Genomic DNA, 228,217 nt, shown 5'->3' on the forward strand with positions numbered 1-228,217 from the left:
CGACTGATTTTCTGGCATAATCGCCGTTTTTCGACCATAGGCAAGTGGCTCGCGCCTAGATGCAGTCCGCATTCGTAGCGGCTGCTCGCGGGTTGGCTACCGCCAGATTAAAGGAAAGACCATGAAAGAAGGCATTCACCCGGATTACCGCGAAGTCCTGTTCGTCGACATGTCGATCGACTTCAAGTTTGTCACGCGCTCGACCATCCAGACGCGTGAAACCGCCGAATTCAACGGCAAGACCTACCCGCTCGCCAAGATCGAAGTGTCGTCGGAATCGCATCCGTTCTACACCGGCCAACAAAAGATCATGGACACGGCAGGCCGCGTCGAGAAGTTCAACAAGAAGTTCGGCACGCGCGCTACCGGCAAGGCAGCTGCGAAGTAATACCCGCCTCGTCGCAGGCTTTGGCCCGCAACGAAGCAGCAGCAAAAAAGGGCAGCGCGAGCTGCCCTTTTTTGTCTCTGCCTCCTTGCCTTCTTATCCCGGACACCTGTAAGCACCAGGCCGCACCGTTGCGGCACCGTGTTGCAAAAACCCTCATGACGTTGCGAGCCATTACCGCCCGTGACGCGCATCGCACGGCACGACTACAATGCCGGATGCTCCAGATTGGCCATTTCGGCCGGACAGCCCGTCCGGTCCAGGCTGCACCGCTTATCCAATATCCACACACCGCATGAGACCTGTCGTTCGCCTCACTGCCTCCGCGACCAGTGCGTTGCCGCGCTGGCTACTGCTGACCATCTGTATCGTCTACGCCTTCTTCGGCCTGTTCGGCCGGGATCCGTGGAAGAACGAGGACGCAGCCGGCTTCGGCGTCATGTGGACCATGGCCAACGGCAGCGCGCACGACTGGCTGCTGCCGAATCTGGTCGGCAAGTACATGACGGAAGACGGCCCGCTCGGCTACTGGCTCGGTGCCGGGGCGATTCGCGCGCTCGCGCCGTGGGTCGACGCGAGCAACGCGTCACGCGTGTTTACGGGTCTGCTGTTTTGCGCGGCCTGTGCGTTCGTCTGGTATGCGGCTTATCTGCTCGGCCGGCGCGCCGAGGTCCAGCCGTTCAAATACGCATTCGGCGGCGAGCCGGAGCCGCGCGACTACGGCCGCACCCTCGCCGACGGCGCGCTGCTGATCCTGCTCGCCTGCTTCGGTCTCGCCGAACGCGGCCACGAAACCACGCCTCAATTGGCGCAGTTCTTCGGCATCGCCATGCTCGTCTATGGGCTCGTGCGGATGATCGACAAGCCGATCCAGGGCGCGCTGATCTGGGGCTTCGCGCTCGGCCTCGTCGCCCTGGCCAGCAGCCCGGTGCTGGTCGGCGCGCTGTTGCTCGGCACCCTGGCGATGGCGCTGATCGTGCGCGAAGCGCGTTCGCGCTGGCTGCTGCTGGCCGGTCTACCGGTGGCGCTCGCGCTGTCGGTCGCGTGGCCGATCGCCGCGCTCGCCGCCTTTCCCGTCGACGCCGTCTGGTATCTGAACCAGTGGGTGCACGTCAGCCTGTCTTCATTCGCCGGGCCGCCCGGCTCGGTGGCCGCCTACGCACTCAAGAACCTGCCGCTCTTCACATGGCCGGCCTGGCCGTTGGCGCTCTGGGCATGGTTCAGCTGGTCGGGCCTGCGGCGTGCGCCGCATGTGGCGATTCCGCTGTCGGTGATCGGACCGCTGCTCGTGCTGGTCGTGTTGCAGAGCCATCAGTCGAACCGGCTTTACATGCTGCTGCTGCCACCGCTCGCGGTGCTGGCCGCCTTCGCGCTGCCAACGCTCAAACGCGGCGCGATCAACGCAATCGACTGGTTCGCGCTGCTGAGCTTCACGATCCTCGGCAGCTTCGTCTGGCTGGTGTACATCGCCGGGCTCACCGGTTTTCCGCATCCGCTCGCGCGCAACCTCGCGCGTCTTGCTCCGGGTTTTGCACCGCAGTTCAAGATCCTGTCGTTCGTGTGCGCGGTCGCCGTGACGATCTGCTGGTTCGTCCTGGTGCAATGGCGTCTGGCCCGCCATCCGAAAGTCCTGTGGCGCAGCGTGGTGCTCTCGAGCGCCGGTACGACGCTGATGTGGGTGCTGCTGATGACGCTGTGGCTGCCGGTCGTCAACTACAGCCGGACCTATAAGGACGTCGCCGAGCAGATCGCCAGCCATCTGCCGGAGGACTACACCTGCATCTCTCCGGTGCGGCTCGGTAACGCGCAGATCGCGACGTTCGCCTATTTCGGCGATATGCATTTCTCATTCGACCAGGATTGCGATGTGATCCTGCGGCAGGACACCCAGGACTTCGGCGACCCGAGCGCGATGTCGGACTTCGTGTGGAAGCTGGTGTGGGAAGGCCGTCGCGTGGCTGACCGCGACGAACGCTTCCGCTTGTATGTGCGGATCGATCGTCCGAAGCCGCCGGTCGTGAAACGCCGCAGCTGGCACAAGAAGCCGGATTGACCATGTTCGCCGACGTACGGAAAATCGCCGGGCTTGCATGGCCCGTGCTGATCGGTCAATTGGCGATCATCGCGTTCGGCGTGATCGACACGGCGATGGTCGGCCGCTATTCGGCGGTCGATCTCGCCGCACTCGGCCTCGGCTCGTCGATCTATATTTCCGTCTACATCGGTCTGACCGGCATCCTGACCGCGCTGCAACCCATCACCGCGCAACTCTACGGCGCGCGCCGCTATATCGAGATCGGCGAAGAAGTGCGCCAGGCCTTGTGGCTCGCGCTCGCGCTGACCGTGATCGGCTTCCTGATTCTCTATTTTCCGGGGCCCGTGCTGCAATTGGCGCGCGTGCCCGACGCATTGCACGAGCGCACGGTCGCCTACCTGCAGATTCTGGCGTTCGGCTTGCCGGCCGGCCTCGCCTTTCGCGTCTATAGCTCGATCACCAATGCGGTCGGCAAACCGCGGCTCGTGATGATTCTGCAGATCGGCGCGCTGCTGCTCAAGTTTCCGCTCAATACGTGGTTCATCTTTGGCGGCCTGGGTGTGCCGGCACTCGGCGGGCCGGGCTGTGCACTGGCCAGCACCGCGATCAACTGGGGACTGGCCTTAGTTGGGATGCTGCTGCTGACGCGCGTCTACGTGTTCAAACCGTTCGCGATCTTTGCGCGCTTCTGCTGGCCGGTCTGGCGCCGGCAGGCGGCGCAGCTGCGCCTGGGCATTCCAATGGGTCTGTCGTACCTGATCGAAGTCACCTCGTACACGTTCATGGCGCTCTTCATTGCGCGCTTCGGCACAACAACACTAGCTGGCCACCAGATCGCCGGCAACATCGGCGCGGTGCTCTATATGACACCGCTGTCGATCGGGATCGCTTCGTCGACGCTGGTCGCTCAGGCGCTCGGCGCGCATCGTCCGGAAGCGGCGCGCACGCTGTCGCGTCACGGCATCATGATGGCGATGGCGATCGCCTGTTGTTATGGCGTGATCGTGCTCGTGCTGCGGCCTTATGTGATCGAAGGCTATACGCCGAATGCGCAGGTCGTCGAGGCGGCGATGCCACTGGTGCTGATCGTCGTGTGCTATCACCTGTTCGATGCGTTGCAGATCACCACCGCGTTCGTGCTGCGCGCGTACAAGGTGGCGGTCGTACCGACCGTTATCTATGCGGTCGCGCTGTGGGGTGTGGGGCTGGGCGGCGGCTATGTGCTCGGTTTCAACGTCTTCGGTACCACGCCAGAATGGCTCACCGGCGCGCGCGGGTTCTGGGTCGCGAATACGGCGAGTCTGGCGATTGCCGGCATCGGCCTGCTGTTGTACTGGCGCGGCGTGAGCAAGCGGCATTTGCGTGCCGGAGCGGTGGTTGGGGTGGATTCGGCTGTTTGATGGGGTTGTTTGATCGGGCTGCTTAACGCGGCTGTTTGATGGGCCGTTCGGTTCGATTGGCTTGTTGGCTTGTTGGCTTGTTGGCTTGTCCGAGCGAAGCGCAGAAGCCAGCGTGCAAAACTATCGCCGCACGGTCCGCTTATGCAAGCCAGGCTTCCAGGCCACACCCGCGACACATTGCCGAAGCGACACGCAAAACTTGACCGTTAGTTGCATCTTGATCCCCATAAAAAGCGGCTGCATCCGGCAGCCGCCCTTCTCTCCTGTCTCAGGCCGGTTGCGCCACGTCCGACGCCTGCTCCGCCAACGCTTGATCATGCCGCTCGAAAATCTCCCGTGCCGCGAACAGCGCGTTCAGCGCCGCCGGGAAACCGGCATAGAGAGCCATCTGCATGAACACTTCGACGATCTCCTCACGCGTGCAGCCGACGTTCAACGCCGCCTCGATATGCACCTTCAACTGCGGTTGCGCGCAGCCGAGCGTCGCCAGCGATGCAATCGTCGCGATCTCCCGCGCGCGCAGATCGAGCTGCGGCCGGCTGTAAATATCGCCGAAGCCGAATTCGATCAGCAGGCGTCCGAAGTCCGGCGCGATCGGGGCAAGCGCGGCAATCACCTGCTCGCCGGTCGAGCCGTCGATCTCCTTCAGTTTGTTCCAGCCCCGGGTGTAGCGATCGTTTTGTGCGTGTTCCATGGTGAGTCCTTTTCCGAATGCGAAAGCGATTGGGTTTCGTCGATCTGTCGTGTCGGAGCGCTCGCAGCGGGTTGCAGCCCCGCGGCTTCTTCGTAGTAAGCGATTTTGTCGATGATCGCGCCGAGGTTGCTCTGCAACTCGGCGATCCGCGCCAAAACCGCATCCCGATGCGCCACCAGCATGTCGCGACGCTCGCCCACCGTCGGCTGACCTTCTGCCCGCAGCACTGCGAACGCCTGCATCCCGGCGATCGGCATCCCGGTCGCCTTCAGACGCATCAGGAACTGCAGCCAGTCGAGATCGGCCGGCGAATACAGGCGATGCCCCGCCTGCGTACGCCCCACCGCCCGAATCAGACCGGCCTGTTCGTAGTAGCGCAGCGTATGCGTGGAGACGCCGATCGTTTCGGCGACCTCGCCGATGGTGAGCGCTTTTGACATTTTCGACATGACGGAACTCAGGTTAGGACTTCGAGTGCACTCTAAGTCAAGTGGGCCGCGCTGTCATTTGTCCGCGTGGTCGTTATTTACAGTGATCCGCGTCAATCGATAAACTCAGAACGGCTTAATCGCCAGGCAAAATCTTCAAATATTGTCCGCCCTGATTTACTTGTCATGATTCGATCGGTATAAATCGTCGGCGTTTGCAAATAAGGGCGCGCAATTTGTCCTATGCTTAAGCGCAGCGAATGCTTACAGAATGCGTCGTCCAGAATCGTCCAGAGTCGTCACTTAGCGGCTAACTTTTTTTGCCCACAATGGAGTGCTTGCCATGCTGAAGAAGCTTTTGATGCTTTGCGTTGCGTTGGCTTTGTCGCTGTCGGCCGGATTTGCAGCGGCCGTCGAAGTGAATTCCGCCGATCAGACAGCGCTCGAATCGGTGAAGGGAATCGGTCCGGTGCATGCGAAAGCGATCATCGACGAACGCACCAAGAACGGCCCGTTCAAGGATGCCGATGATCTCGCCACCCGCGTCAAGGGCCTCGGCACCAAATCGGTGAGCAATCTCGAAGCGGCAGGCTTGACCATCAACGGCGCGTCCACACCGCCTACCGGCGCCAAGGCTGCCGCGAAGTCCAGTAGCACCGCGAGCGCCAAGGCGGCGCCGGCAGCGGCTCCTGCTGCGACTACCGCGGCCGCGACGACAACACCGGCTGCGCCAGCTGAGGCATCCGGCACCAAGGCTTCGAAGTCGAAGAAAAAGAGCAAGGCGGCTGATGCGGCAGCGTCCGCGCCGGCCACAGCGGCCGCTGCCAGCGCGCCCGCCGATGCATCCGGCACCAAGGCTTCGAAGAAAAAGGCGAAGAAAAGCAAGGCTGCATCGGCTGCGGCAGCCTCTGGCGGCGCGTAAACTGGGTAGAGCACCGGCAGCCGACGGCGGCGCTGGTCACGTGTAACGTACGCGTGATAGCCACATAAGCGCCGCCCCGCTCCCGTTGCCTTCCTTCCACCGGCGCCGTGCGACCGCGCGGCGTTTTCACCCGCTGACTCGTCAAACACGGGTCGGCATTCAAGAGAGACCGTCATGAGCCTACTCGATACACTCGGTTCCCTGGTTGGCAAATCGCCTGAAGGCGGTGGTGGCCAGCAAGCCCTCGTTTCAGCCGCACTGGAATTCGTCAATAACCAGCCGGGCGGCCTGAACGGCCTGATCAGCAGCTTCAAGGAAAAGGGTCTCGGCGACGTCGTTTCGTCGTGGGTCAGCAACGGCGAAAACCAGGCGATCTCGCCCGACGCCCTGCACAGCGTGCTTGGATCGGACGTCGTCACCAACCTCGCGGCGAAGGCCGGCGTGCAACCGGATCAGGTCACCGGTCTGCTGTCGCAGATTCTGCCGCACGTCGTCAATGCGGCCACGCCTAATGGCGAAGTGCCCGCCGAAGGCCAGGTGAACGCAAGCAGCGTGCTTGGCGCGCTCGGCAGCCTGTCGTCGCTGTTCGGCAAAGGCACCGCATAACGCCGAACGCATCGGCCGCTGCGCTGATTCAGCCGCACAACGGCAAATAAAAAGGGCAACGAATCATGATTCGTTGCCCTTTTTTCATTCGTCCGTCAGGAGCGGCTCAACCGCCGCCGCCCTGTCGGCGCTGCCCTACGCGCAGCAGGCGTGACTGGAACCGCGCTTAATGCACGACGCGGTCGAACACCAGCTTGCCGTCTTCCACTTCGACCGGAATCACATCCTTCGGACCAAACTTGCCGGCGAGGATCAGCTTGGCGACCGGGTTCTCGATTTCCTGCTGGATGGCGCGCTTCAGCGGCCGCGCCCCGAACAGCGGATCGTAGCCAACCTGGCCGACATGCTCCAACGCCGCGTCCGACACCAGCAGTTGCATGTCGAGCTTGGCAAGCCGTTCATGCAGACGTTGCAGTTGAATCCGCGCGATCGACTGGATGTTCGAACGGTCGAGCGCATGGAACACCACCACGTCGTCGATCCGGTTCAGGAACTCGGGCCGGAAGTGCAGCTTCACTTCTTCCCAGACCGCGTCCTTCACCGCTTCCTGCGGCTCGCCGACCATCGCCTGAATCACCTGCGAACCGAGGTTCGAGGTCATCACGATCACCGTGTTCTTGAAGTCCACGGTACGGCCCTGGCCGTCGGTCATGCGGCCGTCGTCGAGCACTTGCAGCAGCACGTTGAACACGTCCGGATGCGCCTTCTCGATTTCGTCGAGCAGGATCACGCTGTACGGCTTGCGACGCACGGCTTCAGTCAGGTAACCGCCTTCTTCGTAGCCGACGTAGCCCGGCGGCGCGCCGATCAAACGCGCGACGCTATGCTTCTCCATGAATTCGCTCATGTCGATACGGATCAGATGATCTTCCGAATCGAACAGGAACGACGCCAGCGCCTTGCACAACTCGGTCTTACCCACGCCAGTCGGCCCGAGGAACAGGAACGAGCCATACGGCCGGTTCGGATCCGCCAGACCCGCACGCGAACGGCGGATCGCATCGGCCACCGCGCTGATCGCTTCGTCCTGACCGACCACGCGGTCGTGCAGTTTCTCTTCGATCTGCAGCAGCTTTTCGCGCTCGCCCTGCATCATGCGCGACACCGGAATGCCGGTGGAACGCGACACGACTTCGGCGATTTCTTCCGCGCCGACCTGAGTGCGCAGCAGACGCGGCCGGGTCGGGTTGTTCTGCTCATTGGCTTCGGCCTTGGTCACTTCCTTCAACTGCGCTTCGAGACCCGGCAGCTTGCCGTACTGCAACTCGGCGACCTTCTCGAGCTTGCCTTCACGCTGCAAGCGCGTGATTTCCGCACGCGTTTTTTCGATGTCTTCCTTCAGTTGCGCGCTGCCCTGCACCGCCGCTTTTTCCGCGGTCCAGATTTCTTCGAGGTCCGAATATTCGCGATCCAGCCGCTCGATTTCTTCTTCGATCAGTTGCAGACGCTTTTGCGACGCTTCGTCCTTTTCCTTCTTGACGGCTTCGCGCTCGATCTTCAACTGGATCAACCGGCGGTCGAGCCGATCCATTTCTTCCGGCTTCGAATCGATTTCCATCTTGATCTTCGACGCGGCTTCGTCGATCAGATCGATGGCCTTGTCCGGCAGGAAACGATCCGTGATGTAGCGATGCGACAGTTCGGCCGCCGCAACGATCGCCGGGTCGGTGATATCGACGCCGTGATGCAGTTCGTACTTCTCCTGCAAACCGCGCAGGATCGCGATGGTGGCTTCCACCGACGGTTCATCGACCAGCACCTTCTGGAAACGGCGCTCGAGCGCGGCATCTTTTTCGATGTACTTGCGATACTCGTCGAGCGTGGTGGCGCCGACGCAGTGCAGTTCGCCGCGCGAGAGCGCCGGCTTGAGCATATTGCCCGCGTCCATCGCACCTTCGGCCTTGCCCGCGCCGACCATCGTATGAATTTCGTCGATGAAAACGATGGTCTGGCCTTCGTCTTTCGCGATGTCGCTCAGTACGGCCTTCAGGCGTTCTTCGAACTCACCGCGATATTTCGCACCGGCCAGCAACGCCGCCATGTCCAACGACAGCACGCGCTTGCCCTTGAGCGTTTCCGGCACTTCGCCGTTGACGATACGCTGCGCGAGACCTTCGACAATCGCCGTCTTACCCACACCCGGCTCGCCGATCAGCACCGGATTGTTCTTGGTGCGGCGTTGCAGAATCTGGATCGAACGGCGGATTTCGTCGTCGCGGCCGATCACGGGGTCGAGCTTGCCCGCCCGCGCGCGCTCGGTCAGATCGACGGTGTATTTCTTCAGCGCTTCGCGCTGGCTTTCGGCGTCCTGGCTATGCACCTGCGAACCGCCACGGACCGCCGCAATCGCGCTTTCCAGCGACTTGCGCGACAGACCGTGCTGGCGCGCGAGACGGCCGGCCTCGCCTTTATCGTCGGCGACCGCGAGCAGGAACATCTCGCTCGCGATGAACGTGTCGTTGAGTTTTTGTGCTTCCTTGTCCGCCTGGTTCAGCAAGCCGGTCAGTTCGCGGCCGATCTGCACGTTGCCGTCGGTGCCCTGCACCTGCGGCAGGCGCGTGATGGCATCGTTCAGCGCGGTTTGCAGCGCCTGGACATGCACGCCGGCACGCGAGAGCAGCGAACGCGCCGACCCATCCTGCTGGGCGACGAGCGCCGACAGGACATGAACCGGTTCAATATATTGATTGTCGTGACCGACGGCCAGACTCTGCGCGTCGGCCAGTGCTTCCTGGAATTTAGTGGTAAGTTTGTCGATTCTCATCAAGAGACCTCCAATTTCAATTACCACCAAATTGAGGCGTTTTACGCAGGTTTCAAGCGCTTTTTTGCAATCAGCAACAACTATTTAACATTTGACGCGCGAAAGCTTGCTGCCCGGTTCAGGAAAGCGGCACGGCGCCGCCGGCAGCTGCAACCGGCACGATCGGAATGACCGCGCTTAAGCCAAGCAGCGCGGCCAGTGGACCGTGCGGCTCTGCAACCTCGCTGATCGTATACCGGTCGAGTTCGGCGAGGAACGCGTTGCGTGCCGCCTCGAGCGCGCCGCGCAGACGGCAGTGCGCGGTAATGACACAGGCCCGGCGCTCACCTTGCTGGTCGGGGAAGCAGCTGACGAGCGCGAAGTCGCTTTCCGTGGCCCGCACGATCTCGCCCACGGTCAACGAACTGGTTTGTTCGGCAAGCCGCAGGCCGCCATTACGCCCGCGCACGGTCTCCACCCAGCCGAGTTCGCCGAGTTGCTGCACTACTTTCATCAGATGGTTCTTGGAAATTCCGTACGCGTCCGAGATGTCCTGGATGGTCGACAAGCCTTCGCCACGGACGGCGAGGTACAGCAGGACGCGTATTGAGTAATCCGTATAGTCGGTCAGTCTCATAAGTGCGGGTGTCACGATGAGCGCAAGCCGCGATCCGGGGAATAACCGCGTTGACGCAAAGGTTGCCTGGGGCCGTCGCCTCGCCTTAAGATGCCGGCGTTATGCATATTTTATAATTCTGCACTGACAGTCGGTGTTTGTCTTTCGGCAGTAATGGTAACGTTTCCCGCATAGGCCATTTATGCGAAAAGCGGGGTGTTTGCAGCCTACTTCCTTTCGTTTGGGCACCGTTCGAGGTCATTCCTGACGGTCTGTGGCGCTGTGTGGCGATTCACAATGAATAACCGCCTTATCTGGAATTTGCATGAATCCGTCTTTCCCTGCCGCACCGTCTGTTGAGCGCGCCGCCGAGCCTACGGAGGCGAATATTCGCGAGCTCGTCTACGGCTTTTACGACCGTGTGAGGGCCGACCCGTTGCTCGGCCCCGTGTTCGACGCGACGCTGGCGGGCCGTTGGGACGACCACCTGCCCAAGATGTGCACGTTCTGGGGCAGTCTTGTGCTGGGCGCAAAGCAATACCGCGGCAATGTGCAGCAGGCGCATCAGCCGCTCGAGGGCATCGAGCCTCAGCATTTCAGCCGCTGGCTGTACCTGTTTCTGGATACGGTGGAGTCGCGCTATGAGCCGGCTGCGGCAGTCCGCTTCATGGAACCGGCGCTGCGGATCGCGCAGAGTTTGCAGTTGAGCCGCTTCGGCTGGGACTACAAGATTCCGGCGGAGCAGCAGGCGTTGCTGGGGCGCGTCGCGCCGAAGCGTCCGCGTGACGACGACGAATCACACGACGCCCCGCGCCCGCGCGGCGAGCCGTTTCCGGCACGGATCATCGGTAAAGCGCGGGACGAATGACACGCCTGCTCCAGCGTGTCTGGCGCGAACTCGCGCGCTAATCCTCGGCCTGGTTGCCCGGTTCGACACCCCAACGGGCCAGCGCCGCGTCGTCGGCGACACGGGCATCGACCCAGCGCTCGCCTTCGTCGGTCTTCTCTTTCTTCCAGAACGGCGCCTGGGTTTTCAGATAGTCCATCACGAACTCACACGATGCGAAGGCGTCGCCCCGATGGGCGGCGGTGGTTGCCACCAGCACGATCTGGTCGAGCGGATAAAGCTTGCCGACCCGATGCACGATCAGCACCTCGATCCCCGGCCAATGCTCACGCGCGCTCACGACGATCGCTTCCAGCGACTTCTCCGTCATGCCCGGATAGTGTTCGAGTTCCATCGTTTCGACTGCGCTGCCGTCGTTCAGATCGCGTACGGTGCCGACAAAACAGGCCACCGCGCCGATCTTCGGATTGCGCGCGCGCAACGCGGCGACCTCGGCGGTGAGGTCGAAATCTTCCGTCTGGACGCGAACGGGCATCTCTGGCTCCTGTGCGGCTTGGCGAGGCTTGGCGGGTCGTGTGGTTGGCGGCGATCCAGCGCGGCTCAACCGCCGGTGACGGGCGGAAAGAACGCGACTTCGCAACCTTCGGTGATGCGCGTACCGGCATCGGTCATCACGTGATTGCAGGCCATGCGCAGCGCGCGGCCTTCGGCGAGGGTGTCGGCCCAGATGCCGCCGCGCACGCGCAGCCAGGCGCGCACGTCGCCGACGGTCGCGATGCTGTCGGGCAAATCGACCGATTCGTCGGCGGTTTCGAGCGCTTCGCGCACGCTTGCAAAATATCGGAGTTGAATCTTCATCGGAAAACCGCCGGCTGTTGCCGGCCTCAGTTCAGCAATTCGGAAAAGGGAATGAAACGCACGGTTTCGCCGACGCTGATCGCATGGTTCGGCGGATTGTCGATCAGGCCATCGCCCCACACGGTCGACGTCAGCACGGCCGAACTCTGATTCGGAAACAGATCGAGGCCGCCGGCAGGATTGATGCGCGCACGCAGAAATTCGTTGCGGCGGTCGGCCTTGTTCTGCGTGAAATCGGCACGCAGCGACAGCGCGCGCGGCGCCACCGTCCGCATGCCGGCCAGAAGCAGGACGAACGGGCGAACGAACAACAAAAAGGTGGCGAAGCTGGAAACCGGATTGCCCGGCAAGCCGATGAAGAAAGTTTCGGCCGACGTCGCCACACCGGCCTGCTGCGCGGCACGGCGGACCGCACCGAACGCGAGCGGCTTGCCGGGTTTCATCGCGATCTGCCACATCGACAGGCGCCCTTCGGCCTCGACTGCCGGCTTGACGTGATCTTCCTCGCCTACCGAGACGCCACCGCAGGTGAGAATCAGATCGTGCGCCTGCGCGGCTTCGCGCAGCGTGGCGCGGGTAGCGTCGAGTTTATCGGGGACGATGCCGTAGTCGGTGACCTCACAGCCTAGCTTTTCCAGTAGCCCACGCAGCGTGAAACGATTGGAGTTGTAGATCGCGCCGGGTTTCAATGGCTCGCCGGGCATGGTCAGTTCATCGCCCGTGAAGAACACGGCGACTTTTACGCGACGATACACCTCGAGTTCAGCGCAGCCGACCGAAGCGGCGAGCCCCAATGCCTGTGGCGTCAGGCGCGTGCCCGCCGGGAGAATGATCGAGCCGCTGCGGATGTCCGCGCCCTGGGCCGTGATCCATTCGCCGGGTGCCGGGCTGTGGAGAATCGTGACTTCGTTGCCGGCGGCCTCGGTTTGCTCCTGCATGACGATTGCGTTCGCGCCTGGCGGCACGGTAGCGCCCGTGAAGATGCGGGCAGCCGTGCCCGGCTTTAACGGCTCGGGTGCGTGGCCGGCTGGAATGCGCTGGGAGACCGGCAAGCGGCGGTTGCCGTTCGCTGCCAGGTCCGCGGTGCGGATCGCGTAGCCGTCCATTGCACTGGTGTTCATTGGGGGGACGTCGAGCGGCGATATGACGTCTGCCGATAGTACGCGGTTGAGCGCGTCTAGCGTGGGGATCGATTCTGTACCAGTGATTGGGCTCGCTGCGCTGAGCAGGGTTGCCAACGCTTCGGCAGTGGAGAGCATGGGAGCGCGGGGCGTTGGGGTGGACATCTTTTGGTCTCGAAGCCGCGGGGTTAAAGGAATATTGTAGCGGTCGATTGTGAGGGGTGGTTGTGGTGATGGGTTATGGTGTGGATTTTTTTGCCTTTGGCGGGGGGTGGTTTTTTGCGCGCCTGCGGGGGTGGGGATTTTGGGGTGTTTGCCTGTTTGGCGGTTTTTTGTCTGTTGGCTTTGTGGTGGTGGCCTTTTTTTGATCTGGATTTTTTGGGGGTTGGTTGGCCTTTTCTTGTTTTGTTATTGGTCTATTAGCGTTCGCCCCTGTGCGGGGCGGCACTTACTTTCTTTGCCGCCGCAAAGAAAGATAAGCAAAGAAAGCGGCTCACACCGCCAGCTTATAAGCGGGTCCCCCGCACAGTCGCGGTAGTGGTGCATCTGGAATCTGTGTTCTCGCACATTCAGCCCTGGTGACAAGGCTGTCATTCTTCCGGCGGCGCTGCGCGCGCCGTAGCGTGCTTCTTGAAATCGGGCTTCGTTGTGACTTTGTCTGTCGTACGAGCGCGACATCGTCGCGCTCGTACGGCGGTGTTACTCGCCCGTGTTTGTGACGATGAAATCCTTTACACGCTGGACGTCTGCTGGCAATACCTCGAAGCGCTGCGGTAGCGACTCCAGGCCCGAGAACGCGGCGGGGCGCTCCGGTTCGCGCTGCAGCGCTTCGCGGATCGTCTCGCCGAACTTGATCGGCTGCGCCGTCTCCAGCACGATCATCGGGATGCCCGGCTGCAAATGCTCACGTGCCACCTTCAGGCCGTCCGCGGTGTGCGTGTCGATCATCGTGTCGTAACGCTCGAACACATCACGGATCGCTTCCACGCGGTCCTCGTGGCTGCTGCGGCCAGACACGAAACCGAATTCCTGTACGCGCGCAAAATCGCCGCTCGCGGCGAGGTCGAAACCGCCCTTCTCCTCGACGTCGCGGAATAGTTGCAGCACGCGCGCAGGGTCGCGGCCCAGCAGGTCGAACACGAAACGCTCGAAGTTCGATGCCTTCGAAATGTCCATGCTCGGGCTGCTCGTGTGGTACGTCTCGGCGGCCTTGCGCACACGGTAAATACCGGTGCGGAAAAACTCGTCCAGCACGTCGTTTTCGTTCGTGGCGACCACCAGCTTCTCGATCGGCAAACCCATCATGCGCGCGATGTGGCCCGCGCATACATTGCCGAAATTGCCCGACGGTACCGTGAACGACACGCGCTCGTCGTTCGACTTCGTCGCGGCAAAGTAGCCCTTGAAGTAGTACACGACCTGCGCGACGACCCGCGCCCAGTTGATCGAGTTGACCGTGCCGATCTTGTACTTCGCCTTGAACGCGTGGTCGTTCGAGACCGCCTTCACGATGTCCTGGGCGTCGTCGAATACACCCTCGACCGCGATGTTGAAAATATTCGGGTCCTGCAGGCTGTACATCTGCGCAGTCTGGAACGCGCTCATCTTCTTGTGTGGCGAGAGCATGAACACGCTGATGCCCTTCTTGCCGCGCATCGCGTATTCCGCTGCGCTGCCGGTGTCGCCGGACGTTGCGCCCAGGATGTTCAGCGTCTCGCCGTGTCTGGCCAGCGCGTACTCGAACAGGTTGCCGATCAGCTGCATCGCCATGTCCTTGAACGCGAGCGTCGGACCGTTCGACAGTTCCAGCAGCGACAGCGGTGCACCGTTCTCGATACCCAGCGTCTTCAACGGCGTGATCTGCGCGGCGCTTTCGTCGTCGCGCACGTGGCAGTAAGTCTCGGCCGTGTAGGTCTTGCGTGTCAGTGCGCGCAGGTCTTCGGCGGGGATGTCGTCGCTGAATTTCGACAGGATTTCGAACGCGAGGTCCGCGTACGGCAGCGTGCGCCAGCGCGTCAGTTCGTCAGCCGTGACGCGTGGATATTCGGCTGGCAGGTACAGGCCGCCATCTTTCGCGAGACCGCCCAGCAGAATGTCGGAAAACGTATGGCGCTCGCCGGCTCCGGCGCCGCGCGTAGAGAGGTAGTTCATAGTTCGGCCTAGTTCAGCGCTTCCATGCGCAGCTTCGTGACTTGCGAGACAACGGTCTTCAGCGCTTCGATCGTTTTGATCGCGGCGTTGACGTGCTTTTCAACCGTTTCGTGCGTAATCAGGATGATGTCGGTTTCGCCCTTGCCGTTCGCGTCGACCTGCTCCGATTCCTTCTGCAGCAGCGCGTCGATCGAGATACCCGTATCCGCCAGAATGCGCGTGATGTCGGCCAGTACGCCCGTCACGTCAGCCACGCGCAGGCGCAGGTAGTAGCCGCTCGTCACTTCGTCGATCGGCAGGATCGGCGTGCTCGACAGGCGGTCCGGCTGGAACGCCAGATGCGGCACGCGATGCTCCGGGTCCGCCGTATGCAGACGCGTCACGTCGACCAGATCGGCCACCACGGCGGATGCCGTCGGCTCCGCGCCCGCGCCCTTGCCGTAGTACAGCGTGGAGCCCACCGCGTCGCCGTGCACGACGACCGCGTTCATCGCGCCTTCCACGTTCGCCAGCAGGCGTTTTTCCGGAATCAGTGTGGGATGCACGCGCAATTCGATGCCCTTGTCCGTACGGCGCGAGATGCCGAGCAGCTTGATGCGGTAGCCGAGTTCTTCAGCATATTTGATGTCGATTGCCGCCAGCTTGCTGATGCCTTCGACGTACGCCTTGTCGAATTGCACCGGCACGCCAAACGCGATCGCGCTCATGATCGTCGCCTTGTGGGCAGCGTCGACGCCTTCGATGTCGAAGGTCGGATCGGCTTCGGCGTAACCCAGTTCCTGCGCGGCCTTCAACGCGGTCGCGAAATCGAGCCCGCGGTCGCGCATCTCCGAGAGGATGTAATTCGTCGTGCCGTTGATAATGCCGGCGATGTACTGGATGCGATTGGCCGTGAGCCCTTCGCGCAATGCCTTGATGATCGGAATGCCGCCGGCCACGGCCGCTTCGAACGACACCATCACGCCGTTGGCGCGCGCCGCTTCGAAAATCTCCGTGCCGTGCACGGCGAGCAGCGCCTTGTTGGCGGTGACCACATGCTTGCGATTCTTGATCGCGCGCAGCACGAGGTCGCGCGCCACGCCCGTGCCGCCGATCATTTCCGCCACGATATCGATCGACGGATCGTCGACCACCGCATTGAAGTCATCGGTCAGCGCCACGGTGCCGGCTTCACTGCCGAGCGCCGCGGTCGCCTTGGCGGGATTGCGCACGGCAATGCGCGCAATCTCGATGCCGCGGCCCGCGCGGCGTTTGATTTCTTCCTGATTGCGGCGCAGTACCGTGAAGGTGCCGCTGCCTACCGTGCCGAAGCCCAGCAGTCCAACTTTGATCGGTTCCATGCAGCGTGTGTTTTCGAGTAAGGGATTAAAAGGAAACTGAGGAAACTGGGGCTGGCAGCTGCGCGCGCCGGGCGCGCCGTCCATCTCAAGCCGTGTGGCGTTTGCGGTAACCGTCGAGGAAACGCGCGATCCGGTTGATCGAATCCGCGAGGTCGTCCACGTTCGGCAGGAACACGACGCGGAAGTGATCCGGCGTCTTCCAGTTGAAACCGGTGCCTTGAACCAGCAGCACGCGCTCTTCCAGCAGGAGGTCGAGGATGAACTGCTGGTCGTCCTGGATCGGATAAATCTTCGGATCGAGGCGCGGGAACATATACAGCGCCGCCTCGGGCTTCACGCAACTCACGCCGGGGATGGCCGTCAGCATGTCATACGCGAGTTCGCGCTGTTTGTACAGGCGCCCGCTCGGCACGATCAGATCGTTGATGCTCTGGTAGCCGCCGAGCGCGGTCTGGATCGCGTACTGGCCGGGCACGTTCGGGCACAGGCGCATCGAGGCCAGAATGCCGAGCCCTTCGAAGTAGTCTTTGCCATTGCGGCGGTTCTCGCCGGTCAGGCCCGAAATGAACATCCAGCCGGCGCGGTAGCCGCACGAGCGGTAGCTCTTCGAGAGACTGTTGAACGTGACGGTGAGCACGTCTTCCGAGAGCGCGGCCATCGACGTGTGCTTCTTGCCGTCATAGACGATCTTGTCGTAGACCTCGTCGGCGAAGATCACGAGGCCGTGCTGGCGGGCGATCTCGATCAGGCCGAGCAGCAGTTCGTCCGAGTACAGCGCGCCGGTGGGGTTGTTCGGATTGATGACAACGAGCGCACGCGTATTCGGCGTGATTTTCGCGCGGATGTCGTCGAGATCCGGCATCCAGCTGTTCGACTCGTCGCAGATGTAGTGCACCGGCGTGCCGCCCGACAGGCTCACGCCGGCGGTCCACAGCGGGTAGTCCGGCGCGGGCAGCAGCACTTCGTCGCCGTCGTTCAGCAGGCCTTGCAGCGCCATCACGATCAGCTCGGAGGCGCCGTTGCCGATGTAGATGTCGTCCAGTTCGACGCCGTGCACGCCCTTTTGCTGCGTGTAATGCATGATCGCCTTGCGCGCGGCGAACACGCCCTTGGAATCCGAGTAGCCCGACGAGCCCGGCAGATTCAGGATCATGTCCTGGATGATTTCATCCGGCGCGTCGAAGCCGAACGGCGCGAGATTGCCGATGTTCAGCTTGATGATGCGGTGGCCCTCTTCTTCGAGCCGCTTGGCATGTTCGAGGACGGGCCCGCGAATGTCGTAGCAGACATTCAACAACTTGTTGGATTTGAGAATCGGTTTCACGGCGGGCACTTCATCCTGTTGTTGGGCTTGGGCGAACAAGCGGGGGCGAAAAAACGCCGGCCCGGATACGTCCGCCGATACGGGGAATTATGACGCGGCACGGTCGCCAGACACAGATCGGGCCGCCAGACACGGGTTGGGCCGACTTTCCTGGCCGGTCAGGCGCGCGTCCGGCGGATTGCGCCGGTGCAGCAGCCAAACGGGCAGAAACAGACAAAGCAGGCCAAAAGCGGGCAAAAAACCGTCGAAAATCAGATCAAAAGCAGACGAAATGCGGGCAAAACCAAGGCAGGTAGCCGGTGGGCCGCGCCCGTGCCCTCAGGGCGGCTTATGACAGCACATGAGGCGGCACTTGAGCGAGGGGCGCCGCAAGGCGGCTAAAAAGTTATAATTTAGCGGATTTTGGCCGACTTCCGCAATGCACCAACCGCAACGGCAAGCCTTTTCGGCCGCTTCTGTGTCACTCGCTGTGCCACTCGCGTGTTCCACTCGCGTCAAATCGCCCTGCTCCCGTTCTGCCCGGTCAGGCCGCCAACACGCATGATGTCTCACGACGACTTCGGAAAACGAATTTGAAATTACATCAGGATTCCAGCGGCGCCCTCAACACCGTCACCGGCTACGGCGCCGACTACGTCGAAATCAATCTGGTGCGCCATTCGGGCAGCATTCTCGTGCTGCCGGAAGCGCCCGTCATCCCTTGGCCCGTCTCCTCTTTCGACGACCTGAGCGCCGAGCACTTCGCCATGCTGGTGGACGCCGAGCCCGAAGTCGTCGTGTTCGGCAGCGGCGAACGGTTGCGCTTTCCGCATCCGCGCCTGACCGCCGCGCTCACCGCCAAACGCATCGGCGTCGAAACGATGGACTTCAAGGCCGCCTGCCGCACCTACAACATTCTGATGGCCGAGGGCCGCAAGGTCGCGGCCGCGTTGCTGATCGAAGCGTAAAGGCGCCGGGCGAGCGCCGCCAGGCCGGCGTTTGCCTGGCGTGCTGGCGCAGGCCGCCACGCACGGCAGCCATGGAATGCGTGGCCGCCGGAGCGGCCCCACCCATGGCCGCGTCGCGGCCGATCACGTACACTGCGCGCCATTGGCGCCATGCTGGCGATCGCCATTTTCAAATAACACCGCCTCGCCGCCTCCGCGGCGTCGCCAACAAGGTTGAAATCCATGAACGATACGCCGACCAGGCTACCGCTCAATCGCACCACGATCCTGCTGCTGGTGCTGGCCCTTGCCCTGATCTGGTTCGTGCCGCTCGGCTGGCGCCACCTGCTGCCGAGCGACGAAGGCCGCTACGCCGAAATGGCGCGCGAGATGTTCGTCACCGGCGACTGGATCACGCCGCGCTACAACGGCTACAAGTACTTCGAGAAGCCGCCGCTGCAAACCTGGGCGAACGCACTCACGTTCGCATGGTTCGGTATCGGCGAATGGCAGGCGCGGCTCTACACCGCGCTGACGGGCTTTGCCGGCGTGCTGCTGATCGGCTTCACCGGCGCGCGCGTGTTCAATGCGGCGACCGGCGTATTCGCCGCGATCGTGCTGGCCACGTCGCCCTACTGGAACCTGATGGGCCACTTCAACACGCTCGACATGGGCCTGTCGTTCTGGATGGAGCTGACGCTCTGCGCGCTGCTGCTGGCGCAGCGCCCCAACCTGCCGACCGCCAACGTGCGGGCATGGATGTGGATATGCTGGGGCGCGATGGCGCTCGCGGTGCTCTCCAAGGGCCTCGTCGGCCTGATCCTGCCGGGTGCGGTGCTGGTGCTGTACACCCTGGCCGCACGCGACTGGGCCGTATGGAAGCGTCTGCACCTGATCGGCGGCCTGGTCGTGTTCTTCGTGATCGTGACGCCATGGTTCGTGCTGGTCCAGCAGCGCAACCCGGAATTCCTGAACTTCTTCTTCATCGTTCAACAGTTCAAGCGCTACCTGACACCTGAACAGAACCGCCCGGGGCCGTTCTACTACTTCGTGCCGGTGCTGCTGGTCGGCTTCCTGCCGTGGTTGTCGGTGACCTTCCAGAGCGTGCGTCACGCGTGGCGCCTGCCGCGCCAGCCGAACGGCTTCGCGCCGGTCACGCTGATGCTGGTGTGGACCGCGTTCATCTTCCTGTTCTTCAGCGCATCGCACTCGAAGCTGCTCTCCTACACGCTGCCGATCGCGCCGCCTATCGCGCTCCTGATCGGCATGTACCTGCCGCTCCTCACGCGTGATCAACTGCGCCGCCATCTGGCCGGCTACGCGCTGTTTCTCGTCGTGGCCGCGTTTGCCGCGCTGTTCATGTCGCGTTTCGGCAACGCACGCAATCCCACCGAGCTGTACGTCGAATACCGCACTTGGGTACTGGCGGCACTCGGCGTCGCTTTCGCGCTGACGCTGGCCGCGCTGTGGCTGAACCGCCGCAGCCGCGCCGGCACCCTTGGCGCCGTCGCGAGCTTTGGCGCGGCGTGGCTGCTGCTCGGCACGATTGCCGGCACGGGGCACGACGTGTTCGGCCGCCTGAGCTCCGGTGCGCCGCTCGCGCCCGCCATCAAGGCCGAGATCGCAAAGTTGCCGGCCGATACGCCGTTCTACTCGGTCGGCGTGCTCGACCACACATTGCCGTTCTACGTCGACCATACGATGATCATGGTCGAACATCCCGACGAACTGGCGTTCGGCGTTTCCGTCGAACCGCAGAAATGGGTGCCGTCGGTCGATGCGTGGATCGAGCGCTGGAAGGCCGACCGCTATGCGCTCGCGTTGATCCCGCCGGCAACGTACGACAGACTGCTCAAAGAAGGACTGCCGATGCAGGTGGTCGCACGCGACCCACGCCGGGTCGTCGTGATGAAGCCCGTGGCGGCGCCCGCATCCGCATCCGGCGCCGCGGCGCAAAGTGCACCCGCGCCAGTAGAAAAACCACAACAATGACCCCATCTCAGGAACTGACCGTTCGATGAATCCGATTTCCCTCTTTTGTATCCTCGCGGGCGTCACGTTGAACGCCGGCGCGCAGTTGCTGCTCAAAGCCGGAACGAATGCCGTTGGACACTTCGAATTCACCCGTGCGAACATCCTGCCCATCGCCTTTCGTCTTGCAACCCAGCCGCCGATCATCGGCGGGCTGGCCTGCTATGTGATCAGCGTGGGCGTCTGGGTGATCGGACTCTCGCGAGTGGACGTATCGATCGCCTATCCGATGCTGTCGCTCGGATACGTCGTCAACGCGTTCGCGGCGTGGTATCTATTCGGCGAAGTGATGTCGGTACAGAAACTGGTTGGAATCGGCGTCATCCTGATCGGCGTCGTCGTCCTGGCGCGCAGCTAGGCTGCCATGCCCCCGGCCACGCTGTGCCGGGCACGATTTATTACCGTTTATTGCCGGCGCGGGTGCAAACGCTACGAAAATTCCGGCCGCAAAAGATTCAGTAAGCCGGATGCTGTTGCCGGCTAAGTAAAACGTAAGGTTGACCGCGGTAAGCTTGGCGGTTCCGCCCTTTTTAGTCGTGGCCTTGGGTTTGCGCGTAATTTGTGCTTTACTTCGCGCCCTTCGGGTTGCGCCCTTTTCAATCGAGCGAAGCATTCATGAGCCAGTCAACAGTCCCGTTTTTGCCGTTTGTCAAACCTGAGATCGATGAAGAAACGATTCAGGGCGTCGTCGACGTGCTGCGCTCCGGCTGGATCACCACCGGCCCGCAGAACCAGAAGTTCGAGGCTGCACTGTCCGAATTCTGCGGCGGCCGCCCCGTGCGCACGTTCAATTCCGGCACCGCGACGCTCGAAATCGGCCTGCGCATCGCCGGCGTGGGCGAAGGCGACGAAGTCATCACCACCCCCGCCTCGTGGGTGTCGACCAGTAACGTGATCTATGAAACCGGCGCGACGCCGGTGTTCGTCGACATCGATCCGGTGACCCGCAACATCGACCTGGATCTGCTGGAAAAGGCCATCACGCCGCGCACCAAGGCGATTATTCCGGTGTACCTGTCGGGCCTGCCGGTGAACATGGACCGGTTGTATGAAATCGCCCGCGCCCACAAACTGCGTGTGATCGAAGACGCCGCGCAGGCGTTCGGTTCGACATGGAAAGGCGAGCGGATCGGCAGGCTCGGCGACATCGTCTCGTTCAGCTTCCACGCGAACAAGAATCTGACCTCGATCGAAGGCGGCGCACTGGTGCTGAACAACGAGGAAGAAGCGATCCTCGCGCAAAAGTATCGCCTGCAAGGCATTACCCGCACCGGCTTCGACGGCATGGACTGCGACGTGCTGGGCGGCAAATACAATCTGACGGACGTCGCCGCGCGTGTCGGCCTCGGTCAGTTGCCGCATCTGGAGCGTTTCCTCGCGCAGCGCAAGAAGCTCGTGCGTGCCTATTTCGCAGGTCTCGAAGGCGGTGCGGCGGTGAAACTGGGCATCGGCCTGCCGTTTGCCGACTTCGAAAACAGCAACTGGCACATGTTCCAGATCACGCTGCCGCTCGAAAAGCTGTCGATCGACCGCGCCGGCTTTATGGGTGAACTGAAAGAGCGCGGCATCGGTTCAGGCGTGCACTACCCTGCAATTCACCTGTTCTCGCTGTACCGTGCGAAGGGCTTCAAGGAAGGGATGTTTCCGCACGCGGAGCGCTTCGGCGCCACCACCGTCACGCTGCCGCTGTTCACGCTGATGAACGAAGGCGACGTGGAGCGGGTCTGCCGCGCGGTCAATGAAATTTGCGAACAATACGGAAAATAAGCGGAAATGAGTTATTCGGAACATCGCGCTGTCGCACCGGAAGTGTCGATCATCATCCCGGTGTACAACGAGGAAGCCGGGCTGGCCGCGCTGTTCGCGCGCCTCTACCCGGCGCTCGACGCGCTCGGCACCGGCTATGAAGTGATCTTCATCAACGACGGCAGCCGCGACAAATCCCCCGCCTTGCTTGCCGACCAGTTCCGCGCGCGGCCCGACACGACCCGAGTGATCCTGCTGAACGGCAACTACGGCCAGCACATGGCGATTCTGGCGGGCTTCGAGCAATCGCGCGGCGAAATCGTCATCACGCTCGACGCCGACCTGCAGAATCCGCCGGAAGAAATCGGCAAGCTGGTCAACAAGATGCGTGAAGGCTACGACTACGTCGGCACGATCCGTCTGCAACGCCAGGACAGCCTGTGGCGCCGCAAGGCCTCGCGCGCGATGAACCGCCTGCGCGAGCGCATTACCCGCATCAAGATGACCGACCAGGGCTGCATGCTGCGCGCGTACAGCCGGCACATCATCGACACGATCAACCGCTGCGGCGAGATCAACACCTTCATTCCGGCGCTGGCGTACACCTTCGCGCAGAATCCGGTCGAGATCGAAGTCGCGCACGAAGAGCGTTTTGCCGGCGAATCGAAGTACTCGCTTTACAGCCTGATCCGCCTGAATTTCGATCTGGTCACCGGCTTCTCCGTCGTGCCGCTGCAATGGCTGTCGTTCATCGGCGTGATCCTGTCGCTCGGTTCCGCGGCGCTATTCGTGCTGCTGCTGATTCGCCGCTTCATCATCGGCGCGGAAGTGCAAGGTGTGTTCACGCTGTTCGCTATCACCTTCTTCCTGCTCGGCGTGATCATTTTCGCGTTGGGCCTGCTGGGTGAATACATCGGCCGGATCTATCAACAGGTGCGCGCGCGGCCGCGTTATCTGGTGCAGACGATTCTCGAGCAGCGCGACGGCACGACCGTGACCGAAGCGCCGCGTCAGGCTGTCGTGCAGGCCGTGCAAGCCGCGCCGCTGACCGATCAGGGCCCGAATCCATGAAGCCGCGCGCCGTCGTATTCGCGTACCACAACGTCGGCGTGCGCTGCCTGCAGGTGCTGCTCGCGCGCGGCGTGGACGTGGCGCTAGTCGTCACGCACGAGGACAACCCGAGCGAAAACATCTGGTTCGGCAGCGTCGCCTCGGTTGCGGCCGAGCACGGCATTCCTGTCGTCACGCCGGCCGATCCGAAAAGCCCGGAACTGCGCGCCGCGGTCAGCGCCGCCCGGCCGGACTTCATCTTCTCGTTCTACTACCGCCATATGTTGCCGGTCGACCTGCTGGCGCTCGCCGCACGGGGCGCTTACAACATGCATGGCTCGCTCCTGCCGAAGTACCGTGGCCGCGTGCCGACCAACTGGGCGGTGATCCACGGCGAAACCGAAACCGGCGCCACGCTGCACGAAATGGCGGCGAAGCCCGATGCGGGCGCGATCATCGCGCAAACGCCGGTGCCGATCCTGCCCGACGACACCGCCGCGCAAGTGTTCGACAAGGTCACGGTGGCCGCCGAGCAAACCCTGTGGCGCGTGCTCCCGGCTTTGCTGGCGGGCGAAGCGCCGCATCTGCCGAACGACCTGTCGCACGGCAGCTACTACGGCGGGCGCAAGCCGGAAGACGGCCGGATCGACTGGACGCAACCCGCGCAGCAGGTCTACAACCTGATCCGCGCGGTCGCGCCGCCCTATCCCGGCGCTTTTACCGATATCGGCGATCGGCGGTTTATCGTCGCCCGTGCGCGTCTGGCCGCGCCCGGCGCGCTTCGCTCGGATTTGCCGACGGGCCTGCACGTAGGCGATAATGCCGTTTTTGCGATATGCGGCGACGGTCGCGCGATCGCCATTCACGAATTGCGGCATCAGCATGATGGCAACGAAACCGTTGTCACCGCTGACGAATTCGCCCAGCTCATCCAAACTCCCCTCCAAACTCCCCGTTACTCATGAAAAAAGTCCTGATTCTGGGTGTGAACGGCTTCATCGGCCATCACCTGTCCAAACGCATTCTCGAAACGACCGATTGGGAAGTCTTCGGGATGGACATGCAGACCGAACGTCTCGGTGACCTCGTCAATCATGAGCGGATGCACTTCTTTGAAGGCGACATCACGATCAACAAGGAGTGGGTCGAGTATCACATCAAGAAGTGCGATGTGATCCTGCCGCTGGTTGCGATCGCCACGCCCGCCACGTATGTGAAGCAGCCGCTGCGCGTGTTCGAGCTGGATTTCGAGGCGAACCTGCCGATCGTGCGTTCGGCCGTCAAGTACGGCAAGCACCTCGTGTTCCCGTCGACCTCCGAGGTCTACGGCATGTGCACTGACGAACAGTTCGACCCTGAAGAATCGCAACTGTCGTACGGCCCGATCAACAAGCCGCGCTGGATCTACGCGTGCTCCAAGCAGTTGATGGACCGCGTGATCTGGGGTTACGGCATGGAAGGCCTGAACTTCACGCTGTTCCGTCCGTTCAACTGGATCGGCCCGGGCCTCGATTCGATCTACACGCCGAAGGAAGGCAGCTCGCGCGTGGTCACGCAGTTCCTTGGCCATATCGTGCGCGGCGAGAACATCAGCCTCGTGGACGGCGGCGCGCAAAAGCGCGCGTTCACGGATATCGACGACGGCATCGGCGCGCTGATGAAGATCATCGAGAACAAGAACGGTGTCGCCACGGGCAAGATCTACAACATCGGCAACCCGACCAACAACTTCTCGGTGCGCGAGCTCGCGCACAAGATGCTGACGCTGGCCGCCGAATTCCCGGAATACGCCGAGCTCGCCAAGAAGGTGCAACTGGTCGAAACGTCGTCGGGCGCGTACTACGGTGCGGGCTACCAGGACGTGCAGAACCGCGTGCCGAAGATCGACAACACGATGCAGGATCTCGGCTGGGCGCCGAAGTCGACCTTCGACGAAGCGCTGCGCAAGATTTTCGAAGCGTATCGTGGCCACGTCGCCGAAGCCCGCGCGCTCGTCGAACAACAATAAGGCCTGATCCTTGGCTCGTATCGTTCTGAAGATCGACGTCGACACGCTGCGCGGCACCCGCGAAGGCGTGCCGAATCTCGCACGCATCTTCGACCGCTTCAAGGCGCGCGCCACTTTCCTCTTCAGCCTCGGGCCCGACCACACCGGTTGGGCGATGCGCCGCGTGTTGCGGCCGGGCTTTCTGAAGAAGGTGTCGCGCACCTCGGTGGTCGAGCATTACGGCATCAGGCAATTGATGTACGGCGTGCTGCTGCCGGGACCGGATATCGGCGTGAAGACGGCCGCGGAAATGCGCGCGATTCACGAAGCCGGTTTCGAATGCGGCATCCACACGTGGGACCACGTGTACTGGCAGGACAACGTGCGCTCGCAAGACCGCGAGTGGACCGAAAAGCAGATGCAGAAGAGCTTCAACCGCTTCGTCGCGATCTTCGGCGCGCCGCCCGTTACGCACGGCGCGGCAGGCTGGCAGATGAACGGGCATGCGTTCGAGCAGATCGACGCATGGGGCATGCACTACGCGTCCGACGGGCGCGGCCACTCGCCGTATCTGCCGGTGGTCGACGGCCGGCAACTGTCGCACGTGCAGATGCCCACCACGCTGCCCACGCTCGACGAAGTGCTGGGTGTAGATGGGGTCGACGAGCACAACGTCGCCGCATGGATGTTGAAGCACACCGAGAACAATCCGCACGATCAGGTGTTCACGCTGCACGCGGAACTCGAAGGACAAAAGCTCGCGCCGATTTTCGAACAGCTGCTGGAAGGCTGGCGCGCGCAAGGTCATACCTTCGCGACCATGGGCGATTACTACGCCACGCTGGACCGCAGCACGCTGCCATCGTACCCTGTTACGTGGGGCGAAATTCCAGGCCGCTCCGGCGAGTTGATTGTCCAGCCCTGACTGGCCAAACTCCAGCCGGTCCTGACGACCCGGTCATCGCGAGAACGTACACCGCGCGGCCGGGCAATCTCCCCCAAAGTCTCGATGCCAGGCCAACGCCGCAGCAGTTGCACGTGCAAGTACTGCGGCGTCGGCCATAACAACCGGAGAACCACGTGCCCATCGCAGTCGACCAACCCATCCCCGACTTTACCGCCCCCGCTACCGGCGGCGAGATCACGCTGTCCAAGCTGCGGGGCAAGAAGGTGGTGCTGTATTTCTATCCGAAGGACAACACGCCGGGATGCACGACCGAAGGTCTGCAATTCCGCGATCTGTATCCGAAGTTCAGGAAAGCCGGCGCGGAAATTCTCGGCGTGTCGCGCGACAGCCTGCGCTCTCATGACAACTTCAAGGCAAAGCTCGAACTGCCGTTTCCGCTGATCTCGGATCCGGAAGAAACTTTGTGCACGCTCTTCGGCGTCATGAAATTGAAGAAAATGTATGGCAAAGAAGTGCGTGGGATCGAACGCTCCACGTTCCTGATCGACGCAGAAGGCGTGTTGCGCCAGGAGTGGCGCGGCGTGAAAGTGCCAGGGCATGTCGATGACATTCTGGAGGCTGTACAAGCGCTGTGAGGCGCGTTATATTGGGTTCCAATGAGTGCCTGTCCACCCCACACTTTTCGTCGCTGCGCCGGACTTGACGGCCGTTTTCCCGGTTCCGTCGAAGTCATGAGGCGCAACGCGATAACCGAAGGCGAGCCGCTTGTCCCGTACGCCGGGGCGGCGGCTTTTTTAATTGCGCGCAGCCGTTCGTTCACTCGGCTACGCGCTTCCGTTAAGGAGCCGATCGAAGACCAGGCGAACCGGCATCTCTAGACCGAATGCGCGCCTCCGGGCGCAAACTGCGTGCGCACTCATTGGCACCGGCAGAATGCGACAGGCGGCGCACGAAATGTGACCCGATTAATTCGAGGGAAACCATGCCTTTGCCTACCCCCCCCAGCAAGCTCGGCAATCTCCTGCCTCCTGACGAATACAAGGCCAAAGCCGCCACGCCGGCGCGCTCCGCCGCGAAGAAACAGGCGGTCGTTGGGGACTCCGCGGAGTCGACCGATTACGGTCGCGCGAACGTCGCCACGCCGATGGCGCACGCCGCCAACGCCGCGACCACGTTGCGGCCCGTGCCGGCTTCGTCGGCTTCCGCTGTTGCGTCTGCATCCGCCGAGCAAACTGCACCGGCGCGCGACGCAGGAGCGCGCAGTCGCAAATCGAAGCAAACCGCCGCGTTGCTGCAACCGGTTCCCGCTGCCCGTCCTCAGGCCGAACCCGCGGTTGTTTCTACGCCCGCCGCCAAATCGCAGCCGGTCGTCGCGCGCGCGCCAAGCGCGAAAGACCCGGCCGCCATCACGCCCGCAGCCGCAGCACCCAGCACACGCGGCACCGGCAAGAAGCGCGGCGCGGCCACCGATCCGCTCGAAATGCAGAAGCTTTTCGTGCTCGACACGAACGTGCTGATGCACGATCCAAGCTGCCTGTTCCGTTTCGAGGAACACGACGTCTATCTGCCCATGATGACGTTGGAAGAACTCGACAACCACAAGAAGGGCATGTCCGAAGTCGCGCGCAACGCGCGGCAGGTGAGCCGCACGCTGGACGCGTTGGTGGCGAACGCCGGTAACATCTCGGACGGCATTTCGCTGGCGCGCCTCGGCAGCCGTGAGGCGTCCGGGCGCCTGTACTTCCAGACCAGGCTCAACGCCATCGAGCCGGTCGAAGGTCTGCCGGAAGGCAAGGCCGACAACCAGATTCTCGGCGTGGTGCGGGCGCTGCAGCGCGACCGGATGGATCGCCAGGTCGTGCTGGTGTCGAAAGACATCAACATGCGCATCAAGGCGCATGCGCTCGGCCTGCCCGCTGAGGATTACTTCAACGATCAGGTGCTCGAAGACAGCGATCTGCTGTATTCCGGCATCCGCGCGCTGCCCCAGGATTTCTGGACCAAGCACGCGAAGGGCATGGAGAGCTGGCAGGACACCAAAACCGGCACCACGTATTACCGCGTGACGGGACCGCTGTGCGCCTCGATGCTGGTCAACGAGTTCGTTTATCTGGAGCCGCAAAACGGCGAGCCGACGTTTCATGCGCTGGTGCGCGAGTTGAACGGCAAGACGGCGCTGCTGCAAACCTTGCGCGACTACGGCCACCACAAGAACAACGTGTGGGGCATCACGGCGCGCAATCGCGAGCAGAACTTCGCGCTGAACCTGCTGATGAATCCGGAGATCGACTTCGTCACGCTGCTGGGTCAGGCCGGTACCGGCAAGACACTGGTCGCGCTCGCGGCCGGCTTGGCGCAGGTGCTCGACGACAAGCGCTACAACGAGATCATCGTGACGCGCGCCACGGTGCCGGTCGGTGAAGACATCGGCTTTCTGCCGGGTACGGAAGAGGAAAAAATGCAGCCGTGGATGGGTGCATTCGACGACAACCTCGAAGTCCTGCAGAAAACCGACGACGCAGCCGGTGAATGGGGCCGCGCCGCGACTCAGGAACTGATCCGCTCGCGCCTGAAGGTCAAGAGCATGAACTTCATGCGCGGCCGTACGTTCGTGGACAAGTATCTGATCATCGACGAGGCGCAAAACCTGACGCCGAAGCAGATGAAGACGCTGGTCACGCGCGCGGGTCCCGGCACGAAGATCATCTGTCTGGGCAATATCGCGCAGATCGATACGCCTTACCTGACCGAAGGCAGTTCGGGTCTGACGTACGTGGTGGATCGCTTCAAGGGCTGGGCGCACAGCGGGCATGTGACGCTGGCGCGCGGCGAGCGTTCGCGCCTTGCCGATTACGCGTCGGAGATCCTTTAAGTTTCAATGCTTTAGCTTCGGCTAGAAGCCGCGTCCGGGTCACTCCGGACGCGGCTTTTTTATTGGACACGCGTTTCCGGTGGACAACACTTAGCGCACGAACTTCAAGTAATTTATCAAGAATTCTTGCTTGAGCCAGGTTCGGCGGGCTACCATCCGGACATCGTCCGCCATTAAACGAGCGTTTACCCGCTCCCTTCGCCTTCATGCGCCGACTGGCCCTTTCGCTGCTGACCGTTGTGCTGCTCGCCGCTTGCGCCGGCGCGCCGCAAAAGACGTCGCGCGGGCCGGGTTCATCGGTCGTGGTCACGAACGGCGCTTATCATGCGCCGCCGCCGGGCTTTCCAAACTTCGTGGATCACAGCATCGGCCGCGAGGAAATCTCAATCCAGGCGATGAGCTTGGTCGGCATTCCATACCGTTGGGGTGGTAATACGCCCGATAGTGGCTTCGATTGCAGCGGATTGGTTCGCTATGTCGTGTCGCGCGCCGCTTCCGTGAATCTGCCACGGACGACCGCGGATATGAGCGGCCGTGGCGAATCCATCGAACCGGATGAGATCGCGCCGGGCGATCTGATTTTCTTCAACACCACCGGACGAGCGCATTCGCACGTCGGCATTTATGTGGGCAAGCTGCGCTTCGTCAACGCACCGTCGACGGGCGGCACCGTGCGGCTCGATTATCTGACCAATCCCTATTGGGCCAAGCGCTTCGACGGTATTCGCCGGGTGGCAGCGCCCGCCGCGACACCGGCACCGTTCGATACACCGAGCTATCAGGCTGCGGCGCCTCAGTCCGAGCGCGTCACGCCGGCGGCGCAGACAGCGCAGACAGCGGCGAACTACGGTGGCGCCGCAGTGGCAGCGCAATCTTCGAGCTACGCGGCGAACTCTGCCGCGACGCGGCCGTCGGGCTATGCGGCCGCCTCTGTTGCGCCGCAGGCGTCAGGCTATACGGGAGTCCCTGTTGCGGCAGAAGCGTCAGGCTATACCGCGAACCCTGTGGCGCCACAGCAAACGGCGCGTCTTGCGGCAACCACTCGTCCACCTCTGACCGCAACCGGCCAACCTACGGTAGCCGCGGCTGCAGCGCCGCAAGCTGATCCGTTCGAACCGCCGCCGCCCGGCATGAACGCCGCGCAGATGCAAGCGCGCGCGGCAGGCGCGGTGTCTCCGGGGTCCGTGCCGGCCACTCAGACGAACACGTATGACGCTGTTGCCGGCTCAGCCAATCAGCCGGCGGCGGCTGCGCGGACTGAACCGCCAACGGTTACGGCTCGCGCCCCTGATCCGATCGATGCCGCTGCCGATGCGTTCGAGCCGCCTCCACCCGCTTCAGTCGCCGCGCGCCAGGCTCAACAAGCTCGCCAAACCGACGGGAATGGAGGCGTGCAGATCATGCGTGCCTCGACGGCGTCGCGTGGCATCCCTGCCCCCACGCAAACCACTGACGATCCAATCGCACGCTTCGCCAACGGCAACTTTTAACGGCGTGGCGTGGACTGCAGCGGGAGCCGGTGGCCCATCATGGCTGCCGTCGTGGACGGTTGCTGGCGGCTCGTGATTCGTCACCCTCGGCCCTCGTGATTCGTTACCTTCGGCCCGCGCCATCCTGGTTAGTCACAAGGCCGCCTCCCCGCCCCGCTCCATCCCCGCTGTGCTGCCGATCTGCTATCGTCATCGATATTCTTCTGACAGCGGGTGGTGACGATGGATCTCGGGCTGAAAGACAAGATTGTGTTGATCACGGGCGGCAGCAAAGGGATCGGGCTTGCCTGCGCCCGGGCGTTTGCCCTGGAGGGAGCGAAAGTGGCGATCGTTTCACGCGACCCCGCCAATCTCGCGCGCGCTTACGAACAGTTGAAGCAGGAGGGTCTGCACGTGCATCGGACTCGCGCCGACCTGCATGAACCGCACAGCGCAGCGGACATCGTCGAGGAAGTCACCACCGCCGTCGGCCCCATCGATGTGCTGATCAACAGCGCCGGCGCAGCCCGTCGCTATGACCCGGAAACGCTGGACGCCGACGCGTTCCGCGCGACCATGGAAGCCAAATATTTCCCCTACATCTACCCGCAGCAGGAAGTACTGCGGCGCATGGCCGAGCGCGTGAAAACCGGCGACGGCGCCGCACCCGGCACAATCGTCAACATCATCGGCATGGGTGGCAAGATCGCTAGCGATATCCATATCGCGGGGGGCGCCGCAAATGCTGCGCTAATGCTGGCCACCGTCGGCCTCGCTCACTACTACGCGCGCTACGGCATCCGCATCAACGCGATCAATCCGGGTTCGACGCTGACGGAACGCATCGAGGAAGCGGTCAAGCTGGAAGCATCGCAGCAAGGCATCGAAAGCGCGGACGCGTTGGCGCGCGGGCAGGCTAAAGTGCCGCTCGGACGCTATGCAAAACCGGAGGAAATCGCTGATGTCGCGCTGTTTCTGGCGAGCCGCCGCGCGAGCTATGTGACGGGCGCAATCGTCCCGATGGATGGAGGCAGCACGCCGCTGATCTGAGCGACGCGCTTTATTTACTGCGTTAGGGCTGTGAGGCGGGGGGCGGGCTCCGGGCTCCGGGCTCCGGGCTCCGAAGCAGAACATTGAACCCTGAAAACACGCGGACGGCAAAAGCCGTCCGCGCAACATTTACAGGAAGCGGTGGCCGAGCCACCAGGCAGCCGCGGAAAGCGCCGCGGAAGCCGGGATCGTCAGAATCCACGCCCAGACGATGTTGCCGGCCACCCCCCAACGCACCGCGCTCAATTTCTGCGTCGCGCCGACACCGACGATCGCGCCGGTAATCGTATGCGTGGTGGACACCGGAATACCGAGCCACGACGCTGTAAACAACGTGATCGCCCCGCCTGCCTCAGCGCAAAAACCACCCACCGGCTTCAGTTTGGTGATCTTCTGGCCCATCGTGCGAACAATCCGCCAGCCGCCGAACAACGTGCCGATACCCATCGACAGATAGCAGCCACCGATCACCCACAACGGCGGCGCATCCGCGATCGACGAAGCGTAGCCTGTCGCGATCAGCAGCATCCAGATAATGCCGATGGTTTTCTGCGCGTCGTTGCCGCCGTGGCCGAGACTATACAAGCCTGCCGAGATTAGCTGCAGACGCCGGAACCGCCGGTCCACCTTGCTCGGGGGCGTGCGGAAATAGATCCACGACACCGCCAGCATGAAGAACGAGCCGAGTACGAAACCGAGCAGCGGCGAGATGAAAATGAACGCCACTGTCTTCATCAGACCGTCGAAATTGAGCGCCCCCCAGCCCGACTTGGCGAGCGCCGCGCCCACCAGTCCGCCGATCAGCGCATGCGACGAGCTCGACGGAATACCGTAATGCCACGTGATGATGTTCCAGCCGATCGCCCCGACCAACGCGCCGAAAATGACGTAGTGGTCGACGATATTCGGATCGATCGTGCCCTTGCCGACCGTCTGCGCCACTTTCAGGTGGAAAATGAAATACGCGATAACGTTGAACGCCGCCGCGAAGGCCACGGCCTGCTGCGGCTTCAGCACGCCGGTCGACACGACCGTGGCGATCGAATTCGCCGCGTCGTGAAAGCCGTTCATGAAGTCGAAAATCAGCGCGACGGCAACCAGGCCGGCGACGACCCAGATAGCGAGTTGTATCGATTGCATTATGCGTTTTCCAGCACGATGCCTTCGATGATGTTCGCCACATCCTCACACTTGTCGGTGATCGTTTCGAGCAGTTCGTAAATGGCCTTCAGCTTGATCAGCGTCTTGACGTTGTCTTCTTCGCGGAAAAGCTTCGACATGGCCGAGCGCAGCACGCGGTCGGCTTCGGACTCCAGACGGTCGATGTCCTCGCACGCCTTCAGGATCTGGCTCGCCTGCTTCATGTCCGACAGCAGGCTGACGGCGAACTGCACGCGCTCTGACGTGGCCGTGCAGATATGCGCCAACTGGCTCGCTTCGGAGGTCACCGCCTGCACGTCGTACAGCGAGATAGCGGTGGCAACGTCCTCCATCAGATCGAGGATGTCGTCCATCGTGGTGATCAGCTTGTGGATCTCGTCGCGGTCGAGCGGCGTGATGAAGGTCTTGTGCAGCAGGTCGATGGCTTCGTGCGTGAGCTTGTCAGCGGCCTTTTCGGCCTTCTGCACGTTTTGTTTGTGGGTCTCGGCGTCCTGAAGATTGTCGATCAGCAGCTCGAGTTCACGGCTTGCCGAGACGATGCACGTTGCGTGCGCATTGAAAATTTCAAAGAACTTGCCCTCGGTGGGCATGAAACGACCGAACATTGGGATCCCGAAAATTGGTCACATAATGGCTGACATAAAACCGCCACATTGTACCGTTCCGGGATCGATGCCGCACTTTTGAAAGCACCGTTACAACAGGCGCTTCACTTACCTCTTTACTCGCTGTAGAAATTCTGCGCGCCGGCAAAATTATCGAATTTCGTGAATTGACCATGGAACGTGAGCCGAACAGGACCGATCGGACCATTCCGCTGTTTACCGATGATAATCTCCGCCGTGCCCTTGTCCGGGCTGTCCGGGTTGTACACCTCATCGCGATAAATGAACAGAATGACGTCCGCGTCCTGCTCGATAGCGCCGGATTCGCGCAAGTCGGACATGATCGGCCGTTTGTTCGGGCGCTGTTCCAGCCCCCGGTTGAGCTGGGACAACGCGATCACGGGTACGTCGAGTTCCTTGGCGAGACTCTTCAGCGAACGCGAGATTTCCGAGATTTCAGTCGCACGGTTTTCACCCGACGACGAACCGCTCATCAGTTGCAAATAGTCGATGATGATCAGCCCGAGCTTGCCGCACTGGCGCGACAGCCGGCGCGCGCGCGAGCGCAATTCCATCGGGTTCAAACCGCCGGTTTCGTCGATGAAAATCTGCGCCTCGCTCATTTTCTGCACCGCGTGCGTGAGCTTCGGCCAATCCTCATCGGTCAGGCGCCCGGTCCGCATACGATGCTGGTCGAGCCGGCCGACCGAACCCAGCATACGCATGGTGAGCTGCGAGCCCGGCATTTCCATGGAGAACACCGCCACCGGCAGGCCGTACTCCACCGCCACGTATTCGCCGACGTTCATCGAAAACGCCGTCTTACCCATCGACGGGCGTCCCGCCACGATGATCAGCTCGCCGCCGTGCATGCCCGAAGTCATGCGATCCAGATCGACGAAGCCAGTCGGTGTGCCCGTCACGTCGCTCGGATTGGCTGTGTGATAGAGCGTATCGATCCGCTCGACCACCTCGGTCAGGAGAGGCCCGATTTCCAGGAAGCCCTGTGTGCCACGCGCGCCGTCTTCCGCGATCGAAAACACCTTCGATTCCGCCTCGTCCAGCAATTGGCGAACTTCCTTGCCCTGCGGATTGAATGCGTCCGCCGAGATTTCGTCAGCCACCGAGACGAGACGGCGCAACACCGCGCGATCGCGCACGATTTCCGCGTAACGGCGAATATTGGCCGCGCTCGGCGTGTTCTGCGCCAGCGCATTCAGGTAAGCGAGGCCGCCGACTTCTTCCGCCTTGCCCGAGGTGCCCAGCGCCTCATAGACGGTAATCACGTCGGCTGGACGCGTCGCCGCGATCAGCTTGCCGATGTGCTCGAAGATGATGCGGTGGTCGTATCGGTAAAAATCGCTCTGCGACAGGAAGTCGGCGATGCGGTCCCATGCCGCGTTGTCGAGCAGCAGGCCGCCCAGCACCGACTGCTCGGCTTCGATCGAATGCGGCGGGACTTTCAGCGACTCGATTTGGGGATCTTTGGACGGTGCGTTCATGGAGAGGAATTATCGGGTAAATGCGCGCGGAGGGAAATCAAAAACCGATACTTCGATGCATCGAGAACGGGCAATAAAAAAGGCAGGGGCCGGTCACCCGGCCCCTGCCTTTTGCCAGCAACAACCTGGCAGATGCTAACTGATGCTTAGACGTGTTCGCCGATCACAGCCACGTTGACATCGACGAGAACGTCGGTGTGCAGCGAGATCTGAACAGCGTGGTCGCCAACCAGCTTCAGCGGGCCTTCCGGCAGGCGCACTTGCGCCTTTTCCACTGCGAAGCCTTGCTTAACCAGTGCGTCAGCGATGTCCGCGTTCGTCACCGAGCCAAACAGACGGCCGTCGACGCCAGCCTTCTGATTGATCTGAACCGTCGAGCCTGCCAGCTTTTCGCCTTGAGCTTGAGCGATAGCCAGCTTTTCAGCGGCGATCTTTTCCAGTTCTGCACGGCGAACTTCGAATTCAGCCAAGGCTTCCTTCGTTGCACGGCGAGCTTGCTTGTTCGGGATCAGGAAGTTACGTGCGTAACCGTCCTTGACCTTCACGATATCGCCCAGGTTGCCCAGATTGACGACTTTTTCAAGAAGAATAATTTGCATTCGGATACTCCTTATCGCGTCGTCGGGTTAGGCCTTGTGCTGGTCGGTGTACGGCACCAGCGCGAGGAAACGTGCGCGCTTGATTGCCGTATCCAGCTGGCGTTGATAGTGCGACTTCGTACCCGTAAGACGCGCCGGCGTGATCTTGCCGTTTTCGCCGATGAAGTCCTTCAGCGTTTCGAGGTCCTTGTAGTCGATGTGATCGACGTTAGCGGCCGTGAAACGGCAGAACTTCTTGCGCTTGAAGAGCGGATTTTGTTGCTGACGACGTTTGTCGAATTTCTTACCAGTCGGGCGGGGCATGTTCAGTCCTTTCCAATGTCCTGCAATTCTGTGATGTGAAATACCAGCGTTCTTGCGTTGCGGTGCTTTTTCGCCAGAAAGCCTGTGAAGAGCGTTTCTACGCCCATCTGACAGCCTTCCAGCTTACCGCTCGCCTCACCTGCGGCTACTGCCTGCATGGTCAGTTCGACTTGCCGGGCAATACCGGCTTCGACGACTTCCGTGCGGTGGTGCAACGTGCAACCTGCAATCGGAACGCCGGCGGGGGTATACCGCACCGGTTCGCGTTCGACGACGCTGGCCGTAAGTTGCAGCCGATTCATGTAGCCTTTGGCGAGAGCGACGCTTTCTTCTGGTAGCTTAAATAATGTGTCTTAAGCCTGCGCTTCGGACGGTTGCGTAGCAGCCGACTTCTTGGCTTCTTCGCGCTGCACTTCCTTCATCATCGGCGACGGGCCCGTTTCGGCCTTCTTCATCTTGACGATCAGGTGACGCAGAACCGCGTCATTGAACTTGAATGCGTGTTCCAGCTCGTCGAGCGTGGTTTGGTCGCATTCGATGTTCATGCAGACGTAGTGAGCCTTCGCGAGTTTCTCGATCATGTAGGCCAGTTGGCGACGGCCCCAGTCTTCGATACGGTGGATCTGGCCACCGTGCGAGGTGATCGTGCTCTTGTAACGCTCGATCATTGCGGGCACTTGCTCGCTTTGATCCGGATGCACGATAAATACGATTTCATAATGACGCATATTCACTCCTTGTGGATTAAAGCCACCCGGGCGTCGGAACCGGTGTGGCAAGTGAGAAGCCAAAGAGTGTAACCCGATTAGGGCCGGGTTGCAAGATATCCCGTTAATCCGGCACGCGAATCGGGTGTGTTTTCAAGGGTTTAGGACGAAGTAAGCGAAACGGACGAACGGCCGCCCCGCACGCCCGCCCGGCAACATCACCGCCGGATCGCACACGGGACGCTCGTTCAGCCCCCTTCGGTCTGCTCGCTGCCGCCCGCCAGACGGGCTTTCAGCGCCTTTTCAAGCCCGCTGAGCGCGTCCGGCGCGGCATCGGTGACGGCCCACCAGGTCATCCCCTGCGCGCTCCAGTGCGCGAGCGAGTAACCCTCGCGGGTCTGCGCTACCGACGGCCCGGCGGCCGCTTCCCGCCCGGCATCGCCGGAACGCGCTTCCGGAAACACGTAGACGTCGATGACGTGCTTCTGATAGCGGTACACCAGCACCGCCACCCGCTGATGCCCGATGTAGTCCAGCCGGCCGCCTTCAAGCGGAAAACCGTTCGCCGCAAGGTCCTCGACCGGCGGCGAGTAGTCGATCCGGCCGTTGAACCACGGCTTGACCGTGTGCCGGTCAGTCGAAATGACATCAATGTCGTGGCCGGACATTTGCGCCCGCACATGGCTTTCGACCAGCTCATCGGAGAACGCGCCGCCTGGTGCCGGACGATGCAGGTTCATTGTCACGCCTACCGCCACCGCACCGAGCGCGACCACGAGCGCAACGAGCCAGCCCTGCCCGATCGCCGAGCCCGAGCCCGAGCCTACTACGCCCCCGCCCGGCCGCCCCATCGCGCCTTGCGGACGCAGCCAGCCATTCAGCCAGTTACCCAGCCAACTCCACTTCGGCCTCGGTTGTGCGGTCGCCCGTGGGGTTTCGGCCGTCGGCTCACGGACAGCGCCATCGCCCTGCGGGAGTGCCGCAAGAATCCGCGCCCGCAAGGCATCCGGCGCTCGGTGATAAGGCTGTGCGCGCAGCGACTTGCTCAACGCATGCAGGTTTTCGCTTTCGCGCCGGCAGGCGTCGCAGCTCTCGATATGCTGCTGGACGCGCTGAGCGTCCGGCGCGGGCAATTCGTGGTCGGCGTTCGCATCGAGGAGCGGCCGCGCTTCGTTACAGTCCATCTGGCGTCTCCTGAGTTAAGCCGGCAGCACTTGCACCGGGGTTGCTGGACGGACGGCCGTTGGAGGCCGCCCGCAGTGGTGTGACCGAAGCCGTGGGTGTCGCGCAGGCACCCGGCGCCGTGGCTCGCGGCGGACTGCCACCGCCCGGATGCCCGGACGCCGGAAGCCCGGATGCCGGATGCCCGGATGCCTGCTTCGCCATCAGCAATGCGGCCAGCTTGCGCCTGCCCCGCGCGAGCCGCGACATCACCGTGCCGATCGGCACATCGGCCACCATCGCGATCTCCCGATAACCCATTTCCTCAAGCTCTCGCAGGATCAGCACCTCGCGGTACTCGACCGGCAACTGCGCCAGCGCCTCGTGCACGAGCTTCGTGTCTTCATCGCGGATCAGGAGCGTCTGCGGATCGGCGCCGCCCACGCTCCAGCCCTCGAAGGTCGCGTCGTCCATGGTGTCGTCGAACTCGACCACCTCGTGCGACGACGCGCGCCGCCGCCATTCCGTGTACCAGGTACGGCGCACGATCGCCAGCAGCCACGGCCGCGCGGAGTCGCCACGGAAGGTGTCGAAGAAGCGGAACGCGCGCATGAACGCTTCCTGCACGACGTCGTCGGCATCGTTGGCGTTGCCGCACAGCCAGCGCGCAAGGTTGTACGCGGCGTCGAGATGCGGGAGCGCCAGTTCCTGAAAACGGCGGTTCCTCGCAGCATCGGCGTCGTGGTGCGCGCGGGCGGCATTTGAATCGGGTTGACCCACCTCGGCCCTCCGGGGCATTGCGGCTAAGCGGTTGACTCGTCATCCAGCATGACCGGTCACAGGCCGAGTTTATTCCCGCCCCCGTATGGAATCTGCAAAAAAGGCGGAAAAGACCCTGCACCGTGGATCACGGCACAAAACGGGCACAAAACGCTGAACAGCGCGATCGCGGCGGCCCAAGCAAAAAAGCAGCCCCGCCCACGCATTAGTAAGTCGGGCGATTCCAGTAATCCTCGCTGGCATACACCTCTTTCAGATAATCGATGAAGTAGCGCACCTTGGCCGGCACATAACGCTGCTGCGGATAGACCGCCAGAATGTCGTAGTCGGGCAGCGCGAATTCATCCAGCACGGTTTCCAGTTCGCCGCGCGCCAGTTGCTGCTGGATTTCCCAAGTGGAGCGCCAGCCGAGGCCGAGTCCTTCGGATACCCAGCGATGCAGCAGCTCGCCGTCGTTGCAGTCGAGCGTGCCGCCCACGCGCACCGTCGCCAGTTTGCCGTTACGGCGGAAGTACCAGCCGCGGTTCTGCCCGCCTTGCAGGTTGAACGCGAGGCAATTGTGCTGCGGCAGATCTTCGAGCGTTTTCGGCTTGCCGTATTGGCGAAAGTATTCCGGCGTGCCGCACACCACGCGCCGGTTCGACGCCAGCTTCACCGCGACGAAATTCGGATCGACCGCGCCGCCGATCCGGATCGACAGGTCGTACCCCTCGCGCACCAGATCCACGACCCGGTCGGTCAGGTTGAACGACACCTGCAATTCGGGCTTGTCGGCGAGAAAGGCCGGCGCAAGCGGCGCAACGTGCTTGCGCCCGAATGCGGCCGGCGCCGACACGATCAGATGGCCGTTCACCGCGCGCCGTCCGGCGCTCAGTTCGTTCTCCGCCTGGTCCCATTCGGTCAGCAGGCCACGGCAGCGCTCGAGAAACGCCGCGCCGTCTTCGCTGACCACGAGGCGCCGGGTCGAGCGGTACATCAGCTTCACGCCGAGGCGCTTTTCCAGCGCGTCGATGCGGCGTCCGAGAATCACCGGCGACACGCCCTCCTCCAGCGCGGCCGCCGCGAGACTGCCCGCATCGGCGACGCGCACGAACGTTTCGATCTGTTTGAAGCGGTCCATTTTTGTCTCTCCCGTCCCCTACCACCAAGGCCATTCCATACTTTTTGTTTCGAAATAAGCGACCTGGACTGATCTTATCAAACCTTTAGGTGAGGCCTACAGTTCGATCAACACCTTTGGTTTGCATATCCGTCAGCGAATTCGTCAGCCAACCTATTCGCCCACCCAAGACATTCAGGAGACATTCATGGCCAAGATGAGAGCCGTCGACGCAGCCGTGCTGGTGCTCGAAAAAGAAGGCATCAACACCGCATTCGGCGTTCCGGGCGCAGCAATCAACCCGTTCTACTCGGCCATGCGCAAGGCAGGCAGCATCAGCCACGTACTGGCGCGTCACGTCGAAGGTGCGTCGCACATGGCCGAAGGCTATACGCGCGCCCAGCCGGGCAACATCGGCGTGTGTATCGGCACGTCGGGCCCCGCCGGCACCGACATGATCACCGGTTTGTACTCCGCTCAGGCCGACTCGATTCCTATTCTGGCTATCACGGGCCAGGCACCGCGCGCGCGTCTGTACAAGGAAGACTTCCAGGCCGTCGATATCGAATCGATCGCCAAGCCGGTCACCAAGTGGGCCGTCACCGTGCGTGAGCCGGCTCTCGTGCCGCGCGTGTTCCAGCAGGCCTTCCATCTGATGCGCTCGGGCCGTCCGGGTCCGGTGCTGGTCGACCTGCCGATCGACGTGCAACTCGCCGAAATCGAATTCGACATCGACACGTACGAGCCGCTGCCGGTCTACAAGCCGAAAGCGACCCGCAAACAGATCGAAGCCGCGTTGACGCTTTTGAACGACGCTGACAAGCCGTTGATCGTCTCGGGTGGCGGCGTGCTGAATGCCGCCGCTGAAGACCTGCTGGTCGAATTCGCCGAAACCGTGGGCGTGCCGGTGATCCCGACGCTGATGTCGTGGGGTGCGATTCCTGACGACCATCCGCTGATGGCCGGCATGGTCGGCTTGCAAACGTCGCACCGTTACGGCAACGCGACGATGCTCGCCTCCGACTTCGTGCTCGGTATCGGCAACCGTTGGGCGAACCGTCACACGGGCAGCGTCGAGGTTTATACCAAGGGCCGTAAGTTCGTGCATGTGGACATCGAGCCGACGCAGATCGGCCGCGTGTTCGGACCGGACCTCGGCATCGTGTCGGACGCGAAAGCCGCGCTCGAACTGTTCGTTGAAGTGGCTAAAGAATGGAAGGCCGCCGGCAAGTTGAAAGACCGCAGCGCATGGGTCGCCGATTGCCAGCAACGCAAGCAGACGATGCATCGCAAGACGCACTTCGACAACGTGCCGATGAAGCCGCAGCGCGTGTACGAAGAGATGAACCAGGTGTTCGGCCGCGATACCTGCTACGTGAGCACGATCGGTTTGTCGCAGATCGCCGGCGCGCAGTTCCTGCACGTCTACAAGGCGCGCAACTGGATCAACTGCGGCCAGGCAGGCCCGCTCGGCTGGACGATTCCGGCAGCGCTCGGTGTGCGTGCAGCCGACCCGCAACGTCCGATCGTCGCACTCTCGGGCGACTACGACTTCCAGTTCATGATCGAAGAACTGGCAGCCGGCGCGCAATTCAAACTGCCGTATGTACACGTGGTGGTGAACAACTCGTACCTCGGTTTGATCCGCCAGGCACAGCGCGCGTTCGATATGGACTTCTGCGTGCAGCTCGGCTTCGAGAACATCAACTCGCCGGAAACGAACGGCTACGGCGTGGACCACGTCGCGGTTGCGGAAGGCCTGGGTTGCAAGGCGATCCGCGTGTTCAAGCCGGAAGAACTCAAGCCGGCCCTGCTGAAAGCGCAATCGATGCTCTCCGAGTTCAACGTGCCGGTGATCGTCGAAGTGATCCTCGAACGGGTGACCAACATTTCGATGGGCACCGAAATCGACGCGATCAACGAGTTCGAAGAACTGGCCGAGAAGCGCGAAGACGCGCCGACGGCAATCAGCATGCTCGACTGAGCTTTCCGACTTTGCAGCAGATGAGCGCGATTCAGCGGCGTAGACGTAGTCATTCAACGCAACTGGATCGCCTCATGAAGTTATTCCACTGACCGACCAGCGAGACACAAGCACCATGCCGAAATTTGCAGCGAATCTCACCATGCTGTTCAACGAAGTCCCGTTCCTCGACCGTTTTTCGGCAGCAGCGGACGCGGGCTTCAACGCCGTCGAATTCCTGTTTCCGTATCCGTATCAGATCGCTGAATTGAGCGAACGTCTGCAGCAGAACCGTTTGAAACTCGTGTTGCACAACCTGCCCGCAGGCAACTGGGAAGCGGGTGAACGCGGCATCGCGTGCCTGCCGGATCGCGTGAGCGAGTTTCAGGAAGGCGTCGGCCGCGCGATCGAATACGCGAAGGCGCTGAAGGTGCCGCAACTGAACTGCCTCGTCGGTATTCCGACGGCGGGCATCGATGCGGACAAGGCGCGTTCGACGATCGTCGACAACCTGCGCTTCGCCGCGGGCGAACTGAAGAAAGCGGGCATCAAGCTGCTAGTCGAGCCGTGCAATTCGTACGACATCCCCGGCTTCGCGCTGAACCGTTCGGGCGAAGGCCTCGACGTGATTCGCGCCGTGGATTCGGACAATCTGTTCCTGCAATACGACATCTATCACATGCAGCGGATGGAAGGCGAACTCGCGGCCACGATCAAGAAGAATCTGCCGCAGATCGCACACATCCAGCTCGCCGACAACCCGGGCCGCAACGAACCGGGCACCGGCGAAATCAACTATCCGTTCCTGTTCGACCTGCTCGACTCGCTCGGCTACGACGGTTATGTCGGCTGCGAATACAAGCCGCGCACAACCACTGCCGCCGGCCTCGGCTGGGTGCAGAGCGTGGCCGGGCAAACCCGCGGCGCAGCCCACGCCGCTGCGTGATCGAAACACTGCGCGAAACACTGCGCGAAACATCACGCGATGCACTGCGCGACTCGTCGATCACCGCATCGATCACCGCATCGATCACATCAGACAGACCACGCCCCGAAGGAAGTCCCTCAGGGCGCCCCGAAACAACACTGGAGATTTAGACACATGGCAAAGATCGGTTTCATCGGCCTCGGCATCATGGGCGCGCACATGGCGCGTAACCTCATCAAGGGCGGTCATTCGCTGTTCGTGAATGGCGCTTATCCGGTGCCGGAAGATCTGGGCAAGACGACCACCGTGGTCGCCAATTCGACCGCTGTCGCCCAAGCCGCCGACGTCGTCATCATCATGGTGCCGGACACGCCTGACGTCGCCAACGTGCTGTTCGCCGACGACGGCGTCGCCGCCGGCCTCACGCAGGGCAAGCTGGTGATCGACATGAGCTCGATCTCGCCGCTCGACACGCAAGCCTTCGCAAAGAAGATCAACGCGCTCGGCGTCGACTACCTGGATGCGCCGGTGTCGGGCGGCGAAGTCGGCGCGCGCGAAGCGTCGCTGACGATCATGGTCGGCGGTCCGGAAAAAGCGTTCGCACTCGCCAAGCCGCTGTTCGAACTGATGGGCAAGAACATCTCGCTGATCGGCGACAACGGCGCGGGTCAAACCTGCAAGGTCGCGAACCAGATCATCGTCGCGCTGAACATCGAAGCGGTAGCAGAAGCCCTGCTGTTCGCGTCGCGCTCGGGCGCCGATCCGGAACGTGTGCGCAAGGCCTTGATGGGCGGCTTCGCATCCTCGCGCATTCTCGAAGTACATGGCGAGCGTATGACCAAGCGTAAGTTCGATCCGGGTTTCCGCATCGAACTGCATCAGAAGGATCTGAACCTCGCACTCGACGGCGCACGCAAGCTCGGCATCGCCCTGCCGCATACGGCGAGCGCGCAGCAACTGTTCAGCGTGTGCGCGGCTAACGGCGGCAAGGCCTGGGATCACTCGGCCATGGTGCGCGCGCTGGAAATCATGGCGAACTACGAAGTCGCGCAAGCGCCGGGTAGCGAAGCCAAGGCGGCTTGATACGTCGAACCGCAATGCAGATTGTCATGATCGTTGCAACATTATCGTCATGGCAATCGAAGGTGGGGCGCTCTTTGCGTCGTGCAGCATGCACGGTGCAAAGAGCAAATCGTGCCGCTCTGGGCTGAGAGCGGCAAGTGGGGTCCGCAGCGGCACCCGGCGGCGCCGGGGAAGCCTTGGTCGGTCAGACGTCGTCGTCGGGTGTCCGGCTGTCGGATTTCAAATTTATGCGTTTTCCGCCAATCTCTCGCGGCGGCTGCATCATGCACGCCGCCTGCCAACGCCTCTCCCTGCAAGTCTCTTTGCGGGTGTGCTCGCAAGTCCGCTTGCATTTGCTTGCAACTCCGCGCCCGCAGCACGACCTTTTTTGACACATCTCCCTGCACTTTTCTCCTACACTCGATGAGTCTGGTTGCTCGCGTTTCAGCGTTCACGCGCGGCTTGCCGATCATCGCAGCGCATGTGCTCCGTTTGGTTCGCCCGATTTGCAACCAGAGTTCAACCCGTGAGCGGAATGTGCTTGCGCCGGTAACCCATCTGCAGAGGATTCAGAATGAGTATCTTTGGTGACATCGTAAACAAGCTCTTCGGCAAAGCGAAGCCCGACCAGCCTGCGCCTGCGGTTGAGCCGACACCGGATCCGGCAGCGGCGCAAGCTGCCGCACCGGACGCTGCACCGGCGCCCGCGCCGCTGGCCGACGTCGACGTCGCTGCCGTCATGGATCAGTTCGTGAGTGAGAGCGGGCAAACGTTGAACTGGCGCACGTCGATCGTCGACACGCTGAAAGCGCTCGGCGTCGACAGCAGCCTCGAGCATCGCAAGCAACTCGCACAGGAACTGAAGTACAGCGGCGACACGAACGATTCGGCGAGCATGAACATCTGGCTGCACAAACAGGTGATGCAAGCGCTGGCGGCGAACGGCGGGAAGCTGCCTCCGGATCTGGCGTCCTAACGGCCAGCCGGCATCGCCGGCTTCCGGCGATAGCGATAAACCTCAAGCTGAAACGACAACGCGGCGCCTCGGTCAATGACCTGGCGCCGCGTTGTCATTCAACTCTGTCATTCAACGCTGTCATTCAAGCTTCATCTGCGGGACACGGTTCTGACTTTGAACCGGGCTACCCGCGTCAAATCAATCAGTACGTATCGAACGTCTTCTGCAATGCAACCGGCCCCGTGCCGCCCGCGGCCAATGCGAGCATCAGCAGAACGCGCGCCTTGTACGGATTCAGCGAACCCGCGCTGATGAAACCGAGCGCATCGTCCGCCGCAGCGCCATTGCGCATCACATGGCCTGAGCCCACGCGCGACGAACGCACCACCGCCACGCCTTGCGAGGCCGCGTCGGCCAATGCCTGTTGCATGGTAGCGTGAATCGAGCCGTTGCCCGTGCCCGCCACCACGATGCCGCGCACGCCGGCTGCCACCAGCGCATCCACCGCGATCCGCGAAACGCCCGCGTAGCTCGCGACAACCTCCACATGCGGCCACTTCGCGCCGATCACGAACTCGGTTGCAAGCGTATGCGGACGCACCACGCCGCGCTGGAATTCGACGCGGCCGTCCTGCACCCAACCGAGTGCACCGATTTCCGGTGATTGGAACGCATCCACGGCGTACGTGCTCGTCTTGACCACGTCGCGCGCGCTGTGAATCCTGTTGTTAAAAGCCACCAGCACGCCCTGCCCGCGCGAACCCGCGTGTGCCGCAACCGTCACGGCATTCAGCAGATTCAACGGACCATCGGCAGACAGCGCCGAGGCCGGGCGCATTGCCGCAGTCAGCACGACCGGCTTGTCCGACTTGATCGTCAGATGCAGCAGATAGGCGGTTTCTTCGAGCGTGTCGGTGCCATGCGTGACCACCACGCCGTCGACATCATCGTCGACGAGCAGCGTGTTAATGCGCTGCGCGAGCGTAGTCCACAGCGACATTTCCATGTCTTTACTGTCGACGCTGGCAATCTGCTCAGGCGCGATCCGCGCGACCGTGGATAAAGCCGGCACCACGGCCAGCAATTGATCGACGCCGACCACACCCGCCTGGTAGCCCGATGTGTTGGTGGCGTCCGCGGCTGCGCCGGCGATCGTGCCGCCGGTTGCCAGCACGGCGATGCGTGGCAGCGGCGGCGTGGCGCCTTCGTCGGAAGGCGTGGCGGAAGAAGAGGTCAAAGTATTCATGGCGGCGATTGTAAGCGATGCGCCGCGCGCCGCCATGCGTGAAAAAACGGATGTTCGTTCGTTTTGGAACTGGATGAGGCCGGCGCTCTATATGCCACGCGTTGACGTGGCGTTTGTATCAGGGTCAGCCACCGCCCGCATGAAGCTCGCACTCGCGCCGCCATAAATTCATCCGGCGCCGTTCGTGCCCTGCGCCGAACCGCGCCGATCCGGCGTCCCTCTTCAAACCGCTTCGCGCAACTGTGCCGCGATTTCCGCTTCGTTCAACTGCGGCGCGAACATTTCGAGCAACCGGTACGCGTACGCACGCAGGAACGCGCCCTTGCGCAATCCGACCCGCGTCGTGCTCGCTTCGAACAGATGCTGCGTATCCAGCGCGACCAGTTCCGTGTCGCGCTTCGGATCGTAGGCCATGGCCGCGACCACGCCGATACCCATGCCGAGTTCGACGTACGTCTTGATCACGTCGGCATCGATGGCGGTCAGCACGACGTCAGGCAACGCGCCCGCTTTGGCGAACGCCTGGTCGATGTGCGAGCGGCCCGTGAAATCCTGGTCGTACGTAACGATCGGGAATTCGGCGATCTCGTCGAGCGTCAGATTCTCGCGGCCCACCAGCGGATGGTCCTTCGGCACCACCACGACGTGATGCCACGAATAGCACGGGAACGTGACGATATCGGGAAAACGATCGAGCGCTTCGGTTGAAATACCGATATCCGCTTCGCCGTTGATGATCATCTGCGCAATCTGTTGCGGGCTGCCCTGGCGCAGCGCCAGATGCACCTTCGGGAATACCTCGGTGAATTGACGGATCACCTTCGGCAGCGCGTAACGCGCCTGCGTGTGAGTCGTCGCCACGACGAGGTGGCCGCTGTCCTGATCGGCGTATTGACGCGCGACGCGGCGCAGATTCTCCGCATCGAGCAACATCCGCTCGATCAGCTGATGCACGGCCTTGCCCGGCTCGGTGAGGCCCGTCAGACGCTTGCCGCGCCGGATGAAAATATCGACGCCAAGCTCGTCTTCCAGATCCTTGATCTGTTTCGACACGCCCGACTGCGACGTGTACAACACGTTCGCCACCTCAGTCAGATTCATGTTCTGACGCACGGCCTCGCGCACGAAGCGCAATTGCTGAAAGTTCATCTGTATGTCTCCGGTTAAGCCAGAGTTGAGTTATTAGAGTTTGATCGAAACACCGAGTATTGTTGTGCTGCTTATGGCACTGTCCGCCGCATCGTTTATTGCGCGGGAAATACACGCAACGCGCGCGGCACGGCCGTCACGCCGTCGCCGATCGCCAGTTGCAGATCGCGCCACGATTCGCGGTCGAGTTCCGCTTCGAGCACATTGCCCTCGCGGCCCGCCAGTTCCACACGCACCGAGCCGCCAAGCGTCACCACGCGACGCACATCGACCACAATGCCTTCGCGGTGGCCGGACGCCTGGCTGTACAACTGCAGATCGTGCGGACGCACATAGGCGAACGCCGGCCCCTTGAAGTCAGCCTTGATCGCAACCGGCAACGCCGCGCCGTCGACCACGAAGCCGCTTGCATCCACGTTGCCATGCAGACGGTTCGCCGCACCGAGAAACTCGTAGACGAACGAGGTTTGCGGATGGTCGTACACGTCCTGCGGACTGCCCACCTGCTCCACATGGCCGCGATTCAACACGACGATACGGTCGGCCACTTCGAGCGCTTCTTCCTGATCGTGCGTGACGAAAATCGTCGAGATATGCAGATCGTCATGCAAGCGACGCAGCCAGCTGCGCAACTCCTTGCGCACTTTCGCATCCAGCGCGCCGAACGGCTCGTCGAGCAACAGCACCTTGGGTTCGACAGCCAAGGCGCGCGCCAGCGCAATCCGTTGCCGTTGACCGCCCGACAGTTCCGACGGATAACGCTGCGCGAGCCAGTCAAGTTGCACGAGCTTCAGCAGTTCATGCACCTTCTCGCGAATCACCGCTTCCGAAGGCCGCTCCTTACGCGGCTTCACACGCAAGCCGAAGGCGACGTTCTCGAACACCGTCATATGACGGAACAGTGCGTAATGCTGGAACACGAAGCCGACTTCACGCTCGCGCGCGCCGACCGTTGCAACGTCCTGGCCTTGCAGCACGACCTGGCCGCCGTCCGCGTATTCGAGGCCGGCAATCACACGCAGCAAGGTGGTCTTGCCACAACCCGACGGCCCGAGCAGCGCAACCAGTTCGCCCGGCGGAAAGTCGAGCGAAACGTTATCGAGCGCGACGAAATCGCCGAAGCGCTTTTGCAGGTTACGAACGGTGATACCCATTACAGCTCTCCTTGCTTGAGCGCGTGTTGATGCGATTGTTGCTGCAGACCATGCGTTGCATTGACGGACGGTGAAGCGGACGGCGGCGTGAGCGGCCCTGCATACGCCGGCACATCGCGCGCGGCCGACAGTTCCGCCGACATATGACGCTCGGCGAGCAGCTTCAGACCGAGCGTCACGAGTGCGAGCAAGGCCAGCACCGACGCCACGGCGAACGCCGCCGAGAAGTTGTATTCGTTATAGAGAATTTCGACGTGCAGCGGCATCGTGTCGGTCTGGCCGCGAATGTGGCCGGACACTACCGACACCGCGCCGAACTCGCCCATCGCCCGCGCGTTACACAGAATCACGCCGTACAGCAGGCCCCATTTGACGTTCGGCAGCGTAACGCGGCGAAAGATCTGCCAGCCCGATGCGCCGAGCACGTGGGCGGCTTCTTCTTCATCGTTGCCTTGCGCCTGCATCAACGGGATCAGTTCACGCGCGACAAACGGGAACGTGACGAAGATCGTCGCCAGCACGATGCCCGGCACGGCGAAGATGATCTGCACGTTGTGATCCTGCAGCCACGGGCCGAACCAACCCTGCGCGCCGAACATCAGCACGTAGATCAAACCGGAGATCACCGGCGACACCGAAAACGGCAGATCGATCAACGTGGTCAGCAACGCCTTGCCGCGGAACTCGAACTTGGCAATACACCATGACGCCGCGAGACCGAACACGAGATTCAGCGGCACCGCAATCGCGGCCGTGATCACGGTGAGCTTGATGGCCGACAACGCATCCGGATCGGCCAGCGATTCCAGATAGAAGCCAACGCCCTTGCTCAAGGCCTGATAGAACACGGCGACGAGCGGCACGACCAGGAACAGCGCGAGAAACAGCAACGCGATGCCGGTCAGAATCCAGCGCACGACGGGCGGCTCGGTGACCGGATCGGGCCGGCGCGCGACATTGAGCGGCGCGCGCGGCGCCACGGCGATGGCGGACGGACCGGCGCCCTTCACGGAGTTCACGGAATCGCGGCTCATTGCGCATCTCCGCCGACACCGATCGCCGCCACACTCGCAACCGCAGGCGCAGGACCCGCGCCGCCGCGGCTCGTCCGGCGCTGCAGATACCACTGCAGCGTATTGATGAACAACAGCATCAGAAACGACACCACCAGCATCACGACCGCAAGCGCCGTGGCGCCGGCGTAATCGTATTGTTCGAGTTTGGTGATGATCAGCAGCGACGTGATTTCCGATTTCATCGGCACGTTACCGGCGATGAAAATCACCGAGCCGTACTCGCCGAGCGCCCGCGCGAACGCCAGCGCGAAACCGGTCAACAAAGCCGGGAACACCGCCGGCAGCACCACGCGGCGAAACGTCAGCCAGCGCGAAGCGCCGAGGCACGCGGCGGCCTCTTCCTGTTCGCGTTCGAACTCTTCGAGCACCGGCTGCACGGTCCGCACGACGAACGGCAAACCGATAAAAGTCAGCGCGATCAGCACACCGGCCGGCGTAAAGGCGATCTTGATGCCGAGCGGTTCGAGAAACTGCCCGATCCAGCCATTGCCCGCATACACGGCCGCGAGCGAAATGCCGGCCACCGACGTAGGCAGCGCGAACGGCAGATCGACCACCGCGTCGACAATGCGCTTGAACGGGAACGTATAGCGCACCAGCACCCACGCGACCAGGAAGCCGAACACCGCGTTGATCAGCGCGCCGCCGAGGGCCGAGAAAAACGTCAGGCGATACGACGCGAGCACGCGTGGCGAGCTCACCGCGCGCACGAACTGGGCCCAGTCGAGCGTCGCGGTTTTGAGAAAGGTCGCCGCCAGCGGAATCAGCACCACGAGGCTCAGATAAGCCACCGTGATGCCGAGTGTGAGGCCAAAACCAGGCAATGCGCTCGGTTTTCGGAAGGTCAACGTCGTCATGCTGAGTACTCTTCAGGGTTGAGGCCGGCGGCTCTTTTTCCGGCCGCCTGGCTGGCCAAAAAGCGCGCCCGGTGGGCGCGCTTTTTGGCGGATGACGCATGCGCGTTTAACGACGCGGCTCCAACTGTGTACGGCTTTACTGCGGCGAGTAGATCGAATCGAACACGCCACCGTCGGCAAAGTGTGTCTTCTGCGCGTTCGCCCAACCGCCAAACGAATCGTCGATCGTGTACAGCTTCAGCTTGGGAAACTTCGCGGTCAGCTCAGCCGGCACCTTGTTCGAACGCGGACGGTAGAAATTCTTCGCGGCGATTTCCTGACCTTCCTCGCTATACAGGAAGTTCAGATACGCTTCGGCCAGCTTGCGCGTGCCGTGCTTGTCGACCACCTTGTCCACCACGGCAACCGGCGGCTCGGCCAGAATACTCACCGACGGCACAACAATTTCAAACTTCTCCGGCCCGAACTCCTTCAGCGAAAGGAACGCTTCGTTTTCCCACGCAATCAGCACGTCGCCGATCCCACGTTGCACGAAGCTGGTGGTCGCGCCACGCGCGCCCGAATCCAGCACGCCGGCATTCTTGTAGAGCTTGCCGACGAATTCCCTGGCCTTCTGGTCGTTGCCGCCCGGCAGATGTTCGGCATAGGCCCATGCAGCCAGGTAGTTCCAGCGCGCGCCGCCCGAGGTCTTCGGATTCGGCGTGACGATCGACACACCCGGCTTGATCAGATCGTCCCAATCCTTGATGTGCTTCGGGTTGCCCTTGCGCACCAGAAACACAATGGTCGACGTGTACGGCGACGCGTTGTCCGGCAAACGCTTCTGCCAGCCCTTGTCGAGCAAGCCCTTGTTAGCCAGCGCGTCGATGTCGTAGGCGAGAGCCAGCGTCACCACGTCCGCCTGCAAACCGTCCAGCACCGAGCGCGCTTGCGCACCCGAGCCGCCGTGCGATTGCTTGAAGGTGATCGTCTCACCCGTTTTGGCCTTCCATTCCTTGCCGAATGCCTGGTTGACGTCCTGGTACAGCTCGCGTGTCGGGTCATACGACACGTTCAGTAGCGTTGCGTCGGCCGCATGCGCCGGCGTCATGGCGCCGACCGCGGCAAGCGTGCCGGCTGCGCCGAATGCGAGCGCCGCGATGAATTTCCTGGTCCTGCCTGCCAGCCCCGTACCTTGATGGTTCATGTCAACTTTCTCCGCGTGGTGGTCCGCTAAAACAGCGTGTGGTGTTCTTTTACGTCGCGGTCACGTGCACATGAGCGCCAACTCGAAGGGCAGTCTATCGAAGAGCTTTCATCATTAAAAATAATGTTTCTTCATTCTTTAATACGCAAAAGTGGTAATGACGGCTGGATAAGGCGTTGAGGCACGAAAACGGGTGTTATAGCGTCCGTTTGCGGCGCAGGAACGCCACCGCGGACCACGAACTTAAAGTAAAGCTTGAATTGCGCGGAATACTGTATAAAAATACAGGCACCTGTTCATACATACAGTGGCCCTATGACCAAACTCACCGCACGACAGCAGCAGGTTTTCGATCTGATCCGCCGGGCCATCGAACGCACCGGCTTTCCGCCCACCCGTGCGGAGATCGCCGCCGAACTGGGTTTCAGCTCGGCCAATTCGGCAGAAGAACATTTGCGGGCGCTGGCCCGCAAGGGCGTGATCGAACTCGCGGCGGGCGCCTCGCGCGGCATTCGCCTGCTGGGCGGCGCAGAAGATTCGCCGTACCAGTTCACGCTGCCGCACGCCAGCATCATGCAACTGTCGTTGCCGCTGATCGGCCGGGTTGCCGCGGGTAGCCCGATCCTCGCGCAGGAACATATCTCGCAGCATTACGCGTGCGACCCGGCGCTGTTCTCGAGCAAGCCGGACTACCTGCTGAAGGTGCGCGGGCTGTCCATGCGCGACGCGGGCATTTTCGACGGCGACCTGCTCGCGGTGCAGAAAAGAAGCGAAGCCAAAGACGGCCAGATCATCATCGCGCGCCTTGGCGACGACGTGACGGTCAAGCGCTTGAAGCGTCGGCCGAACGGTCTCGAGCTGATCGCCGAGAACCCCGATTACGAAAACATCTTCGTTGAAACCGGCAGTGCGGAATTCGCGCTCGAGGGTATCGCCGTTGGGCTGATCCGCCCCGGCGAGTTCTGACCACCCCGCTCGCCCGCCAAACCGAAGCTGCCCCAACGTTGAATCGCCTGGAGAGACTCATGGAACGCCTTGCCCGCCTGCTGCCTTTTCGCCAGTTCGGTCGTTTGCGCCACCTGCGCAAGCTGGTGCCCTGCTCACTGATCGCGGCATCCACGGCCAGCGCTCCATCGCTGTTCGACGAGCCCGACAACGCGTCGAGCTTGCCGTCCTCACTACCGGCGTTTGCTCGCGTGTCGCTGAATTCGGGGCTGAATACGGCTGAACCGGCACGTCGTGCGCCGGTGCGCGTCTATCATGGGCCGTCGCGGCTGATCATGGTCGGCACGGTAGACGCGGTGTGCCGCATGATCGATCGCTGCATCGCCGACGAAGCCAACGTGCACGGCGCGGTGTTCGAGTCTTGAGCGGGATTGCACGGACAATCCGCAGCAGCAGTGCGGCGCACGCGCAAAGGCTTTTGCCTGCCCGGCACCTTTCCTGCGCCTTTTCCTGCGCCTTTTCCTGATACAGCATCGCCTGGGATCGTTTTCGCGTGGCCACGGTCCACGTTAGATCACACCTGATGGAGAGTCCCACTCGATGGCAGATTCGATACGCACGAAACGCAACGTCACCCGGCCGCTGATCGTCACGCTGATTGTGATTGTGGTGATTGCCGCGTTGGGGTTCGGTTACGCGTCGCCCTACATGGCGCTGAACAACCTCAAACGCGCGGCGGATGCGCGTGATGCGCAAACCGTCAATGAATACGTCGACTTTCCCGCATTGCGCGAGAGCCTGAAACAACAGGTCACCGGCTTGCTCACACGCCGGCTCGACGCGCATGCCAACGGCAATCCGTTCGCGGCCATTGGCGCCATGATCGGCGTGGCCTTGATCGGTCCGCTAGTCGATGCCTATGCAACGCCCGACGGCGTCGCGGCCTTGCTGAACGGCATGCCGCCGCGCGGCAACCCGGGCGAAAGGCCGCCAGTGCCGCGCGCCGCGGAAAATCCGCCGGAAGCCACCGCACCTGCATCAGCGCCCCCGGTTGCCGGCAATACGAATAACGGCGCAGCGAACAACGGCAACGATGCCACGCCGCCACAACCGCCACAAACCACGGCGGGCTATCGCGGCCTTAACGAGTTCGTCGTCACCTATCAGCATGGTGCTGGTGATGCGCGTTACTCAGCGATCTTGCGGCGCGAAGGTCTGTTTACATGGAAGCTGGCCGCTGTCGACTTGAACCAGTGATCGGCTGGCACGCGCGGTCGGCTTGAGCGAATAATCACAGTTTGACTGAACGGTCGCCCTGAATGGGCGACCGTTTGGCCCGCGTGACCCAGTCCACGTCATCCACGCCGCGGTGCGTCAAGCCACCGCCGCTTGTTGCGGCTCCTGCTGCTGTTCCTGCGCGGAAGAGCACGCCACCAGAATGCTGCACGAGATCCGGTCGAGCAGCGGTGTATTCCCGGCGCCCATCCACCATCGTGACAGGCCGGTGCGGCAACGGTGGCCGACCACGACAAGATCGACATGCAATTCGTTGGCAAGGTTCGCGATCTCGTCGACGGGATGGCCAAACGCAAAATGCCCTTGCGCGGTCACACCGCGTTCGGTGAGCCAGTCCACCCCTTCCTGCAGGATGTCGCGGGCTGTTTTTTCGAAACTGCCACACGCCACATCGGTCAGCAGGCCGGCGCTTTGTGCAATGCTCGAACGCATGTCGACTACTGACAATAAGTGCGTTTCCGCCTTCAGATCCAAGGCCAGGTCGGCGCCGCAACGTAATGCTTTGCGGCCTTCGCGCGAGCCGTCGTAGCACAGCAGAATTTTTTGGTAGCTCGCCATGATTTTTCTCCCATCCCGCGAGGAACGCGGTCTAAATGAATCATGGTGCGCCGCAATTCAGGTTGCAAGGGATGGAAAACGCTAAGTGCGCCCTAAATAGGTGCGTAATGGATTCGAGGCGGGTTTGGGCCGGATCTGGTCGAGTCTGGGTCGCATGGGAATCCATGCCGCAGCGCAAGAAACGCCGTCCGACGCATCCGGCGGCGATCAACACCTCTCTGCCGATGCCATAGAATGAGCGACCTTACCGGCCATTTGCGTCCTTAGTTGCGTCCTTATTGCGTCCTTATTGCGTCTTCTAGCGGAGCCTCAATCGATCCATGTCTGAACGCGCCATTGAATTCCAGCAGGTTAAAAAAAGCTACGGCGAAAAGACGGTTGTCGACGGACTGTCGTTTCATGTCAACGCCGGGGAATGTTTCGGCCTGCTCGGTCCGAATGGCGCGGGCAAAACCACCACGTTGCGCATGCTGCTCGGCATCGCCGCACCGGACGCCGGCACGATCCGCCTGTGCGGCGAGCCGATTCCGAATCGCGCACGCGTGGCGCGAGCGCGGGTCGGCGTCGTGCCGCAGTTCGACAATCTCGATCCCGATTTCACGGTCCGCGAAAACCTGCTGGTGTTCGGCCGCTACTTCGGTCTGAGCGCCGCGCAATGCCGCGCGATGGTGCCGTCGCTGCTCGAATTCGCTCGTCTCGAGAGCAAGGCCGATGCGCGTGTGAGCGAACTGTCAGGCGGCATGAAGCGGCGCCTCACGCTGGCTCGCGCGCTCGTCAACGATCCTGACGTGCTGATCATGGACGAGCCGACTACCGGCCTCGATCCGCAAGCGCGTCATCTGATCTGGGAGCGTCTGCGCTCGCTGCTCGCACGCGGCAAGACCATTCTGCTGACCACGCACTTCATGGAAGAAGCCGAACGGCTGTGCCATCGCCTCTGCGTGATCGAGGAAGGACGCAAGATTGCCGAAGGCGCGCCGAGCGCATTGATCGCATCCGAGATCGGCTGCGATGTGATCGAAATCTTCGGACCCGATCCCGTTGCCTTGCGCGATGAATTGGCGCCGCTTGTCGAGCGTACCGAGATCAGCGGCGAAACGCTCTTCTGCTATGTGAACGACGCCCAGCCTGTGCATGCGCGACTCAAACAACGCGCCGATCTGCGCTATCTGCATCGCCCGGCGAATCTGGAAGATGTGTTCCTGCGCCTGACCGGCCGTGAGATGCAGGACTGACACGAATCGACCCCGGCCCGGCTCGCAACTTTATACAGCTATAACGACACGGCAAGAGACACGCAATGGACGCACGCACTTACGAAACCCACGGCGATGCACCGTCGAAACAGGAAACGTTCGCCGCTTTCCCCGCCAACGCCGTGAACTGGATCGCGGTGTGGCGCCGCAACTATCTGGTCTGGAAGAAACTCGCGATCGCTTCAATGTTCGGCAATCTTGCCGATCCGATGATCTATCTGTTCGGCCTGGGCTTCGGGCTTGGGCTGATGGTTGGGCACGTCGACGGCGTGTCGTATATCGCGTTTCTCGCCGCGGGCACGGTGGCATCGAGCGTGATGATGTCGGCCAGTTTCGAGTCGATGTATTCGGGTTTTTCGCGCATGCATGTACAGCGCACGTGGGAGGCGATCATGCATACGCCGCTGACGCTCGGCGACATCGTACTCGGCGAGGTGATCTGGGCGGGCAGCAAGTCGATGTTATCGGGCGCGGCGATCATGCTGGTGGCGGGTAGCCTCGGTTACGCGAGTTTTCCGTCGATGCTGCTGGCGTTGCCGGTGATCGTGCTGACGGGGCTCGCATTCGCAAGTGTCGCGATGGTGGTGACGGCGCTTGCTCCGTCGTATGACTTCTTTATGTTTTACCAGACGTTGGTGTTGACGCCGATGTTGCTGTTGTCTGGTGTGTTTTTTCCTGTTTCACAGTTGCCCGCTGCGGCGCGGGTTGTGACTGAATTTTTGCCTTTGGCGCATGCTGTCGATCTGATTCGGCCGGCTATGCTTGGGCGGCCTGTCGATGGGGTGGTTTTGCACGTTGCCGTGCTGGTGGCTTATGCTGTGGGTGGGTTTGTTGTTTCGGCTGTTTTGTTTCGGCGCAGGATGATGAAATAAAGGTTTTGAGTTGGCCTGCGGCCGGCTTTTTTTGCTTGGTGGGGGATGGTTTTTTTTTGCTTCGCCGTGATTGTTTGGGTGCCTGCGGTGTTGGTCTTTCTCTGGTTTTATGGTCTGCGCGACGCTTTCTTGTCTGGTTGCCTACGGTGTTGGGCTTTGGTTTTTGGTTTTTGGTTTTTGGTTTTTGGTTTTTGGTTTTTGGTTTTTGGTTTTTGGTTTTTGGCCTTTCCTTGTTTTGTTATTGGTTTATTAGCGTCGCCCCTGTGCGGGGCAGGCACCTACTTTTCTTTGCCTGCTGCAAAGAAAAGTAGGCAAAAGAAAGCAGCTCACACCGCTAATTCTTAAGCGGGTCCCCCGCACAGTTACGGTAGTGGTGCATCTGGAATCTGTGCCCTCGCACATTCAGCGTGAGTGACAAGGGGCTCATCCGCTCCCACTCCGCACTGCGTGCGTCGCGGACGGGTCTGCCAGGGAAACCTAGGCTTCGTTGAGACGCAGTGGGAACCATCGGCTTCGCCTCGGCGATGACGGAGTTGAACGAAAACCCCAAGCTTCGTTTAGGGCGGTGGGGCCATTGGCTTCGTCCTGGCGCGGACAGGTTCGTACGGGATTGGGGCTTCGGTTGAAGTCCGTGGCGGTCGCCTGCTTCGCCTCGGCAAGGTGCGGAGAAATATATCTGTTTCGAGAACTGCCACTTGCCGCTTCGAACGACCGACAACTCGCGAGAGCGCACGCAGTCGTAAACTCTCACTTCGAATGAAGCGCGGACGCATTAGAGGAACGTTGAGGATACAGCGGTAAACCAGGCGCCAAGTAAAGCGCACACGCAAAAACGAACAGATGGTTCTAAGAGGAACACTTCGGCGCGCGCAGCGCCGCCGGAGGTATGACTGCCTTGTCACCAGGGCTGAATGCGCGGGAGCACAGATTCCAGATGCACCACTACCCCCTCCAAGCCAGGGGACCCGCTTATAAGCTGGCGGTGTGAGCTGCTTTCTTTTGCCTACTTTTCTTTGCAGCAGGCAAAGAAAAGTAGGTGCCTGCCCCGCACAGGGGCGACACTAATAAACCGATAAGAAAACAAGGAAAGGCCAACACCGTAGGCACCCAGACAAGCGCCGCGCAGACCATAAAACCAGAAAAGGGCCAACACCGCAGGCAACCAGACGAACAAGCGCCGCACGGGCAACCAAAATCAAGAACCCCCCAACGCCGCAGGCAAACAGACAAACAAAACCGCGGCGAAGCCCTTCTACTTAATCCTCATCATCCGTCCACGGAATATCCACATCAGAAATAAAAGCCACCGTTGCAAACGGCCCCCCATCCTGACGCCCGATCTTCCCGTCGGCCCGCTGCCATTCAACCCTGAACACCGTGCCCGGATCATCGGCAATCAACCGGACAGTTCGAACCTCGTCCGGATCCGCTTCCTCGACAGGACCGTCGAGCGAAACCTGCAATTCCTGCGGCCACAGCCCATCGGCAGGATCGTAAATCTTGTCGCCGTCCGCAATCAGCGTGAAAGCCTCCACACCGATCGTCGCCGACGCCTCGACGATCATCTTGCCCAACGCCCGCAGCAATGCAGTCGCCCGTGCCGAATTGGCCTGGCGAATTGCAAGATCCCCACGCGTCAGCGCCTGTTCAAGTTTTGGGTTTGTTTTTTGTTGCGCCATTCGATGTCCTGAGTCCTATCGCTCTGTTGTGAACGGCACGCCCATTCAGCGCGCGCCGCCTTCCTTTTTTCGGGCTGAATCCTACCACTGGTGCGGACCGCGGCACCGCGAGCCGCACAGTAGAGACCGTACAGCCAGCCCTGCTCCCACAGTTTAGGTCGCGATTCGCCGTCCGGCAGCAAGATTTGCCTTTCAATGTGTCCCGCCGCGTTTTCGGGCTCGCTTCGGCGCTGCAGCATTCGCGGGCTTCGCGCCGCCGATCTCCACGATCAGATGATCGCGGAACGCCTTCACGGACGGCGGCAACTCCCGTCCGGCCATCGTCTGTACCTGAATGCTGCGCTGGCGCATTTGCGGATGCGTCAGCGGTATCGCGACGAAGCCATCGCCGGCGTAACGGTCCCGCACCGACAGCAGCCCCGTGAACATGATCGCGCCGGACTTCTGTGCGTAGCGATACATCGCGCCACTATTGTTGCAGGTGAGATCCGGCTCGAGCAGCACGCCTTCGAGCGCGCAGGTAATGTCGATCAACTGGCGAATCGTCGTGCCCGGCTCCGGCAGCACCAGCGGATAGCGCTGCAAGTCGGCGAGCGACACTTTCGCGCGCGCCGCCAACGGATGATCGACGCGCAGCAGCGCGAGTATCGGCGCGCGCTCGGTATGCTCGACCTTAACGCCCTTTTCCGGCGCGAGACTGAACGTCAGCGCGAGATCGGCATCGCCATCGCGCACCTGGCGAGTCGCCTCGCCCGGCGACATGACATGCAGCGTGAAATCGATCCCCGGATAGTGGCTGCGGAACGCCGCCATCGCGCTGGGCAGGAAGTCGGCGGCGAACCCCTCCGAACTGGCGACCTTGATCATGCTGCCGTGCAGCGCTTCGAGGCCGCCGATCTCCTTCATCACGTGCTCCGCCTCGAGCAGGCTGCGCTGCGCGTAAGCGAGCAGACGTTCACCCGCTTCGGAAAGCGACATGCCGCGCGGACGCCGCTCGAACAGCGCAACGCCGAGATCGCTTTCGAGCCGTGCGATCTGCCGGCTGATCGCCGAAACGGCCACGTGCAGCCGCGCGGACGCGTCGCTGATCGAGCCGGTGCGCGCCACTTCGACGAAATAGCGCAATGCAATGCCGTGTAGTGAAACTGCCATGAGCCATGCCTTATACGAGCGGATGCCACCGCGTGCAGGGGTATCGAGCTTTGCCTTTTTGGCAAGGCAAGCTTCGAAAGATGATCATTGTGACAAAAATAACGGCCTCCTAGAATCGTTTCGACGCTGATGGCCGCGAATCAGACGTGCCACTTGGGGCGCAGCATCGCCGCCATCCCCCGCATTCCGCATTGGAGACAATCACATGAGCCGCAACGAGGCCATCGAACACGCCACACATCATTTCGAATCAGGCGCCTTTCTTGAGAACCTCAACCGCCGCGTCGGATTTCGCACCGAAAGCCAGGAAAGCAACCGCGCCGCCACGTTGCTGTCGTATCTGACCGACGAAATCGCGCCCGAAGTCGAGGGACTCGGCTTCGGCACGCGTATCGTCGATAACCCGGCGCAAGGGTTCGGGCCGTTCCTGATCGCTCATCGGCATGAAGACGATCGTCTGCCCACCGTCCTGATTTACGGCCATGGCGACGTCGTACGCGGCTACGACAGCCAGTGGCGCGCGCCGCTGACGCCGTGGGCCGTGACGATCGAAGGCGAACGCTGGTATGGCCGCGGCACCGCCGACAACAAAGGCCAGCACACCATCAATCTCGCCGCGCTCGCGAGCGTGCTGGCCACGCGCGGCGGCAAGCTCGGCTTCAATGCAAAACTGCTGATCGAGATGGGCGAGGAAACCGGCTCGCCGGGGCTCGACGCAATCTGCCAAGAGTACAAACAGGAACTGGCCGCGGACGTGCTGATCGCCTCCGATGGTCCGCGCCTCGCCGCGCGCCGCCCTACGGTGTTTCTCGGCTCGCGCGGCTCGGTGAACTTCAAGCTCTCGCTGAACCTGCGCGATGGTGCGCACCACTCGGGCAATTGGGGTGGTCTGCTGCGCAACCCGGCCACCGTGCTGGCGAATGCGCTCGCAAGCCTGGTCGATGCGCGCGGCGTGATCGCTGTCGACGGCTTGCGTCCGCCGCCGATTCCCGAGGCGGTGCGTCGTGCTCTTGCCGATATCACGGTAGGCGGCGGTCCGGGCGACCCGGCCGTCGACGATAACTGGGGCGAGCCCGGCCTCACGCCGCCAGAACGTGTGTTCGGCTGGAACAGCTTCGAAGTGCTGGCCTTCAAGGCAGGCAATCCCGAGAACCCGGTCAATGCCATTCCGTCGTCGGCATTCGCGCATTGCCAGTTGCGCTTCGTGGTCGGCACCGACTGGGAAAACCTCGAGCAGCATCTGCGTACGCATCTGGACGCGCATGGCTTTTCGCTGATCGAGATCGGCGTCGAGCGTGGCGCGCCGGCTACCCGTCTGAATCCCGACGATCCGTGGGTCACGTGGGCCATTGCCTCGCTCGAACAGACCACCGGCAAGAAGACGGCGGTACTGCCGAATCTCGGCGGCACGCTGCCCAACGAAGTATTCGCCGATACCCTCGGCCTGCCGACCATCTGGGTGCCGCATTCGTACCCGGCCTGCTCGCAGCACGCGCCGAACGAGCATCTGCTCGGACCGGTAGTGCGCGAAGGGCTGCAGATCATGGCGGGGCTCTTCTGGGATCTTGGCGAAAATTCTCCGCACGCAAACGCAACCACGACAGAAGCCGCGGCCTGAGCAACCGGCGCCGCACGCCTGCATCACGCCCACGGTTCACCACTATCCGTATCCGTCACGAGACACGCCCACGATGAGCACGTCAACCTTGCAAGCCAGCGCCGCGCGGCCGTCCGCCGCGAAGGTCCATCGCATCATTCTCGCGGCGTCGATCGGCAATGCGCTTGAATGGTTCGACCTCGTCGTCTACGGATTTTTCGCGGTCACGATCGCGAAGCTGTTCTTCCCGGCGCGTACCGAAGCGATTTCGCTGATGCTCACGCTGGGCACCTTCGGCATCTCGTACCTGATCCGGCCGCTCGGCGGACTCGTACTCGGTTCGCTCGCCGATCGTGCGGGGCGCAAGGTGTCGCTGCTGCTGTCGATCGGTATGATGATGATCGGCACCCTGGCCATCGCGGTGATGCCGCCTTACGCGGCGATCGGTTTGTGGGCGCCGGCCGGCATCATGCTGTCGCGGCTCATTCAGGGCTTCTCGGCGGGCGGCGAGTTCGGCGCCTCCACCGCGTTTCTGGTCGAGCATGCACCCGAGCGGCGCGGTTTCATGGGCAGTTGGCAATTCGCCAGCCAGGGCCTCGCGACGCTGCTCGCCTCCGGTTTCGGCGCGCTGCTGACAAGCCAGCTCACGACGGCGCAACTCGAATCCTGGGGTTGGCGTATTCCGTTTCTGTTCGGGCTCGCGATCGGCCCGGTCGGTTTCTATATTCGCCGCTTCGTGGACGAAGGCGCCGAGTTCAACACGGAGCCGAAAACCCGCACGCCGCTGCGCGATCTGTTCGGCACGCAGAAGGTCCGCATGCTGCTCGCGGTGGGTTCGCTGGTCATTTCGACCGCGGCCAACTACATGATTCTGTACATGCCGACCTACGCGATCAAACAACTGCACCTGCCCGCGTCGACCGGCTTCGCGGCCACGCTCGCCACGGGAATCGTGCTGACGGTGCTGACGCCCTTCGCGGGTCATCTGTCCGATAGCCTGGGACGCATCCGCATCATGGCCGTCGCCGCGATGTTAATGCTGCTGACGGTCTATCCGACCTTCGTATATATGAATGCGCATCCGTCGTTCGCCACGATGCTGCTGGCGCTGATCTGGATCGGCGTATTGAAAGCGACGTACTTCGGCGCGCTGCCCGCGCTGATGTCGGAGATTTTCCCGACCCAGACACGCGCGACCGGTCTCGCGGTCAGCTACAACATCGGCGTGACGGTGTTCGGCGGCTTTGCGCCCTTCGTGATCACCTGGCTGATCGACGCGAGCGGCAATAAGCTCGCGCCCGGCTTTTATCTGATGTTCTGCGCGGTGGCGAGTTTACTCGCGCTCTATGCGGTGCGCTCGAAGCTGAAGATTCGCTGAGCAAGATTGAACGAAGTTGAGGTGGGCAAGGCGGATCAACCCGCCTTGCCGCCCGAACAACCCCATCAAGGCGCCGGATTCGGCTGCAGTTCATGCAGCTTGTCGATCTCCGCGAGCACTTCCGGCGAGAGTTTCACCTCGGCGCTGGCGATGTTTTCCTTCAACTGATCGAGCGACGTCGCGCCGATCAGATTGCTCGTCAAAAACGGCCGGCTGTTGACGAAGGCCAGCGCGAATTGCGCGGGCGACAAACCGTGACGCTTCGCCAGTTCCACATAGCGCGTGGTGGCCTGAATCGCTTGCGGCTTGCTGTAGCGTTGAAAACGCTCGAACAGCGTGATCCGGGCGCCATCCGGACGCGCGCCGCCTTCATACTTACCCGACAGCCAGCCGAAGGCCAGCGGCGAATACGCCAGCAAGCCGACGTTGTCGCGATGCGCGTACTCGGACAGCCCCACTTCGTACGTGCGGTTCAACAGGCTGTACGGATTCTGAATACTGACGATGCGCGGCAAGCCGAGCTTTTCCGCCGCCCGCAGAAATTGCGCAACGCCCCACGGCGTTTCGTTCGACACGCCGATATGGCGAATCTTGCCTGCCTTGACGAACTCAGCGAGCACCGAGAGCGTTTCTTCGATCGGCACCGTGTACGCGTCGTCGACCCACGGATACGCCGGGCGGCCGAACGTCATCGTGCTGCGATCCGGCCAGTGCAACTGATACAGATCCACGTAATCCGTTTGCAGGCGCTTCAGGCTGTCGTTCAGCGCCTCGGTCAGATTCTTGCGGTCGAACTGATTGCCCTCGCCGCGAATATGACGCGGATTGTGCGGTTGACGCGCCGGGCCGGCGATCTTGGTGGCCAGCACGATCTTCTCGCGTGCGCTGCGGTGCTGCGCGATCCATGTGCCGATATAGCGCTCGGTCGAGCCTTGCGTCTCGGGACGCGGCGGCACCGGGTACATTTCCGCGGCATCGATCAGATTGACGCCGTGATCGAGCGCGTAATCGATCTGTGCGTGCGCTTCCTGCTCGGTGTTCTGCTCGCCCCACGTCATGGTGCCGAGACCGATCAGGCTAACCTTCACATCCGAGTCGCCGAGTCTGCGGTATTCCATCGAACCTGTCCTGTTGTGTGTAAAGGGAAAGCGCTGACGTTACCATGTCGGCGCAATGCCTGCAGCGCGGCTAAAATGCTGCTTCAGCAGTCGCTCACACCGCCACGCCCGATCAAATTTCCGCTAACCCACCCGCGATGAATCCCGAACACCTCGAACTGCTGGTCACGCGCGTGATGCCCTACGGAAAATACAAAGGCCGGCTGATCGCGGACCTGCCCGGCCACTATCTGAACTGGTTTGCGAGCCAGGGCTTTCCGCCGGGCGAAATCGGCCGTCTGCTGGCCTTGATGCACGAAATCGATCACAACGGTTTGTCGTCGCTGATCGAGCCGTTACGCAAGCGCTGAGAGCGACGCCTTCGGCAGATGCCAGCCATAGGTAACGGCGAGCACGCGCAAGACGAAGCACACCGCGCCGCCCAGCAGTGCCGCAACGCCCGGCGGCAAACGGGCGCGCCGCGCGACCACCACCACGAATGCACCCGCGAACGCCGCGGTCGCATAGATGTCGGCATGCAGCACCAGCGGCACACGCGCCATCAACACATCGCGGATCGCGCCGCCGCCTACGCCGGTGATCGTGCCCATCAGCATCGCGATAAACGGACGAATCCGGAACAGCAGCGCTTTCTCTACGCCGGCAACGGCAAACAGGGCGAGACCGGCGGCGTCGAGTACGGTAATCAGCGCAACAGGAAACTGCTGTACCGTCGAATGGAAAATGAACGTGAGCAGCCCGGTGACGAACGTCAAGGCAGGATAACGCCAATCGCGTATCGCGTTCGGCGGTGAATCGCCGATCAGGAGATCGCGAATCACCCCGCCGCCGAGCGCCGCGACAAACGAGATCACCATCACACCCAGCAGATCGAGGCCGCCGCGCATCGCGCTGAGCGCACCCTCGATCGCGAACACAACCGTGCCGGTCAGATCGGCCGCCAGAACAAGCGTTTCGACGTTCGGCCTGATTTTTCGTATCGACAATGTCGGCATCGACGCATCACCCTTTCTATCTACGAGTAGGCGAAAAGGTATAGCGAAACGCGCCGCGCCGGGTGGAAAATTTTCGCGGACTTTACGCGGACGAAAAGCGGCAACGGCCTCGTGCCGGCTATTTCGCGAGACGGGGCCTGGCGTGCACGCGTTCCCTCGGCAGGTAGCCCAAAGCGGTCAGATGGGCGAGCAGCTGGCCTACCGCCTCCTCGAGCGACACCCGATCGGTTTCGATCATGACATCGGGCCCGATCGGTACGTCGAACGATCCGGAAATACCGGTGAAATTGGGAATCTCACCGCGCCGCGCACGCGCGTAGAGACCTTTGACATCACGCGCTTCGCACACCTTCAGCGGCGCGTTCACGAACACCTCGATGAAACCCTCGCCGACGATCTCGCGCGCCATGCGCCGATGCCGATGCTCAGGCGAGATCACCGCGGCAATCGCGATGAAACCCTGCTCCATGAACAGCGTCGCGACGTGCGCGACGCGCCGCAGATTTTCGGTGCGGTCTTCGGGCGTGAAACCGAGGTTGGCGGTCAGGCCACGCCGCAGCACGTCGCCGTCGAGCACGACCGAGGCATGCCCGGCTTCTTTCAGATGCAGGTGCAACGCGTCGGCCACGGTCGATTTGCCGGCGCCGGACAAACCCGTCATCCATATCACAGCCCCACGGGTTGCGCTCATGACTTCCACTCCGTTCCATTAGCCGCCGCTTCGGCATCTTGCAGAGACACACACTCGTGCGCGCTGAGGCGGTCAGCGGACGTCAATTCCGGTCCCAGACCGTCGAACAAGGGTTGCAGCAATGCCTGCTGCGGCTGCCAGCGCCGCAGTGAAGTCCTGTAGAGCGGACGGCGCACCTGCGCCGCGCTTGCCGTGTTCACCTGCCGCGTGGTCTGGTGAAACGCCAGACAGCGCTCGTCCCAGTCGAGTCCGCAATGCGTGAGCAGGCGCTGGACATTGGCTTCGAAATCTTCAACCAGTTCTTCGTATTTGATTTCGATCATCGTGCCCTCGGGCAATACGCGTTGCCAATGCGCCATCAACGCGTCGTACGCGCGATAGTAGCGGCCCAGTTCACCGAGATCGTAGCTGAACGGGACATCGTGAAAAATTCGCGAAAAAATCGACAGGCAGCTTTGCAACGGCGAGCGGCTGCTATGAACGAAGCGCGCATTCGGCAACGCCAGATGAATCAGCCCGACGTTGATGAAATTGAATGGATATTTGTCGGTGAAATGCGTGTAACCCGTCGCCTCGGTTTGCAGTTCCGGCAGCGCTGTGTACATGCGGCGCAAATAGTCGGCGCCGAGCGTGCGCAATTGCGCCGCACCAACGCCCTGCAATGCTTCGATATCGATGCGTAACGGATCGTCTGATTCGCGGCCGATGCAATTCACCAGCGCCTCGCCGAACTCCGTGCGCTCACCGGCGCCGAAAACCTGCGGATGACTCGCGAGAATCTGCTCGATCAGCGTCGAACCGGAGCGCGGCATGCCGACGATAAAAATCGGTGCGGCCGACGATGCGCCCAGACCGCGTTTGGCCGCCAGCACCTCGGAAGTCAGCAGCTCCGGCAAATGCGCGAACAGGCCGAGCGACGCGGCTTCGTCATAGCGCACTCCGGCGCGGTGCAGTGCGTTGCCCTTCAGGAAGTGATCGAACGAGGCTTCGTTGCGGCCCACATCGGACAGCGCCTGGCCATACGCGAAGTGAATTTCCGCCTGATTCGCGGGCGTGAGCGAAGCGATATCGCCGGCGAAGTGCTCGAGCGCGACGAATACCGGATCGTCAACGGCAAGGCGCTTGGACTGCACGAAGTTACGGTAGTACAGCGGCACCTGCGGAGCGGCCTCGATTGCCCGGCGATAGGCTTCGTGCGACTCGTCGAAACGGCCGAGTGACTGCAGGCAGTTACCCATGTTGTTGTACGAACCGTCGGCTTTCGGATTCAACCGCACTGCTTCGCGATAGGCGTCTACCGCCGGCTCGAGCCGATGCATCTGTTCGAGCGACCAGCCGAGACCATGATGAAAATCGGAATTGCGCGGATCGACCGTGATTGCTTCGTGATAACGGACAACGGCTTCGGGGAAGCGGTTCAGCGCGGCGAGCGTCGCGGCGAGGCGTTCATGAAGGATGGCGTCGGCGGGATCGAGCGAGCGGGCTGCTTCGAAACATTGGAGTGCGGCCTGGAGTTCGCCGCGGGCGGCACAGGCGTCGCCTTCGGCGCACCATTCTGATGCGGTTGCCGGCTGTGGATCGTGCTTCATTGACGGCCAGTTTTTTGCAGGCTTCGCATCGAGCGGCCCGGGCAATGTGGAGTGCGTTCTTCTTCGTCCAGCGTCGGCAAACTTAAGTCTGGATTCAAAGGGAAATTGTCTGAAGGGAAAATATCAGGCACGCCCTACAGTTGCATTTCAAAAATTTAACGAACTATTACAGCATGCTGAATCCGTCATGGTTCGGAAGGCTGCCGTAACGCGCGACCGCTATGGCATTGGGTCGCTGAGCGGGCGCGAGGAAAGCATGGAGGCGTACCCGAGCCGTAATTTGCGGACACAAATGCGTCTGAACTCCTGAGCACGCCGTTTTTCTCATTCTTGTACGAAGGAGAAAATCGTGAGCAGGCTCATTGCATCAGTCGCGATGTTGGCGGCGGCGGTAAGTCTCACCGGGTGCGTGGTCGCGCCGGGATACGACTATGCCTACGCGCAACTCTATTACCCTGGCTACGGTTATGCCTATGGGCCTTATGGTCCCTATGGGCCGGCTTACGGGACAGTCGATATCTGGGGCGGCTGGGGCGGTTGCTGTTACTACCACGGAGGCGGCGGACGCTGGCACGGCGGAGGATGGCACGGAGGCGGCTGGCATGGTGGTGGACATGGCGGCGGCCACGGCGGCGATTCGTGGAGCAGTGGCGGCGGTCATGGGGGACATGGGCGTTGACGTCAATCGAACCCGCATCGAATGACGAGACGACTCCGTATCGAGCGACTTTTTGCACAATGCCGAAACTTTTGCAAAAGCCAAAACAAAAACGGCGTTGTGATTTCTCACAACGCCGTTTCGCAATTTTTTACTGCTCGAATTCTTTGGGGTGGCTGATGGGGCTCGAACCCACGACAACAGGAATCACAATCCTGGACTCTACCAACTGAGCTACAGCCACCACTGACATCTGCTTGACTTGCTAAGCAACTCGTTGCTGAGAAACTTGGCTCGTCGATGAAGAAACGAGATTATACGAACAAGAATCCCGTTTGCCTAGTCCTTTATTCAAAAATTCCGACAGGCACACGCAGATGCTGTCTTGCCTCGTCGAAGATGGTCAGATCGCGCGCCGCCAGACGTTTGCTATCGGACAACACGCGACGCCATCCACGCGCGCCTGCCTCGCCGCGGTACAGACCGAGCGCATGCCGCGTGATCGAACCAAGGTACGTGCCGCGCGCCATTTCAGCCGCACAATAGTCGATCAGCTTCGATTCGACCTGCTCGCGCGTGAGCGGCGTATCCGTCGAGCCATAGAAGCGTGCATCGACATCGGCCAGCACATAAGGGTTGTGATAAGCCTCGCGCCCAAGCATCACGCCATCGATGTGCTGAAGATGCATCTCCACCTCGTCAAGCGTCTTGATGCCGCCGTTGATGATGATCTCCAGATGCGGAAAATCACGCTTCAACTGATACGCAAAGTCGTATTTGAGCGGCGGAATCTCGCGGTTCTCTTTCGGGCTCAAACCCTTGAGAATCGCGTTGCGCGCATGCACGACGAACACGTTGCAGCCGGCGTCCGCGACCGTGCCGACGAAGTCGCGCACAAAGCCATATTCCTCGACCGCGTCGACGCCGATCCGGTGCTTGACCGTCACAGGTACTGACACGGCGTCGCGCATCGCCTTCACGCAGTCCGCGACGAGTTGCGGTTCGTTCATCAGGCAGGCGCCGAACGCACCACGCTGCACGCGCTCGGACGGACAGCCGCAGTTCAGATTGATCTCGTCATAGCCCCATTGCTCACCGAGCTTCGCTGAACGCGCGAGATCGTCCGGCTCACTGCCGCCGAGTTGCAAAGCGACCGGTGCTTCCTCAGGCGTAAACGCCAGATGGCGCGGCACGTCGCCGTGCAGCAACGCGCCGGTGGTGACCATTTCGGTGTAAAGCCACGTATGACGCGATATCACGCGATGCAGTGAGCGGCAGTGGCGATCGGTCCAGTCCATCATGGGCGCGACGGAAACGCGGCGCGGACTGGAAGTTTGAGCTGAAGACATGGGGCGGCCAGACGGCTTGAATCAAACCACAATTTTACCGCAAGTGGCCAAACGCCCCGGAAACGCTCAAGACAGGCCATGAGTTCTCGAAAACACCCCCGATACCCGCCCCAACAAATGGGTCTTTAAACGCCAAAACCGCTTGGCCGACGGGGTCGGACCACCGCTCACGCCCGTCGCATCTACGTCTGGTCGATTATTTCAATGGTGAGAATAGTAATTTCAGATTATCGGCACAAATTTTCGATAGTAGGGGTATACACTGCCTTCCATCGACGTTGCAGACACACCTCACCGGCTCCTGCGACGCCTTCCTGAAATGAAATCGAAACGTTATCGGAGTCACACCATGAAGACCAAGCTTATCGCCGCCCTGCTGGTTGCTGTTTCTGCCTCGATCGCTGCTCCCGCATTCGCTAGCGGCTACGGCCCGGCACCGTTCTACCGTCCGTCGGTTGGCGCACCGGCTTCGCAACAAGGCCAGAACTCGCAAACCGTCGCGGCTGAACGTGCCAACGCCGAAACCAATGCATACGGTGGCGTGCAAAACGTGTCGTCGCAATCGGGTACGCGTGCACCGGCTTCGTCGGGCCCGCAATCGGTTTTCTTCGGCCACTAATCAGTCGCTGTTGAAGGTTGCCGTCCACAAGACGGCAGCCGAACTGGGCGCCGCGCATGCAGCCATGCATGCCGGCGCCCAGTTCCGTTTACATGACGGCTGCTGCGCCCAGCGCATCAAGCCGGATCCCCGCCTTCTTCACGCCCCACTCGCCTCTTCTTTCGGCGGTTCACAAAAACGAATCCGGTTGCCGAATGGATCGATCGTCTCCAGCACTTTGCCCCACGGCACCGCCTCAACGCCCGGTTTCCCATACTTGTAGTCTTTACGCTGAAGCTCGGCATGCAACGCGTCGATGCCCTGCATCGGCACGAAAATCGTCGAGCCTGGCGTCGCATCGCCGTGATGCTCGCTCAAGTGCAAGATCAGGTCGGATCGGCGCACCTGCGCATAGAGCGGGAAATTGGCCTCGAAACGGTGTTCCCAGTCGACCGTGAAGCCGAGAAAGTCCACGTAAAACTCTCTGGCTTTCTCTTCAGAGAAGATACGGATGATCGGAATGGCTCGTGCCAGATGCATGGCGGTCTCCAGCCAGTCGAAGGATTCCGCCAGCTTAATTGAATGCGCTTGTGAATGCGTTTGCGAACGCGCTTGCCAACTCACATGCCCATGGCTACGTGGCGAGGCCGGCGTCGATCATGTCGCGCGCCGCCCGGAAGCCCGCCTCGGCCGCCGCATGCTCGGTGGACCATAGACTGTCGATAGGCACGAGCCGCCAGTCGACCACCACCCCGTCGTTGCGCAACACCCGAAAGTGCGCTTTGACGCCGGTGAGCACCTGCTCGACCGCGACTTCGACGTCGTAGTCCTGATAGCGCTCCTGATAGTCGCCCATGTCGAGACCCTTCGGCTCCATGATCGCCTCCCTGGTGTGCCCGTCTGAATGATCGCGAAGAGAGCGCGGCCACGCCCCTCCACCGGGCCGCCCCAGCGGCTCGGAGAATGCACCGGCCGGCCCTCTCACCTGACGATTAGTCGCAATCGCCAGACAAGTACTGCCGGCCGCTAACGGTGATCTCGACTTCGCCGCTGCCCGCTTCGGCGGCAAGCCCGCTCGACAGCAATTCCGCCGCGACGGATTGCTCAAACTTCGGCACGGGCTGTCCGATGCCGACATCGTTCAGGCGCCGCAAGGCTTCAACCGCTTCGGGACTTAATGACTTCGACATGGCCGTCTCCGTCGTGATGCTCAATTTATCGTAGCAAGTTTCGCGAGCGCACGCAGAGGCGCGTCGAGGCATACGCGTTGCGTACCGTACGGATGCATACCGGCGGCAGCCGGCGAGCGGCATCGCCAGAGAGGGCAAGATGGAGCGAAGCAGAATGGCAGCGCCGCCAACGCGAAATAGCGTCGGCGCGCGCATGACAGCGCGAACGATGAGAACGCGCCTGGCCGGGGCCCAATCGGGCCTGTATCAGGCGTATTCGAGCTTATGCGGACTTACAACCGCGCGATCGACACCTCCGTCGACTTCACCAGCGCGACCACTTCCGAGCCGACCTTCAGGTCGAGTTCGTCGACCGAGCGCGTGGTGATCACCGAGGTGACGATGCCGAACGGCGTCTCCACATCGACTTCGGATACCACGGAGCCGCGGATGATTTCCTTGACCTTGCCTTTGAACTGATTGCGTACGTTGATTGCGGAAATGCTCATGTCGAGTGACTCCAGAAAAGCGGTTGAAAACAGTCAGCCAAGGGATTGTCAGACGGCCCAGCGGACGTCTGTCGGCCGCCTGAGGCGGCCCTCGTCACGTGCGTCGTAAGCGCGGCTGGAGAGCGCGTCGTCGTTCGGCGCCGTCTTCAGTACGCGTTGCAACACATGTTCTTCCAGCGCGGCAAAACCGGCCGATGCACGCGCGCGCGGGCGCGTCAGCGGCACCGGCTGATCGAGCGCGATGCGCCCTTCTTCGATCAGCAGAATCCGGTCGCCCAGCGCGACGGCTTCGTGCACGTCGTGCGTCACCAGCAGCGCGGTAAATTGATGCTCGCGCCACAAGCGCTCGATCAGCGCGTGCATTTCGATGCGGGTCAACGCGTCGAGCGCGCCGAGCGGTTCGTCCAGCAGCAGCAATTGCGGCCGGTGCACCAATGCCCGCGCCAGCGCCACACGCTGCCGCTGACCACCGGAAAGCTGCGCGGGCCAGTCGTTGGCGCGCTCCAGCAAACCGACTTCGGCGAGCACGGCGCGCGCATCTTCGCGGGCGCTGCGGCCGAGGCCGAGCATCACGTTTTGCAGCACGCTCTTCCAGGGGAGGAGCCGTGCGTCCTGGAACATGATCCGCGTGTCGAGCGGCCGGCCGTCTTCGGTACGCTTTTCGAGCACGCCCGACGTGGCCTTTTCCAGACCCGCGACGAGGCGCAGCAAAGTCGATTTCCCGCAGCCGCTGCGGCCGACGATCGCGACGAAACTGCCACGCTCGATCGACAGATCGAAATCGGACAACACCCTGCGTTCGCCGTACTGCTTGCCGACGCCACGCAATTCGACCGAATAATCGGCGGAGCGGCGGGCGTCGTTGCGCGCCGATGCACCCGTTGCCGACGGCACCACATCCGCCTGACGGCGCTCGTGTACTGGATGTACCGGATCCGCACGGTCGAAACCAGCGGCCTCCTCCGCGTCGTGATCGACCGTGCGCGGTTGCGCCAGCTCGGCTTCGAGATCGCTGCCCGCGATGCCGCCGAACGACGCCGACAATGTCGTTGCGCTCATGCTTTCGCTCCTCGTTGATAGGCAGGATGCCAACGCAGCGATACACGCTCGAGACTCTTCGCCAGCACGTCGGCAAGCTTGCCGAGCGCCGCGTACAGCAGGATGCCCACCACCACCACATCGGTTTGCAGGAATTCGCGTGCGTTCATCGTCATGTAGCCGATGCCCGATTGCGCGGAAATGGTTTCGGCGACGATCAGCGTGACCCACATCAGCCCGAACGCGAAACGCACGCCGACCAGAATCGACGGCAACGCGCCAGGCAGGACCACATGCCGGTAGAGCGCGAAACCCTTCACGCCGTAACTGCGCGCCATCTCGATGAGATTGGCGTCCACCGAACGGATGCCGTGGAACGTGTTCACGTAGATCGGGAAAAACACGCCCAGCGCGACGAGAAACACCTTCGCTTCTTCCTCGATACCGAACCACAGGATCACGAGTGGGATCATCGCCAGCGCGGGAATGTTGCGGACCATCTGCACGGTCGAATCGAGTGCGATTTCAGCCGGTTTGAAGAGCCCTGTCGCGAGGCCGAGCACGAGTCCGATGCCGCCGCCGATCGCAAAGCCCGACACCGCGCGCCACGTGCTGACCTTCACGTCCGCCCACATTTCGCCGGACTGGATCAGCGACCACGCGGCCTTCACGACCGCGAGCGGTTCGGGCAGCACGCGCGTCGAGAGAATGCCGCTGCGCGCGGCGAATTCCCACGCCAGCAGAATCGCCAGCGGCGCGAGCCACGGCGCAAGATGTCCACCGATGCGGCGCAACACGGCGAGACTCGCGCCTGAACGCGCATCGGCCTTGACGTCCGCATTCGCACCTGCATCCACCTCGACGCGCGCGTCGGCGTGAGTGCCGGCGTGAGTATCTCGTTCCGCGCTCACAGTAGATCGAGCCATGATGATGTCCTCATTGCTTAACCGTTAGGCGTTCTCGCCAAACCGAGCGAAAGCGCTCAGCTCGAACTCGCCGACTTCGGCAGATAGTTGTTGCCGACGATCTCGCCGAACGGCCCCGACAGCGGACCGCCCGCAACCTTGCTTCGATGCCCCGGCAGCAGCGGGAACACCAATTCGGCGAAGCGATACGACTCTTCGAGATGCGGATAACCGGACAGAATGAACGTGTCGATGCCGAGCGCCGCGTACTCGTTCATCAGCGCCGCGACCTGCTCGGGATTGCCGACCAGCGCCGTCCCCGCGCCGCCGCGCACGAGACCCACGCCCGCCCACAAATGCGGATACACCTCGAGTTCCGCGCGTCCGCCGCGCTTGCCGCCGTGCAACGCGGCCATCCGGCGCTGTCCTTCGGAATCCATCTTCGAGAACGAAGCCTGGGCACGGGAAATGGTGTCGTCGTCGAGTTTGCTGATCAGCTTGTCGGCGGCGGCCCATGCTTCTTCTTCGGTCTCGCGCACGATGACGTGCAGGCGGATGCCGAACTTGATCTTGCGGCCCCGCGCTTCGGCGCGGGCGCGAATGTCGGCGATCTTCTTCGCCACGGCCGCGGGCGGCTCGCCCCACGTCAGATACGTGTCGATGTGATCGCCCGCGATGTCGTGCGCAGCCGCCGACGACCCGCCGAACCACAGCGGCGGATGCGGGTTCTGCACCGGCGGATACAGCGCCTTGCCGCCCTTCGAAGTCAGATGCTTGCCCTCGAAATCGATCGCGTCGTTGGTATGCGCGGCGGTCAGCAGCTTGCGCCAGATATGCAGGAATTCGTCGGTGATTTCGTAGCGCGTGTCGTGATCGACGAACACGCCGTCGCCTTCCAGTTCAGCCGAATCGCCGCCGGTCACGACGTTGATCAGGAGACGCCCGTTCGACAGCCGGTCGAAGGTCGCCGCCATGCGCGCCGCCAGACCCGGTGACGAAATGCCCGGACGGATCGCCACCAGAAACTTCAGGCGTTTGGTCGCGGCAATCAGGCTCGACGCGACGACCCATGCGTCTTCGCACGAACGGCCGGTCGGCAGCAGCACGCCCTCGTAGCCGAGCGTATCGGCGGCGACGGCGATCTGCTGGAAGTAGTCGTAATCGGCTGCGCGTGCGCCTTGGGACGTACCGAGATAGCGGCTGTCGCCGTGAGTCGGAATGAACCAGAACACATTCATTTGCTGCTCCTGCTTGTTCGAAACTGGATTGAATGAAGACGTATGTAACGACGATGCGCCGGGTGAACACATACACGCCGGCCGCACACCACTGGCCGCGCACTGCCGGCCGTACACCGCTGGCCGCACGCCGCTAGTCACACACCGCTGGCCGCGCGCCGCTAGCCGCGCGCATCCATCCGGCACGAGGGCCGAAGATGCAAGCGCAAAAAAGGACGGAAATACTGCGATGAGGCGCGGACTAATTCCGACAGCGCGTCCGCAAACGCGCATGCGCCATGAAGCGGTTGAAGATCGGCATCAGGCAGGACATCGCGACAGCTTCCCTCGACCAGACGTGCGCGTGACGCGCTCGATTAAATGGGCGACGGCGGCAAACGCCGTCTGCATGGAGAAACAGTCTATGGATCGGGGCCCGGCTTTTGAACGATTTTTTTTAGCTTAGGTTTTCCACTTTCGTGATTAGCCCGACGCTAAAGCATACGGATGTTGCACGGGTGTTGCGCCTTATCGACGCTGGAAGCCGGATGCCCCTCTATATAATGGCGCCACGTTTCCAATAATCCGATGCAGGCCGCGTGAACCACGCCGCCTGAGCTCTCGCGGTGCAATGCATGCAAAAACTCATCCTGCCGTTCGTCGCCGGCTTTCTGGCTTCCCTGTTCTTTCATGAATCGACGCTGGCGCTGCTGCACGCAGCCGGCCTGATCGACCCAACCGGTTTTTCGACCGCGCCATTCTTGCCGCTCGGCCTGCCGGAGTTCATTGCAAACGCAATCTGGAGCGCATTCTGGGCGGTGCTGATGGCGTGGCTGCTGCGCGTTGCGCCGGAGCGGCGCGCACCGTGGGTGCCGGCCTTCGTGTTCGGCGGCATTGCGTTGACGGCGGCGAGCGTGTTCGTGGTCGATCCGCTGCGCGGCATCTGGCCGAGCGGCAACATGCTGCCGCGCCTCGCGGTGGGCTTCGCGGCGAACGCGATGTGGGGCTGGGGCGCGCTGGTGTTCATGCGCGCCTTCATGGCGAGCGAGGACGAGGACTGAGCGTCTTTACGCCTGCTCGCGAGGCAATGCCGATCGGACGATCCGGCGATCCGGCGGTCTGGTAAGCCGGTGATCCGGCGGTCCGCCGGATCGGCATCGCTTCTGCTGCTGTTATCGCCGTTGCCCAGGCTCGCTTAACCGCGCAGATCGCGCAACGGGTGTTCGTTTGCCGGCCACGGGCTTTCGAACATCTTCGCCACATCGCCGGCGCTCACGTCTTCGATGCGCGCAAAACGCCAGCGCGGCGCGTTGTCCTTGTCGATAATGCGCGCGCGAATCCCTTCGATCGTATCGCCCTGCGCGAAGCACGTGCGCGTCAGATCGAGATCGCCGCGCAGCACATCCTCCATCGAACCCTCCGCGCGCGTCACCACTTCCAGCGACACGGCCATCGACAACGGCGAACGTTCGCGCAACACGGCAATCGTCTGCTCGGCCCAATCGGCAGCCTCGCCATCATGCTCCTGCTCCAGCGAAGCGAGAATCCGCGCCACGTCGGGCAGCGCGAAATGCCGGTCGATCAACGCACGTATGCTCGCGAGCGGCGAAGCATCGGCTTGCGGCACGACCTGATGGGCGGCGGCCTCGCGCTCGATGCACGCCACGACGTCTGCCCCGCGTTCGAACAATTCGGTGCGCAACGTATCGACTAGCGCGGGCAATGCCGCGTCGTCGATATAGGCATCGGCGAGACCTGCATAGAGTGCATCGGCAGCGCCGATCGTCTCGCCGGTGACCGCCAGATAGCGGCCGAGCGCGCCCGGCGTGCGCGCCAGAAACCAGCTCGCGCCGACGTCGGGAAAGAGCCCGATGCGGGTCTCGGGCATCGCCATTTTCGTCGAGTTCGTCACCACCCGCAGGCCGCCGGTACGATGCGCGCCCTGCGAAATCCCCATCCCGCCGCCCATCACGACGCCGTTCATCAGGGCGATATACGGCTTCGGGTAGGTGAAGATCGCGTGATTGAGCCGGTATTCCTCAGTGAAAAACGTATCGCGCGCGGCGTGCTCGCCACGCTGCGCCGACTCGTACAGAAACCGGATATCGCCCCCCGCGCAGAATGCGCGCGGATGCTGGCTGCGCACCACCACGGCGAGTACGTCGGGATCTTCGCGCCACTGATCGAGCGCCGCGTGCATCGCGCGGATCATACCGGTCGACAGCGCGTTGAGCGCCTTCGGCCTTTCCAGTTCAATGAAACCGATGCGATTGGCTACGTAGGTCGCGACTTCGTCGCTGACGGCGGGCGAGGCGGAAATGGACATGGAGAGCTAAGCGCGATGGCGCGAAAAGAATCGGAACTGAACGTTATCACGCACTCGTGGCTTTGGGCCTGGTGGCGAGTTTGACGACAGGTTGAGTGTCCGCGTCAGCGGGTTGAATGGCCGATGATCCCGATCGCTTCGTGGACTTTTTGCCTGACGAGGCGGATGGCTGGGACGCCTGGGCAGCCGGCTTACCGCCAGCCACCGCCGGCGATTCGCCCGGCTCGACGTGCGCTTCAACCTGTGCTTTCGCGGACTTTTTTTTGCGCGCGGCGGACGTATTCGCGACACCCGCCGGTTGGCCGGCGTCTTGCGTACCCAGCCAGGCATCCAGTGCGACACCCAGCACCGTATCCAGCGGCGCGGTCGGAAACACGGGGCATGTAAGGTTAAGCGCGACAATGCCGTGCAGGTTCGCCCAGAACGCCTCCGCCCACACGGTCAAGTCCGTCGATGCGGCAAGACGCCCCGTGGCTTTCAATTCTTCGAGCGCGGAAATCATGATGTGCAATGCGGCGGCGTCGGGATCGTCGTCCGATTTCGGCGGGGCGAGGCCCGCTTTGGCGGACGCGGCGGATCCCGCAACCGCTGTCTCAGCCGCCGCGACCGCCTCCGCTTCGCCGGCCGCAACCGCCGCCGCGATCGCCCCCGTATCCGTATCCACTTCCGCGACCGCAGCCACCGACGCAGCAGCCACGCCGCCCAGCGCCGCGCCCGTGTAGCTCGGGTCTTCCATGAAGATCAGCCGGTAGGTTTCCGGATGCGCGACACCGAATGCCACATAAGCACGCCCAAGGGCCTTCAGGCGCTCAGCCGGATCGGCGATCTGCGCCAGCGGCACGAACGTCGCCAGCAATTGCGCATACCCTTCGGCGCATAAGGCTTGCACGATCTCATCGCGGCTCGCGAAATGAAGGTACAGCGTGGCGGGCGAATACTCGATGGCGTCGGCAATCTTGCGCATTGACAGCGCGGCAAAGCCTTCGCGTATCACGATACGCCGCGCTGCATCGAGGATGCGCTCGCGCAGCGCCTGTTTCTGACGGTTTTTTCGTTCGACGATTCCCATGAGCCACATTTTCGGGTTGACAAACTGAAAAGTCAAATTAAACTGAACACCGTTTACTGAACATCGTTCATTAAATTCTCACCGATCACACAATCATCATCAGGCGCGATATTGCGCGCCTTCAGGAGTCGTCATGGAAGCCACCGGGAAAGTGGGTTTATTCGGTGCCGCGGGCGCGGCAGGTCAAGTCATCGCGGCTGCGCTGAGCGCGGCGGGCCGGGATTACCGGGTGGTCGGCCGCTCGCGCGCGCCGCTCGAGGCGGCCTTCGGTCACGACCCGCATGCGGAAATCGTCACCTGGAATCCTGACGACCCGGCTTCGATCAGCGCGGCGGCAGCGGATTTGCAGACCGTGATCTATCTGGTGGGCGTGCCTTACGATCAGTTCGCCGCCCATCCACCGCTCATGGAAAAAACCCTCGCCGGTGTAACGGCAGCGGGCGTCGAACGCTTCATTCTGATCGGTACCGTGTATCCGTACGGCCGCGCGCGCGGCAATCCGATTAGCGAAGATCATCCGCGTGAACCCCATACGTTCAAAGGCAAGATGCGTCTCGCGCAGGAAAACCTGGTGCTGGCAGCACACGGGCGCGCAAGCGGGTCAGCCCGCTTGTCGACGCTGGTGCTGCGCCTGCCGGATTTCTACGGGCCCGGCATCGAACGCAGTCTGCTGAACGGTGTCTTCGAGGGCGCGGCGCACGGCAAGCGCGCGCAGGTACTCGGGCCGGTGGACGTGCCGCACGAGTTCATTTATCTGCCGGATATCGGACCGGTGGTCGAGAAACTCACGCGTACACCTGAAGCTTACGGCCGCTGGTGGCACCTCGCCGGCACGGGCACGATCACACAGCGTGAAGTGGTCAGGCAGGCCTACGCGCTGGCGGGCCGCGAGCCGAAGCTGATGGTGGCTGGTAAGACCATGCTGCGCATGCTCGGTCTTTTCAATCCGTTGATGCGGGAACTGGTGGAGATGAATTACCTGATAACGGAGCCGGTTGTACTCGACGACTCCGCATTGACGAAGCTGATCGGACCGATCAGCAAAACGTCGTACGAAAACGGCATCCGGCATGCATTCGAATCCGCGCGCGCAGCGGCATCGGCGAGTGCGGACACGCATCGGGACGCAGCGAAAACAACCTGACTGCGGGTTGCTTTCGCAAGTGGGGATGGGTGAACCACGTGTCCGCGAATCGGCGAATCGGCGAATCGGCGAATCGGCGTATCGGCGTATCGGCAAATGGACCGGATCAGGCCGCGATGTTGCCTGGCGGAAAATGGCCGCTCTTGAGCAGCACGGGCGTGCCATTACTGATCTGCAAATGTTCGCGCGCCACCGCCTCGATGCGCGGACGCCCCGCGTCGAACGCGCGCATCCAGCCTTCGAGATTCTCGGAGTACGCACCGAAGTGATCCTCGAGCGCCTCGACCGAGATCGCGCATGGCACCGGTTCGCCGTCCACGAGCGCGGGAAACACAACCGTCAGATTGGAGTCGCGGTAAGCAGGCGCATCCGCGGGAAACCGAATTTCCATGATGGCCGCCTCATCAGAAGGATCCGGCAGGACAGGGACACCGGCGAGAACCGGCCGCCCCCGGACATGCCCGATATGGTACTCGCGCACCTGGACCGCGGTCCAGCCTCCTTCGCTCTCCTGCCCGATGTCGCGCGACGCCATCAGGCGCCTCCGAGCAGGCGGTCGATATAGTCGCGCGCGGCCTGTTCGACGAAGGCCAGCGCTTGCTCTTCGCTGCCGAAGCGCTGCTCGTCGCCGAGTTCGAGCAAGGTTTCCATCCGGTGCGGATCGTCAGGACCCCGTTCGGCGAGACTCACCGAACCGACATACGTACCGCTTGCAGCGCTGACGGCCGGCGCCGATGCACCCACTGCCGGTACAAGGCGCGCGGCAGCGCTGATGTAATAGCCGCGATAAGGGTCGCTGACTCGCTCAGCCATGTTCTTTCTCCTCGTTTGCAATTTATCGGCGCCACCACGTGGAGGGTTCACACGCATGCGTTCGCGGCAGACAAGTCAGTAAGGCGCGCTTCGAGCCGATAAGTTCTGCAAGCCCAATGGCACTTGTGCCATGTGCTTCGGTCGAACCCGTTCACCGGCACGATCTGTGCTGAAGCAATGACGCCGTTTCAAGTCCAGCGAGCACAATATGGGAAAATATTTTCTGCAGAACCACGAACTGGCTGAGCCCGATGCGGCAACCAAATGGTTTGCTTACGCCGAAAGCCACGGCATCGACATTCCGAAAGCCATCAGCATCTGGGAAGACGCGGCTACCGAAAACGGCGCAGAAAGCCGCCGGCTGGTGAGCGCGGCGGGCATCACAATCGAAACGCCTTAGTCCTGCGGGCACATTGCCGGTTTGCGTGGCGAGTCTCGAACCCTATTTGAAAGGAAACATCACGATGCATTTCATGACGCAACTGCGCCGCTCCAGCCGCTTTCGACCCAGCAGCGCCGCGCTTGCGCTAGTCCGCAGGGCGTCCCTGTCTGCCGCCCTGCCCGTCGCGGTGCTGCTGGGCGCAGGCCTCGCCGGTTGCGCATCGTCGAACACTACCTCGCTGATCAATCTGCCGAACGGACAAACGGGTTTTGCAGTGAACTGCAGCGGCGCCGACGCCGCGTCCAGTTGGGCCTCCTGCTACGTGCAGGCCGGCAAGGCATGCGGCGCGACCGGCTACGACATCGTGTCGAAAGACAATGACGAAGGCGGTGCGGCGGGCGGCAGCGTCACGAACGTGGTTTCGGCCAACGTGAAAAACCGTTCGATGATCGTGCGCTGCAAGTAACGCCCGGTGAACACTCAGTGAACGTTCAGTGCGCCTGCATCTTCGAGAAAACGTTCAATACGGCAACACCGGCAATGATCAGCCCGAGCCCGATAATGGCCGGCACATCAGGCACTTGCCGGTACATCACCACCGCGACCAGCGTAATCAGCACGATGCCGGCGCCGGACCAGACCGCGTAGACGATGCCCACCGGAATGGTTTTCAGCGTGAGCGACAGGCAATAGAACGCGATGCCGTAGCCGATCACCACAACGGCTGCGGGCACCAGCCGCGAAAAACCTTCCGAGGCCCGCATGGCGGAAGTCGCAATGACTTCCGCGACGATCGCAATGGCGAGCAGTGCATAGGGAGGCACCCGCATCGCCTCAGGCCTTTGCAAGCGCGAGCTTGCTGTAGTCGTGACCCAGGTGCGCGCACAGCGCTTCCACCACCATCTCGTGATCCGCACGCTGCGGCAAACCGGATACCGTGATCGAGCCGATCACGCCTGCGCCCGCTACCGTCAACGGAAAAGCGCCGCCATGCGACGCATATTCCGTGACCGGCAAGCCGTGCTTGTCGGCGAGCGTGCTGCCCGCCTGCTGCATCTTCAAACCGATCGCGTACGAGCTGCGCCGAAAATGCGCGACCGTGTTGCCCTTGCGACGCGCCCAGTCGACGTTGTCCGGTGTCGCTCCGCCGAGCAAGCTGAAGAACAGCGGTTGACCGAACGTGCGCACGTCGATGGCGGCGGCGATGCCGCGCGCTTTGGCGACTTCGTGCAGATAGGCACCGACCTGCCATGCGCGGTCGGCGTCGAATTGCGGGAACACCAGCGCCTGTTCCTGAGCGGCAATTACCTGTAGGTCGTGAGCGATATCCATGGAGTTCAGAGCAAGGTGAGAAGTGAAGCGCAGGCCGTTGCACATGCATCCCGGCGCTGCGAAGAGACAAAGAGAACCTGAATTCTAGCGTAGCGTTTTACGAGGGCCTGCCGGTATGCGACGCCGGCGATGCGTGCCGCGACTTTGGAGGCCGCCACGCGTTGTGATTCCGTTGCAAGATCACTCCGCATTGGCACGCATTGAAGCAGTTTCTTAAACGGCTATTGCGTTGCCTGCCGCTTTGTTCTATAATCTTTTCTTCGACGGACGCGGGGTGGAGCAGTCTGGCAGCTCGTCGGGCTCATAACCCGAAGGTCGTAGGTTCAAATCCTACCCCCGCAACCAAGTAATTCATTCGGTTCGAAACGTCGATACAACATCAAGGCTTGCCCAACCGGCAGGCCTTTTTTGTTTTCTGCCTCGCTCTCTTTTTCCGTTGTAGTGCGTGTTCTGCGCTCTGCTCTTTCCCCGCGGTCAGCTACACACCAAACACATACGCAAACGCACACGCACCCATTCCCACGCATCAATCTGGTAGCAATCCTAACTCACGTAGTGTCGAATCGGCTGCCGAAGCGCCAGCGTTAGCCAATCGGCCTAAGTCACAATCGTCCGCGCCGGGCCCGGCGCGCGACACGCGCCACTGCCTTCACACCAACACCGGCGTGCCGCCTTTACCGGACCTCAGAAAACCCCGGCCCAGTGATAAACTCCCATCACCCTTTCTCGTCCCCTTCCTATGAAATTCTGTTCTGTCTGCGGCCACGGCGTCAGCCTGAGCATTCCGCCGGGTGACAACCGCGAGCGCTTCGTATGCGGAAGTTGCGGCACGGTGCATTATCAGAATCCGCGCAACGTGGTCGGCACCGTCCCGGTCTGGGACGACAAGGTGCTGCTGTGCCGTCGCGCGATCGAACCGCGCTACGGCTACTGGACGCTGCCGGCAGGTTTCATGGAAATGGGTGAAACCACCGCCGAAGCGGCTTCGCGCGAAACGCTGGAGGAAGCCGGCGCGCGCGTCGAGGTGCAAAGCCTGTTCTCGCTGCTGAATGTGCCGCACGTGCATCAGGTGCACCTGTTCTACATGGCGCGTCTGCTCGATCTCGACATCGAAGCCGGCGAGGAAAGCCTCGAAGTGAAACTCTTCGAGGAACACGAGATTCCGTGGGACGAGATCGCCTTCCCAACCGTCGGCCAGACCTTGCGTTTCTTTTTCGCCGACCGTGCCGCCGGCAGCTTCGGGCTGCATACGGGCGACATCTTCCGTTCACTGCGCGAAGGTTGAGCAGCGCGCATGGTGCCCTGGCTCGGACCTGACGATCCGTTTCCCTCCGTCGAGCGCGCGCTCGGCGCGGCCAGCGGCGCACCCGGCCTGCTCGCCGCCAGCGGCGACCTGCTGCCGTCGCGACTGATCGACGCCTACCGGCGCGGCATCTTCCCGTGGTACTCGGACGGCCAGCCGGTACTGTGGTGGAGCCCCGATCCGCGCATGATCCTGCGCCCCGCCGAATTCAAACTGTCGCCGTCGCTGCGCAAAACGCTCAAGCGCGTGCTGCGCGAGGACGCGTGGGAAATCCGCGTCGACCATGATTTCGCCGCCGTGATGCGCGCCTGTGCGCAGGCGCCGCGGCGCGGCCAGCGCGGCACGTGGATCACCGCCGACGTGGTCGAAGCATATTCGTCGCTGCATCGGGTGGGCGATGCGCACAGCATCGAAACCTGGTTCGAAGGCAAGCGCGTAGGCGGTTTGTACGGGGTGTCTTTCGGCCGGATGTTCTTCGGCGAATCGATGTTCGCGGAGGTCACCGACGCGTCGAAAATGGCGCTGGCCGCGCTTGTCGGACACTTGCGCCGTCATGAAATAGAAATGATAGACTGCCAGCAGAACACGTCGCATCTGGCGTCGCTGGGCGGCCGCGAGATCGCACGCAAAGCGTTCATCGCGCATGTTCGCACGTCGGTCGACGCGCCGCCGATTCCCTGGCGCTTCGACAAAACCGTCCTGCGCGATGTCGTCGCGCCGGCGGCGTAGGAAGAATCAGGCCGAATCCGGATCCGTCGCCTACCGAGCCGCGGATCACGAGCCGCGGGTTTCAAACCGCAAGGCGCCGGGTTTGCAATACCAGAGACTGCAATACCAGAGACGCTTCGAGAGCTGCCAACGTGACTCATCCCAACGAGCTGCCTCTTTCTCCGCTTTCCGCGCTGCAATTTTATGCAACGGCGCCCTATCCCTGCAGTTATCTGGATGGACGCATCGCGCGTTCGCAAGTCGCCACACCCAGCCATCTGATCAACTCCGACGTCTATACCGACCTCGTCAAAGCCGGCTTCCGCCGTTCGGGCGTGTTCACCTACCGCCCGTATTGCGATGGCTGCCGCGCCTGCGTGCCGGTGCGCGTACCGGTCGATCATTTCGAAGCGAACCGCACGCAGCGCCGGGTCTGGAAAAAGCACGGCGAACTGATCGCCACGGTCGCCCCACTGCACTACGACGAAGAGCACTACGCGCTCTATATGCGCTATCAATCGGCACGGCATGCCGGCGGCGGCATGGACCGCGACAGCCGCGACCAGTACGAACAGTTTCTGCTGCAAAGCCGGATCAATTCGCGACTGGTCGAATTCCGCGAGCCGCAGCCGGATCATCCGGACGCACCCGGCATTCTGCGCATGATCAGCATGATCGACATCCTCGGTGACGGGCTCTCGTCGGTCTATACGTTCTTCGAGCCGGGTGTGAAGCACGCCAGCTTCGGCACCTACAACATCTACTGGCAGATCGAGCAGGCGAAGAGCCTCAAGCTGCCCTACGTGTACCTCGGTTACTGGATTCGCGAGAGTCCGAAGATGGCGTACAAGGCGAATTTCCGGCCGCTCGAAGGCTTGATCGACGGCGCATGGAAGGTGCTCGATCCCGCCAGCATCGATCTGCCACCGTTCGATCAGGCGATTCAGGGCAGGCGCGGGCCGCTGCGGCCGTGACGATTCGAGGCCGGCGCCAGTTCCGCCATACCGGCACGCGAGGCCGCACCCAACAAGCGCTGCCCGCCTCGGCACACGTCTACGGCGCACGCGCCATGTCCGATCTTGCAGACCCACACGGCCCGCGCTTTCACGTCTCTACCCGTTAGTCTCATTAATGTCCTAAAGCCGGTAAAATAGCGGGTTCCCATTTTCCGGCCGCCCGGCTTCGTCCCGTGTTCAGTTCCCTCTACCCGCTCGTACGCGCCCAACTCTTTCGCATGGACGCGGAAGACGCTCACCACCTGACTTTGCGCATGCTCGGCGCCGCGGGCCGCACCGGCCTTGCGAGCGCGCTCGCGCCACGCGTGCCGGATTCGCCACGCACCGTGATGGGGCTGACGTTCAGGAACCCGGTCGGGCTTGCCGCGGGGCTCGACAAGGACGGCGCGTGCATCGACGGTCTGGCGGCGCTCGGCTTCGGTTTCATCGAAGTGGGCACGGTCACGCCGCGGGCGCAGCCGGGCAATCCGCGCCCGCGCATGTTCCGCCTGCCGCAGGCGAACGCCGTGATCAACCGGATGGGCTTCAACAACGCGGGCGTCGACCAGTTCGTCAAGAACGTGCAGGCCGCGCGCTATCGCGGCATTCTTGGGCTGAACATCGGCAAGAATGCCGACACGCCGATCGAGCGCGCCGCCGAAGACTATCTCTACTGCCTCGAACGCGTGTATCCGTTCGCGAGCTACGTGACGGTCAACATCTCGTCGCCGAATACGAAGAATCTGCGCCAGTTGCAAGGCGCGGGCGAACTCGACGCGCTGCTCGCCGCGCTCAAGGACAAGCAGCAGCGTCTCGCCGACCTGCACGGCAAGCTGGTGCCGCTCGCGCTGAAGATCGCGCCGGACCTCGACGACGAACAGATCAAATCGATCGCCGATACGCTATTGCGCCACCGGTTCGAAGGCGTGATCGCCACCAACACCACGCTCTCGCGCACCGCCGTCGCCGGCATGCAATACGGCGACGAGGCCGGTGGCCTGTCGGGCAAGCCGGTGTTCGACGCCTCGAACGAAGTAATCCGCAAGCTGCGCGCCGAAGTCGGCGAAACGGTGCCGATCATCGGCGTGGGCGGGATTTTTTCGGGCGAAGATGCGCGCGCCAAGCTCGCGGCGGGCGCTTCGCTGGTGCAGCTCTATACCGGCTTCATCTATCGCGGACCGGCGCTGGTGGCCGAATGCGCGCAGGCGCTGCGTCGAGGCTAAGCCTCACCCAATCCGCATCAGTAATATAGACATAAACAAACGGTATTTAGGTTTCGATAGTCTGTTTTGTTATGCTTTCGTCTGTTAAAACGCCAGACGAACAAAAAAAGGAACACGATGAAATTTGGCTTGCTGAAAAAGATGCTCGTCGCCGGCCTGATCGGCGCGTCGTTCACCGCTGTCGCCGCCCACGCGGACGACCTGCTCGACCAGGTCAAGCAACGCGGCACGCTGCGCATCGGTCTGGAAGGCACCTTCCCGCCGTTCAATTCGAAAGCGCCCTCGGGCGAGTTGGTCGGCTACGACGTCGACATCGCCAAGGCGGTTGCGGCCAAGCTCGGCGTGAAGCCGGAATTCGTCACGACCGAGTGGAGCGGCATCATCGCCGGTCTGCAGGCAAACAAGTTCGACGTGATCGTGAACCAGGTCGGCATTACGGACGCGCGCAAGCAGGCACTCGACTTCTCGCCGGCCTACACGTACTCGGCCGCGCAACTGATCCAGCGTAAGGACGACACGCGCCAGTTCAAATCGCTCGACGATCTGAAGGGCAAGAAGCTCGGCGTCGGTCTGGGCACGAACTACATGGACATGGCGAAGTCGGTGCCGGGCATCGACGTGAAGACGTATCCGGGCGCGCCTGAATACCTGCGCGATCTGGCCGCCGGCCGTCTGGACGCGGCGCTGAACGACCGTCTGATGCTCGCGTATCTGATGAAGAACTCGCAACTGCCGCTGCGCACCGGCGCGACGGTCGGTACGGGCAATCCGTCGGGCATTCCGTTCAGGAAGGGCAATCCGAAGTTCGCCAAGGCGATCGACGACGCGATGACCCAACTCGAAGCGGACGGCACGTTCTCGAAGATCTCGGACAAATGGTTCGGTATCGACGTCAGCAAGCCGATCAAGTAACGCGCCTCAGATAAAACGAAGGGCGGCATCGTCGGCGATGCCGCCCTTCGTCTTTGCAGCGGAGCTTTCCGCTGCGTCCGGTTTTGCCCAGCTTATGTGTCGAGGTGCGGTTTCAGCCGCGGGCGAAGTCTCGCGGCGGCCTCTGCCTCAACGCCCGCCAAAGTTTATGATGTGCGCTTTGCCGCGCTAACCAGCCCCCGCTCATGTCCACCACTTCCCTGCTCGTCCAATCGCTTCCTGTGCTCGCACAGGGCGCCGTCCTGACGGTCAAGTTCGCGGTCCTGTCGATGATCTTCGGCCTCCTGGCCGGCGCCGTGCTCGCGGTGATGGGCATCAGCCACAACCGCGTGCTGAACTGGATCGCACGCGTGTATGTCAGCCTGTTCCGCGGCACGCCGCTGCTGGTGCAGATCTTCGTGATCTATTACGGCCTGCCGAGTCTCGGCATTTCGCTCGACCCCACGCCCGCTGGCGTGATCGCGTTGTCGGCCAACGTGGCGGCGTATCTGTCGGAGAGCATGCGCGGCGCGATTCTCGGCATTCCCAGCGGCCAGTGGCTGGCCGCCTATAGCCTGGGACTCTCGCGGCGTCAGACGCTGCGCTATGTGATCGCGCCGCAAGCCTTGCGCATTGCCGTGCCGAGTCTGTCGAACAGCCTGATCAGTCTGATCAAGGACACGTCGCTGGTGTCGGTGATTACCGTGACCGAATTGCTGCGCAGCGCGCAGGAGATCATCGCGTCGACCTATCAGCCGCTGCCGCTGTACCTCGCGGCAGCCGCAGTCTACTGGGTGCTGTGTCAGGTGCTCGAGTGGGTGCAGCACTGGTATGAAAAACGCCTCGCGCTGCCGGCGCGCCACTGAGCACACCACTGAGCACACCACTGAGCGGGCCGCCCGGCCTCTCGTTTAACACCCCTCTTCACTCTACTCCGCTGATTCACCCGTCGGCCGCCTACCGGCTGGCGGTCAAAGGAGCCTTATCCAGCGGCGCGCCGAAGCGATCGAAACGCGGTTTGTAGTAGTGATCCGGGTCGAGCGAATACGCGACGTGACGCGTGCGGCCCATCAGTTCCTTGCGCGGAAAGAAGCCGAAATAACGTGAGTCGGCACTGTTGTCGCGATTGTCGCCAAGCATCAGATACTCGCCTGGCGGCACGATCACCGGCCCGAACGAATTGCGCGGACTCGGCGCATCGGGCGCCAGCCGCACCGAATGCGTCACGCCGTCGAAGCGCTCGGTCAGATAGTCGCCAGGAGACGCGGCATCGCCCGGCAGCGGCTTCAGGTGCAGCGGCCGGTAATCCGCGCGCACGCCGTTCACGTACAGCACATTGTCGCGCATGGCGACGCTGTCGCCGGGCAGGCCGATCAGACGCTTGACGATCAGCTCATGCGCCGCCGAGGAATCGATCGTGACGATATCGCCGCGCTGCGGATCGTGCAGGTGCGCGATCGTGATATGGGTGAGTGGCACGCGCAGATCGTAGGCCATCTTGTCGACGAAAATCCGGTCGCCTTCACGGATTGTCGGCAACATCGAACCGCTCGGCACGACGTTCCAGTCGGCCACGGCGCTGCGGAACAGCACCATCAGGAACAGAAAGGCGACGAGGCTCTTGTTGTCGCGCCACAGTTTTCCAAGCATGCGCATCGCAGGCGGCTCCAGTGGAAGGTGATCGAGAATTCCGAGTGTGCGGGCCCTTTTTATTCGAGTCCGCACGCCCGCGCAAATCGTACCATCGCCGCTCGAAGTACCGCGGCAACGGCCTTCACTCTCCCGCGAACTTAAGCCCCAACGCGGCGCGCGCGGCATCGGCCATTTCGATCATCTGCAGCGATTTACTGTGCGGCATCAGCGGGCTCTCGATCTGCCCCGCTCGAATCAGCTCGCAGAAATGCGCGGTCTCGTAGTTCAGGCCGCCGCCTTCGAACGGCTCGTCGAGCTCGACCACGCGACCGTCGGTGTACCGGATCGTCGCGCGCGCCGGATTCCACCAGGGTTCATGAATCGTGACATGGCCATGCGTAGCCATCAGCAATGCGTCGCCCTTGCCGTGCAGATCGAGTCCGCAAAACAGCTGGGCGATGCCACGCTCATGCCGGCTGTTCAGGCTCGCGAACGTATCGACGCCGGTTGCGCCGAGCCGCCCGAGCGTCTGCACTTCACGCGGCGCACCGAGCCAGTCGACCGCGAGAAACATCTCGTAGACGCCGATATCGAGCAGCGCGCCGCCCGCGTGTTCGAACGACAGCGACGGATGATCGTCCGGCACACCCGGCACCGAACAGCCGGCGCGCACGAGACCCACCGCGCCGATCGGCTCGGCCTCCAGATGGGCGCGCAACTTTCTGTAGAGCGGATAGAACGGCGGCTTCATGGCTTCCATGAAAAGCCGTTGCCTGGCGAGCGCGGCCTCGAGCACACGCTCGAGTTGCGGCTTGTTGATGGTGGCGGGTTTTTCGCACAGCACATGCAGACCGGCGTTGAGCGCGGCGATCGCGTAATCGGCGTGACTGTCCTGGACGGTGGCGATATAAAGCGCGTCGATACCGCTCGCGAGCAGCGCGTCGAAACTCGCGCACACCTCGCCGCCGAATTCTTCGGCGAACGCCATGGCCGGTTCGGCGCGGCGAGACCACAGCGCGGTCAGTTGCGCCTTCGGCACATGGGCGAGTCCCTGAGCAAAGCGACGGGCAATACGGCCCGTCCCGACGATCCCCCAGCGGATCATGCCGTCCGCGGGGGCTCCTTGCATTGCGATTGTCATCGTTCCTTCGAGTCCGTGCAGTTCAGAACAGGCGCTATTGTGACGCAAGCCGCGCGCGCATGCGCAGGCATGCTGTCGCGCCGTTCGTTATGCAAGGTCCTCGCAGGAAGGCCCCCGGTTGCCGCCATAGCGGCCGCGCTCAACCGCGCACCGGCGGCTCCGACGTAAAGCTGCCGCTGATCTCTTCCGTCGTGTAGTCGATCATCGCCAGCGAGGCGATTTCCGCTTCCTTCGGATCGTGCCGTTCGATCGCCTCGACCACCCGCTGATGCGTGCTCACCGCCTTGTCCCACGCCCCGTCGTTCCGGTTGACGATCGGGTTGACGGTCGACAGCGCGCCGCGAATGATCGCCGCCATCTGCTTGAAGAACTGATTGCCGCTCGCCACCACGATGCGCGCGTGGAACAGCTCGTCGGCCGCCTGATAGCCGGGCTCGCCGGGCTGGATCACGCGGAACGCCTCGAACGCCTCGCGAATCGCCGCGATGTCGGCCGCACTGCCCCGCGCCGCCGCCTGCGCCGAGGCACGCGGTTCGATCAGGAGGCGAAACTCGATCACGTCGCGCAGAAACAGCGGATCGGGCTTCGCGCGAAAACGCCAGTTCACGACGTCCTCGTCGATCATGCGCCAATCGCTCATCGGCCGGATGCGCGTGCCGATCTTGGGCCGCACGTCCAGCATGTCGCGCGCGAGCAACATCGACAGCGCCTCGCGCATGACGGTGCGGCTGACGTCGAACTCCTTCGACAGCACATCCTGCGGCGGCAGGATGGCGCCGTACTTCTCTTCGACGATGCCGGTCACAAGTCCGTCCATGACCTTGCTGACCAGCGATCGATCCTTGTTTGCCTGTTCCATGACACTCTCCCCGAAGCGGTGTTTCCCCGCGTAGCCTGTTGATCAAGCAGCCCTGGTGTGTCGTTTTATCGATGCGTATTGGTTCTTTTACGATACGTTGCTAGCTTCGAAACGGTTGCGCCAGTTGGGAAACGTCCTGAGAGGGTTATCCCTCTGAAGAATTGTTTCGTCCGTGTAACGCCGCATGTTTTGACGGGCCATAAGCTTGCGTCTCAAGCGTGCCTGTCCAGCCAGATTTGCATCGTGCGAAGACGCACGTAGCGAATCGAATTGTCTGATTTTCACCCGCTGTTTCTTCCGCTGTTTGACCCGCTGAAGCAGCGCGGAGCGGGCGCAGAAAAGACCGGCGAGACGATACGGCGCTGCCGGCGTCGGGCATCGTTAGCCTTCAAATGTAAAGAACGCGGGCGAATTGAAAGAAAACTCGATGCGCTCACCGCTGTCGCAGGCGCCAGGCACGAGCGGCGTTTGGGGGCGGCGTTCCGAGCTGGATTGCAAACGGCGTCTCAAAGCGGTTCGGCCACCGACGCATAGCGCCCGCCAAAAAAGATCAGCGGCGCGTGTTCGTCGAGCGAAAACACCAGCACTTCGCCGACAAAGAGCGTGTGGTCGCCGCACGGATGCCGGTCCACCATGCGCGCCGCGAAACGGGCCGCAGCGTGTTCGAGCAGCACCACGTCCGGCAAACCGTCCACCGGCGCGAAGCGCGGCGCAAGCCGGCTCTGCGGCTCGCCGGCGAAGTGGCGGCTATGGGATTCCTGGGCATCGGACAACACGCTCACGCCGAACCTCGCGCTGGTCATCAGACGCTCGTGCATGCGCGCGCGGTGTCCGACCGACACGACGATCAGCGGCGGCTTGAGCGAGCCGGACATGAAGGCGTTGGCGGTCATGGCGTGCATGCCGTCGCCACTGCCGGTCGAAATCACCACGACGCCGGTAGCGAAACGCCCCAGCGCATGGCGGAAGCGGCGCTCGTCGAAAGCGCCCGCGCCTCGCGCGTCGAGCCCGGCCGCGCCGGCTCCGGCATCGCTGCGGCCGCCGGCCGCGCAAGCCACCGGCGCTTGCCATGCCGCGGCCTCAGCCTCCTGCCGCTCGTCAATGTGACGTACCCGCGCCTGCATGGCCGCTCTCCTGGTCGCGGCCGTATTGATCGTCGAAGCGCACAATGTCGTCTTCGCCGAGATAGCCGCCTGATTGCACCTCGATCACTTCAAGCGGCGTCTTGCCCGGATTTTCGAGCCGGTGCGTGACGCCGAGCGGAATATACGTCGACTGGTTCTCCGAAAGGAGGAAGCACTCCGCGCCGCGCGTGACACGTGCCGTACCGCGCACCACGATCCAATGCTCCGCGCGATGGTGATGCATCTGCAACGACAGGCGCCCGCCCGGTTTGACAACAATGCGCTTCACCTGGAAGCGCTCGCCGCGCTCGAGCGAGTCGTAAAACCCCCACGGCCGGCCGACCTTGCGATGCTCCTGCGCCTCCGTGCCCTGCTCCGCCTTCAGCCGGTTCACGATCGCCTTGACGTCCTGCACGCGATCTTTCGAGGCGACCAGCACCGCGTCGGCGGTCTCGACCACCACCACGCCGCTCACGCCGACACAGGCGACGAGGCGCCCCTCCGAATGCGCGAAGCTATCGGCCGAATCTTCGAACATCACCCGGCCACGCGCGACGTTGCCGCGGGTATCTTTGCCGGACGCCTCCCATACCGAATCCCACGCGCCCACATCCGACCAGCCCGCGACCAGCGGTACGGCGACGCCGACGAGGCGTGCGTCGGTGGCGACGCGCTCCATCACTGCATAGTCGATCGAATCGGAAGGACACGCGGCGAACGCCTCACGTGCAAGATGCAGCGCGCCGTCGCCATCCACGGCGGCATGCTCGAAAGCTTCCGCGCAAGCCGCCGCGATCGCGGGCCGGCAAAGCTCGATCGCCGCAAGCCACACCGAGGCGCGCACCACGAACATGCCGCTGTTCCACCAGTACTCGCCGGAAGCCACATAGCGCTCGGCGAGTTCCGCATCGGGCTTTTCGACGAAGCGTTCGATTGCACGCGCCCCGTGCACGCCGAGCGCCCTACCCGTGCGGATATAGCCATAGCCGGTTTCCGCGCGTTGCGGCGGCACGCCGAGTGTCACGATCGCACCGCGCGCGGCGTGAGAAATCGCCTGCGTGAGCGCCGCGCCAAAAGCTGCATGATCGGCAATCAGATGATCCGCCGGCAACGCGACGATAATCGGATCGTCCCCGGCCGCGGCGCCTGCGCGCGCGGTCAACGCGGCCACGGTCAGCGCCGGCGCGGTGTTGCACGGCACCGGTTCGAGCACCATCCGCACCGGCCGGCCGCACCGTTCGAGACATTCGAGCGTTTGCAGGCGCAGGTCCTCGCAACAGACCACAAGTGGCGCGGCCATGCTCACCGGCGTGTCTGCCGGCATCCCGGCCGCCGTCGCGCTATCCGCCGTCCTGGCGAACGCAAGGTCGAGCCGGCGCAGCGTCGCTTCGAGCAGCGATTCGTCACCCATCAGTCCGATCAGTTGTTTCGGATTGCGCTCGCGTGACAACGGCCATAGCCGTGTGCCGGAACCGCCGGCGAGAATCACCGGCTGGACCGGCAAACACGCGGTCTTTCCGGTAACACCCGCAGTCGACGCGAGCGGATTGCCTGGTTCAACGATGCGATTCATGTCCGCTTCCCGTGAGTGTTCAATCTGGTCTGTTGATATTTTTTGTATGCGGCGTACGTGCTGCGCCGTCTTCGCCCAAACAGCGGCGGTCAGTCGAATGGGCCCGCGGCAACCGGTTTGCGCGCGATGAAGTGAAACCACCACGTGTCGCTGACTTCCACGTCGTCGGCAATGCGGTTGCCTTCGCAACTACCGAACACCGCTTCGCTCAGAAAACCGACCTGCGCGAGTTGCCGGCGCTGCTCACCCAGCGTCGTATAAACGATCACAATGCCGAAGTTGTGCGCCGCCGCGGTTTTCACCGAGTAGCCGCCGTAGTCGTGATTCAGCTTCACGTGGCGCACATAGTTCAACGTGCCGAGTTGAAAACGCCGCAGCGAACGCAGCGTGCGCCAGCCGAGCTTGAGCGGATTGAAAGTGAATTTCGGCAGCAATTGCCAGATGTTCTCGCGGTAGCCCGGGCCGCCGCGGTTGTGCGATGAAAACAGGACATAACCGCCGGGCCGCACCACGCGATACATCTCGTTGAGAATCTTCACGCGATCGCCATAGTCGACGCAGTCGATGCCGTTCCAGCTGAACTCCACCAGCCCGTAATGCCCGGACGGCAGCGTTGACATATCGCGCGCATCCATATGCCGCAAGTCGCGTTCGGGGTAGCTCGATTTCGCGATCTCCAGCAGCTTCGGCGTGTAGTCGACGCCTGTGTAGTCGTTCGAGATCGCGGTCATCAGCGGAATCGTGCGGCCCGTGCCGACACCGATATCCAGCACCGGCTCACCGGCACAACGCGGCGCGAGCCACTCGAACGCAGCCTGTTCGCCAAGGTCCGAAAATGTTTTCTCGATCGTGAATACGCGGGTCGCATCCGACGAATTCCATGCGATACGGTTGATGCGGTCCAACTCGGATTGACTGTTCATTGCATTGCTCCATCAAAGTGGAAGCGCACTGGATCGGCAACCCGATGCGTTCGTTACGCTTCGCCTGATAGACGAAGTGCCCGCGCACGTTTTAGAAGCCACTGCGTGGTGCGCGCATGGCGCCAGTCGAGCCTTGCGCGGCGCAATTCGCCGCCAACGGATGACTCGGGCTGACGGGTTTCGTCGAAGGTGCTGCGGAAAAAGTCCTCGAAGTACGACATCACGTTTTCTTGTGCACGGGCCGACAGAATTGCGTGATCGGTGCGCTCGCAAAAGGCCACGCCAATCCGACCGAAACGCCGAAGCCGTCGGCCACGCACACCGAAGTAGCGTTCGAGTTCTTCGACACCTTCGTCCAGCACACCGTATAGAAGACGCGTATCGACGCCTCGCGCATGCAGCGCGGTGAAGAGGCATTGCTCGTCCCTCGATCCCAGTTGGACCCCGCTGATACGTTCGACACGGTCGGCGAGCGCCGTGCCCAACCTGGCGGCGAAGCGCGCTGCAAGCTCGCGAGCGACCGGCATGCCGCCGGTCTGCCCTCGCACTACGCGAAGCCATTTGCGTGGCTGGCACATCGAACGCAGATAACTGCGCGTCGAACCGAAGACCGCGACGGGGACAGTCGGTTTGCCGTGTTCATCGCAGATGTTCTGCCACGTGAATTTCTGCAAATTGACCAGCACGGCGCCGATCACCGCCGGTTCACGCGACGCGGCATGCAAGCCGACAAAAGCGCCCGCGCAGATGCCGAGCAGCACCGCGCCGCGATGTCCTTGCGCTGTCAGCCAACGCGCCGCACAGGCGGCATCGTCGGCGCCGGCCTGGGCATACAGGGCATCGAGACTCACCGCATCCAGCGACGGCTCGCTGTCGCCCAAACCACCGAGGTCGACACGCAGCGACGTGATCCCCTGTCGCGCGAGACGTCGCGCAAAGCGCACGCCAAGTCGCGCATTGCCGATCCGCGAGACGGCACCGGTATTCAGCATCAGCACCGCGGGCGCGGTGGCGGAGCGCGATTGGGGCGTGCAGTAGATGCCGAACATCCTGCCGCCATCGATCCACACCGGCGTTTCGATCACGCCCGGCTCGACAAGGTGGCCCGAATTGGGGTCGCACACGCGATCCGCCCTGCGCTCAGTCATTTGATCGGCGTGAGACCCTGCGTCGCCAGCCAACGCCATGCGCTCAAGTTCGAGTGTAGGAGAATTATCAGCGGCGCCTGCCAGCCAGTTTTCAATCGACTGAAACGCCGCCTGCGGAATCTCGCTATCGAGCGCCTCCATCATGAACTTGCCGTATTCGTCGAACGACTGCCGCTCCACCTGTACGCCTTGCTCACGATAATGCTCAACCAGCGCGTCGACCCGCGCCGGGTCCAACGAATCGAGCACCAGCACGCGCCCGGCCGGGCGCATGGCGTCGCGCTGCAGATCGACCGCGCGCAAACTCTCCAGCGTGTCGCCATAGAGACGAAAACCGTAGGCTTCGACGAATGCATCGGTATCGGGTTCGGCTTCGCAATCCATCGCGGCCGGCATCAGCAGCCACTTGCGGTAATGCGCACGCAATTCGCGTTGATAATTCTTGCCGGACAAAACCGGCGCCAGCAGCACCAGACCATCCACGCCGCCGAGTTCCTGAGCGGCCAGCGCCGCAAGCGTGCCGCCAAGACGCAGCCCGCACAGCGTCACGCGTTCGACACCGGTGGTTTCGCGCAGCAGCGCCACGGCCTGCTTGATACTGTCGATCCACGCGCGCCAACGGCCAGGCTCGCTCGCCTCGCCCGCTGCATCGCCGGTGCCCGAGTAATCGAACCGCAGCACCGGCATACCGCGCCCGGCAAGCCGCTCGGCCAGCCTGCGCATGCCGCGATAGGTGCACACTGCGTCGTACCCGAACGGGTAACACAGCACCACGCCGCTTCGCCCCTCTGCCGGATGCAGCCATCCGAACCGGCCATCGAACACTACTGGCCTCACGCTAGTCTCCTCAACGGTTCAACTCCGCTTTTGATCACTACAACAAACACCGTCTGATTCATCTGTACGCCCACCCACACTAGGTCGGACTACGATGCTTATGCGGCTTGACGCGTTGTGCGCCGTGACGGCCGATTCGACCCGCGTCGACGTGCCGTTCGGTTGCCGTTCGGTTGCTGGTCAGTTTCCATTCGCCGCGCGCGAAGCGAAGGCCGACCGGGTGGCGAGCAGCACGTGATAGAAAAACCGCGCCCGCAGCCGGTCGCGCATCGGGTAGTGCCGCGACAGCAGCACACGCCATGCGGCCGCCGGCTCACCGGCGCGCGCGTAGGCGGATGCCGCGCGTGGCGCGACGCGCCGCAACGCATCCTCGCGCGCGGCCTGCGCGGCCGCGGGCACGCTGCTCGCGCGCAGTTGCGCAAACGCATGCATGGCCGGCAGCGCATGGGTCGATATCGACAGCGCCGTTTCGCGCGACACCGACACGAACGCATCCACGAAACAGATCGCGATAGCGTCGACACTGAGCCGCAAGCCAAAATCGAAGTCGCACGCTTCACCGACCTCGGCCGCCGCGCGATAGGCGATCCGGCGCGCGGCCAGGGTATCCACCAGATAGCCGTTGTTCGGGAACATCTGGTCGATGCCCGCCAGCGCCGGCACCGGCAGACGGCCGGCGCGTTCCGGCACACGCAGATAATCGCGATTCAGACGTTCGGTGGCTTGCGGACGCGGCGTGCCGTCATCGGCGATCACACGCTGTTTGCCAAACGCCGCGGTCAACTCGGGATGCTTGCGCCAGCATTCGTCGAGACAACTCAGCGCGCTCGGCTCGAGCAGATCGTCGTCGTGCAGCAGGACGAGCCGCGCGCCCTGGGCGCGCGCAAACAGCCGGTTCACGTTGGCCGCCTGTCCCAGCCGGGGCAGATTGCGTTCATAGCGGATCGGGATCGGCCGCAAACTGCGCAAACGGCAACGCTCCGCCACATGCCGCGCGCTGTCGTCGTTCGAGTCGTCGCCGATCACGATTTCAAACTCGTCATACGTCTGCGCAAGGCAACTGTCGAGGGCCTGTTCGAGCAAGGCGGGCCGATTGCAGGTCGGAATGCAGATGGAAATCAGACGCGCGGATAACGCACCGTCACGGCTCCGGCCGGCCTCGTTCGCGATCTCAATCATGGGTGCTCCGAAAACCGTAACGGATTTCATTTAACCCCGCCGGATCACGGCTATCTGTACGGCCACACACACATCGGTCAAGGGCGAAGGTGCAATATCGACACCTGCGACAGACCGGCGTCATCGTTTCAAACGCGCCGCTGGGTGCGGCTGCACACCGACAGCGTCCACGATCGATCACACCATTCAATGACTCCACCCGCCGGATAGCGCACCATGGAAAGAAGTATCGTCAAGAACATCTTCATCAATTTTGCAGGAGCGATCGCTCCGACCTTCATCTCGCTCGTCACCGTGCCCGCCTATATCCACCTGATGGGCGCCGAGCGATATGGGGTTATCAATCTGGTGTGGACGCTCATCGGCTACTTCAGCGTGCTCGATCTCGGCACGAGTCTTGCCACCGAAAATCAGATTTCGAAAGCGCGCGCCGCCAAAGACGACTCCATCGAATGCATTTTCTGGAGCGCCTGGTTCATGAATCTCGGGACCGGCATCGTGGGTGGCCTGCTGGTGTACCTCGGCACATTTATCTACATCACGCACGGCGTGAAGATCGAACCCGCCTTTCAGCGCGAAGTGATGGCGAGCCTGCCGTGGATCGCGGTGGCCGTGCCGATCGCGAACGTCTCGTGGGTCTTCGCCGGCGCCATCAACGGCGTGGAACGCTTCACCAGTTTCAATATCAACCAGACCCTGGGCACGGCGCTGTTCCAGTTGCTGCCGCTGGCGGCGATCTTCTGTTTCTCGCCTTCGCTCGCGGTAGTGATTCCGGCTGCGGTCGTGGCCCGTCTCATAGCGGGCGTGCTACTCGGCGCGGCAGCGTTCCGCGCAATCGGAATTCGCCGTGTACGGATGCCGCAATGGCGCGTGATGGCCGAACTCTTTCGCTATGGCCGCTGGATGCTGATGTTTTCCGGCGCCAACATGATTGCGACGACACTCGATCGGGTGCTCGTCGGCGCACTGATGGGCGCGCGTTTCGTCACTTACTATGCGACCCCGCAGAATCTCATCACGCGTCTGAACCTGCTGCCGATCGCCATGGTGCGCACACTCTTCCCGCGCCTGTCCGCCGTCTCGCGCGCCGATGCGGACGCACTGGCGCATAGCGCCCTCGCTTTTCTGAACGGCGCTTTCACGCCTTGCGTGATCGTCGCGCTGTTCGCGCTCAAGCCATTTCTGACGCTATGGCTGGGGCCGACGTTCGCGGCCGCGGCGCCGGTCGCCGGCGTGCTGGTGCTGGGCGTGTGGCTGAGCGGCCAGTGCGGCATTCTGGGCATTCTGATTCAGGCGCAGACAAGCCCCGCCTACGTGGCCGGCGTGAGCTGGCTCGAACTGCCCTTGTTTGCCGGCGCGCTATGGTGCGGGATTCACTGGTACGGGATCATGGGCGCGGGGGTCGTCGTCGTCATGAAGTCGCTGTTCGACTACGCCGTGCTGCTGGTGTTCGCGCGACTGCATGCCTGGTCCATCGTGCGCAATATGCTGGTCCATCTCGCGTTCCTGATCGTCGCACTGGTGCTCTCCGAAGAGATCACCGCGTTGCCAACCTTGATCGCCGCGGCGCTTGTCATGGCGGCGGCGAATCTGGGGTTATCGCTGCACGGGTCGAGCGAACTCAGGGGCGTCGTCTACAAACTCTGGACGCGCGTCACGCTGTCGGCGAGTTAGGCGGGCGGCTGATGCGGGCCGGGATTCGGGTCCGCGTCGCTACCTGGTTTCGCAGTGTCGTTTTACTGCGGTCCTGTTTTACCGCTTCGTTTCACCGCCTCTTTACGCCACTTCCTTAGACACCCACACACGACCCCTCCAACGCCGGTTCGCCGGAGTTTCCCGGCATCTCCGTGCCTTCGTGCCTTCGTGCCTTCGTGTCTCCGTGTCTCCGTGTCTCCGTGTCTCTTAGCAGATCACAACGTCGTCTTCCGTGCGACAGCGTCCCCCACTGCGATTTCAGGCGCGGCCAGGTTGGCCGTCGTGGCGATCGTGGCAAAGCGGCGCGGCTGGCGGCTGGCGAGCGCACGCTCATAAACCAGTTGGTAATCGTCGCTCACCCGTTGCACGCTGAATCGCTCGCAGTTTTGTCGCGAACGCGCGATCAGCGCGGCATGAGCAACACGATCGGTCAGGAGCAGGCCGAGCGCCTGCGCAAGCTCTACCGGATTCGCGGGCGGCACCAGCAGACCGGCTTCGCCGTCATCGAGCATCTCTGGAATGCCGCCCACCCGAGTTCCGACGATCGCGCGCCCCGCCTCGCGGGCTTCGCACAACACCAGAGCACCCGGCTCTGCGTGCGAGGCCAGTGTGAAAACGTCGGCTTGAGCAAGATAGCCACGCGGATCGGCCACGAAACCCGTAAAGTGCGCATGCTCCGCCACCCCGAGTTGCCGGGCCAGCGTTTCCATCACGGCGCGATCAGGTCCATCGCCGACCAGATACAGCAGCGCGTCCGGCACACGCTTGCGCAGCAGCGCAAAAGCGTGCAGCAGATCGCGGATGCCCTTGCGTTCGTACATGCCCGCCACCGTGACGATGCACGGATGAGCCAACCGCGGTTCATCGGGCACCGGTGTGCTGGCGAGGCGCGGCGTACCGATCGTGCCGTTGCCGACGACGGCGAGACGTGCCTGTGGTATGCCGCGTCGCGCCATCGCCACCGCCACGGCGTTGCTGACCGCCACCACGCGGTCGCCCACGCGCATCAGCGTCGCGCTTTTCTGGAACTCGTTATGCACCGTCGTGACCAGCACGAAACGCCGTTGCAGGACACTGCAGCGTGCGATCAGCGCACCGGTGATCATGTGCGCGTGCACGACGTCGGGATCGTACTTCGCGATCAGCCGGTTAAAACCGGCCACCATCGCGGGGACGCGCGACGGCCGCGGCGATTGCGCGAGCAGCACGTGACGAACGCCCTGCTGCGCGAGCAAACTCTCGTGGCCGCCACCCGCCGACGCCACCGTCACGTCGTGGCCGGCACGTGCCTGCATGCAGGCGAGGTCGACCATCATGTTGACGATGCCGTTGCCGACGTTCTGCGCATGGTTGGCTAGATGAATGATCTTCATGGGGTCTGTGCCGTATCTGTTGAGTGAGAAGCGGCAGCCGCCAGCGGCGCCGTTTGTGGCATGAAGCGATACATCAGCGCTTTGCCGTGTGCGTCTTCCTCGACCAGCACGAGGTATTCGCCTGACGCGAGGCGATGGGCGGTCAGCGGCATCGGGACATCGACCCAGCCGCTCGCCGAACCGACTTCCTTGCCCGGTTCGAGCCGGCCCACATCGCGGCCGGTGGCCCGGTCGTAGACGCGCACGATCGCGCTCCGGGTTTCGACGGCGAAGAGGTAGTCGCCCGCCACGGCGAATCCGCTGATCGACGACCAGTCGGGCGCGCCGCGGTCGGGCAAGCCGATGACATAGCGCAGCACGGGCTTACCGCCCTTCCAGTGGTCGTAACGCGCCAGTTGCGAACCCGCGCCATTCCAGTTGTCCTGAACGAATGGATGCGCCGGTGTCGACCCGGAGACGAACATCGTGTCGTCGGCGGGGAAGTAGTTCAGGCGCGCGATCCGATAGAACGGTGCGGGTGGCGGATACTGCCGCATCGCGGCGTAGCGGTAGACCGGATTGCCGGCCTGGTCGAAACCCTGCAGCGGAAACGAGCGGATTCCCTGCGACTCGGTGCCCTGCCAGATATCGCCGAGGCTATCGACCCACCATGCGCGCATCGGCGGCGCGTCGGTGCTGCCGGTGTTCTGGTCGAACGCGCCGGCGGAAAAGTCGCCCTTGCCGGTTGCGTCGCGCCAGATCCATTCGCCTTGCGCCGGCTGGTTCGGCGGCCACGCGCCGTCGATGTGCGACTGCGCAAAGAGACCCGAAGGAATCGCCGTCTCGCGATCGGCGGCGAAGCGGTAGATGCGCAGAAACGACGAGTACATGTCCGTCGTATAGAGCAGCCGGTGCCCGCGAACATCGCGCACGAGCGGCATGCCGCGCTGGCCGCCGAGGTACAGATGAAAATACGGATCGTAGGGATAGCGGAAACGGTCGGCGGTGTAGCCGGCGTAAGACCACTCCTCGCCGACCGGACGTGCGAGGTCGAGCGTGAAGCGCTTGCTGCCGCTATAGACCGAAGGCGGCTCGCCATCGACGAATTGCGCCCCGTCGACGAACAACAGCCCTTGCAGACTGAAGCGCTGCGTGCCGTCGGGCGCATAACTCTCGATCAGCGCACCGTCGTAGGTGCTCGGACCTGTGCCGATGGGACGCGGTCCCGCGCCGTTCATCGACACATAGATGTTGCCGGCCCGGTCCACGCCTACGCCGGTCAATCCATTGAAGCGCCGCGGCCCCGGCGCGCCGGCGCGGCCCGCGTATATACCGCCCGCTTCTCCGAAGCTTGCTGACAGTTGCATGCCGGCTCCTGGCTGCGCGGGGGTGGATGCCGTTGTACTGGATGCCCTCGTATTGGATGCGGTCGTACTGGATGCGGTCGTACTGGATGCGGTCGTACTGGATGCGGTCGTACTGGATGCGGTTGTACTGGATGCGGTTGTACTGGATGCGGTTGTACTGGATGCGGTTGCGCCGGAATTCGCTGAGTTCGCTGAGTTTGCTGAGTTTGCTGAGTTTGCTGAGTTTGCTGAGTTCGCTGAGTTCGCTGAAGTCGCTGGAATCGCTTGAGTTGCCGGATTCGCCTGATTCGCTGAAGCCACCGTAAAAATCAGGATCTGCTGACGCGCGCCGTTGTCGGCGATCAGCAACCGTCCGCGCGTATCGACCGTCAGATCCGCGGGCACCACGCCTCGCGGCAATACCAGCTCGCCAAGACGTGCACCATCGCGCACCCGATGGACCACGCGCTGCGCACCATCGGTGCGGCTGTTCTCGACGATCCACAGCGAACCGTCGGGCGCGAGCGCGAGGCGCCCCGGTTCGTGGACCGGAAAGCCGCCGACCGGCTGCATCGTTTGAGCGTCGAAGATCTGAACGCGGTTATCGCGCTGATTCGACACGAAGAGCCGTGTCTCGTCCGCGGCGAGCCCGCGGATCGCGTAGTCTTCCTTGCTCGAAAAAGTCGAGACCAGCAGAAACGCCAGCCGGCTGCCGCCCGGCCAGTTCACCTGACCGGCGAACGGTACGCCGTCGCGGATATCGGCGCGGCTGCGGCGTGAAACGCCGGTCCACTGCTCGCCCTCGCGCGGCATACGCCGGTGTTGGGCCATCTCGTTGCCGAGACTGACGACGGTTTGCGCGACGAACACGTACTCGTCGTTCACGGCGATTGCGTCGCCGCCCATCATGCCCCAGCCGTGCGACTCGCCACCGTGGCGAACCAGTTGCCCGTTACGGTACTGACCGATTTCGCCGCCGCCTTCGTCCCAGGGCGCGTTCGTGAAGACATCGCCCTCAGGCGTAACCGCCAGCGCCTGCACGTCGATCTGCATCCAGCGATGATCTGCGTAGCCCCAGGTATTGCCGATCCACGACGTGCGATACGACAGCGACGGATGCGCGGCGACGGCAAGCGCTTCGGCTGCGGGCTTGCCTGCGGAAGCCACGAAGTTCGCGCCCGGCGCGACCCGGGCCGTCTGCGCCGGCCCGAGCGTCGTGCCGCCGCCCGGGTCGCTCGCCGCGATCAGCACGAGCACCGGCAACGCCAGAGCGGCGGCGCATGCGAGGCGTTCGAAGGTTTTGCGTGCAGGGCGTCGCATGATCTCTAGCGCGTCAGAACGCGTCGATCGCTTCGCGATAGATCTGCGCGACCTGCGCGGCGACCACCGGCCGGTCGAAATACCGGCGGGCATACGCGCGGCACGCCGGCGAATCCGGCACCATGCGGCGGCCGAGCAGGACATCGGCAATCCCTTCGCCGATCGCCTTGAAGCCGCCCGAGGACAACACCAGTTCGGCCGATAACGGCGCGACCGCTTCCGGCAGACCACCTACCGGCGTCACCAGCACCGGCGTGCCGGCCGCGAGCGATTCGATCGTCGTGAGCCCGAAGCCTTCGAGCGACACCGTCGGCACCACCGTCAGATCGGCGGCGCGATACCAGAGCGGCACCGTGTCGTCGGGCACGTAGCCCGCGAGCCGCACGTGGCGCTCGAGCCCGCGCGCCACGATGCGCGCCTGCAATTGCGCCTCCAGCGGCCCTTTGCCGGCGATCGTCAGGAGTACGTCGGGCAGCACGGGCTTGACGATGGCGATCGCATCGATCAGGTCCTCGAGTCCCATGCGCGATACCAGGCGCCGCATGCAGAACAGCAACGGCCGGTCCAGCGGCAGACCGAGGCGCTCGCGTGCCTGCCGCTGCGTCACACGCGTGTCGAATTGCGCGACGTCGACGCAGCCGGGCACGATCCGGATGCGCTCGTCACGCACGCCATAGGTCTCGCGCAGGATCTTCCCGAACGCCTGCGACAGTACGATGTGACGCGTGCCGCCCCGGTACACGAAGCGCTCGAGTGCGACACGCATCGCGCGCGACCAGCCACCGCCACCACCCGGGTACGACTCGGCGGCCCACGGTCCGTGAAAATGCACAACCTTCGGCACGCTTCTGAAGACGCCCGCGGTCGGCGCGGCATAGAGCGCGAAATGCGTGGCGACGACGTCGGGCATCTTCGCCGCCCGCAGCGCGCGCGACTGCCTGCGCGAACCCCACAGGCGCGTGCCGAGCGGCGCCTGCGCGCCGGCGAAGGCAAGCACGCTGCCGCCCGAGGCGTCGAACACGGCGGGCGTGCCCGCCACCATCCCGCGAACATTGACGCCCTGTGCCGGCAGCGTATCGATCAATGCCTTGAACATGCGATCGAGGCCGCCTGGCCGTTCGGTGAACCAGTGCATGCCGATCTGCAGCGAATCGATCGGCGCGCTCATAGTTCCACCGACGCGGTGGCACAACCGGCCGGCAACGGTCGCGCCGTGCGCCGCGCATGCACCTGTTCGTAGAGCGACAGATAGCGCTCGGCCATGGCCTGCCAGCTCAAGGTTCGTGCGACTTCGCGCGCCGCCTGCCCCAGGCGGTGGGCGTAGCCGGGGTCGCCCGCGAGGCGTTCGATCGCCGCGGCCAGCGCAACCGCATCGTTGGGATCGTCGAGCACGATGCCGCTTCTCGGTGAAATCACTTCGGCGCCGCCCGCAGTCCGTACGGTAATGACCGGCAATCCCGCGGCCAGTGCTTCGAGCAGCACCAGTCCCATCGGCTCGTAACGCGAGGGAAACACGAACGCGTCGACCGAACGCATCAACGCGGGCATGTCCATCACCATGTCTGTAAAGTGGACCCGTTCCGTCAGCCCGAGCGAAGCCGCCAGCGCCGGATACGGACTGTTGTGCAGAATCCCGGCCACTGCGAGATGCACGTTGGCCGGGGTATGCACGAGCGCGTGCAATACCGTGTCGAGATTTTTACGCGACATGCGCAAATCGCCGGCGAACAGCAGCATGAACGGCGCCGACGGCAGATTGAAACGTGCCCGCTCAGGCGTACCGGGCGTGAATTCATCGACGTCGACGCCGTTATGGATCACCTGCAGCCGTGCCGGCGCGATGCCGAGCGCTCGCACTTCAGCGGCCACCGTATGCGACACCGGCACGACAACTTCCGCATGCCGGAACGCCCATTTTTCGCAGCCGATATTCAGCAGCGTGTAGATAACCTGATAAGTGTCGTAGAAGCTGCGCAACAGGCGAAACGGATAGAACCCGCAGCGATACCAGCCGCCATGAACGAAATGCGCCGCGTTAATATCGGCGCGCGTCCATGCAATGAATCCGTTCACGTGAATCACATCGAACTCCTGACGATGTGCACGGATCCACGCGCCGCAACGCCACGCGAACATCTGATACTGGGCGAGCCGGGTCGGCAGCCTGCTTTCGCTAATCTGCACGAAATGCACACGCGGGTGCTGCACCAGTTCGGGCGCAGCACCCGCGGCAAGCAGTGTCACCGAATGACCGGCGGCGAGCGCCGCCAGTACGATCTCGTAGTTGACGCGCCCTTGCCCATCGTTTTTGCGCACGACATGAGTGACGATCAAAATCCGCATCCGGATGTCCTTCATATAGATATTTTTCAGGGTCGTGCGGGGGCCGCGGTGACCACGCTGTGGCGTTCACGCGCATAGCGCAGCGAAATCACCGGCAAGGTCACGCCGATAAAGAAAAACATCCCCGACACCGCGGTCAGCGTGTTGATGAACACCATCATCGAAAAAATCGCCACGGCCACGCCGACGCCGGAGATCGCCAGCAGGTCGGTCGGATGCTGGCGGCTCGCCCGATAGGCGCGCCACAGCAGCATGACGATGCCCGTGACGTAGAGCAGCGTGCCGGGCCACCCCATCACGTAGGGCACCTCCATCAGGCCGCTGTCGAAATTAAGGTTCGCCTGCGCCGCCGTATCGTCGGACAGCTTGCTGCCGAGGCCGGTCGTGCCGAGCCCCTGGCCGGCAATATCGGTGAGCGCCGACGACATGAACGACTTGTAGAACTCCGCGCGCGCCTGGTAGCTGTTGTCCTGGGAGAGATCCTGAATCGAGCTCAACCGCTGCATCACCGGCTCCGCGACCTGATCGATCATCATCAGCGGCGCGGCCACCACGGCCAACCCCAGCACGCCGGCCATCAGCCGCCTACGGCTTTTACCGTCGAGCATGACGAACGAATACGCCAGCGCAATCGCAAAGCCGCCCCACGTGCTGCGCGCGCTGGTGAGCAACAGCACGGGAATCCCCACGCATCCGAGCACGATGCGCGCTTTACCGCGCGCCGCCAGCGACATCAGCAGGATCGTCATGAGCGTGACCGCGAACGGGCCGCACGAATTCATCGTGCTGCTCACCCGCATGCCGAACGGCACCGGCTGCCCCTCGGACAGCATTTTCGACGCGATCAGCCAGAACGCGTCCCACGGCATGGGCGAAACAAACTCGAGCAGACCGTACACGCTCATCAGGAGTCCGCCATAAACGAAGGTCTTCAGCAGAACCCGGTGGTAGTCCGGATAGTGGCGCCACGTCACGGTGAGATAGAACGCCACCATCACGGGATACAACCAGTTGATGAGCGTAAACGTCGCCGCCGCCGGACCGACCTGCACCATGCCGACCACAAAGGCATAGAGAAGCGCGATCACGATCAGTACCAGCGGCGCCGCGCGGCGCTGCCCCAGCAACGACACATGCTTGAGCAAGGTCAGGCCGGTCAGCGCGACGGCAAGCAAGGTCGCCACCATGATGGGACTCTGCTGATTGAACGAGCCGTTGACGAAGTCCGCGAGACGCCGCACCTCCGGTGTCAGAAAAAACAGCCAGCAGACAAAACCGATGTAATGCGCGGGCGAGCGCCAATACAACATCACCGCCACGCCGAACGCACCGAGCGGAAAGAAATATTCGACCAGCCTGCCTTGATGCAGAACGATCAAGCCCAAGGTCACGGCAAACAGGAGCAACGGCAAGCTCAGCGGATGGCGCAAGCCTTTGCCCTGCGTGCGCGCGGCCGGCGTGGAACGGGTCTGGGCCGGGCCGGGCGCCGCCGGTGCAAACGCTTCGCCGGACAAAACGCGCGGCGGGCGTGAAGGTGCCGGCAGTCCAACCTGCGTGGACGGCGTAATCAGCATTCGCGCCATTACAGGAGCTCGAACGTGTTGACGAGCGCCACACCATCGCGCTCGCGGCGCCGCGTACCGAAGAGCGGCTGGCTGCCGCGCACCTGGCGCGTCAGGCCGATGAACGGCACGCCATGTTCGAGGTACGGCCCTTCCGTCTTACGAAACCCGAATTGCTCGTAGAAGTCGCGCAAACCGAGCGGTGCGCTTACACGCGCGGCGTGTCCCGGCCAATGCTCGGCGATCGCCTGCAGCACGCGTTCGAGCAGAAGTTCGGCGGTACCGTCGCCGCGCCGCAGCGGGCTCGTCAGCACCTTGTCGATAGTGATTTCCGGGTCTTCGGCATCGCCGGGTTGCAGGCGTGCATAGGCCAGAACCGGCATGGGCCGCGCCATATCCTCGACGGCGAAGACGTGCAGCGCGTTTTCGTCGTGACCGTCGGCGTCAAGACAGACATGCGATTGTTCGACCACAAAGACCGCACTGCGCGCCCGCAAGATCAGATACAACTCGCGTGCCGAAAGTTGTTCGAATTCCAGCGTTTTCCAGTTCATCACGTTCCCCAGCGGTAAATAAGTTCAGCGGGCACGGCATCGCAGGCCGCCCTCGACGGCCTGGTTCAACATGCCGGCCTCTTGTCATGGCTACACGGTACGTCCGCGAAACACGCGTTTCCGTGCGCCATCGCACTGACGCTGGGCTTTGACGAATCTTAAATACGAGACGTCGGAACACAGCGCAGCAGGAAACCGCAGAAAACGGTCTCAGGGCACCGTGCAAACACGGCAAAGAGGCGCGCCGTTCCGCCATCAGACGTGCCGCGATAACGCCGCGCACCGCGATAAACGCCAAAAACGACGACGTCCGTTCGTTTTACGACAGCAACATCCGAGAGACCGTTGACCAACAAGGGGGCACCTCAACATGAAAACCGCACTGCGACGCATCCTTTCCGAATCGGCCCGCCTCGACGTCCCGCCGGACACCCTGGCTGACGACGCCGATCTGTACGCCGCGGGCCTGTCCTCGCTCGCCACCGTGCATCTGATGCTGGCGATCGAAGATGAATTCGACATTGAAATTCCGGACCGCATGCTGACGCGCCGCCTGTTCTCCAGCATCGATTCGATGGCCGCAGCGGTCGTCGAACTGCAACAGGCGAAGGCGGCAGCATGAACGCCCCGTTGCTGGACACGGCCGCCGTGGCGGCTCCGCTCGCCGCCACCGATGCGGTTCAAGCCGACGGCGCGGCGGTCCTGCTGAGCGCGGTGGAGAACGAACCGGGCTGGCGCGCCGCGGCGCAGCGCTGCGCCGCCGTGGCCGCGCAATTCGCCGATGCGGTGGACCGCGAAGCACGCTTTCCCAGCGAGGCTTTCGACGCGCTCAAGCACGAAAATTTGCTGTCGGCGATGGTGCCGGCCGAGTTCGGCGGTGCGGGGCTCTCGCTCGCGGATGTCGCCGCGATTTGCGAAACGCTCGCACAGGGCTGCGCCTCCACCGCGATGGTGTATGCGATGCATCAGATCCAGGTGGCCTGTATCGAAGCGCACGGCAGCGAGTCAACGTGGCATCGACAGTTGCTCGTGCAACTGGTCGAGCGTCAATGGCTGCTGGCTTCGGCGACTTCTGAAGAGACGATTGGCGGCAATATGCGCACCAGCGCCTGCTCGGTCGAACTCGAAGGCGAGCCGGACACGCAGCGCTTTCGCATCGAAAAGCTCGCGCCGACGATCTCGTACGGCGCACACGCCGACGGGATTCTGGTCACCGCGCGCCGCACCGCCGAATCGGCTGCCGCCGATCAGGTGCTGATCGTCGCGTTACGCGAAGAAACACAACTGGAAAAACGCGGCGGCTGGGATTCGATGGGTATGCGCGGCACCTGCAGCGAGGGCTTCAGGCTCGTCGCCACGGGTCTCGCCGAACAGATCCTGCCGACACCCTTCGCCGATATCGCCGATCAGACCATGCTGCCGGTCTCGCACACGCTGTGGGCCTCGGTATGGACCGGTGTCGCCAGCGACGCGGTCAATCGCGCGAAAGCCTTCTTCCGCGCGCAGGCCCGCTCGAAACCCGGCTCGATTCCGCCGGCCGGCCTGCGTCTCGCCGAAGCGGTCGGCCTGCTGCAGATGATGCAGGCGCGCCTCTCCGTCGCGCTCGACGCGGCGCGCACCGCGCACCACGCGAAACACGGCGGCTGCCAGGCCGATGCGCCGCTCTCGGCCATGCTCGGCTTCGCCTCCGACATGAATACGCTGAAAACCAGCATCTCGACCACCGCACTGCAAGTCGTGCAGGAAGTGCTGATGATCTGCGGCATGGCGGGCTACAAGAACGGTACGGAATACAGCGTGGGACGGCATCTGCGCGACCTCTACTCCGCACCGCTGATGATCAACAACGACCGTATCGCGCAGAACACGGCGAGCCTGTTGCTCGCGCAGCGTCCTGCCGCCCCGGGGAGAGCCTGACATGAACACGATGACCGATACCGCCGCGCTGGCCGCTGCCGCTCAGGAATCCACGGCGCCGGCTTTCCGCGACGAACTGCTGGCCGCCGGCCTGCTGATCGACACCGGCGAAAACGGCCTGTATGGCCGCAGCCAGGTTTTCGAAGACGTGGTGGAGCGTCTTAACGTGGCGATCACGCATCTCGGCGCCGACCAGCAGCCGGAAGTGCTGCGCTTTCCGCCCGCCATGCGCCGCACCGACTTCGAAGACAGCGAATATCTGAAGAGCTTTCCGAATCTCGCCGGCACGATCCACTCGTTCTGCGGCAACGACATGGGCCATCAGCGCCTGTTGCGCGCACTCGACGACGCGATGACCGAAAGCGACGACGATCGCAGCGAAGAATGGATGGCGCAGCAGAAACCGACCCGCGTGGTGCTCACGCCGGCCGCCTGCTATCCGATCTATCCGGTGATGGCGCGGCGCGGTCCGCTGCCCGCGAACGGCCGCACTATCGACGTGCTGTCGTATTGCTTCCGTCACGAGCCGTCGCTCGATCCCGGCCGCATGCAGATGTTCCGGCAGCGCGAATACGTGCGCCTCGGCAGCGCCGAACAGGTGATGGCGTTTCGTCAGATGTGGGTCGAACGCGGCTCGCTGCTGATTACCCTGCTGCAACTGCCGGTGGAAGTGGACCTCGCCAACGATCCGTTTTTCGGCCGCGGCGGCAAGATCGTCGCCGATAGCCAGCGTGCCCAGGCGCTCAAGTTCGAATTGCTGATTCCGGTGGCCGATCCGCGCGGCAAGACGGCGTGCCTCTCGTTCAACTATCACATGGACCACTTCGGCGCGATCTGGAAGATCGCCTGCGAAGACGGCGCGGTGGCGCATACGGGTTGCGTGGGCTTCGGCATGGAGCGCATTACGCTCGCGCTATTCCGTCATCACGGGCTCGACGTCAATGCATGGCCGGACGACGTGCGCGCGCTGCTGTGGGGCGACACCGAAGCACGCGTAACGCAAGGCATGGCGTCCATGCAAGCGGCTTCCACGGTGGCGGCAGAAGGCGCCGGAGACAGCGCATGAATCCATCCATGATCCCCTTGCCGAAGGGCGCGCAGTCCGCTTTCCCGATGCCCAGCCGGCTCGATCTGCCGGCTCAGAGCGGCACGGACACGCCCGCAATGCCGCTGCGTCAGCATGCACCGCACGCCCTGCATCAAGGTGAGCGCGTCTGGCAGGAAACCAATTGCTACGTCGATCTGTGGATCGAACTGCTGCACGGCTTCGGGCTCGATCCGCGCGCGGCGTTCGGTTTTACCGTCACGCAGGACTTCGAAGGCGATCAGTTCACGTTCTTCAAATTTCCGCTCGAAGACCTCGAGCGGCTGTACGGCACCCAGGTGCAGGAACTGGCGATCTACGACTCGCTCGAAGCCCGCGTGCTCGCACAGACCCTGCGCGGCCATACCGTGCTGGTGGAAGTGGACGGCTATTACCTGCCGAATACGCGCGCCACGTCGTATCGGCGCGAGCATCCGAAAACCACGGTGGGAATCGACTTCATCGATCCGCCGGCACGCCGCCTCGGTTATTTTCACAACACCGGCTATCACCTGCTCGACGGCGTTGACTACGACGGCGTGTTTCGCAAACTGCCGCAATTCGCGCAGCAACCGGATCTGCTGTTTCCGTATGTTGAATTCGCCAAGCAGACGCGGCCTGCGCTGGAGGGCACCGCGCTCGCCGAAGCATCGGCGGAATTGTTGTGCGCGCATCTGGGCCGGCGGCCGCTGACCAATCCGATTTCGCAGTGGCGCGCGGCGTTTCCCGCGCATCTCGATACGCTGCTCGAACGCGGTGAGGCGTTCTTCCATCCGTACTCGTTCAACCTGATGCGGCAACTCGGCGCCAACTTCGAATTTCTCTCGAAGTATCTGTTGTGGCTCTCGGCACAAGGCTTCGAGATACCGGCGCCGATCCCGGCGGCGGCGCAGCGTATCGCGTCGGAGTCGATGGTGATGCAGTTCAGGCTCGTGCGGGCCATCGCGCGCGGGCGTCGCGATTCGTGTGAAGACTGCTTCGACGTGCTCGAAAGCGCCTATGAAAAGACGCTGCCGCCACTCGCCGCCCTCGTGCTGTGACGAGCTCGTTTCGAGCTTCAGGAAATCGCCGTGGACGCGCTGACGACTGACCGGATACCGGATGAAGGTGACGCGCTTGCGGCGGCTTCCGCGGAGATCCCTCAAGACCTCTGGCCGCAGCAACTCGATACAGGCTGGCAGTGCGTCAGCACGCCGGCCGGTGCATGCGCGTCACCCGCCGATCTACCCGCGCAAGGCTGGCTCGCCGCGCCGGTGCCCGGTACGGTGGCCGGCGCGCGCCGTGCCGCCAGCCTGCTGGACATGGCCAATCCGCCACCCCTCGCCTTCGACGATCACTGGTACCGGCTCACATTGACAGGCACGGGCCAACGCCGTTTGCGCCTGCACGGCCTCGCCACGCTCGCCGAAGTCTGGCTCGACGGTGTGAAGCGACTCGACTCCGATTCGATGTTCGTCGCGCACGATCTCGACGTCGAACTGCACGGCAGCGCAACGCTCGCGCTGTGCTTTCGCTCGCTGACTCCGGCGCTGGCGGCAAAGCGTTCGCGCGCCCGCTGGCGGCCGCGGCTCGTCACGCCATCCACCTTGCGCAACGTGCGCACCACGCTGCTCGGCCATATGCCCGGATGGTGTCCATCGGTGCAGGCAGTCGGACCATGGCGGCCGATTGAACTGTTGAGCGACGCGCCGCACGCATTCGACACGATTGATCTGACAAGCCGCCTCGAAGACGACGACGGCATTGTTTCGCTCACGCTACATTTCGTTCGTCCGCATGACGTCGACGCGTGTGCGGCCTCGTTGAATTGCGGTGGCTTTGTTTCGTCTTTGCAATGGCGTGATGCATATACACTGACCGGCAGTGTACGTGTCCCGCATGCAGAACGCTGGTGGCCGCACACGCACGGCAATCCCACTTTATATCCTCTGACGTTGCAGCTTGATGACGGACGCGCGAGTTCCCATGCTTTGGGATCGATCGGTTTTCGCAGCGTCGAAGTGGATCGCGGTGCGGACGGCGCAGGCTTCGCATTGCGCGTCAATGGCACGCCAGTGTTCTGCCGCGGCGCCTGCTGGACCAGCGCGGATCTCGTCACGCTGACCGGCACCGAGGCGCAACTGCGCCACACTTTCGCGCTCGCCCGCGATGCGGGAATGAACATGCTGCGGGTAGGCGGCACGATGGTGTACGAGTCCGACACCTTCTACGCACTCGCCGACGAGTACGGTCTGCTCATCTGGCAAGACTTCGCGCTGGCGAATTTCGACTACCCGAACGATGCCGCCTTCAGCGCTTCCATCGAGCGCGAAGCGACACAGTTTCTGACCCGCACGCGGCGCTTTGCCTCGCTCGCGGTGCTATGCGGCGGCAGCGAAGTCGACCAGCAGGCCGCCATGTTCGGCCTGCCCGCTTCGATGCGCGCGCAACCAGTATTTACCGGACAACTGCCTGCCATCGTCACGCGAGAACGGTCAGACGTACCGTATGTGAGCAATTCGCCCTCGGGCGGCGCGTGGCCGTTTTCAACTAACGAGGGCGTGACGCATTACTACGGCGTGGGTGCCTATCAACGCCCGCTCGACGACGTGCGCCGCTCGCAGGTACGTTTCGCCGCCGAATGCCTGGCCTTCGCCAACGTGCCCGACGCCGCCACCTTGCACGACGCGCTCGGCACGATCCACCTGCACGACCCGCGCTGGAAAGCGGCCGTGCCGCGCGACCCCGGAGCCGGCTGGGATTTCGACGACGTGCGCGACCACTATCTTCAGACGCTCTACGGTATCGAGCCGGCACGGCTGCGTTACGAAGACCCTGAGCGCTATCTGGATCTGTCACGCGCGGTGGTCGCCGACCTGATGGCGGACGTGTTCGCCGAATGGCGGCGCACCGGTTCGACGTGCGGCGGCGCGCTGGTCTGGCAACTCCAGGATTTGCGCCCCGGCGCAGGCTGGGGCTTGATCGACGCCACAGGACGGCCTAAAAGCGCCCTGCACGGGCTCGCGCGCACGCTGCAACCCATCCAGATGGTCATCACCGACGAAGGCCTCAACGGCCTCGATATTCATCTGCTGAACGAACGTGCGGAACCGTTGCATGCGCAACTGGATCTGGTCTGCCTGCGCGACGGCAGCGTCAAGGTCGCGTCGGCCAGCCGCGCGGTCGAACTGGCGCCGCGCAGTACGCAGCGGATCGGCGCGGCCGCGTGCCTCGGCCAGTTTTTCGACTTCACGCACGCCTACCGTTTCGGCCCGCGTGCTCACGACGTCACGATTGCGACACTGCGCGACCCGGCAAGCGGCCGGATCGTTTCAGAAGCGATTCATCTGCCGGAGCGGCAGGCCGGCGAACGTCACGACCTCGGCCTGGCAGTCCGCACCGAGCGCACCGCCGACGGCTGGCAACTGATCATCGAAACGAAGCGCTTTGCCCGCTTCGTTCATATCATTGACACGCATTATCGTGCCGCACACGACTGGTTTCATCTGCCGCCGGACCGGCCCTGTATCGTGCCGCTCGTCGCCATTGAGAAACTCGTTGCGCACGCATCCAACGCGGCGTTTAAAGCTGACGCAACATGCACGGCACCCGCCGGCGAAGTACGCGCGATCAATGCGATATCCGCCACCTTCTACGGCTGATTGTCGCGCCTGAACTAGCCTCTCTCCGGCAAGCCGCATAAAACCTCGCTCCGCGCGAAGCCACCTGTCTGGTCCGCGGAACCACTGTTGGTTCTTTTCCGACTCACCCATCGTCAAAAATAGACGCTTCGTACGGCAGCGTACGCAGCGTATGGAACACATCTGAATCAAATCCGACACAACTCGGACGGCCCCCGATAACGCGCACAGCGGGGCTATTTCATCTCTGAGACACCCGCTGCAAAGCTATGCGGATCAGCTACTAACCCAATCCGATCAAGGACTTGGCTCGAATAAAAATACCCTCCGAAGAAGGTGTGGGTTAAGCAGGCGTTGTACAGAATTGAAACAAAAAGCCACATTTGATTTCCTGCATCGCCCAAGCATTATTCGCTGCGCCGCACCAGCACTCGTTTTCCCTATGGCTGGCACGCTCCTCGCTAAAGAGAAAGCGCAACATCGCGTCGCCGCAACGAGATCTACAAAGACAGTAGCGACGCATCAGGCCAATACGGGGCCGTTCCTGTTCATCCTTTGCTGCTCGCCAGGCGGCAGGTCGTCTATTCAGGGATGCAGGCATCGGATCAAAAACACGAAGTCACGCAGCGCGCGGCTTCAGCGAGGACCGATCATGTTGACACTTCAATCAGATCTGCACGGCAACCATTTGCTCGGCGCACTACCGTCACACGAATGGCAAGCACTTGCCCCTCATCTCGAACTGGTTCATCTGCGCACTGAGCAGTTGCTGTGCGATTCCGGTCAACGCATCCATCACGTCTACTTCCCGACCACCGCAATCATCTCGATGCTCTCGACGATGGAAGACGGCAGCTCGGTCGAAATCGCCGCGGTCGGCCGCGAAGGCATGACCGGCGTGCCCGTGCTTACCGGCGGCGAAACCATGCCGAACCGCGTGCAGGTGCAATGCGCCGGCTTCGCCTACCGGATGAGCGCACAGGCGCTCAAGCAGCAATTCGCGCGCTCCGACTTCCTGCGCCGCCTGATGCTGCTGTATATGCACGCCCTGCTCACGCAAGTCGCGCAAACCGCGGCCTGCAATCGCCACCACGCGTTGAACAAGCAGTTGTGCCGGTGGCTCCTGATCGAAGTGGACCGCGTGGCCTCGAACGAGCTGACGGTTACCCAGCAACTGATCGCCGACATGCTCGGCGTACGCCGCGAGGGCATCACCGAAGCGGCCGGAAAGTTGCACGACGAAGGCCTTATCCATCACAGCCGCGGCCACATCAGGATCCTCGATCGCAAAGGTCTCGAAGCCCGCGCCTGCGAATGCTACGGCCTCGTCAAGCGCGAATTCGACCGCCTGCTGCCGCGTCTGCGTCAGGCCGAAACCGTCGAGTAAGCAGTCAACCAGAGGCTGCATCGTTCGATTAGAGGAAAGATCATCATGTTCAGGAATACTGCGCGATGTCTCGACGCACTCTTTGTGATTGCGGGCGGGCTGCTCGCTCACGGCATGCGTTTTTCGACGCCGATCGCGTTGTCGGATACCGAGCGCCTTCTGATCGCCTTCAATTGCGTGCTCGTGCTGCTGATGTTTCCCGGCTTCGGCGTCTATGAAACGTGGCGCGGCAAGGCGCTGCCTTCCATGCTGCTGAGAGTTGCCGCCGCCTGGCTGGTGGTGGTGGCCGCCGCCCTCGTGCTGGCGTTCACCTTGCACCGCATGGATGCCGTTTCGCGGCTGTGGTTCGGTTACTCGACGCTGATCTCCGGCGCCCTGATCATTCTCACCAAGTGCCTCGTGCACGTGGCCTTGCGCAGCGTGCGCCGGCGCGGCATGAACTTCCGCACGGTCGCGATCGTCGGCGCACCCGGTTTTTCGCGCACGCTGCTCGCACATCTGGACCGTGCGCCGCAAGCCGGCTTCAAACCGGTCTGCGTCTTCGACACCAGTATCGAAGCGGCCGGCACGTACGGCGCGCGTCTCAATCGCCTGCCGGTGCTGACCGATCTGAATGCGTTCGCCGCCAGAGTGCGCGAAGAACACGTGAACGAAGTGTGGCTCGCGTTGCCGCTTTCTGAAGAACATATGATTTATCGCTTCACGCGTATGTTCAGACATGACTTCGTGAATTTGCGCTTCATCCCCGATGTGCGCAGCCTCTCGCTGTTCAACCACGCGCTGGTCGATGTCGTCGGTTTACCGACGCTCAATCTGAACGCCACGCCCGTCTCGCCGCCGCAGATGTGGCCCAAGCTGATCTTCGACCGCCTGTTCGCGGCGGCCGCGCTGCTGGCGCTCGCGCCCGTGTTCATCGTGCTCGCGATCGCCATCAAGCTGAGCTCGCCAGGCCCCGTGTTCTTCCGCCAGACCCGCAAAGGCGTGGACGGCCAGCCGTTCGCGATCTACAAGTTCCGTTCGATGACCGTGCACCACGAAGCGCACGGCCAGGTCACGCAGGCCTCGCGCAACGACGCGCGCGTCACGAAACTCGGCGGCTTCATGCGCCGCACCAGTCTCGACGAACTGCCGCAATTCCTGAACGTGCTGCTCGGCCAGATGTCGGTGGTCGGCCCGCGTCCCCACGCGGTCGAACACGACGATCTCTACAAGGACCAGGTGTACGGCTATATGAACCGCTACCGGATCAAGCCGGGCATCACCGGCTGGGCGCAGGTGAACGGCTATCGCGGCGCCACCACCAAGGTCGAAAAGATGGAGGCGCGCGTGAAGTTCGATCTCTTCTACATCCATAACTGGTCGTTCTGGTTCGACATGAAAATCGTGTTCGCGACGATTTTCAAGGGCTTCGTCGGCCGCAACGCATTCTGACCATGCCACTCCGGGAACCGTTCGTGAAAGTCTCCGTGATCGTGCCGACGTACCGGCGCACCGCCGATCTCGCACGCTGCCTCGCGGCACTCGATGCGCAGGAGCGGCGCGCCGACGAAGTGATCGTGATCGCTCGCCACGACGATTACGCGACACTCGACTGGCTGCGCACGCGCGAGACGAACCGGCCCGACTCGCGCCGCTGGATCGTACTGGTGCACAAGCCGGGCGTGGTCGCGGCCTACAACCTCGGCATCGACAGCGCCAGCGGCGACGTGCTCTGCTTTACCGACGACGACGCCGCGCCGCATTCCGACTGGATCGCGCGGATTGCCCGCGCGTTCGAGAGCGATCCCGCACTCGGCGGCCTGGGCGGACGCGACATCGTGCATGAACGCAATGGCATCCTGCAGGGGCAGAAGCCGCGCGTGGGCCTCGTACGCTGGTACGGCCGGACTATCGGCAATCATCATATCGGCCACGGCGCGGCACGCGAAGTTCAGGTGCTCAAAGGCGTCAACATGGCGTTTCGCCGCGAAGCGATCGGCACGCTGCGCTTCGACCCGCGTTTGCGCGGCACCGGCGCGCAGGTCCACTGCGAGATGGCCTTCAGTCTGGACGTGCAGCGGCGCGGCTGGACCCTGATTTACGACCCGTCGCTGCTGGTGGAGCACTTCCCGGCCCAGCGCAGCGACGAAGACCAGCGCTTCACATTTAACGACGCAGCTTTCTATAACGCGTCATTTAATCTCCGACTCATCATGTGCGAATACCTGACGCCACCCGGCCGATGGGCGTTCGTCGTTTACTCGACGCTGATCGGCGATCGTGCGGACCCGGGGTTCCTGCGCGCATTGTCGTTGGCATTCGAGCGCGGCGGCGTGGCACTCGCGCTTCGCAAATGGAGAGTCGGTTTACGCGCAATGCGCGGGGCATGGCAGGAGGCGGTGCGCTGACCGATCAGATCAGCGCGCCGCTTCACGCGAGGGACCACCAAAATGACTATCAAAACAATTGCCGCAGGGCTCGCGGCCGCATCTCTGTGCGCCTGTACGCTGGCGCCAGGGCCCTATCTGGACACCAAGCGGCTGGAGCCGCCTGCTCCGCCGGAGCAGACCGCGGAGAAGTTTCCCGTGCATACGATCGACGTCGGCTATTTTCGCCAGCAACGCGCGGCCGCCGTCCCGGCCGTCTGCCCGCTGTCGTGCCTGACTGCGAAGACGCGTGGCGCTTACGACTACCGGCTCGGCGTCGGCGACCAGTTGAGCATCATCGTCTGGGATCACCCGGAACTGACCGGCGGCGGCGCGGGCGTGAATGTGCCCCCGCTTCCCTCCGCCAGCAGCGGCACAACGCCCTCGCCCGGACCCACGCAGACGCAAGGCGCGACACCGATCGCACCGACGCTGACGGGCGGCGGCGAAGGCGGGCTGACCGTGCGGGTCGCCAATAACGGCACGATCTTCTTCCCGCGCGTAGGCCGAATCAAAGTGCTCGGCATGACCGCGCAGCAAGTGCAGGAGTCGCTGACGAGGGGCCTTTCGCGGACCATTCGCAATCCTCAGCTCGATGTGCGCGTATCGGGCTTCAACAGCCAGTCGGTGCAGGTGACCGGCAATCTGCGCACGCCCGCCTCCGAAGCGATTACCGATACGCCGCTGACCGTGCTCGACGCGATCAATCGCGCGGGCGGCGCGCTGCCCGACGCGGATCTGCAGAACGTCGGCGTGACCCGCGACGGCAAACGCTACACGGTCGATGTCGCCGCGCTGCTCGAAACCGGCGATCCGCAACAGAACGTACTGCTGAAAGACGGCGACATCATCGACGTGCCGGACCGCTCGAACAGCCGCGTTTTCGTGCTCGGCGAAGTGAACAAACCGACCTCGCTGCCGATGAACCGCGGCCGCCTGACGCTCGCCGATGCACTGACCGGCGCCGGCAGCCTCGACGTCAAAACCGGCGATCCGCGCTTCGTATACGTGGTGCGCGGCGCCGACAAGACGCTCACGCCCGACGTCTATCAGCTCGACATGACCCAGGTCGACGCGTTGATGCTGATGACCAAGTTCGAACTACAACCTAAGGATGTGGTGTACGTGCAGGTCTCGAGCGCGGCACGCTTTAACCGCGCACTCGAACAGATCACGCCGACTCTGCAATCCATCTTCTACACGGTCCAGTTGGGCCGTTAAAAAAACGCTCGCGACGGAGTATCCCTATGAGTACGTACGATATGCTGGATCACGGACCCGCGCCCAGCAGCGACGAGGATGCCGTGATGCGCGACTTGCTGCGCATGATCATGGACCAGATCTGGTGGGTGATCGGCATTGCCGGTTGCGTGATTCTCGCTGCGGTGATCTATACGAAGATTGCCACGCCGATCTATTCCGCCGACGCGCTGCTTCAGGTCGACGCCCAGAGCAACAACATCGGCTCGCAAGCGCAGACCGCGCTGTCGCTGATGCCGTCGATCGGCCCGATGCGCACCGACGCGGAAATCGAAATCATCAAGAGCCGCGCGGTGGTCGAGCCGGTGGTCGAGCAATTCAAGCTGAACTTCAGCACGTCTGCGAAGACCATGCCGGTGCTCGGCAAGATTTCGTCGTGGTTCGCACATCCTGGCCATCCGCTCGGCGCCGCGTTCGGTATGAACTCGTATGCCTGGGGCGGTGAGCAGTTCGAGGTCGAGTCGATCACGGTGCCGAAATCGCTGGAAGGCGCGCGTCTGACACTGCGCGTGCTCGATTACGGCCGTTTTGAAGTAACCGACTCGCTCGGCAAGCAGATCCTCACCGGCGTGGCGGGTCAGCAGGCAAGCGGCAACGGCGTCACGCTGTTCGTCAAAACGCTGGTGGCCCGTCCCGGCACCGAGTTCTACGTGACGCGCTTCAACCAGCTCGACGCCGTCGCCGGACTCTCTTCCAGTTTGCAGGTCGGCGAAAAAGGACGCGACACCGGCGTCGTACAACTGTCGTACATGGGCGCCGATCCGCACGCGATCACCGCGATCACCAATGCGGTGGCGGCGTCGTATCTGGCGCAACGCACCGAACGCGCGCAGGAAGAAGCGAGCCATATGCTGAGCTTCCTGAACAGCGAGTTGCCGCGCCTGCGCGCCGAAGTGAAAAAGACCGAGACCGCGTTGTCGGAGTATCAATCGAAAGCCGGCTCGTTCCAACCGACTCAGGAAGCCGGGGTCTATCTCGCCGGTGGTCTCGACTACGAGAAGCAGATCGCGACGCTACGCATCCAGCGCGCGCAACTGCTGCAGCGCTTCACTGAGGAAAGCCCGGAAGTGCAGCAGGTGGACGCGCAACTGGCGGCGATGTCGCGCGAAAAGGCCCGCTTCGAGGACCACTTCAGCACGCTGCCGAGCTCCGAACGCAACGCCCTCTCCTTGCAGCGCGACGCGAAGGTTGCCGAGGAAATCTATGTGGCATTGCTGAACAAAACCCAGGAGCTGTCGATTTCGCGTGCCGGCACGATCGGCAACGTGCATATCATCGACGAAGCGCTGCTGCCGTCCCAGCCGGTGCGGCCCAAGTCGGTGCTGATCATTTCGGCGGGCACGCTGCTCGGCATCATCGCGGGCATCCTGTTCGCGTTCTGCCGCCGCACGTTCTTTACCGGCGTGGCCGACCCAGAGTTCGTCGAGCGGCGGTTCCAGTTGCCGATCTTCGGCTCGATCGCCTTCAGCCCGGAACAGGCGCGCAGCGACCGGCAGTTGAGCGCCGCGCGCGCCGCGGCGCTGCCCAGTCCACGGTCGACGCCGACCGAGGTGTCGGCGCAGTCGTCGGGCATGACGCGAATGCTTCGACCTGGTTCAGCGGCAGGTCGCCAGGACAAGGTGCAGGTCGGTACGCAAACCGTCGTTGCGTCGGGCAAGATTCCCATGCGGCCGCTGCTGGTGAAGACCCATCCGTACGACTCGACGGTGGAGAGCCTGCGCGGATTGCGCGCCACCCTGCAATTCGGCTTGATCGACGCACCCAACCGCATCGTGGCGATCACCAGCCCGGCGCCCTCCGACGGCAAAAGCTTTCTGTGCGCGAACCTGGCTGCACTGATTGCGGAATCGGGCAAACGCGTGCTGCTGATCGACGCCGATCTGCGGCGCGGCCGCCTCGCGCAGTATCTCGGCCGCTCGCCCAGCGGTGGCTTGACCGAGCTGCTGACGGGTCAGGTCGATCTGGAGGTTGCGGCTCGCGCCACGGGCGTGGATGGTTTGCACTTCATCGCGACGGGCGCTTATCCGCCGAATCCGTCCGAGATTCTGACGTCGTCGCGCTTCGGTGAAATCCTTGCGCGCTTCGAGCAGGAATTCGATCTGGTGATCGTCGATACGCCGCCGCTGCTGGCGGTGGCCGACGCGGCGGTGATTGCCCATATTGCCGGGTCGACGGTGCTGGTGATGCGGGCCGGCGCGCATACGGAAGGCCAGGTGGCGGAGGCGCTGAAGAAGTTGCGGCGCGCCCGGGCTCGGGTGGTGGGCGGTGTGATGAACGCGGTGCCGCTCAAGAGCCACAACAAGAATGGCACGTATGACTACGCGTACGCGTACACCTATTCCGCCAGCGATCCGCTCGATACTCACGGACCGCGGTAGACCGGGTTAAGGGTAGGAAAAACGGCCGTACAACGCGGCCGTACGACGAGGCTATACAAAGAGGTTGTACAAAGAGGTTGTACAAAGCAAAAAGGGCTGTGCCGGATCGAGGCACAGCCCTTTTGCTTTGGTGTGAGGTTCAGGTAGGTGGAACGGCAGCGCGGCTGCGCCACCGTTACAGAAACGCGCTGACGTCGGTATGAAAACGCACGGCCAGCGCCTTCGCCACCTTTTTGCTGATGGCGCGCCGGCCCGCGAGAATATCGCTCACCACGGTGGGCGATGCGATACCGATCAGATCCTTCTGCTTGAGCCCGTGTGTCTCCAGCAGATGCCGCAGCACCTCGCGCGGCTCCGCTTTCGGGATCGTCACGTTGTGCGCTTCCCAGCTTTCGATCAGGTCCGTGACGATCGCGAACAGATCGGCCAGCGGGTCCTCCTCGTTGCCGTTCAGGTGATCGGCAAGCGCGTTGGCGAGCCGCACCATTTTCTGATAGTCCTGCTCGTTGCGAATGGGCGTGATCGGCAATTGGGTTTGCAGTGCAGCCCAGGTTTGAGCGATGTCGGGAAAGGCTCCCGGAAGGCGATCGGCATTCATGAGTTTAAATTCTTCCTCGTCCAAAGGTCGTATTCCGCATGCGTCAATACATGACGAACGAATAACGACTGCCTGTTGTAGTGAATCGCCGCGATGATCCGGAACCGGTTGCCGCCTACATCGAAAACGGTGTATTGCGGCGGCACGTAGTCCGCGCCCGCGAACGTCTGCTTCAGGTCGTTATAGCCATACGCGAGGCAAGCCTGCGCCAGTGAGTACCACGTCAACAGCGCACTGCGCGCCTCCGGATGTCGCTTTATAAAGTCCAGTAATGCTTTCTTCGAAATGACCCGCATCGTATTTCCTCACACGTACACGCGCACTGAACATGCACGCTCTACCTGCAAGGCTAAAGGGATGGGATCGACACCGGTAGTCAGCCGGACGGCATAGTCCGAACCGCTAACGGCATCTTGCTGCGGTGAGACAAATTCATTTTATTCGCATCTTGAGAAGTTCGCGAGATGCGAATAAAGAGATATTCGATCGTACTTTGCACTCCTTTCGTGAGCTCACGCCATCGTGTCACGGATGCACGCGAACCCGCCCGCGTCAGCGTCCCCAACTGCCGCCCGGCACGCGTTCCGCTGGCCATGCGAGGTCTTCAGCGACCAGATCGTGTTCGACCCGCTCGACCGCGGCCACCCGCAGACGCCAACCCGACGCCGCGATCGTGCGTGTCACCTCGGCCATGAAGGCGCGCCGGAAAATCGCCGCGGAAAAACGTTCGGCATTCGCGCGGCATGCCGCGGGGGTGATCTGGTCACGCTGCCGTTCGAAGCGGTCGATCGCGTCGAGCATCGACACGACTGTTTGGCGTGCGAAATACACGCCGGTAGGATGCGCCTCGCCGATCGGTATCACCGTTTCGAGCGCCCCACCCTTGCCGAACGCAATGACCGGCGTACCGCATGCCTGCGCTTCGAGCGCGACGATGCCGAAATCCTCTTCGGCAGCGAACACGAAGGCGCGCGCGCGTTGCAGATGATCCTTGAGAACCTTGAACGGCTGATAGCCGAGGATCGTCACATTCGGACCGGCCTTGGCGCGAATCGCCGCCATCTCCGGTCCATCGCCGATCACGATCAGCTTGCGGTGCGGCGTTGCGTTGAAGGTTTCGACGATCAGCTCGATGCGCTTGTACGGCACCATGCGCGAGGCGGTCAGATAGAAGTCTTCCTTGTGCGTGCAGAGTTCGAATTTGTGCACGTCGACGGGAGGCGGAATGACCGCGGCATCGCGCCGGTAAGTTTTCATCACACGTCGCGCAACGAATTGCGAATTCGCGATCAGCCGGTCGACACCGTTCGCCGAGTGCGAATCCCAGCCGCGCAAATAGTGAAGCAATGCACGCACGGCCCATGACTTCGGCCCGCGCGTCAGCTTCGCTTCGCGTAAATACTGGTGTTGCAGATCCCACGCGTAGCGCATCGGCGAATGCACGTAGCTCACGTGCGTCTGATCGGGGCCGACCAGCACACCTTTGGCGACCGCATAGGAACTTGTGATGACGAGGTCGTAGCCCGAGAGATCGAACTGCTCGATCGCCAGCGGCATCAACGGCAGATACGCGCGATAGCGACGCCGCGCAAACGGCAAGTGCTGGATGAACGACGTCGTGACAGGTTTCCCGCCTACGGGTCTGCGATCTTCGAGAAAATCGACGAGGCTGAAGAGATCGGCATCGGGAAAGCACTCGATGATCTGTTCGAGCACTTTCTCGGCGCCGCCGGGTGCGACGAGCCAGTCGTGCACGATCGCCACTTTCATGATCTCCCACCTATTAATAAACGACCCATGGCCATAGCAACGAGTGTATGTGCCGCATCATTTATGTTGCGTGCGTATGCCCACATTCGACGCGCGACAGTCCGCGAATAATGAGGACTCGCCATTCGCCTCTTGCGAATGGTGTGTTAAATCACTTCGCACCTTATGCGCCCGACGATCGACGTTTCATCACTCGCCCATTCTTTGCCACTGGCTCAGCCCGCTCTGATCGATCCATCTGCCGCGCCGGCATCATCGGTACCGACGGCGACATCGACAATGCTCTCGCCGGCGATGCCGGGTGTGCTATTCGTCGACCAGAGCGGCCAGCTCGGCGGCGCTGAATTCGCACTCCTGCAACTGGCCGGAAGCTGCATCGCGCGCAGCGAAGTCGTGCTGCTTTCCGATGGTCCATTCCGCAGACGTCTCGAAGCGCTCGGCGTCCGCGTGCAGGTGCTGAACGACGCGCGCGTGTCGGGTATCGTGCGGCAATCTTCAGGCTTGAACTGTCTGCGCGTCGTGCCGGGCATCGTGCGCCAGGTCCGCGCGATCGCGGCGCGCGCCCGTCCATTCGACGTGCTGTTTCTCAACACACAAAAGGCCCTCGTGCTGGGTGCGCTCGGCAAACCGCTGCATCGCAAACCGGTAGTCTGGTATCAACACGACATTCTTACGCGTGAACATTTCGGGCGCGTGCAGCTGAGCGTCATCAAGTGGCTGGTGCGCTTCGCCGTCGATCAGGTGATCGCGAATTCGCAGGCTTCGAAGCGGTCGCTGATGGCGTTGACAGGTATCGCGGCCGACTCCGTGCCGGTCGTCTACAACGGTATCGACGCGGGCGCGTTCAAGCGCATCGACAGCAGCGATATGGCCGCGTTGCGCCGGCGACTGGGCCTGCCCGAACATGCGTGGCTCGCGGGTTTGTTCGGCCGCCTCGCGCCATGGAAAGGTCAGCACATTGCACTCGAGGCAATGGCGCGGCTGCCCGACGTGCACCTGGTGCTGGTCGGCGCGCCGCTATTCGGCGAAGACGCGTACGCGCAACGTCTGCATGAACAGGCCGAGGCACTGGGCGTAGCGGATCGCGTGCATTTCGCGGGCTTTCAGGACGACGTGCCCGCATGGATGAAAGCGATGGATGTGATCTTGCACACGTCGACCGAACCAGAGCCATTCGGGCGGGTGATCGTCGAAGGCATGGCGGCGGCGCGCCCAGTTATCGCAGCCGCTGCGGGCGGCGTGACCGAGATCGTGCGGCATCGGCGCAATGGCTGGCTGGTAAAACCGGGGGACGTGGCCGCGCTGGCTGAGGCGATCGGTTCGTTGCGGGCCGATCCGGCAATGGCGCAGCGTCTCGCGAATCAGGCGCTTGCCGATGCGCAAAGCAGGTTTTCAGTGGATCAGTATTTGCAGCGGATGACGCAGGCGATCGGGCAAGCTGTGCGCTAAGGCGGGTTGATGTTGGTCCGTGCTGGGCGGCGTTGTTTTCGCTGATGTGCGAGCGTGACGGTGTGAGCTAGGTGAGCTACGTGAAGGTCGAAGCTCGCTAATACAGGTTCAACGCAAGCACAGGTTCAACGCAAACGCGCGAGCCCGCTAAAGCAGGCTCGCGCGTCATTGCAAAAACGCCGTAATCAGCTCTTGCTGTATTCGATCGTCTCGACGCCCGTATCCGTGCCAAGCATGCACAGATTCGCGCCACGGCCTGCGAAGAGGCCCGCCGTCACCACACCCGGCCATGCATTGATATGCATTTCCAGCGTGCGCGGATCGCTGATGCGCAGACCCTTGACGTCGATAATCTCGTTGCCGTTGTCGGTAATGAACGGCACACCTTCTTTGGTCACGCGCACCACCGGCACGCCGCCGAGCGCCGTCACGCGGCGGCCGATCGCGGTACGCGCCATCGGCACGACTTCGATCGGCAGCGGGAAGTTGCCGAGCGTGTCGACCAGCTTGCTCGCATCGGCGATGCAGACGAATACGTCCGACACCGACGCGACGATTTTCTCGCGCGTCAGTGCGCCGCCGCCGCCCTTGATCATCGCGCCGCTGTGGTCGATTTCGTCGGCGCCGTCCACATACACCGGCAGCGAATCGATTTCGTTCAGGTCGAGCACCTTGAAACCGTGTGATTGCAGGCGCGCGGTGGTGGCGAGCGAACTCGACACCGCGCCGCGGTAGCGGGCCTTGCTGGCGGCCAGCGCGTCAATGAAACAGTTCGCGGTGGAGCCGGTGCCGACGCCGATCACGGAGCCTTCCGGCACGTTGGCGTTCACATAGTCGGCGGCGGCCTGGCCGACCAGTTGCTTGAGTTCGTCTTGGGTCATGGGGAATGCAGGCGAGCAGTAAAAACCGCAAGTTTACCGGAGTGGCGTCGCCAGGCCGGATTTATCGGGCGGATTCGCCGAAAAAATCGCCGCGTTCCTGTTGAACGGTTCACGTTCATGACCTCGGAACCTATCAAACGGCCCACAGCCAGCAAGCCAGTGTAAGGGTCATGTCAGTCACCGTGCGTACGCACGCCCACACTGAACACGTGACAGTCCACGAATAATGAGGCCACACCGGTCGCACCTTGTTGACCGCACCATAAAACTCATTTCGCTATCCTACGCGCCTGACGATGAACGTACCCGAACTCACCAGCCACTTTCCGCTCGCCCAACCGGTGCAAACGGAGACAGCCACGCAGGATATCCCGGAAGCGCCCACGGTGCTGTTCGTCGATCAGAGCGGTCAGCTCGGCGGCGCCGAATTTTCGTTGCTGCCGCTCGCGTCCGCATGTACCGCGCGCGGCAAGGTCGTGCTGCTGTCCGAAGGCCCGTTTCGCGGACGGCTCGAAGCGTTGGGCGTATGTGTGCAGGTGATCAACGAGGCGCGCGTCTCGGATATCAACCGCGACGCGATGCAGCTCAACTGGCTGAGCGCACTGCCCGGAATCTGGCGGCAGGTGCGCGCGATCGCCGAGCAGGCCGCGCAATTCGACGTGCTGTTTCTCAACACGCAGAAGGCACTCGTGCTCGGCGCGCTCGGCAAACCGCTGCATCGCAAACGCGTGATCTGGCATTTGCACGACATCATGTCGCGCGAACACTTCGGGTACGTGCAGCTGTTTATTGTGAAGTGGCTCGTGCGGCATGCCGTCGATCACGTGGTCGCCAATTCACGGGCGTCGGCGAATTCGCTGATCGCACTCACCGGTCTCTCCGCCGACGCGGTGCCGGTCGTCCACAACGGCATCGATGCCAGTGAATTCAGTCGAATCGACGCCAGCGACATGATCACGCTGCGCCGTCGTCTCGGTCTCCCGGAGAAGGCGTGGCTCGCCGGTTTGTTCGGGCGTCTCGCGCCGTGGAAAGGACAGCATATTGCGCTCGCCGCGCTGGCGCGCATGCCGGATGTACACCTTGTGCTCGTCGGCGCGGCGCTGTTCGGCGAAGACGCCTATGCGCAGAGTCTGCATCGCCAGGCCGAGCAGCTCGGCATCAAGGACCGCGTCCATTTCGCCGGCTTTCGCGACGATATGCCGACGTGGATGAAAGCGATGGATGTGATCCTGCATACGTCGACAGAACCCGAACCGTTCGGGCGCGTGATCATCGAAGGCATGGCGGCCGCGAGGCCGGTCGTCGCGGCGGCGGCGGGCGGCGTCACCGAAATCCTGCGGCATCGCAAGAATGGCTGGCTCGTGAAACCCGGCGACGTGACGGGCTTCGTCGATGCGGTCGAAACGCTGCGCGCCGCGCCGGAGTTTGCCCAGCGCCTCGCCGACCAGGCGTTCGCCGATGCGCAGCGCGACTTCTCGCTCGACGGCTATCTGAAACAGATGACGCTTGCCATCGCCCACACGGCGCGCTGACGGGTCACGGGATTCGGCGCCCTGCTTCCGACTTACTTCCGACTTACTTCCGCTTCACTTCCGCCTCACTTCTTTACCGAGCGCTGACGCACGGCTTCGAACAGGCACACGCCACTCGCCACGGACACGTTCAGGCTTTCGACCGTGCCCGCCATTGGAATCTGCATGACCACGTCGCAGGTATCGCGCGTGAGGCGCCGCATGCCTTCGCCCTCTGCACCCATCACCAGTGCGACGGGGCCGTCGAGCTCGGTCTCGTAGAGGCTCTTGGTGGCCTCGCCGGCGGTACCGACAACCCACACCCCCGCGTCCTTCAATTCGCGCAGCGCGCGCGCCAGATTCGTGACGGTGATGTACGGCACGGTGTCGGCCGCGCCACTCGCCACCTTCGCGGCCGTTGCGTTCAAACCCACCGCACGGTCACGCGGCACGATCACCGCGTGCGCGCCGGCCGCATCGGCCACGCGCAGGCAGGCGCCGAGATTGTGCGGATCGGTCACGCCGTCCAGCACCAGAATCAACGGCGAACCGTTGATGCCGTCCAGCAGCTCGGCCAGATTCTGCGCGAGCGGCATGTCGGTCGCACGCGCGACCACGCCCTGATGACGCTCCGTATGCGCGAGCCCCCACAGACGCGTTTCGTCGGCGGCGATCAGACGCACGCCGGCTTCTTTCGCCGCGTGCAGGAACTCGGTCATGCGACGGTCTTTGCGCGTGGCGTCGTAGTAAACCTCTTCCACTGTCGACGCGTCGTGCCGCATGCGTGCGGTCACTGCGTGGAAACCGTATAGAACCTTGAGACGTGACATGACTGAAAAACCTTTGATTGAGCGCGCCTTGAAACGCGCGCTGCTGTGATGAATACGAGCTTGCTTATTTTGTTGCTTGCCGTGTTGCTTGAGCGTCCGCTTCGGTACCTGACTTGATCACGATGAAACGAAGACCGCGCGCAACCGGTACGTATCGACGTACCCGATGCGCGCGGTTCAAGCCGTCTTGCGACTTCAGCGCTTCTTGCGGGCCTGCGGTTTCGATGCCGGCTTGGCCGCTGCCCCGCCATGCTTCTTCGCCGCGCCGCGTGCCGCGCGCGCCTCCTTGACGGCCGCGGTTTGCGCCGGCGCTGCCTTCTTGCGCCGTCCACCCGCACCTGCCGCCGCGCCGCCTGCTGCGCCCTCCACCGGCGGCAACGAACGCACGCGCGCGCCACCGCTTTCGGCCGATGCCTTATCGGCGAGCGCCGCCCGATTCGTCGGCGGCTTGATCGGCGTGTCGCGCACGAGACGGAAGTCGATCTTGCGCGCATCGAGATCCACACGGCTCACCTGCACCCGCACGCGATCCGACAGCCGGTAGCGAATGCCGGTACGCTCACCGCGCAACTCGTTCTTGATTTCGTCGTACTGGAAGTAGTCCGAGCCCAGTTCGGTGACGTGCACGAGACCTTCGATAAAGAGCGAGTCGAGCTGCACGAAAATGCCGAACGACGTCACGCCGCTCACCATGCCGCCGTACTCTTCACCAAGCTTGTCGCGCATGAAGTAGCACTTGAGCCATGCTTCGACGTCGCGCGATGCTTCGTCCGCGCGGCGTTCGTTCGCCGAGCAATGCAGACCGAGTTCTTCCCAGATCGCCACGTTGTTCGAACGCTGGCGGCCGCGCTTTTCGTCGTCGGCTTGCTGCATCGCGCGGGCGCGCGGCGACAGCGCCGTGTTCAACTCCACGCCATGCGGCGGCTCCGGCTGATATTTGCGGCCTTGCAGGATCGCGTAGATCGCGCGGTGCGTGAGCAGATCGGGATAGCGGCGGATCGGGCTCGTGAAGTGCGCATAGGCTTCGTACGCGAGACCGAAGTGGCCGATGTTGTCCGGGCTGTAGACGGCCTGCTGCATCGAACGCAGAAGCATGGTTTGCATCATCTGCGCGTCGGGCCGTTCGCGGATTTGCGCCATCAGCGCCGCGTAGTCGCTCGCATGGGGCTTGTCGCCGCCACCGAGCGAGAGTCCCATGCCGCGCAGGAACGTGCGCAGGTTTTCGAGCTTCTCGACCGTCGGTCCGGCGTGCACGCGGTACAGGCCCGGATGCTTGTTGCGCTTGAGGAAATCGGCCGCGCAGACGTTCGCGGCCAGCATGCACTCCTCGATCAGCTTGTGTGCGTCGTTGCGGGTACGCGGCACGATCTGCTCGATCTTGCCCTGCGCATTGCAGACGATATAGGTCTCGGTCGTATCGAAGTCGATCGCGCCGCGCTTCTGGCGCGCGGCGAACAGCGACTTGTAGACGCCATAAAGATTCTGCAGTTGCGGCAGCAAGGCGGCGCGGCGTGCCGCTTCCGGCCCCTTGGTGTTCTTCAGCACCGCGGCGACTTCGGTGTACGTCAGGCGCGCGGCGGAATTGATCACGCCGGGATAGAACTGATACGCCTTCACTTCGCCGCGTGCAGTGACGATCATGTCGCACACCAGCACGCAACGGTCGACATGCGGATTCAGCGAGCACAGCCCGTTCGACAGCTTCTCCGGCAGCATTGGAATCACGCGGCGCGGGAAGTACACCGAGGTGCTGCGTTCGAGCGCGTCCGCGTCGAGCCCGCTCTTCGGATGCACATAGTGCGAGACGTCCGCGATCGCGACGATCAGGCGGAAACCTTCGCCGCGACCGACCTGAACCGGCTCGCAATACACCGCGTCGTCGAAGTCGCGGGCGTCTTCACCGTCGATCGTGACGAGCGGCACGTCGCGCAGGTCGATGCGATGGCGCGCGTCGGCCGGACGGACTTCGTCGGGCAGCTTGGCGGCTTCGTCAAGCGCGGCCTGGCTGAATTCGTGCGGCACACCGTATTTGCGCACCGCGATTTCGATTTCCATGCCGGGGTCGTCGATATCGCCCAGCACTTCCACCACGCGGCCGAGCGGCTGCGAATGGCGGCTCGGGAAATCCGTCAGCTCGACCACCACCACCTGGCCAACCTTGGCCTTCTTGGTGTTCTGCGCGATCAGAATGTCGTGACCGATGCGCTTGTCTTCCGGCGCGACGATCAGCGCGCCGTTCTCGTTGAGCAGACGGCCGATCACGCGCTTGTTGGCGCGATCCGTCACTTCGACGATATGCCCTTCCGGCCTGCCACGACGGTCATAGCCGACGATGCGCGCCAGCACACGATCGTTGTGCATGACCTTCTGCATTTCGCCGGTAGGCAGGAACAGATCGTCCTGACCGTCGTCGCGAATCAGAAAACCGTAGCCGTCGCGATGGCCCTGCACCCGGCCCGCGACAAAGTTCGACGGATGGGTCAGCTGATAGAGATTGCGCTGATCGAGCCGGATCTGGCCGTCGCGCTCCATGGCGCCTAAGCGCTTGAAAAATCCTTCGCGCTCCTGGCGCTTGATCGACAGGGCTTCGGCGATGTCGTTCGCGGCAAGCGGCGCTTCACTCGTGCGCAGGACGCCCAGGATTTCTTCGCGGCTCGGGATCGGATACGGGAATTTGCTCAAGGGCTTGTCGATGATTTTTTCTCGTTGCATGGACGTCGGTCGGCGATGTGGCTCGGCTTAAGAGGCGCTCGGCTTGGAGGCGCTGGGTTTTTGCGCTTAAGTTGCACTTGCGATTGCACTGGAATGACTGCTCGGGTCCGGCTCGTTCAAGTCTGAGTCCGACGGGCGTGTGCACCGTGCCAACGAACTACTGCGAGGCATTCTAACACCCGTCTTGTGCGCCAAGCGGCCCGGCAATAATCGCTGTGAGCCGCACGCAGGCTCGCTGCAGCGATGTTTAAGCGACTTTAGAGAAACGCTTGACAGCCCTGAATCTGTCGCTATAATGGCGTTCTTTGCTGTTCATCACCTGCCCAGGTGGCGAAATTGGTAGACGCACTAGGTTCAGGTCCTAGCGGTGGCAACACTGTGGAGGTTCGAGTCCTCTCTTGGGCACCAGATTCAAAAGTAAAGCCGCCTGACGTTTCACGTCGGCGGCTTTACTTTTTGTGTGAAGCTATGTGATCCGATTCTGGTTTTTTGATCGGATCCTGTGGCTGGCAGGACGGTTGTGTCGGCGTGATTTTGCGTGAGTCGACGCCGTCAAGCAGTGAAGTTTGCTTCGCTGCATGGCACATCCGGGCGGTTGATGAAACGACGGTTTGCTTGCATGTAGGGATTGACACGCTGCATCATCACGCTAAAATAGCGGTCTAGCTTGAAGACGTGCCCAGGTGGCGGAATTGGTAGACGCACTAGGTTCAGGTCCTAGCGGTGGCAACACCGTGGAGGTTCGAGTCCTCTCCTGGGCACCAACAGTTGTTCCGGCGTAAGCCGAAGAGGTTCGAGAAACCCCGTAAGATCAAAGTCTTACGGGGTTTTTTGTTTTCCGCAGCGTCCCTTGCGTTCTACTGACATCGACGATTTTTGCGTATACATTGCATTCGTGAATACGCGGAAAATAACCACGGATCCCGGATTCTTCTCACCCTTCGAACCGTAGTTCGCTCTTACGCAATCCAGCCACCAGCACCGCGGCGATCAAGGCCGCTGTCGCTGCCGTCCAGAACGCCGCCTGATAGCTTCCGGTATGCGAAAAGATCTCCGCAAACAACGCGGGCCCACACCCAAGGCCAACGCTAAAGCAGAACATCAACGAGCCATAGATCACACCCAGATGCCGGCGGCCAAACACGCGTGACGTCAGGAACGCGAGCGCGTCTACTTCCGAGCCCAACGTCAAGCCGATCAGAATCGCAGCGACAGGTGTCGTTACGGCGAATATCCCGGCAGCCAGGCATACGTGACCGATCGCAGCGCCCACAAACATCATCGAGGTAAGCAGGGGTGCGAAAAACCGGTCAAGTAGCGCGCCAAAGCCGACACGCCCAGCCATCATCGCGACGCCGACAATCGTCATGACGAATGCGCCCTGCTGTGCCGTCACCCCATAGTCGGACAGTACGATGGGCAACACCCACGTACCCGCCCCAACTACGACCGAAATCAGAAAGAAGCCGAGCGCCATAAGCCAGAACGCGCGAGTGCGCAATGCGGCGCTCAGGGTGAGACCGGCCGGTTCATCCGTAGCAAAGACGCGTGTGCCCGGCTGGAGAATGCTGCCGACTCGCGGCGGTTCATGAATCAGCCAATGCACCGACGGAACGCTGATCAGCCACACAAGCCCGCCCAGACACAGATAAGCGTTCCGCCAACCGAGCGCGTCGATCAGCGCCGCCGCCAAAGGCGGCAGCAATGCCACGCCGAGGCCGCTGAGCATCAAGGCGAGCCCCAAAGCAAGTCCCAGACGTTTGTCATACCAGCCGGCGACTGCTTTCACATAGGTAACGGGCACCTGGGCCGCGCCGAGAAGAAACGTCAACGCGAAGAACAGGACAAAACTGTTCGCGCTGTTCGACAACAGGCCGACCATGCCCAAACCGAGCCCCAGCAACGGCCCTGCGAAGCGCGCGACGCGGCGCGCGCCGAAGCGGTCGACTGCGAGCCCCGTCAAGGGCCCGCAAAGCGCGAGCAGTATCTGACCATACAGCACGGCGGAACTGACGGTCGTACGCGACCAGCCCGTTTCAGCAACGATCGGTTTGACGAACACCCCGAAGCTGAAAAGCAGTACAGGCCCTGTATTGACCAGCATATTGAGGCCGGCACCCGCGACCACCGCGCCTGCACGCACCGCATCGGCGGAACGCGCTTTGCGGCGCCAGCCCGACAACGAACTCATCGCCCTGTTCCCCACGGCGTTTGCGCGTCATGCTCGCCGAGAGCCGGAGCGGGAGCACACGCGGTAAGCAGGTTACCGTCGAACACACCCGGATACCGCACCGAGCGCACAGCCCCTAACGGCGTATCGAGCGTCGAATAAAGCTGGTTATGCAATACCTGCGGATCGTTCAGATGCTCGTCCGGATCGTTGACCGGCCCGCAAGGCACCTCGAGCTCCCGGAACTTCGCGAGCCATTCACGGCTGGGGCGCGCCTTCAGCGGCGCAGCGATGCGCCGAAAGAACGTAGCCGTCATCTCGGCCTTGTCGGCGATCGCGCGCAACTCCTCTTTCCATTCCGGATGGCCGATGGCCTCAAGCGTCTTCGCCAACTGCTTCCCCGACACAGGCGACAGCACGATGTAGCCGTCCTGCGTCGCGACCACAGGTTGCGGCGGCGCGCGCCATGACGAGTCGTCGTCCAGATAGGTGCGATGCTGGAACATGTCGGGGAAATTGAAGTACGAGACCATGTCGAGCATCGAAGTCTGAATATGCACGCCCTTACCGCTACGACCACGCGCGAGCAACCCCGCCAGCGCCAACTGGCACACGAAGCTCGCGCAGAGCTTGTCAACCATGAAGCTGTTGGTTGCTTTCGGCACGCCGCCCGCAGCTTCGTACGCAATCAGCCCTGTTCTCCCTTGCACCAATGCGTCGAAGACCGGCTCTCGCGCGGCGTCGCCATCGGGCCCATAGCCCGTAATCGAAAGACGGATCAGCGATGCGTTAAGCGCTTCAACGGTTTCCTTGCCGACGCCGAGCTTTTCGGCCACATGCGGGCGCAGGTTGTCGATGTAAATATCCGCGCCGCGCAGCAACTGTTTGAATGAATCGAGACCGTCGGACGCTTTCAGGTCGAGCACCACGCCTCGCTTGCCGCGGTTGGCATTGCCCCATACCACACCGACGCCATGACGGCTCAAGCCGAAATTGCGGTAAGGGTCGCCGCCTGGCGGCTCGACCTTGATCACATCGGCACCCAGATCGGACAGCATTTGCGCGGCGAACGGCCCGGCCAGGTAACTGGCGGCCTCGACGATCCTGATACCGGCGAGCGGGCGAATAAAGGCATCGCCCGCTCGCCCGGACGCGCTTGAGGTGGTGTGGGTGGACATGCTTCGAAGCCTCAGCAAGATAAATGCGTGGAAGGTCTCGCACTGTTGGCGCAAAGTTGCGAGAGCGCGAGAATCATGTCAATGGTCGGCGCGGGCTTGCCGGCAAGAGCGCTCAGCGCGCCGATTGAACGCGCCAGCACGTCGAGTTCGAGCGGACGTCCGTGTTCGAGATCTTGCAGCATGGACATCTTGTGCGTGGCCGCACTGAGCGTCAGGGCAATACGTTTAGCGGGAGCCTGGGGGATTTCAACGCCGAGTTGCCGGCCGATCGCATCGGCCTCTTCCATCATGGCGCGGATGATGGACATCACACCGCCGGCTCCGGCCATTTCGCCAAGACGCGCGAGCGTGAGTACGGCCACAGGATTCCAGCACAGGCTGTTGACGAACTTCACCCAGATATCACCGCGAATGTTGTCACGCACCGGAGCGTGGATACCGGTTTCGATCAGCAGTTCGCTCAGGCGCTCCGCACGCGGGCTTCGCGAACCGTCGATCTCGCCGACAAGACACGCGGCTCGCTCCCCGTCCTGTACCACGCATCCCGGCACCGGCGAGTGCACCCCGATCCAGTAGGCGATTCCCAGTACCTGCGACGGCGGCATGGCCTGCCAATGCCGGTCGCCCGGGTCGATGGATGTCAGTCGGCTACCGCCAAACGCGCCTTTCCGACCGTGGAAAAAGTAGTAGGGAATGCCGGTGGTTGGTGGCAGCACAGTCGTGCCTGTGCCGATCAGCGGCGCAATCGTGCCGAGCGCGCCGTCGACCTGGTGCGCCTTCAATGTCAGAAACACATAGTCTTGCGGGCCCAGCGCACGCGCGTCGTCGACCGCGTTGACCGCCGTTGAGAACGTCTCGCGCGGCGTAGTCACACGCAAGCCGTTTGCGCGCAATGCGGCAAGGGTGGACCCGCGCGCCACGATACTGACTTCGGCACGACCGGCTCTCGCCAGATGCCCCGCGATGAAACCGCCTATCGCGCCGGCACCGACCACGGCAATCCTGATCTTTTGCGCCATGGCCGCGATTAGTACAGACCACCGTTGACGTCGACGATCGCGCCGTACATGTAGCTCGCCGCGTCGCTTGCCAGAAAACCCACCACATTCGCGATTTCGTGGGGCTCCGCTGCACGTTGCGGGGCGGTGCCGGCGATGAATTTCTCGCGTGCCGCCTGCGGCACCGCAGCTCCCATCGCGGTGTTGACCGTGCCCGGCGAGACCGCGTTGACGCGAATGCCGTGAGCGCCCAGCGGCCTGGCAAGACCGCGCGTAATGGCCATGACGGCGGCCTTCGATGCACCGTAGTCCGTTACCGCACTACCGGTGTGCCCTACGATAGACGCCAGATTCACGATCACACCGCCGCCGCCCACTTCGACGAGACGCCGCGCCACAGCTTGCGAAGCGAAGAACATGCCGCGCACGTTCACGTCGAACGTAAAGGCGTAGTCGGCCGGCTTGATGTCGAAGAAGCTCTTGCCGTGCCAGACTCCCGCATTGTTGATCAATGCCCGCACGGTGCCGTACCGACTATCGATCTCAGTGAATGCCGCGCCGATCGCGTCGACGTCCGTCAGATCACACTGGCAATATGCGCCACCCCGCACGCCCGCTTCGGCGATGTCCAGCCCGACCGCTGTGTACCCCTGCTTCTCGAGCACGGTACAGATAGCCTGTCCGATCAGACCGTTGGCCCCTGTCACGACGGCAATTTTTTCTGACATAGCATCAGCTCCATATGAACTCGTTGATCAGTAAAAGCGTGTTCGACGTCCGGCACGCCGCTGCGGACTCAGCGTCCGCGCACCCGCCAGGCGGCAGATGGATCGGCGAGCACGCTATCGGTGTGTTCGCCCAGACGCGGCGGCGGCAGGCTGATTTCGTTCGGCGTCGCGGAGAAGCGCAGTGGATTTTTGAGTACGGACAGCTGTCCCGCTGCCGCATGCTCGATCGAATGGACCATATCGCCAATCACACGCGGGTCGCTGAACACTTCGTCCCATGTGCGCACCGCGCCATAAATTGCGCCCGCCGCGCGCAACACCGTTTCCCATTCCGCCAGCGTGCGTCCGCGAAATGCCGCGGCCACCCGCTCGTCAAGCAACTGGCGATTCTTCAGGCGGGCCGATTTCGTCGCGAACAGCGGATCCGTTGCCATGTCCGCCAGTCCCAAAGCGCGCGCGAGAATCACCCAGAATTTGTCGTTGATCGAGATCACCATGACCTCACGGCCGTCGCTGGTCGCATAGGTGTTGTTCGGCACGATGTCCCAATGCTCGTTGCCTGTGCGTGGCGGCGTCTTGCCGGTGGCCGCGAAATACACGTCACGCGGCGCAATGCTGAAGATCGACGCATCGAGCATGGAAAGATCGACACGCTGCCCGACGCCCGTTTCGTATCGCGCGATCACCGCGTTGAGAATGCCGGCCGTGGCAAGCAGCGCTGTGACCAGATCGGAAAATGGAAAGCCGGTCTTGAGCGGACCGCTCTGCGCCGTGCCGGTGATCTGCATCAGGCCGGACTCCGCTTGCACGACCTGGTCGAGCGCCGGGCGGTCGCGATCCGCGCCATTCCGGCCGAAGCCGGTAATCGAGCAATAAATGAGCCGAGGGTTGAGCGCCTGCAGTTCCTCACAACCGAGACCGAGCTTCTCGGCAAGTCCGGGGCGGAAATTCTCCACCAGTACGTCGGCCTCTGCCGCGAGCGCCTTTACCATCTCGCGTCCCTGCTCCGTCTTCAGATCGAGCACGACACCGCGCTTGTTGCGGTTCATGCTGAGAAAAAACACTCCGTCGCCGCCGAGCGTCACCTCGCCCGACGATCGGAATGGATCGCCTTCCGGCGCCTCGACCTTGATCACATCGGCGCCGAAGTCGCCAAGCATCATCGTGGCCATCGGGCCGGTCATCATCTGCGTAAAATCGAGCACGCGCAATTTGTGTAAGGCACCCAACGCCGTCTCCTCTCCAATGAATTCCACTCGCGGCGAAGCGTCCGGCACGCTTACGCCGACGCGTCAGCATCGTCTGATGGTGTGTAGAACGCTTCCCGTCCGTGACTGGAGGCACGCACGCCAGATTCACGTTTGGCCTTCATGAAATTGAATTCGTCTTTTTCGTAGCGCACATTCGTGGCTAGTGAGTGCATCACGTAGCCGTACGAAAACTGACTGGTGAGCCGCAACGAGTCGTACGCAAGATGGGCGGCTGCCTTGCCGATCGCGAGACCATCGCGGGGCAAACGGACGATGCGTTCAGCCCATGCCTCGCCCGCCTCCGTAAGTTCCTTCTCTGGCACGACCTTGTTGACGAGACCCGCGCCAAGCGCCTCCTCGGCGGTCCACAACTCGGCGAGCAACAACAGCTCGCGCGCCTTGCGCGGGCCCATCGCCATGATTTCCCATGCTCCGAAATATGACGCGCCGGACAGGCCGAGTTTTTGCTCCGGGTGGCCGATCCGGGCGTTGTCCGACGCAATCGACAGGTCACAGCCTTCCGCGATGTACAAGCCCGCTCCAATGCAATAGCCGCTGATCAACGCTAGCGTGGGCTTCGGCGACAGGAAAATGCGCTGAAAGCGGGCAATGTAGTGCCGGTCGTGATGCAGACGCGCCCGCTGGCTCGGACGACGCGGCTTGCCCGCGGCGTCGAGCTGCGGTTCGCCGTATTCGTGTCCCACTTCGGCGAGATCGTGTCCGGTGCAGAAATCGCCGCCTGCTCCGCGAAAAACGATTACGCGCACATCGTCATCGGCCTCCGCACGATCGAGGAGATCCATCAATGTGCCGAACATTTCCTCGGTTAGCGCGTTTTTCTTTTCGGGCCGGTTGAACGTGATGTACGCACGACCGTCACGCGCTTCATACGTCACCAGGTGCCTGCGGGTATCGTTCACTTCATCCACCTCATTGGTTGATCTACCAGACAGGCCGAAGTAGTGGCCGCGCGACTGTCAGTCGCGCCCGCTTCGGCTGCGCTTTGCGTATGACTCAATCGAGATTGACAGCGACGCTCTTCACTTCCGTGTACAACTCCAGCGCCTCGCGGCCGCGTTCACGGCCCCACCCGGATTGCCTGAAGCCTCCGAACGGCAACGCCGGGTCGGGCACCGAATGCACGTTCACGCCGACCGAACCGGCCCTGATGCGCCGGGCAAGTTTGTGCGCGACGCTGAGGTCGCGCGTCCAGATGCTGGCTGCGAGACCGTAGCTCGTGTCGTTTGCTACCGCTGCGAGCCGGTCGATTTCGTTGTCGCGGAAACTCATTGCACAAAGCACCGGCCCGAAGATTTCTTCGCGCACCACTGACATGGTCGGCCGGGTGTTCTTCAATATCGCGGGCGTGACGAAATAGCCCTGTTTTGCCTCGCTAGGCGCGCCACCCAGAACCGTCGCGCCGTCATCGCGCGCGGCCTCGACATAAGACGTGACACGGGCGCGCTGGGCGGCCGAGATCAATGGCCCCATCTTCGTGTCAGCATCGAGGCCGTAGCCGATTTTCCAGCCGCGGACCTCGGCGTACACGTGATCGACGAGTTCGTCGTAGATATGCTCGTGGACATAGAACCGCGTGCCGGCTGAGCACACCTGGCCCGTGTTGAAGAAAGCCGCGCGCGCCAGCGCCGGCGCGACCTTCTGAATATCAGCGTCGGGAAAAACGATGACAGGCGATTTGCCGCCGAGTTCGAGCGACACGCGCTTCATGTTGCCCAGCGCCGCCTTGACCACGAGCTTGCCGACTTCGGTTGATCCGGTGAACGCAACTTTGTCGACGTGCGGGTGCGCCGCCAACGCCGCGCCCGCCGTCTCGCCTTCGCCCGTCACGATGTTGACCACACCTGGCGGGAAGCCCGCTTCCAGGATTAGTTCGCCGAGACGCAATGCCGTCAGCGGTGTTTGCTCTGCCGGCTTGAGGACGATCGTGCAGCCCGCCGCGAGCGCCGGAGCGATCTTCCAGATCGCCATGCCGAGCGGATAGTTCCACGGCACGATCTGTCCCACCACGCCGATCGGCTCGCGCGTGGAGTAGGCATGCCATTCACCGGGCACGGAGACGTCTATCGTTTCGCCAGTGAGCTTGGTCGGCCAGCCAGCGTAGTAGCGCAGCATCTCCACAGAACTGAGCACATCCACCGCCCGCGCGAACACCACGGGTTTGCCGTTGTCCAGCGACTCGAGTTGCGCCAGTTCGTCAGCGTGGTCGTTCACCAGATCGGCGAGTTTCCAGAGCAGTTTGCCGCGTTCGGCAGGCGTGATGCGGCGCCACGGGCCCGTGTCGAACGCAGCGCGAGCAGCGCGTACGGCACGATCCACATCGAAGGCATCACCGGCGGCAACGCGCGTCAGCAACTCGCCCGTGCCGGGATCTTCTACATCGAGCGTGCTGCCGGACTCAGCATCGCTCCACTTGCCGCCAATCAAAAAACCGTGGCGGCGCCGGACAAACTCCAGAACCGCATGACTGAGCGAGGGATGGGCTAATCCACGTTGCATCGATCATCTCCATGTGAAGCCGACATGCAAAGTGCCGACGGTCATCAGGTGTCAATTTGTTGATAGATTAAATGGTTCAACCTTTTAAGTAAACCGCTTTGTACGCAAAAATTCCGTGATGCATCGCCGTCGAAAAAAACTGTTGCTCAGTACACCCATGCATCGCTCGCCGGCGTACCATCGGCCATAAAGCAAATCGGGGCTCGACTCATGGACACTGCACAACGCTTGAAAAAACCAGGGGTGACGGCCTCGCGCGATAAGTCTGAGGCGGCAAACACCCTTGCGCCGCATACACCTGTTCAGACGCGTCGCGCGTTTGAGGAAGTAGCGTTGCAGATTCGCTCGCAGCTGAGCAGCGGCAAGTTGCGTCCGGGCGACAGGCTTCCGGCAGAGCGCGATCTGGCGGAGCAGTTCGGTCTGAGTCGCAACACCGTGCGCGAAGCATTGAGAACGCTTGAAATCTCGGGCGTTCTCGAATTTCGCAAAGGAACCACGGGCGGCGCCTTCGTGCGCGAAGGTCAAGGTGACGGTGTGGTAACCGGTATCGCTGATCTGTACCGGCTCGGCACGCTCGGCCATGAACATCTGACCGAAGCGCGCATGGTGGTGGCGCTGGCAACTACGCGCGCTACCTGCGAACGCGGATCGCAAATGGATCTGGATGCGCTCGTCAATAACGTGCGCGCCGCTGAAACAGCGGTAAAGGCCGGCAACATTGGCGAGCGCGTATCGATCAATCTCGAGTTCTTCCGCATTCTCGCAAACGCGTCGCGCAACCCATTACTCATCATTCTCACAGACGCGATGATCGAGATCCAGGTCCTGCTACTCGAAGTGCTGACCCCCGCCCCGAGCAGCACGGTGATGGCGTCCCGTCGAAGATTGCTCAAGCACCTGCTGGCACGCGACACGGAACGCGCAATCAGCGAAATGGAAGTCCACCTGAAAGCGCTTGAACACCACTACGTGTCTCAACGTCGAAATGCGCCGGCAGGCGCGACACAGTCCGGAGCGTGGCAGAGAATCAGGCGCCAGACCTGACGCCTCCCGCGCCGCCGGCAGCCGGCTTTCAGGGCTTCGGCCTGAAAGCGGCGAGATCCGCATCGACGAAGCGCGTGCCGTTTTCCGCCACCTCGATAAACGTGAACCAGTGCTCGTCGGGCGGTCCCTGGTGCCGTGTCGGACTGAACAGATAGTGCGTACCCGCCGCGCCTTCGATACCGTCGAACGAGCCGATCTGTTCCACCGCGTTACGCAATGCAGCTCGCGCCTGCTCGACGTTGCCGCTGTCGACCGCTTTCAGGACGTCCGGCTGCGCCAGCGCTCGAAATGCTGCCCGAGCCGCGTCGTAAGCCACAGCCGGATACAGATTCGGCAGATGCGGACCGAAACGCGAGTTGAATGCAGCAAAGAACGCCTTCACGTCTGCCCGGTTCGGGTCGACCGTGTTCGGCACGAGCACACCGTCGGCACTGGAGCCGGCCAGCTTCAATAACGCTGGCTGCAAAGCACTGCGCACCACGATCATCGGCAGCTTCAGATTCAGTTGTTGTGCCGTCCGCAAAACCCGCGCACCGTCTGCCGGATAGGGAAAGATCACCATCGCGTCAGGCTTCGCGTCGCGAATGCTGAGCAGTTGCGGCGTCAGGTCGGCCGCGCCGGTGTCGTAGGTTTGCTGAACGACTACAGGAATGTGGCGAGCCGTCAATGCCGCGAGCATCGCGCGCTGACCGTCGATGCCAAAAGGCGCCGAGCAGTTAATCACCGCTATGCGATGGAAGCCCTGCCTGGCTAGCAGATCGGCTACTGCTCCGGCGTCCTGCCGGTTCGCCGGGCCGAAGCGAAACAGATAGGGCGCCGGCGGATCGGTGAGCTTGTCCACCGTGGCGCCCATCACAAAGAAGGGAATCTTGTCCTCGTTCGCAGCGGCTGCAATGCCGGTCGCCACCGCCGCCGGGTTTGCGCCGATGATGAGCAGCGCATGATCGTCTTCCGCACACCGTGCGGCAAATGAAGCCGAAAGCTGCGGATCCGTCTTGCCGTCATAGCCGATCAACTCCACCTCGTGACCGGCCACGCCACCGGCAGCGTTGATCTGATCGACGGCGAGACGAACCGCCTGGTAGCCCTGCGTCCCGGTATCCGCAGCGGCGCCACTGCGGTCGTCGATGTGACAGATTTTCAGCACGGGAGCGGCGGCCACCGCGGCATGTGCCCACGCGCCCGCCAATACTGCAAGCATCACGGCCTGCAGCAGCCGGCGCACTCGCCATACAGCGTTATGGGAACCGCGAACACAGCCTGAGAGTCGCCGCATGATGTCTCCTGAATGATGGCTTTTTATAAAATCATTGAATGGACCAACCATTCAAAAATATGCCATTCGACACCGCAGTGTCAAGGAGACCGTTACCAGGGAAAACAACGTAAGCGTCAGGATTCCGCGGCCACGTGCCGACGCACCAGGCACAGCAGAACGGCGCCTAGCAAGGGACCAATGGCAATGACGCCGAGCGTGGTGTTCAGGGAGCGGCCATGCTGGAATACATAGCCTGCGACGATGGGCGAGATGAAGCTGCCGACCGACCAGACGGTGTTGACGAATCCCGCGGCGGCGCCGGCCAGTTGCGGCCCTGACGCTTGCGTATAAAGACCGATCAACAGCGGCGTATAGCCGTAGGCGGCCGCACCGAGGAATGGCGCGAGCACGTAATAGGCAGAAATCGAGCGGCAATTGCCGAAGGCAACCAGCAACGCGATGAACAACAGCAGATCGACTATCGTCACCAATCGGGCGTAGCGGATCAGCTTATCGTACAGCCAGCCAAACAAGGGTTTCGAAACGAACGCGCCAACGCCGAACCACACCAGAACCGAGCCGGCGGCGATGGGTGACACACCGTGCGCAACCGTCATCAACGCATTCGCCCACGCGACAAACCCCAGCGTGCCGTACAGCGCACCCGCACCGCCCAGCGCAAGCAACAGAAGATTGCGGTTTTTCAGTAACGCGACGATCTGACTGGAGGTGATTCGCGGGACGGACTTCCCGTCCGGCGTATTGCGCACGACGAATAGACAGATCAGCGAGAAAACCAGAGTGGCTATACCGAGGATCTGATAAGCCGCCTGCCAGCCATAAATTGCCGTGATCCGCGGCACTGTTGCATTCGCAACCACGACCGAAACCGATGTGCCGGTCGCCCAGATGCCGAACGCACGCCCCTTGTCTTTACCGAACCAAACGGTCAGGATTTTGATCGTTGCCCCATACTCAGCGCCGGCGGCAAACCCCATCAGCAGGTGCAATGCAATCGCCATCCAGAACGTTTGCACGAAACCGAAACAGAACGTCAACACGCCCAGTGGAAACATCGAAATGGCGAGCGTCGCGCGACTACCGAATTTATCCGCAAGGATTCCGCCAACGGGGCACGATACTGTGTAGCCCACATAAAATGCGGTTGTCAATGAGCCGAGCAATGCGAGCCTGAACCCGAGTGCGTGTCCCACCGGCGCCGCAATACTTGCCCAGGCGAAACGATCGACACAACTCACCGTGAAGGCCGCCCAGATCACCAGCAGGATCACCCACCGAAAGCCACTAGCCGCCGCGTCCGGCAGCACCGCTACCGATACGTCGCTCATTGCAAGTTGCGTGCGCGATTTCATCACGTTCTCTCCGATCTGTTTCTCGCCGGCATCACAGCGGTGTCCTGTCGCGACAAATAACAATGGTTCATCCATTGTCACAACAAATCGATTCATGTATACCCTGGCGCCCGAAAGCTGAACCGGATACGCGGCTTCTCCAACCATGCGGCGTTGACATTCATGTCGGGCGAGCAATATATTAATGGTTCATCCAATGATACATAAACCGTCTCGCTAGCGCCGTGCCCGTCTCTCTCCGAGCTGAACTCCGGACAACTGCTTCCGCCACTTTTCGAGCCGCGCCGCCATGACCACTCCATCCGCGTCCACTCATATCCTCGTGCGTGCGCCCTCGTTGTTCATTCTTGTCTGCATTACGTTGTCCGGCACCTTCCCGCTGCATGTCTTCGTTCCCGCTTTGCCATCCGCAGCGCGGGACCTGCACGCGTCTACTTCCGGAATCGGCCTGACCATCACGCTGTACATCATCGGTTTGTCGGCCGGTCAGCTCGTTTATGGCCCACTCTCCGACCGTTACGGGCGCCGGCCGGTGCTTCTTGCCGGGCTGACACTGTTCGCGATCGCGAGCGTGGCCGCTGCATGCGCACCGTCGCTGGCGTGGCTGGAGCTGGCTCGCATCGCCCAGGCGCTGGGCGGATGCTCTGGCCTTGTGCTCGGCCGCGCGATTGCGCGTGACAGTTCCGGGTCGACCACGCTGATCAGGCGCCTCGCCACCCTAAGCATTGCGATGGCCATCGCCACCGCCGTCGCTCCGGTCATCGGCGCGCAGTTCGTGGCTCATCTCGGCTGGCGCTGGATCTTCATTACCATGAGCGCGGCCAATGCACTGGTGCTGATATCGGTATGGCTGCTCGTGCCCGAGACGCACGTGCCGTCGGACGACTTCCAGATTCGCCGCTATCTGAGTAGTTACGCTCACCTGCTCCGAACGCCGTCGTTTCTTGCTTACAGCATTGGTGGCGCGAGCGCGACCACCGGCATCTACGCGTTTCTGTCCGCCTCACCGTTCATTCTGGAATCGGAGCTCGGCTTGTCGCCGCAAGCTTTCGGATTCGCCTATTTCTCGCTGGTGGTCGGACTCGCCAGCGGTCAGAGCGCCGCCAAACGGCTGGCGGCGACGCTACCTGCACGCTCCGCGTTACTCATCGCCAGCGCGATCATGGGTGCCGCGTCGCTCAGTCTGGTTGTTTCATATCTCTCACATTCGATCACCCTTCTTTCCATCATGGCGCCGATGATCGTCATGTTCTTTGCCACCGGACTATCCAGTCCTTATGCAATCAGCAGCGCGCTCGATGTCGACGCCACCGTAGTAGGCGCGGCAGCCGGACTATATGGCTGCCTGCAGATGGCCTACGGATCGCTTTGCACCGCCGCCATTGGCGTCGCACCCAACGATCCGACCAGATCGATGATCGCCGCGCTGTCGCTCTCAAGCGTCATTGCGTGGTTTGCGTTCAGGGCAGCGCCGCGTCCGCTGCCCTTCCCCAAGACGAATGATCGAAGCTCGGTAGCCTAGTAGGTGGTTGTCCCTAGGTTCGCACACGCTTCGCGACCTTATCTTCGACCTTCATCGATGGCTGACCGCCCATTAGGGTTTGCTCTGTTTGACAGCAAATTTGTATCCCTTATATTTCAATTCAATGGTTCATCCAATAACAAAGAACCATCAATAAATCAGACAAACCAGGTGTGTCGCGGCCTTGAACGTCGCGGCACGAGATCTAGGAGACAACGTTGAAGCTTGTAAAAACCTTGATTGGCGCGCTGACGCTCGCAGCATGGGCGCCCGCGTTCGCACAGAGCACAGTCACGCTGTACGGTCTGCTGGACGAAGGCATCAACTACGTCAACAACGCACAGACCGCACAAACTGGCGCACCGCACGGCCGTACTGGCGGAAGCGTAATCTCCATGACCACGGGTCTGGTGCAGGCATCGCGCTGGGGCCTGAGAGGCGCCGAAGACCTCGGCAACGGCTACAAGGCAGTCTTCACACTGGAGGACGGCTTCGACGTAGGCACCGGTAAATTCCAGCAGGGCGGCACCTTCTTCGGCCGGCAGGCGTTCGTTGGAATCTCGGCACCGTGGGGCGCGCTGACTGCCGGCCGGCAATATGACTCCATCGTCGATGTGATCAATGTCATGCAAGCCGGAACTTATGCCGGTGGCGCATTCGCCGATCACCCGGGCGACATTGACAACGTGGCTGATTCGCAGCGGATCAACAACTCGATCAAATACACAAGCCCGACTTATCATGGGTTTCTCGTAACAGGTCTGTATAGCTTCGGCGGCGCCGCCGGAGAGTTCGGCAAAAACAGCATCTGGTCCGTCGGCGCGCGTTACGCTATCGGCCCGGTCATTGCCGCTGCTGGTTACCTGCATATCGACAACCCGAATCAGTCTTTCTACGGCAACGGTTCGACCGGATCCACGACGGCCAACAATCTTGGTTCGGTGACCGGCGTTCAGGTCAACCCGATCTATGGCGGATTTGCTTCAGCAGGGAAATTGCAGATTTTCGCCTCGGCATTGCAATACACGGCCGGTGGTTTGACGATAGGCGGCGGCTACTCGAACATCCGCTTCCAGAACCTGAACAGTCCAAACTCGGGGACACTGAGTCTGACCAATCCGTTTGGATACACCGGCAATGCGGCGTTCAACAATTACTCCATCTTTACGGGCTATTACGTCACACCCACGCTCGAAATCGGCGCGGCGTACAACTACCTGACGGGCGGCGCCATCGACGGCAAAAAGCCCGCAAAGTATCAGACTGTCAACGCGATTGCCGACTACTTCCTGTCCAAGCGAACCGACCTGTATCTGACTGGCGCGTATATGAAGGCGTCGGGCGTCGATTCGACCAATCAGGCTGCCGTGCCCTATCTGGTGACGCTCACCCCGAGCAATACGTCGAGCCAGGTGGTGGTGCGACTCGGTATCCGGCATAAGTTCTAGTTCGCCTCGCCAACGCGGCAGCGAGATCCTCTGCCCGGATCGTCCGGGCGCCGCATTGCTCTGCTTCTCCGAATGGCCGCGCACTGCCCTCATCGTCCGGGCAATGCGCGACGTCCTGCTGTCCCGCGCGTTCGCGCTGAATCGCTGCATCAGCGGCTTCAAGCCCCTTCTACCTTTTCCGATACAGCAACTGACGCGGCGCTGCGCGCGAGGCGCTCCCGCGTCAGTTGCGCTTGACATCATGCTGCGCATCCTGCATCATAATTTCAAAGGTTGATCCAATGAATTTATGTAATTAAAACAGCGTGAAATCCGCTCACGAGCACAACCAGCCAGAGAGACGCCAGATGTACGATTCAGACCAACCCAGCCATGCGACTTCCTCCGACGGGAGCGCAGCGCCAAAGCGGCCGCTCGACGGCATCGTCGTCGTGGAAACCTCGAGTTTTCTCACCGGCCCCTTCGCCTCGATGATGCTCGCCGATCTCGGTGCCGACGTCATCAAGGTAGAACCGCCCGGTGGCGATGGTTTCCGCAAGTTCGGCCACAACCGCGAGGGCTACAGCGCGTCATGGACCAATGCGAATCGCGGCAAACGCAGCGTCGTCATCGATTTGAAAACGGCGGAAGGCACGCGTCGCCTGCAAAACCTGCTGGAAGGCGCGGACATTCTGATCGAGAACTGGCGGCCTCGCGTGGCCGCGTCGCTCGGGCTCGGCCGCGATGTACTGGAGACGCGCTATCCGCGCCTGATCCGTCTTTCGATCAATGGATTCGGCGACACCGGCGCACTCGCCAATGCGCCGGCCTTCGATTCGTTGATCCAGGGCCGCACCGGCATCGTGGCGTCCGAAGGCCGCAACGGTAAACCGGCGGTGACGCCGTTCAACATGGTCGACAAGGTCACCGGCGCTTTCGGCGCCCAGGCAGTGCTGGCCGCGCTTTACGAACGGGAAAAAACCGGGCGAGGCAGCTATGTCCAATTGCCGATGCTCGATGTCATGGGTTATTTCAACTTCCCCGACATGTTCCAGCATCGCACGTTCGAGGGAGACACATCGGCATGGAAGCCACCTGCTTCGCAGGTACTGGAAACCGCCGACGGCTTTGTCGTGATCTCACCGGCCAACGGTGCGCAAATGTCGAAAACGCTAAACGCGATCGACCGTCCGGAATGGAAGGAAGAGTTCAAGCAGATGCGCGACCCCGTTGCGATGGCCGATGAATTTTTCCGCCGCGTCGGCGCGGTCGTCAAGGAAGGTAAAACGGCTTACTGGCTGCAACGTTTCGGCGAGATGGACGTACCTGCCGCGCCGGTGTTCTCGCTCGACGAATTCCTGCACGACCCGCAAGTTGAAAACAACCAGGTGTATAGCTTTGTGGATTCCCCGGTCGGGCCGATTCGCACAGCACGTTATCCAGCCAGTTTCGACGACCGCAAGCTGATTGCGCGTTCGGGGCCGCCCGCGATCGGCGAACACGACGAAGCGGTCGGCGGTTACTGAACCACGCCTTCAATGCCAGTCAGATGTCGCCCGGCATCGAAAACCACTCAACCAGGAAATTGACATGAAGCTTGCAAGTTTCGACGGTGGACGCATCGGCGTCGTGGTCGGCGAGGATATCGTCGACGTATCCGATCTCGTAAACGCCGCACCCGATACGTGGCCGCCAGTCGGTATGCTGCACGTGATAGACCGGTTTGCGGCGCTGCGCGGCAAACTCGAAGACCGCGCGCAAAGCGGCAAACGTGTGCCGCTTTCCGCGGTGAAACTCGAGACGCCGGTCGCATGGCCGAACAAGGTCATCGCGTTCCCCGCGAACTATCACGCGCACGTGGAAGAGATGAAGCGCGGCACCGGTCTTATTTCACCGTTCAAGGCGGACGGCCAGGGATTTTTCCTGAAGGCGAATTCCAGTTTGAGCGGACCCTCCGACCCGATCGTGCTGCCCGCGATTGCGAACCGTCAGATTCACCACGAATGCGAACTGGCGATCATTCTCGGCAAGGGCGGGCGTGAAATCAACCGTGCCGACGCGCTCGACCATGTGTTCGGCTATGCTTGCCTGATCGACGTGGTAGTGCGCGGCAAGGAGGAGCGCGTAATGCGCAAGTCTTACGACACCTTCTGTCCAGTCGGCCCCTACCTTGTGACCGCCGACGAAGTACCGAACTACGACGCGATCGATCTGCAACTCTCGGTCAACGGCGACCTCAGGCAAAAAGCCAGCACGCGGGACCTGATCGTCGACATTCCGGAAATGATCCGCATGGCTTCGGCGGTCATGACGCTATATCCCGGCGACATCATCGCCACGGGTACGCCCGCTGGCGTCGGTCCGCTCCAGGGTGGCGACAAGGTCTCGATCGAAATCGCCGGGGTCGGCTCGATGACACTCGACGTCGTACAAAGCATAGGGGGCAGTCACCCGGTGTGGGACAAGCCGGTCAACTGAACGGAGATGCAATGGAACGCATGGAAACTGCTCATATCCGCTCGCCTGCTCGTCACAGTCTGCACACCCGCCGTATAAAGATGGAAGACGGCGTCACCCTGATTGCGACGGAAAGCGGAGAGCGTGGACAGCCCGCCGTGATTCTATTGCACGGCGGCGGTCAAACACGTCACTCCTGGCGCGGCACGGTCAAAACGCTGGGCGAGCTCGGCTACCATGCGCTCGCATTCGACGCACGCGGTCACGGAGAGAGCGACTGGTCGGCGGAACTAAACTATTCCTATAACCGCCTTGCCGACGACCTCGAGGCCGTCATCGGCACCGTGGCCGCCGAACCGGTGGTCATCGGCGCATCAATGGGCGGAATCACCGCCATGCATACCGTTGGCCGAAACCCCGTCAACCTCGCCCGCGCGCTCGTGCTGGTGGATATCGCGCCGCGTGTCGATCCCAAAGGTCTACGGCGCGTTCACGATTTCCTGAACGGTTATCCGGATGGCTTCGCCAATGTTGAAGAAGCGTCCGACGCGGTCGCCGCCTATAACCCGCACCGGCCGCGCCCGCGCGATCCGCGTGGCCTGATGAAAAATCTTCGATTGCGCGACGACGGACGTCTTTATTGGCACTGGGACCCGCGCTTCTTTGCCAGCCGCAACGACGAACAGCGCGAGAAGAGCACCAGGCGGCTGCTCGACCTGTGTCCGAATATCAAGATTCCAACTCTGCTCGTGCATGGCGCCGAAAGCGATGTCGTGTCGAGCAACGGAATCGACGAGTTGCGCGAACGCTTGCCGCAGCTCGAAACAGCGTTAATGCCGGGAGCCGGCCATATGATCGCGGGCGATCGCAACGACGCTTTCAACTCGGCCATCATGACGTTTCTGAAGCGCCTAGCGCCGGCCGGGTTGAACGGACAGCACGGCTAGCTTCTGCGACTGGCAGTGCATTGAAGCGGACAGGTTGCCCTCTCCAGGGAATTCGATATCGTTCTTCCACAGTCCAGGAAGAACGATTTTTTTCATTCTATTGTTGGCACACTGCCTACATAAGCCAGCGCGCACAACATCATCGCGCAGACCAGTTGTTGCTTCGTGATGGCAGCACGGCTTTGCAAATCGCCCCACCAGACCCTGCTGTTCATCTTCACGATTACCTCCATTCCAGCCGTCCCTAACCGCGCTCCCGCATCGGTTCGATGCATACGATCGGCGCGAAAAATCAGGCGTGCGCGGATCGGAAACCCGCCCACGCCTTCTGTTCAAACCGCGCTCTGCTGCGCTAACGGCATCGTGTCCATCTTCGTACAGACCGAGCCACGCACCGTATCGATCAGCGCGAGCGGGTCAACCGGCAATTCGTCGCCACGCCACGCGACCTGTCCGTCCGGTCGTACGAGCACCAGACGCCGTTCGTACAGCCGGCGCGCTTCTTCGTTATCGATGTCGAGCGACTTGAACGGCACGTGACGCAGGGCCGCGGCCTCGCGCAGTACCTCGCTCTCCGTCGCCGCGGGCGAGAAGCACAACAGCACAAACTCCTTGCCGAAGAAGTCGAGCGTCGACTTGCCTTCCGCCAGCCAGATATGTGGCGCGCGAGAGCCAGGACGTGCGGTCTGCACGTATATCGAGACTTCGTCGGCCGGTTGTGGCGTGCCGTCGGGGACGATGATTGGCGAGCCTTCGTACATGTAACCGAGGTGAATGCCGATCGAGAACCACTCCCGCTTCATCAACTCGGTGTACTGATTGCCGAACTCAATGCGTGCGGCTTCGGAGCCGGGACCGTCCTCGAAAATTTCCTTCGAAGGCGATAGCACTCGCGGTGACAGCATCCGTTTGAGATTACCCGTAGCCTCGGCAACGTTGCGGATCGCGACGGGTCGCTGTTCCGTCTCATAGGTTGCGAGCAGATGCTCGCCGCCCCAGCCCTGCAACGTCGCGGCGAGCTTCCACGACAGATTGACCGCGTCCTGAATGCCCGTGTTCATGCCGAACCCACCGGTGGGGGAAGTCAGATGCGCTGCATCGCCCGCGACAAACACGCGCTTCGTCCCGTAGCTGTCCGCCACCAGTTGCCGGCGCACCCAGGGCAGCATCGACAGAATCTCGAAGTCGAACTCGCGGCCCACCGCGCGAATGATCGCGGCACGCATCTGCTCTTCGGTCAGCGTGAGCCGGGTTTCGTCGCCGACCAGCGAGAAACGCCATTGGTCCCGGCCATTAATGGCCACGAGCGTCGCCCATGTTCCCTCGGGGCCGATGAAGATGTAGCGGTATGCGGGTTTCTTGTCATGCAGCGCTTCGAGGTTGTCGCTGCGGAACACTACGTTGGTGGTGTACGTCAGCGTCGGCTCGCCGGTCATGCCGATGCCGAGCGCCTGGCGCACAACACTTGCGCCACCGTCCGAGCCGACCAGGTAGCTTGCCTCGATGACCGACTCTTCGCCGGTATTCACGTCCCGCACCCTGGCGACGACTCCGTCCGCGTTCTCGCTGAATCCCAGCAGTTCCGTGTTGTAACGAATATCGACGCCCTTCTGCTGTTGCGCGAAGCGGCGCAGGACCGGGTCGAAGAAATTCTGCGGACAGCGTTCACGCTTCTGCGGACTCTGCGGCGGGCACTTTTCGTCCTGCGGACTCGGGAACACTTCCCGGCCGAATTCGTAGCCGCTCAGTCCCGTCACCCATGCGCAATCCTGCGGATAGGCGCGGTTATAGCCTGCGTCGTGCACCCACGGCACGATGCCCCAGCGCCGGCAATATTCCATGGTGCGAACGCCGACCATGTCCATTTTGGGCTGAATCACCTGACCATCGCTGCGTTCGATCAGCGTGCACGGCACGCCGCGAAAACCCAGGTCGCCGGCGAGTGCCAGTCCGATCGGGCCAGCGCCCACAATCAATACGGGTGTTTGCATCTACAGTCTCCCAGTGTTTATCGACTTTCCCAGTTCCGTCATGCCGGCGCCAGATCAACGGCCTCTTCGCGGTATAGGCCGAGCTTGCGCAGCGCCGGAATATCGTTGACCTGAAACAGCATCGCGGGCGTCGCGCCGGAGCGGTTAATATGCTCGTGCACCGCCCACGGCGGAATGGCCATGAAGTCTCCCGCGCCCCACTCGAACGTCGTGCCGTTCACGATAGTGGCGCCTTTGCCGCGCATGACGTAATAGACGACGCTGCCGGTATGGCGATGCGCCTTCGTATGCATGCCCGGTCGCAACGATTGCAACACCGTGCCAATGGTCGGCAGCGCCGAACCGCCTGTGAGCGGATTGACGTATTCGAGTGCCGTGTCGTCGAACGGGTCGGGCGGCAAGTCGCCGGCGAGGCGCAGCGCTTCCTGCGCGCGTGCGGCCGGATAGACGAGCAGTGGATTGAGTGCCGGTACGTTCGTATCGTTGAGCGGGCGCATGATCGCGCTGCCGTAGCGGCGATACGAATGATCGGGAATCTCCAGCACGGGCTGGCGCGGCGCCGCGGAGCCTTCGAAGAAGGTCGCGTGCATCGAACGCACCAGCGAAATGTCGAGCACATCGAGCCAGATCATCGGCTTGTCGCCCTTGTGCTCGTGATCGTGCCAGGCCCAGGCCGGGGTGAGCACCAGATCACCTTCGTTCATCTCGTAGCGCTCGCCATCGACGATCGTGTCGGCGCCTCGCCCTTGCATGATGAAACGTAGCGCGCTTGCCGTATGACGATGGGCCGTGGCGATCTCGCCCGGCAGGATGTACTGGATCGAGGCCCAGATCGTCGGCGTGGTGCCAAACGGCAAGCCGCGATTGGCGAGGCGCAGGGTCCGGCGCTGACCGCCGGCTTCCAGCTTGATGCTCGCGCCGATCTTTTCGAGCAGGCGCGCGAGGTCGGTGGCTTTCCAGTGGGCTGCCTGCATCGTCGATTGCGGCTCGCGCGTGAAGAGCGGGCCGTCGGTAGGCTGGGCAATCCGGCAGTTATGGCTATCCAGCTCGTCGACGAGCGCCTGGCGTTGTGCGGTGTCCGACATGACTGTCTCGCTCATGGCAACTCCGGTGTAGTTGTGTCAGTAGGGCGTGGCGGTTATGAAACGATCGCTATTCCAGCGTACTGACCAGGGCCGGCACGACCGTGAACAGATCGCCAATCAGACCGTAGTCAGCGACGCTGAAAATCGGCGCTTCTTCGTCCTTGTTGATCGCGACGATCACCTTCGAGTCCTTCATACCCGCCAAGTGCTGGATCGCACCGGAGATGCCGACGGCCACGTACAGTTGCGGCGCCACGATCTTGCCGGTCTGGCCGACCTGATAGTCGTTCGGCACGAAGCCCGCATCGACCGCTGCGCGCGAGGCGCCCAGCGCTGCGTTCAGCTTGTCGGCCAGCGGTTCGAGAACTTTGGTGTAGTTTTCGCCATTGCCCAGACCGCGGCCACCCGAGACGATGATCTTCGCCGAGGTCAGTTCCGGACGGTCCAGCTTCGTCACTTCACGGTTCACGAACTGCGACAGGCCGCTGTCGGCTGCGGCTTCGATCTTCTCGACCGAAGCGCCGCCGCCTTCGGCTGCGACGGCGTCGAAACCGGTCGTACGGACCGTGATGACCTTGATCGGATCTTGAGATTGAACGGTAGCGATTGCGTTACCCGCGTAGATCGGACGCTCGAACGTATCTGCGCTGTCCACTGCGGTGATGTCGCTGATCTGCGCGACGTCCAGCTTCGCGGCGATACGCGGCGCGATGTTCTTACCGTAGGCGGTTGCCGGCGTGAGGATGTGCGAATAGTCCTTCGCGATATTCAGCACCGTTGCTTCGACGTTTTCTGCGAGACCTGCCTCGAGTTGCGGCGCGTCGGCGAGCAGGACCTTCGAAACACCTGCAATCTTCGCTGCCGCATCCGCCGCAGCTTGCGCGTTGTGACCTGCCACCAGCACATGAATATCGCCACCGATCTTCTGCGCGGCGGCAATCGTGTTCAGCGTCGCGGCCTTGATCGATGCGTTGTCGTGTTCTGCTATTACAAGATTCACCAGATTCGTCATTTCGTCCGTCTCCTCACAGCACCTTGGCTTCGGTCTTCAGCTTCTCGACCAGCGTCCTCACATCCGCCACCTTCACACCGGCGGAGCGCTTCGGCGGCTCGACGACTTTCAGCGTCTTCAGGCGCGGCGTCACATCGACACCGAGGTCTTCCGGCTTGACGACTTCCAGCGGCTTCTTCTTCGCCTTCATGATGTTCGGCAGCGTCACGTAGCGCGGCTCGTTCAGACGCAGGTCGGTCGTGATCACGGCGGGCAGACTCAGCGACAGCGTTTCGGCGCCGCCGTCCACTTCGCGCGACACGGTTGCTTTACCGTCCGCCACGACAACCTTCGATGCGAACGTTGCCTGCGACAGGTTCGCCAGTGCAGCCAGCATCTGGCCGGTCTGATTCGAATCGTCGTCGATGGCCTGTTTGCCGAGAATGATCAGCGAAGGCTGTTCCTTGTCGACCAGTGCCTTGAGCAGCTTGGCGACCGCCAGCGGCTGCAGGTCTTCGCCCGACTCGATCAGGATCGCGCGGTCCGCACCGATCGCGAGCGCCGTGCGCAGCGTTTCCTGCGCCTGCGTCACGCCTGCCGACACGGCGATCACTTCGGTCGCCACGCCCGCTTCGCGCAGACGCACGGCTTCCTCCACCGCGATTTCATCGAACGGATTCATCGACATCTTCACGTTGGCCAGATCGAATCCGCTGCCATCACTTTTGACACGCGGCTTGATGTTGTAGTCGAGCACCCGCTTTACGGCGACCATCACCTTCATGTGTTCCCTCTCCGTCCCGATCCTGATTTCATCCGGCGTTCTCATGCACTGAGCAAACGGCGCGCAACGATCAGCCGGTGAATCTCATTCGTGCCTTCGATAATCTGGTTCAGTTTCGCGTCGCGCATCATCCGTTCGACGGGAAATTCTTTCGAGTAACCGTAACTGCCCAGGACTTGCACAGCCTCGGTCGTTACTTCCATCGCGATGTCGGTGACGAAGCACTTGGTCATCGACGCGAGCATATTCAGCCGCGAGTGGTCGCCTGAATCGATCTCATCGCAGCAGTTGTAGAGCAGATTGCGCGCGGCCTCGACCTTGATCGCCATATCGGCGAGCTTGAACTGCATGCCCTGAAATTCGGCGATCGCGCGGCCGAACTGCTTGCGCTCCTTCGCGTACGCCACCGAAACATCGAGCGCACCCTGCGCCAGTCCAAGCGAGGTCGCCGCTATCGTCGGCCGGTTCAGGTCCAGCACTTTCATGCACGCCTTGAACCCCTCGCCTTCCGCTCCAATCATGCAATCGGCGCCGACGCGCATATCGTCGAAGAACAGTTCGTGATTAGGCGCGCCGTGCCGCCCCATCTTGTGTTCCTTACGACCGAGCCGGAACCCCGCCGTCTTCGTATCGACCAGAAACGCGCTGATGCCGTCGGAGCCGCTCGCGTCCGACGTACGCGCGAACAGCAACACGTAATGCGCATGACCGCCCCACGTGATCCAGTTCTTCTGACCGTTGATCACATAGGAGTCGCCGTCTTTTCGGGCACGCGTGCGAATCGACGACACGTCGGAGCCTGCCTGCGGTTCGGTCACCGCGATTGCGGAAACCAGGCGCCCTTCGGCTGCCAGTGGCAACCAGCGCTTCTTCTGCTCTTCCGTGCCGAAATGCAGCAGCGGCAGCACAAAAGAAATCGAGTTATTGCCGCACAGCGTGGCTGCCGCGAGCGAGACCTTGGCGATCTCTTCTTTCACGACGCACACAGTCTTGAGGTTCCCGCCCGGGCCGCCGTATTCCTCCGGCAACCACAATTGCAGCAGCCCCATATCGCCCATCACCGGCACCAGTTCAGCCGGAAAACGATCCTCCGCTTCCATACCCGCCACCAGCGGCACGATATGCTTCTGGACCATCTTGCGGACTGAATCCTGAATCGAAACCAACTCTTCACTTAGCCGCATCATCATTCCTCTATCGGTACTGTTGGATCACGCTATCAATAGCTTGGGAACGACAGGCCGCCGTTGATGCTCAAGGTGGAACCCGACACCTGATCGGACTCTTTGCTGGACAGATAGAGGATGTATTCCGCGAGGTCCTCCGCCGAATTCAGCTTGAACTTGACTCGCTGCTCGGCTTTGGTAAAAGCCTTGACGATCACCTCCTGCGAGCCTGCTTCTTTCGCGGCGAGAAAGCGATCGTGTGCCGGTGTGCCGGTAGTGAGCGTGGTCGCCACCGAATTGATCCGGATACCCAGGTGAGCCAATTCCGCACCGAGTGCGCGAGTCAAAAACATGATCGAAGCGCCGGCCGCGCCGATCATCGATTCGCTCGGCGTCGGAATGCGCGCGGCGTCTGTGGTAATCAGAACGATCTTTCCATATTGCTGCTCGCGCATGAATTTGGTCGCTGCATGCACCGCGTTCAGGCGTGGCATCAGACGGCTCGTCAGACAGGCAATCCCTTCATCCGGCGCCATGTCGACAAAGAGTTTCGGCTTCGGCTCACGCGGACCGCCGCTCGCCACGACGATGTCGACCTTGCCGAAGCGCTTTGCAGCCGCCGCGACGGCCTGCTCGATACCCTCATAGGTCAGCAGGTCACTATTGACGAACACCCGCTCGCCGTCGAACCCTCGGCACTCGTCGATCAGCGATGCCGCCGCCGCTTCGTCGCGCCCCTGAATCACGACGCTCGCGCCGCTTTGCGCGAGTTTCAGAACGCTGGCGCGTCCAATTCCTTTCGTTCCGCCTAGCACGACGGCGGACGCCCCACTCAGATCCGTAAGCATGGTGGTACCTGTCTCCCAACGATTCGTTTTCAGACGCACCGGCAACGACCGCCGCGATTCCGGTGCGTGAGCGATTCAGCGGCTTTCAGCGGCGATCACTTGCTGGATTCTTCTTCGCCATAGCGCGTTTCGCGCGCGTGTGCGGCGCCCGTCACGCCCTTGTTGCGACGCTCTTTCATAAAGTTGTGTTCGTCGCTTTCGTAGCGGATGTTGGTACCGAGCGCGTGCATCACATAGCCGTGGACGAACTGCGAGGTCATGCCCAGCGAATCCAGCGCGAGATGATTGGCGGCTTTGCCGATCGCGATTGCGTCGCGCGGCAGGCGCACGATTCGCTCCGCCCACTCCTCACCGGCTTCCACAAGCTGGGCCGCAGGCACGGCTTTGTTCACGAGCCCCATGCGTTCGGCCTCGATACCGTTCACCACTTCGCCGAGCAGCAGGAGCTCGCGTGCTTTCTTCGGCCCCATGGCGAGAATGTTCCAGCTGGTCAGATAGGCCGCGCCCGCCAGCCCCATTTTCTGTTCGGGGTGGCCGATCTTCGCGTCTTCAGCGGCAATCGCCAGATCGCTGGCTTCGACGATATACAGTCCGGCGCCCACGCAATAACCTTGTACGAGCGACAACGTCGGCTTCACGCAGTACAGGATCTGACGGAACTGTTCGACATGGCGCTTATCGAAGTGCAGCCGCGCGCGCTGGCTCGGCCGGCGTGCACCCGGCTCCTTTGAAAAACCGTACTCCGCGCCGCCGACCTGGCCCAGATCGTGGCCCGTGGAAAAATCGCGCCCTTCGCCGCGGAAAACGATGACGCGTACGTCGTCGTCGCGTTCGGCCCGCTCCATGTGCTCCATCAGCCGATCGAACATCTCGTACGTCAGCGCATTGCGCTTTTCGTCACGGCAGAACGTGATATATGCGCGACCGTCCTTTGCCTCGTACCTGACTGCGTCCCTCAGATCATCACTCATCGCTCGTCCCTGTCCTTAGGTTGTCTCGTCCATACCGGAAGCGCCGGAACACGCCCGGCGATCATTGCTTTTTTGCCGCCTTTTAATTTGGTCCATTGGATGAACCTTTGAAATATAGTCATGCAACTTGAAGGCGATGTCAAGTCAGGAAATCGCCAGGTGCTTCCCGCGTTCTGGGCGCGGGTATTGCTCACTTGAAGAATCGGCCGCCGGAGGTTAGGATTTCAGCAAACCGTGAATGGATTAATCATTGAAAACCGCTAAAACCCTCGCTCAGACGTCGAAATCGCAAAACGCCGCCGGCTCGGCTGACGCTCCCGCCGCCCGAGTGCGCCCGGCACCGGCTTATGCACCGGTGCAGACCCGGCGCGCGTTCGAGGCCGTTGCCGACCAGATTCGCGAGCAGCTGCAAAGCGGCGCGCTGCAACCGGGCGACCGCCTGCCGCCGGAGCGCGATCTGGCCGAACAGTTCAGCCTGAGCCGCAACACGGTGCGCGAAGCGCTGCGCTCGCTGGAAATGGCCGGCGTGCTCGAGTTCCGCAAAGGTGCAACGGGCGGTGCGTTTGTTCGCGAGGGGCACGGCGACGCGGTGATCGCCGGTTTTGCCGACCTGTTCCGCCTGGGCGCCATCCAGCCGGCGGATCTGACCGAAGCCCGGTTGATCGTCGGCGTGGCGGCCACCCGGCTGGCCTGCGAGCGCGGTACGGAAGAAGACTTCGCGGCCTTGCGTGAAAATGTTCGTGAAAGCGAACTTGCGGTGGCAAACGGCGATGTGCAGCAACGCCTGCGTATCAATCTGGAATTTCACCGGCTGGTGGCGCGCGCCGCACGCAACCCGGTGCTGGTCATTCTTACGGATGCGCTGATCGAAATTCACGAGCAAATGCTCGAGCTTGTCTCACCTGCGCCTGATAGCGCGGTCATGCCGTCGCGCCGCCGTCTGCTGAAATACTTTGCCGCGCGGGACGAGGAAAAGGCCGCAGCGGAAATGGAAACGCACCTGCGCTCGCTGCAAAAGCACTATCTCGCCCAGCAGGGCGAATTGAAACGCTGACCACGCGCGCTGTGCTTGAAGGCACAAGTGGCGTAGTGGGCGAGGCGGCACTGCACGCAAGCGCCGCCAGCTGACACGACATACTCAGGAACCGTCCGTCAGCAACCTCAGGCTGCCGCCAGCAACGCACGTTTCGCCGCTTCGGCTGATCGCAGACCGAACACCGCCGCCTTCATCAGTCCGCCCACATAGCCTGAATTGACGCCACCTTCGATGCCGCCGGTCGTCGCTCCGGCCGCGTACAGGCCGGTAATTGCGCGACGTTCGTTGTCGAGTACCGCACCATCCGCATTGATCGCAATGCCGCCCATCGTATAGGTGATGCCGGCACATAGCGGGATTGCCAGAAAACCGGGACCGTTGATTGGCGCCGCGCCGGTTGCCAGCGTAGCCGGCTTGACCGTACGTGGCGGCGACAGGCCGGCGAGGCGGCCGGCGGCGAGCGCGGCGTTGTAGTCGTGCACCGTGTCGCGCAGCGCCACCGCGTCCATCCCGAGTTGAGCAGCCAGATACCCAAGATCAGGCGCTCGGTAAATTCTCGCGCCGAGCCGCTCCAGCGCGGGATTTGGCGGTAGCAGGAACGCGCGGCCCGCGCCCTCCCAGATCGCGTCGTCGATGATCACAAACGAAGACAAAGGTTCGTCCAATGTTGCAATGGCGTTGGCCACCGCGACGCCGCCGAGCCCTTCGTCGGCGAAACGGCGACCTGCGCCATCCACCACGATGCCCGACGACGCCACGATATCCAGCACCGGATAAGGCCACAGCGACTCATTCTCGAGCGCCTGCGCGTGCTGCACATGGCCGTAGAATTTGTCCATGCCCGTCAGCAGCGCGCCCGCGGCTTGCGCCATGCGAATACCGTCGCCCATGCCGGTGCCCGCACCGCGCTTGCAAAGCTGGTCCGGACGCGGCGAGATGTACTGCCTGACCATCTCCGCATTGCCGGAGAAGCCACCGTCGGCAAGCAATACGGCGCTCGCTTCGATCAGGTGGGTCGAGCCGTCTGTCTGGCGCACCCACACTCCCTTGCAGCGATCGCCGACCATGTGCAGTTGCTGGGCGCGTGCGCCACGCATGAAGCGCCCGCCCGCCGCCACCAGCGAAGCCTCGAGCCGGGCCAGCAGCAGATCGCAGCCTTTGCCACGCCAATGATTCTGGAAGCCGGTTTCGCGCAGGCTGAACGGCTTGAGCATGTGCCCCATGAAGGCATATTCCCCACCGCTGCCGAATTCCGCGCCATGCCGGCTCAGCCATTCGACGACGCGTGGCCCGTCGACAGCCAGTGCGGTGGCAAGCGCCTGATCCCGCAGGCCCGCGCTGGCGTCGACGATTGCGCGGCGCAACGCCTCTGTCCCCGCCGACACGTCCAGAAACGCGAGGTGAAACACCCCGCCGGCATAGCGTGAATTCGCGGCGTAGCGCTCTTCACGCCCGGCTTCGAGCAACACGACCGAAAGACCCGATTCGGTCGCCCGATTGGCGGCCACCAGTCCGGCAAGCCCTGCGCCTACGACAACGAAATCAGCGCTCAACGATGTCTCCGACATGAACTCGACTCCCTCTGGCCTAGCCGAGATAGGACTGATGGATGGCTTCGTGGCCGCGCAGCGATTCGCCGGTGCCCTGCGCCGCGATATGGCCGACCGACAGCACATAGCCGTAATCGGAGAGCGCCAGCGCTTCGTCCGCATGCTGTTCGACGAGCAGGATCGTGAGGCCGGTCTTGCGCAGCACCTGCAACACCCCGAAGAGCCGTTCGACCACCAGCGGCGCCAGGCCCAAAGACGGCTCGTCAAGCAGAAGCAGTCTGGGATCCGCCATCAGCGCGCGGCCCATCGCCACCATCTGCTGCTCGCCGCCGCTCAGGCTGATGGTGCGCTGGTCGGCCCGCTCTTTCAGCTTCGGAAACAGGTCGTATACATACTCGAGGCGGTCACGGTATAGCGATGCTTCGCGCCGATGCCGCAACCGATGGAAACCGAGGCGCAGGTTCTCAGTCACCGTCAGCGCGGTAAACAGCTGTCGTCCTTCCGGCACCTGGACGATACCGAGTTCGACCACCTGGGGCGCCGATAGCTTGACGATGTCCTCGCCGTCGAATGTAATCGATCCGGCGTTCACATCGACCAGCCGCGAAATCGCATTGATCAGCGTGGATTTACCCGCGCCATTCGCACCGACCGCCGACACGATCGACCCTTGCTTTATCTCCAGCGAGAGGCCATGCAAGGCCTCGGTGCCTTTGTACCCCGCCCGCAGTCCGTCAATTTTTAGCATGTGCGCCTCCGGTTCCCAGATACGCCTCGATCACCTTCGGATTGCTCTGGATGGAGGCGGCGTCGCCCTCGGCGATCTTCGCACCGTGATCGAGCACCACGATTCGATGGCACAGTCCCATGATGAAACCGATATCGTGTTCGACGATCAGAATCGTTAGTCCGCCGTCGTTCAGTTGACGCAACATGCGGCCGAGTCCAGCGGTTTCCTGATCGTTCAGACCGGCGGCCGGCTCGTCGAGCAGCAGAATGCCCGGCTCGCTCGCCAACGCCCGCGCGATCTCCACCAGACGCTGCTGTCCATGCGGCAAGTGAGAAATCAGATCGTGGGCGCGCTGCGCCAGGCCGACGAACTCGAGTAGTTCCATCGCGCGCTTCGCGCAACGCCGTTCGTCAGCCACCACCCTCCGGAAGCGCAACAGCGAAGACAGGAAACCATCCACCAGTTGCGGATGAAAGCCGAGCATCACGTTCTCGAGCACGGTCAGTCCGCTGAACAGCCTGACTATCTGGAACGTGCGCGCCATGCCCATCGCGCTGCGCTTATGCAGAGGCTGACGGGTGACGTTCTGCTGTTTGAAGACGATGTCGCCTGAAGTGGGCGTGTCCACACCGGTGATCAGGTTGAAGGTGGTCGACTTACCCGCGCCGTTCGGGCCGATCAAACCAATCGCTTCACCCTGGCGCACTTCGAACGACACCTGGTCGACGGCGAGCAAACCGCCGAAGCGCTTCATGCAACCCTGTATCGCCATGAGTTCCGGCGTGCCGACGATGGGCGTGCGCTGTTCGGAAGACTGTCCTCTCATTGTCCAACTCCTTTCTTGACAGCCGGCACGCGCGGCGCGGGCCGCCGAAACAGACGGCCACGCGGCAGACGGCTTTGCGAACCCAGCAGGCCGGACAGTCCATTGGGCAGGAAGATCAGGAATAGCAGCAGGCACAGTCCATACACGAGTGTCTGCAATTCACCGAAACGCGTGAGCAACTGCGGCGCGGCGACGACCACAATCGACCCGAGCACCGGCCCATATCGCGTCCCGAGACCGCCAACCACCGCGATCGTCAGCATTGACACGAGCACGGGAAATTCGCCCATGCTCGGGCTCACCTGCTGGCTGACGACGGAGAACCCGATACCCGCCAGACCCGCGAGCACAGCGCTCAGCACGAATACACGCAGCTTCTGGACGGAGACGTTCACGCCGAGCGCGGCGGCCGCTTTTTCATCGTCACGGATAGCCTGAAGCGAGCGCCCCAGATGACTCGACACGATGAAATTCTGCAGCAGCAGCACGAGCGCGGTGACGACCACGATCACGTAGTACAACGTCAAGCGGTCCACGGGTATGTCGCCGATCGTCAGCGCGGGAATCAGCAGACCCGCAGTGCCGCCCGTCACCTCGATCCAGCGATTCGCCACCCCCGCGATCACAATGCCAAAGCACAGCGTCGCCATTGCCAGATAGTGCGTGCGTAGCCGCAGAAGCGGCACACCGATCATCAGCGCAACGAGCGCGCAGATCACGAGACTCGCGGGCAACGCACCCAGCGCGGAAAACTTCGCATTCAGTTGCAGCAGCGCGTAGCCATAAGCGCCGATTGCGAAGAACCCTTGATGCCCCATCGCGATCTGCCCGGCGTATCCGTAGAGCAGATTGAAGCCGACGCTCAGGATCGCGTAGATGCAGATCAGCGAAATCAGCCTCAACTGGAATCCGGTGCTCAGCAACATCGGCGCCACCAGCGCAGCGGCGAGGAGGATGAGGAATGGCGCCTTGACCGACCACAAGGTGGATTGAAGGGATGCTGTTTTCATCGCCGGACTGCCTCGAAATCGCCCAGGAGTCCATACGGCCGGATCAACAGGACGAGCAGGATTAACAGAAAGATGATCGGCTCCGCATAAAGGCTGCTGCCATACCCCGCCACGAATGCCTCCAGAATGCCGATGACAATGCCACCCGCCGCCGCAGCGAACGGACTGCCCAGACCGCCGAGAATCGCCGCCATGAATCCTTTGACGGTGAGGTCGACGCCCATGGACGCCTGGCCGCCCAGCAGCGGCCCGATAAGAACGCCGGCAATGCCGCTCACGAGCGCGCTGAAGAGAAAGCCGAACCGCACGATTCGCGACGAACGGATGCCCATCAACTGCGCGATACGTGGTTGCGCACCGGTCGCCCGCACGCACAGGCCGAAACTCGTGCGGTACAGCAGAAACCACGTTGCCACCAGGAATACGACGAACGCAATGACGATCGCCAGTTGCTGCTGGTTGGTGACGAGCGGCCCGAGCGTGATGGGCTTCATGGACAGAATGTTCGGTACGAATAGCTGATCGGCGCCCCAGATCAGCAACGCAACGCCGCTTGCAATAATTGCCGCGGCGAGTGTGCCGATCATGATCGTAAGCGGCGGCGCACCGCGCTTGACCAGCGGCCGGTACACGGCGAATTCGAGTATCAGCGCACACACCAGCACGACGGCGATCACGGCGACGAGTGCGACCGGTGTCGGCAGATTGCAGGTCACCATGAAGAAGATCGCCGACATCGTGCCGATCATCACGAAATCGCCCTGTGCGAAATTGATGACGCGGTTCGTGCCGTAGATCAGCGATAACGAAAGACCGATCAAACCGTAAACGCTGCCATTGGTTAGACCGGCTAGCAACAAGACACTGATTTTGTCCATGAGCAAGACCCTCGTTGGAACTACCCGAATCTGGTGTGAAACATCGAGGCGAGCGCCGGGTTGCAATGCGCGCCTCTTTCGACAACGCTGCGGTGCGACGTCAACGAGGTTTGAACTTGCCCAGGTCCGGCTTCACCAGGCGCGTGCCGTTGTCCGCCACCTGGATAAACACGTACCAATGCTCATCGGGTGAACCGTGATGCTGTTTGGGGGCAAAGCGATACGACGCGCTCTGTTCACCCTGCAGCCCTTTGAAACTGTTCAGCTTCTCTGTTTCGTCGCGAAATGCGGTGCGGGCCTGCGCAAGATTGTCCGCGTCGATCGCCTTCAGTACGGCCGGCGTAGCGATGACTTTCAGCGCGGCCTTGCCGGCGTCGTAACCGATCACCGGATAGAGCGTTGGCTGATGCGGCCCGAAGCGTGCGTCGAAGGTTTTGAAGAACGCCTGCACGTCGGGCCGCGACGGGTCGACTGTGTTTGGAATCAGCACACCGTCGCTGGCGGGACCGGCAAGCTTGCGCAACGTATCGAGTAGCGCGCTGCGCGACACGATGATCGGCACGTCGATATTCAGTTGGCGCATGGTGCGGAGCACGCGGGCGCCGTCGGCAGCGTAGGGGAACACGATCACCACATCCGGTTTCGCATCGTGCAGGTTCGTCACCTGCGGAGACAGGTCCGTCGCGTTGATGTCGTAGGTTTGCTGGGCGATCACCGCGATGTTCTTTTTCTTGAGCGCCGCCGTGGTGGCGCGGGCGCCGTCGATACCGAACGGCACCGAGTTGTTGATGATGGCCGGCCGCTTGAAACCCTGCTGTGCGAGCAGGTCGGCAATCGCTGCCGCATCCTGTCGATTGGCGGGTCCGAAACGGAAGTGATACTGCGCGGACGGATCGACCAGCGAATCCGTGCCCGCCGAAAGAATGTAATAGGGAATCTTTTCGTCGGTAGCAATTGGAATCATTGCCGCCGCCGGCGCCGACGGATTACCACCAATGATCACGAGTCCCTTGTCGTCTTCGGCGCAACGCGAAGCGAATGTTGCCGTGAGTTGCGGGTCGGTCTTGCCATCGTAGGCTACGAGTTGCAGCTTGTGTCCGCCAATGCCGCCCGCGGCGTTCGCCTCGTCGAGCGCCATCTGCAAACCCTGGTATCCCTGAATGCCTGTCTCAGCAGCTGAACCGCTGCGGTCGTCCACCGAGCAGATCACGATTGGCGCCGCAGCTCGCGCGGGGACCGCCTGCACCATCGCCGTCAGCGTCGCCAGTGTCAGCCCGGCGAAGACCGACCAGCTTGATGCCCGTTTCGTGCGTGTGGCGCTGCGCTCTTGCGTCATGCCTGTCTCCTGATCCAGATTTGTAAGTGTCTAGTTATTTGTTCATTGGATGAACCTTTGAATTATCATAAACGTGTGGGATTTGCGCTGTCAAGAACGCTCGGCTCGGGGTTTTACCTCGTATGCGTCACAGCCAGGGCAAGCGCGACTACATCAAAGCTCACGCGCCGCGCACACTGATCGCAAGACGGCGCGCACTCGATCTATCCAATGAGGAGACACATTGTGGAAGGCCAACACTGCAATCATTCGATGCAAGGCGTGCAACTGCTCGGACCCGGAAATGTGCAACTGGCAACACTGCAAAGGCCCGAAGTGAAAGCGGGCGAAGTACTGCTTCGTGTGCTCGCCGCCGGCCTGTGCCAGACCGACGTGCACATCCGTTCTGCCGCCGACTCGCGCACACCCGACGGCACGACGCTCGGACACGAGATTGCCGGCGAAGTGATTGAACTCGGCGCAGGCGTCACGCAGTGGCGCAGAGGCGATCGGGTCGTCGTCCATCCTTGCTGGTCGTGCGGCGTATGCGCTGCGTGCCTCGCGGGCCGCCAGAATGCATGCCGTCGCACCGGCAGCCGCCTTTCTCCACCACCGACGCCGGGCGTGACACGCAACGGCGGCATGGCCGAATACGTCTGCGCGCCAGCGAGCGCGTTGATGTCGATCGGCGAGCTCGATCCGGAAGTCGCGGCCACGCTCACCGACGCCGCGCTCACGCCGTACCACGCCATCCGCACCTGCGCCGAGCAGTTGTACCCGGGCTCGACCACGGTCATCATCGGTGTCGGCGGGTTGGGCAATCTTGCCGCCCAGATTCTTCGCGCGACGAGCGCCACGAAGATCGTCGCGATCGACACGTCGAGCGAAGCGCTGGACGCCGCGCGGCCATGGCTCGACGTCGCGATGCAGCCCAGCGACACGGACCTGATCGACCGCGTGATGTCCCTCACCGAGGGATGCGGCGCCGACGTTGTGCTCGATTTCGTCGGCAACGACGCCACGCTGAAACTGGATGCGACGCTTGTCTGCCGTGCTGGCGCCATTCGCGTGGTCGGGCTTTCCGGCGGCACCTATCCGTTCGTGGCCCGTTCGTCGAACAATCCGCTACCGCGCGGCGTAACGATGATGTGCCCTTACGGTGGCACGTACGGCGATCTTGCAGCGGTCATCGCGCTCGCGCAAAGCGGCGCAATCAAACCGCTGATCACGCGTTTCGCGCTGCACGACGCGCTCAATGCATTCGACGCACTACAGGCCGGCAGGATTCGCGGCCGCGCCGTGCTGATCCCCTGACGGCGCTTTCGCCGGGTGTCGCGTCGGCGTCCCGTACACATGTCCGGTGCGGACCCGCCGGGCCACTTACACCGTCGCCGACGCTGCGGCCGTGTGTTGTCCCACCATGATGTCGGCGATTTTTTCGGCGGCCATCATGGTTGGGAAATTGATATTGCCGCTTGGTATATGCGGGAAAATCGACGCATCCACCACCCGCAATCCCTGCACGCCGCGCACGCGTGCCTGCGCGTCGGTCACCGCAAGCGGATCGTCGTCAGCGCCCATGCGGCAGGTGCACGACGGATGCCACACACCCACGCAAGCGCCGCGCACGAATTCACGGAGCGCCCCCTCGTCGGCCAGCACCTCCGCAAGCGTCGCGCCGCCGGCAATCACTCGTGTCATCAGCAGCTTGCGCAACGGCGCCGGACCATCGAGCAATGTCGCCAACACATCGGTGATCAGCTTGTTACGGCGGCTCAGCATTGCAACCTGGCGAACCTTCTCGCTGTAGCTTGCGGGGAACGGCTCGGCCGTCACCGCCTGGACCGTCGCAAGGGCCTGCACTGCAGCCATCTTGCGGAACCCGTCGACGAGCCGGTCGAGGTCTCGTTCATCGGAGAGGAAATTGAAATCGACCGAAGGCGCTTCACGCCAGTCAGTCGAATTCAGGCGAACTTGCCCGAGATTCGAGAACGGTTTGTTCACGTACATCAGCATCGTGCCGATGCGCTCGCCCACCGCATGCCAGGAGGTCTTCGTGACCACGGAAACGAACATGTCGCCCTTCGGTGCGCCGCCAATGCCCGACGAATAGCGCCAGCCGAGCATGATGTGACGTCGCGTCGTATCGTTCACGCGCGCGTCCTTGCGAATGAATGAAGCCAATGCGACTGACGGATGCTCCATCAGATGCTGCCCCACGCCGTTCAGTTCGGCGATGACGGGAATACCGTGTTCACGCAGTTGTGCAAGCGGCCCAATACCTGAGCGCAGCAAAATAGCCGGCGACTGCAAGGCGCCCGCCGATAGAATGACCTCGCCCGCGCGGACTTCTGCCGGCTTGCCCGGCATCTCGAGCCGAATGCCGCAGCATCGCGTGCCGTCGAAGAGCAGGCCTGCGACCTCTGTCCCGGTCCAGATCGTCAGGTTGGGACGCTGCCGCGTCGCCGTGTCCAGATAGGCCATCGACGCCGAAACGCGCCGTTCATTCTGGTTCGAAATGGCGATCGGAAAGTAGCCGTCCTTAAATTCGCCGTTCTGGTCCGGCAAATACTGATAGCCCGATTCCTTTAACGCGGCGGCAATCGCGGTCGCGTGCTTCGGCCAGGTCTCGGGAAAAATTCGCCGCACCGGAATGCGTCCCTCCTTGCCATGCAACGGCCCGTCGAAATCAAGATCGCGCTCGATCTTACGGAAATACGGCAGCACGCTTTCCCAACTCCAGCCTTTGACACCGCGTGCCTCCCAATCGTCATAGTCGCTCGGTGCGCCGCGATTGAAGAATTGACCGTTGATCGACGAACCGCCGCCGAGAATGCGCGCCTGTTCGTATTTGCGAAGCTTGCGCGGCACGGACTCTCCGTCTTTCGCTGCAACCGTGCGCACCTGCAATTTTGGCCACAGGTAGTTCGGGTTCAGGTAGGCCGTGCCCGGATAGCTGTCGAGAATCGAGGCAGGTAGATTCTCATTAGGCAAATCGGCGCCCGCCTCGCATAGCAGCACCCGCTTGCCTGGATCGGCGGAGAGCCGGTTGGCCAGCACCGATCCTGCGGAGCCGCCACCGACGATAATGTAGTCGAAGGATGTCATCGTAGTTCTACGGGTTGGTTGCTCGAACGCCTGCACAACGGCCCTCTTCCGAACCGGGCCGTGCAGTCCCTGTCGTTCAGTCCAGATTGATCGCCACGCTCTTGACCGACGTGTACAGATCGAGCACCTCGCGGCCGCGCTCACGCCCCCAGCCGGATTGCTTGTAGCCACCGAACGGTAGTGCCGGATCGTTGACCATGTGTGCATTCACCGATACCGAGCCCGCCCTGATACGTCGCGCGAGCTTGTGCGCAAGGCTCAGGTTCTGCGTCCAGATGCCCGCGAAGAGGCCCAGTTCGGTGTCATTCGCTTCGGCGGCGATACGCTCGATGTCGGTATCATCGAACGGCATCGCGCACACCACCGGGCCGAAGATTTCCTCACGGTAGATCGACATGCCGGAGGTCGTGTCCACGAACACGGTAGGCGGCACGAAGTAGCCACCTTCAATGCCTCGCGGCGCGTTCTGCCCAACGCGCCGGGCCCCCTCTTCCACGCCGTTGCGGATATACGACTCGACGCGCTGCTTCTGCTGGCGCGAAATCAGCGGACCGATCTGGCTGTCCGCCGCGAGGCCGTGGCCCACTTTCAGCTTGTCGCCATAAGCCACCACACCCTCCACCACCTGATCGAATACCTTTTTATGGACGAACAGTCGCGAGCCTGCCGAGCACACCTGGCCGCTGTTGAAGAAGATCGCATTGGCTGCGCCGGCCGTCGCCAGATCGAGCTTCGCATCCGGAAATACGAACACCGGCGATTTGCCGCCAAGTTCGAGCGACACTTTCTTGAGATTGCCGAGCGCCGCCTGGACAATGCGCTTGCCGGTCTGCGTCGAACCGGTGAAGGCAATCTTGTCGACGTCGGGATGCGCCGCCAGCGCGGCGCCCGCGGTCGCACCGAAGCCGGTGACGATGTTGACTACACCGTCGGGAATGCCCGCCTCCTGGATGATCTGACCGAGGCGCAAGGCATTGAGCGGCGTTTGTTCCGCTGGCTTTAACACGACGGTACAGCCCGTCGCGAGCGCGGGAGCGATTTTCCAGATCGCCATCGAGAGCGGGAAATTCCACGGAATGATCTGACCGACCACGCCGACCGGTTCACGCGTGGTGTACGCATGCCATTCGCCCGGCACCGACACGTTGACGGATTCGCCATTGTGTTTGGTCGCCCAACCTGCCATATAGCGCAGCATTTCGGCTGTGCCGGCAATGCCGCGTTTGGCGATCGCGAGCGGTTTGCCGTTGTCCACCGCCTCGATTTCGGCGAGCTCGTCACCATGATGTTCGAGCAGATCCGCGAGACGGAACATCAGGCGCGTGCGATCCGCGGGTTTCATCTTCGCCCAGTCGCCGGTTTCGAACGCGCGGCGTGCCGCCCGTACGGCCAGATCGATGTCTGCGGCATCGCCTTCGGCCACCCGCGCGACGACTTCGCCGGTGCCGGGATCGAACACGTCGAACGTATTGCCCGACTGCGCATCGACCCAGCTGCCGCCAATCAGCAGGCGATGCGCGCCGCGAATAAAGCTTGCGCTCGACGCGCCCAGGGTTTCATAAATCGTAGACATGGATGATCCTCTCAATGTTCGGGTAGGCGGCTAAAGCAGCGTGCGCAGATCGAATTGCGCATCGGCTGCGTGAGCGGGCAACACCGGTGCGTCGGCGGCGAGCAGCTTGCGGGCGGCGATATGATCGGCGGGACGGTTGACCGACTCCACCGCGGCGAGGCGGCCGCCGACAAATCCATAAGCGGAGAATTTCAGACCCGCATGGTCGCCCCGTACGATCACCTCGTCGGCCTGATGCATCGCCATTCCTGCAATTTGCAGCTTGACGCCGCCCTGGTCGCTCCAGAACCACGGTACTGCTTCGAATGAATGGCTCTGTCCAGTCAGTCGCTGCGCGAGATAGCGCGCCTGGTCGACGGCGTTCTGGACCGATTCGATCCGGCACTGGCCGAACGCGAAGCGTGACGGAAACGACGCGCAATCGCCGAGTGCGGAGATCGATGGGTCAGCAGTCGCCAGATTCGCGTCGACCACAATGCCGTTGCAGGTTTCCAGTTGCGCCTCTTTCGCAAGCTCGACGTTCGGAATCACACCGATACTCAGCACCACCAGATCGGCTTCGTGCAGGCGGCCGTCCATGGTCTGGGCGCCGACCACGCACCCCGCTTCGGTTCTGATGCTTTTCACGCCGCTGTCGAAACTGAACGTCGTGCCGCTCGATTCGTGATGCGCGCGAAACGCATCGGCCACGGGCGTACTCACGGCGCGGCTCATCAGATGCGAGCTGGCCTCGACGACGTGCACCGCGAGGCCACGCGCTGCCGCCACGGCGGCAAACTCGAGGCCCAGAAAACCCGCGCCGATGATCAGCACACGCTTCGATTCGATAAGCGCCTCGCGCAACCTGCGCGCATCGTCGAGCGTGCGCAGCGTCATCAGTCCTTTGGTCGCGCTGTTCCATCCCGGCAGGAGCCGGTTGCGCGCGCCGGTGGCCAGCACCAGATGTTCGTAATCAAGACGTCGACCGTCGCCGGTCATCACGCAATGGCGTTCACGGTCGATATGCAGCACGGTGACACCGAGCATGAGTACGATGTTGCGATCCTGATAGAACGCGTCGGACTGGAACGTTACTTGCGCGGCATCGCACGTGCCGCTTTGAAATGCTTTCGACAACGGTGGGCGCTGATACGGCAGGTCAGGCTCCTCGCCCAGTAGTACGACGCGTTTCGTGTACCCCGCGTCGCGCAACGACACCGCCAGTTGATAGCCGGCCTGCCCCGCGCCGACGATCACGATTCCCGCATCCATATTTCTCGACCTTTATCTCGACCTTTAGACAGATGACGACGTGAGCCGGGCCGCACGCCGCGGCAGCCGTACCGTGGCCGCCGGGTTCCGGCTTATCCCGGCACGACGCCGGCGTTCAATCGTCCAGCGTGATGACGAGCGCCGGGCACAGGCGTGCCGCTTCACGCACTTTCGCGTGCAGTTCCGGCGGCGGACTTTCCTGCAACACGATGACGAGACCGTCGTCTTCATTCTGGCTAAAGACTTCGGGGGCGGCGACCACACACAATCCTGCGCCGATACACTTCGTGGCATCCACTTTGATTTTCATGCTCGTCTCCAGATGTTGTCTTCGCTCGCGCGCGATGTACGCGAGCGCATTGCTCAGTCACATTGCTCAGTCACGCCTATGGCTCACCATGTCACCGGCAAGGTGTCGACGCCATAGACGAATGCGTCGTAACGGAACTTGATTTCGCTAACCGGCACGGTCAAACGCAGCTTTGGCAAACGTTGGAACAGCGTCGAGAAGACGATTTGCAGTTCGGCGCGTGCTAGCGGCTGGCCCAGGCACTGATGGACTCCGAAACTGAATGCCACGTGATGCCGGGCTTCGCGGCGAATGTCGAACGCATCGGGATCTTCAAAGGAGGCCGGGTCGCGATTCGCTGCCGTGATCAGCGCCAGTACGCCCTCGCCCTTGCGAATCAGCGTACCGTTCACGTCGATATCCTCCAGCGCCACGCGCGGCCCGTTGTAGTGAACGATCGTGTGATAGCGCAGCATTTCTTCGACCGCGTTGCCCACGAGCGACGGGTCGGCGACCAACGCGTCCTTCTGCTCAGCATGCGTGAGCAGCGACAGCGTGCCCAGCGCGATCATGTTCGCGGTGGTTTCATGGCCGCCCATCAATAGCAGCTCGATCGTGGCGAGCGCTTCTTCGCGCGTCATGTGGCCGGGCACCACCTGGCTCGTCACGAGGCGGCTGATCAGGTCGTCGCGATTGCCTGGGCGCTTGAGCTTTTCCGTGATCAGACGGTCGAGATACTCGCGCATCTCGACACCCGCCCTGATCGGTACTTCCGGATCGGCGCTCAGGTCGAGCTTTGCCTTGCTGCGTTCCTGGAAGAAATCGCGGTCTTCGTACGGCACGCCGAGAATCCGCGAAATGACCGTGGTCGGCACGGCCAGTGCGAAGTCTTCGAACAGATCGGCGGGTGGTCCCTTTTTTATGAGTTCATCTAGCAGGACATCGACCGTTTGCTGCAGTTCGTCCCGCATCGCCTCGATATGATGGACCATGAACTCCTTGGTCAGCATGCGGCGATACCTGGTGTGCTCGGGCGCGTCCATGCGGATGATGGTGGGCGGATTTTCATTCATCAGCAATGCGGCACGCGCCGGTGCGATGAACGGATAGCCCGGTGTGGACGGGACCGTTGAAAAGCGGTTGTCGCCGAGAATCGCGCGTACATCGTCGTAACGGGTAGCGATCCAGGCGAGTGAGCCGTCGGGCATCGTGACCTTCGAAAGCCCCTCTTTCTTGCGAATCTCCGCATATTCCGGCGGCGGCGCGAACGGACAGCGTTCCATCGGAAAAGCCGGTGCGGATGAATTGTGGTCGTGCATGGTCTGTCTCCTGATATCAACTTACGATGCCTGCTGCGCGCAAACTCGCGATCTCAACCGCGTCCAGCTTGAGCCGCCCCTTAAGAATGCGATCTGTGTGCTCGCCGAGCAGAGGGGGCGCCACCGGCGGCGCGAGTGTGCTGTCGCGCATCTTCAGCGGCGAGTTCACAAGATTGATGCGCCCGGCGGTAGGGTGATCGATTTCGCACAACATGCCGCGCGCTTTCGATTCATCCGATCTGAGCGCTTCAAGCACGTTCTGCACGACGCCAGCCGGCACGCCGGCGCGCCGGAACAGCGGAATCCATTCCTCGCGCGAACGGGTCTTGAGTCTTTTCGACATCAACTCATCGAGTGCATCCCGATTCGCGCGCCGCCCGTCGTTGTCGACGAAACGCGCATCCGCCGCGAGCGAGGGCATGTCGAGCACGTCGGCGCAGAAGCGCGCAAACTGCGCGTCGCTGCCGACGTGAAACATAAGCGGACCATCAGACGCGTGATACAGCCCTTGCGGAATGATGTCCGCATGGCTGTTGCCAAATCGCCCCGGCGCGTGGTTCAGCAGCAATGCATTAGCAGCGACCGAGGTGTGGTTCGCGAGCGTGCAGTCTAGAAGCGCGATGTCGATTGCCTCGCCGTGACCATTTCGCAAACGCCGCACCATCGCCGCGAGGATTGCCTGCGTCGCGTACATGCCGGCCGTGATATCGCAGATCGGCACGCCCGCTTTCGATGGCTCGCCATCCGGCTCCCCCGTGATCGACATGAGACCGCTTTCAGCCTGGATCACCGAGTCGTAGCCGGGCCGATGCGCGCTCGGACCCGTACGGCCATAACCGCTCACCGAGCAATAGATCAGCCCGGGATTTTCCGCACGCAGGTCGTCATAGCCGAGTCCGTAGCGATCGAGCGCGCCCAGCATGTAGTTCTCTACCAGCACGTCGCTCTCTCGCGCCAGCGCTTTGACGAGCTTTGCGCCTTCGGCCTTCGAAAAGTCGATTGCGATGGATTGTTTGGTGCGGTTGATCGCCAGGTAGTAAGTGCGCTCGCCCCCCTGGATCGCCGTGCCCCAGTGGCGTGTCTGGTCGCCACCCTTCGGATGCTCGACCTTGATCACCTCCGCGCCCAGATCGGCCAGCATCATTGCGCAGAACGGGGCGGCAAGGACGCGCGACAGGTCGAGCACGCGCACGCCTTTCAACGGCGGCTCATGCTGGCCGAGCGGCGGCAATTCCGCTGCCGTGGCTGTGTTGGTTGTGTCGGTCATAAGCCGGTCACTCGCTTCCGAGAACCGCCGGGGCGGTGGCCGGTTGCGCCTGCGGCGTAATGCCGAACTCGCGGAGGATCTCGTCGGTATGCTGGCCCAGGGTCGGCGGCGGCCGCCGGATCGACGGAGGTGTTTCCGACAGGCGTATCGGGTTCGTCACTACCTTGAATTTGCCCGCCTTCGGGTGGTCCAGTTCGACCACCAGATCCGCCTGGACACGTGGGTCTTCAAAGACCTCCTCGAAATTGAGGACCGGCGAGAACATGGCATGCGCTTCACGCAGCTTGTCGTCCCAGTGGGCAAGCGATTGTTTGGCAAAGGCCTGCGCCAGTCCGGCATCGACGATATCGCGGTGGGCCAACCGCCCGTCTTTGGTTTTCAGACGTTCGTCGTCAAGCAATTCGGTCGCGCCGACTGCCTCTGCAAGAACGCGCCAGAATTTGTCGGTATGTGCAATCACCATGATGTGGCGATCGTCAGACGTGCGGTAGGTGTTGTACGGCACGATCTGCCAGTGCGCATTCCCAATCCGCCCCGGTGTTTCGCCGGTCGCGAAGTAATAGGCGTCGCGCGGAATCATACTGAAAATGGTTGCGTCGATCATCGACAGATCGACGCGCTGGCCTCGCCCGGTCTTGTTGCGCGATTGAACGGCGGCAAGCACGCCGATGGTCGAGAGCAACGGCGTGATCAGATCGGCATACGGCATGCCGGTTTTCAGCGGCCCCGTCTTTTCGTCACCAGTAAGTTGCATGATGCCGGACATGGCCTGGACGACCGGATCCATCCCTGGCCGATAGCTGTCGTCGCCGGAACGGCCGAATGCCGAGGTCGAGCAATAGATAAGACGCGGATTGAGCGCAGAAAGTGTCTCGTAACTAATGCCGAGTTTTTCGGCCACGCCTGGCCGGAAGTTTTCCACGACGATGTCTACCTGCTTCGCCATTTCCTGCGCCACGCGCTGGCCTTCAGGCGTTGCCAGATCGACGATCACGCTGCGCTTGTTGCGGTTCAGCGTGAGGAAATAGACGGCGTCGTCACCAAGAAAAGTTTCGCCCGTCAGGCGCATCGTGTCGCCCACCGGCGGCTCGACCTTGATCACATCCGCACCAAAGTCCGCGAGCAGCATCGTGCCGAATGGACCGTTCATCATCTGCGTAAAGTCGAGGACCTTCATGCCCTCAAGTGCACTGCTCATCTTCCCCTCCTGGTTTTCAGCGTGTCCCTGGGTGCCATCCCGACCCAATGTGGAAGCTCGGAAATTTGTTTATCCACATTATCATTGGATGAACCTTTGAACAATACTGCTCGCTTTGAATTCGACTGTCAAGGATGGGTAAATCCCTGCTGCGGCACGCTTCGCTTCGAGGCAAAGTTCATCGAAACCACCCCGTTACTCGATGGAGGAGACATGAGCACAGATGACCGGCATCACTTGCTGCATCCGAGAACCCGGTTCGAGCTTGCACGCACGGCACGAGCGTTTGGCGACTGGCTTTTCGATGGATTGGCGTGGACTTCGGCGGCCTGCCATCTGGCAAATTCAGTAGGATTCGTCGTCGACGAGGACCTCGTGCAACGCTATCTGGCATTACCCGATCGTGACCGTGAACCACCGCTATCCGGAAGCTGCCCGAAGAACGGTCGCGGTGTCGGACGGTAAGATCAAGATTGCAGCGCGCATTGTTTCGCTCCAGATAAATAGGATGGCGAAATAGATTGACTGGCGGTGTGCAGCAAAGAGTGAGCCGTGACTCTGCTTCGAAACGGGCGCGCGCTTTGCGCTCGTACCGGTACCGGATGCAAATTATCCGGAGCGCAACGACGGCCGATGAGCTGCGGGTGGGAACACCCACCACGACCCGTCGTCGTGCTGGAAGAACATGAGTGAAAGGAGCCCCGATGCGCGCGGTATTTCCACACATATACAACGCGCCTTGCACGCGTCCGTGTGACTTATGCGGAAGATTCTGCCGTCCGTCCAGGGCGCCTGCCCGACCCACTTGTCGATCAGGCGCCGCAAACTTCCTTCACCACTGTCCATTTGAACGCTCCTAGCATGGCGGGACTCGACTCTCCGAAGCCGCACGGGCAAACTGCCATGCCCGTCACCGTCAATTCATTTGGTCTTTTGACCAATATTAATGGTCAAATGACCAATTAACAAGTCATGCGATGGAGGGGTAAACGATAGAAAAAAACGTCGGATGCACTTGCTGCATTGCGGATAAACGACGAGGATGCTCGTATTGCGCCATGTCATTTGGCCTGCCAATCGCATGAATAATTGGTTCAAAGACCAATAAAATAGGTCCGCCAGGTAGGGCGATACCTACCGCGCGGGCACAAATCGGTCATTGAATGGAATTCGTCGGATGAAAGACTTGAAGATCAGTTCGAAGGAACTCGGCGCGAAGGAGCCCGACGCCGCACCCAAGCGGCGCGGCAATCGTGCCACCCGCATTCCCGAAATACTGGAGACCGCCATCCGGGTATTCGCCGCTCAGGGCAACGCCGGCTTTACCCAGCGGCGCGTAGCGGCGGATGCCGGCATTCGTCTCGCGACGCTGCAGCATTACTTCGGAAGCCGCGAGGTTCTGTTGCACTCGACAATCCAGGAGCTTGCCAAGCGATACCTGGAGCGCTATCGTGCGCTCGCCACGGATAAAGACACGGCGCCCGAAGCCCGCCTGGAGGCAATTCTGGATGAGACATTCGCCGCGCTCACTGACCCAGACAATGTGGTCAGCTCTTTTGCACTCGAATGTTGGTGTCTCGCCGAGCACATGCAATCAGTCAGCGAACTGATGGTGCATGTGAGTGGGGAATTCCAGGACATATTTAGCGAACTGGTCGCGCAGATCAACACCGAACTTCCCCGCGAAGAATGTCGTCTACGCGGCGCGCTGATCTATTCGCACTGGCAAGGGCTGATCGTGTTTTTGCGCAGGGCGAAGCAGAACGCGCCCGAACCTGCCGCATTCCGCACTGCCACTAAGGTGGTCTGGAAAGCGTTAAGCAAAGCGCCTCACTGATTGGAGAACCGTCGGGTCTCGCGGCGGGCGACCATTCAGCCGATACCGTCAGACTGATTTGACGGTATCGGACAAAGCCGTCCGAGGTGGAAATGTCGATACCGTCACCGATACCGACATTTCCACCAGGTATTGCCCAGATCACAGCAGACCACACCGGACAATACCCTCATGTTTTTAAACGGAAAAACATGAAAAACCGGACCTCCCGGAACGACATGGGAGCATGTCTAAATTACTCCCACTCAATCGTCGCCGGCGGCTTCCCCGAGATGTCATAAACCACCCGGTTAATCCCGCGCACTTCATTGATGATGCGGTTCGACACATGTCCCAGCAACTCGTGCGGCAGATGCGCCCAATGCGCGGTCATGAAGTCCAGCGTCTGCACGGCACGCAGCGCAACGACATACTCGTAAGTCCGGCCGTCACCCATCACGCCGACGCTCTTCACCGGCAGGAACACCGCAAAAGCCTGGCTCGTCAGGTCGTACCACGACTTGCCGGTTTCCTTGTCGATAAAGGTGCGCAGCGTCTCGATGAAAATCGCGTCCGCACGGCGTAGCAGATCGGCGAAATCGCGGCGCACTTCGCCGAGAATCCGCACGCCCAGACCCGGGCCCGGGAACGGGTGGCGATACACCATTGCCGGCGGCAAACCGAGCTTCACGCCGAGTTCGCGCACTTCGTCCTTGAACAGTTCGCGCAGCGGTTCGAGCAGCTTCAGATTCAGCGTCTCAGGCAGGCCGCCCACGTTGTGGTGGCTCTTGATGGTCTGCGTCGCCTTCTTACCCTTACCGGCCGATTCGATCACGTCCGGATAGATCGTGCCTTGCGCCAGCCACTTCGCATCCGTCAGTTTGTTGGCTTCGGTCTGGAACACTTCGACGAATTCCGCGCCAATGATCTTGCGCTTCACTTCCGGATCGGTCACGCCGGCCAGCTTCGACAGGAACACTTCGCTCGCGTCGACGTGGATCACCTTGACGCCGAGGCTCTCAGCGAAGGTGGCCATCACCTGCTCGGCTTCGTTCAAACGCAGCAGGCCGTGATCGACGAACACGCAAGTCAGCTGGTCGCCGATCGCGCGATGCAACAGCGCCGCCGCCACCGACGAATCCACGCCGCCCGACAGGCCCAGAATCACGTGCTCCTTGCCAACCTGCTCGCGAATTTTCGCGACGGCTTCGTCGATGTAGTGGCCCATTTCCCAGTCGGGATTCGCGCCGCAAATCTTCAGCACGAAGCGTTCGAGCATCGCGCGGCCCTGCACGGTGTGCGTGACTTCCGGATGCCATTGCAGGCCGTAGAAATGGCGTTGCTCGTCGGCCATGGCCGCGATCGGGCACGATTCCGTCGAAGCCATCAGCTGGAAGCCCTGCGGCATTTCCAGCACCTTGTCGCCGTGGCTCATCCACACCTTCAGCATGCCGTGACCTTCCGGCGTGGTGAAGTCGCTGATGCCTTCGAGCAGGCTCGTATGGTTGCGCGCGCGCACTTCGGCATAGCCGAACTCACGCAGGTGGCCGATGTCGACCTTGCCGCCGAGCTGCTCGGCCATTGCCTGCATGCCGTAGCAGATGCCCAGCACGGGCACGCCGAGTTCGAACACCGCTTGCGGCACGCGCGGCGCATCCGTTTCGGTGACCGAACTCGGGCCGCCGGAGAGGATCACGCCCTTCGGCGCGAAATCGCGAATGAACGACGCGTCGACGTCGTGAGGATGAATTTCCGAATACACGTTGGCTTCGCGAACGCGACGTGCAATCAGTTGGGTGACTTGCGAACCGAAGTCGAGGATCAGGATCTTGTCATGCATGGCAGCGGACGGAGTCAAAAGTGAACGGATACGGGATGCCACGCACGAAGCGCGGCGTTGAATTCAAAGCGGTCCACATGGGGACGATCGAACATGAAGCGTAACGATGAAGCGCGCTGGACCCGCGGGCGCTGCAGGCACTCACCTGCGGCGCGCACGAACGGAATCCGGTTGCTTCGGCAGGCGTTCTGGCGCTCGGCGCGTCAGCCATGAAACGGCGGCCGGGGCGCACCGGGTGCGTCGGCAGCGGCGTTGCGGGCTTCGTCACGCGCGGCGCGTTCAGACGCCGTCAGACCCGGTTCGTCAACTCCGGGATGAAGCGGTGCTGCCGAAACAGGACTCGCGGGCCGTGCGGCCGGCATGACGGGCTCGACCACCGGTTCCGCACGATAGGCCGGAAAGGCCGCCGTGACCGGAGCGGGTTCGCGCCGGTTGGCCGCATCTTTCGCGGCATCTTTGGCAGCCTGCTTTTCGGCGCGCTCGGCAGCGGCGGCCTCGACCAGCCGCACCTTTTCACGCCGCCGCACCGCGCCGGACAGGCGCACGCCGCCCAGGCCGACCACCAGCAGCACGACACCGGTCAACACCGCGATGATCTGCCCGAAGCCGGTCAGCGCCGGCGTATGCAGCCCCAGCAGCCAGACCAGCATCAGCACGCCGGTCAGCCAGTTCACATGGCCGACGACCTTGGCAACCGTGGACGTGAGCGAACCGTCGATCGACGCGTGCAAAGCGAGCCACGCGAGCCCGATCAGCGCCACGCCAAACCCCTGGCCGACCAGAGCCGGCTGGGTTTGCACCAGAAGCAGCGCGTTGTACAACGAAGTCCAGGGCGTCAGCAGAAACAGCAGGCCGAACGCAAGCAGCAACAATGCATCGAGGATGAGTACAGCGCGCAGCAATGGCTTCATTGGCGTTTAGTCCACGTGATAGTTGGGCGCTTCCTTGGTGATCTGCACGTCATGCACATGCGACTCGCGCAAGCCCGCACCCGTGATCTGCACGAACTCGGCCTTGTCGTTCATCTCCGCGATCGTGCGGCAACCGCAGTAGCCCATGCTGGCGCGCACGCCGCCGATCAGCTGGAACAGGATCGCGTTGACCGAGCCCTTGTAGGCGACGCGGCCTTCGATACCTTCCGGCACCAGCTTGTCGATGTTCGCGGAGTTGTCCTGGAAGTAGCGGTCTGCCGCGCCGTCTTTCATCGCGCCGACCGAACCCATGCCACGGTACGACTTGTACTGACGGCCCTGGAACAGGAACACGTCGCCCGGCGCTTCTTCAGTGCCGGCGAACATGCTGCCCATCATCACGGAATTCGCGCCGGCGGCCAGCGCCTTGCTGACGTCGCCCGAGAAACGCACGCCACCGTCGGCGATGACCGGCACGCCCGTGCCCTTCAGCGCTTCGGAGACGTTCGAGATCGCGGTGACCTGCGGCACGCCCACGCCGGCGACGATCCGCGTCGTGCAGATCGAGCCCGGGCCGATACCGACCTTCACGCCGTCCGCGCCGTATTCGACGAGCGCCTTGGCTGCCGCAGCGGTAGCGATGTTGCCGCCGATCACTTCCACATGCGGGAATTTCTGCTTGACCCACTTGACGCGCTCGAGCACGCCCTTGCTGTGGCCGTGCGCCGTGTCGACGACGATCACGTCCACACCGGCCTGCACCAGCAGCTCGACGCGCTCTTCGTTGTCTTCGCCCACGCCGACCGCCGCGCCTGCGCGCAGCTTGCCGTGTTCGTCTTTACACGCGTCCGGGTGTTCGGTTTGCTTGGTGATGTCTTTTACCGTCATCAGGCCGCGCAGTTCGAATGCGTCGTTGATGACCAGCACGCGTTCGAGGCGATGGCTATGCATCAGCGCCTTGGCTTCGGCAAGCGGCGAGCCTTCCTTGACGGTGACGAGGCGCTCACGCGGCGTCATGATGTTGCGCACCGGCTCGTCCAGACGCTCTTCGAAGCGCAAGTCACGGTTCGTGACGATACCGATCAGTTGCGCGCCCTCGACGACAGGGAAGCCCGAAATGCCATGCTGGCGCGACAGCGCGATGACGTCGCGCACCTTCATTTGCGGCGGCACCGTGATCGGATCGCGCACGACGCCCGATTCGAAACGCTTGACCTTGGCAACTTCACGCGCCTGTTCGGCCGGCGTGAGATTCTTGTGGATGATGCCCACGCCACCCATTTGCGCCATCGCGATGGCGAGACGGGCTTCGGTGACGGTGTCCATGGCGGCGGACACGAGCGGCATATTCAGGGAGATGTTGCGGGTCAGCCGGGTCTTGAGGCTGGTGTCGCGCGGCAGAACATCAGAAAAGGCCGGGACGAGGAGCACGTCATCGAACGTGAGTGCTGTTTGGATCAGACGCATGGCAAATCCTATAGGCGCAAAAGCGAATTATACGCGATACCTCCCCGGTTTTCACTGCACTAACAGCAGCTTAGCGAATTTCAGGGGATTTTTTTCGTGACTTTGCACCCTTCGATTTCGCTTCCGCGTTCGCCTCGGGTTCGATCCGGTTTCGTTTGCGCGTTCGGGTGCATGGAGGCGCCGCCCGGGTCGAACGCGGGCAATTCGGGCGGTTTACGCACCGCCCAGCCGTCACGCGGACGTTAAAAGGCGCCAGAAAACGCCCGATAAAACCGCTGGAATGCAGAATCAAACAAGACACCCCGCCCGCCGAACGGCTATTCTGCGGACCTTTCCAGTTTTTCTTGCAGGGGCAGTCGATGCAGCGCGGTGTGGCATATGGAGTAATGGCCGGGGCTTTATGGGGCATGGTGTTTCTGGTGCCGCGCGTGCTGCCCGATTTCTCGCCGCTGCTGCTAAGCGCCGGCCGCTACACGATGTACGGCATCGTTTCGCTGGCCGCCGCGCTGCCAATGGCCCGTTCGCTCGTCAAACGCCTGACCCGCGAGGATCTCGGCGCGCTGGTCAAACTGGCGCTGGCCGGCAACCTGCTCTACTACCTGCTGCTGACCGCGGCCGTCCATATGATCGGCATCGCGCCGGCATCGCTGATCGTCGGTGTGCTGCCGGTTACGGTGACGCTGCTCGGCCGGCGCGATCACGGCGCCGTGCCGCTCGCCCGCCTCGTCTGGCCGCTCGCCCTGGTGGTGGCCGGCATCGCCTGCATCAATATCGACGTGTTTACTGTGGCGGACAGCACGCCCGTGAGCATCGCGACGAAGCTCCTCGGCCTCGCCTGCGCGATCGGCGCGCTCGCCTGCTGGACCTGGTTCGCGGTCGAAAACGCCCGTTATCTGCAGCGGCAGACGCATTTCAGCGGCAACGAGTGGTCGGTGCTCTGGGGCGTGGTGACGGGCGCGCTCGGCGCGGCGTTGTGGCTGGCAATCGCCGTCATGCCCTCCGGCAGCTTGCAGGCGCCGCTCGGCGACGCGCGCTGGCACAGCTTCTGGATGCTGAATCTGGCGCTTGCAGTGGGCGCCTCGTGGCTCGGCAACGGGCTGTGGAATGCCGCGTCGAAGCGGCTGCCGCTCACGCTGTCCGGCCAGTTGATCGTGTTCGAAACGCTATTCGCGCTGCTCTACGCGTTCATCTACGACCAGCGCCTGCCGCGCCCGCTGGAAACGGCGGCGATCCTGCTGCTGGTGGCGGGAGTCTGCTGGTCGGTGCGCCAGCATGCGGACGACGGCACATCCGGGGCGGCGTCGATCGAGGAAAAGGCGCAGCCTTCGGTGCATTGACACGCGGCATGACTTTCGACGCCTTGGCGGGAGACGCGGCTGGAATCAACACACCGCCGCGCCGGATTCACACCCCTTAGCGGTGCGGTAACTGGAGAGGCGGCTGGCATCAGTTCGCCCACGCCAGCCGTCGCGTGCCGGCTGCAACGACAGCAAAACGAGCCTAGCGCGAATCCTTGTTCTGCCAGCGGCGCCCTTCGATCGAGCCCGCCTTGCGGGTCTTCTCGACGCGCCGTTGACGCGACAGCTTCGGATCCACCAGCAAGGGCCGGTAAATCTCGACGCGATCATGGTCGGCGAGCACCGTATCGAGCGGTTTGAGCTTGCCGAACACGCCGACCTTCTGCACGCCCAGATCGATCTGCGGATAACGCCGCAAGATGCCGCTCGCGTCTATCGCCTGCTGCAGCGTGGCGCCTTCCGGCAAGTCCACAGCGATCAGCGTCTGCTCATCGGCAAGCGCGTAGCAGACTTCAATCGACAAGCGCGCGCTCATGCCTTACCGTAGCGCTGATCGGCGCGCTTCACGAACGATTCGACGAAGGTGTTGGCAATGTGGCTGAACACCGGCCCAATGATCTTCTCGAGAAGGATGTTGGTGAATTCGTAGTGCAGCGCGAATTCGATCTTGCAGGCATCCGCGCGCAGCGGCGTGAAGCGCCAGAAACCGGTGAATTTGCGAAACGGGCCGTCCGCGAACTCCATATCGATGCGCGTGGGCCGCTCCATGCTGTTATGCGTGGCGAAATGCTGCTTGATGCCCTTGAAGTTGATATCGATCTTCGCCTCCATGCCGGTTTCGTCCTGGCGACGGATTTCGACTCCCCCGCACCAAGGCAGGAAGTTGGGGTAATCGGCGACGTCGGTAACGAGGTCGAACATCTGTTCCGCCGAATGGCGGATCAACACGGTTTTCTGGACATCTGCCATAAATTGAACAGCGCGTGGCAAGGGTGGACAAGCGCCGCGGGCTTTCCTTGCCCCGCTTTGCTAAAATCGTGATTTTAAACGAGTTGGGCACTTTCCATTCATGAGCATCATTGACAACAGAAAAGCCTTCTACGACTACTCGGTCGAAGAACGCTACGAAGCGGGGCTCGTGCTCGAAGGATGGGAGGTCAAAGCCTTGCGCGCCGGCCGTGGCCAGATCAAGGAAGGCTACGTGGTCATCAAGAATAACGAACTGTTCCTGATCGGCACGCACATCAGCCCGCTACCCGAAGCCTCGACCCACATCAATCCGGACCCGGTGCGCACGCGCAAACTGCTGCTGCACAGCGAGGAAATCAGCAAACTGATCGGCAAGGTCGAGCAGCGTGGTTATACGCTCGTGCCGTTGAACTTTCATTACAAGGGCGGCCGCGTCAAATGCGAGATCGGCCTCGCCAAGGGTAAGAAGCAACACGACAAACGCGAAACCGAGAAGAAGCGCGACTGGGAACGCGAGAAAGCGCGTTTGATGCGCTCGCCGTCGTAAAACTGCGATTCCACAAAAATTCAACAAAAAATGGCCCGCTTATTTTGCGGGCCATTTTTTTCGGCAGGGAAAAACGTCAATCAGCGCACGTCTGTCGCGCCCTTCCCCTTGTTCACAATGGTCAGCGCCGACGCAATCATCGAACTCATATCCGCCAGGTTGCCCGGCACGATCAGCGTGGTGCCCTGCTTCGCCAGGTTAGCGAATGCGTTCACATACTGCTCGGCCACCTTCAGGTTCACTGCTTCCATCCCGCCGTTCGACTGGATAGCCGCAGCAATCTTCTGAATCGCCTGGGAGTTAGCTTCCGCCACCGCCAGGATTGCCGCGGCTTGCCCCTGGGCCTGATTGATCGCCGCCTGCCGTTCGCCTTCGGACTTCTGGATCGCCGCTTCGCGCCCGCCCGAGGCGATATTGATCTGCTCCTGCTTACGCCCTTCGGATGCCGCGATCAGCGCGCGCTTCTCGCGCTCAGCGGTGATCTGCGCCTGCATGGCATGAAGAATTTCCTTGGGCGGCGTCAGGTCCTTGATCTCGTAGCGCAGCACCTTGACGCCCCAGTTCGACGCCGCTTCATCGAGCGACGACACAATGCTGTGGTTGATGAAGTCGCGCTCCTCGAACGTCTTGTCGAGCTCGAGTTTGCCGATCACCGAGCGCAGCGTGGTCTGCGACAACTGCGTAATCGCAAACACGAAGTTGCTCGAGCCGTACGATGCCTTCATGGGATCGGTGACCTGGAAATACAGCACGCCGTCCACCTGCAGCTGCGTGTTGTCGCGCGTAATACACACCTGGCTCGGCACTTCGAGCGGAATTTCCTTGAGAATGTGCTTGTACGCAATGCGGTCGACAAACGGAAACGCAAAGCTCAGACCCGGCGTCAACGTGCGGTGATAGCGGCCGAGCCGCTCCAGCACCCACGCATGCTGCTGCGGCACGATCTTGAGCGTCTGCGCCGCCAGTACGATCACGATAAGCAGAAGCACCGCCCCGACAATGGTTGAATCCATTACTGTCCTCCGGTCCGTAGTTCGAATGATTGTGCGTGGTTCTGTGCACGCGTTGGTGCAGGATTTCGCGTTGGTGCAGGATTTCATATCCGCACGGATGCGTGCTCAGGCCACCGTTGCCTTGGTTTTCTCCTGCCGACTGGCCACGACAACGAGGCAACTGCCGCGCATCTCGGCGATTTCATAGAGCTGCGCGTCTTCGGGCTCGCCGGCGGCCAGTTCCACGTCCCACGCAGCACCGCGATAGTTGGCGCGCGCCCGGCGCTCGTGCCACGCCGGCACGGTCAGCGTCTGACCGATGTCCAGATTGACGTCCGGGTTCTTCGACGCCTCTTTGCGCGTTCTGCGGCCAAAGCGCGAACGTCTGAGCAACAGAACGGCCGCCAGCGCCACGACCGCGGCAATCGCGAATTGCAGATCGGCGGCGGCGCCCGCCAGTTGCGCAATGGCAGCCGCAATGCAGCCCAACGCGATCATCAGCAAATAGAAGGTGCCGCTGATCAACTCCAGCACGACAAGCACACCCGCCCCGATCCACCAGAACAATCCACCTGGCGCCATGTTGATCTCCACAAAGCAAAACACCCCGGATCTACCGGGGTGTTTATAGCACGAAGCGGGTGCATTTTACTGGGCGGTGCAGCACGCTTTCACGTGCTTTTGACGTACCGCACCACCCTTTATGCAAGCCGCTTATCGGGCACCTGCCCCGCGCCTGTTTTTACTTCGCTAGCGATTTCGCCAACTGCTGCCACGTCTCGACGATCGAGTCGGGGTTCAGCGAAATCGACTTGATGCCTTCATCGGTCAACCATTGCGCGAAATCCGGATGATCCGAAGGACCCTGCCCGCAGATACCGACGTACTTGTTCAAACGCAAGCAGGTTTCAATCGCACGCTTGAGCATGAACTTGACGGCCGGATCGCGTTCGTCGAAATCGACTGCCAGCAGTTCCATGCCCGAATCGCGGTCGAGGCCGAGCGTGAGCTGCGTCAAGTCGTTCGAACCGATCGAGAAGCCGTCGAAGAATTGCAGGAATTCTTCGGCGAGAATCGCGTTCGACGGCACTTCGCACATCATGATCAGGCGCAGATTCTTCTCACCGCGCTTCAGGCCGAACTTCTCCAGCAGCCCGACCACGCGCTCCGCCTGCTTCAGCGTACGCACGAACGGCACCATGATCTCGACGTTGTCGAGGCCCATCTCTTCACGCACCTTCTTCAGCGCGATACATTCCATCTGGAACGCTTCGGCGAAGTCGTCAGCGATGTAACGCGATGCGCCACGGAAGCCCAGCATCGGATTTTCTTCGTCCGGCTCGTAACGCGAACCACCGATCAACTTCTTGTACTCGTTCGACTTGAAGTCCGACAAACGCACGATCACGGGCTTCGGATAGAACGCTGCTGCGATCGTTGCGATGCCTTCGGTCAGCTTGTCGACATAGAACGCGCGCGGCGATGCATGGCCGCGCGCCACGCTTTCCACGGCCTTCTTCAGGTCCTGATCGATGTTCGGGTATTCGAGAATCGCCTTCGGATGAACGCCGATGTTGTTGTTGATGATGAACTCGAGCCGCGCCAGACCCACGCCTGCATTCGGCAGTTGCGAGAAGTCGAAGGCCAGTTGCGGGTTGCCGACGTTCATCATGATCTTCACCGGAATCGGCGGCAGTTCGCCGCGCTGCACTTCGGTGATTTCGGTTTCAAGCAGGCCGTCGTAGATCTTGCCTTCGTCGCCTTCCGCGCACGACACGGTCACCAGCGCGCCGTCCTTCAGCACGTCGGTCGCGTCGCCGCAGCCGACCACGGCCGGTACGCCCAGCTCACGCGCGATGATCGCCGCGTGGCAGGTACGGCCGCCACGGTTCGTGACGATCGCGGAGGCGCGCTTCATCACCGGCTCCCAGTTCGGGTCGGTCATGTCGGCCACCAGCACGTCGCCCGGCTGCACACGGTCCATTTCCGACGGATCGTGAATCACGCACACCGGACCCGCACCGATCTTCTGGCCGATCGCGCGGCCGGTAGTCAGCACGTTCGATTGGCCCTTCAGCTTGAAGCGTTGCTCGGCCTTGCCCGCTGCCTGGCTCTTCACCGTTTCCGGGCGCGCCTGCAGGATGAAGATCTTGCCGTCGCGGCCATCTTTGCCCCACTCGATGTCCATCGGACGCTCGTAGTGCTTTTCAATGATGACGGCGTATTTCGCGAGTTCGATCACGTCTTCGTCGGTGATCGAGAAACGGTTGCGCTGTTCGTGCGCGACGTCGACGGTCTTCACGCGGCCCTCTTCGCCGGCCTTGGTGAACTCCATCTTGATCAGCTTCGAGCCGATCGAGCGGCGGATGATCGGGTACTTGCCTTGCGCGAGCGTGGTCTTGAAGACGTAGAACTCGTCCGGATTCACGGCGCCCTGCACGACCGTTTCACCCAGGCCGTAGCTCGACGTGATGAAGACGGCGTCCTTGAAGCCCGATTCCGTGTCCAGCGTGAACATCACGCCAGCCGCGCCGACGTCCGAACGCACCATGCGCTGCACACCCGCCGACAACGCGACTTCAGCGTGGGTGAAGCCCTTGTGGACGCGATAGGAGATCGCGCGGTCGTTGTACAGCGACGCGAACACGTGCTTCATGCGATCGAGCACCTCGTCGATGCCGACCACGTTGAGGTAGCTTTCCTGCTGACCCGCGAACGATGCGTCCGGCAAGTCTTCTGCCGTTGCCGACGAACGCACGGCAAACGACAACTCTTCAGGCGAGCTGTTTTGCAGGGTGTCGAAACCTGCGCGGATATCCGCTTCGAGGCGCGGCTGCATCGGGGCGTCGACGATCCATTGACGGATCTCCTTGCCCGCTTCGGCGAGCGCCTTCACGTCGTCGACGTCGAGCGTTTCGAGGCGTTTGGCGATGCGTTCGGTCAGATTGTTGTGATGCAGGAAGTCACGGAAAGCCAGCGCCGTAGTGGCGAAGCCAGTCGGCACGCGCACGCCTGCTTCGGCGAGCTGACTGATCATCTCGCCAAGCGACGCGTTCTTGCCGCCGACAATCTCCACATCGGTCATCCGCAACTGCTCGAACGGAACTACATACGCCTCTTCCTTTGCGACGGTAACTGCGTTAGTCATACAAGCCCCTAAGTGTGAAAGAAATTCACGGCTGTGCAAGTGGGCTTGAACGCGAGACACCCATTGGAAGCGTGACCTCGCGTCTTGCACAACCTGTTGGAGAAGCAATCGCTGCAAATGGCCGCGCGGGCTGAAAAGCACCCGACCCACGGCATAGGTAGCGGATGGACGAAATTACCGATCGATCCACCCTATTCGCTCTATTTGCTGCAAGTTACCGGCGTAAAGCGTGATGTTGACCGACCGTTCAGGGTAAGTTAGACGCCAATCGCCTGCAATTGCTTATCCAACAGGTTGCCGCTATTCTACCGTGCCGACTCCCAAAATGTGACAGTCGGACGAGAATTGCGCCTCGAATCGCGCCCCGGACCGGCTGACGGGCTCTTGCGAGGCTTTCGCGAGGCCCCGCCGCCATCCGGACGCAATTGCGGTGCCCACGGCGCGCTGAAATGACGCTGCTGCAATCCCCGGTTAGCCACCGTGCAGCCACGTCAATGCAGCGATGTTTCATTCGAGCGTTTTTCCCCGCTCACGTTCCCCAGCCCCACTGATGCCGCCCACCGTATTCATCGTCTCCGACGGTACCGGGATCACTGCCGAAACCTTCGCGCATTCGATCCTCTCCCAGTTCGACCAGAAATTCCGTCTGGTTCGCGTGCCCTTCGTCGACTCGACGGAAAAAGCCTACGCCACACTAGAAAAAATCAACGAAGCGATCCAGCAGGACGGCCGCCGTCCGATCGTCTTCACGACGCTGGTGGACAGCGCGTCGAATCAGATCGTCAAAGGTTCGAATGCGCTCGTGCTGGACATGTTCCAGACCTTCGTCGAGCCGCTCGAGCAGGAACTGGAGCTCAAGTCGAGCCACGCAATGGGTCGCGGCCACCAGAATGCGGATACTGAGGAGTACAAGAACCGGATCGAGGCGATCAACTTCTCGCTCGCCCACGACGACGGTCAGTCAAACCGGAATCTCGCCGATGCCGACGTGATTCTGGTCGGCGTATCGCGCAGCGGCAAGACGCCGACGAGCCTGTATCTGGCCATGCAGTACGGTGTGAAAGCAGCCAACTATCCGCTGATTCCGGAAGACTTCGAACGCGGCAAGCTGCCCACGCCGCTATTGGCGCATCGGCAGAAGATGTTTGGTTTGTCGATCGATCCGCAGCGGCTGTCGGAAATCCGTAACGAGCGCCGGCCGGGCAGCAAGTACGCCGCGCCGGAAAACTGCCGTTACGAGATCAATGAGGCCGAAGCGATGATGCGGCGTGAAGGGGTCAAGTGGTTGTCGTCGACGCACAAGTCGATCGAAGAGATCGCGACGACGATCCTGCAGGAGATCAAGCTGGACCGGCCGGCTTATTGAGCGGCGGCCTGTTCTGGAGATACGTTTCTGGAGATACGCGTGACATGAGTGGAGATGGATGCCGCGCCGCTCATGTCACGTCGTTGAAGTCACGCGCGACGCTGCTGGCGGCATTGTTCGAACACACAGACAGCCGCCGCAGCCGCCACGTTCAATGATTCCATGCCGCCCGGCTGAGGAATCGTCACCCGCAGCGACACCGCCTCGCGCCAGGCCTGCGACACGCCCGCCCCTTCGTTGCCGAACACCCACGCGAGCGGCCCGCTCAGATCGCAGTCGTAGATCGCTTCGGCACCGTGCGAATCGGTAATGACAATCGGCACCGCCAGGCGCTCGATTAGCGCCTGCGTCTCGACATCTTCGTGGATCTGCAGCAGAAAGTGCGCGCCCATGCCCGAGCGCAATACCTTCGACGACCATGCGTATGCCGTACCCGGCGCGCAAAACACCTGCTGAATACCGGCGGCGGCCGCGCTGCGCAGAATCGAACCGACGTTGCCGGCGTCCTGCACTCCATCGAGTACGAGGCAGGTTTGCGTGACCTGCTCCGGCAGCGGCGTATCGAGCTTTTCGACCAGCAGCAGAATCCCGACACCGTGCACGACGTTCGACAACTGGCCGAACAACGCATCAGGCAGCGTGACGATGTGCTGCTCGTCGATACGCGACACGATGGCCTGCGCTTCGTCGTGGCGCAACGCACCCTCGGTGACGATGCACATTTCCGGCTGCCCGGCGACGTCGAGATAGGCGCTCGCGAGATGGAAGCCTTCGAGCAGCGCGTGGCCGCTGCGACGCTGCTGATGCGTCGAACCGGCCAAGGCCTTCAGGCGTTTGTAGAGCGGATTGTCCCGCGAGGTGATGGCTTTCACAGGCAGCGAAGACAGTGAGAATGAGGAAAGAGTTGGCGACGCGCCAGACTACATAAGGCGCTCAGGCGCCGCTACGTTCGCCGAAGGCGTCGTCGTCGAGCATGGCGCCGGTGTGGGGGCCGGACACGACAATCACATCGCCCGCCGGCCGCTTCAAAACCGTGCCGAAGCGCAAATGCGCTTCACGGACCGGTGCGAACGAACGCCGATGATGCTCACAAGGCCCATGTTCGCGCAACGCCGCGAGATGCTGCGGCGTACCGTAGCCGGCATGCGCGTTAAAACCGTAGACCGGATAGGCTTGATGCAATTCGAGCAGCATCCGGTCACGCGTAACCTTGGCGAGAATCGACGCAGCCGAAATGCTCTTCACCAGCGCATCGCCGCCAATCACCGCCTCGCTGCGAATGCTCAGCGTCGGGCAGCGATTGCCGTCGATTTTGACGAGTGTCGGCACGACCGGGAGGCCTTCGACGGCCCGCTTCATCGCCAGCATCGTGGCATGCAGGATGTTCAGCGTGTCGATTTCTTCGACAGAAGCCGACGCGATGCAGTACGCGAGCGCCCGATCGACGATCTTGTCGTACAGCTCGTCGCGCTTTTTGGCGGTGAGCACTTTCGAATCGTCGAGACCGCGAATCATCGGCTTCGACGGATCGAAAATCACCGCGGCAGCGACCACCGGGCCGGCCAGTGGTCCACGCCCGGCTTCGTCGACGCCGCAGACGATGTCATCCGGTGTCTCGAAGTCCATGCCGACCTGCTGCGCCGCCGCGCCGGCAGCGGTCGCAGCCTTGCGGCGTGGCGAACGCGCCGTGGTCACGGCCGCGCCTTCCGATTTTCGATGACGCTCGCCACGACTTCCGCCGCACGCTGGGCAGTGTTCTGCTTCAGCACGTGATGCATCTCCGTGAAGATTTCCGTCAGCGTGCGCCGGTTGGCTTCGTCGCGCAACTGTTTCAGCGTGGCTTCGGCCAGCGCCTGCGGCGTGGCGAAGTGCTGCAGAATTTCCGGCACCACGAAACGTCCCGCCAGAATGTTCGGCAGACCGACGTACGGCAGATAGCCCTGGCGGCGCATGATCTGGCCGGTCAACCAGGGCACCTTGTACGAGATCACCATCGGCTTTTTAAGCAGCGCGGCTTCCAGCGTGACCGTGCCGCTCTTGACGAGGATCGCATCGGCCGCCGTCATCGCGAGTTGCGACTGACCGTCGGTGATGGTCAGCGCGAGACCGGGATGCGCATCGACCAGCGGGCGCAACATTTCGCGCAGCGCGGGCGTAGCCGCCGGCATCACGAAACGCAAGCCGGGTTCCTGGTGCTGCATCATCTCCATCGCGGCAAAGAACGTCGGGCCGATCAGATCGATCTCCGAGCGCCGGCTGCCTGGCAGCACCGCAATGATCGGACCGCTTTCCGCGAGGCCGAGCGTGCGGCGCGCGCCGAGCGTATCGGGCACGATCGGAATCTCGTCGGCAAGAGGATGGCCCACGTAGGACGCCGGCACACCGGCCTTTTCCAGCAGCGCCGTTTCGAACGGGAACACGCACAGCATGTGGTCGACCGCCTTGGCGATCTTCTTGATGCGGCCGCCCCGCCACGCCCAGATGGACGGACAAACGAAGTGAACGGTCGGAATGCCCGCTTCGCGCAACGGATGCTCGAGGCCGAAGTTGAAATCGGGTGCATCCACACCGACGAACACCGACGGCGGCTCGGCCAGCAGTTGGCGCTTCAGTTCGTTGCGAATGCTGAGGATTTCGGGAATATGCCGCAGTGCTTCGACATAGCCGCGCACCGTCAGTTTTTCCATCGGCCAGTGGGCGTCGAAGCCCGTGGCGATCATGCGCGGGCCGCCGATCCCATAATACTGGGTACCGGCGGGCAGACGGCTCGCGAGGCCGTCGAGCAGCGACGCCGCCAGCAAGTCGCCGGACGGCTCGCCAGTCACCATCGCGACACGCAGCGGACTCGGGTTCAATGCCATCGCTTAGCGGATGATGCCGCGTTGTGACGCTTCGACGAACGCGAGCAGCGCTTGTACCGGCGCATCGCCATCGCCACCCGCGGATGCGAGTTCGCGCAACTGCACCTTCGCTTCTTCCAGCGACAGGCCGTTCTTGTACAACAGGCGGTACGCCGAGCGCAGTGCCGAAATCGCGTCCGCGGAGAAACCACGGCGGCGCAGACCTTCGACATTGATACCGTGCGGTTCGGCCTTGTTGCCGGCGGCCATCACGTACGGCGGGACGTCCTGCACGAGCGCAGAAGCGCCGCCCAGCATCGAGTGCGCACCGATGCGCACGAACTGATGCACGCCCGACATACCGCCGATGATCGCGTGATCGCCGACGATCACATGGCCGGCCATCTGCGCATTGCTCGACAGAATGACGTTGCTGCCGACGTGGCAGTCGTGCCCGATGTGCACGTAGGCCATGATCCAGTTATCGTCGCCCAGCGTGGTGACGCCCGAATCCTGCACCGTGCCGGTGTGGATCGTGGTGAATTCACGGATCGCGTTGCGATTGCCGATCACGAGCCGGGTGGGCTCGTCCTTGTACTTCATGTCCTGCGGGCGGCCGCCGACCGATGCGTAATGACCGATCCGGTTGTCTTCGCCGATCGTGGTGTGACCTTCGATCACGCTGTGTGACCCGACCGTGGTCCGTGCGCCGATCGTCACATGCGCGCCGATGACGGCATACGGTCCGATTTCGACGGATTCGTCGAGTTGCGCGCCCGGTTCGACGATCGCAGTGGGATGAATCCTGCTCATGCGTCCTCGCTTCTGATTCTGTTGCGTTGTCTGGATGGGCGTAGCCGGAGGCTTGCAGGGCTCAGGTGAGCCGCTGACTGCCCGGAAACCGGCTTAAACGTCTTTGTCCGTGTGCCGCACCGCGCACATCAGGTCGGCTTCCGCCGCCACGGCACCATCCACTTCGGCGCGCGCCTTGAACTTCCAGATGCCGCGCATATGACGCTCGAACGTGCAGTTCAGGATCAACTGATCGCCCGGTTCCACCACGCGCTTGAAGCGCGCATTGTCGATGCCCACGAACAGGTACAGCGTGTTCGACGGATCGCTCGGCTCCTCCGAAAACGTCAGCAGCGCAGCCGTTTGTGCGAGCGCCTCGAGAATCAGCACGCCGGGCATCACCGGACGGGTCGGAAAGTGACCCTGGAAATACGGTTCATTGATCGACACGTTCTTCAACGCTTTGATGCTCTTATGCGGCTCAAGTTCGAGCACCCGGTCAACCAGCAGAATTGGGTAACGATGCGGCAGCAGCGTGAGAATCTTGTGAATGTCGAGATTGATTTTTTCGGTGCTCATGGTGTTTCTACTCACGCATTGACTGCGCGGTGATGACTGCGGATGCTGGTGCAGGTGGGTTGGTAACGCGTGCTGCCGGCGCTTGCCGCGACCCGGAGGCCATGCCACCCGGTCACGGCAACCGACTTTGCTTCGTGATGCTTGCCCGCTATTTTACGCGGTGCCGGCAGGTTGCCCTACGATTGCTCTGCGAATCGGCCTGATATCAGGCTTTGTCGCCTGCGGAATTACTTGCTGCATGGGCCGGCTTGCTTGCCGAAGCGGCATTTTCGAGCGCCTTGATACGGTCCCGGAGTTTGTCGATATTGCGCAGCAAAGCGGCGCTTTTGTTCCAGTCAGCATGGTTCACAGCCGGGAAAGCGCTGGTGTACATGCCGGGCTTCAGCAACGACTTCGACACGCCCGACTTCGCCGTGACGATCACATAGTCCGCCAGCGTGACGTGACCGGCGATCCCGACTGCGCCGCCGATCATGCAATGACGGCCGATCGTGGTGCTGCCCGCGATGCCCGCGCAACCGGCGATCACCGTGTAAGCACCGACCTTGCAGTTGTGACCGATCTGCACGAGGTTGTCGATCTTCACGCACTCTTCGATGATCGTGTCGGCCATGGCGCCACGGTCAATGGTCGTGTTCGCGCCGATTTCGACGTCTGCCGCGATCGACACACCGCCGACCTGCGGAATCTTCACCCAGTTGCCGGTACGCGCATCGCCTTCACCCACGAAATCCGGAGCGAAGCCGAAACCGTCCGAACCGATCACCGCGCCCGCGTGCACGATCACGCGCTCGCCGAGCTTGCAGCCGTGGTACACGGTCACATTCGGATACAGATGCGAGCCCGCGCCGATCCGCGTGCCGCGGCCGATCACCACATTGGCATCCAGACGCACGTTTTCGCCGATCACCGCGCCCGCTTCCACCGTGACACGCGGACCGATCACCGCGCTCGCGGCGATCTGAGCGGACGGGTCGATCGTCGCGCTCGCGTGCACGCCAGGCACAGCCTTGGGCGCTGCCATGTCGATGAAAGTCTGCGCGACGCGCGCGAAGTAAGCGTACGGATTCGGCGTGACGATGAAGTTACGGGCGTCGCGGGAGGCCAGCTTCGCGAGGTCGTCAGCATTGATCAACACTGCGCCTGCACGGGTCGTCTCGACCTGCGATAGATACTTCGGATTGGCGAGGAACGCCAGCTGGTCCGGACCTGCCTGGTCGAGCGGCGCCAGACTGCCGACGCGCTGCGAACCGTCTCCGACTACTTCACCGCCGAACTGCCGGACGATGTCCTCGAGCGTAAATGCCATGCCTATCCTGTCTCCTATCCCATGCAAGATGGTTGCTGCACAATCAGTTCAACTTGTCAGATCTACAGCCGCGCGCTGCGAACCAGCTTACGATGCCGGCAAGCCGGCAACCCACGGCGCGTTCAGTTGCCCGACGCCGCCAATGCCTTGAGCACCTGATCGGTGATGTCGATGCGCGGGCTCACGTACACCGCTTCCTGAACGATCAGGTCGTAGTGCTGCTGCTCGGCGATCTGCTTGATCACCTTGTTGGCCCGGTCGAGCACCGCCGCCAGCTCCTCGTTGCGGCGCTGGTTCAGGTCCTCGCGAAACTCGCGTTGCTTGCGCTGGAAGTCCGTATCCAGCTGCGACAGATCGCGTTGCTTCTGCGCGCGATCGGCGGCCGACATCGACGCGCCGTTCTTGTCGAGCGAGTCGGACATCGACTTCAGCTTCTGCGCCATATCGGCCAGATCCTTGTCGCGCTTGGCGAACTCCGCCTCGAGCTTGACCTGTGCAGCCTTCGCGGCAGCCGATTCACGCAGGATGCGGTCCGAATTCACCGCGGCGATCCGGGCTTCCTGCGCGTGCGCTACCCCCGCTACTCCGACGCCCAGCGTCATTGCCAGCGCGAACGCACACGCCACACGTTTCGAAAACATACCGGTTAGCAAAGTCATCCTCTCGATACTGTAGTTTGGCCGGGCCCGCCGCCGGGAGCGGCCCATAATCGGGCCACCAACCGCCGGCCGCCGGGTCGCCGGCCGCCTGATCAGAACGCTGTCCCGATCTGGAACTGGAACTTCTGATACTGGTCGCCGGTATGCTTCGTGAGCGGGAAGCCCAAGCTGAGCTTGAGCGGGCCGATCGGCGATATCCAGGCAAGACCGACACCATAGCCATAACGCAGGCCGTTCGCGCCATTCGAGGTAGCGGCGCTGCTTGCATCTGCCCAAACGTTACCGGCGTCAAGGAACGTAAACACACGCAGCGTGCGATCATACCCCGTGCCCGGCAACGGGAAAGTCAACTCGATGTTACCCACCAGCAGTTTCGAACCGCCGATCGGGTCATTCGTCGTAGCGTCGCGCGGACCCAGCGAACTCGGCTCGTAGCCTCGCACCGAGCCGATACCACCAGCGTAGTAGTTCTTGAAAATCGGGTATGGCTTCCCGCCCATGCCCTTACCGTAGCCGCCCTGGAAGTTGAAACCCAGCACGAAGCCGCGCGCAAACGAGTAATAGTACTGCGCGTTGATGTCGGCCTTGTAGTACTGCGTGCCGCCGATCGGCGTGCCGTATTCGGCATTGGCCTGCGTGAAATAACCGCGGCTCGGCACCAGTGCGCTGTCGCGTGCGTCGCGCGACCAGCCTACCGTAATCGGTACGTTGTTCGACACACGTCCAAAATCGGCAACGTACTGCTTATAGGACGCCGGCGTGTTCGCGTCGATGTCCAGCTGGTTCTGCTCGAGACCGGCACCGAAGTACACCGTGTCGACTTCGGAGAACGGAATACCGAACTTCAGGTCACCGCCGATCGTGACGATCTTGAAGCTCGAATCCGTCGAGTAGTACAACGGCTGATACGTACGGTAGTAGACGTCGGTGATCCGCTTGATGCCGTCGACCGTGAAGTACGGGTCGACCTGCGTGACCGTCAACGTACGGTACGTCTTGGCGGTATTCACGTTCACCGCGAGACTCGTACCCGAACCGAACACGTTGTCCTGCGATACGCCTGCGGAGAGCACCACCTTGTCGGTCGACGAGAAGCCCGCACCCAGCGTGATTGCGCCGGTCGGCTTTTCGGCCACCTTGACGTCCACATCGACCTGGTCCGGCGTGCCTTCCACCGGCACCGTGGTCACGTCGACATCGGTAAAGTAGCCGAGGCGGTTGATCCGGTCTTTCGACAACGCGAGGCGGTTCGAATCGAACCACGAGCTTTCGAGCTGGCGCATTTCGCGGCGCACCACTTCGTCGCGCGTACGTGTGTTGCCGACCACGTTGATGCGGCGCACGTACACGCGGCGGCTCGGATCCACTTGCAGCGTCAGGTCGACCTTGTGGTGTTCCTGATCGATCTGCGGCTGCGCGTTGACCGTGGCGAACGCATAGCCGTATTCGCCGAGTTTGTCGACGATCGCCTTGGTGGTGGCTTGCAGCTTTTCAGCCGAGAAGCGGTCACCCGCTTTGATCTTGATGAGCCTGGTCAACTCCGGCTCGCGGTCGAGCAGGTTACCGGCCAGCTTGATGCTGTTGATCGTGTACGGCTCGCCTTCGTGCAGCGTGACCGTCAGATACATGTCCTTCTTGTCCGGCGAGATCGATACCTGCGTCGAGTCGATGTTGAACTCGAGGTAGCCGCGATTCAGGTAATACGAGCGGACGTTTTCGAGGTCGCCGGTGAGCTTGTCTTTCGCGTACAGGTCGTTCTTGGTGTACCACGAGAACCAGTTCGGCGTGGACAGCTGCATTTCGTCGCGCAGCGTACCCGTGCTGAACGCCTTGTTGCCGATGAAGTTGATCTGGCGGATCTTCGCGCTCGGCCCTTCAGCCACCGAGAACAGTACCGACACGCGGTTGCGGTCGATCGGCGTGATCGTGGTGGTGACTTCGGCGGCGTAGTAGCCACGTGTCAGGTACTGGCGCTTCAGTTCCTGCTCGGCCTTGTCGACGAGTGCCTTGTCGTAGTAACGGCCTTGCGACAAACCGACCGCGCGCAGCGCCTTGGTCAGGTTGTCCTTGTCGAACTCGTGAATACCGGCGAAGTCGATCGTGCCGATGGCCGGACGTTCCAGCACCTGCACGATGACGACATTGCCTTCAGTCGCGATCTTGACGTCGTTGAAGAAGCCCGTGGCGTACAGCGCGCGAATGGCTTCAGAAGCCTTGTCGTCGCTAAACGTGTCGCCCTGCTTGATGGGCAGATAGGCGAACACGGTACCAGGTTCGACGCGTTGCAATCCCTCGATCCGGATGTCTTGCACCACGAAGGGCGATGTTGCGTGAGCAACCAGCCCATGCGCGGCAAACGCCGCGGCTATAACCGTCTTTGGAACAAAGCGATGAGGTTTAAACAACGTGCTTCCCCAGTGTGTATAGCTGCATCAGGTCGGGCGGTCGCCATCGTGAACGCCGCCAGACACTTTAAAAATGGATTAAACGAGCCAGATCGTTGAACAGCGCAATCGCCGACAACGCGACGATGCAGGCGAGACCCGCCCTCTGAAAAACGAGTTGCCAGCGATCGGAGACAACTTTGCCGGTTACAGCTTCAACCAAATAATATAACAGATGACCCCCGTCCAATACCGGAATTGGTAACAGGTTCAGTACGCCGAGGCTAATACTGACAAGGGCCAGGAACGACAGGAATGCAGATGGACCTAGACGTGCGCTCTTTCCTGCGTAATCCGCGATCGTGACAGGTCCGGAAAGATTCTTGAGCGATGCCTCGCCGACAATCATTCGCCCGAACATCCGCACCGAATAAACCGCCAGATCCCACGTACGGCGTGCGCCCAGTTGCAGACTTTCGAGCGGCCCGTAACGCACGTCGATCGACGGCACCTGGGTGGCGAGTTCCGCGCCGATACGGCCGATTTGCTGCCCCGTCGCGTCATCACGCTGCGACTGCGGGACGATGCGAACGTCTTCCAGCTTGCCCGCCGCCGCCCCGCCACGCTCCACTTGCAGCATCACGGGCGTGCCGGCGTGCGATTTTACATAAGCGATGAAGGCCGTGGCATTGTCTGTAGGAATCCCGTCGACCGCGCGAAGACGGTCGCCCACCGCAAGGCCGGCCTTTTGCGCCGCGCTACCCGGCTGCACGCCCGCGACCGCAAGCTTGCCACCACCCGGCTCGAAACCGAGATGTGACATAAAGTCGTCGTCGACGTCTTTCTCGGTGATACCGCGCAGATCCAGCTGGAAATCCGAGGTGCCGTGAGCATCTTTCGCGCTCAGCACAACGCGCTTGTGATCGAATGCCGCGCCCAGCAATTTCCAGCGCAGATCGGACCACGAGCGCACGTGCTCGGATTCGCCGGCGTTCTCCGCGCGCACCGCAACAATCGTTTCGCCACCGTCGAAGCCGGCCAGCGCCGCCGGCGTATTCGGCGCGGGCGCGGCCACCACAGCCGCAGGCTCCGTCACGCCCGTGGCGAACACAAGGGCGAACAGCACGATGGCAAGCAGGAAATTCGCGACCGGGCCCGCCGCGACAATCGCGAAACGACGCCACACCGACTGCCGGTTGAACGCATGCGGCAAGGCTTCAGCGGGAATCGGCGCCCCGCCAGTTTCGCGCTCGTCGAGCATCTTCACGTAGCCGCCAAGCGGCAACGCTGCAATTGTCCATTCGGTGCCCGACTTTGGGCTCACCCATTGGAACAGCGGCTTGCCGAAGCCGATCGAAAAGCGCAACACCTTGACACCGCACAAGCGCGCCACACTGTAGTGCCCGTACTCGTGGACGACCACAAGTACGCCAATCGCGACCGCGAAGGCAAGCAGTTCGATCAGCAGATTCATAGGCGCCTCACTGGACGGCGCGTTCCGTGCGACGGGCGCTGACCGGCAGGCGCGCGATGAAGTCGGCGGCGGCGCGGCGCGCGGCGGCGTCGGCCTCGATCACGTCTTCGAGCGCATGCGCGCTGGAGTTCGGCAACGCGTTGAGTACGGCGTCGACGACCTGAGCGATCGCCATGAAACCGATCTGACGCGACAGAAACGCTTCAACCGCGACTTCGTTCGCGGCATTCAGGGCCGCGCTCGCCAACCCACCCTCGGCCAACGCCTTCACCGCGAGAGCGAGACACGGGAAGCGTGTGTAGTCCGGTTTTTCGAACGAAAGCGACGCGACCTGCAGCAGATCGAGTTGCGCCACCCCCGAATCGACGCGATCCGGAAATGCCAGCGCGTGAGCAATCGGCGTGCGCATGTCGGGATTGCCCAGTTGCGCGAGCACCGACCCGTCGACGTACGACACCATCGAATGAATCACGCTCTGCGGATGAATCAGCACCTCGATACGTTCGCCCGGCAAATTGAACAGCCAGTGCGCCTCGATCACTTCGAGGCCCTTGTTCATCATCGTGGCGGAGTCGACCGAAATCTTGCGGCCCATGACCCAGTTCGGATGCTTGCAGGCCTCGTCAGGCGTGACGTCGACCAGCGTGGCCGGTTCGCGCGTGCGGAACGGACCGCCCGAAGCGGTCAGGATGATCTTCGAGACGCCGCCGTGCAGCGCGGCTTCGCGCGGCAGGCATTGGAAAATGGCGTTGTGTTCGCTGTCGACCGGCAGCAGCACGGCGCCGTTGTCGCGCACCGCGTCCATGAAGATCGCGCCGGACATGACCAGCGCTTCCTTGTTGGCAAGCAGAATACGCTTGCCGGCACGCGCGGCAGCGAGACTCGGCGCAAGGCCGGCCGCGCCGACGATCGCCGCCACCACCGTATCGCAGCCGGCGCTCTCCGACACGTCGACGAGCGCTTGCGGTCCATACGTGACTTCCGTCTTGCAGCCCGCTTCGCGCAGTTTCGCGGCAACACGCGCGGCGGTATCGGCATCGCCGACTACTGCGACTTCAGGCTGAAAGCGCAGGCATTGCTCGACGAGCTTGTCGCCGTTGCGATGCGCCGTGAGCGCGTAAACCGAAAAGCGCTCGGGATGACGCGCGACGACGTCGAGCGTGCTGTCTCCAATCGAGCCCGTTGAACCGAGCAATGTCAGACGTTTTTGCATATCTCTTTCTCTAGCCGAGCAGCAGCATGGCAAGCGGCAGCACCGGCAACAAGGCGTCGATGCGGTCGAGTACGCCACCGTGCCCAGGCAACAGGCCGCTTGAATCTTTCACTCCGGCCTGGCGTTTCATCATTGATTCGAACAGGTCGCCCACCACGCTGAATGCCACCAGCAGGGTCAGTGCGAGCAGCGTACGCACGGCGCCCAGTTGCGCCAGCAGCGCAGAATACAGGGTCGGCTCGAACGCGTGCAAAAAGACCGCCGCCGCCGCGACGATCATCACCACCAGCCAGCCGCCGATCGCGCCCTCCCAGGTCTTACCCGGGCTGATGGCAGGCGCCAGCTTGTGCTTCCCGAAAGCCTTTCCAGAGAAGTATGCGCCGATATCGGCCAGCCATACCAATAGCAGCAGCGACAGCACAAACGGCACGCCCTTCATGCGCGCGGCGACGAGAGCATGCCAGCACGCGACAAATACCACAATGCCGGCAAGGAATAGAAACGCACGCCAGGCGCCTTGCGCGAGGGTCGGCTTGCGCAGGAGCACATACGGCCCCGCAATCACCCAGAAAATCGCGGCCGCCTGAAAGAGCGGCCGGGGTTCCTCGACGCCGGTACCGAGACGCGTGCTCGCGACCAGCGCAACGGCGGCCACCAGCGCGTACACGATCGGGCCCGCGCCGCCCAGCTTCAGCAGGCGCGCCCATTCCCACGCAGCGAACACGACGACGAACGCGATCAGCGCGCCGAACGCGCCCACCGGCGCGAACAACGTGACCGGCAGGAACACCGCCAGCAGGATGATCGCCGTGATGACACGGGTCTTTAGCATGGAAGCGAATCGACGTTTTGCGACTGCGGCTCGAGTTGAGCACTGGTACGGCCGAAGCGGCGCTCGCGCTCCGCGTAGGAAGCGATGGCATGGCCGAGCGCTTCCGCGTCGAAATCCGGCCAGAAGGTGTCGGTGAAGTAGAACTCGGTGTAGGCGAGCTGCCACAGCAGGAAGTTGCTGACGCGACGCTCGCCGCCGGTGCGGATAAACAGATCCGGCTCCGGCGCATAGGCCATCGACAGGTGTTCGGCGAACGAGTCTTCGTTGACCTCGACCGCCTTGCCCGCCAGCGCCGATTGCTCGGCAAGCTTGCGGGTGGCCTGCATGATGTCCCAGCGGCCGCCGTAGTTGGCGGCGATGGTAAGGGTGAGACGCGTATTGCGCGCCGTTTTGGTTTCCGCGCGCTTGATCAGGTCGCGGATGCGCGTATCGAATCGGGACAGATCGCCAACTACGCGCAAACGGATGCCGTTCGCGTGCAGCTTGCCGATCTCGCGCTCCAGCGCGGTGACGAAGAGGCGCATCAGGAACGACACTTCGTCGTTCGGGCGGCGCCAGTTTTCCGAGCTGAAGGCAAAGAGCGTCAGATATTCGACGCCCTGCCGGGCGCACGCTTCGACGGCCGCACGCACCGCGTCGACGCCGCGCGTATGGCCGGCCACGCGCGGCAGACGGCGTTGGGTTGCCCAACGGCCGTTGCCGTCCATGATGATCGCGATATGTCGCGGCACCGCGGCGACATCAGGCACGCGCACGGTTGAGCTGGTATAGGTCATGGCCGTCGGGACAGTGACTGCAAAAAAGAAGTGGAAATCCTGAAGGTACGAAGCCGTGCGGCCTCAGACCGTCATGATCTCGGCTTCTTTGGTCACCACAAGCTTGTCGATTTCCGCGACGAACTTGTCCGTCAGTTTCTGAACGTCGTCACCTGCACGGCGCTCGTCGTCTTCAGAAATTTCCTTGTCTTTCACGAGCTTCTTCAGTTGCTCGTTTGCGTCACGGCGCAGGTTACGAACAGCAACCTTGGCCGTTTCCGCTTCGCTCTTGACCACTTTGGTCAGTTCGCGGCGGCGTTCTTCGGTCAGCGCGGGCATCGGCACGCGGATCACGTCGCCTTGCGTAGCCGGGTTCAGACCGAGGTCCGATTCGCGGATCGCCTTTTCGACGACCTGAACCATCTTCTTTTCCCACGGCTGTACGCCGATCGTGCGGGCGTCGATCAGCGTCAGGTTCGCGACCTGCGAAATCGGCACCGGCGAACCATAGTAATCACACTGGATGTGATCGAGCAGGCCCGTATGCGCACGGCCCGTGCGGATCTTCGACAGATCGTTCTTGAACGCGTCGATGGAACGCTGCATCTTTTGTTCAGCGCCCTTCCTGATATCAGCCACAGACATTTTTAAACCTCCGAACCTTCAAAACGGTGCGAGCCGGCCAGCGCGCGCACTATGCGGCGGCCTGGGCCCGCGTTAAAGCCCACGTTATGTGAACGAGAGTTTACACGTGGACGAGGGTGCCCTCGTCCTCGCCTTGTACGATGCGCTTGAGCGCACCCGGCTTGACGATCGAAAACACCCGGATCGGCAGCTTCTGGTCGCGGCACAGCGCGAACGCCGTGGCGTCCATCACCTGCAGATTGCGGCCGATAGCTTCGTCGAAGCTGATCGTGGCGTAACGGGTCGCACTCGGGTCTTTCTTGGGGTCGGCCGAATATACGCCGTCCACCTTGGTGGCTTTCAGCACGACTTCCGCGCCGACTTCCGAGCCGCGCAGCGCGGCGGCCGTATCCGTCGTGAAGAACGGGTTACCGGTACCGGCCGCGAAAATCACGACTTTGCCTTCTTCGAGCTGGCGAATCGCACGCGGACGGATGTAAGGCTCGACCACCTGGTCCATACGCAGCGCGGATTGCACGCGCGCTTCGATACCGGCGTGGCGCATTGCGTCCTGCAGCGCCAGCGCATTCATCATGGTGGCCAGCATGCCCATGTAGTCGGCCGTGGCGCGATCCATACCGGCCGCGCCGCCCGCGACGCCGCGGAAAATATTGCCGCCGCCGATCACCACGGCCAACTGCGTTCCGAGACGGACCACTTCGGCCACGTCCGCTACCATTCGTTCGATGGTTGCGCGATTGATGCCGAAGGCATCGTCGCCCATCAGAGCTTCACCGGAGAGTTTGAGCAGGACGCGTTTGTAGGCAGTGGGCATAGGGGTATCCAGATCGCGCAGAACAGGGCAACAACAAGGGACTAATGTAGGGGTGAAATGCTGATTCGGGCAAGCGTCGCCAAATTGACAAACCCTGGGGTTCGCCAGCGGCGTGCGCCACGAGGGTCACCCGCGCGCAGCCTTGCGGCGCCGCCGACCGCGGCAGAGTCTTGCTCCGCCGCGGGTCCAACGGTACTAACTGAAGCTTAAGCGATGCTTATTGTTGCTTTGCAGCAGCGACTTGAGCGGCCACTTCAGCTGCGAAGTCGTCCTGCTTCTTCTCGATGCCTTCGCCGACCACGAACAGCGCGAACTTCTGCACGCTCGCGTTGCCGGCCTTCAGCATCTGTTCGATTGTCTGCTTGTCGTTCTTAACGAACGTCTGGTTCAGCAGCGACACTTCCTTCAGGTACTTCTGCACGCTGCCGTCGACCATCTTGGCGACGATTTCAGCCGGCTTGCCCGATTCAGCAGCCTTCTGCTCAGCAATGCTGCGTTCCTTGGCGATCAGATCCGCCGGGACGTCGTCCGACGACAGCGAAACCGGCTTCATGGCGGCGATGTGCATTGCCACGTCCTTGCCGACCTGCTCGTCCGCACCGGTGTACTCGACCAGCACGCCGATACGCGTGCCGTGCAGGTACGCTGCCAGCTTGTTCGAGGTTTCGAAACGCACGAAACGGCGGATCGACAGGTTTTCACCGATCTTGCCGACCAGCGCGAGGCGCACTGCGTCGACCGTCGAGCCGTCCAGCGGCAGCGCCGACAGGGCAACGACGTCAGCCGGGTTTTGCGTAGCGACCAGTTCAGCGATCGTCTTCGAGAATGCCAGGAAGTCGTCGTTCTTCGAAACGAAGTCGGTTTCGCAGTTCAGTTCGACCAGCGAACCCGCGTTGCCGCCGATGAACGATGCGACCACGCCTTCAGCCGTCACGCGCGACGCTGCCTTGCTGGCCTTGTTGCCCAGCTTCACGCGCAGCAGCTCTTCAGCGCGCGCCATGTCGCCGTCGGCTTCCGTCAGCGCCTTCTTGCATTCCATCATCGGCGCGTCGGTCTTTGCGCGCAGTTCTGCAACCATGCTTGCGGTAATTGCCGCCATCATTTGCTCCTTGAGTTCCGTCTGTCACACGCCGCCCGGACTTCGATACCGGCGGCAAGAATTCGTTTCAACGTCGCACGTATTTTTTACGGACTACGTTTCAGCACTACTCACAGCACACCACTATTTTGTCGCGGCTTAAAAAAAGGGGGCCTGTAGAAAGCCCCCTTTTTTGCCGGACACGGGGCAGCTTTACGCTTCCGAGTTGACCTCGACGAACTCGTCGCCGTCGCCACCACGGGCAGCTTGCACCACTTCGTTGACCGCATTAGCACGGCCTTCGACGATCGCGTCAGCCACGCCAGCCGTGTACAGAGCGACAGCCTTCGAAGCGTCGTCGTTACCCGGGATCACGTAGTCGATGCCTTCCGGCGAGTGGTTCGTGTCGACCACGGCGATGACCGGAATGCCGAGCTTGTTCGCTTCGGTAACGGCAATCTTGTGGTAGCCGACGTCGACCACGAAAATCGCGTCCGGAATACCGCCCATGTCCTTCACGCCGCCGATCGATTTTTGCAGCTTGGCCATTTCGCGTTCGAACAGGAGCGCTTCTTTCTTGCTCATGCGTTCGGTTTCGCCGGCTTCCAGCGATGCTTCCATGTCCTTCAGGCGCTTGATCGAGACCTTCAGCGTCTTGAAGTTGGTCAGCATGCCGCCGAGCCAGCGCGCGTTGACGTAAGGCATGCCAGCGCGTTGTGCTTCTTCAGCGATCGTGTCGCGCGATTGACGCTTCGTGCCGACGAACAGGATCGTGCCGCGATTGGCTGCCAGTTGACGCGCGTACTTCAGCGCGTCGTTGTACATCGGCAGCGTCTTTTCGAGGTTGATGATGTGAATCTTGTTGCGATGACCGAAAATGAAGGGGGCCATCTTCGGGTTCCAGAAGCGCGTTTGGTGACCGAAGTGGACACCGGCTTCCAGCATTTGACGCATGGTAACTGCCATGAAAATCTCCGCGAGGGTTGGGTCTTAAGCCGGCTGCCGTATCGGCCGCGCTGCCAGTTGTGCTCTTTAAGCTTCTGGCGAAACGCGACGGACACCCTGGGTGCGCCGGCTTGCGAGTCTGCTGCCTTGGTGCCGCTGCTTTGGCACCGCCTTCCCCGTAGCGCAGGCAACTATCGCCACAGGGGTCTTTCCCGCCAGTTTGCGCCCATTAGAACAGCAATAAAGCAACAAAATAAGACAGGGATCGACTTAGCCAAAGATTATAGCACGCGACTATCGGTCGACTCAACCCGCACGGTAGCGCCCGCTTGCCGCGCCCAGGTTGCACCTCTGCGCTCGCCGTCTTATTGCAAAACACCGGCAAAACCCTGCGGCAGCCCGAATATGGTGCGATAATCTTGCAATAAATCGCATTTCAGGCCCGACTCATGGCTATTACGCTCAAAAACGAACACGATATCGCGCAGATGCGCGTCGCTTGCAAGCTCGCCAGCGAAGTGCTCGACTACATCACACCGTTCGTTGCTGCCGGCATCACGACCGGCGAACTCGACCGGCTGTGTCACGAATACATGCTCAAGGAACAAGGCACGGTCCCGGCGCCGCTGAATTATCAGCCGCCCGGCTATCCGCCTTACCCGAAAGCCACCTGCATTTCGGTGAACGACGTGATCTGTCACGGCATTCCGGGCGACAAGACACTGAAGAACGGCGACGCGCTCAATATCGACGTCACGGTGATCAAGGAAGGCTATTTCGGCGACACCAGCCGGATGTTCATCGTCGGCGAAGGCTCGATCATGGCAAAGCGCCTCGTGCAGACCACCTTCGAATGCATGTGGCTCGGCATCGATCAGGTGCGCCCGGGCGCCCATCTCGGCGACATCGGCTACGCGATCCAGAAGCACGCCGAAGGCCAGGGCTACAGCGTGGTGCGCGAATATTGCGGCCACGGCATCGGCACGGTATTCCACGAAGACCCGCAGATTCTGCATTACGGCCGTCCCGGCACCGGGCTCGAATTGCAGGCCGGCATGATCTTCACGATCGAGCCGATGATCAACGCCGGCCGGCGCGACATCCGCACCATGCCGGACCAGTGGACCGTCAAGACCAAAGACCGCAGTCTGTCGGCGCAGTGGGAACACACCATACTCGTCACCGAAACCGGTTACGACGTGCTGACCGTCTCAGCCGGCACGCCCGCGCGTCCGCCGGTTGTCGCAGTTTCAGCCTGACCGACTTCCGACCTCGCCCGCCCGCCTGCCAATGAGTAGTGTTCCAGCCATCGCCCATTCCCATGCCACGTCGCTCAAGGCGGACTATAAAGTGGCCAAAGCCCAGTTGCTGGAACGCTTCAAGACCGCCTCCAACGTCGACTCGCTGATGGCCGCGCTGGCGCGCGCCACGGACGAGTCGCTGCGGGCCGCCTGGAACACCTGCGAACTGCCGCCCGACCTGGCCCTGCTGGCTGTCGGCGGTTACGGGCGGGGCGAACTCGCGCCGCATTCCGACATCGATATTCTGGTTCTGCTGCCCGACACGCCCATCGAGCATCTCGAAGCGCGCATCGAACGCTTTATCAGCCTCGCATGGGATTTGGGACTCGAACTGGGCAGCAGCGTGCGCAGCGTGTCGCAATGTCTCGAAGAAGCCGCCAACGACGTCACCGTGCGCACCTCGCTGCTCGAGGCACGGCGCATTACAGGCAGCGCCCCGCTCTTCGACAACTTTTCGAAGCGCTATCGCGAAGCGCTCGACCCGCGCGCGTTCTTCCAGGCCAAGGTGCTGGAAATGCGTCAGCGGCACGCCAAGTTTCAGGACACGCCGTATTCGCTCGAACCGAACGTCAAGGAAAGCCCGGGCGGCCTGCGCGATTTGCAACTGATTCTGTGGATTACCCAGGCGGCGGGTTTCGGCAGCAGCTGGCGCGAACTCGAAGCGCGCGGCCTGATCACCGAGCGCGAAGCGCGCGAACTGCGCCGCAATGAAGGCTTCCTGAAAACGCTGCGGGCCCGGCTGCATGTGATCGCCGGCCGCCGCCAGGACATTCTGGTGTTCGACCTGCAAACGCCCGTGGCCGAAAGCTTCGGCTACAAGCCGACGGCCACCAAGCGCGCCAGCGAACAGCTGATGCGCCGCTATTACTGGTCCGCCAAAGCGGTGACGCAGCTCGCCACCATCCTGATCCAGAACATCGAAGCGCAGCTTTTCCCCAACACGAGCGGCATCACGCGCGTGCTGTCGGACCGTTTCGTCGAGAAGCAGGGCATGCTGGAAATCGCCAGCGACGACGTATTCCAGCGCGAGCCGAACGCAATCCTGGAAGCTTTCCTGCTCTACGAACAGACGCCAGGCGTGAAAGGTTTGTCGGCGCGCACGCTGCGCGCCATCTACAACGCCCGCGACGTGATGGACCAGCACTGGCGGCGCGATCCGGAAAACCGGCGCCTGTTCATGGACATCCTGAAGCAGCCGGCCGGCATCACGCACGCGCTGCGTCTGATGAACCAGACCAGCGTGCTCGGGCGCTATCTGCTGAACTTCCGGCGCATTGTCGGACAGATGCAGCACGACCTGTATCACGTCTACACGGTCGATCAGCACATCCTCATGGTGTTGCGCAATCTGCGCCGCTTCGCGGTGGCCGAGCATGCGCACGAATATCCGTTCTGCAGCCAGTTGATCGTGAGCTTCGACCGGCCGTGGGTGCTGTACGTAGCCGCGCTCTTTCACGATATCGCCAAGGGCCGTGGCGGCGACCATTCCACGCTCGGCATGGCCGATGCGCGGCGCTTTTGCCGCACCCATGGCATCGAGGGCGAAGATGGCGAACTGGTGGTGTGGCTGGTCCAGCAGCATCTGACCATGAGCCAGGTCGCGCAAAAGCAGGATACGAGCGACCCGGAAGTCATCAAACGGTTTGCCGAACTGGTCGGCAACGAGCGCTGGCTGACCGCGCTTTACCTGCTGACGGTAGCCGACATTCGCGGCACCAGCCCGAAAGTCTGGAACACGTGGAAGGGCAAGCTGCTGGAGGACCTGTACCGCGCCACCCTAGCGGTGCTCGGTGGTGCCCGGCCTGACGCGCATTCGGAACTGAAATCACGCCAGGAAGAAGCGCTTGCGCTGCTGCGCCTCGAAACCGTGCCGGAAGGCGCGCAAAAGGCGCTGTGGGACAAGCTCGATATCGGCTATTTCCTGCGCCACGACGCCGCGGATATCGCGTGGCAAACCCGCGTGCTGTACCGGCACGTCGAGACCACGACGCCGATTGTGCGGGCGCGTCCGTCGCCGATCGGCGAAGCCCTTCAGGTGCTGGTGTACGTGAAAGACCAGCCCGATCTGTTCGCCGGTATTTGTGCGTATTTCGACCGCAATGGCTTGTCGGTGCTCGATGCGCGGGTCAGCACGACCCGTCACGGGTACGCGCTCGATAATTTCCTCGTCGCGCATACCGAAGAAGACGTGCATTATCGAGATATTGCCAATCTGGTCGAACAGGAACTGACCGCACGCCTCACCGGTGACGGCACCCTGCTTCCGGGACCGTCGAAAGGCCGTTTGTCACGGCTGTCGCGGACCTTCCCTGTTACGCCGCGCGTCGATCTTCGGGCCGACGAGCGCGGCCAATATTACATCCTGTCCGTGTCCGCGAACGACCGGCCAGGCCTTCTTTATTCGATCGCGCGCGTGCTGGCCGAGCACCGGGTCGGCGTCGCGTCGGCACGGATCAATACGCTCGGCGAACGCGTCGAAGACGTGTTCCTGCTGGACGGACACGGTCTGTCGGACAACCGCCTGCAAATTCAGGTCGAGACCGAGCTGCTGCGCGCGATTGCAGTGTGAGATTTCATGCGAGTCAAATTAACAGCCAAGCACCCGCGGCCGGCTTCGTCCGAACGCGCCCCTGTCCGTACCGGAAGCACCTCGGCGCGTAAGCCGACGCGTCCGGTCGGACCGCGGCCGTCTACGCCGACGGCCGGGTTTAACGGGGTACGGGGTGAAGGCGCAGCGGGTGGCGGCAAGCGGCCGGCTGGCGCAGGTAAGCCGGCTGGCGCCGGGGCGCGCGCGCCGCGGGCTGAAGGATCGTTTTCCCGCGAGCGGGATGCGGGTGGTGCCGGCGCTGCGCGCCGGGCGCCGTCGGATCGTCCGCCGCGGCGTGAAGGGGCCGGCGGTGCACCGCGACGATTTGAGGGCGGCGGTGATCGCGCCCCGCGTCGGGATGATGGCGAGCGCGCGCCCCGTAAGTTTGAAGGTGGCGCTGATCGTAGCGAACGCGCTCCGCGCCGCGCTGACGATGAACGTAGCCAAGGCGCTCCGCGCCGGTTTGAGGGCGGCGGCGATCGTGCGCCGCGTCGGGACGAGGGCGCTCGTGCGCCCCGTAAGTTTGAAGGTGGCGCTGATCGTAGCGAACGCGCACCGCGTCGCGCTGACGGCGAACGCCCTCAAGGCGCGCCGCGCCGGTTTGAGGGTAACGACCGCGGTCCACGTCGGGACGATAGTGAGCGTGCGCCCCGTCGGTTTGAAAGTGGCGGCGATCGCAGCGAACGCGCACCGCGTCGCGCTGACGGCGAACGCAGTCAAGGCGCGCCACGCCGGTTCGAAGGCAGTGGCGACCGCAGCGAGCGTGCGCCACGTCGTTTTGAAGGCGGTGCGGATCGCGGCGAGCGTAGCCAGGGCGCGCCCCGCCGCTTCGAAGGAAGCTCGGACCGCAGCGAACGCGCACCCCGCAGTTTCGACGGCAACCGCGCCCCGCGACGTGACGAAGGCGAACGCCGCTCGTTCAGCGGTCCGCGCCCGGGTGCAGGCCGTCCGTCGGAAGGCGGCCCACGTGGCGAGCGTCCGGCGCGGGATGCATCGGATCGCCCCCGCTTCGGCAGCGACCGTGGCGCACCGCAGGAGCGCCGCAGCGGCGAGCGCGGGCCGCGCAGCGACAGCGCACCGCGCCGTTTTGAAGGCGAGCGCGGCGCGTCCGAGCGTGGCGAGCGCACTTTCGCGAAACCCGTCAAAAGCGGCTACGGCGATCGCACGGATCGTCCGGCGCGCGCACCGCGCGACGACCGCGCCGAACGGGCACCCGCCAAACGTGAATTCGGAGATCGTCCGCCGCGTGCCGGCGAACGCAATGAACGTAGCGAGCGGGGCGACCGCCCTGCTCGCAGCTTCGACAAGGCACTGCCGGCTGCCGGCCGCCGCTTTGGCGACGACAACCGCCCCACCCGTGCCGACAAGCCGCGTGGCCCGGCGCCCGCAGCCAGAGCCGAACGCGACGATGACGCCGATGCCGCGCCGCGCACACCACGCCGCGATTACGAAGACGCACCGGGCACCCTGCGCCTCTCCAAGCTGATGTCGGAACTCGGCCTGTGTTCACGCCGCGAAGCCGACGAGTGGATCGAAAAAGGCTGGGTGCTGGTCGACGGCGAGCGGATCGACACGCTCGGCACCAAGGTTCGTCCGGACCAGCGCATCGAGATCGACCCCGCCGCCGAAGCCGCGCAAGCTAGCCAGGTGACGGTCCTGATCCACAAGCCCGTGGGCCTCGTATCGGGCCAGGCGGAAGACGGTTATCAACCCGCGATCACGCTGGTCACGCCGGAAAATCGCTGGGAAGGCGACAATTCGGACATCCGCTTCTCCGTCTCGCATCTGCGCCAGCTCGCGCCGGCCGGGCGCCTCGACATCGATTCGACGGGCCTGCTGGTGCTTACGCAAGACGGCCGTATCGCCAAGCAGCTGATCGGCGGCCATTCGGAGATCGACAAGGAGTACCTGGTGCGCGTGGCGTTCGGCGAGCACACCGTTGACGTCGAAAGCCACTTCCCGCCGGAAAGCCTCGCGCTCCTGTGTCACGGCCTTTCGCTCGACGACGTCCCGCTGAAACCCGCACAGGTCAACTGGCAAAACGGCGAGCAACTGCGTTTCGTCCTGCGCGAAGGCAAGAAACGCCAGATCCGCCGGATGTGCGAGCTGGTCGGCCTCGAAGTGATCGGTCTGAAGCGCGTGCGGATGGGCCAGGTGATGCTGGGCGCGCTGCCGCCGGGCCAATGGCGTTATCTGTCGGCAGACGAGTCGTTTTGATGCCAGAAGCTTGACGCCCAGATAGCGACAAAACGATTCATGGTGCCCGCACCGTGAATCTCGCCCAACAAAAAACCCACGCATTGGCGTGGGTTTTTTGTTTCCGGCAGCGGCGCTGCGATCGCCGCGAGCCAGGATGCGATGTCAGTCGTCGCTATCCGGATCCAGATCCGGAAACAGGACTTCCGTGAAGCCAAACTTCGCGAAATCGTTGATCCGCATCGGGTACAGCTTGCCGATCAGGTGATCGCACTCATGCTGCACGACACGCGCGTGAAAGCCCTCGGCGACGCGGTCGATCGGCTTGCCGAATTGATCGAAGCCGTGATACCTGATCATCGAGAACCGGCTCACCGCGCCTCGCAAACCCGGCACCGACAGACACCCTTCCCAGCCCTCTTCCATATCCTGAGACACGGGCGTGATGGTCGGGTTGATCAGCACCGTCTCCGGCACCGGCGGCGCGTCCGGATAGCGCTCGTTGTGCCCGAAGCCGAAGATCACCACCTGCAGATTGACGCCGATCTGCGGTGCGGCCAGCCCAGCGCCATTCGCATCGTGCATGGTCTCGAACATGTCTTTGACAAGCTCATGCAGCTCGGGGGTGTCGAAATGGTCGACCGGATCGGCAATTTGCAAAAGGCGCGGATCGCCCATCTTGAGAATTTCGCGGATCATAACTGCCCCTCCAGGAGCTTACGCAACCCATCTTCGTCGAGTACGGGGACACCGAGTTCCTCCGCCTTCGCCAACTTGCTGCCGGCTTCAGCTCCGGCCACCACATAATCTGTTTTCTTCGACACCGAACCGGCCACCTTCGCGCCTGCCGCTTCGAGCATCTCCTTCGCTTCCTCGCGCGCCAGCGTCGGCAAGGTGCCGGTCAATACGACCGTTTTGCCGGCCAGCACGCCTTGCGGCGCCTTCGGCGCGGGCGGCCCTTCCGGCCATGTAACCTTGCCCGGCGCGCGCAGTTGCTCGATCACCGTGCGGTTGTGCTCTTCGGCAAAGAACTGGTGAATCGACTCGGCGACCACGGGCCCGACATCGTTCACCTCCAGCAATTCTTCGACCGAAGCATCCATGATCGGATTCAACGAGCCGAAATGTTTGGCGAGATCTTTCGCTGTCGATTCGCCCACATGCCGGATGCCGAGCGCGTAAATAAAGCGCGCCAGCGTAGTGTTCTTGGCTTTTTCGAGCGAGTCGAGCAAATTCTGCGCGGACTTTTCGGCAAAACGGTCGAGTTCGGCCAGCGTAGCAAAGCCGACGTTGAACAGATCGGCCGGCGTGCGCACCAGATTCTGCTCGACGAGTTGATCGATGATCTTTTCGCCTAGCCCGTCGATATCCAGCGCCCGCCGCTGCGCAAAATGCCACAACGCCTGTTTGCGCTGCGCCGGACAGAACAGCCCGCCCGTGCAGCGCGCAATCGCCTCGTCCGGCAGCCGTTCGATGCTCGAGCCGCACACCGGGCATTGCGTAGGCATGACGAACTCGTGGGCGTCGTCCGGGCGGCGGTCGAGCAGCGCGCTCACCACTTCGGGAATCACGTCGCCGGCGCGCCGCACGATCACCGTGTCGCCGATGCGAATATCTTTACGGCGTACTTCGTCTTCATTGTGCAGCGTCGCGTTCGTCACCGTCGCGCCGCCGACGAACACCGGTTCCAGCCGCGCAACCGGTGTGATCGCGCCGGTGCGGCCAACCTGCACGTCGATCGCGACGAGTCTGGTCAGCGCTTCCTGCGCGGGAAACTTGTGCGCCAAAGCGAAACGCGGCGCGCGCGAGACAAAGCCGAGCGCGTCCTGCTCATCGCGCCGGTTGACCTTGTAGACAACGCCGTCGATATCGTAAGGCAGCGTATCGCGCTTTTCGCCCACCGCGTGGAAGAACCCCAGCAAGCCTTCGGCGCCCTGCACCACCGCGCGTTCGCCATTCACCGGCAAGCCGAGTTCCTTGTACCAGTCGAGCAATTCGCTATGCGTGGCCGGCATCTCGATGCCTTCGAGCACGCCGATTCCATAAGCGAAGAACGACAACGGCCGTTGCGCGGTGATCTTCGAATCGAGCTGCCGCAAGCTGCCTGCCGCGGCATTGCGCGGATTGGCGAACTCCTTCTGTTCAGCAGCCCGCTGACGCTCGTTCAGGCGCTCAAAATCGCGCTTGAACATGAGCACTTCACCGCGCACATCGAGCACATGCGGCACGCGTTTGCCTTTGAGCCTGAGCGGAATGGAACGGATCGTGCGGACGTTTTCCGTGACGTTCTCACCAGTCGTACCATCGCCACGCGTGGACGCCTGGACAAACATGCCGTCGACGTAACGCAGCGAGATCGCAAGGCCGTCGAACTTCAGCTCAGCCGCATAATCGACCGGCACAGGCGGCTCGCTCGCGTTCTTGCCGAGCGCGTCGCCGACGCGTTTGTCGAACGCGACGATGTCTTCGTCCTCGAAGCCGTTGTTCAGCGAAAGCATGGGCTGATCGTGCACCACCGGCTCGAACCCGCTTGACGCCTCGCCACCCACGCGCTGGGTGGGCGAATCCGGCACAACCAGGTCCGGATGCTCCGTCTCGATTCGCTCCAGCTCCTTGAAGAGCTTGTCGTATTCCGCGTCCGGCAGGTCCGGCTGGTCGAGCACGTAGTACGCGTAATTGGCGCGTTCGAGTTCCGCGCGCAGCCACACGGCCCGCTCTGCGGGAGCGCTGGTTGCAGGATTTGAGGCGGGAGTTCGGGCCATGCTGTCGGACGCTTCTTCAATGGAATTCAGACATTGGATTATCGCAGGAAGCGTGCCCCTTTACATCGGCCGAATGGCCAGTTTCGTGCGTTCGTCATTGCCGTGAAACGACCGCTGAAAACGCCTCGCAATACGCCAGTTGAAGCGCCGCTCGAGATGCCAGGTCAAGCATCACCTCGGACACCCCATGAGGCTACCATTGCGGCGCCCCGTGAAACACTGCCCAGAACGCCAACGGCCGCACATCGTGCGGCCGTCGAGTACTGCTCAAAAAAGCAGAAGCGTTACTGGCTGAACAAACGCCGGGTAGCCGGCGAACCCGCCGGAATGCCCGCCTGCTCGAGCTTTGCGTAGAGCGTCATCAACTGCTTTTCGATCGCCAGCAATGCGGTTTCCGGCAACGGACGGCGCCCATCGTCGACCACCCGCCCGCCAATACGCTCAGCCAACGACTTCGCGTAGTCGCACATCAGGCGGAACGGCAGGATGTCTTCGTCCGCGACCGGCACGTCGAGCACCAGGGTGATCATCTGGCCGCCCTTGTAGGTCAGGTCGTCGCGCAGGAAATTGGTGTCGCCGAATTGCAGCATGAACACCGGGCTCTGCTTCGCGTCGAGCTTGACGAAGCGCGTGCCGTCGCGCGAGAGCAGCAAGCCGTCCTGCGACGCGATTGCCTGGACATAGTTGGCCGACCACGGCGCCCCGTCGGAGAGCACGTTGATCGACAGTTGCGCATCGCACTGCGCAGCGAAGCCGTCGAGTTCGCGCGCCATCGCCACCGTTTCGAGCATGTCGGGGAATTCCGGCGACGCGTCGAGCGCATCGGCAAACTGCTGCACGCCGGTCACGAACTCCGAGAACTCCAGCTCATTGAGCGCGCCACTCCGATTGGCCAGTTGCGCGGCCGCGCGCAGCTCTTCATAGCGCGCACCGTTCTGCAGCAATTCCCAGGCCCCGCCTTCGAGCTTGCCTTCGATATGCACCGGCTTGCTGCCGGCGCGACGCAGACGTTGCGCGAGCGGAATGACCTTGTCGCCGGCCACCGGGCCGTTCAGACGAATCGGCACGATGCAGTCGATGCGGCGATCGACGATAGCCGGCGGCGCCGACGAAATCGTCGTGGCCGCGGGCAGGATCGGCTCGACCGGTTCGCCGGCTTGTGCAGCCTTGCCCGTTTCAGCCGCCACGCCGCCTTCGGCTTCGGCAACACCCTCAGCTTCCGGATAGCCATTCGGCGTAGTCGTCTCGGCCTGAATATCGGCCGGCGTATCGAGCGGCGCGGCGGTTGCGCCGAAAGTCGGCTCGACACGCGCCGTTGCGGTTTCCGCCGCCGCCTCCGAACCCACGACCGGCTCGCGCCGTGTGGTCGGCCGAGCCGGCTCGATAAACGGGCTCTGCTCCTCCTGATCGTCCCGCGCGAAGCTTTCGGCGGCATCCGCCGGCATCGGGCGCGGCATCTTGCGGCGCACCTTCGCGCCTTGCCATGCGTTGTACACGACCACGCCCCCGACCACCACGGCACCCGCGCCGATCAAACCGAGTGTCAACTCGTCCATGCATGCTCCATCAGCAATTCTTCTGTCTGCGCGGCTTTGCGCCCGCCCCATGTGTCGCGCGGCCGATGGCCGCTGCGCTGAACGCGGGAGCCCGCGATGATCAATCTAAACGAAAACTCAAACGATATTCTGGGCGAAACCGGCAGCCGTTTCCATGTCGACAGCAACGATCCGCGACACGCCCTGCTCCTGCATGGTCACGCCGATCAGTTGCTGCGCCATTTCCATTGCGATCTTGTTGTGCGAAATGAACAGGAACTGCGTCTTGTCCGACATTGCCCGCACGAGGTTCGCAAAGCGTTCCGTGTTGGCGTCGTCGAGCGGCGCGTCCACTTCGTCGAGCAGACAGAACGGCGCGGGATTCAGCTGGAACATCGCGAACACCAGCGCGGTGGCGGTCAGGGCCTTCTCGCCGCCCGACAGCAGGTGAATCGTCGAATTCTTCTTGCCCGGCGGCTGCGCCATCACCTGCACGCCGGCGTCGAGAATCTCGTCGCCGGTCATGATCAGCTTGGCCTGGCCACCGCCGAAGAGACGCGGGAACAGTTCGCCGAAATGACGGTTCACTTCGTCGAAGGTGCCTTGCAGCAGCGTACGCGTTTCGCCGTCGATCTTGCGGATCGCGTCTTCGAGCGTTTCGATCGCGTTGTTCAGGTCGGCCGATTGCGCGTCGAGGAACGTCTTGCGCTCGGTCGCGGCCTTCAGTTCGTCCAGCGCGGCCATGTTGACCGGGCCGAGCGCCGTGATCGCGTTGTTGATCCGCGTGACCTCGCCTTGCAGATACGACGGCTTCATGTCCGGCGTGAGCTTGGCCTGCAACTCGGCTTCATCGACGCCGGCTGCCGCCAGTTGCTCGACGAACTGCTCGCCGCTCAGGCGCGCGGCCTGTTCCTTCAGCTGCAATTCGTTGATGCGGTCGCGCAGCGGCTGCAGCGCACGCTCGGCGGTCAGACGGGTTTCGTCGGCGGCACGCAGCTTGGCGGTCAGATCGTCCAGTTCGAGGCGCGCGGCGTGCAGCGCTTCTTCCTTGACCGCGCGGATATCGAGCGCGTCCTGCAAGCCGGTGTGCGCGGTTTGCTCGTTGATCGTTTCCAGTTCGGCGCGCGCATCTTCCAGCGACGCGGCAACGCGTTCGCTCTGCTCGTGCGACACCTGGATGCTGCGTTTCAATTCATCGATGCGGTTCGCCATGTTGCGCGCGGCGAAACGCGCGTCGGTGGCGGCCCGATCGAGATCGCGCGATTGGGCGCGCGCGGCGGTGAGCTGTTCGTCGAGTGCTTCGAAGGCCATCTGGTGATCTTCGAAACGCGCCTGCAACTCGGCGAGTTCGGTGTCGTGACGCTCGAAATTCGCTTCCGATTCGCCACGCAATGCGCGCTGCTCTTCGATCTGCGCGGTGATTTCTTCGAGCTCTTCGCGGATTTGCGTGCTGCGCTGCATGTAGCGCTCTTGCGCTTGCGCGAGCTTGAGCACGTCCATCTGCAATGCGTGCACGCGTTGCGTGGCGCGTTCCGACTGTTGACGCACGTCGGTCAACGCTTGCGCGGCTTGCGTGTGGGCGGCTTCGGCACGGATCGCGGCGGCCTTCGCCTCATCGGCGAGCAAGGCCTGCGCACGCACCTGACGGCCCAGATTTTCGATTTCCTGCTGACGGGCCAGCATGCCGGCCTGTTCGGAATCGGCGGCATACAACTGAACGCCGACACGCGTCACGACGTGGCCGGCCTTCACGACGAACGAGCCGCCTTCCGGCAACTGCGAGCGCATGGCCAGCGCCTGTTGCAGATCGTCAGCGACGAAAGCAAGGCCGAGCCAGTCGTTCAGCACGGCGCGAATACCCGCGTCGTCGATACGAACCAGCGATAGCAGCGGACGCAAGCCCGCCGGCGCAGCAACCGTCTGACCGGCTGCCGGCGGTGCGTAGAACGCGAGCTTGGCGGGCGGCGCATCGGTGGCGAACGCCTTGACCCAATCGAGGTTCGAGACTTCCAGGGCGGCGAGCCGCTCACGCAGCACCGATTCCAGCGCGGCTTCCCAGCCGGCTTCGACATGCAGCTTCTTCCACAGACGCGGCAAGCCGTTCAGTTCATGCTTTTCGAGCCACGGCTGGATCTTGCCTTCGGTCTGGACGTTTTCCTGCAATTGCTTGAGCGCGGCAAGCCGTGCGTCGAGCTGATGAATCTGCGCATTCTCCGACTGCACGCGCTCCTGGGCCGCACGCCGTTCGCCGTCGAGACGCGGCAGCGTTTCCTGCGCGTCGGCGAGACGGGCCTGCGCGTCATGCAGGATTTCTTCGTGCTCGGCGAGCTGCATGCGCAGGTCTTCGAGCTGGGCTTCGTCGGGCGCATCGAGGCCGCCCGCTTCCGACTTCAGCCGTTCGTGACGCTGCTGCAACTGCTGCAATTGCTGATCGGCGTTGCGCTGATGCGCGGCTTCGAGCTTGAGTGCCTGCTCGGTCTGCGCGATACCGCCGCGCTCGGCGTTCAGTTCGGTCTGCGCATCGCGCCAGCGCGCTTCGAGCGCCGGCATCGCGTCATGCTTTGCGGCGGCTTCGTCTTCAGCCAGTGCGGCTTTTTCTTCGGCGACGGCCAGCTGTTCTTCCGCGTCTTCGAGATCATCTTGCGCCTTTTGGGCTTGCGACTGCCACTGCTCACGCTGCGCGGTCAATGCGGCGATCTGCGCCTGCACACGGTTGCGCGACTCGACGATGAACTTGATTTCGGCCTCGAGGCGGCTGACCTCGGCGTTCGCCTCGTACAACGCACCTTGCGCGCCCTGCATCGCGTCGCTGGCGGAATAATGCGCGACGCGCAGCGTTTCGAGCTGCGCTTCGACTTCGCGCAGCCTGGCGGTTTGCGCTTCGAGGTCGATCTGCGCCTGTTCGATCGCGCGTTGCTGGCGTTCCTGCTCGCCGCCGGCTTCGTTCTTGCGCAACAGCCACAGGAGACGCTGCTTCTCTTCGCCGTCGGCCTGCAAATCCTTGTATCTGGTCGCGACGACCGCCTGCGCCTCGAGCTTCTCGAGATTCGCACTGAGTTCGCGGACGATGTCTTCGACGCGAACCAGATTCTCGCGCGTATCGTGTAGACGGTTCTCCGTCTCGCGGCGGCGTTCCTTGTACTTCGACACGCCCGCGGCTTCTTCGAGGAACACGCGCAGCTCTTCCGGCTTCGCCTCGATCAGGCGCGCGATCATGCCCTGCCCGATGATCGCGTACGCACGCGGCCCAAGGCCGGTGCCGAGGAAGATGTCCTGAATGTCGCGGCGGCGCGCCGGCAGGTTGTTGATGTAGTAGCTCGAGGTGCCGTCGCGCGTGAGCACGCGCTTGACGGCGATCTCGGCATACTGCCCCCACTGCCCGGCGGCACGGCCGTCGGCGTTGTCGAACACGAGTTCGACGCTGGCGCGGCTACCCGGCTTGCGCGCGGTCGAGCCATTGAAGATCACGTCCTGCATCGACTCGCCGCGCAGCTCGGAAGCGCGCGATTCGCCGAGCACCCAGCGCACGGCGTCGATGATGTTGGACTTGCCGCACCCATTCGGTCCGACCACGCCGACGAGCTGGCCCGGGACCTGGAAATGCGTGGGATCGACGAATGACTTGAAGCCAGCGAGTTTGATCGAGGTCAGACGCACGGCGATTTCGCTGTTTGAAAAGGGAAAATAAAAAGTGGCTCGCGAAGGCCGCGCCAGCCGTTCGCCGATGCAGCGAAACGGCCCGCGAAACCCCGCGATACGGGCGCCGATCGCACACCGTGAAGCATGCGTCAGCTAATGAGGGGCAATCATACCATCGCGCGTGAGCGGTTCTTATCGTCCTTACGGTCTGCGCCGGGGTCTGCAACGCGGTCGACGTCGAGACCCGCATCCTGATTGGACGGATCGGGCGGCAAAGCCCTGGTTCGGTGCACCCAACTGGACAGTGCCGACGCCAGCACGATGCACGCGCCGCCGGCCCATTCGCGCGGACCCGGCGTCTCGCCGGCGAACAGCCACGCGGACAAAGCCGTCACCACGATCTCGAACAGCATGATGATCGAGGCCCGATTGGCCGGCACGCGCGCGAGCCCGTACTGCACCAGCATATTGTTCGACGCCAGCAGGAAACCGAGGCCGAGCACCAGTAACGCGGCCGTGCCGAGATGCGCGCCGGTGGGCGGTGCAGGCATCGCCTCGAACAGCGACGCACAGGCGCTGAAAATCGCGGCGCCGCCGAAGATCGTCGCGGTGCGCATTTCGGGCTTCATCTCAGGCAGCACGCGACTCGTCTTGAGGATCAGCACGTTGCTCATCGCGAAGCCCATGCCGCCCGCAAGCCCGGCCCATTCGGCGAGGTTGCCGGGCACCGGCAGGCCCAGTTGCGGCGACCACAGCATGGTCATCGCGCCGGCCAGCGACAGCGCGGCGAGGCCCGCGCCCGACCAGGTCAGCCGTTCGTGCAGGATGAAGTGGGCAAAGAGCGCCGTCCAGGCGGGCGTGAGATAGAACAACAGCAGGACGCGCATCACTTCGCCGTGAATCGAGCCCCAGACGAAGCCGAGATTGGTCACGCCCGCGGCCAGCGCGAGAGCCGGCAGCAGCCAGTGCCAGCGCACCGTCTTGAGCGCGCGATAACGGACCAGCAGAACGAACAGGCAACCGGCACCGCTCGTCAGCGCGCTTGCCGCAGTGCCGGTGACGCCGAGCGCATTCAGCATGCGCAGCGGGTACCAGATCATCCCCCACACCGAGGCGCCCAGCATGATCGCGAGGGTGGGCCAACCATTGCGGAGCCAGTTGCTCATGATGCGAGACTCCCGCGGCTACCGGAGCTGTCGTGGCTGTCGGGGCTGTTGCGGACGGCGTTGCGGACCATTTTGACCGCGTTGCCGGTGTTGCTGCACCTGCCGGCGGCGGCGTCGTTGCGCCAGCTTCGTCTTGATGTCTCTGTTGCTGCTACGGCCATTGCTGCTCCTGCTTCTTTCTTGCGCGAACCGTCCGCGGTTCGCGTCGTTCCCGCTGCGTCGCATTGCCTGCGCTGCCTGGCGGGTTGCGCCGCGTCCTGATACGCCTAGCGCCGCTGCAATGTGCCCCTGATGTTTTGTGCGGCGGCACATTGCCTGCGTTCGGGCCATTGCGGCCCTGAGTCGTCCTCGATCCTACCGTGAGTTGTCTCTCTGTTGCATGCGTTCTGGATGGCTCAACCGACTTTGGCTGGCATCGGGTCGCGCTCCACCAATGTCCTGCCTCGCCGCCGCCCCGTGCCAGCCCGCGAACGGCCGCGTGCCACGTTATAATCATCCGTTCGCCAGCGCTGCTACTGCTTTCGCGCCTTTCAGGCGTTTTTGCCGTCAGCGCGTGTACCCGGCATTTCCCAGCATCCGTCTGCGCCCTCTTCGATCAGGCTCGATCCGCCCAGTGAACCCGCTACTCGACTCCCTTCAGCCCTATCCGTTCGAAAAGCTGCGCGCGCTTTTCAAGGACGTCACGCCGCCGGCCGGCCTCGCGCACATCAGCTTCGGCATCGGCGAACCGAAACATCCCACGCCCGCGCTGATTCGCGACGCCGTGATTGCCTCGCTCGGCGGTTTGTCGGCTTATCCGGCTACCGTCGGTTCGCCGGCACTGCGCGAGTCGATCGCTAAATGGGCGACGCAGCGCTACAACCTGCCCCCGGTCGATCCGGCCACCCAGGTGCTGCCGGTGTCCGGTTCGCGCGAGGCGCTGTTTGCGCTCGCACAAACGGTTATCGACCCCAAGCGTAATGCCGACGGCGAGCCTGCGATCGTACTCTGTCCGAACCCGTTCTACCAAATCTATGAAGGCGCGGCGATTCTGGCCGGCGCGCAGCCGTACTTCGTGAATAGCGATCCGGCGCGCAACTTCGCCTGCGACTATTCGGCGGTGCCGGACGACATCTGGGCGCACACGCAACTGCTGTACGTGTGTTCGCCGGGCAACCCCACCGGCGCGGTGCTGACGCTCGACGACTGGCGCGAACTGTTCGCGCTGTCGGACCGTTACGGCTTCGTGATCGCCTCGGACGAGTGCTACTCGGAAATCTACTTCGACGAAGCCCATCCACCGCTCGGCGGCCTGGAAGCGGCCCACCAGCTCGGCCGCGGCTTCGAGCGCCTCGTGATGCTGTCGAGCCTGTCCAAGCGCTCGAACGTGCCTGGCATGCGCTCGGGCTTCGTGGCGGGCGACGCGGCGATCCTGAAAGACTTCCTGCTATACCGGACATACCACGGCGCGGCCTTGTCGACGGTGTTCCAGAGTGCCAGCATCGCGGCCTGGAATGACGAAACGCACGTGCGCGAGAACCGCGCGAAGTACGTGCAGAAGTTTTCCACCGTGACGCCGATGCTCGCCGGGGTGCTCGACGTACGCCTGCCGGACGCCGCGTTCTACCTGTGGGCAGACGTCTCGCGCACGGGCCTGTCGGACACCGAGTTCGCCCAGCGCCTCTACGCCGACTATAATGTGACGGTTCTGCCGGGCTCGTTCCTCGCGCGCACCGCGCACGGCGTGAACCCCGGCCGCAATTTCGTGCGCCTCGCGCTCGTCGCCGATGTCGACGAATGCACGCAGGGCGCGCAACGGATCGTCGATTTTTGCCGCGCGCTCGCGGGCTGAGTTTTCGTGAGTTATCCAGCAACCCCGCGCACCGCATTCCCTTCTTCAGACTTCAACTCTTCAGAAAAGCACGCATATGTCGCAACAACTTCAGCAGATCATTGATACCGCCTGGGAAAACCGCGCCGACCTGTCGCCGAAGGCCGCGCCGGCCGAGGTGCGCGAAGCCGTCGCCCACGCCATCGAGCAACTGGACAAGGGCGCGCTGCGCGTCGCCGAGAAGAAAGACGGCGACTGGGCCGTCAATCAATGGCTGAAGAAAGCCGTGCTGCTGTCGTTCCGCCTGGAAGACAACGTGGTGCAACCGGCCGGCGGCTACTCCCAGTTCTACGACAAGGTGCCGTCGAAGTTCGCCAACTACACCGCTGAAGACTTCGCCGCCGGCGGCTTCCGCGTGGTGCCGCCCGCCATCGCGCGCCGCGGCTCGTTCATCGCGAAGAACGTCGTGCTGATGCCGTCGTACACCAACATCGGCGCCTATGTCGATGAAGGCACGATGGTCGACACGTGGGCCACTGTCGGCTCGTGCGCGCAGATCGGCAAGAACGTTCACCTGTCGGGTGGCGTGGGCATCGGCGGCGTGCTGGAGCCGCTGCAGGCCAACCCGGTCATCATCGAAGACAACTGCTTCATCGGCGCGCGTTCGGAAGTGGTGGAAGGCGTGATCGTCGAAGAAAACTCGGTGATCTCGATGGGCGTGTACCTCGGTCAAAGCACCAAGATTTACGACCGCGAAACCGGCGAAGTCACGTACGGCCGCATTCCGGCGGGCTCGGTGGTGGTGGCAGGCAACCTGCCGTCGAAAGACGGCTCGCACAGCCTGTACTGCGCCGTGATCGTCAAGAAGGTCGACGCCAAGACGCGCGCGAAGGTCGGCCTGAACGAGCTGCTGCGAGGCGACTGATGGCACGCGGCACCAAGACTGTCGTCTACGGCATCCCGAACTGCGACACCGTGAAGAAAGCCCGCGTGTGGCTGGAAGAGCATGGCGTCGAGTTCGAGTTCCACGACTTCAAGAAACACGGCGTGACCGAGCCGCTGGTTCAGGACTGGCTGAAGGACGTGAAGCTCGACGCGTTGCTGAACCGTCGCGGCACGACCTGGCGTGGCCTGTCCGACGACATGAAGGCGGCGGCGGACACGCAATCGGGCGCGATCGCGTTGATGATCCACAAGCCGTCGGTGATCAAGCGGCCGGTGCTGGTGGTCAACGGGAAGGTCAAGTCGCTCGGTTTTTCCGTGGACGAATACACGGCGCTGTTTGCCTGAGCTGTTTGCCTGACGCTATTTGTCCCGGCGGACGCTGTTTGCTGACGCGCGGTCCTGCTCGCGTGACTCGACGCACGGGACCAAACGCCAGGCTCAGCGCCACGCTCGAACGCAACGGGTAGTAAAACGCGGCCTCGCCGCGTTGCTTAAAAGCTGTTGCCGGCTGCGGTGTCCCACCGCCAGCCGGCATTTTTTCATTTCACAGTGGCTTGTACTGAATCCATGTCCGGCACCCTCGCCCTTACCGAACAACTGATCGCGCGCGCCTCCGTGACGCCCGACGACCAGCACTGCCAGCGCCTGCTGATCGAACGCCTGTCCGCGCTCGGCTTCGAGCACGAGACCATCGAATCGCACGGCGTGACCAACCTGTGGGCCGTCAAGCGCGGCGTCGACGGCACGCGCGGCAAGCTGCTCGCGTTCGCCGGCCACACGGACGTCGTGCCGACCGGCCCGCTCGAACAATGGCACTCGGCGCCGTTCGAGCCGACCCACCGTGACGGCAAACTCTACGGGCGCGGCGCGGCGGACATGAAGACGTCGATCGCCGGCTTCGTGGTGGCAAGCGAGGAATTCGTCGCGGCGCACCCGGCGCATCGCGGCTCGATCGCCTTCCTGATTACGAGCGACGAAGAAGGCCCCGCCACCGACGGCACCGTCAAGGTCGTCGAAGCGCTGCAGGCACGCGGCGAGCGCATGGACTACTGCATCGTCGGCGAACCGACGTCGAGCGTGCAGTTCGGCGACATGGTGAAGAATGGCCGGCGCGGGTCGATGTCGGGCAACCTGATCGTCAAGGGCGTGCAAGGCCATATCGCCTATCCGCATCTGGCGAAAAATCCGGTGCATCTGCTCGCGCCCGCGCTGGCCGAGCTGGTCGCCGAACGCTGGGACGACGGCAACGAATACTTCCCGCCCACCACCTGGCAGGTGTCGAACATCCATAGCGGCACCGGCGCCACCAACGTGATCCCCGGCCATGCGGACGTGATGTTCAATTTCCGCTTCTCGACCGCGAGCACGGTGGAAGGCCTGCAGGCTCGCGTCCATGCGATCCTCGACAAACACAATCTCGAATACGACCTGCAATGGACCGTGAGCGGCCTGCCCTTCCTCACGCCGCGCGGCGATCTGTCGAACGCGCTGGCTAAAGCCATCAAGGACGAAACCGGCGTGACGACGGAACTGTCGACCACCGGCGGCACCTCGGATGGCCGCTTTATCGCCCGCATTTGCGAGCAGGTGATCGAGTTCGGCCCGCTGAACGCCAGCATCCACAAGATTGACGAACATATCGAAGTCGCACACATCGAGCCGCTGAAGAACGTGTATCGCCGCGTGCTCGAACAACTGATCGCCTGACCAAGGAATTTCCGCGATGACGCTCCCGTTTTCCACCGTCCGCGACCTGCTGCGTTTCGCGGTGTCGCGCTTCAACCAGGCCGGGCTGTCGTTCGGCCACGGTTCCGCCAACGCCTACGACGAAGCCGCCTATCTGATCCTGCACACGCTGCATCTGCCGCTCGATCTGCTGGATCCGTTTCTCGACGCGCGTCTCTCCGCGTCCGAAATCGACGCCGTGCTGAACGTCATCGAGCGCCGCGCCGGCCAGCGCGTGCCGGCGGCCTACATCACGCAGGAAGCGTGGATGCACGGCTTCCGCTTCCACGTGGACGAACGCGTGATCGTGCCGCGCTCGTTCATCGGCGAGTTGCTGCAGGACGGTCTGCAACCGTACGTGGAAGATCCTGAACAGGTGGGCGCCGTGCTGGAGTTGTGCACCGGCTCCGGCTGCCTCGCGATCCTCGCGGCGCACGCGTTCCCGAACGCGGATATCGACGCCGTCGATCTTTCCGCGCCCGCGCTGGAAGTGGCCACGCGCAACGTCACGGACTACCGGCTCGACGACCGTATCGCCCTCTTCGAAGGCGACCTGTATGCGCCGCTCGCCGAACGCCGCTACGACGTGATCATCAGCAATCCGCCGTATGTGAACGCCGCCTCGATGCAGGAACTGCCCGCCGAGTACAAGCACGAGCCGGACATGGCTTTGGCCGGCGGCACGGACGGCATGGATATCGTGCGCCGCATCATCGCCGAAGCGCGCAACTGGCTGACCGAAGACGGCGTGCTGGTGGTCGAGATCGGCAACGAACGCGCGAACGTCGAAGCGGCCTTCGGCGGCCTCGATCTGGTCTGGCTGTCGACGAGTGCCGGCGACGACAACGTGTTCCTGATTCAGGCCGCGGATCTGCCGGTCTGACGTTTTATTGCCGGACCGCCGGTTGCCACATCGCCGGTTGCCCGATCACTGGACCGCTTTATCGCACGACACGCGCGGCAGACGTTCATTGCCTGCCACGCGTGTCGCAGCGCCTAGCCGCACACGCCGGCACCGCCCGTCTCTCCCCGCGCCCGCACACTCCGCATTCGCGAAATCGCCGAAGAAGCTGGACCGCCACGCCACCCCAACGCACGCACGTTCGGTAAGATGGGCGCGATCAGCTGCACGCTGCGCCGTCAGGCAGCAGCGGCAGCGCCCTGCCAACCCTTCGTCAGCCTATGCAATTCGACCTGCTTCACATCGGCACGCTGATCGCCCTCGCCCATATTCTCGGCGTGGTGGCGGCGTGCCACGCGATTCTGTACACCCGCACATCGCAAGGCGCGATTGCGTGGGCGGTGTCGCTGGTCGCCATGCCGTATCTGACGCTGGTGCCGTACCTGTTCCTCGGCCGCAGCAAATTCCAGGGTTATGCGGACGCGCGCCGCATCGAAAACGAATTGCTGCGCAGGCGCGCCCATCCTCAGGAATGGGACACGCGGGCCTCCTCGGCAGGACTGCCTACCCAGGAACTTGGCGCGAGACTCGTGCATTCGCTCACGCGCCTCGGGGGCATGCCGTTCCTGCCGGGCAATTCCGTACGCACGCTGGTAAACGGCGCCGCCACTTTCGAGGCGATCTTCGAAGCGATCGAAGGCGCACGCAATTACGTGATCGTGCAGTTCTTCATCGTGCGCGACGACGCGCTCGGCGAGATGCTCAAAGATGCCCTGATCGCGAAAGCGCAGCAAGGCGTGCGCGTCTACTTCCTGTACGACAGCATCGGCAGTTTCGACCTGCCCCACCGCTACGTGGCAGCGCTGCGGGCGGCCGGCGTGGAGACGCACCCGTTCGCCACCAATCGTCGCTTTGTCAACCGTTTGCAGTTGAACTTCCGCAATCACCGCAAGATCGTCTCGGTGGACGGAGAACGCGCGTTCGTCGGCGGACACAATGTGGGCGTCGAATATCTCGGCAGCAAGCCACCGTTGTCGCCGTGGCGCGATACGCATATCGAAGTGCGCGGCCCGGCTGTCGCCAGCATCCAGTTCGTGTTCACTGAAGACTGGCATTGGGCGACCCAGCAGCTGCCCGAATTCGACATGCCGCCCCCTCAGGCCGCCGACGACGGCATGCACTGTCTCGTCGTGCCGAGCGGGCCGGCCGACAAGCAGGAGACCTGCTCGCTTTTCTTCGTCGAAGCGATCAACGCGGCGCGCGAGCGGATCTGGATCACCACGCCATATCTCATACCCGACGAAGCCGTGTTCGCCGCGTTGCGGCTGGCGGTGCTGCGCGGCGTGGATGTACGCATTCTGATTCCGTGCCGGCGCGACCACCGCGTGGTGTTCGCCGCCTCGAAACTGTATGCGTACGACTCGCTGCGCGCGGGCATCCGAATCTTCCGCTACCAGCCGGGCTTCCTGCATCAGAAGGTCGTGCTGATCGACAGCGTGGCGGCGGCCATCGGCAGCGCCAATCTCGACAACCGCTCGTTCCGCCTGAACTTCGAGATCATGGTGCTGACGGTGGACCGCGGCTTCGCCAAAGAAGTCGAAACGATGCTGCTGAAGGACTTCGCGGAGTCGCTCGAAATCGACCGCACCGAGTATCGCCAGGCGGGCGCGCTGCGACGCGTCCTGATGCACGTGGCGCGGTTGTTCTCGCCGATTCTGTAGCACCCTGCTGTTGCGCCGCCGGGACCGGGACCGGGACCTGGACCGACACCGACACCGATACCGATACCGACACCGACACCGACACCGGCATCTGCATCTGCATCTGCATCTGCATCTGCATCTGCATCAATCAGCTTGTGCTCGAGCGCTGGCTCGTGCCCAGTCATCAACTCCGGCCCGCCGCCCGCGCCGCACCACCGGCTCCGCCACGCGTTACAACAGCTTCTCGATGTCTTCAGTGATAGCCTCGGGCTTGGTCAGCGGCGCATAGCGCTTCACCACATTGCCGTCGCGGCCGATCAGGAACTTGGTGAAGTTCCATTTGATCGCCTCGAGCCCCAGCAAGCCCGGCGCCTCGCCCGTCAGATAGCGGAACAGCGGATGCGCATTGGCGCCGTTCACGTCGATCTTGTCGAACATCGGGAAGGTCACGCCATAGTTCTTTTCGCAGAAGCTGCCGATCTGCGCGGCGTCGCCCGGTTCCTGCTTGCCGAACTGGTTGCACGGAAAACCCAGCACTGTGAGTCCGCGCGCCGCGTAAGTGTCATAAACCTTCTGCAGACCCGCGTACTGCGGCGTGAACCCGCATTCGCTCGCCGTATTGACGATCAGCAGGACCTTGCCTTGATAGCGCTCGAGGCTCACTTCCTCGCCGCCGAGCGTATGTGCAGAAAACGAATAAATCGATGTCATGTGCTCTCCCCCTTGAAAGCCGTCAGTCTATGCCAAAAGCTTCGCCGGTACAGTCGGCCGAATGGCCGATCCCGGTTGAGCGCCCGGTGTCAGCCCCGGCAGTCTAAAATAGCGTTTTTCTTCAGCCGGCCTCTTCGTGATCCGCTTTAACCAGTTCAGCCTCGCGCGCGGCACCAAGCCGCTCTTCGAAAACACCACGTTCACCCTCAACCCCGGCGAGAAGGCCGGCCTGGTGGGGGCGAACGGCGCGGGCAAGTCGACGCTGTTTGCCGTGCTGCTCGGCGAACTGCACGCCGACGGCGGCGACTTCTCCATCCCGCCGAACTGGCAGATCGCCCACG

The 228,217-nt window shown here is 62.5% G+C and carries 207 protein-coding genes and 4 tRNA genes (1 of these 211 only partly in view); 83 read left to right on the forward strand and 128 right to left on the reverse strand.

What is annotated here, in order from left to right; translation table 11 throughout:
- The first annotated feature begins 121 nt into the window (after positions 1-121).
- From ACOSV0_RS11515 to ACOSV0_RS11525, 3 genes are all read left to right on the forward strand, one after another.
- Complete coding sequence (locus tag ACOSV0_RS11515) at positions 122-388, forward strand: type B 50S ribosomal protein L31 (RefSeq protein WP_028196650.1); 267 nt, start codon at positions 122-124, stop codon at positions 386-388.
- Positions 389-680: 292 nt separating this feature from the next.
- Complete coding sequence (locus ACOSV0_RS11520) at positions 681-2,438, forward strand: ArnT family glycosyltransferase (RefSeq protein ID WP_434106325.1); 1,758 nt, start codon at positions 681-683, stop codon at positions 2,436-2,438.
- A 2-nt stretch (positions 2,439-2,440) separates the two neighbouring features.
- Entirely contained in the window at positions 2,441-3,820 is a 1,380-nt protein-coding gene (locus ACOSV0_RS11525) for an MATE family efflux transporter (protein ID WP_434106326.1), read from the forward strand.
- A 268-nt stretch (positions 3,821-4,088) separates the two neighbouring features.
- Here ACOSV0_RS11525 and ACOSV0_RS11530 read toward each other — a convergent pair whose 3' ends face one another.
- Together ACOSV0_RS11530 and ACOSV0_RS11535 are read right to left on the reverse strand one after the other, a co-directional pair.
- Positions 4,089-4,514, reverse strand: coding sequence for a carboxymuconolactone decarboxylase family protein (locus ACOSV0_RS11530; protein WP_434106327.1), 426 nt, complete (start codon positions 4,512-4,514; stop codon positions 4,089-4,091).
- Positions 4,466-4,963, reverse strand: coding sequence for a MerR family transcriptional regulator (locus tag ACOSV0_RS11535; protein ID WP_434106328.1), 498 nt, complete (start codon positions 4,961-4,963; stop codon positions 4,466-4,468). Before ACOSV0_RS11535 ends, ACOSV0_RS11530 begins: the two co-directional genes overlap by 49 nt.
- 322 nt (positions 4,964-5,285) lie before the next feature.
- Here ACOSV0_RS11535 and ACOSV0_RS11540 point away from each other — a divergent pair, with 322 nt between their 5' ends.
- Positions 5,286-5,864 carry a ComEA family DNA-binding protein gene (locus tag ACOSV0_RS11540; RefSeq protein ID WP_434106329.1) on the forward strand — a complete coding sequence of 193 codons (579 nt, stop codon included), beginning with the start codon at positions 5,286-5,288 and terminating at the stop codon, positions 5,862-5,864.
- A gap of 174 nt (positions 5,865-6,038) precedes the next feature.
- Positions 6,039-6,470, forward strand: coding sequence for a YidB family protein (locus ACOSV0_RS11545; protein ID WP_434106330.1), 432 nt, complete (start codon positions 6,039-6,041; stop codon positions 6,468-6,470).
- Positions 6,471-6,636: 166 nt separating this feature from the next.
- Here ACOSV0_RS11545 and clpB read toward each other — a convergent pair whose 3' ends face one another.
- Together clpB and ACOSV0_RS11555 are read right to left on the reverse strand one after the other, a co-directional pair.
- The gene (gene clpB / locus ACOSV0_RS11550; protein ID WP_434106331.1) at positions 6,637-9,234 is read right to left on the reverse strand and encodes an ATP-dependent chaperone ClpB; all 2,598 of its coding nucleotides are present in this window, start codon (positions 9,232-9,234) and stop codon (positions 6,637-6,639) included.
- 118 nt (positions 9,235-9,352) lie between these two features.
- On the reverse strand, positions 9,353-9,850 hold the full coding sequence (locus ACOSV0_RS11555) for an Rrf2 family transcriptional regulator (protein WP_434106332.1): 498 nt from the start codon (positions 9,848-9,850) through the stop codon (positions 9,353-9,355).
- 304 nt (positions 9,851-10,154) lie between these two features.
- Between ACOSV0_RS11555 and ACOSV0_RS11560 the strand changes: the two genes are divergently transcribed.
- On the forward strand, positions 10,155-10,697 hold the full coding sequence (locus tag ACOSV0_RS11560; RefSeq protein ID WP_434106333.1) for a group III truncated hemoglobin: 543 nt from the start codon (positions 10,155-10,157) through the stop codon (positions 10,695-10,697).
- 37 nt (positions 10,698-10,734) lie between these two features.
- On the opposite strand, the gene ACOSV0_RS11565 is transcribed toward ACOSV0_RS11560, so the two are convergent.
- The 3 genes from ACOSV0_RS11565 to ACOSV0_RS11575 form a co-directional block, all read right to left on the reverse strand.
- On the reverse strand, positions 10,735-11,211 hold the full coding sequence (locus ACOSV0_RS11565) for a molybdenum cofactor biosynthesis protein MoaE (RefSeq protein ID WP_434106334.1): 477 nt from the start codon (positions 11,209-11,211) through the stop codon (positions 10,735-10,737).
- A gap of 65 nt (positions 11,212-11,276) precedes the next feature.
- On the reverse strand, positions 11,277-11,534 hold the full coding sequence (gene moaD, locus ACOSV0_RS11570) for a molybdopterin converting factor subunit 1 (protein ID WP_434106335.1): 258 nt from the start codon (positions 11,532-11,534) through the stop codon (positions 11,277-11,279).
- 26 nt (positions 11,535-11,560) lie between these two features.
- Entirely contained in the window at positions 11,561-12,793 is a 1,233-nt protein-coding gene (locus ACOSV0_RS11575) for a molybdopterin molybdotransferase MoeA (protein WP_434110251.1), read from the reverse strand.
- A gap of 89 nt (positions 12,794-12,882) precedes the next feature.
- On the opposite strand from ACOSV0_RS11575, the gene ACOSV0_RS11580 reads away from it, so the two are divergent.
- The gene (locus ACOSV0_RS11580; protein ID WP_434106336.1) at positions 12,883-13,023 is read left to right on the forward strand and encodes a hypothetical protein; all 141 of its coding nucleotides are present in this window, start codon (positions 12,883-12,885) and stop codon (positions 13,021-13,023) included.
- 331 nt (positions 13,024-13,354) lie between these two features.
- On the opposite strand, the gene thrC is transcribed toward ACOSV0_RS11580, so the two are convergent.
- The 3 genes from thrC to ACOSV0_RS11595 all read right to left on the reverse strand — a co-directional run bounded on the left by thrC (position 13,355) and on the right by ACOSV0_RS11595 (position 17,479).
- Positions 13,355-14,806, reverse strand: coding sequence for a threonine synthase (gene thrC, locus ACOSV0_RS11585; RefSeq protein WP_434106337.1), 1,452 nt, complete (start codon positions 14,804-14,806; stop codon positions 13,355-13,357).
- 8 nt (positions 14,807-14,814) lie between these two features.
- Complete coding sequence (locus ACOSV0_RS11590; protein WP_434106338.1) at positions 14,815-16,146, reverse strand: homoserine dehydrogenase; 1,332 nt, start codon at positions 16,144-16,146, stop codon at positions 14,815-14,817.
- Positions 16,147-16,231: 85 nt separating this feature from the next.
- Positions 16,232-17,479 carry a pyridoxal phosphate-dependent aminotransferase gene (locus tag ACOSV0_RS11595; protein WP_280519153.1) on the reverse strand — a complete coding sequence of 416 codons (1,248 nt, stop codon included), beginning with the start codon at positions 17,477-17,479 and terminating at the stop codon, positions 16,232-16,234.
- 563 nt (positions 17,480-18,042) lie between these two features.
- Between ACOSV0_RS11595 and ACOSV0_RS11600 the strand changes: the two genes are divergently transcribed.
- The 12 genes from ACOSV0_RS11600 (at position 18,043) to ACOSV0_RS11655 (ending at position 31,508) form a co-directional block, all read left to right on the forward strand.
- Positions 18,043-18,417: an Mth938-like domain-containing protein gene (locus tag ACOSV0_RS11600; protein ID WP_434106339.1), complete on the forward strand. Its 375-nt coding sequence runs from the start codon at positions 18,043-18,045 to the stop codon at positions 18,415-18,417.
- 222 nt (positions 18,418-18,639) lie between these two features.
- Positions 18,640-20,388: a glycosyltransferase family 39 protein gene (locus tag ACOSV0_RS11605; protein WP_434106340.1), complete on the forward strand. Its 1,749-nt coding sequence runs from the start codon at positions 18,640-18,642 to the stop codon at positions 20,386-20,388.
- A 25-nt stretch (positions 20,389-20,413) separates the two neighbouring features.
- A complete protein-coding gene (locus ACOSV0_RS11610; RefSeq protein ID WP_054034531.1) occupies positions 20,414-20,785 on the forward strand; it encodes an SMR family transporter in 372 nt (123 codons plus the stop codon).
- Between the two features lie 257 nt (positions 20,786-21,042).
- Positions 21,043-22,194: a DegT/DnrJ/EryC1/StrS family aminotransferase gene (locus ACOSV0_RS11615; RefSeq protein ID WP_434106341.1), complete on the forward strand. Its 1,152-nt coding sequence runs from the start codon at positions 21,043-21,045 to the stop codon at positions 22,192-22,194.
- Positions 22,195-22,200: 6 nt separating this feature from the next.
- The gene (locus ACOSV0_RS11620) at positions 22,201-23,244 is read left to right on the forward strand and encodes a glycosyltransferase (protein ID WP_434106342.1); all 1,044 of its coding nucleotides are present in this window, start codon (positions 22,201-22,203) and stop codon (positions 23,242-23,244) included.
- Complete coding sequence (locus ACOSV0_RS11625) at positions 23,241-24,188, forward strand: formyltransferase (protein WP_434106343.1); 948 nt, start codon at positions 23,241-23,243, stop codon at positions 24,186-24,188. Before ACOSV0_RS11620 ends, ACOSV0_RS11625 begins: the two co-directional genes overlap by 4 nt.
- Positions 24,185-25,231: a bifunctional UDP-4-keto-pentose/UDP-xylose synthase gene (locus ACOSV0_RS11630; RefSeq protein ID WP_434106344.1), complete on the forward strand. Its 1,047-nt coding sequence runs from the start codon at positions 24,185-24,187 to the stop codon at positions 25,229-25,231. The genes ACOSV0_RS11625 and ACOSV0_RS11630 overlap by 4 nt, the downstream gene beginning before the upstream one ends.
- A 10-nt stretch (positions 25,232-25,241) precedes the next feature.
- Positions 25,242-26,135 (forward strand): polysaccharide deacetylase family protein, encoded by an 894-nt coding sequence (locus ACOSV0_RS11635; protein ID WP_434106345.1) that lies wholly within the window; start codon positions 25,242-25,244, stop codon positions 26,133-26,135.
- 155 nt (positions 26,136-26,290) lie between these two features.
- Positions 26,291-26,752 (forward strand): peroxiredoxin, encoded by a 462-nt coding sequence (locus tag ACOSV0_RS11640; RefSeq protein WP_408193646.1) that lies wholly within the window; start codon positions 26,291-26,293, stop codon positions 26,750-26,752.
- 347 nt (positions 26,753-27,099) lie between these two features.
- Positions 27,100-28,989, forward strand: coding sequence for a PhoH family protein (locus ACOSV0_RS11645; RefSeq protein WP_434106346.1), 1,890 nt, complete (start codon positions 27,100-27,102; stop codon positions 28,987-28,989).
- 206 nt (positions 28,990-29,195) lie between these two features.
- Positions 29,196-30,479, forward strand: a complete 1,284-nt coding sequence (locus ACOSV0_RS11650; protein ID WP_434106347.1) for an NlpC/P60 family protein — start codon at positions 29,196-29,198, stop codon at positions 30,477-30,479.
- A gap of 222 nt (positions 30,480-30,701) precedes the next feature.
- Positions 30,702-31,508, forward strand: coding sequence for an SDR family oxidoreductase (locus tag ACOSV0_RS11655; RefSeq protein ID WP_434106348.1), 807 nt, complete (start codon positions 30,702-30,704; stop codon positions 31,506-31,508).
- A 129-nt stretch (positions 31,509-31,637) separates the two neighbouring features.
- Here the strand turns inward: ACOSV0_RS11655 and ACOSV0_RS11660 are convergent, their stop codons facing one another.
- From ACOSV0_RS11660 to ACOSV0_RS11705, 10 genes are all read right to left on the reverse strand, one after another.
- Positions 31,638-32,648, reverse strand: a complete 1,011-nt coding sequence (locus ACOSV0_RS11660) for an inorganic phosphate transporter (protein ID WP_434106349.1) — start codon at positions 32,646-32,648, stop codon at positions 31,638-31,640.
- Positions 32,648-33,274, reverse strand: coding sequence for a DUF47 domain-containing protein (locus ACOSV0_RS11665; protein ID WP_028196679.1), 627 nt, complete (start codon positions 33,272-33,274; stop codon positions 32,648-32,650). Before ACOSV0_RS11665 ends, ACOSV0_RS11660 begins: the two co-directional genes overlap by 1 nt.
- A gap of 116 nt (positions 33,275-33,390) precedes the next feature.
- On the reverse strand, positions 33,391-34,776 hold the full coding sequence (locus tag ACOSV0_RS11670; RefSeq protein WP_063495982.1) for a replicative DNA helicase: 1,386 nt from the start codon (positions 34,774-34,776) through the stop codon (positions 33,391-33,393).
- 146 nt (positions 34,777-34,922) lie between these two features.
- Positions 34,923-35,375, reverse strand: coding sequence for a 50S ribosomal protein L9 (rplI, locus tag ACOSV0_RS11675; RefSeq protein WP_063495981.1), 453 nt, complete (start codon positions 35,373-35,375; stop codon positions 34,923-34,925).
- Between the two features lie 27 nt (positions 35,376-35,402).
- Complete coding sequence (gene rpsR / locus ACOSV0_RS11680; RefSeq protein ID WP_012432802.1) at positions 35,403-35,678, reverse strand: 30S ribosomal protein S18; 276 nt, start codon at positions 35,676-35,678, stop codon at positions 35,403-35,405.
- Between the two features lie 2 nt (positions 35,679-35,680).
- Positions 35,681-35,980 (reverse strand): primosomal replication protein N, encoded by a 300-nt coding sequence (gene priB / locus ACOSV0_RS11685; protein WP_028196682.1) that lies wholly within the window; start codon positions 35,978-35,980, stop codon positions 35,681-35,683.
- A gap of 51 nt (positions 35,981-36,031) precedes the next feature.
- Positions 36,032-36,406: a 30S ribosomal protein S6 gene (gene rpsF, locus ACOSV0_RS11690; protein ID WP_006048823.1), complete on the reverse strand. Its 375-nt coding sequence runs from the start codon at positions 36,404-36,406 to the stop codon at positions 36,032-36,034.
- 227 nt (positions 36,407-36,633) lie between these two features.
- Positions 36,634-37,569: an anti-sigma factor family protein gene (locus tag ACOSV0_RS11695; RefSeq protein WP_434106350.1), complete on the reverse strand. Its 936-nt coding sequence runs from the start codon at positions 37,567-37,569 to the stop codon at positions 36,634-36,636.
- On the reverse strand, positions 37,559-38,326 hold the full coding sequence (locus ACOSV0_RS11700; protein ID WP_434106351.1) for an RNA polymerase sigma factor: 768 nt from the start codon (positions 38,324-38,326) through the stop codon (positions 37,559-37,561). The genes ACOSV0_RS11695 and ACOSV0_RS11700 overlap by 11 nt, the downstream gene beginning before the upstream one ends.
- 205 nt (positions 38,327-38,531) lie before the next feature.
- Positions 38,532-39,446, reverse strand: coding sequence for a LysR family transcriptional regulator (locus ACOSV0_RS11705; RefSeq protein ID WP_169486500.1), 915 nt, complete (start codon positions 39,444-39,446; stop codon positions 38,532-38,534).
- Positions 39,447-39,633: 187 nt separating this feature from the next.
- On the opposite strand from ACOSV0_RS11705, the gene gcl reads away from it, so the two are divergent.
- From gcl to ACOSV0_RS11725, 4 genes are all read left to right on the forward strand, one after another.
- Positions 39,634-41,409, forward strand: coding sequence for a glyoxylate carboligase (gcl, locus tag ACOSV0_RS11710; protein ID WP_434106352.1), 1,776 nt, complete (start codon positions 39,634-39,636; stop codon positions 41,407-41,409).
- A 115-nt stretch (positions 41,410-41,524) separates the two neighbouring features.
- A complete protein-coding gene (otnI, locus tag ACOSV0_RS11715) occupies positions 41,525-42,334 on the forward strand; it encodes a 2-oxo-tetronate isomerase (RefSeq protein WP_434106353.1) in 810 nt (269 codons plus the stop codon).
- A gap of 156 nt (positions 42,335-42,490) precedes the next feature.
- A complete protein-coding gene (locus ACOSV0_RS11720) occupies positions 42,491-43,399 on the forward strand; it encodes a 2-hydroxy-3-oxopropionate reductase (protein ID WP_434106354.1) in 909 nt (302 codons plus the stop codon).
- A gap of 553 nt (positions 43,400-43,952) precedes the next feature.
- Positions 43,953-44,354 carry a DUF3597 domain-containing protein gene (locus tag ACOSV0_RS11725; protein WP_105508377.1) on the forward strand — a complete coding sequence of 134 codons (402 nt, stop codon included), beginning with the start codon at positions 43,953-43,955 and terminating at the stop codon, positions 44,352-44,354.
- 184 nt (positions 44,355-44,538) lie between these two features.
- Here ACOSV0_RS11725 and ACOSV0_RS11730 read toward each other — a convergent pair whose 3' ends face one another.
- The 6 genes from ACOSV0_RS11730 to ACOSV0_RS11755 all read right to left on the reverse strand — a co-directional run bounded on the left by ACOSV0_RS11730 (position 44,539) and on the right by ACOSV0_RS11755 (position 51,004).
- Positions 44,539-45,582 (reverse strand): asparaginase, encoded by a 1,044-nt coding sequence (locus ACOSV0_RS11730; protein WP_434106355.1) that lies wholly within the window; start codon positions 45,580-45,582, stop codon positions 44,539-44,541.
- Between the two features lie 222 nt (positions 45,583-45,804).
- A complete protein-coding gene (locus tag ACOSV0_RS11735; RefSeq protein WP_434106356.1) occupies positions 45,805-46,731 on the reverse strand; it encodes a CysB family HTH-type transcriptional regulator in 927 nt (308 codons plus the stop codon).
- Positions 46,732-46,826: 95 nt separating this feature from the next.
- Positions 46,827-47,885 carry a sulfate/molybdate ABC transporter ATP-binding protein gene (locus ACOSV0_RS11740; RefSeq protein WP_434106357.1) on the reverse strand — a complete coding sequence of 353 codons (1,059 nt, stop codon included), beginning with the start codon at positions 47,883-47,885 and terminating at the stop codon, positions 46,827-46,829.
- On the reverse strand, positions 47,885-48,919 hold the full coding sequence (gene cysW / locus ACOSV0_RS11745) for a sulfate ABC transporter permease subunit CysW (protein WP_434106358.1): 1,035 nt from the start codon (positions 48,917-48,919) through the stop codon (positions 47,885-47,887). The genes ACOSV0_RS11740 and cysW overlap by 1 nt, the downstream gene beginning before the upstream one ends.
- Complete coding sequence (cysT, locus tag ACOSV0_RS11750) at positions 48,916-49,818, reverse strand: sulfate ABC transporter permease subunit CysT (RefSeq protein WP_434106359.1); 903 nt, start codon at positions 49,816-49,818, stop codon at positions 48,916-48,918. Before cysT ends, cysW begins: the two co-directional genes overlap by 4 nt.
- Positions 49,819-49,954: 136 nt before the next feature.
- Complete coding sequence (locus ACOSV0_RS11755) at positions 49,955-51,004, reverse strand: sulfate ABC transporter substrate-binding protein (protein ID WP_434106360.1); 1,050 nt, start codon at positions 51,002-51,004, stop codon at positions 49,955-49,957.
- 315 nt (positions 51,005-51,319) lie between these two features.
- Between ACOSV0_RS11755 and lexA the strand changes: the two genes are divergently transcribed.
- The 3 genes from lexA to ACOSV0_RS11770 all read left to right on the forward strand — a co-directional run bounded on the left by lexA (position 51,320) and on the right by ACOSV0_RS11770 (position 53,206).
- Positions 51,320-51,970, forward strand: a complete 651-nt coding sequence (lexA, locus tag ACOSV0_RS11760) for a transcriptional repressor LexA (protein WP_434106361.1) — start codon at positions 51,320-51,322, stop codon at positions 51,968-51,970.
- A 59-nt stretch (positions 51,971-52,029) separates the two neighbouring features.
- Positions 52,030-52,374 carry a hypothetical protein gene (locus ACOSV0_RS11765; RefSeq protein WP_434106362.1) on the forward strand — a complete coding sequence of 115 codons (345 nt, stop codon included), beginning with the start codon at positions 52,030-52,032 and terminating at the stop codon, positions 52,372-52,374.
- A gap of 175 nt (positions 52,375-52,549) precedes the next feature.
- Positions 52,550-53,206, forward strand: a complete 657-nt coding sequence (locus tag ACOSV0_RS11770) for a DUF2939 domain-containing protein (protein ID WP_434106363.1) — start codon at positions 52,550-52,552, stop codon at positions 53,204-53,206.
- A gap of 117 nt (positions 53,207-53,323) precedes the next feature.
- Here the strand turns inward: ACOSV0_RS11770 and ACOSV0_RS11775 are convergent, their stop codons facing one another.
- The gene (locus ACOSV0_RS11775; protein WP_434106364.1) at positions 53,324-53,803 is read right to left on the reverse strand and encodes a universal stress protein; all 480 of its coding nucleotides are present in this window, start codon (positions 53,801-53,803) and stop codon (positions 53,324-53,326) included.
- 320 nt (positions 53,804-54,123) lie between these two features.
- Between ACOSV0_RS11775 and nodI the strand changes: the two genes are divergently transcribed.
- From nodI to ACOSV0_RS11790, 3 genes are all read left to right on the forward strand, one after another.
- The gene (gene nodI, locus ACOSV0_RS11780; RefSeq protein ID WP_434106365.1) at positions 54,124-55,038 is read left to right on the forward strand and encodes a nodulation factor ABC transporter ATP-binding protein NodI; all 915 of its coding nucleotides are present in this window, start codon (positions 54,124-54,126) and stop codon (positions 55,036-55,038) included.
- A gap of 65 nt (positions 55,039-55,103) precedes the next feature.
- The gene (locus ACOSV0_RS11785; protein ID WP_434106366.1) at positions 55,104-55,931 is read left to right on the forward strand and encodes an ABC transporter permease; all 828 of its coding nucleotides are present in this window, start codon (positions 55,104-55,106) and stop codon (positions 55,929-55,931) included.
- Positions 55,932-55,936: 5 nt separating this feature from the next.
- Complete coding sequence (locus ACOSV0_RS11790; protein WP_434106367.1) at positions 55,937-56,242, forward strand: hypothetical protein; 306 nt, start codon at positions 55,937-55,939, stop codon at positions 56,240-56,242.
- A gap of 945 nt (positions 56,243-57,187) precedes the next feature.
- On the opposite strand, the gene ACOSV0_RS11795 is transcribed toward ACOSV0_RS11790, so the two are convergent.
- Together ACOSV0_RS11795 and ACOSV0_RS11800 are read right to left on the reverse strand one after the other, a co-directional pair.
- Complete coding sequence (locus tag ACOSV0_RS11795) at positions 57,188-57,610, reverse strand: hypothetical protein (RefSeq protein ID WP_434106368.1); 423 nt, start codon at positions 57,608-57,610, stop codon at positions 57,188-57,190.
- A 192-nt stretch (positions 57,611-57,802) separates the two neighbouring features.
- Positions 57,803-58,762, reverse strand: coding sequence for a LysR family transcriptional regulator (locus tag ACOSV0_RS11800; RefSeq protein ID WP_434106369.1), 960 nt, complete (start codon positions 58,760-58,762; stop codon positions 57,803-57,805).
- Between the two features lie 205 nt (positions 58,763-58,967).
- Between ACOSV0_RS11800 and ACOSV0_RS11805 the strand changes: the two genes are divergently transcribed.
- Together ACOSV0_RS11805 and ACOSV0_RS11810 are read left to right on the forward strand one after the other, a co-directional pair.
- Positions 58,968-60,380 (forward strand): M20 family metallopeptidase, encoded by a 1,413-nt coding sequence (locus tag ACOSV0_RS11805; RefSeq protein WP_434106370.1) that lies wholly within the window; start codon positions 58,968-58,970, stop codon positions 60,378-60,380.
- A 73-nt stretch (positions 60,381-60,453) separates the two neighbouring features.
- Positions 60,454-61,737, forward strand: coding sequence for an MFS transporter (locus tag ACOSV0_RS11810; protein ID WP_434106371.1), 1,284 nt, complete (start codon positions 60,454-60,456; stop codon positions 61,735-61,737).
- Positions 61,738-61,802: 65 nt separating this feature from the next.
- Here ACOSV0_RS11810 and ACOSV0_RS11815 read toward each other — a convergent pair whose 3' ends face one another.
- Positions 61,803-62,855, reverse strand: a complete 1,053-nt coding sequence (locus ACOSV0_RS11815) for an NADP(H)-dependent aldo-keto reductase (RefSeq protein WP_434106372.1) — start codon at positions 62,853-62,855, stop codon at positions 61,803-61,805.
- Between the two features lie 137 nt (positions 62,856-62,992).
- Here ACOSV0_RS11815 and ACOSV0_RS11820 point away from each other — a divergent pair, with 137 nt between their 5' ends.
- Positions 62,993-63,205 (forward strand): DUF3820 family protein, encoded by a 213-nt coding sequence (locus tag ACOSV0_RS11820; protein ID WP_006048800.1) that lies wholly within the window; start codon positions 62,993-62,995, stop codon positions 63,203-63,205.
- Here the strand turns inward: ACOSV0_RS11820 and ACOSV0_RS11825 are convergent.
- From ACOSV0_RS11825 to ACOSV0_RS11835, 3 genes are all read right to left on the reverse strand, one after another.
- The gene (locus ACOSV0_RS11825) at positions 63,191-63,850 is read right to left on the reverse strand and encodes a trimeric intracellular cation channel family protein (protein ID WP_434106373.1); all 660 of its coding nucleotides are present in this window, start codon (positions 63,848-63,850) and stop codon (positions 63,191-63,193) included. The genes ACOSV0_RS11820 and ACOSV0_RS11825 overlap by 15 nt on opposite strands.
- Before the next feature lie 118 nt (positions 63,851-63,968).
- Positions 63,969-64,541 (reverse strand): adenylyl-sulfate kinase, encoded by a 573-nt coding sequence (gene cysC / locus ACOSV0_RS11830; RefSeq protein ID WP_434106374.1) that lies wholly within the window; start codon positions 64,539-64,541, stop codon positions 63,969-63,971.
- Entirely contained in the window at positions 64,538-66,130 is a 1,593-nt protein-coding gene (locus ACOSV0_RS11835) for a sulfotransferase (protein WP_434106375.1), read from the reverse strand. The genes cysC and ACOSV0_RS11835 overlap by 4 nt, the downstream gene beginning before the upstream one ends.
- 349 nt (positions 66,131-66,479) lie before the next feature.
- Here ACOSV0_RS11835 and ACOSV0_RS11840 point away from each other — a divergent pair, with 349 nt between their 5' ends.
- Positions 66,480-66,809, forward strand: a complete 330-nt coding sequence (locus ACOSV0_RS11840; protein ID WP_434106376.1) for a hypothetical protein — start codon at positions 66,480-66,482, stop codon at positions 66,807-66,809.
- Positions 66,810-66,956: 147 nt separating this feature from the next.
- On the opposite strand, the gene ACOSV0_RS11845 is transcribed toward ACOSV0_RS11840, so the two are convergent.
- A tRNA-His gene (locus ACOSV0_RS11845) sits at positions 66,957-67,032 on the reverse strand.
- Positions 67,033-67,135: 103 nt separating this feature from the next.
- Complete coding sequence (dusA, locus tag ACOSV0_RS11850; RefSeq protein WP_434106377.1) at positions 67,136-68,137, reverse strand: tRNA dihydrouridine(20/20a) synthase DusA; 1,002 nt, start codon at positions 68,135-68,137, stop codon at positions 67,136-67,138.
- Between the two features lie 349 nt (positions 68,138-68,486).
- On the opposite strand from dusA, the gene ACOSV0_RS11855 reads away from it, so the two are divergent.
- Positions 68,487-68,756 carry a hypothetical protein gene (locus ACOSV0_RS11855; RefSeq protein WP_434106378.1) on the forward strand — a complete coding sequence of 90 codons (270 nt, stop codon included), beginning with the start codon at positions 68,487-68,489 and terminating at the stop codon, positions 68,754-68,756.
- 138 nt (positions 68,757-68,894) lie between these two features.
- Here the strand turns inward: ACOSV0_RS11855 and ACOSV0_RS11860 are convergent, their stop codons facing one another.
- The 7 genes from ACOSV0_RS11860 to ssuD form a co-directional block, all read right to left on the reverse strand.
- Entirely contained in the window at positions 68,895-69,275 is a 381-nt protein-coding gene (locus ACOSV0_RS11860) for a glyoxalase superfamily protein (RefSeq protein WP_434110253.1), read from the reverse strand.
- 94 nt (positions 69,276-69,369) lie between these two features.
- Positions 69,370-69,612, reverse strand: a complete 243-nt coding sequence (locus tag ACOSV0_RS11865; protein ID WP_434106379.1) for a DUF6566 family protein — start codon at positions 69,610-69,612, stop codon at positions 69,370-69,372.
- Positions 69,613-69,727: 115 nt separating this feature from the next.
- Positions 69,728-69,925 carry a hypothetical protein gene (locus ACOSV0_RS11870; protein ID WP_434106380.1) on the reverse strand — a complete coding sequence of 66 codons (198 nt, stop codon included), beginning with the start codon at positions 69,923-69,925 and terminating at the stop codon, positions 69,728-69,730.
- A gap of 272 nt (positions 69,926-70,197) precedes the next feature.
- Positions 70,198-70,413, reverse strand: coding sequence for a TOBE domain-containing protein (locus ACOSV0_RS11875; RefSeq protein WP_115782798.1), 216 nt, complete (start codon positions 70,411-70,413; stop codon positions 70,198-70,200).
- Between the two features lie 48 nt (positions 70,414-70,461).
- Positions 70,462-71,472, reverse strand: a complete 1,011-nt coding sequence (locus tag ACOSV0_RS11880) for an ATP-binding cassette domain-containing protein (protein ID WP_434106381.1) — start codon at positions 71,470-71,472, stop codon at positions 70,462-70,464.
- Positions 71,469-72,377: an aliphatic sulfonate ABC transporter permease SsuC gene (ssuC, locus tag ACOSV0_RS11885; RefSeq protein ID WP_434106382.1), complete on the reverse strand. Its 909-nt coding sequence runs from the start codon at positions 72,375-72,377 to the stop codon at positions 71,469-71,471. Before ssuC ends, ACOSV0_RS11880 begins: the two co-directional genes overlap by 4 nt.
- 56 nt (positions 72,378-72,433) lie before the next feature.
- Positions 72,434-73,594 (reverse strand): FMNH2-dependent alkanesulfonate monooxygenase, encoded by a 1,161-nt coding sequence (gene ssuD / locus ACOSV0_RS11890; RefSeq protein ID WP_434106383.1) that lies wholly within the window; start codon positions 73,592-73,594, stop codon positions 72,434-72,436.
- Between the two features lie 614 nt (positions 73,595-74,208).
- On the opposite strand from ssuD, the gene ACOSV0_RS11895 reads away from it, so the two are divergent.
- Positions 74,209-74,634, forward strand: coding sequence for a hypothetical protein (locus ACOSV0_RS11895; protein ID WP_028198175.1), 426 nt, complete (start codon positions 74,209-74,211; stop codon positions 74,632-74,634).
- A 134-nt stretch (positions 74,635-74,768) separates the two neighbouring features.
- On the opposite strand, the gene ACOSV0_RS11900 is transcribed toward ACOSV0_RS11895, so the two are convergent.
- Positions 74,769-75,899 (reverse strand): enoyl-CoA hydratase/isomerase family protein, encoded by a 1,131-nt coding sequence (locus ACOSV0_RS11900; RefSeq protein ID WP_434106384.1) that lies wholly within the window; start codon positions 75,897-75,899, stop codon positions 74,769-74,771.
- Positions 75,900-75,945: 46 nt separating this feature from the next.
- A complete protein-coding gene (locus ACOSV0_RS11905; protein WP_434106385.1) occupies positions 75,946-76,968 on the reverse strand; it encodes a TetR/AcrR family transcriptional regulator in 1,023 nt (340 codons plus the stop codon).
- Between the two features lie 133 nt (positions 76,969-77,101).
- Here ACOSV0_RS11905 and ACOSV0_RS11910 point away from each other — a divergent pair, with 133 nt between their 5' ends.
- Positions 77,102-78,112, forward strand: a complete 1,011-nt coding sequence (locus ACOSV0_RS11910) for an NAD-dependent epimerase/dehydratase family protein (protein ID WP_434106386.1) — start codon at positions 77,102-77,104, stop codon at positions 78,110-78,112.
- Between the two features lie 106 nt (positions 78,113-78,218).
- On the opposite strand, the gene ACOSV0_RS11915 is transcribed toward ACOSV0_RS11910, so the two are convergent.
- Positions 78,219-78,647, reverse strand: a complete 429-nt coding sequence (locus ACOSV0_RS11915) for a DUF1488 domain-containing protein (RefSeq protein WP_434106387.1) — start codon at positions 78,645-78,647, stop codon at positions 78,219-78,221.
- Positions 78,647-78,925, reverse strand: a complete 279-nt coding sequence (locus ACOSV0_RS11920; RefSeq protein WP_434106388.1) for a hypothetical protein — start codon at positions 78,923-78,925, stop codon at positions 78,647-78,649. The genes ACOSV0_RS11915 and ACOSV0_RS11920 overlap by 1 nt, the downstream gene beginning before the upstream one ends.
- 208 nt (positions 78,926-79,133) lie before the next feature.
- Between ACOSV0_RS11920 and ACOSV0_RS11925 the strand changes: the two genes are divergently transcribed.
- Together ACOSV0_RS11925 and ACOSV0_RS11930 are read left to right on the forward strand one after the other, a co-directional pair.
- Positions 79,134-79,325 (forward strand): hypothetical protein, encoded by a 192-nt coding sequence (locus ACOSV0_RS11925; protein WP_434106389.1) that lies wholly within the window; start codon positions 79,134-79,136, stop codon positions 79,323-79,325.
- Positions 79,326-79,389: 64 nt separating this feature from the next.
- Positions 79,390-79,773, forward strand: a complete 384-nt coding sequence (locus ACOSV0_RS11930) for a hypothetical protein (RefSeq protein WP_434106390.1) — start codon at positions 79,390-79,392, stop codon at positions 79,771-79,773.
- Between the two features lie 25 nt (positions 79,774-79,798).
- On the opposite strand, the gene ACOSV0_RS11935 is transcribed toward ACOSV0_RS11930, so the two are convergent.
- Positions 79,799-80,131 carry a DMT family transporter gene (locus ACOSV0_RS11935; RefSeq protein WP_434106391.1) on the reverse strand — a complete coding sequence of 111 codons (333 nt, stop codon included), beginning with the start codon at positions 80,129-80,131 and terminating at the stop codon, positions 79,799-79,801.
- A 10-nt stretch (positions 80,132-80,141) separates the two neighbouring features.
- The gene (locus ACOSV0_RS11940; protein WP_434106392.1) at positions 80,142-80,639 is read right to left on the reverse strand and encodes a heme-degrading domain-containing protein; all 498 of its coding nucleotides are present in this window, start codon (positions 80,637-80,639) and stop codon (positions 80,142-80,144) included.
- 268 nt (positions 80,640-80,907) lie between these two features.
- Between ACOSV0_RS11940 and ACOSV0_RS11945 the strand changes: the two genes are divergently transcribed.
- From ACOSV0_RS11945 to ACOSV0_RS11975, 7 genes are all read left to right on the forward strand, one after another.
- Positions 80,908-80,984, forward strand: a tRNA-Met gene (locus ACOSV0_RS11945).
- A gap of 394 nt (positions 80,985-81,378) precedes the next feature.
- Positions 81,379-81,924, forward strand: coding sequence for an NUDIX hydrolase (locus tag ACOSV0_RS11950; protein WP_434106393.1), 546 nt, complete (start codon positions 81,379-81,381; stop codon positions 81,922-81,924).
- A 9-nt stretch (positions 81,925-81,933) separates the two neighbouring features.
- The gene (gene aat / locus ACOSV0_RS11955; RefSeq protein ID WP_434106394.1) at positions 81,934-82,671 is read left to right on the forward strand and encodes a leucyl/phenylalanyl-tRNA--protein transferase; all 738 of its coding nucleotides are present in this window, start codon (positions 81,934-81,936) and stop codon (positions 82,669-82,671) included.
- Positions 82,672-82,802: 131 nt separating this feature from the next.
- Positions 82,803-83,624, forward strand: coding sequence for an arginyltransferase (locus ACOSV0_RS11960; RefSeq protein WP_434106395.1), 822 nt, complete (start codon positions 82,803-82,805; stop codon positions 83,622-83,624).
- A gap of 260 nt (positions 83,625-83,884) precedes the next feature.
- On the forward strand, positions 83,885-84,868 hold the full coding sequence (locus ACOSV0_RS11965; RefSeq protein WP_434110255.1) for a quinone-dependent dihydroorotate dehydrogenase: 984 nt from the start codon (positions 83,885-83,887) through the stop codon (positions 84,866-84,868).
- Positions 84,869-84,985: 117 nt separating this feature from the next.
- Positions 84,986-85,780: a cystine ABC transporter substrate-binding protein gene (locus tag ACOSV0_RS11970; protein WP_434106396.1), complete on the forward strand. Its 795-nt coding sequence runs from the start codon at positions 84,986-84,988 to the stop codon at positions 85,778-85,780.
- Between the two features lie 203 nt (positions 85,781-85,983).
- Positions 85,984-86,643, forward strand: coding sequence for an amino acid ABC transporter permease (locus ACOSV0_RS11975; RefSeq protein ID WP_434106397.1), 660 nt, complete (start codon positions 85,984-85,986; stop codon positions 86,641-86,643).
- Between the two features lie 91 nt (positions 86,644-86,734).
- On the opposite strand, the gene lepB is transcribed toward ACOSV0_RS11975, so the two are convergent.
- From lepB to ACOSV0_RS12015, 8 genes are all read right to left on the reverse strand, one after another.
- Positions 86,735-87,433 (reverse strand): signal peptidase I, encoded by a 699-nt coding sequence (gene lepB / locus ACOSV0_RS11980; protein ID WP_434106398.1) that lies wholly within the window; start codon positions 87,431-87,433, stop codon positions 86,735-86,737.
- A 118-nt stretch (positions 87,434-87,551) separates the two neighbouring features.
- Positions 87,552-88,538, reverse strand: a complete 987-nt coding sequence (locus ACOSV0_RS11985) for a Gfo/Idh/MocA family protein (RefSeq protein ID WP_434106399.1) — start codon at positions 88,536-88,538, stop codon at positions 87,552-87,554.
- 151 nt (positions 88,539-88,689) lie between these two features.
- Entirely contained in the window at positions 88,690-89,409 is a 720-nt protein-coding gene (locus ACOSV0_RS11990) for a FadR/GntR family transcriptional regulator (protein WP_434106400.1), read from the reverse strand.
- Positions 89,410-89,915: 506 nt separating this feature from the next.
- Positions 89,916-90,533: a flavin reductase family protein gene (locus tag ACOSV0_RS11995; protein WP_434106401.1), complete on the reverse strand. Its 618-nt coding sequence runs from the start codon at positions 90,531-90,533 to the stop codon at positions 89,916-89,918.
- Entirely contained in the window at positions 90,508-92,106 is a 1,599-nt protein-coding gene (locus ACOSV0_RS12000) for a mannose-1-phosphate guanylyltransferase/mannose-6-phosphate isomerase (RefSeq protein WP_434106402.1), read from the reverse strand. Before ACOSV0_RS12000 ends, ACOSV0_RS11995 begins: the two co-directional genes overlap by 26 nt.
- 89 nt (positions 92,107-92,195) lie before the next feature.
- On the reverse strand, positions 92,196-93,029 hold the full coding sequence (locus tag ACOSV0_RS12005; RefSeq protein ID WP_434106403.1) for a class I SAM-dependent methyltransferase: 834 nt from the start codon (positions 93,027-93,029) through the stop codon (positions 92,196-92,198).
- 53 nt (positions 93,030-93,082) lie between these two features.
- On the reverse strand, positions 93,083-95,014 hold the full coding sequence (locus tag ACOSV0_RS12010) for a serine aminopeptidase domain-containing protein (protein ID WP_434106404.1): 1,932 nt from the start codon (positions 95,012-95,014) through the stop codon (positions 93,083-93,085).
- A gap of 180 nt (positions 95,015-95,194) precedes the next feature.
- On the reverse strand, positions 95,195-96,193 hold the full coding sequence (locus tag ACOSV0_RS12015) for a glycosyltransferase family 2 protein (protein ID WP_434106405.1): 999 nt from the start codon (positions 96,191-96,193) through the stop codon (positions 95,195-95,197).
- Between the two features lie 216 nt (positions 96,194-96,409).
- Between ACOSV0_RS12015 and ACOSV0_RS12020 the strand changes: the two genes are divergently transcribed.
- Entirely contained in the window at positions 96,410-97,867 is a 1,458-nt protein-coding gene (locus tag ACOSV0_RS12020; RefSeq protein ID WP_434106406.1) for an oligosaccharide flippase family protein, read from the forward strand.
- A 236-nt stretch (positions 97,868-98,103) separates the two neighbouring features.
- Here the strand turns inward: ACOSV0_RS12020 and ACOSV0_RS12025 are convergent, their stop codons facing one another.
- Genes ACOSV0_RS12025 through ACOSV0_RS12050 form a run of 6 tightly spaced genes read right to left on the reverse strand, consistent with a single transcriptional unit; the run spans position 98,104 to position 106,365 of the window.
- Positions 98,104-99,261: a glycosyltransferase family 4 protein gene (locus ACOSV0_RS12025; RefSeq protein WP_434106407.1), complete on the reverse strand. Its 1,158-nt coding sequence runs from the start codon at positions 99,259-99,261 to the stop codon at positions 98,104-98,106.
- On the reverse strand, positions 99,258-101,906 hold the full coding sequence (locus ACOSV0_RS12030) for a YncE family protein (RefSeq protein WP_434106408.1): 2,649 nt from the start codon (positions 101,904-101,906) through the stop codon (positions 99,258-99,260). The genes ACOSV0_RS12025 and ACOSV0_RS12030 overlap by 4 nt, the downstream gene beginning before the upstream one ends.
- Before the next feature lie 13 nt (positions 101,907-101,919).
- Positions 101,920-103,074 carry a glycosyltransferase family 4 protein gene (locus ACOSV0_RS12035; protein ID WP_434106409.1) on the reverse strand — a complete coding sequence of 385 codons (1,155 nt, stop codon included), beginning with the start codon at positions 103,072-103,074 and terminating at the stop codon, positions 101,920-101,922.
- Positions 103,071-104,249, reverse strand: coding sequence for a glycosyltransferase family 4 protein (locus ACOSV0_RS12040; RefSeq protein ID WP_434106410.1), 1,179 nt, complete (start codon positions 104,247-104,249; stop codon positions 103,071-103,073). Before ACOSV0_RS12040 ends, ACOSV0_RS12035 begins: the two co-directional genes overlap by 4 nt.
- A gap of 26 nt (positions 104,250-104,275) precedes the next feature.
- Positions 104,276-105,832: an O-antigen ligase family protein gene (locus ACOSV0_RS12045; protein ID WP_434106411.1), complete on the reverse strand. Its 1,557-nt coding sequence runs from the start codon at positions 105,830-105,832 to the stop codon at positions 104,276-104,278.
- Positions 105,832-106,365 (reverse strand): GNAT family N-acetyltransferase, encoded by a 534-nt coding sequence (locus ACOSV0_RS12050; RefSeq protein ID WP_434106412.1) that lies wholly within the window; start codon positions 106,363-106,365, stop codon positions 105,832-105,834. Before ACOSV0_RS12050 ends, ACOSV0_RS12045 begins: the two co-directional genes overlap by 1 nt.
- Before the next feature lie 370 nt (positions 106,366-106,735).
- Between ACOSV0_RS12050 and ACOSV0_RS12055 the strand changes: the two genes are divergently transcribed.
- The 10 genes from ACOSV0_RS12055 to ACOSV0_RS12100 all read left to right on the forward strand — a co-directional run bounded on the left by ACOSV0_RS12055 (position 106,736) and on the right by ACOSV0_RS12100 (position 120,416).
- On the forward strand, positions 106,736-106,987 hold the full coding sequence (locus ACOSV0_RS12055; RefSeq protein WP_434106413.1) for an acyl carrier protein: 252 nt from the start codon (positions 106,736-106,738) through the stop codon (positions 106,985-106,987).
- Entirely contained in the window at positions 106,984-108,282 is a 1,299-nt protein-coding gene (locus tag ACOSV0_RS12060) for an acyl-CoA dehydrogenase family protein (protein ID WP_434106414.1), read from the forward strand. The genes ACOSV0_RS12055 and ACOSV0_RS12060 overlap by 4 nt, the downstream gene beginning before the upstream one ends.
- Position 108,283: 1 nt before the next feature.
- Positions 108,284-109,348: an amino acid--[acyl-carrier-protein] ligase gene (locus ACOSV0_RS12065; protein ID WP_434106415.1), complete on the forward strand. Its 1,065-nt coding sequence runs from the start codon at positions 108,284-108,286 to the stop codon at positions 109,346-109,348.
- Positions 109,345-110,406 (forward strand): DUF1839 family protein, encoded by a 1,062-nt coding sequence (locus tag ACOSV0_RS12070; protein ID WP_434106416.1) that lies wholly within the window; start codon positions 109,345-109,347, stop codon positions 110,404-110,406. The genes ACOSV0_RS12065 and ACOSV0_RS12070 overlap by 4 nt, the downstream gene beginning before the upstream one ends.
- 30 nt (positions 110,407-110,436) lie before the next feature.
- Positions 110,437-113,007, forward strand: coding sequence for a glycosyl hydrolase 2 galactose-binding domain-containing protein (locus ACOSV0_RS12075; protein WP_434106417.1), 2,571 nt, complete (start codon positions 110,437-110,439; stop codon positions 113,005-113,007).
- Positions 113,008-113,638: 631 nt separating this feature from the next.
- A complete protein-coding gene (locus ACOSV0_RS12080; RefSeq protein ID WP_325044668.1) occupies positions 113,639-114,373 on the forward strand; it encodes a Crp/Fnr family transcriptional regulator in 735 nt (244 codons plus the stop codon).
- 45 nt (positions 114,374-114,418) lie between these two features.
- Positions 114,419-115,804: an undecaprenyl-phosphate glucose phosphotransferase gene (locus tag ACOSV0_RS12085; protein WP_434106418.1), complete on the forward strand. Its 1,386-nt coding sequence runs from the start codon at positions 114,419-114,421 to the stop codon at positions 115,802-115,804.
- 2 nt (positions 115,805-115,806) lie between these two features.
- Entirely contained in the window at positions 115,807-116,760 is a 954-nt protein-coding gene (locus tag ACOSV0_RS12090; RefSeq protein ID WP_434106419.1) for a glycosyltransferase family 2 protein, read from the forward strand.
- 42 nt (positions 116,761-116,802) lie between these two features.
- Complete coding sequence (locus ACOSV0_RS12095) at positions 116,803-117,999, forward strand: polysaccharide biosynthesis/export family protein (protein ID WP_434106420.1); 1,197 nt, start codon at positions 116,803-116,805, stop codon at positions 117,997-117,999.
- Positions 118,000-118,025: 26 nt separating this feature from the next.
- Complete coding sequence (locus tag ACOSV0_RS12100; RefSeq protein WP_434106421.1) at positions 118,026-120,416, forward strand: polysaccharide biosynthesis tyrosine autokinase; 2,391 nt, start codon at positions 118,026-118,028, stop codon at positions 120,414-120,416.
- A gap of 175 nt (positions 120,417-120,591) precedes the next feature.
- On the opposite strand, the gene ACOSV0_RS12105 is transcribed toward ACOSV0_RS12100, so the two are convergent.
- From ACOSV0_RS12105 to ACOSV0_RS12115, 3 genes are all read right to left on the reverse strand, one after another.
- Entirely contained in the window at positions 120,592-121,014 is a 423-nt protein-coding gene (locus tag ACOSV0_RS12105) for a helix-turn-helix domain-containing protein (protein ID WP_434106422.1), read from the reverse strand.
- Positions 121,011-121,310 (reverse strand): type II toxin-antitoxin system HigB family toxin, encoded by a 300-nt coding sequence (locus ACOSV0_RS12110; RefSeq protein WP_434106423.1) that lies wholly within the window; start codon positions 121,308-121,310, stop codon positions 121,011-121,013. The genes ACOSV0_RS12105 and ACOSV0_RS12110 overlap by 4 nt, the downstream gene beginning before the upstream one ends.
- Before the next feature lie 256 nt (positions 121,311-121,566).
- Entirely contained in the window at positions 121,567-122,784 is a 1,218-nt protein-coding gene (locus tag ACOSV0_RS12115; RefSeq protein ID WP_434106424.1) for a glycosyltransferase family 4 protein, read from the reverse strand.
- A 279-nt stretch (positions 122,785-123,063) separates the two neighbouring features.
- Here ACOSV0_RS12115 and ACOSV0_RS12120 point away from each other — a divergent pair, with 279 nt between their 5' ends.
- Complete coding sequence (locus tag ACOSV0_RS12120) at positions 123,064-124,233, forward strand: glycosyltransferase family 4 protein (RefSeq protein WP_434106425.1); 1,170 nt, start codon at positions 123,064-123,066, stop codon at positions 124,231-124,233.
- Positions 124,234-124,418: 185 nt separating this feature from the next.
- Here the strand turns inward: ACOSV0_RS12120 and rpiA are convergent, their stop codons facing one another.
- On the reverse strand, positions 124,419-125,114 hold the full coding sequence (gene rpiA / locus ACOSV0_RS12125; protein WP_434106426.1) for a ribose-5-phosphate isomerase RpiA: 696 nt from the start codon (positions 125,112-125,114) through the stop codon (positions 124,419-124,421).
- A 296-nt stretch (positions 125,115-125,410) separates the two neighbouring features.
- On the opposite strand from rpiA, the gene ACOSV0_RS12130 reads away from it, so the two are divergent.
- The gene (locus ACOSV0_RS12130; RefSeq protein ID WP_434106427.1) at positions 125,411-126,646 is read left to right on the forward strand and encodes a glycosyltransferase family 4 protein; all 1,236 of its coding nucleotides are present in this window, start codon (positions 125,411-125,413) and stop codon (positions 126,644-126,646) included.
- A gap of 65 nt (positions 126,647-126,711) precedes the next feature.
- Here ACOSV0_RS12130 and rlmB read toward each other — a convergent pair whose 3' ends face one another.
- Both rlmB and rnr read right to left on the reverse strand, forming a co-directional pair.
- Positions 126,712-127,455, reverse strand: a complete 744-nt coding sequence (rlmB, locus tag ACOSV0_RS12135; RefSeq protein WP_434106428.1) for a 23S rRNA (guanosine(2251)-2'-O)-methyltransferase RlmB — start codon at positions 127,453-127,455, stop codon at positions 126,712-126,714.
- Positions 127,456-127,650: 195 nt separating this feature from the next.
- Positions 127,651-130,167 carry a ribonuclease R gene (gene rnr / locus ACOSV0_RS12140; RefSeq protein WP_434106429.1) on the reverse strand — a complete coding sequence of 839 codons (2,517 nt, stop codon included), beginning with the start codon at positions 130,165-130,167 and terminating at the stop codon, positions 127,651-127,653.
- 321 nt (positions 130,168-130,488) lie between these two features.
- On the opposite strand from rnr, the gene ACOSV0_RS12145 reads away from it, so the two are divergent.
- Positions 130,489-130,575: transfer RNA gene (locus ACOSV0_RS12145), tRNA-Leu, on the forward strand.
- A gap of 269 nt (positions 130,576-130,844) precedes the next feature.
- A tRNA-Leu gene (locus tag ACOSV0_RS12150) sits at positions 130,845-130,931 on the forward strand.
- Positions 130,932-131,101: 170 nt separating this feature from the next.
- Here ACOSV0_RS12150 and ACOSV0_RS12155 read toward each other — a convergent pair.
- The 7 genes from ACOSV0_RS12155 to ACOSV0_RS12185 form a co-directional block, all read right to left on the reverse strand.
- The gene (locus ACOSV0_RS12155; protein ID WP_434106430.1) at positions 131,102-132,358 is read right to left on the reverse strand and encodes an MFS transporter; all 1,257 of its coding nucleotides are present in this window, start codon (positions 132,356-132,358) and stop codon (positions 131,102-131,104) included.
- Positions 132,355-133,515: a CaiB/BaiF CoA transferase family protein gene (locus ACOSV0_RS12160; RefSeq protein WP_434106431.1), complete on the reverse strand. Its 1,161-nt coding sequence runs from the start codon at positions 133,513-133,515 to the stop codon at positions 132,355-132,357. The genes ACOSV0_RS12155 and ACOSV0_RS12160 overlap by 4 nt, the downstream gene beginning before the upstream one ends.
- An 11-nt stretch (positions 133,516-133,526) precedes the next feature.
- Positions 133,527-134,534 (reverse strand): ketopantoate reductase family protein, encoded by a 1,008-nt coding sequence (locus ACOSV0_RS12165; protein WP_434106432.1) that lies wholly within the window; start codon positions 134,532-134,534, stop codon positions 133,527-133,529.
- 8 nt (positions 134,535-134,542) lie between these two features.
- Complete coding sequence (locus tag ACOSV0_RS12170) at positions 134,543-135,241, reverse strand: SDR family NAD(P)-dependent oxidoreductase (protein WP_434106433.1); 699 nt, start codon at positions 135,239-135,241, stop codon at positions 134,543-134,545.
- Between the two features lie 68 nt (positions 135,242-135,309).
- Entirely contained in the window at positions 135,310-136,470 is a 1,161-nt protein-coding gene (locus ACOSV0_RS12175; protein WP_434106434.1) for a CaiB/BaiF CoA transferase family protein, read from the reverse strand.
- Positions 136,471-136,520: 50 nt separating this feature from the next.
- Positions 136,521-137,411: an enoyl-CoA hydratase/isomerase family protein gene (locus ACOSV0_RS12180; protein WP_434106435.1), complete on the reverse strand. Its 891-nt coding sequence runs from the start codon at positions 137,409-137,411 to the stop codon at positions 136,521-136,523.
- A 94-nt stretch (positions 137,412-137,505) separates the two neighbouring features.
- Positions 137,506-139,008, reverse strand: a complete 1,503-nt coding sequence (locus tag ACOSV0_RS12185; protein ID WP_434106436.1) for an aldehyde dehydrogenase family protein — start codon at positions 139,006-139,008, stop codon at positions 137,506-137,508.
- A gap of 210 nt (positions 139,009-139,218) precedes the next feature.
- Between ACOSV0_RS12185 and ACOSV0_RS12190 the strand changes: the two genes are divergently transcribed.
- Positions 139,219-140,052, forward strand: a complete 834-nt coding sequence (locus ACOSV0_RS12190) for a FadR/GntR family transcriptional regulator (protein WP_434106437.1) — start codon at positions 139,219-139,221, stop codon at positions 140,050-140,052.
- Positions 140,053-140,080: 28 nt separating this feature from the next.
- Here the strand turns inward: ACOSV0_RS12190 and ACOSV0_RS12195 are convergent, their stop codons facing one another.
- Entirely contained in the window at positions 140,081-141,328 is a 1,248-nt protein-coding gene (locus tag ACOSV0_RS12195) for an ABC transporter substrate-binding protein (RefSeq protein ID WP_434106438.1), read from the reverse strand.
- A 116-nt stretch (positions 141,329-141,444) separates the two neighbouring features.
- Entirely contained in the window at positions 141,445-142,683 is a 1,239-nt protein-coding gene (locus ACOSV0_RS12200; protein WP_434106439.1) for an MFS transporter, read from the reverse strand.
- Positions 142,684-142,972: 289 nt separating this feature from the next.
- Here ACOSV0_RS12200 and ACOSV0_RS12205 point away from each other — a divergent pair, with 289 nt between their 5' ends.
- The 5 genes from ACOSV0_RS12205 to ACOSV0_RS12225 all read left to right on the forward strand — a co-directional run bounded on the left by ACOSV0_RS12205 (position 142,973) and on the right by ACOSV0_RS12225 (position 149,036).
- Positions 142,973-144,205 (forward strand): multidrug effflux MFS transporter, encoded by a 1,233-nt coding sequence (locus ACOSV0_RS12205; protein ID WP_434106440.1) that lies wholly within the window; start codon positions 142,973-142,975, stop codon positions 144,203-144,205.
- Between the two features lie 218 nt (positions 144,206-144,423).
- Complete coding sequence (locus ACOSV0_RS12210; protein WP_434106441.1) at positions 144,424-145,653, forward strand: porin; 1,230 nt, start codon at positions 144,424-144,426, stop codon at positions 145,651-145,653.
- Positions 145,654-146,000: 347 nt separating this feature from the next.
- Positions 146,001-147,158: a CaiB/BaiF CoA transferase family protein gene (locus ACOSV0_RS12215; protein WP_434106442.1), complete on the forward strand. Its 1,158-nt coding sequence runs from the start codon at positions 146,001-146,003 to the stop codon at positions 147,156-147,158.
- A gap of 64 nt (positions 147,159-147,222) precedes the next feature.
- Positions 147,223-148,110, forward strand: coding sequence for a fumarylacetoacetate hydrolase family protein (locus tag ACOSV0_RS12220; RefSeq protein ID WP_434106443.1), 888 nt, complete (start codon positions 147,223-147,225; stop codon positions 148,108-148,110).
- 11 nt (positions 148,111-148,121) lie between these two features.
- On the forward strand, positions 148,122-149,036 hold the full coding sequence (locus tag ACOSV0_RS12225; RefSeq protein WP_434106444.1) for an alpha/beta fold hydrolase: 915 nt from the start codon (positions 148,122-148,124) through the stop codon (positions 149,034-149,036).
- Positions 149,037-149,128: 92 nt separating this feature from the next.
- Here ACOSV0_RS12225 and ACOSV0_RS12230 read toward each other — a convergent pair whose 3' ends face one another.
- The 8 genes from ACOSV0_RS12230 to ACOSV0_RS12265 form a co-directional block, all read right to left on the reverse strand.
- Positions 149,129-149,257 (reverse strand): hypothetical protein, encoded by a 129-nt coding sequence (locus ACOSV0_RS12230; RefSeq protein WP_434106445.1) that lies wholly within the window; start codon positions 149,255-149,257, stop codon positions 149,129-149,131.
- Positions 149,258-149,368: 111 nt separating this feature from the next.
- A complete protein-coding gene (locus ACOSV0_RS12235; RefSeq protein ID WP_434106446.1) occupies positions 149,369-151,027 on the reverse strand; it encodes an FAD-dependent oxidoreductase in 1,659 nt (552 codons plus the stop codon).
- A 38-nt stretch (positions 151,028-151,065) separates the two neighbouring features.
- A complete protein-coding gene (locus ACOSV0_RS12240; RefSeq protein ID WP_434106447.1) occupies positions 151,066-152,127 on the reverse strand; it encodes a cupin domain-containing protein in 1,062 nt (353 codons plus the stop codon).
- Between the two features lie 52 nt (positions 152,128-152,179).
- Entirely contained in the window at positions 152,180-153,115 is a 936-nt protein-coding gene (locus ACOSV0_RS12245; protein ID WP_434110256.1) for an electron transfer flavoprotein subunit alpha/FixB family protein, read from the reverse strand.
- Between the two features lie 22 nt (positions 153,116-153,137).
- On the reverse strand, positions 153,138-153,887 hold the full coding sequence (locus ACOSV0_RS12250) for an electron transfer flavoprotein subunit beta/FixA family protein (RefSeq protein WP_434106448.1): 750 nt from the start codon (positions 153,885-153,887) through the stop codon (positions 153,138-153,140).
- A gap of 41 nt (positions 153,888-153,928) precedes the next feature.
- A complete protein-coding gene (locus ACOSV0_RS12255; RefSeq protein WP_434106449.1) occupies positions 153,929-155,023 on the reverse strand; it encodes an acyl-CoA dehydrogenase family protein in 1,095 nt (364 codons plus the stop codon).
- A gap of 83 nt (positions 155,024-155,106) precedes the next feature.
- A complete protein-coding gene (locus ACOSV0_RS12260; protein WP_434106450.1) occupies positions 155,107-155,901 on the reverse strand; it encodes an SDR family NAD(P)-dependent oxidoreductase in 795 nt (264 codons plus the stop codon).
- 95 nt (positions 155,902-155,996) lie between these two features.
- On the reverse strand, positions 155,997-156,872 hold the full coding sequence (locus tag ACOSV0_RS12265; protein ID WP_434106451.1) for an enoyl-CoA hydratase/isomerase family protein: 876 nt from the start codon (positions 156,870-156,872) through the stop codon (positions 155,997-155,999).
- A gap of 250 nt (positions 156,873-157,122) precedes the next feature.
- Here ACOSV0_RS12265 and ACOSV0_RS12270 point away from each other — a divergent pair, with 250 nt between their 5' ends.
- Positions 157,123-157,926: a FadR/GntR family transcriptional regulator gene (locus tag ACOSV0_RS12270; RefSeq protein ID WP_434106452.1), complete on the forward strand. Its 804-nt coding sequence runs from the start codon at positions 157,123-157,125 to the stop codon at positions 157,924-157,926.
- 107 nt (positions 157,927-158,033) lie between these two features.
- Here ACOSV0_RS12270 and ACOSV0_RS12275 read toward each other — a convergent pair whose 3' ends face one another.
- The 6 genes from ACOSV0_RS12275 to ACOSV0_RS12300 all read right to left on the reverse strand — a co-directional run bounded on the left by ACOSV0_RS12275 (position 158,034) and on the right by ACOSV0_RS12300 (position 164,238).
- Positions 158,034-159,461, reverse strand: coding sequence for an FAD-dependent oxidoreductase (locus tag ACOSV0_RS12275; RefSeq protein ID WP_434106453.1), 1,428 nt, complete (start codon positions 159,459-159,461; stop codon positions 158,034-158,036).
- A 34-nt stretch (positions 159,462-159,495) separates the two neighbouring features.
- Complete coding sequence (locus ACOSV0_RS12280) at positions 159,496-160,206, reverse strand: ABC transporter ATP-binding protein (protein WP_434106454.1); 711 nt, start codon at positions 160,204-160,206, stop codon at positions 159,496-159,498.
- Positions 160,193-161,014, reverse strand: coding sequence for an ABC transporter ATP-binding protein (locus ACOSV0_RS12285; protein ID WP_434106455.1), 822 nt, complete (start codon positions 161,012-161,014; stop codon positions 160,193-160,195). The genes ACOSV0_RS12280 and ACOSV0_RS12285 overlap by 14 nt, the downstream gene beginning before the upstream one ends.
- The gene (locus ACOSV0_RS12290) at positions 161,011-162,024 is read right to left on the reverse strand and encodes a branched-chain amino acid ABC transporter permease (protein WP_434106456.1); all 1,014 of its coding nucleotides are present in this window, start codon (positions 162,022-162,024) and stop codon (positions 161,011-161,013) included. The genes ACOSV0_RS12285 and ACOSV0_RS12290 overlap by 4 nt, the downstream gene beginning before the upstream one ends.
- A complete protein-coding gene (locus ACOSV0_RS12295; protein ID WP_434106457.1) occupies positions 162,021-162,902 on the reverse strand; it encodes a branched-chain amino acid ABC transporter permease in 882 nt (293 codons plus the stop codon). The genes ACOSV0_RS12290 and ACOSV0_RS12295 overlap by 4 nt, the downstream gene beginning before the upstream one ends.
- Before the next feature lie 100 nt (positions 162,903-163,002).
- Entirely contained in the window at positions 163,003-164,238 is a 1,236-nt protein-coding gene (locus ACOSV0_RS12300) for an ABC transporter substrate-binding protein (RefSeq protein WP_434106458.1), read from the reverse strand.
- A 225-nt stretch (positions 164,239-164,463) separates the two neighbouring features.
- Between ACOSV0_RS12300 and ACOSV0_RS12305 the strand changes: the two genes are divergently transcribed.
- A complete protein-coding gene (locus tag ACOSV0_RS12305) occupies positions 164,464-165,531 on the forward strand; it encodes an alcohol dehydrogenase catalytic domain-containing protein (RefSeq protein ID WP_434106459.1) in 1,068 nt (355 codons plus the stop codon).
- Between the two features lie 66 nt (positions 165,532-165,597).
- Here ACOSV0_RS12305 and ACOSV0_RS12310 read toward each other — a convergent pair whose 3' ends face one another.
- From ACOSV0_RS12310 to ACOSV0_RS12340, 7 genes are all read right to left on the reverse strand, one after another.
- The gene (locus ACOSV0_RS12310; RefSeq protein WP_434106460.1) at positions 165,598-167,325 is read right to left on the reverse strand and encodes a GMC family oxidoreductase; all 1,728 of its coding nucleotides are present in this window, start codon (positions 167,323-167,325) and stop codon (positions 165,598-165,600) included.
- Between the two features lie 76 nt (positions 167,326-167,401).
- Entirely contained in the window at positions 167,402-168,898 is a 1,497-nt protein-coding gene (locus ACOSV0_RS12315; RefSeq protein WP_434106461.1) for an aldehyde dehydrogenase family protein, read from the reverse strand.
- Positions 168,899-168,928: 30 nt separating this feature from the next.
- Positions 168,929-170,149 (reverse strand): NAD(P)/FAD-dependent oxidoreductase, encoded by a 1,221-nt coding sequence (locus ACOSV0_RS12320; RefSeq protein WP_434106462.1) that lies wholly within the window; start codon positions 170,147-170,149, stop codon positions 168,929-168,931.
- A 115-nt stretch (positions 170,150-170,264) separates the two neighbouring features.
- A complete protein-coding gene (locus ACOSV0_RS12325) occupies positions 170,265-170,459 on the reverse strand; it encodes a ferredoxin (protein ID WP_434106463.1) in 195 nt (64 codons plus the stop codon).
- Positions 170,460-170,542: 83 nt separating this feature from the next.
- On the reverse strand, positions 170,543-171,757 hold the full coding sequence (locus tag ACOSV0_RS12330; protein ID WP_434106464.1) for a cytochrome P450: 1,215 nt from the start codon (positions 171,755-171,757) through the stop codon (positions 170,543-170,545).
- Between the two features lie 16 nt (positions 171,758-171,773).
- Entirely contained in the window at positions 171,774-173,024 is a 1,251-nt protein-coding gene (locus tag ACOSV0_RS12335; protein WP_434106465.1) for a CaiB/BaiF CoA transferase family protein, read from the reverse strand.
- A gap of 7 nt (positions 173,025-173,031) precedes the next feature.
- Complete coding sequence (locus tag ACOSV0_RS12340; protein ID WP_434106466.1) at positions 173,032-174,222, reverse strand: CaiB/BaiF CoA transferase family protein; 1,191 nt, start codon at positions 174,220-174,222, stop codon at positions 173,032-173,034.
- 213 nt (positions 174,223-174,435) lie between these two features.
- On the opposite strand from ACOSV0_RS12340, the gene ACOSV0_RS12345 reads away from it, so the two are divergent.
- Both ACOSV0_RS12345 and ACOSV0_RS12350 read left to right on the forward strand, forming a co-directional pair.
- Entirely contained in the window at positions 174,436-174,687 is a 252-nt protein-coding gene (locus ACOSV0_RS12345; RefSeq protein ID WP_434106467.1) for a hypothetical protein, read from the forward strand.
- A 712-nt stretch (positions 174,688-175,399) separates the two neighbouring features.
- Positions 175,400-176,059, forward strand: coding sequence for a TetR/AcrR family transcriptional regulator (locus tag ACOSV0_RS12350; RefSeq protein WP_434106468.1), 660 nt, complete (start codon positions 175,400-175,402; stop codon positions 176,057-176,059).
- A gap of 235 nt (positions 176,060-176,294) precedes the next feature.
- Here ACOSV0_RS12350 and guaA read toward each other — a convergent pair whose 3' ends face one another.
- The 3 genes from guaA to guaB form a co-directional block, all read right to left on the reverse strand.
- Positions 176,295-177,878 (reverse strand): glutamine-hydrolyzing GMP synthase, encoded by a 1,584-nt coding sequence (gene guaA, locus ACOSV0_RS12355; RefSeq protein WP_434106469.1) that lies wholly within the window; start codon positions 177,876-177,878, stop codon positions 176,295-176,297.
- A gap of 203 nt (positions 177,879-178,081) precedes the next feature.
- The gene (locus tag ACOSV0_RS12360) at positions 178,082-178,789 is read right to left on the reverse strand and encodes a hypothetical protein (RefSeq protein ID WP_434106470.1); all 708 of its coding nucleotides are present in this window, start codon (positions 178,787-178,789) and stop codon (positions 178,082-178,084) included.
- A 6-nt stretch (positions 178,790-178,795) separates the two neighbouring features.
- Positions 178,796-180,256, reverse strand: a complete 1,461-nt coding sequence (gene guaB, locus ACOSV0_RS12365) for an IMP dehydrogenase (protein WP_434106471.1) — start codon at positions 180,254-180,256, stop codon at positions 178,796-178,798.
- 359 nt (positions 180,257-180,615) lie between these two features.
- Here guaB and ACOSV0_RS12370 point away from each other — a divergent pair, with 359 nt between their 5' ends.
- Entirely contained in the window at positions 180,616-181,593 is a 978-nt protein-coding gene (locus tag ACOSV0_RS12370) for a DMT family transporter (protein ID WP_434106472.1), read from the forward strand.
- A gap of 163 nt (positions 181,594-181,756) precedes the next feature.
- Here the strand turns inward: ACOSV0_RS12370 and ACOSV0_RS12375 are convergent, their stop codons facing one another.
- Together ACOSV0_RS12375 and ACOSV0_RS12380 are read right to left on the reverse strand one after the other, a co-directional pair.
- A complete protein-coding gene (locus ACOSV0_RS12375) occupies positions 181,757-182,089 on the reverse strand; it encodes an RnfH family protein (protein ID WP_434106473.1) in 333 nt (110 codons plus the stop codon).
- Complete coding sequence (locus tag ACOSV0_RS12380) at positions 182,086-182,523, reverse strand: type II toxin-antitoxin system RatA family toxin (protein ID WP_434106474.1); 438 nt, start codon at positions 182,521-182,523, stop codon at positions 182,086-182,088. Before ACOSV0_RS12380 ends, ACOSV0_RS12375 begins: the two co-directional genes overlap by 4 nt.
- 100 nt (positions 182,524-182,623) lie before the next feature.
- Between ACOSV0_RS12380 and smpB the strand changes: the two genes are divergently transcribed.
- On the forward strand, positions 182,624-183,070 hold the full coding sequence (gene smpB / locus ACOSV0_RS12385; protein ID WP_042323149.1) for an SsrA-binding protein SmpB: 447 nt from the start codon (positions 182,624-182,626) through the stop codon (positions 183,068-183,070).
- Between the two features lie 80 nt (positions 183,071-183,150).
- Here the strand turns inward: smpB and ACOSV0_RS12390 are convergent, their stop codons facing one another.
- The 3 genes from ACOSV0_RS12390 to ppsA all read right to left on the reverse strand — a co-directional run bounded on the left by ACOSV0_RS12390 (position 183,151) and on the right by ppsA (position 187,210).
- A complete protein-coding gene (locus ACOSV0_RS12390) occupies positions 183,151-184,083 on the reverse strand; it encodes an SPFH domain-containing protein (protein ID WP_434106475.1) in 933 nt (310 codons plus the stop codon).
- A 105-nt stretch (positions 184,084-184,188) separates the two neighbouring features.
- Entirely contained in the window at positions 184,189-184,644 is a 456-nt protein-coding gene (locus ACOSV0_RS12395) for an NfeD family protein (protein WP_434106476.1), read from the reverse strand.
- A gap of 160 nt (positions 184,645-184,804) precedes the next feature.
- Positions 184,805-187,210: a phosphoenolpyruvate synthase gene (gene ppsA, locus ACOSV0_RS12400; protein ID WP_434106477.1), complete on the reverse strand. Its 2,406-nt coding sequence runs from the start codon at positions 187,208-187,210 to the stop codon at positions 184,805-184,807.
- A gap of 550 nt (positions 187,211-187,760) precedes the next feature.
- Here ppsA and ppsR point away from each other — a divergent pair.
- The gene (gene ppsR, locus ACOSV0_RS12405) at positions 187,761-188,576 is read left to right on the forward strand and encodes a posphoenolpyruvate synthetase regulatory kinase/phosphorylase PpsR (protein WP_054035190.1); all 816 of its coding nucleotides are present in this window, start codon (positions 187,761-187,763) and stop codon (positions 188,574-188,576) included.
- 89 nt (positions 188,577-188,665) lie between these two features.
- Here ppsR and ACOSV0_RS12410 read toward each other — a convergent pair whose 3' ends face one another.
- The 16 genes from ACOSV0_RS12410 to rpsB all read right to left on the reverse strand — a co-directional run bounded on the left by ACOSV0_RS12410 (position 188,666) and on the right by rpsB (position 204,916).
- The gene (locus tag ACOSV0_RS12410) at positions 188,666-189,448 is read right to left on the reverse strand and encodes a TrmH family RNA methyltransferase (RefSeq protein WP_434106478.1); all 783 of its coding nucleotides are present in this window, start codon (positions 189,446-189,448) and stop codon (positions 188,666-188,668) included.
- 61 nt (positions 189,449-189,509) lie between these two features.
- The gene (gene rnhB / locus ACOSV0_RS12415; RefSeq protein ID WP_434106479.1) at positions 189,510-190,271 is read right to left on the reverse strand and encodes a ribonuclease HII; all 762 of its coding nucleotides are present in this window, start codon (positions 190,269-190,271) and stop codon (positions 189,510-189,512) included.
- A complete protein-coding gene (gene lpxB, locus ACOSV0_RS12420) occupies positions 190,268-191,437 on the reverse strand; it encodes a lipid-A-disaccharide synthase (RefSeq protein ID WP_434106480.1) in 1,170 nt (389 codons plus the stop codon). The genes rnhB and lpxB overlap by 4 nt, the downstream gene beginning before the upstream one ends.
- A 3-nt stretch (positions 191,438-191,440) precedes the next feature.
- Positions 191,441-192,229 (reverse strand): acyl-ACP--UDP-N-acetylglucosamine O-acyltransferase, encoded by a 789-nt coding sequence (lpxA, locus tag ACOSV0_RS12425; RefSeq protein ID WP_434106481.1) that lies wholly within the window; start codon positions 192,227-192,229, stop codon positions 191,441-191,443.
- 93 nt (positions 192,230-192,322) lie between these two features.
- Positions 192,323-192,787: a 3-hydroxyacyl-ACP dehydratase FabZ gene (gene fabZ / locus ACOSV0_RS12430; protein ID WP_408209799.1), complete on the reverse strand. Its 465-nt coding sequence runs from the start codon at positions 192,785-192,787 to the stop codon at positions 192,323-192,325.
- 205 nt (positions 192,788-192,992) lie between these two features.
- Positions 192,993-194,096: a UDP-3-O-(3-hydroxymyristoyl)glucosamine N-acyltransferase gene (gene lpxD / locus ACOSV0_RS12435; RefSeq protein WP_434106482.1), complete on the reverse strand. Its 1,104-nt coding sequence runs from the start codon at positions 194,094-194,096 to the stop codon at positions 192,993-192,995.
- Between the two features lie 122 nt (positions 194,097-194,218).
- Complete coding sequence (locus ACOSV0_RS12440; protein WP_183082010.1) at positions 194,219-194,755, reverse strand: OmpH family outer membrane protein; 537 nt, start codon at positions 194,753-194,755, stop codon at positions 194,219-194,221.
- A gap of 92 nt (positions 194,756-194,847) precedes the next feature.
- Positions 194,848-197,160: an outer membrane protein assembly factor BamA gene (gene bamA / locus ACOSV0_RS12445; RefSeq protein ID WP_434106483.1), complete on the reverse strand. Its 2,313-nt coding sequence runs from the start codon at positions 197,158-197,160 to the stop codon at positions 194,848-194,850.
- A gap of 67 nt (positions 197,161-197,227) precedes the next feature.
- A complete protein-coding gene (gene rseP / locus ACOSV0_RS12450; RefSeq protein ID WP_434106484.1) occupies positions 197,228-198,613 on the reverse strand; it encodes an RIP metalloprotease RseP in 1,386 nt (461 codons plus the stop codon).
- Between the two features lie 7 nt (positions 198,614-198,620).
- Positions 198,621-199,826, reverse strand: a complete 1,206-nt coding sequence (locus ACOSV0_RS12455) for a 1-deoxy-D-xylulose-5-phosphate reductoisomerase (protein WP_434106485.1) — start codon at positions 199,824-199,826, stop codon at positions 198,621-198,623.
- Positions 199,827-199,836: 10 nt separating this feature from the next.
- Positions 199,837-200,658 carry a phosphatidate cytidylyltransferase gene (locus ACOSV0_RS12460; protein ID WP_408223654.1) on the reverse strand — a complete coding sequence of 274 codons (822 nt, stop codon included), beginning with the start codon at positions 200,656-200,658 and terminating at the stop codon, positions 199,837-199,839.
- Entirely contained in the window at positions 200,652-201,434 is a 783-nt protein-coding gene (gene uppS, locus ACOSV0_RS12465; RefSeq protein ID WP_179732656.1) for a polyprenyl diphosphate synthase, read from the reverse strand. The genes ACOSV0_RS12460 and uppS overlap by 7 nt, the downstream gene beginning before the upstream one ends.
- 63 nt (positions 201,435-201,497) lie before the next feature.
- Positions 201,498-202,058, reverse strand: coding sequence for a ribosome recycling factor (frr, locus tag ACOSV0_RS12470; protein WP_012433445.1), 561 nt, complete (start codon positions 202,056-202,058; stop codon positions 201,498-201,500).
- Between the two features lie 100 nt (positions 202,059-202,158).
- Positions 202,159-202,872, reverse strand: a complete 714-nt coding sequence (pyrH, locus tag ACOSV0_RS12475) for a UMP kinase (RefSeq protein WP_115780232.1) — start codon at positions 202,870-202,872, stop codon at positions 202,159-202,161.
- A 217-nt stretch (positions 202,873-203,089) separates the two neighbouring features.
- Positions 203,090-203,971, reverse strand: coding sequence for a translation elongation factor Ts (tsf, locus tag ACOSV0_RS12480; RefSeq protein ID WP_434106486.1), 882 nt, complete (start codon positions 203,969-203,971; stop codon positions 203,090-203,092).
- 192 nt (positions 203,972-204,163) lie between these two features.
- Complete coding sequence (gene rpsB / locus ACOSV0_RS12485) at positions 204,164-204,916, reverse strand: 30S ribosomal protein S2 (RefSeq protein ID WP_054035183.1); 753 nt, start codon at positions 204,914-204,916, stop codon at positions 204,164-204,166.
- A 428-nt stretch (positions 204,917-205,344) separates the two neighbouring features.
- Here rpsB and map point away from each other — a divergent pair, with 428 nt between their 5' ends.
- From map to ACOSV0_RS12500, 3 genes are read left to right on the forward strand one after another with little or no spacing between them, the layout of a single operon-like run.
- Complete coding sequence (gene map / locus ACOSV0_RS12490) at positions 205,345-206,154, forward strand: type I methionyl aminopeptidase (RefSeq protein WP_434106487.1); 810 nt, start codon at positions 205,345-205,347, stop codon at positions 206,152-206,154.
- Between the two features lie 31 nt (positions 206,155-206,185).
- The gene (locus tag ACOSV0_RS12495; RefSeq protein ID WP_434106488.1) at positions 206,186-208,765 is read left to right on the forward strand and encodes a [protein-PII] uridylyltransferase; all 2,580 of its coding nucleotides are present in this window, start codon (positions 206,186-206,188) and stop codon (positions 208,763-208,765) included.
- Between the two features lie 6 nt (positions 208,766-208,771).
- A complete protein-coding gene (locus ACOSV0_RS12500) occupies positions 208,772-211,000 on the forward strand; it encodes a pseudouridine synthase (protein WP_434106489.1) in 2,229 nt (742 codons plus the stop codon).
- A 144-nt stretch (positions 211,001-211,144) separates the two neighbouring features.
- Here ACOSV0_RS12500 and def read toward each other — a convergent pair whose 3' ends face one another.
- The 5 genes from def to ACOSV0_RS12525 all read right to left on the reverse strand — a co-directional run bounded on the left by def (position 211,145) and on the right by ACOSV0_RS12525 (position 220,081).
- A complete protein-coding gene (def, locus tag ACOSV0_RS12505; protein WP_434106490.1) occupies positions 211,145-211,678 on the reverse strand; it encodes a peptide deformylase in 534 nt (177 codons plus the stop codon).
- Positions 211,675-213,741 (reverse strand): NAD-dependent DNA ligase LigA, encoded by a 2,067-nt coding sequence (gene ligA, locus ACOSV0_RS12510; protein WP_434106491.1) that lies wholly within the window; start codon positions 213,739-213,741, stop codon positions 211,675-211,677. Before ligA ends, def begins: the two co-directional genes overlap by 4 nt.
- Positions 213,742-214,025: 284 nt before the next feature.
- Complete coding sequence (locus ACOSV0_RS12515) at positions 214,026-215,297, reverse strand: cell division protein ZipA C-terminal FtsZ-binding domain-containing protein (RefSeq protein ID WP_434106492.1); 1,272 nt, start codon at positions 215,295-215,297, stop codon at positions 214,026-214,028.
- Between the two features lie 117 nt (positions 215,298-215,414).
- The gene (smc, locus tag ACOSV0_RS12520; RefSeq protein WP_434106493.1) at positions 215,415-218,933 is read right to left on the reverse strand and encodes a chromosome segregation protein SMC; all 3,519 of its coding nucleotides are present in this window, start codon (positions 218,931-218,933) and stop codon (positions 215,415-215,417) included.
- 149 nt (positions 218,934-219,082) lie between these two features.
- Positions 219,083-220,081, reverse strand: coding sequence for a DMT family transporter (locus ACOSV0_RS12525; protein ID WP_434106494.1), 999 nt, complete (start codon positions 220,079-220,081; stop codon positions 219,083-219,085).
- 613 nt (positions 220,082-220,694) lie between these two features.
- Here ACOSV0_RS12525 and dapC point away from each other — a divergent pair.
- The 6 genes from dapC (at position 220,695) to cls (ending at position 227,183) form a co-directional block, all read left to right on the forward strand.
- Positions 220,695-221,912, forward strand: a complete 1,218-nt coding sequence (gene dapC, locus ACOSV0_RS12530) for a succinyldiaminopimelate transaminase (protein WP_434106495.1) — start codon at positions 220,695-220,697, stop codon at positions 221,910-221,912.
- Between the two features lie 76 nt (positions 221,913-221,988).
- Entirely contained in the window at positions 221,989-222,816 is an 828-nt protein-coding gene (gene dapD / locus ACOSV0_RS12535; protein WP_434106496.1) for a 2,3,4,5-tetrahydropyridine-2,6-dicarboxylate N-succinyltransferase, read from the forward strand.
- Positions 222,816-223,181 (forward strand): ArsC family reductase, encoded by a 366-nt coding sequence (locus tag ACOSV0_RS12540; RefSeq protein ID WP_154567453.1) that lies wholly within the window; start codon positions 222,816-222,818, stop codon positions 223,179-223,181. Before dapD ends, ACOSV0_RS12540 begins: the two co-directional genes overlap by 1 nt.
- A gap of 222 nt (positions 223,182-223,403) precedes the next feature.
- Positions 223,404-224,543: a succinyl-diaminopimelate desuccinylase gene (gene dapE / locus ACOSV0_RS12545; RefSeq protein WP_434106497.1), complete on the forward strand. Its 1,140-nt coding sequence runs from the start codon at positions 223,404-223,406 to the stop codon at positions 224,541-224,543.
- A 16-nt stretch (positions 224,544-224,559) separates the two neighbouring features.
- On the forward strand, positions 224,560-225,444 hold the full coding sequence (prmB, locus tag ACOSV0_RS12550; protein WP_434106498.1) for a 50S ribosomal protein L3 N(5)-glutamine methyltransferase: 885 nt from the start codon (positions 224,560-224,562) through the stop codon (positions 225,442-225,444).
- A 299-nt stretch (positions 225,445-225,743) separates the two neighbouring features.
- Complete coding sequence (gene cls, locus ACOSV0_RS12555) at positions 225,744-227,183, forward strand: cardiolipin synthase (RefSeq protein ID WP_434106499.1); 1,440 nt, start codon at positions 225,744-225,746, stop codon at positions 227,181-227,183.
- Between the two features lie 213 nt (positions 227,184-227,396).
- Here cls and ACOSV0_RS12560 read toward each other — a convergent pair whose 3' ends face one another.
- Positions 227,397-227,876: a glutathione peroxidase gene (locus ACOSV0_RS12560; RefSeq protein ID WP_434106500.1), complete on the reverse strand. Its 480-nt coding sequence runs from the start codon at positions 227,874-227,876 to the stop codon at positions 227,397-227,399.
- A gap of 136 nt (positions 227,877-228,012) precedes the next feature.
- Between ACOSV0_RS12560 and ACOSV0_RS12565 the strand changes: the two genes are divergently transcribed.
- Positions 228,013-228,217, forward strand: partial view of an ATP-binding cassette domain-containing protein gene (locus tag ACOSV0_RS12565; RefSeq protein ID WP_434106501.1) — the 5' end (the start) only. The gene runs 1,730 nt beyond the window's last position; 205 of the gene's 1,935 nt are visible here — the first part of the coding sequence; its start codon is at positions 228,013-228,015; the stop codon falls past the right edge of the window.

Source organism: Paraburkholderia caffeinilytica (assembly GCF_051027425.1).
In the GTDB taxonomy this organism is placed as follows: Bacteria; Pseudomonadota; Gammaproteobacteria; order Burkholderiales; family Burkholderiaceae; genus Paraburkholderia; species Paraburkholderia caffeinilytica_A.

Excerpts from the sequence above, each read along its gene's own strand:
- ACOSV0_RS12320 (WP_434106462.1), bottom strand. The coding sequence starts at position 170,149 with ATGGATGCGGGAATCGTGATCGTCGGCGCGGGGCAGGCCGGCTATCAA.
- ACOSV0_RS12130 (WP_434106427.1), top strand. The coding sequence starts at position 125,411 with ATGAACGTACCCGAACTCACCAGCCACTTTCCGCTCGCCCAACCGGTG.
- cysC (WP_434106374.1), bottom strand. The coding sequence starts at position 64,541 with ATGAGCGCAACCCGTGGGGCTGTGATATGGATGACGGGTTTGTCCGGC.
- lpxA (WP_434106481.1), bottom strand. The coding sequence starts at position 192,229 with ATGAGCAGGATTCATCCCACTGCGATCGTCGAACCGGGCGCGCAACTC.
- ACOSV0_RS11525 (WP_434106326.1), top strand. The coding sequence starts at position 2,441 with ATGTTCGCCGACGTACGGAAAATCGCCGGGCTTGCATGGCCCGTGCTG.
- aat (WP_434106394.1), top strand. The coding sequence starts at position 81,934 with ATGGTGCCCTGGCTCGGACCTGACGATCCGTTTCCCTCCGTCGAGCGC.
- ACOSV0_RS11825 (WP_434106373.1), bottom strand. The coding sequence starts at position 63,850 with ATGCCGACATTGTCGATACGAAAAATCAGGCCGAACGTCGAAACGCTT.
- ACOSV0_RS11900 (WP_434106384.1), bottom strand. The coding sequence starts at position 75,899 with ATGTCCATTTCCGCCTCGCCCGCCGTCAGCGACGAAGTCGCGACCTAC.
- rpsF (WP_006048823.1), bottom strand. The coding sequence starts at position 36,406 with ATGCGTCATTATGAAATCGTATTTATCGTGCATCCGGATCAAAGCGAG.
- ACOSV0_RS12155 (WP_434106430.1), bottom strand. The coding sequence starts at position 132,358 with ATGAGTTCGTTGTCGGGCTGGCGCCGCAAAGCGCGTTCCGCCGATGCG.
- ACOSV0_RS12255 (WP_434106449.1), bottom strand. The coding sequence starts at position 155,023 with ATGGTCCAGAAGCATATCGTGCCGCTGGTGGCGGGTATGGAAGCGGAG.
- uppS (WP_179732656.1), bottom strand. The coding sequence starts at position 201,434 with ATGACCTATACCAGCTCAACCGTGCGCGTGCCTGATGTCGCCGCGGTG.
- ACOSV0_RS11575 (WP_434110251.1), bottom strand. The coding sequence starts at position 12,793 with ATGCTCTCCACTGCCGAAGCGTTGGCAACCCTGCTCAGCGCAGCGAGC.
- ACOSV0_RS11930 (WP_434106390.1), top strand. The coding sequence starts at position 79,390 with ATGCATTTCATGACGCAACTGCGCCGCTCCAGCCGCTTTCGACCCAGC.
- ACOSV0_RS11865 (WP_434106379.1), bottom strand. The coding sequence starts at position 69,612 with ATGGAGCCGAAGGGTCTCGACATGGGCGACTATCAGGAGCGCTATCAG.
- ACOSV0_RS12025 (WP_434106407.1), bottom strand. The coding sequence starts at position 99,261 with ATGAAGATCATTCATCTAGCCAACCATGCGCAGAACGTCGGCAACGGC.
- rseP (WP_434106484.1), bottom strand. The coding sequence starts at position 198,613 with ATGAATCTGCTGATCGAACTGCTTGCCTTCGCGGTCGCGATTGGCGTA.
- ACOSV0_RS11810 (WP_434106371.1), top strand. The coding sequence starts at position 60,454 with ATGAGCACGTCAACCTTGCAAGCCAGCGCCGCGCGGCCGTCCGCCGCG.
- cysT (WP_434106359.1), bottom strand. The coding sequence starts at position 49,818 with ATGACGACGTTGACCTTCCGAAAACCGAGCGCATTGCCTGGTTTTGGC.
- ACOSV0_RS12000 (WP_434106402.1), bottom strand. The coding sequence starts at position 92,106 with ATGAATCGCATCGTTGAACCAGGCAATCCGCTCGCGTCGACTGCGGGT.
- ACOSV0_RS11725 (WP_105508377.1), top strand. The coding sequence starts at position 43,953 with ATGAGTATCTTTGGTGACATCGTAAACAAGCTCTTCGGCAAAGCGAAG.
- ACOSV0_RS12345 (WP_434106467.1), top strand. The coding sequence starts at position 174,436 with ATGAGCACAGATGACCGGCATCACTTGCTGCATCCGAGAACCCGGTTC.
- ACOSV0_RS11565 (WP_434106334.1), bottom strand. The coding sequence starts at position 11,211 with ATGCCCGTTCGCGTCCAGACGGAAGATTTCGACCTCACCGCCGAGGTC.
- ACOSV0_RS11695 (WP_434106350.1), bottom strand. The coding sequence starts at position 37,569 with ATGGACTGTAACGAAGCGCGGCCGCTCCTCGATGCGAACGCCGACCAC.
- ACOSV0_RS11805 (WP_434106370.1), top strand. The coding sequence starts at position 58,968 with ATGAGCCGCAACGAGGCCATCGAACACGCCACACATCATTTCGAATCA.
- rpiA (WP_434106426.1), bottom strand. The coding sequence starts at position 125,114 with ATGACCCAAGACGAACTCAAGCAACTGGTCGGCCAGGCCGCCGCCGAC.
- ACOSV0_RS11535 (WP_434106328.1), bottom strand. The coding sequence starts at position 4,963 with ATGTCGAAAATGTCAAAAGCGCTCACCATCGGCGAGGTCGCCGAAACG.
- ligA (WP_434106491.1), bottom strand. The coding sequence starts at position 213,741 with ATGGCCCGAACTCCCGCCTCAAATCCTGCAACCAGCGCTCCCGCAGAG.
- ACOSV0_RS11820 (WP_006048800.1), top strand. The coding sequence starts at position 62,993 with ATGAATCCCGAACACCTCGAACTGCTGGTCACGCGCGTGATGCCCTAC.
- ACOSV0_RS11730 (WP_434106355.1), bottom strand. The coding sequence starts at position 45,582 with ATGAATACTTTGACCTCTTCTTCCGCCACGCCTTCCGACGAAGGCGCC.
- ACOSV0_RS12260 (WP_434106450.1), bottom strand. The coding sequence starts at position 155,901 with ATGCTTACGGATCTGAGTGGGGCGTCCGCCGTCGTGCTAGGCGGAACG.
- ACOSV0_RS11915 (WP_434106387.1), bottom strand. The coding sequence starts at position 78,647 with ATGGCGTCGCGCGACATCGGGCAGGAGAGCGAAGGAGGCTGGACCGCG.
- ACOSV0_RS11765 (WP_434106362.1), top strand. The coding sequence starts at position 52,030 with ATGGAACGCCTTGCCCGCCTGCTGCCTTTTCGCCAGTTCGGTCGTTTG.
- ACOSV0_RS12080 (WP_325044668.1), top strand. The coding sequence starts at position 113,639 with ATGTTGACACTTCAATCAGATCTGCACGGCAACCATTTGCTCGGCGCA.
- rplI (WP_063495981.1), bottom strand. The coding sequence starts at position 35,375 with ATGCAAATTATTCTTCTTGAAAAAGTCGTCAATCTGGGCAACCTGGGC.
- frr (WP_012433445.1), bottom strand. The coding sequence starts at position 202,058 with ATGTCTGTGGCTGATATCAGGAAGGGCGCTGAACAAAAGATGCAGCGT.
- ACOSV0_RS12560 (WP_434106500.1), bottom strand. The coding sequence starts at position 227,876 with ATGACATCGATTTATTCGTTTTCTGCACATACGCTCGGCGGCGAGGAA.
- ACOSV0_RS12220 (WP_434106443.1), top strand. The coding sequence starts at position 147,223 with ATGAAGCTTGCAAGTTTCGACGGTGGACGCATCGGCGTCGTGGTCGGC.
- ACOSV0_RS11875 (WP_115782798.1), bottom strand. The coding sequence starts at position 70,413 with ATGAGCATTTCCGCAATCAACGTACGCAATCAGTTCAAAGGCAAGGTC.
- ACOSV0_RS12360 (WP_434106470.1), bottom strand. The coding sequence starts at position 178,789 with ATGAAGCCATTGCTGCGCGCTGTACTCATCCTCGATGCATTGTTGCTG.
- nodI (WP_434106365.1), top strand. The coding sequence starts at position 54,124 with ATGTCTGAACGCGCCATTGAATTCCAGCAGGTTAAAAAAAGCTACGGC.
- ACOSV0_RS12250 (WP_434106448.1), bottom strand. The coding sequence starts at position 153,887 with ATGAAGGTGATGGTCGCCGTAAAGCGGGTGCTCGACTACAACATCAAG.
- ACOSV0_RS12020 (WP_434106406.1), top strand. The coding sequence starts at position 96,410 with ATGGAAAGAAGTATCGTCAAGAACATCTTCATCAATTTTGCAGGAGCG.
- ACOSV0_RS12060 (WP_434106414.1), top strand. The coding sequence starts at position 106,984 with ATGAACGCCCCGTTGCTGGACACGGCCGCCGTGGCGGCTCCGCTCGCC.
- ACOSV0_RS11940 (WP_434106392.1), bottom strand. The coding sequence starts at position 80,639 with ATGGATATCGCTCACGACCTACAGGTAATTGCCGCTCAGGAACAGGCG.
- lpxB (WP_434106480.1), bottom strand. The coding sequence starts at position 191,437 with ATGGCATTGAACCCGAGTCCGCTGCGTGTCGCGATGGTGACTGGCGAG.
- ACOSV0_RS11670 (WP_063495982.1), bottom strand. The coding sequence starts at position 34,776 with ATGAACGCACCGTCCAAAGATCCCCAAATCGAGTCGCTGAAAGTCCCG.
- lepB (WP_434106398.1), bottom strand. The coding sequence starts at position 87,433 with ATGCGCATGCTTGGAAAACTGTGGCGCGACAACAAGAGCCTCGTCGCC.
- ACOSV0_RS12105 (WP_434106422.1), bottom strand. The coding sequence starts at position 121,014 with ATGAATGCCGATCGCCTTCCGGGAGCCTTTCCCGACATCGCTCAAACC.
- ACOSV0_RS11965 (WP_434110255.1), top strand. The coding sequence starts at position 83,885 with ATGGACGCGGAAGACGCTCACCACCTGACTTTGCGCATGCTCGGCGCC.
- ACOSV0_RS12280 (WP_434106454.1), bottom strand. The coding sequence starts at position 160,206 with ATGCTAAAAATTGACGGACTGCGGGCGGGGTACAAAGGCACCGAGGCC.
- ACOSV0_RS12115 (WP_434106424.1), bottom strand. The coding sequence starts at position 122,784 with ATGAAAGTGGCGATCGTGCACGACTGGCTCGTCGCACCCGGCGGCGCC.
- prmB (WP_434106498.1), top strand. The coding sequence starts at position 224,560 with ATGACGCTCCCGTTTTCCACCGTCCGCGACCTGCTGCGTTTCGCGGTG.
- ACOSV0_RS12065 (WP_434106415.1), top strand. The coding sequence starts at position 108,284 with ATGAACACGATGACCGATACCGCCGCGCTGGCCGCTGCCGCTCAGGAA.
- ACOSV0_RS11665 (WP_028196679.1), bottom strand. The coding sequence starts at position 33,274 with ATGTTCGGTCGTTTCATGCCCACCGAGGGCAAGTTCTTTGAAATTTTC.
- ACOSV0_RS12095 (WP_434106420.1), top strand. The coding sequence starts at position 116,803 with ATGACTATCAAAACAATTGCCGCAGGGCTCGCGGCCGCATCTCTGTGC.
- ACOSV0_RS11785 (WP_434106366.1), top strand. The coding sequence starts at position 55,104 with ATGGACGCACGCACTTACGAAACCCACGGCGATGCACCGTCGAAACAG.
- ACOSV0_RS11905 (WP_434106385.1), bottom strand. The coding sequence starts at position 76,968 with ATGGGAATCGTCGAACGAAAAAACCGTCAGAAACAGGCGCTGCGCGAG.
- rlmB (WP_434106428.1), bottom strand. The coding sequence starts at position 127,455 with ATGTCACGTCTCAAGGTTCTATACGGTTTCCACGCAGTGACCGCACGC.
- ACOSV0_RS11925 (WP_434106389.1), top strand. The coding sequence starts at position 79,134 with ATGGGAAAATATTTTCTGCAGAACCACGAACTGGCTGAGCCCGATGCG.
- ACOSV0_RS11995 (WP_434106401.1), bottom strand. The coding sequence starts at position 90,533 with ATGCAGGCGCGGGTACGTCACATTGACGAGCGGCAGGAGGCTGAGGCC.
- ACOSV0_RS11800 (WP_434106369.1), bottom strand. The coding sequence starts at position 58,762 with ATGGCAGTTTCACTACACGGCATTGCATTGCGCTATTTCGTCGAAGTG.
- ACOSV0_RS12215 (WP_434106442.1), top strand. The coding sequence starts at position 146,001 with ATGTACGATTCAGACCAACCCAGCCATGCGACTTCCTCCGACGGGAGC.
- ACOSV0_RS11855 (WP_434106378.1), top strand. The coding sequence starts at position 68,487 with ATGAAGACCAAGCTTATCGCCGCCCTGCTGGTTGCTGTTTCTGCCTCG.
- pyrH (WP_115780232.1), bottom strand. The coding sequence starts at position 202,872 with ATGCCCACTGCCTACAAACGCGTCCTGCTCAAACTCTCCGGTGAAGCT.
- ACOSV0_RS12515 (WP_434106492.1), bottom strand. The coding sequence starts at position 215,297 with ATGGACGAGTTGACACTCGGTTTGATCGGCGCGGGTGCCGTGGTGGTC.
- ACOSV0_RS12395 (WP_434106476.1), bottom strand. The coding sequence starts at position 184,644 with ATGGCGCCAGGTGGATTGTTCTGGTGGATCGGGGCGGGTGTGCTTGTC.
- ACOSV0_RS12015 (WP_434106405.1), bottom strand. The coding sequence starts at position 96,193 with ATGATTGAGATCGCGAACGAGGCCGGCCGGAGCCGTGACGGTGCGTTA.
- ACOSV0_RS11735 (WP_434106356.1), bottom strand. The coding sequence starts at position 46,731 with ATGAACTTTCAGCAATTGCGCTTCGTGCGCGAGGCCGTGCGTCAGAAC.
- ACOSV0_RS11895 (WP_028198175.1), top strand. The coding sequence starts at position 74,209 with ATGCAAAAACTCATCCTGCCGTTCGTCGCCGGCTTTCTGGCTTCCCTG.
- ppsR (WP_054035190.1), top strand. The coding sequence starts at position 187,761 with ATGCCGCCCACCGTATTCATCGTCTCCGACGGTACCGGGATCACTGCC.
- ACOSV0_RS12090 (WP_434106419.1), top strand. The coding sequence starts at position 115,807 with ATGCCACTCCGGGAACCGTTCGTGAAAGTCTCCGTGATCGTGCCGACG.
- ACOSV0_RS12370 (WP_434106472.1), top strand. The coding sequence starts at position 180,616 with ATGCAGCGCGGTGTGGCATATGGAGTAATGGCCGGGGCTTTATGGGGC.
- ACOSV0_RS12440 (WP_183082010.1), bottom strand. The coding sequence starts at position 194,755 with ATGACTTTGCTAACCGGTATGTTTTCGAAACGTGTGGCGTGTGCGTTC.
- ACOSV0_RS12195 (WP_434106438.1), bottom strand. The coding sequence starts at position 141,328 with ATGCGGCGACTCTCAGGCTGTGTTCGCGGTTCCCATAACGCTGTATGG.
- lexA (WP_434106361.1), top strand. The coding sequence starts at position 51,320 with ATGACCAAACTCACCGCACGACAGCAGCAGGTTTTCGATCTGATCCGC.
- ACOSV0_RS12120 (WP_434106425.1), top strand. The coding sequence starts at position 123,064 with ATGCTCTCGCCGGCGATGCCGGGTGTGCTATTCGTCGACCAGAGCGGC.
- ACOSV0_RS11775 (WP_434106364.1), bottom strand. The coding sequence starts at position 53,803 with ATGGCGAGCTACCAAAAAATTCTGCTGTGCTACGACGGCTCGCGCGAA.
- ACOSV0_RS12185 (WP_434106436.1), bottom strand. The coding sequence starts at position 139,008 with ATGCAACGTGGATTAGCCCATCCCTCGCTCAGTCATGCGGTTCTGGAG.
- dapD (WP_434106496.1), top strand. The coding sequence starts at position 221,989 with ATGTCGCAACAACTTCAGCAGATCATTGATACCGCCTGGGAAAACCGC.
- ACOSV0_RS12335 (WP_434106465.1), bottom strand. The coding sequence starts at position 173,024 with ATGACCGACACAACCAACACAGCCACGGCAGCGGAATTGCCGCCGCTC.
- ACOSV0_RS12225 (WP_434106444.1), top strand. The coding sequence starts at position 148,122 with ATGGAACGCATGGAAACTGCTCATATCCGCTCGCCTGCTCGTCACAGT.
- ACOSV0_RS11990 (WP_434106400.1), bottom strand. The coding sequence starts at position 89,409 with ATGGAACAGGCAAACAAGGATCGATCGCTGGTCAGCAAGGTCATGGAC.
- ACOSV0_RS12070 (WP_434106416.1), top strand. The coding sequence starts at position 109,345 with ATGAATCCATCCATGATCCCCTTGCCGAAGGGCGCGCAGTCCGCTTTC.
- ACOSV0_RS12085 (WP_434106418.1), top strand. The coding sequence starts at position 114,419 with ATGTTCAGGAATACTGCGCGATGTCTCGACGCACTCTTTGTGATTGCG.
- rpsB (WP_054035183.1), bottom strand. The coding sequence starts at position 204,916 with ATGGCAGTTACCATGCGTCAAATGCTGGAAGCCGGTGTCCACTTCGGT.
- ACOSV0_RS11660 (WP_434106349.1), bottom strand. The coding sequence starts at position 32,648 with ATGCAATCGATACAACTCGCTATCTGGGTCGTCGCCGGCCTGGTTGCC.
- ACOSV0_RS11645 (WP_434106346.1), top strand. The coding sequence starts at position 27,100 with ATGCCTTTGCCTACCCCCCCCAGCAAGCTCGGCAATCTCCTGCCTCCT.
- ACOSV0_RS12170 (WP_434106433.1), bottom strand. The coding sequence starts at position 135,241 with ATGTCAGAAAAAATTGCCGTCGTGACAGGGGCCAACGGTCTGATCGGA.
- ACOSV0_RS12540 (WP_154567453.1), top strand. The coding sequence starts at position 222,816 with ATGGCACGCGGCACCAAGACTGTCGTCTACGGCATCCCGAACTGCGAC.
- gcl (WP_434106352.1), top strand. The coding sequence starts at position 39,634 with ATGGCCAAGATGAGAGCCGTCGACGCAGCCGTGCTGGTGCTCGAAAAA.
- ACOSV0_RS12460 (WP_408223654.1), bottom strand. The coding sequence starts at position 200,658 with ATGCTAAAGACCCGTGTCATCACGGCGATCATCCTGCTGGCGGTGTTC.
- ACOSV0_RS12055 (WP_434106413.1), top strand. The coding sequence starts at position 106,736 with ATGAAAACCGCACTGCGACGCATCCTTTCCGAATCGGCCCGCCTCGAC.
- ACOSV0_RS12390 (WP_434106475.1), bottom strand. The coding sequence starts at position 184,083 with ATGGATTCAACCATTGTCGGGGCGGTGCTTCTGCTTATCGTGATCGTA.
- tsf (WP_434106486.1), bottom strand. The coding sequence starts at position 203,971 with ATGGCGGCAATTACCGCAAGCATGGTTGCAGAACTGCGCGCAAAGACC.
- thrC (WP_434106337.1), bottom strand. The coding sequence starts at position 14,806 with ATGAACTACCTCTCTACGCGCGGCGCCGGAGCCGGCGAGCGCCATACG.
- ACOSV0_RS11560 (WP_434106333.1), top strand. The coding sequence starts at position 10,155 with ATGAATCCGTCTTTCCCTGCCGCACCGTCTGTTGAGCGCGCCGCCGAG.
- ACOSV0_RS11975 (WP_434106397.1), top strand. The coding sequence starts at position 85,984 with ATGTCCACCACTTCCCTGCTCGTCCAATCGCTTCCTGTGCTCGCACAG.
- ACOSV0_RS12035 (WP_434106409.1), bottom strand. The coding sequence starts at position 103,074 with ATGAGCGCGCCGATCGATTCGCTGCAGATCGGCATGCACTGGTTCACC.
- ACOSV0_RS12285 (WP_434106455.1), bottom strand. The coding sequence starts at position 161,014 with ATGAGAGGACAGTCTTCCGAACAGCGCACGCCCATCGTCGGCACGCCG.
- ACOSV0_RS11815 (WP_434106372.1), bottom strand. The coding sequence starts at position 62,855 with ATGGAATACCGCAGACTCGGCGACTCGGATGTGAAGGTTAGCCTGATC.
- ACOSV0_RS12500 (WP_434106489.1), top strand. The coding sequence starts at position 208,772 with ATGCGAGTCAAATTAACAGCCAAGCACCCGCGGCCGGCTTCGTCCGAA.
- ACOSV0_RS12380 (WP_434106474.1), bottom strand. The coding sequence starts at position 182,523 with ATGGCAGATGTCCAGAAAACCGTGTTGATCCGCCATTCGGCGGAACAG.
- ACOSV0_RS12295 (WP_434106457.1), bottom strand. The coding sequence starts at position 162,902 with ATGGACAAAATCAGTGTCTTGTTGCTAGCCGGTCTAACCAATGGCAGC.
- lpxD (WP_434106482.1), bottom strand. The coding sequence starts at position 194,096 with ATGGCATTTACGCTCGAGGACATCGTCCGGCAGTTCGGCGGTGAAGTA.
- ACOSV0_RS12310 (WP_434106460.1), bottom strand. The coding sequence starts at position 167,325 with ATGACATCCTTCGACTACATTATCGTCGGTGGCGGCTCCGCAGGATCG.
- ACOSV0_RS12030 (WP_434106408.1), bottom strand. The coding sequence starts at position 101,906 with ATGCGACGCCCTGCACGCAAAACCTTCGAACGCCTCGCATGCGCCGCC.
- priB (WP_028196682.1), bottom strand. The coding sequence starts at position 35,980 with ATGAATCGGCTGCAACTTACGGCCAGCGTCGTCGAACGCGAACCGGTG.
- ACOSV0_RS12495 (WP_434106488.1), top strand. The coding sequence starts at position 206,186 with ATGAGTAGTGTTCCAGCCATCGCCCATTCCCATGCCACGTCGCTCAAG.
- guaA (WP_434106469.1), bottom strand. The coding sequence starts at position 177,878 with ATGCATGACAAGATCCTGATCCTCGACTTCGGTTCGCAAGTCACCCAA.
- cysW (WP_434106358.1), bottom strand. The coding sequence starts at position 48,919 with ATGAGCCGCGATTCCGTGAACTCCGTGAAGGGCGCCGGTCCGTCCGCC.
- moaD (WP_434106335.1), bottom strand. The coding sequence starts at position 11,534 with ATGAAGATTCAACTCCGATATTTTGCAAGCGTGCGCGAAGCGCTCGAA.
- clpB (WP_434106331.1), bottom strand. The coding sequence starts at position 9,234 with ATGAGAATCGACAAACTTACCACTAAATTCCAGGAAGCACTGGCCGAC.
- ACOSV0_RS11835 (WP_434106375.1), bottom strand. The coding sequence starts at position 66,130 with ATGAAGCACGATCCACAGCCGGCAACCGCATCAGAATGGTGCGCCGAA.
- def (WP_434106490.1), bottom strand. The coding sequence starts at position 211,678 with ATGATCCGCGAAATTCTCAAGATGGGCGATCCGCGCCTTTTGCAAATT.
- guaB (WP_434106471.1), bottom strand. The coding sequence starts at position 180,256 with ATGCGTCTGATCCAAACAGCACTCACGTTCGATGACGTGCTCCTCGTC.
- ACOSV0_RS12165 (WP_434106432.1), bottom strand. The coding sequence starts at position 134,534 with ATGGCGCAAAAGATCAGGATTGCCGTGGTCGGTGCCGGCGCGATAGGC.
- ACOSV0_RS12325 (WP_434106463.1), bottom strand. The coding sequence starts at position 170,459 with ATGAAAATCAAAGTGGATGCCACGAAGTGTATCGGCGCAGGATTGTGT.
- ACOSV0_RS11755 (WP_434106360.1), bottom strand. The coding sequence starts at position 51,004 with ATGAACCATCAAGGTACGGGGCTGGCAGGCAGGACCAGGAAATTCATC.
- ACOSV0_RS12200 (WP_434106439.1), bottom strand. The coding sequence starts at position 142,683 with ATGAAATCGCGCACGCAACTTGCAATGAGCGACGTATCGGTAGCGGTG.
- fabZ (WP_408209799.1), bottom strand. The coding sequence starts at position 192,787 with ATGAGCACCGAAAAAATCAATCTCGACATTCACAAGATTCTCACGCTG.
- cls (WP_434106499.1), top strand. The coding sequence starts at position 225,744 with ATGCAATTCGACCTGCTTCACATCGGCACGCTGATCGCCCTCGCCCAT.
- ACOSV0_RS11555 (WP_434106332.1), bottom strand. The coding sequence starts at position 9,850 with ATGAGACTGACCGACTATACGGATTACTCAATACGCGTCCTGCTGTAC.
- ACOSV0_RS11910 (WP_434106386.1), top strand. The coding sequence starts at position 77,102 with ATGGAAGCCACCGGGAAAGTGGGTTTATTCGGTGCCGCGGGCGCGGCA.
- ACOSV0_RS11795 (WP_434106368.1), bottom strand. The coding sequence starts at position 57,610 with ATGGCGCAACAAAAAACAAACCCAAAACTTGAACAGGCGCTGACGCGT.
- dapE (WP_434106497.1), top strand. The coding sequence starts at position 223,404 with ATGTCCGGCACCCTCGCCCTTACCGAACAACTGATCGCGCGCGCCTCC.
- ACOSV0_RS12290 (WP_434106456.1), bottom strand. The coding sequence starts at position 162,024 with ATGAAAACAGCATCCCTTCAATCCACCTTGTGGTCGGTCAAGGCGCCA.
- ACOSV0_RS12375 (WP_434106473.1), bottom strand. The coding sequence starts at position 182,089 with ATGAGCGCGCGCTTGTCGATTGAAGTCTGCTACGCGCTTGCCGATGAG.
- ACOSV0_RS11630 (WP_434106344.1), top strand. The coding sequence starts at position 24,185 with ATGAAAAAAGTCCTGATTCTGGGTGTGAACGGCTTCATCGGCCATCAC.
- ACOSV0_RS12265 (WP_434106451.1), bottom strand. The coding sequence starts at position 156,872 with ATGAGTGATGATCTGAGGGACGCAGTCAGGTACGAGGCAAAGGACGGT.
- ACOSV0_RS12110 (WP_434106423.1), bottom strand. The coding sequence starts at position 121,310 with ATGCGGGTCATTTCGAAGAAAGCATTACTGGACTTTATAAAGCGACAT.
- ACOSV0_RS12350 (WP_434106468.1), top strand. The coding sequence starts at position 175,400 with ATGAAAGACTTGAAGATCAGTTCGAAGGAACTCGGCGCGAAGGAGCCC.
- ACOSV0_RS12205 (WP_434106440.1), top strand. The coding sequence starts at position 142,973 with ATGACCACTCCATCCGCGTCCACTCATATCCTCGTGCGTGCGCCCTCG.
- ACOSV0_RS11520 (WP_434106325.1), top strand. The coding sequence starts at position 681 with ATGAGACCTGTCGTTCGCCTCACTGCCTCCGCGACCAGTGCGTTGCCG.
- otnI (WP_434106353.1), top strand. The coding sequence starts at position 41,525 with ATGCCGAAATTTGCAGCGAATCTCACCATGCTGTTCAACGAAGTCCCG.
- ssuC (WP_434106382.1), bottom strand. The coding sequence starts at position 72,377 with ATGGCTCGATCTACTGTGAGCGCGGAACGAGATACTCACGCCGGCACT.
- ACOSV0_RS12340 (WP_434106466.1), bottom strand. The coding sequence starts at position 174,222 with ATGAGCAGTGCACTTGAGGGCATGAAGGTCCTCGACTTTACGCAGATG.
- map (WP_434106487.1), top strand. The coding sequence starts at position 205,345 with ATGGCTATTACGCTCAAAAACGAACACGATATCGCGCAGATGCGCGTC.
- ACOSV0_RS11610 (WP_054034531.1), top strand. The coding sequence starts at position 20,414 with ATGAATCCGATTTCCCTCTTTTGTATCCTCGCGGGCGTCACGTTGAAC.
- dusA (WP_434106377.1), bottom strand. The coding sequence starts at position 68,137 with ATGTCTTCAGCTCAAACTTCCAGTCCGCGCCGCGTTTCCGTCGCGCCC.
- ACOSV0_RS11540 (WP_434106329.1), top strand. The coding sequence starts at position 5,286 with ATGCTGAAGAAGCTTTTGATGCTTTGCGTTGCGTTGGCTTTGTCGCTG.
- rpsR (WP_012432802.1), bottom strand. The coding sequence starts at position 35,678 with ATGCCCCGCCCGACTGGTAAGAAATTCGACAAACGTCGTCAGCAACAA.
- ACOSV0_RS12100 (WP_434106421.1), top strand. The coding sequence starts at position 118,026 with ATGAGTACGTACGATATGCTGGATCACGGACCCGCGCCCAGCAGCGAC.
- ssuD (WP_434106383.1), bottom strand. The coding sequence starts at position 73,594 with ATGAATGTGTTCTGGTTCATTCCGACTCACGGCGACAGCCGCTATCTC.
- ACOSV0_RS11870 (WP_434106380.1), bottom strand. The coding sequence starts at position 69,925 with ATGTCGAAGTCATTAAGTCCCGAAGCGGTTGAAGCCTTGCGGCGCCTG.
- ACOSV0_RS12050 (WP_434106412.1), bottom strand. The coding sequence starts at position 106,365 with ATGAACTGGAAAACGCTGGAATTCGAACAACTTTCGGCACGCGAGTTG.
- ppsA (WP_434106477.1), bottom strand. The coding sequence starts at position 187,210 with ATGACTAACGCAGTTACCGTCGCAAAGGAAGAGGCGTATGTAGTTCCG.
- ACOSV0_RS12045 (WP_434106411.1), bottom strand. The coding sequence starts at position 105,832 with ATGGCGCGAATGCTGATTACGCCGTCCACGCAGGTTGGACTGCCGGCA.
- ACOSV0_RS12240 (WP_434106447.1), bottom strand. The coding sequence starts at position 152,127 with ATGAGCGAGACAGTCATGTCGGACACCGCACAACGCCAGGCGCTCGTC.
- ACOSV0_RS12190 (WP_434106437.1), top strand. The coding sequence starts at position 139,219 with ATGGACACTGCACAACGCTTGAAAAAACCAGGGGTGACGGCCTCGCGC.
- ACOSV0_RS12315 (WP_434106461.1), bottom strand. The coding sequence starts at position 168,898 with ATGTCTACGATTTATGAAACCCTGGGCGCGTCGAGCGCAAGCTTTATT.
- ACOSV0_RS12235 (WP_434106446.1), bottom strand. The coding sequence starts at position 151,027 with ATGCAAACACCCGTATTGATTGTGGGCGCTGGCCCGATCGGACTGGCA.
- ACOSV0_RS12525 (WP_434106494.1), bottom strand. The coding sequence starts at position 220,081 with ATGAGCAACTGGCTCCGCAATGGTTGGCCCACCCTCGCGATCATGCTG.
- ACOSV0_RS11590 (WP_434106338.1), bottom strand. The coding sequence starts at position 16,146 with ATGGAACCGATCAAAGTTGGACTGCTGGGCTTCGGCACGGTAGGCAGC.
- ACOSV0_RS11530 (WP_434106327.1), bottom strand. The coding sequence starts at position 4,514 with ATGGAACACGCACAAAACGATCGCTACACCCGGGGCTGGAACAAACTG.
- ACOSV0_RS12040 (WP_434106410.1), bottom strand. The coding sequence starts at position 104,249 with ATGCGGATTTTGATCGTCACTCATGTCGTGCGCAAAAACGATGGGCAA.
- ACOSV0_RS11705 (WP_169486500.1), bottom strand. The coding sequence starts at position 39,446 with ATGGACCGCTTCAAACAGATCGAAACGTTCGTGCGCGTCGCCGATGCG.
- ACOSV0_RS11880 (WP_434106381.1), bottom strand. The coding sequence starts at position 71,472 with ATGAGCGCAACGACATTGTCGGCGTCGTTCGGCGGCATCGCGGGCAGC.
- ACOSV0_RS11985 (WP_434106399.1), bottom strand. The coding sequence starts at position 88,538 with ATGCAAGGAGCCCCCGCGGACGGCATGATCCGCTGGGGGATCGTCGGG.
- smpB (WP_042323149.1), top strand. The coding sequence starts at position 182,624 with ATGAGCATCATTGACAACAGAAAAGCCTTCTACGACTACTCGGTCGAA.
- rnr (WP_434106429.1), bottom strand. The coding sequence starts at position 130,167 with ATGCAACGAGAAAAAATCATCGACAAGCCCTTGAGCAAATTCCCGTAT.
- ACOSV0_RS11970 (WP_434106396.1), top strand. The coding sequence starts at position 84,986 with ATGAAATTTGGCTTGCTGAAAAAGATGCTCGTCGCCGGCCTGATCGGC.
- ACOSV0_RS12300 (WP_434106458.1), bottom strand. The coding sequence starts at position 164,238 with ATGACGCAAGAGCGCAGCGCCACACGCACGAAACGGGCATCAAGCTGG.
- ACOSV0_RS12330 (WP_434106464.1), bottom strand. The coding sequence starts at position 171,757 with ATGCACGACCACAATTCATCCGCACCGGCTTTTCCGATGGAACGCTGT.
- ACOSV0_RS12005 (WP_434106403.1), bottom strand. The coding sequence starts at position 93,029 with ATGAACAGTCAATCCGAGTTGGACCGCATCAACCGTATCGCATGGAAT.
- ACOSV0_RS11620 (WP_434106342.1), top strand. The coding sequence starts at position 22,201 with ATGAGTTATTCGGAACATCGCGCTGTCGCACCGGAAGTGTCGATCATC.
- ACOSV0_RS11740 (WP_434106357.1), bottom strand. The coding sequence starts at position 47,885 with ATGGGTATCACCGTTCGTAACCTGCAAAAGCGCTTCGGCGATTTCGTC.
- ACOSV0_RS11950 (WP_434106393.1), top strand. The coding sequence starts at position 81,379 with ATGAAATTCTGTTCTGTCTGCGGCCACGGCGTCAGCCTGAGCATTCCG.
- ACOSV0_RS11860 (WP_434110253.1), bottom strand. The coding sequence starts at position 69,275 with ATGCATCTGGCACGAGCCATTCCGATCATCCGTATCTTCTCTGAAGAG.
- ACOSV0_RS11650 (WP_434106347.1), top strand. The coding sequence starts at position 29,196 with ATGCGCCGACTGGCCCTTTCGCTGCTGACCGTTGTGCTGCTCGCCGCT.
- ACOSV0_RS11770 (WP_434106363.1), top strand. The coding sequence starts at position 52,550 with ATGGCAGATTCGATACGCACGAAACGCAACGTCACCCGGCCGCTGATC.
- ACOSV0_RS12160 (WP_434106431.1), bottom strand. The coding sequence starts at position 133,515 with ATGTCCACCCACACCACCTCAAGCGCGTCCGGGCGAGCGGGCGATGCC.
- ACOSV0_RS11625 (WP_434106343.1), top strand. The coding sequence starts at position 23,241 with ATGAAGCCGCGCGCCGTCGTATTCGCGTACCACAACGTCGGCGTGCGC.
- ACOSV0_RS11515 (WP_028196650.1), top strand. The coding sequence starts at position 122 with ATGAAAGAAGGCATTCACCCGGATTACCGCGAAGTCCTGTTCGTCGAC.
- ACOSV0_RS11720 (WP_434106354.1), top strand. The coding sequence starts at position 42,491 with ATGGCAAAGATCGGTTTCATCGGCCTCGGCATCATGGGCGCGCACATG.
- ACOSV0_RS11545 (WP_434106330.1), top strand. The coding sequence starts at position 6,039 with ATGAGCCTACTCGATACACTCGGTTCCCTGGTTGGCAAATCGCCTGAA.
- ACOSV0_RS12455 (WP_434106485.1), bottom strand. The coding sequence starts at position 199,826 with ATGCAAAAACGTCTGACATTGCTCGGTTCAACGGGCTCGATTGGAGAC.
- ACOSV0_RS11605 (WP_434106340.1), top strand. The coding sequence starts at position 18,640 with ATGAACGATACGCCGACCAGGCTACCGCTCAATCGCACCACGATCCTG.
- ACOSV0_RS11920 (WP_434106388.1), bottom strand. The coding sequence starts at position 78,925 with ATGGCTGAGCGAGTCAGCGACCCTTATCGCGGCTATTACATCAGCGCT.
- ACOSV0_RS11655 (WP_434106348.1), top strand. The coding sequence starts at position 30,702 with ATGGATCTCGGGCTGAAAGACAAGATTGTGTTGATCACGGGCGGCAGC.
- ACOSV0_RS11615 (WP_434106341.1), top strand. The coding sequence starts at position 21,043 with ATGAGCCAGTCAACAGTCCCGTTTTTGCCGTTTGTCAAACCTGAGATC.